This window comes from Nocardia sp. JW2, assembly GCF_051843015.1.
In the GTDB taxonomy this organism is placed as follows: Bacteria; Actinomycetota; Actinomycetes; order Mycobacteriales; family Mycobacteriaceae; genus Nocardia; species Nocardia coubleae.
Genome location: NZ_JBPXLK010000012.1, coordinates 57,672 through 224,728, shown reverse-complemented (window position 1 = coordinate 224,728; position 167,057 = coordinate 57,672). Strand labels below are relative to the sequence as shown.

The 167,057-nt window shown below is 67.4% G+C and carries 146 protein-coding genes and 2 pseudogenes (1 of these 148 only partly in view); 89 read left to right on the top strand and 59 right to left on the bottom strand.

The genetic code is table 11. From position 1 onward, the window contains the following. Nucleotides 1-336: family 1 encapsulin nanocompartment shell protein (locus tag ACSVDM_RS19010; RefSeq protein WP_439266694.1), on the bottom strand; the 336-nt coding region annotated here is incomplete at its 3' end. Then, on the bottom strand, nt 337-1,389 hold the full coding sequence (locus ACSVDM_RS19005) for a Dyp-type peroxidase (RefSeq protein WP_439266692.1): 1,053 nt from the start codon (nt 1,387-1,389) through the stop codon (nt 337-339). It abuts the gene before it with no gap. A gap of 97 nt (nt 1,390-1,486) precedes the next feature. On the opposite strand from ACSVDM_RS19005, the gene ACSVDM_RS19000 reads away from it, so the two are divergent. Beyond that, the gene (locus ACSVDM_RS19000) at nt 1,487-2,932 is read left to right on the top strand and encodes a hypothetical protein (protein WP_439266690.1); all 1,446 of its coding nucleotides are present in this window, start codon (nt 1,487-1,489) and stop codon (nt 2,930-2,932) included. Nucleotides 2,933-2,953: 21 nt separating this feature from the next. Here ACSVDM_RS19000 and ACSVDM_RS18995 read toward each other — a convergent pair whose 3' ends face one another. Continuing rightward, a complete protein-coding gene (locus ACSVDM_RS18995; RefSeq protein WP_439266688.1) occupies nt 2,954-5,272 on the bottom strand; it encodes an FdhF/YdeP family oxidoreductase in 2,319 nt (772 codons plus the stop codon). Nucleotides 5,273-5,565: 293 nt separating this feature from the next. Between ACSVDM_RS18995 and ACSVDM_RS18990 the strand changes: the two genes are divergently transcribed. The 3 genes from ACSVDM_RS18990 to ACSVDM_RS18980 are packed head-to-tail and all read left to right on the top strand — an operon-like array spanning nt 5,566 to nt 8,285. Next, the gene (locus ACSVDM_RS18990; RefSeq protein ID WP_439266711.1) at nt 5,566-6,678 is read left to right on the top strand and encodes an FUSC family protein; all 1,113 of its coding nucleotides are present in this window, start codon (nt 5,566-5,568) and stop codon (nt 6,676-6,678) included. Between the two features lie 6 nt (nt 6,679-6,684). Further along, nucleotides 6,685-7,602, top strand: coding sequence for a LysR family transcriptional regulator (locus ACSVDM_RS18985; RefSeq protein ID WP_439266686.1), 918 nt, complete (start codon nt 6,685-6,687; stop codon nt 7,600-7,602). Between the two features lie 47 nt (nt 7,603-7,649). Then, entirely contained in the window at nt 7,650-8,285 is a 636-nt protein-coding gene (locus tag ACSVDM_RS18980; protein ID WP_439266684.1) for a DUF1345 domain-containing protein, read from the top strand. Here ACSVDM_RS18980 and fdhD read toward each other — a convergent pair. Then, complete coding sequence (fdhD, locus tag ACSVDM_RS18975) at nt 8,275-9,126, bottom strand: formate dehydrogenase accessory sulfurtransferase FdhD (RefSeq protein ID WP_439266682.1); 852 nt, start codon at nt 9,124-9,126, stop codon at nt 8,275-8,277. The two genes, ACSVDM_RS18980 and fdhD, sit on opposite strands and share 11 nt — an antisense overlap. Before the next feature lie 136 nt (nt 9,127-9,262). After that, a complete protein-coding gene (locus ACSVDM_RS18970; protein WP_439266680.1) occupies nt 9,263-9,628 on the bottom strand; it encodes a DUF488 domain-containing protein in 366 nt (121 codons plus the stop codon). 106 nt (nt 9,629-9,734) lie between these two features. Here ACSVDM_RS18970 and ACSVDM_RS18965 point away from each other — a divergent pair, with 106 nt between their 5' ends. After that, nucleotides 9,735-12,119, top strand: a complete 2,385-nt coding sequence (locus tag ACSVDM_RS18965) for an ATP-binding cassette domain-containing protein (RefSeq protein ID WP_439266678.1) — start codon at nt 9,735-9,737, stop codon at nt 12,117-12,119. Nucleotides 12,120-12,123: 4 nt separating this feature from the next. Here the strand turns inward: ACSVDM_RS18965 and ACSVDM_RS18960 are convergent, their stop codons facing one another. After that, nucleotides 12,124-13,251 (bottom strand): NADH:flavin oxidoreductase, encoded by a 1,128-nt coding sequence (locus ACSVDM_RS18960; protein ID WP_067639754.1) that lies wholly within the window; start codon nt 13,249-13,251, stop codon nt 12,124-12,126. A gap of 114 nt (nt 13,252-13,365) precedes the next feature. Here ACSVDM_RS18960 and ACSVDM_RS18955 point away from each other — a divergent pair, with 114 nt between their 5' ends. Then, entirely contained in the window at nt 13,366-13,788 is a 423-nt protein-coding gene (locus ACSVDM_RS18955) for a MarR family winged helix-turn-helix transcriptional regulator (protein WP_439266676.1), read from the top strand. A 6-nt stretch (nt 13,789-13,794) separates the two neighbouring features. Here the strand turns inward: ACSVDM_RS18955 and ACSVDM_RS18950 are convergent, their stop codons facing one another. The 6 genes from ACSVDM_RS18950 to ACSVDM_RS18925 all read right to left on the bottom strand — a co-directional run bounded on the left by ACSVDM_RS18950 (nt 13,795) and on the right by ACSVDM_RS18925 (nt 22,583). Then, on the bottom strand, nt 13,795-16,077 hold the full coding sequence (locus ACSVDM_RS18950) for an ATP-binding protein (protein ID WP_439266673.1): 2,283 nt from the start codon (nt 16,075-16,077) through the stop codon (nt 13,795-13,797). 121 nt (nt 16,078-16,198) lie between these two features. Then, nucleotides 16,199-17,017, bottom strand: coding sequence for a poly(ethylene terephthalate) hydrolase family protein (locus ACSVDM_RS18945; protein WP_439266671.1), 819 nt, complete (start codon nt 17,015-17,017; stop codon nt 16,199-16,201). 28 nt (nt 17,018-17,045) lie between these two features. Continuing rightward, nucleotides 17,046-18,212 (bottom strand): PucR family transcriptional regulator, encoded by a 1,167-nt coding sequence (locus ACSVDM_RS18940; protein ID WP_067639744.1) that lies wholly within the window; start codon nt 18,210-18,212, stop codon nt 17,046-17,048. 101 nt (nt 18,213-18,313) lie between these two features. Beyond that, on the bottom strand, nt 18,314-20,233 hold the full coding sequence (locus ACSVDM_RS18935; RefSeq protein WP_439266668.1) for a sensor histidine kinase: 1,920 nt from the start codon (nt 20,231-20,233) through the stop codon (nt 18,314-18,316). Between the two features lie 96 nt (nt 20,234-20,329). After that, nucleotides 20,330-21,712, bottom strand: a complete 1,383-nt coding sequence (locus ACSVDM_RS18930; protein WP_439266666.1) for an ABC1 kinase family protein — start codon at nt 21,710-21,712, stop codon at nt 20,330-20,332. A 136-nt stretch (nt 21,713-21,848) separates the two neighbouring features. Beyond that, a complete protein-coding gene (locus ACSVDM_RS18925) occupies nt 21,849-22,583 on the bottom strand; it encodes a hypothetical protein (protein WP_439266664.1) in 735 nt (244 codons plus the stop codon). Between the two features lie 61 nt (nt 22,584-22,644). Between ACSVDM_RS18925 and ACSVDM_RS18920 the strand changes: the two genes are divergently transcribed. Then, nucleotides 22,645-23,487, top strand: coding sequence for an SDR family oxidoreductase (locus ACSVDM_RS18920; RefSeq protein WP_067494435.1), 843 nt, complete (start codon nt 22,645-22,647; stop codon nt 23,485-23,487). A 28-nt stretch (nt 23,488-23,515) separates the two neighbouring features. Here ACSVDM_RS18920 and ACSVDM_RS18915 read toward each other — a convergent pair whose 3' ends face one another. From ACSVDM_RS18915 to ACSVDM_RS18900, 4 genes are all read right to left on the bottom strand, one after another. Beyond that, nucleotides 23,516-25,411 (bottom strand): alkyl/aryl-sulfatase, encoded by a 1,896-nt coding sequence (locus tag ACSVDM_RS18915; protein WP_439266663.1) that lies wholly within the window; start codon nt 25,409-25,411, stop codon nt 23,516-23,518. A gap of 118 nt (nt 25,412-25,529) precedes the next feature. Continuing rightward, nucleotides 25,530-26,141, bottom strand: coding sequence for a DUF4203 domain-containing protein (locus ACSVDM_RS18910; protein WP_439266661.1), 612 nt, complete (start codon nt 26,139-26,141; stop codon nt 25,530-25,532). Then, on the bottom strand, nt 26,138-27,829 hold the full coding sequence (locus ACSVDM_RS18905) for a SulP family inorganic anion transporter (protein ID WP_439266660.1): 1,692 nt from the start codon (nt 27,827-27,829) through the stop codon (nt 26,138-26,140). The genes ACSVDM_RS18910 and ACSVDM_RS18905 overlap by 4 nt, the downstream gene beginning before the upstream one ends. Nucleotides 27,830-27,834: 5 nt before the next feature. Then, a complete protein-coding gene (locus tag ACSVDM_RS18900; protein ID WP_439266658.1) occupies nt 27,835-28,500 on the bottom strand; it encodes a GAP family protein in 666 nt (221 codons plus the stop codon). A gap of 122 nt (nt 28,501-28,622) precedes the next feature. Here ACSVDM_RS18900 and ACSVDM_RS18895 point away from each other — a divergent pair, with 122 nt between their 5' ends. Then, nucleotides 28,623-29,051, top strand: a complete 429-nt coding sequence (locus ACSVDM_RS18895; RefSeq protein WP_439266656.1) for a DUF6325 family protein — start codon at nt 28,623-28,625, stop codon at nt 29,049-29,051. Nucleotides 29,052-29,064: 13 nt separating this feature from the next. Further along, nucleotides 29,065-29,400 carry an SHOCT domain-containing protein gene (locus ACSVDM_RS18890; protein WP_439266654.1) on the top strand — a complete coding sequence of 112 codons (336 nt, stop codon included), beginning with the start codon at nt 29,065-29,067 and terminating at the stop codon, nt 29,398-29,400. 61 nt (nt 29,401-29,461) lie between these two features. Here ACSVDM_RS18890 and ACSVDM_RS18885 read toward each other — a convergent pair whose 3' ends face one another. Together ACSVDM_RS18885 and ACSVDM_RS18880 are read right to left on the bottom strand one after the other, a co-directional pair. After that, on the bottom strand, nt 29,462-29,836 hold the full coding sequence (locus tag ACSVDM_RS18885) for an SHOCT domain-containing protein (protein ID WP_181698314.1): 375 nt from the start codon (nt 29,834-29,836) through the stop codon (nt 29,462-29,464). Between the two features lie 72 nt (nt 29,837-29,908). Then, nucleotides 29,909-30,880, bottom strand: a complete 972-nt coding sequence (locus tag ACSVDM_RS18880) for a DUF389 domain-containing protein (RefSeq protein ID WP_439266651.1) — start codon at nt 30,878-30,880, stop codon at nt 29,909-29,911. 148 nt (nt 30,881-31,028) lie between these two features. Between ACSVDM_RS18880 and ACSVDM_RS18875 the strand changes: the two genes are divergently transcribed. Continuing rightward, a complete protein-coding gene (locus tag ACSVDM_RS18875) occupies nt 31,029-32,132 on the top strand; it encodes an AI-2E family transporter (RefSeq protein ID WP_439266649.1) in 1,104 nt (367 codons plus the stop codon). 6 nt (nt 32,133-32,138) lie between these two features. On the opposite strand, the gene ACSVDM_RS18870 is transcribed toward ACSVDM_RS18875, so the two are convergent. Next, nucleotides 32,139-33,215: a protein kinase family protein gene (locus tag ACSVDM_RS18870; protein WP_439266647.1), complete on the bottom strand. Its 1,077-nt coding sequence runs from the start codon at nt 33,213-33,215 to the stop codon at nt 32,139-32,141. Between the two features lie 174 nt (nt 33,216-33,389). On the opposite strand from ACSVDM_RS18870, the gene ACSVDM_RS18865 reads away from it, so the two are divergent. After that, the gene (locus tag ACSVDM_RS18865) at nt 33,390-35,618 is read left to right on the top strand and encodes an ATP-binding protein (RefSeq protein ID WP_439266645.1); all 2,229 of its coding nucleotides are present in this window, start codon (nt 33,390-33,392) and stop codon (nt 35,616-35,618) included. Nucleotides 35,619-35,739: 121 nt separating this feature from the next. After that, nucleotides 35,740-36,534 carry an IclR family transcriptional regulator gene (locus ACSVDM_RS18860; protein ID WP_439266642.1) on the top strand — a complete coding sequence of 265 codons (795 nt, stop codon included), beginning with the start codon at nt 35,740-35,742 and terminating at the stop codon, nt 36,532-36,534. Nucleotides 36,535-36,594: 60 nt separating this feature from the next. Here the strand turns inward: ACSVDM_RS18860 and ACSVDM_RS18855 are convergent, their stop codons facing one another. The 4 genes from ACSVDM_RS18855 to ACSVDM_RS18840 all read right to left on the bottom strand — a co-directional run bounded on the left by ACSVDM_RS18855 (nt 36,595) and on the right by ACSVDM_RS18840 (nt 39,918). After that, nucleotides 36,595-37,497: a tyrosine-protein phosphatase gene (locus ACSVDM_RS18855; RefSeq protein WP_439266640.1), complete on the bottom strand. Its 903-nt coding sequence runs from the start codon at nt 37,495-37,497 to the stop codon at nt 36,595-36,597. 122 nt (nt 37,498-37,619) lie between these two features. Continuing rightward, on the bottom strand, nt 37,620-38,426 hold the full coding sequence (locus tag ACSVDM_RS18850; protein WP_439266638.1) for a hypothetical protein: 807 nt from the start codon (nt 38,424-38,426) through the stop codon (nt 37,620-37,622). A 41-nt stretch (nt 38,427-38,467) separates the two neighbouring features. Continuing rightward, nucleotides 38,468-39,412, bottom strand: coding sequence for an SPFH domain-containing protein (locus ACSVDM_RS18845; RefSeq protein WP_439266635.1), 945 nt, complete (start codon nt 39,410-39,412; stop codon nt 38,468-38,470). Between the two features lie 110 nt (nt 39,413-39,522). After that, nucleotides 39,523-39,918: a hypothetical protein gene (locus tag ACSVDM_RS18840; protein ID WP_439266633.1), complete on the bottom strand. Its 396-nt coding sequence runs from the start codon at nt 39,916-39,918 to the stop codon at nt 39,523-39,525. Nucleotides 39,919-40,125: 207 nt separating this feature from the next. On the opposite strand from ACSVDM_RS18840, the gene ACSVDM_RS18835 reads away from it, so the two are divergent. Further along, nucleotides 40,126-40,518: a DUF4345 domain-containing protein gene (locus ACSVDM_RS18835; protein ID WP_439266631.1), complete on the top strand. Its 393-nt coding sequence runs from the start codon at nt 40,126-40,128 to the stop codon at nt 40,516-40,518. Between the two features lie 52 nt (nt 40,519-40,570). Here ACSVDM_RS18835 and ACSVDM_RS18830 read toward each other — a convergent pair whose 3' ends face one another. Beyond that, nucleotides 40,571-41,722, bottom strand: coding sequence for a serine hydrolase domain-containing protein (locus ACSVDM_RS18830; protein WP_439266629.1), 1,152 nt, complete (start codon nt 41,720-41,722; stop codon nt 40,571-40,573). A gap of 295 nt (nt 41,723-42,017) precedes the next feature. Here ACSVDM_RS18830 and ACSVDM_RS18825 point away from each other — a divergent pair, with 295 nt between their 5' ends. Further along, on the top strand, nt 42,018-42,368 hold the full coding sequence (locus tag ACSVDM_RS18825) for an HNH endonuclease (RefSeq protein WP_439266627.1): 351 nt from the start codon (nt 42,018-42,020) through the stop codon (nt 42,366-42,368). Between the two features lie 17 nt (nt 42,369-42,385). Here the strand turns inward: ACSVDM_RS18825 and ACSVDM_RS18820 are convergent, their stop codons facing one another. From ACSVDM_RS18820 to ACSVDM_RS18790, 7 genes are all read right to left on the bottom strand, one after another. Further along, nucleotides 42,386-43,855, bottom strand: coding sequence for a phospholipase D-like domain-containing protein (locus ACSVDM_RS18820; RefSeq protein ID WP_439266625.1), 1,470 nt, complete (start codon nt 43,853-43,855; stop codon nt 42,386-42,388). Between the two features lie 75 nt (nt 43,856-43,930). Next, nucleotides 43,931-44,146, bottom strand: a complete 216-nt coding sequence (locus ACSVDM_RS18815; protein WP_067639715.1) for a hypothetical protein — start codon at nt 44,144-44,146, stop codon at nt 43,931-43,933. A 27-nt stretch (nt 44,147-44,173) separates the two neighbouring features. Continuing rightward, entirely contained in the window at nt 44,174-44,572 is a 399-nt protein-coding gene (locus ACSVDM_RS18810) for an EGFR-like transmembrane domain-containing protein (RefSeq protein ID WP_439266623.1), read from the bottom strand. A gap of 105 nt (nt 44,573-44,677) precedes the next feature. Next, nucleotides 44,678-45,364: an esterase/lipase family protein gene (locus ACSVDM_RS18805; RefSeq protein WP_439266621.1), complete on the bottom strand. Its 687-nt coding sequence runs from the start codon at nt 45,362-45,364 to the stop codon at nt 44,678-44,680. Between the two features lie 137 nt (nt 45,365-45,501). Continuing rightward, nucleotides 45,502-46,851 (bottom strand): NADP-specific glutamate dehydrogenase, encoded by a 1,350-nt coding sequence (gdhA, locus tag ACSVDM_RS18800; protein WP_439266619.1) that lies wholly within the window; start codon nt 46,849-46,851, stop codon nt 45,502-45,504. Nucleotides 46,852-46,980: 129 nt separating this feature from the next. Beyond that, complete coding sequence (locus ACSVDM_RS18795; protein WP_157104912.1) at nt 46,981-47,265, bottom strand: hypothetical protein; 285 nt, start codon at nt 47,263-47,265, stop codon at nt 46,981-46,983. A 118-nt stretch (nt 47,266-47,383) separates the two neighbouring features. Then, a complete protein-coding gene (locus ACSVDM_RS18790; RefSeq protein ID WP_439266617.1) occupies nt 47,384-48,010 on the bottom strand; it encodes a TetR/AcrR family transcriptional regulator in 627 nt (208 codons plus the stop codon). A gap of 106 nt (nt 48,011-48,116) precedes the next feature. Between ACSVDM_RS18790 and ACSVDM_RS18785 the strand changes: the two genes are divergently transcribed. Next, nucleotides 48,117-50,039: an acyl-CoA dehydrogenase family protein gene (locus ACSVDM_RS18785; protein ID WP_439266616.1), complete on the top strand. Its 1,923-nt coding sequence runs from the start codon at nt 48,117-48,119 to the stop codon at nt 50,037-50,039. Nucleotides 50,040-50,061: 22 nt separating this feature from the next. Here ACSVDM_RS18785 and ACSVDM_RS18780 read toward each other — a convergent pair whose 3' ends face one another. From ACSVDM_RS18780 to ACSVDM_RS18765, 4 genes are all read right to left on the bottom strand, one after another. Beyond that, complete coding sequence (locus tag ACSVDM_RS18780) at nt 50,062-50,655, bottom strand: TetR/AcrR family transcriptional regulator (protein ID WP_439266614.1); 594 nt, start codon at nt 50,653-50,655, stop codon at nt 50,062-50,064. Between the two features lie 97 nt (nt 50,656-50,752). Continuing rightward, entirely contained in the window at nt 50,753-51,607 is an 855-nt protein-coding gene (locus ACSVDM_RS18775) for an alpha/beta fold hydrolase (protein WP_439266613.1), read from the bottom strand. Between the two features lie 26 nt (nt 51,608-51,633). Next, complete coding sequence (locus ACSVDM_RS18770) at nt 51,634-52,629, bottom strand: NADP-dependent oxidoreductase (RefSeq protein WP_439266610.1); 996 nt, start codon at nt 52,627-52,629, stop codon at nt 51,634-51,636. A 97-nt stretch (nt 52,630-52,726) separates the two neighbouring features. After that, nucleotides 52,727-54,229, bottom strand: a complete 1,503-nt coding sequence (locus tag ACSVDM_RS18765; RefSeq protein ID WP_439266608.1) for an endoglycoceramidase I — start codon at nt 54,227-54,229, stop codon at nt 52,727-52,729. Nucleotides 54,230-54,483: 254 nt separating this feature from the next. On the opposite strand from ACSVDM_RS18765, the gene ACSVDM_RS18760 reads away from it, so the two are divergent. From ACSVDM_RS18760 to ACSVDM_RS18750, 3 genes are all read left to right on the top strand, one after another. Then, the gene (locus ACSVDM_RS18760; protein ID WP_439266606.1) at nt 54,484-55,113 is read left to right on the top strand and encodes a TetR/AcrR family transcriptional regulator; all 630 of its coding nucleotides are present in this window, start codon (nt 54,484-54,486) and stop codon (nt 55,111-55,113) included. A gap of 207 nt (nt 55,114-55,320) precedes the next feature. Next, nucleotides 55,321-56,031 (top strand): SDR family oxidoreductase, encoded by a 711-nt coding sequence (locus ACSVDM_RS18755; RefSeq protein ID WP_439266710.1) that lies wholly within the window; start codon nt 55,321-55,323, stop codon nt 56,029-56,031. Nucleotides 56,032-56,105: 74 nt separating this feature from the next. After that, a complete protein-coding gene (locus ACSVDM_RS18750) occupies nt 56,106-56,726 on the top strand; it encodes a DUF1345 domain-containing protein (RefSeq protein WP_439266604.1) in 621 nt (206 codons plus the stop codon). 7 nt (nt 56,727-56,733) lie between these two features. On the opposite strand, the gene ACSVDM_RS18745 is transcribed toward ACSVDM_RS18750, so the two are convergent. After that, the gene (locus tag ACSVDM_RS18745; protein ID WP_439266603.1) at nt 56,734-58,353 is read right to left on the bottom strand and encodes a PHA/PHB synthase family protein; all 1,620 of its coding nucleotides are present in this window, start codon (nt 58,351-58,353) and stop codon (nt 56,734-56,736) included. Between the two features lie 445 nt (nt 58,354-58,798). Between ACSVDM_RS18745 and ACSVDM_RS18740 the strand changes: the two genes are divergently transcribed. The 8 genes and pseudogenes from ACSVDM_RS18740 (at nt 58,799) to ACSVDM_RS18705 (ending at nt 66,214) form a co-directional block, all read left to right on the top strand. Further along, a complete protein-coding gene (locus ACSVDM_RS18740) occupies nt 58,799-60,010 on the top strand; it encodes a PucR family transcriptional regulator (RefSeq protein ID WP_439266601.1) in 1,212 nt (403 codons plus the stop codon). 22 nt (nt 60,011-60,032) lie between these two features. Further along, entirely contained in the window at nt 60,033-60,845 is an 813-nt protein-coding gene (phaZ, locus tag ACSVDM_RS18735; RefSeq protein ID WP_439266600.1) for a poly(3-hydroxyalkanoate) depolymerase, read from the top strand. Between the two features lie 161 nt (nt 60,846-61,006). Next, entirely contained in the window at nt 61,007-61,684 is a 678-nt protein-coding gene (locus ACSVDM_RS18730; protein ID WP_439266598.1) for an MspA family porin, read from the top strand. A gap of 71 nt (nt 61,685-61,755) precedes the next feature. Continuing rightward, complete coding sequence (locus ACSVDM_RS18725; protein WP_439266596.1) at nt 61,756-62,421, top strand: MspA family porin; 666 nt, start codon at nt 61,756-61,758, stop codon at nt 62,419-62,421. A 197-nt stretch (nt 62,422-62,618) separates the two neighbouring features. Continuing rightward, nucleotides 62,619-62,795, top strand: a pseudogene (locus ACSVDM_RS18720) (acyl-CoA dehydrogenase family protein); the annotation flags it as partial. Between the two features lie 113 nt (nt 62,796-62,908). Beyond that, nucleotides 62,909-64,081: an acyl-CoA dehydrogenase family protein gene (locus tag ACSVDM_RS18715; RefSeq protein WP_439266594.1), complete on the top strand. Its 1,173-nt coding sequence runs from the start codon at nt 62,909-62,911 to the stop codon at nt 64,079-64,081. A 22-nt stretch (nt 64,082-64,103) separates the two neighbouring features. Further along, nucleotides 64,104-65,231, top strand: a complete 1,128-nt coding sequence (locus ACSVDM_RS18710) for an acyl-CoA dehydrogenase family protein (protein ID WP_439266592.1) — start codon at nt 64,104-64,106, stop codon at nt 65,229-65,231. 332 nt (nt 65,232-65,563) lie between these two features. Next, nucleotides 65,564-66,214, top strand: a complete 651-nt coding sequence (locus tag ACSVDM_RS18705) for a TetR/AcrR family transcriptional regulator (RefSeq protein ID WP_439266590.1) — start codon at nt 65,564-65,566, stop codon at nt 66,212-66,214. Between the two features lie 27 nt (nt 66,215-66,241). Here the strand turns inward: ACSVDM_RS18705 and ACSVDM_RS18700 are convergent, their stop codons facing one another. Beyond that, nucleotides 66,242-68,599 (bottom strand): MMPL family transporter, encoded by a 2,358-nt coding sequence (locus ACSVDM_RS18700; RefSeq protein WP_439266588.1) that lies wholly within the window; start codon nt 68,597-68,599, stop codon nt 66,242-66,244. Nucleotides 68,600-68,799: 200 nt separating this feature from the next. Here ACSVDM_RS18700 and ACSVDM_RS18695 point away from each other — a divergent pair, with 200 nt between their 5' ends. Both ACSVDM_RS18695 and ACSVDM_RS18690 read left to right on the top strand, forming a co-directional pair. Then, entirely contained in the window at nt 68,800-69,936 is a 1,137-nt protein-coding gene (locus ACSVDM_RS18695; protein ID WP_439266586.1) for a flavin monoamine oxidase family protein, read from the top strand. Then, complete coding sequence (locus tag ACSVDM_RS18690) at nt 69,912-70,091, top strand: FAD-dependent oxidoreductase (protein ID WP_439266584.1); 180 nt, start codon at nt 69,912-69,914, stop codon at nt 70,089-70,091. Before ACSVDM_RS18695 ends, ACSVDM_RS18690 begins: the two co-directional genes overlap by 25 nt. A 65-nt stretch (nt 70,092-70,156) precedes the next feature. Here the strand turns inward: ACSVDM_RS18690 and ACSVDM_RS18685 are convergent, their stop codons facing one another. Next, the gene (locus tag ACSVDM_RS18685) at nt 70,157-71,065 is read right to left on the bottom strand and encodes an MBL fold metallo-hydrolase (protein WP_439266582.1); all 909 of its coding nucleotides are present in this window, start codon (nt 71,063-71,065) and stop codon (nt 70,157-70,159) included. An 85-nt stretch (nt 71,066-71,150) separates the two neighbouring features. On the opposite strand from ACSVDM_RS18685, the gene ACSVDM_RS18680 reads away from it, so the two are divergent. Continuing rightward, nucleotides 71,151-72,335: an alpha-hydroxy-acid oxidizing protein gene (locus ACSVDM_RS18680; protein ID WP_439266581.1), complete on the top strand. Its 1,185-nt coding sequence runs from the start codon at nt 71,151-71,153 to the stop codon at nt 72,333-72,335. 5 nt (nt 72,336-72,340) lie between these two features. Here ACSVDM_RS18680 and ACSVDM_RS18675 read toward each other — a convergent pair whose 3' ends face one another. Then, entirely contained in the window at nt 72,341-73,342 is a 1,002-nt protein-coding gene (locus ACSVDM_RS18675; RefSeq protein ID WP_439266579.1) for a LacI family DNA-binding transcriptional regulator, read from the bottom strand. A 91-nt stretch (nt 73,343-73,433) separates the two neighbouring features. Between ACSVDM_RS18675 and hisD the strand changes: the two genes are divergently transcribed. From hisD to ACSVDM_RS18645, 6 genes are all read left to right on the top strand, one after another. Further along, nucleotides 73,434-74,753: a histidinol dehydrogenase gene (gene hisD / locus ACSVDM_RS18670; RefSeq protein WP_439266577.1), complete on the top strand. Its 1,320-nt coding sequence runs from the start codon at nt 73,434-73,436 to the stop codon at nt 74,751-74,753. Further along, nucleotides 74,750-75,232, top strand: coding sequence for an acyl-CoA thioesterase (locus tag ACSVDM_RS18665; protein ID WP_439266576.1), 483 nt, complete (start codon nt 74,750-74,752; stop codon nt 75,230-75,232). The genes hisD and ACSVDM_RS18665 overlap by 4 nt, the downstream gene beginning before the upstream one ends. A gap of 71 nt (nt 75,233-75,303) precedes the next feature. After that, a complete protein-coding gene (locus tag ACSVDM_RS18660; protein WP_280218168.1) occupies nt 75,304-76,134 on the top strand; it encodes a phytanoyl-CoA dioxygenase family protein in 831 nt (276 codons plus the stop codon). A 24-nt stretch (nt 76,135-76,158) separates the two neighbouring features. Next, nucleotides 76,159-76,554 carry a RidA family protein gene (locus ACSVDM_RS18655; RefSeq protein WP_439266574.1) on the top strand — a complete coding sequence of 132 codons (396 nt, stop codon included), beginning with the start codon at nt 76,159-76,161 and terminating at the stop codon, nt 76,552-76,554. Between the two features lie 185 nt (nt 76,555-76,739). After that, nucleotides 76,740-78,134 carry an MFS transporter gene (locus ACSVDM_RS18650; RefSeq protein ID WP_439266572.1) on the top strand — a complete coding sequence of 465 codons (1,395 nt, stop codon included), beginning with the start codon at nt 76,740-76,742 and terminating at the stop codon, nt 78,132-78,134. Then, a complete protein-coding gene (locus ACSVDM_RS18645) occupies nt 78,131-79,432 on the top strand; it encodes an NAD(P)/FAD-dependent oxidoreductase (protein ID WP_439266570.1) in 1,302 nt (433 codons plus the stop codon). Before ACSVDM_RS18650 ends, ACSVDM_RS18645 begins: the two co-directional genes overlap by 4 nt. A 62-nt stretch (nt 79,433-79,494) precedes the next feature. On the opposite strand, the gene ACSVDM_RS18640 is transcribed toward ACSVDM_RS18645, so the two are convergent. The 4 genes from ACSVDM_RS18640 to ACSVDM_RS18625 form a co-directional block, all read right to left on the bottom strand. Continuing rightward, the gene (locus ACSVDM_RS18640; RefSeq protein ID WP_439266569.1) at nt 79,495-81,051 is read right to left on the bottom strand and encodes an acetolactate synthase large subunit; all 1,557 of its coding nucleotides are present in this window, start codon (nt 81,049-81,051) and stop codon (nt 79,495-79,497) included. Further along, nucleotides 81,048-82,469 (bottom strand): FAD-binding oxidoreductase, encoded by a 1,422-nt coding sequence (locus ACSVDM_RS18635; RefSeq protein WP_439266568.1) that lies wholly within the window; start codon nt 82,467-82,469, stop codon nt 81,048-81,050. The genes ACSVDM_RS18640 and ACSVDM_RS18635 overlap by 4 nt, the downstream gene beginning before the upstream one ends. Beyond that, nucleotides 82,466-83,992: an AMP-binding protein gene (locus ACSVDM_RS18630; protein WP_439266567.1), complete on the bottom strand. Its 1,527-nt coding sequence runs from the start codon at nt 83,990-83,992 to the stop codon at nt 82,466-82,468. The genes ACSVDM_RS18635 and ACSVDM_RS18630 overlap by 4 nt, the downstream gene beginning before the upstream one ends. Before the next feature lie 112 nt (nt 83,993-84,104). Beyond that, nucleotides 84,105-85,502, bottom strand: coding sequence for an MFS transporter (locus ACSVDM_RS18625; protein ID WP_439266566.1), 1,398 nt, complete (start codon nt 85,500-85,502; stop codon nt 84,105-84,107). 159 nt (nt 85,503-85,661) lie between these two features. On the opposite strand from ACSVDM_RS18625, the gene ACSVDM_RS18620 reads away from it, so the two are divergent. Next, nucleotides 85,662-86,789 (top strand): NDMA-dependent alcohol dehydrogenase, encoded by a 1,128-nt coding sequence (locus ACSVDM_RS18620; protein WP_067494235.1) that lies wholly within the window; start codon nt 85,662-85,664, stop codon nt 86,787-86,789. Continuing rightward, nucleotides 86,786-88,207 (top strand): aldehyde dehydrogenase family protein, encoded by a 1,422-nt coding sequence (locus ACSVDM_RS18615; RefSeq protein WP_439266564.1) that lies wholly within the window; start codon nt 86,786-86,788, stop codon nt 88,205-88,207. The genes ACSVDM_RS18620 and ACSVDM_RS18615 overlap by 4 nt, the downstream gene beginning before the upstream one ends. A 26-nt stretch (nt 88,208-88,233) precedes the next feature. Here the strand turns inward: ACSVDM_RS18615 and ACSVDM_RS18610 are convergent, their stop codons facing one another. Then, the gene (locus ACSVDM_RS18610; RefSeq protein ID WP_439266563.1) at nt 88,234-88,902 is read right to left on the bottom strand and encodes a TetR/AcrR family transcriptional regulator; all 669 of its coding nucleotides are present in this window, start codon (nt 88,900-88,902) and stop codon (nt 88,234-88,236) included. A gap of 154 nt (nt 88,903-89,056) precedes the next feature. Here ACSVDM_RS18610 and ACSVDM_RS18605 point away from each other — a divergent pair, with 154 nt between their 5' ends. The 10 genes from ACSVDM_RS18605 to pntB are packed head-to-tail and all read left to right on the top strand — an operon-like array spanning nt 89,057 to nt 99,752. Continuing rightward, nucleotides 89,057-90,277 carry an acetyl-CoA C-acetyltransferase gene (locus tag ACSVDM_RS18605; protein ID WP_439266562.1) on the top strand — a complete coding sequence of 407 codons (1,221 nt, stop codon included), beginning with the start codon at nt 89,057-89,059 and terminating at the stop codon, nt 90,275-90,277. Further along, nucleotides 90,274-91,029: an SDR family oxidoreductase gene (locus ACSVDM_RS18600; protein WP_357143004.1), complete on the top strand. Its 756-nt coding sequence runs from the start codon at nt 90,274-90,276 to the stop codon at nt 91,027-91,029. Before ACSVDM_RS18605 ends, ACSVDM_RS18600 begins: the two co-directional genes overlap by 4 nt. A 31-nt stretch (nt 91,030-91,060) precedes the next feature. Then, a complete protein-coding gene (gene fabG / locus ACSVDM_RS18595; RefSeq protein WP_067639670.1) occupies nt 91,061-91,819 on the top strand; it encodes a 3-oxoacyl-ACP reductase FabG in 759 nt (252 codons plus the stop codon). Continuing rightward, nucleotides 91,816-92,268: a MaoC family dehydratase gene (locus ACSVDM_RS18590; protein ID WP_439266559.1), complete on the top strand. Its 453-nt coding sequence runs from the start codon at nt 91,816-91,818 to the stop codon at nt 92,266-92,268. The genes fabG and ACSVDM_RS18590 overlap by 4 nt, the downstream gene beginning before the upstream one ends. Beyond that, nucleotides 92,268-93,296, top strand: a complete 1,029-nt coding sequence (locus ACSVDM_RS18585; RefSeq protein WP_439266557.1) for a phosphotransferase family protein — start codon at nt 92,268-92,270, stop codon at nt 93,294-93,296. Before ACSVDM_RS18590 ends, ACSVDM_RS18585 begins: the two co-directional genes overlap by 1 nt. Continuing rightward, complete coding sequence (locus ACSVDM_RS18580; RefSeq protein WP_439266555.1) at nt 93,296-94,519, top strand: acyl-CoA dehydrogenase family protein; 1,224 nt, start codon at nt 93,296-93,298, stop codon at nt 94,517-94,519. Before ACSVDM_RS18585 ends, ACSVDM_RS18580 begins: the two co-directional genes overlap by 1 nt. Then, complete coding sequence (locus tag ACSVDM_RS18575; protein ID WP_439266553.1) at nt 94,516-95,694, top strand: acyl-CoA dehydrogenase family protein; 1,179 nt, start codon at nt 94,516-94,518, stop codon at nt 95,692-95,694. The genes ACSVDM_RS18580 and ACSVDM_RS18575 overlap by 4 nt, the downstream gene beginning before the upstream one ends. Further along, complete coding sequence (locus tag ACSVDM_RS18570; protein WP_439266551.1) at nt 95,691-96,782, top strand: acyl-CoA dehydrogenase family protein; 1,092 nt, start codon at nt 95,691-95,693, stop codon at nt 96,780-96,782. The genes ACSVDM_RS18575 and ACSVDM_RS18570 overlap by 4 nt, the downstream gene beginning before the upstream one ends. Next, the gene (locus ACSVDM_RS18565; RefSeq protein ID WP_439266549.1) at nt 96,779-98,302 is read left to right on the top strand and encodes a Re/Si-specific NAD(P)(+) transhydrogenase subunit alpha; all 1,524 of its coding nucleotides are present in this window, start codon (nt 96,779-96,781) and stop codon (nt 98,300-98,302) included. Before ACSVDM_RS18570 ends, ACSVDM_RS18565 begins: the two co-directional genes overlap by 4 nt. Nucleotides 98,303-98,330: 28 nt before the next feature. Beyond that, entirely contained in the window at nt 98,331-99,752 is a 1,422-nt protein-coding gene (gene pntB / locus ACSVDM_RS18560; RefSeq protein WP_439266547.1) for a Re/Si-specific NAD(P)(+) transhydrogenase subunit beta, read from the top strand. Nucleotides 99,753-99,868: 116 nt separating this feature from the next. Here pntB and ACSVDM_RS18555 read toward each other — a convergent pair whose 3' ends face one another. After that, nucleotides 99,869-100,831 (bottom strand): alpha/beta hydrolase, encoded by a 963-nt coding sequence (locus ACSVDM_RS18555; protein WP_439266545.1) that lies wholly within the window; start codon nt 100,829-100,831, stop codon nt 99,869-99,871. A gap of 155 nt (nt 100,832-100,986) precedes the next feature. Here ACSVDM_RS18555 and ACSVDM_RS18550 point away from each other — a divergent pair, with 155 nt between their 5' ends. Genes ACSVDM_RS18550 through ACSVDM_RS18540 form a run of 3 tightly spaced genes read left to right on the top strand, consistent with a single transcriptional unit; the run spans nt 100,987 to nt 103,758 of the window. After that, complete coding sequence (locus ACSVDM_RS18550; protein WP_439266543.1) at nt 100,987-101,649, top strand: hypothetical protein; 663 nt, start codon at nt 100,987-100,989, stop codon at nt 101,647-101,649. Then, nucleotides 101,642-102,997, top strand: a complete 1,356-nt coding sequence (locus ACSVDM_RS18545) for a glutamine synthetase family protein (protein ID WP_439266542.1) — start codon at nt 101,642-101,644, stop codon at nt 102,995-102,997. The genes ACSVDM_RS18550 and ACSVDM_RS18545 overlap by 8 nt, the downstream gene beginning before the upstream one ends. Then, nucleotides 102,994-103,758: a gamma-glutamyl-gamma-aminobutyrate hydrolase family protein gene (locus tag ACSVDM_RS18540; RefSeq protein WP_439266540.1), complete on the top strand. Its 765-nt coding sequence runs from the start codon at nt 102,994-102,996 to the stop codon at nt 103,756-103,758. The genes ACSVDM_RS18545 and ACSVDM_RS18540 overlap by 4 nt, the downstream gene beginning before the upstream one ends. A gap of 64 nt (nt 103,759-103,822) precedes the next feature. Here the strand turns inward: ACSVDM_RS18540 and ACSVDM_RS18535 are convergent, their stop codons facing one another. After that, the gene (locus ACSVDM_RS18535) at nt 103,823-104,500 is read right to left on the bottom strand and encodes a TetR/AcrR family transcriptional regulator (RefSeq protein WP_067494285.1); all 678 of its coding nucleotides are present in this window, start codon (nt 104,498-104,500) and stop codon (nt 103,823-103,825) included. A gap of 311 nt (nt 104,501-104,811) precedes the next feature. Between ACSVDM_RS18535 and ACSVDM_RS18530 the strand changes: the two genes are divergently transcribed. From ACSVDM_RS18530 to ACSVDM_RS18500, 7 genes are read left to right on the top strand one after another with little or no spacing between them, the layout of a single operon-like run. Continuing rightward, entirely contained in the window at nt 104,812-106,434 is a 1,623-nt protein-coding gene (locus ACSVDM_RS18530) for a class I adenylate-forming enzyme family protein (protein WP_439266538.1), read from the top strand. Then, complete coding sequence (locus tag ACSVDM_RS18525) at nt 106,431-107,228, top strand: enoyl-CoA hydratase/isomerase family protein (RefSeq protein ID WP_439266536.1); 798 nt, start codon at nt 106,431-106,433, stop codon at nt 107,226-107,228. The genes ACSVDM_RS18530 and ACSVDM_RS18525 overlap by 4 nt, the downstream gene beginning before the upstream one ends. Continuing rightward, entirely contained in the window at nt 107,225-108,319 is a 1,095-nt protein-coding gene (locus tag ACSVDM_RS18520; RefSeq protein WP_439266534.1) for a Zn-dependent alcohol dehydrogenase, read from the top strand. Before ACSVDM_RS18525 ends, ACSVDM_RS18520 begins: the two co-directional genes overlap by 4 nt. 29 nt (nt 108,320-108,348) lie before the next feature. Next, nucleotides 108,349-109,806 (top strand): aldehyde dehydrogenase family protein, encoded by a 1,458-nt coding sequence (locus tag ACSVDM_RS18515; protein WP_439266532.1) that lies wholly within the window; start codon nt 108,349-108,351, stop codon nt 109,804-109,806. A gap of 30 nt (nt 109,807-109,836) precedes the next feature. Then, on the top strand, nt 109,837-111,501 hold the full coding sequence (locus tag ACSVDM_RS18510) for a flavin-containing monooxygenase (protein ID WP_439266531.1): 1,665 nt from the start codon (nt 109,837-109,839) through the stop codon (nt 111,499-111,501). Continuing rightward, nucleotides 111,498-111,872 carry a hotdog fold domain-containing protein gene (locus ACSVDM_RS18505; protein ID WP_067494302.1) on the top strand — a complete coding sequence of 125 codons (375 nt, stop codon included), beginning with the start codon at nt 111,498-111,500 and terminating at the stop codon, nt 111,870-111,872. Before ACSVDM_RS18510 ends, ACSVDM_RS18505 begins: the two co-directional genes overlap by 4 nt. A gap of 5 nt (nt 111,873-111,877) precedes the next feature. Then, nucleotides 111,878-113,176, top strand: a complete 1,299-nt coding sequence (locus tag ACSVDM_RS18500; protein WP_439266530.1) for an NAD(P)/FAD-dependent oxidoreductase — start codon at nt 111,878-111,880, stop codon at nt 113,174-113,176. Between the two features lie 69 nt (nt 113,177-113,245). Here the strand turns inward: ACSVDM_RS18500 and ACSVDM_RS18495 are convergent, their stop codons facing one another. Continuing rightward, nucleotides 113,246-113,695, bottom strand: coding sequence for a MaoC family dehydratase (locus ACSVDM_RS18495; protein WP_439266529.1), 450 nt, complete (start codon nt 113,693-113,695; stop codon nt 113,246-113,248). Nucleotides 113,696-113,785: 90 nt separating this feature from the next. Here ACSVDM_RS18495 and ACSVDM_RS18490 point away from each other — a divergent pair, with 90 nt between their 5' ends. From ACSVDM_RS18490 to ACSVDM_RS18475, 4 genes are all read left to right on the top strand, one after another. After that, the gene (locus ACSVDM_RS18490; RefSeq protein WP_439266527.1) at nt 113,786-114,766 is read left to right on the top strand and encodes an NAD(P)H-dependent flavin oxidoreductase; all 981 of its coding nucleotides are present in this window, start codon (nt 113,786-113,788) and stop codon (nt 114,764-114,766) included. 306 nt (nt 114,767-115,072) lie between these two features. Further along, nucleotides 115,073-115,777: a transporter gene (locus ACSVDM_RS18485; RefSeq protein WP_439266525.1), complete on the top strand. Its 705-nt coding sequence runs from the start codon at nt 115,073-115,075 to the stop codon at nt 115,775-115,777. Between the two features lie 42 nt (nt 115,778-115,819). Continuing rightward, complete coding sequence (locus ACSVDM_RS18480) at nt 115,820-117,178, top strand: flavin monoamine oxidase family protein (RefSeq protein ID WP_439266523.1); 1,359 nt, start codon at nt 115,820-115,822, stop codon at nt 117,176-117,178. A gap of 22 nt (nt 117,179-117,200) precedes the next feature. Further along, nucleotides 117,201-118,220: a hypothetical protein gene (locus tag ACSVDM_RS18475; RefSeq protein ID WP_439266521.1), complete on the top strand. Its 1,020-nt coding sequence runs from the start codon at nt 117,201-117,203 to the stop codon at nt 118,218-118,220. Between the two features lie 22 nt (nt 118,221-118,242). Here ACSVDM_RS18475 and ACSVDM_RS18470 read toward each other — a convergent pair whose 3' ends face one another. The 3 genes from ACSVDM_RS18470 to ACSVDM_RS18460 are packed head-to-tail and all read right to left on the bottom strand — an operon-like array spanning nt 118,243 to nt 121,462. Further along, complete coding sequence (locus ACSVDM_RS18470; protein WP_439266519.1) at nt 118,243-119,115, bottom strand: sugar phosphate isomerase/epimerase family protein; 873 nt, start codon at nt 119,113-119,115, stop codon at nt 118,243-118,245. Continuing rightward, a complete protein-coding gene (locus ACSVDM_RS18465; protein ID WP_439266518.1) occupies nt 119,112-120,302 on the bottom strand; it encodes a dihydrodipicolinate synthase family protein in 1,191 nt (396 codons plus the stop codon). The genes ACSVDM_RS18470 and ACSVDM_RS18465 overlap by 4 nt, the downstream gene beginning before the upstream one ends. Then, the gene (locus ACSVDM_RS18460) at nt 120,299-121,462 is read right to left on the bottom strand and encodes a Gfo/Idh/MocA family protein (RefSeq protein ID WP_439266517.1); all 1,164 of its coding nucleotides are present in this window, start codon (nt 121,460-121,462) and stop codon (nt 120,299-120,301) included. The genes ACSVDM_RS18465 and ACSVDM_RS18460 overlap by 4 nt, the downstream gene beginning before the upstream one ends. 177 nt (nt 121,463-121,639) lie before the next feature. On the opposite strand from ACSVDM_RS18460, the gene ACSVDM_RS18455 reads away from it, so the two are divergent. From ACSVDM_RS18455 to ACSVDM_RS18435, 5 genes are all read left to right on the top strand, one after another. After that, complete coding sequence (locus tag ACSVDM_RS18455; protein WP_439266515.1) at nt 121,640-122,674, top strand: LacI family DNA-binding transcriptional regulator; 1,035 nt, start codon at nt 121,640-121,642, stop codon at nt 122,672-122,674. 126 nt (nt 122,675-122,800) lie between these two features. Beyond that, complete coding sequence (locus ACSVDM_RS18450; protein WP_067494334.1) at nt 122,801-123,673, top strand: ABC transporter permease; 873 nt, start codon at nt 122,801-122,803, stop codon at nt 123,671-123,673. Between the two features lie 43 nt (nt 123,674-123,716). Continuing rightward, a complete protein-coding gene (locus ACSVDM_RS18445; protein WP_067494337.1) occupies nt 123,717-124,757 on the top strand; it encodes an ABC transporter substrate-binding protein in 1,041 nt (346 codons plus the stop codon). Between the two features lie 16 nt (nt 124,758-124,773). After that, nucleotides 124,774-125,571 (top strand): ABC transporter ATP-binding protein, encoded by a 798-nt coding sequence (locus ACSVDM_RS18440; RefSeq protein ID WP_439266513.1) that lies wholly within the window; start codon nt 124,774-124,776, stop codon nt 125,569-125,571. A 30-nt stretch (nt 125,572-125,601) separates the two neighbouring features. Next, entirely contained in the window at nt 125,602-126,720 is a 1,119-nt protein-coding gene (locus tag ACSVDM_RS18435; protein WP_439266511.1) for a glycerate kinase, read from the top strand. A gap of 39 nt (nt 126,721-126,759) precedes the next feature. Here ACSVDM_RS18435 and ACSVDM_RS18430 read toward each other — a convergent pair whose 3' ends face one another. Next, the gene (locus ACSVDM_RS18430; protein ID WP_439266509.1) at nt 126,760-127,854 is read right to left on the bottom strand and encodes a diguanylate cyclase domain-containing protein; all 1,095 of its coding nucleotides are present in this window, start codon (nt 127,852-127,854) and stop codon (nt 126,760-126,762) included. 127 nt (nt 127,855-127,981) lie between these two features. On the opposite strand from ACSVDM_RS18430, the gene ACSVDM_RS18425 reads away from it, so the two are divergent. After that, nucleotides 127,982-128,737, top strand: a complete 756-nt coding sequence (locus tag ACSVDM_RS18425; RefSeq protein ID WP_439266507.1) for an ATP-binding cassette domain-containing protein — start codon at nt 127,982-127,984, stop codon at nt 128,735-128,737. On the opposite strand, the gene ACSVDM_RS18420 is transcribed toward ACSVDM_RS18425, so the two are convergent. Further along, complete coding sequence (locus tag ACSVDM_RS18420; protein ID WP_439266505.1) at nt 128,714-129,226, bottom strand: MarR family winged helix-turn-helix transcriptional regulator; 513 nt, start codon at nt 129,224-129,226, stop codon at nt 128,714-128,716. The genes ACSVDM_RS18425 and ACSVDM_RS18420 overlap by 24 nt on opposite strands. Nucleotides 129,227-129,318: 92 nt before the next feature. Here ACSVDM_RS18420 and ACSVDM_RS18415 point away from each other — a divergent pair, with 92 nt between their 5' ends. Further along, entirely contained in the window at nt 129,319-131,379 is a 2,061-nt protein-coding gene (locus tag ACSVDM_RS18415) for an MMPL family transporter (protein ID WP_439266708.1), read from the top strand. 60 nt (nt 131,380-131,439) lie between these two features. On the opposite strand, the pseudogene ACSVDM_RS18410 reads toward ACSVDM_RS18415, so the two are convergent. Then, a pseudogene (locus ACSVDM_RS18410) lies at nt 131,440-131,598 on the bottom strand (hypothetical protein); the annotation flags it as partial. A 266-nt stretch (nt 131,599-131,864) separates the two neighbouring features. Here ACSVDM_RS18410 and ACSVDM_RS18405 point away from each other — a divergent pair. The 12 genes from ACSVDM_RS18405 to ACSVDM_RS18350 all read left to right on the top strand — a co-directional run bounded on the left by ACSVDM_RS18405 (nt 131,865) and on the right by ACSVDM_RS18350 (nt 149,416). Beyond that, the gene (locus ACSVDM_RS18405; protein WP_439266503.1) at nt 131,865-133,292 is read left to right on the top strand and encodes a glucose-6-phosphate dehydrogenase; all 1,428 of its coding nucleotides are present in this window, start codon (nt 131,865-131,867) and stop codon (nt 133,290-133,292) included. A 1-nt stretch (nt 133,293) separates the two neighbouring features. Continuing rightward, the gene (locus ACSVDM_RS18400; RefSeq protein WP_439266501.1) at nt 133,294-134,706 is read left to right on the top strand and encodes a sugar porter family MFS transporter; all 1,413 of its coding nucleotides are present in this window, start codon (nt 133,294-133,296) and stop codon (nt 134,704-134,706) included. A gap of 721 nt (nt 134,707-135,427) precedes the next feature. Further along, nucleotides 135,428-136,477 (top strand): 2OG-Fe(II) oxygenase family protein, encoded by a 1,050-nt coding sequence (locus ACSVDM_RS18395; protein ID WP_439266499.1) that lies wholly within the window; start codon nt 135,428-135,430, stop codon nt 136,475-136,477. Nucleotides 136,478-136,554: 77 nt separating this feature from the next. Further along, nucleotides 136,555-137,601: a 2OG-Fe(II) oxygenase family protein gene (locus tag ACSVDM_RS18390; RefSeq protein WP_439266497.1), complete on the top strand. Its 1,047-nt coding sequence runs from the start codon at nt 136,555-136,557 to the stop codon at nt 137,599-137,601. A 72-nt stretch (nt 137,602-137,673) separates the two neighbouring features. Beyond that, on the top strand, nt 137,674-143,913 hold the full coding sequence (locus ACSVDM_RS18385) for a type I polyketide synthase (RefSeq protein ID WP_439266495.1): 6,240 nt from the start codon (nt 137,674-137,676) through the stop codon (nt 143,911-143,913). 29 nt (nt 143,914-143,942) lie between these two features. Beyond that, complete coding sequence (locus tag ACSVDM_RS18380; RefSeq protein ID WP_439266493.1) at nt 143,943-144,596, top strand: hypothetical protein; 654 nt, start codon at nt 143,943-143,945, stop codon at nt 144,594-144,596. A gap of 38 nt (nt 144,597-144,634) precedes the next feature. Further along, nucleotides 144,635-145,432 carry a cupin-like domain-containing protein gene (locus ACSVDM_RS18375; protein WP_439266491.1) on the top strand — a complete coding sequence of 266 codons (798 nt, stop codon included), beginning with the start codon at nt 144,635-144,637 and terminating at the stop codon, nt 145,430-145,432. A gap of 35 nt (nt 145,433-145,467) precedes the next feature. Next, nucleotides 145,468-145,740, top strand: a complete 273-nt coding sequence (locus ACSVDM_RS18370) for an acyl carrier protein (protein WP_439266489.1) — start codon at nt 145,468-145,470, stop codon at nt 145,738-145,740. Between the two features lie 13 nt (nt 145,741-145,753). Then, the gene (locus tag ACSVDM_RS18365; protein WP_439266487.1) at nt 145,754-146,212 is read left to right on the top strand and encodes an ester cyclase; all 459 of its coding nucleotides are present in this window, start codon (nt 145,754-145,756) and stop codon (nt 146,210-146,212) included. Further along, nucleotides 146,205-147,566: a cytochrome P450 gene (locus ACSVDM_RS18360; RefSeq protein WP_439266485.1), complete on the top strand. Its 1,362-nt coding sequence runs from the start codon at nt 146,205-146,207 to the stop codon at nt 147,564-147,566. The genes ACSVDM_RS18365 and ACSVDM_RS18360 overlap by 8 nt, the downstream gene beginning before the upstream one ends. 59 nt (nt 147,567-147,625) lie before the next feature. Beyond that, on the top strand, nt 147,626-148,513 hold the full coding sequence (locus ACSVDM_RS18355; RefSeq protein ID WP_439266483.1) for a phytanoyl-CoA dioxygenase family protein: 888 nt from the start codon (nt 147,626-147,628) through the stop codon (nt 148,511-148,513). A 12-nt stretch (nt 148,514-148,525) separates the two neighbouring features. Then, nucleotides 148,526-149,416, top strand: a complete 891-nt coding sequence (locus ACSVDM_RS18350) for a phytanoyl-CoA dioxygenase family protein (protein ID WP_439266481.1) — start codon at nt 148,526-148,528, stop codon at nt 149,414-149,416. An 82-nt stretch (nt 149,417-149,498) separates the two neighbouring features. Here ACSVDM_RS18350 and ACSVDM_RS18345 read toward each other — a convergent pair whose 3' ends face one another. Then, on the bottom strand, nt 149,499-150,041 hold the full coding sequence (locus ACSVDM_RS18345; RefSeq protein WP_439266479.1) for a DUF6879 family protein: 543 nt from the start codon (nt 150,039-150,041) through the stop codon (nt 149,499-149,501). A gap of 2 nt (nt 150,042-150,043) precedes the next feature. Beyond that, a complete protein-coding gene (locus tag ACSVDM_RS18340) occupies nt 150,044-151,165 on the bottom strand; it encodes a 2OG-Fe(II) oxygenase family protein (protein ID WP_439266477.1) in 1,122 nt (373 codons plus the stop codon). Between the two features lie 564 nt (nt 151,166-151,729). On the opposite strand from ACSVDM_RS18340, the gene ACSVDM_RS18335 reads away from it, so the two are divergent. The 5 genes from ACSVDM_RS18335 (at nt 151,730) to ACSVDM_RS18315 (ending at nt 158,781) form a co-directional block, all read left to right on the top strand. Continuing rightward, nucleotides 151,730-153,340, top strand: a complete 1,611-nt coding sequence (locus ACSVDM_RS18335; protein ID WP_439266475.1) for an ABC transporter substrate-binding protein — start codon at nt 151,730-151,732, stop codon at nt 153,338-153,340. Next, complete coding sequence (locus ACSVDM_RS18330; RefSeq protein ID WP_439266473.1) at nt 153,337-156,018, top strand: oligopeptide/dipeptide ABC transporter ATP-binding protein; 2,682 nt, start codon at nt 153,337-153,339, stop codon at nt 156,016-156,018. Before ACSVDM_RS18335 ends, ACSVDM_RS18330 begins: the two co-directional genes overlap by 4 nt. A 46-nt stretch (nt 156,019-156,064) precedes the next feature. Further along, nucleotides 156,065-157,069, top strand: coding sequence for an ABC transporter permease (locus ACSVDM_RS18325; protein WP_439266471.1), 1,005 nt, complete (start codon nt 156,065-156,067; stop codon nt 157,067-157,069). A 154-nt stretch (nt 157,070-157,223) separates the two neighbouring features. Continuing rightward, nucleotides 157,224-158,255: a MauE/DoxX family redox-associated membrane protein gene (locus ACSVDM_RS18320; RefSeq protein ID WP_439266469.1), complete on the top strand. Its 1,032-nt coding sequence runs from the start codon at nt 157,224-157,226 to the stop codon at nt 158,253-158,255. Nucleotides 158,256-158,430: 175 nt separating this feature from the next. After that, nucleotides 158,431-158,781, top strand: a complete 351-nt coding sequence (locus ACSVDM_RS18315; protein ID WP_067639575.1) for a BP74-related protein — start codon at nt 158,431-158,433, stop codon at nt 158,779-158,781. A 65-nt stretch (nt 158,782-158,846) separates the two neighbouring features. Here ACSVDM_RS18315 and ACSVDM_RS18310 read toward each other — a convergent pair whose 3' ends face one another. Beyond that, on the bottom strand, nt 158,847-159,293 hold the full coding sequence (locus tag ACSVDM_RS18310) for an NUDIX hydrolase (protein ID WP_439266468.1): 447 nt from the start codon (nt 159,291-159,293) through the stop codon (nt 158,847-158,849). Nucleotides 159,294-159,428: 135 nt separating this feature from the next. Next, complete coding sequence (locus ACSVDM_RS18305; protein WP_439266466.1) at nt 159,429-160,103, bottom strand: TetR/AcrR family transcriptional regulator; 675 nt, start codon at nt 160,101-160,103, stop codon at nt 159,429-159,431. Nucleotides 160,104-160,227: 124 nt separating this feature from the next. Between ACSVDM_RS18305 and ACSVDM_RS18300 the strand changes: the two genes are divergently transcribed. Genes ACSVDM_RS18300 through ACSVDM_RS18285 form a run of 4 tightly spaced genes read left to right on the top strand, consistent with a single transcriptional unit; the run spans nt 160,228 to nt 165,030 of the window. Beyond that, nucleotides 160,228-160,836, top strand: a complete 609-nt coding sequence (locus ACSVDM_RS18300) for a malonic semialdehyde reductase (RefSeq protein ID WP_067639568.1) — start codon at nt 160,228-160,230, stop codon at nt 160,834-160,836. Between the two features lie 41 nt (nt 160,837-160,877). Continuing rightward, nucleotides 160,878-163,673 carry an AMP-binding protein gene (locus ACSVDM_RS18295; RefSeq protein ID WP_439266464.1) on the top strand — a complete coding sequence of 932 codons (2,796 nt, stop codon included), beginning with the start codon at nt 160,878-160,880 and terminating at the stop codon, nt 163,671-163,673. Between the two features lie 11 nt (nt 163,674-163,684). Continuing rightward, a complete protein-coding gene (locus tag ACSVDM_RS18290; RefSeq protein ID WP_439266462.1) occupies nt 163,685-164,620 on the top strand; it encodes an NAD-dependent epimerase/dehydratase family protein in 936 nt (311 codons plus the stop codon). Further along, complete coding sequence (locus ACSVDM_RS18285; protein ID WP_439266460.1) at nt 164,617-165,030, top strand: nuclear transport factor 2 family protein; 414 nt, start codon at nt 164,617-164,619, stop codon at nt 165,028-165,030. The genes ACSVDM_RS18290 and ACSVDM_RS18285 overlap by 4 nt, the downstream gene beginning before the upstream one ends. Before the next feature lie 50 nt (nt 165,031-165,080). Here ACSVDM_RS18285 and ACSVDM_RS18280 read toward each other — a convergent pair whose 3' ends face one another. Next, nucleotides 165,081-166,649, bottom strand: coding sequence for an AMP-binding protein (locus tag ACSVDM_RS18280; RefSeq protein WP_439266706.1), 1,569 nt, complete (start codon nt 166,647-166,649; stop codon nt 165,081-165,083). Between the two features lie 88 nt (nt 166,650-166,737). Beyond that, nucleotides 166,738-167,057 carry the end of a TetR/AcrR family transcriptional regulator gene (locus ACSVDM_RS18275; RefSeq protein WP_439266458.1) on the bottom strand. Its footprint extends 358 nt past the window's final position, so only the last 320 of its 678 coding nucleotides appear in the window; its start codon lies off the right edge, out of view; the stop codon is at nt 166,738-166,740.

Genomic DNA, 167,057 nt, shown 5'->3' with positions numbered 1-167,057 from the left:
GGCGATCTTCTGGGCGGCGTCTTTGAGGTTGTCGAGGTCGGCGTCGGGGGCGCCGCGTTCGATGTCGTCGAGTTCGGAGCGCTGCAACGTGAAGGGCACCCGGAGTTCCACGAGCGGTTGTACGACGCGCTGGTGTGCTTGTACACCGTCGTCGGGGGAGTCGGTCAGGGTGAGCCTGCCCCGGTTGAGCGCCGAATAGGCCACACCTCGGGGACCGGACACGTCGACGACCCGGCGTCCGGCGATATTGCGCTTGAACGTGCGGGTGGCTTCTTCTTCGATCTGTGTCCAGGCCTCGTCGGTGATCGGCGCGAGTTCGCGATGCAGGTTGTTCATTCAGTTACTCCCTTTCATTGACCCGATGGAGAGCGAACCGTCCGAGACCACCGAGGCTGCCTCGGCGGCAATGACCGGAGCGAACTCGGGAACATCGATATCGACGTCTTCGTCGGCGACGGATGAGGGTGCATCAGGTAGATCGCCGAGGAAATCGGCGGACGGAGCGAAGAACAGACTGCCGGTGACAGCGGTGGAGAAGTCGAGAATACGGTCGTAGGGGGCTTCGTCGGTGCCGAGAAACATGCGCTCGAGCATCTGCTCCGGTACGGACGGTGTGGCGCAATAGGCGATGTAATACGTGCCGAGTCGGTCGTCTCCGACGGTGCCGAACGGCATATTCGCGCGCACGATATCGTGCTCCACTCCGTCGGCATCGACGATGGTGTTCATGGTGACGTGGGAGCTGGGTGGCTTCACGTCGTCGGGCAGTTCGTAATCGCTGAGTTTGGTACGCCCGATGACGAGCTCCTGCTCCTCGATCGTCAGAGCATTCCATTCGTCGAGTGGGTGCAGGTATTTCTGCACCATCACGTAACTGCCACCGGCGAACGCCGGATCCTCGTCGCCGACGAGAACTGCCGCCTCGGCCGCGCCGCCCTCCGGATTCGCGGTCCCGTCGACGAAGCCGAGCAGATCGCGCTGTTCGAAGTAGCGGAACCCCGATGTCTCGTCGACAACGGTCGCCGCGTCGCGCAGCCTGGTCGCGATCGCCATCGCCAATTCGTAACAGGTGCCCGTCATCTCGCTCCTGATGTGGAACAGCAGATCGCCGGGAGTGGCGGGGCAGGAGTGCACCGGCCCGGCATAGCCGGGGAACTCGTGCAGCTCGGCGGGTTCGGGACCGGTGAACAACCGGCCCCACGCGCGGTGCCCGATACCGACGACACAGCTGAGGTTCTGATCCGGGGTGCGGAAACTGACCGACTTGCGTAGGTCGTCGACCTCGGCCAGGAGCTCGCGGACCGCCGCCTCACCGCCCGCATCGATGGTGGCGACGAGAAAGATCGCTGCCTGTGTGAGTGGAACGAGGACCCGCTGCGGCTCACCCATGGCGGTCAGCCTACGGCCCACCGATGTTGGGGATGTGCTTCATCGGTGCGTGTCAGGCAGTGTGTCCCCTTCGCCGGAATACGGCAGTATCTGCCCCATGTTCGCTCGTCATACCAGCCGATCAGTTCTGCTCGTGCTCGGCGCGATCGCTGTGCTGTCCTCGGGCACCGGCACGGCCGGGCCCGGCTGGGGGCCGCTCGCCGGGCCGAATCCGTTCCTCGGGCCGACCGGTACGGCGACCATGCACGGCGACGCGGGATCGTCGGACGCGGTGCCGCACGCGGGTCCCGGGCCCGGCGCGCGAGGCATCGGCGGGTACCCACTCGGGGCAGCCTGCCCGACCCTGCTGCAGGGTTCCGACGGGCTCGTCGTGGCGCTGTGTACGACGGTGGCCGATCGTGCGCCGGTAGTGCATTTGATCGACCCGTCCGCCGGGGGAATTCCGGATACCGGGTCGGCGATGTCCGGGTCGCTCGCACAGTTGACCTTGGCCAAAGGCGGCCTGCTCGGCGGGGTGTACGCCTATCTCGACCACGCCGACCGGCTGGTCGTGGTCGACGGCAATCGGGCGCTCCTGCGGATCGCCCACGAACGCGGCGCCAGCGGATGGGAATTGCGGGTGGTGGAAGCCGTCGACCTGACCACGGCCATTCCGGCGGACGACGGTGTCACCGGTCTGGTGCCCGACTGGTCGGGCACGGTGTGGTTCGCGACGGAGAACGGCATCGTCGGGACAGTCACCGCGGAAGGCGTCATCGCCACGCTGACTCTGCCCGCCGAGGAGAAGGTGGCCAACAGCATCTCCTCCGCGCCGAGCGGCCGGGTGGCGGTCGCGACCACGCACGCGCTCTACGAATTCGGCACCGATGCTTCGGGCGAGCCGGTGCGGCTGTGGCGCGCGGCCTACGACCGGGGCCCGGCCCGCAAACCGGGGCAGCTGTCGTGGGGCACCGGGTCGACGCCGACATATTTCGGCCCGGATACCGGCGCCGACTATCTCACCGTCGTCGACAACGCCGCCGATCAGGTGAAGCTGCTCGTATTCCGTTCCGGCAGTGGCGAACTCGTATGCTCCCGGCCGGTGCTCACCGAAGGTGGTGCGGGCAGCGAGAACTCGCCGATCGGCATCGGCGGCTCGGTCTTCGTGGCCTCCACCTACGGATATCCGTACCCGGCGGTGCCGGACGGCGCGGGTCCGGCGCACCCCGAAACAGCGCCGTTCGCCGGTGGCATGACGCGCGTCGACGTGGACCGCGACGGCTGCCGAACGGTCTGGGAGAACACGGTGCGCAGTGCCGCGGTACCGCACATCTCGACAGCGGACGGACTCGTCTACACGGTCACCCGCGACGGCACACCGAACACGACACCCATCGACGGCTACTCCTTCACCGTCATCGATCCCGAGGACGGCGCAGTGGTGAGCCGAAACGAACTGCCACCCACCATGCTCGCCGACCCACTACAAACCTCGCCGCTGATCCTGCGCAACGGCGAGGTATTACAGGGAGTAACCACAGGCATCGTCCGAATCGGTCGCTGAATTTTCCTCGATGACGGGGATTCAGGCCGAGCGGGTGATGGTGACCTTCACGTTTTTCATGATCGGCTGATCGCTCTGGGTGCTGATGTCGCCGATCGCGCACAAGACATTCAGTTCGGGCATGTATCCGGCCGCGCAACCGCGGGGGATGTCGTAGGGGATGACCTTGTAGTTGTGGACCGACCGGGTACTGCCGTCGCGGGCGATGCTGGTGATATCGACGTCGTCGAATTGCGACAGGCCGCGTTCGCGCATGTCGTCGCCGTTCATGAAAACGAGGGTGCGCAAATTCTTGATGCCGCGGTAGCGGTCGTTGTCGGAATAGATGGTGGTGTTCCACTGGTCGTGTGAACGCAGCGTCGCCAGGCGCAGAATGCCGGGTTCCTGGGTGAGGTCGGGCAGATCGGCGCAGGAGAACTCGGCTTTGCCCGAGGGCGTGAGGAAGATCAGTTCCCGGGCCGGTTGCTTGATGCGGAAGCCGAGCGGCAAACGCACGCGCCGGTTGAAATCCTCGAATCCGTCGAGCACCTGCGACATGGTGTCGCGAATGCGGTCGTAGTCGGCGACGTAGTAGTCCCACGGTGTTTTGCTCTGTGGCAGTGCGGCTTTCGCGATTCCGGCGATGATGGCCGGTTCGGACAGCAGGTGCCGGGAGGCCGGCTTCTTCATGCCCTTGGACAGGTGGACCATCGCCATCGAGTCCTCGACCGAGGTCTGCTGTTCCCCGCCGCGCTGGATGTCTTTCTCCGTGCGGCCCAGGCACGGCAGGATCAGAGCCTCGGTGCCGTGCACGAGGTGACTGCGGTTGAGTTTGGTGCTCACCTGGATGGTGAGGTCGCATTTGCGCAGGGCCTGGTAGGTGTAGGCGGTGTCGGGTGCGGCGAGCGCGAAATTGCCGCCCATCGCCATGAACACCTTCAGTTTTCCGGCCTGCATCGCCTCGATGGTGGCGACGACGTCGTAGCCGTCGGCACGCGGTGAGGTGATGCCGCAGGCCTCGTCGAGCCGATCGAGGAACCGCGCCGCAGGCTTGTTGGCGATGCCGCAGGTGCGGTTGCCCTGCACATTGCTGTGCCCGCGCACCGGTGACGGCCCGGCACCCTCGCGCCCCAGATTGCCGCGCAACAGCAGCACATTCACGATCTCGCGAACGGTGTCGACGCCGTGCTCGTGCTGGGTCACCCCGAGGCACCAGCTGATGATGCTTCGATCGGCCTCGCAGTACACGCGCGCGGCCTTGCGGACATCGTCCTCGGTGAGCCCCGACTGTTCCTCGATCGTCGTCCACGGCGTGGCCTCGACGACCGCGCGGTATTCCTCGAACCCGTGGGTGTGCCGCTCGATGAACTGGTGATCGAGCGCCTTGGGATCGGATTCGGATTTCTCGAACACGGCCTTGGCGATGCCACGCATCAGGGCGAAGTCGCCGCCGATGCGCGGCTGCAGGTTCAGTGTCGAGGTATCGGTCGTGCGGAACGTCGCCATCCGCAGGATCTCGTGCGGGATGATGGTGCGCGTCGCACCGGCTTCCACGAGCGGGTTGATGTGCACGATCTGCGCACCACGCCGGTCGGCCTCGGCGAGGGCGGTCAGCATGCGTGGCGCGTTGGAGGCGGCGTTCACGCCGAGGATGAACAGCGCGTCGGTGGTTTCCCAGTCCTCGAGGTCGCACGTGCCCTTACCGGTCCCGAGCGCGGCCTGCAGCGCACGTCCACTCGCCTCGTGACACATGTTCGAGCAGTCGGGCAGATTGTTGGTGCCGAGCTCCCGGGCCATCAGCTGATAGAGGAACGTCGCCTCGTTGCCGAGCCGGCCCGACGTGTAATAGGCCGCCAGATTCGGGTCGTCGAGTTCGCGTAATGCCTTGCCCGCCATCGCTAACGCGTCGTCCCAGCTGATCGGAACGTAATGGTCGGTGACCGGGTCGTAGCGCATCGGCTCGGTGAGCCTGCCCTGATTCTCGAGGTCGTGGTCGCTCCACGTGGACAGTTCCGCCACCGAATGCTCGGCGAAGAATTCCCGCGTCACCCGTTTGTGCGTCATCTCCCAGGTGACATGTTTGATGCCGTTCTCACAGATGTCGAGATGAATGCCCTTGATCGAATCCGGCCACGCGCATCCCGGACAGTCGAAACCACCGTTCTCGTGATTCATCTTCATGATGGCGCGGGTGCCGAGCAGTGGCTCTTTCTCCTGGCCGATCATGAATTCGGTGACCGCAATCGCTGCGCCCCAACCGGCGGCCGGATGATGGTACGGCTTGAATTCCGGGGTCGCCGCGCGGTCGCGAGCACCGCTCGGGCCGTCGTCGGGGTCGAACTCTCCGAACGCATCGGTCATGACAGTCCCTTCGACGATTGCGAAGCCGGTCTTCCCGTCCGCCGGAATTCTCTCCCCGGGGAGCCACGATTCGAGGTAGGCGGGCCGTCACTATCGTCGCCGTCGCGGGCGGCCATGGCCAAGACCGACTTCCGACTGCTCGATAGGTGTGGCTTATCGCTGCCGGGTACGCCATGAATTCGTCCGATGTGCCCGATTTCGGCCTGTTGACGCCTTGCGAACGATTCATGCACCGTGGTTCATCGGCCCTACGGGCATGCCCGCGACCGACCCTCGGAGGAATCTTGCGCACCATGCTGAACCAGGCGCGCCGGGTGTTTCGGCGATTCGTCACCGAGATCGATCATCTGCCCGCCGCCCGCGTCTTCGTCGGCTTGGCGATCCCCGGTCTGATGCTCGTCGCCGCCGGACGCACCGACCTGCTCATCTACGCGGTGTTCGGTTCCTTCACCGGCATGTACGGGTTCGCCGAAGCGCCGAGGCAACGACTCGCCCACCAGTGCGAGGCCGTCGTGATGCTGGTCGGCGCGGTGGGGGCGGGCATTCTGCTCGGTCGGCTGCACGCTTCGCCCGCGGTGCTGGTCGCGGCCGTCGCCGTGTTCGCCGGGGTGGCGTCACCGGTCACCGACCGGCTCGGGTTGCGGCCGGAGGGCCCGTTCTTCGGGATCTTCGCTTTCGGCGCGATCGCGATGGTGGCCGACACCCAGCGTCATCCGCTCACCGCGCTGCTGGTCTGCGTCGGCACCGCGATCCTGTGCGTCGCCGTCGGATACCTGGAATCCACTCGCAGGGTGCGGCGCGGTACGGCCACCGACGTGCCGAGCCGGTGTCCACCGCACCGCCGTGGCATCGACTCGACGACCCAGGCGGGCCGCTACGCATTGGCGATCTCACTGTCCGGTGGCATCGGTCTGCTGCTCGGTGTCGGGCACGCCAACTGGGCCATGGCCGGTGCGGCCGTGCCGTTGGCGGCGGCGACCTCGCGCGACCGGCTGACGCGGGGGAGGCACCGGGTGATCGGCACCTTCCTCGGTCTGCTCGTGGCGACACCGCTGCTGATCCCGGGACCGAGCCCGGCGGTGCTCGGGCTCGCGATCATCGCGCTGCTGTATCCGACCGAGCTGTTCATGGCGCGTCACTACGCGCTGGCGCTCGGCTTCTTCACGCCGCTGATCATGGCGATGACCGAGCTCGCCGACCCGACCGATCCGCTCACCATGCTCACCGAGCGCGGGCTCGACACGGTGATCGGCGTGGCCGTGGGATTAGCTGTGGCATTGCTGATCCGGGATCCGGCCCCGCATACTGTCGTCATGGGACCGTACCCGGACAAGGCGCCCGCCGAGCACGCGCGCGAGATCGCCCACGCCCGCCACGCGACGGCCGCCGTCCGAGACGACGACTAGGCAGACGTGCTCTTCCGTCAGCTCGAGTACTTCGTGGCGCTCGCCAGGGAACGTCACTTCGCCCGTGCGGCCAAGTCCTGCTACGTATCCCAACCCGCGCTGTCCGAAGCGCTGCGCAAGCTCGAGCACGAGCTCGGCGTGCCGCTGGTCCGGCGGGGACATACCTTCGAGGGGCTCACGCCGGAAGGGGAGCGGCTGGTCCTGTGGGCCCGGCGGATCCTGGCCGACCGCGACGCGCTCGAACACGAAGTCGCCGCCCTGCAAACCGGTTTGACCGGTGAGCTACGGATCGGCGTGATTCCGGCGGCGTCGAGCACTGTCGCCCTGCTCACCGACCCGTTCTGCGTCGAACATCCGCTGGTTCGGGTGCGGCTGGAAACCAAATTGCGCTCACTCGACATCGTCGAGCGCATCCGCCGGTACGAACTCGACGCGGGCATCGTCTACGCGCAAGGGGTCGACACCGGCGGGCTCACCCGTACCCCGCTCTACACCGAACGGCACGTGCTGCTCGCAGGCACCGAACTCCTGGCGGGACGCACCGCAACGATCACCTGGGCCGAGGCGCTGGAAATGCCGATGTGCCTGCTGCACAAGGAAATGCGGGGACGACAGCTGCTCGACGAAGCGCTCGCCGGGCGCGGACTGCGCGCTACGCCGCAGATCGAGACCGATTCCGTGGTCGCGTTGCTCGCGCATGTGAGCACCGGTCGCTGGGCGTGTGTCGTGCCACAACCCTGGCTGCGCACCTTGCCCACACCCGCCGGAGTTCGGGTACTCGCTCTCGACGACCCGGTGGTCTCCGCCGAGATCATGCTGGTCACGGCGGCGGGGGAGCCCGGCTCGGTACTGGCCAAGGCGCTGGTCACGACCGCCGGCGCCGCCGATCTGGACGCCGTGCTCGGCGAGCCCGCACCGGGCTGACCGACGATCAGGCGATCGTCGAGGACCGTTGGGTACGCTGCACCGCCATGAGCAGTCCGTTGCTGTTGTCGGCGGTCACCCGCCTGCTCGGTTCTGTCGTGCTCGGTGCTGCGGCGGGAGCGGCCGTCGGTATCGGCAGCGAACCGGCACTCGGTGTGCTCGCCGGCATCGCCACTGCCGCAACGATTTTCGTCGTGTCCGGTTGGGTAGTGCTCTGGCCGATGGATGCCGAGCGGACCAGGGCCAATGCCCGGCGCGAGGACTTCCAGCCGTTGATCGAGGAGACGTCGGTCGTCGTCGCCGCGCTCAGCGGGCTCGTCGCCATCGTCCTGATCCTCGTGCTCGGCAGATCCGACGAAGGCCATATCGCGGCCGCGACGGCCCTGGGCGGAGTGTTCGCTGCATGGGCGGCCGTGCACCTGATGTACGTCGCCCGCTATGCCTACCTCTACTACGAAGCACCAACGGGCGGAATCGATTTCAATTCCGATGCACCGCCGGCCTACCGGGACTTCTTCTATTTCAGCTACAACCTCGGCATGACCTACCAGGTCTCCGACACCAACGTCACGAAGGCGGGGATCCGCTCCATCGTGCTCCGCCACTGTCTGCTGTCCTACGCCTTCGGCACCGTCATTCTCGCGACCACGATCAACCTCGTCGCCGGCATCGTCAGCGAGTGAGCAGCCCTTGGCGATCGTCCGTCGCCAGTCGCTGCGCACCGGCGTAGACGTTCATCGAATCGCCGCGCAGGAATCCGACCAGGGTCAACCCGTTGTCGGTAGCGAGATCCACCGCCAGCGACGACGGCGCGGATACCGCCGCCAATACCGGAATGCCCGCCATGAGCGCCTTCTGCACCAGCTCGAACGAGGCGCGTCCGCTCACCATCAGAACGGTTTCGCGCAACGGCAGCAGTGCGGCCCGCACGGCGGCGCCGATCACCTTGTCGACCGCGTTGTGTCTGCCGACGTCCTCACGCAGGCACAGCATCGATCCGTCGGCGGTGAACAGTCCGGCCGCGTGCAATCCGCCGGTGGTGTCGAACACCTTCTGTGCGTCACGAAGCCGGTCCGGCAGGGTCGACAGGACTTCGGGCGGGCAGCTCACGGGATCGTCTGCCACCGACCAGATCGCAGCGGTGCGCACCGCATCGAGGCTGGCTTTGCCGCACAGTCCGCAAGAGGACGTCGTGTAGAAGTTGCGTTCCAGCGACGGGTCGGGGGCGGCGACACCGGGTGCCAGGACCACGTCCACGATGTTGTAGGTGTTGCTGCCCTCGGCGGTCGCGCCCGCGCAGTAGCGGATTCCGCCGATCTGATCCGGCGATCGAACGACCCCCTCGCTCACCAGAAAGCCTGCCGCGAGGTCGAAATCGTTTCCCGGCGTCCGCATCGTCACGGTCAGCGGGCGGCCGCCCACCCGGATCTCGAGGGGTTCCTCGCTCACCAGGGTGTCGGGACGTTCGCTGTGCACGCCGTCCCTGATGCGCAGCACAGGTCGTCGCACGGTCACTCGTCCCACTGTGTTCTCCGCTTCTCTGGTCGGATCGCAGGCACTGCTCACCGACAGTCAAGGCCGCCGGGTGATTCGCGTCAAAGTCGCCTCTCCGATCGGTCGACAACCGCGACTTATCACCCGAGGACACCGGTTACGGGGTCTACTTCCCGTCGACGATGTCGGCGAGCACCGTCGCCTCGCTCATGTCGACGAGGCGCGACGCGGTCAACATGGTCAGCGGACCGCTTTCCGCCATCTCACGCAGTTCGGCGAGGGCGGCCGCCTGGGTCGGCTGCTCGAGTTCGGTCCGGTATCTGCGCGTGAACTCGCCGAACTTCTCCGGTGTGTGGTGGTACCACTTGCGCAGTTCGGTCGACGGTGCGACGTCCTTGCACCAGGCGGTCAGCTCGGCTCGTTCCTTGCTGATGCCGCGCGGCCACAGCCGGTCGACGAGGACGCGTCGGCCGTCGGCCGGTTCGGGGTCTTCGTAGATCCTGCGCACGCGAACATTCCGAGACTTCGTCATGTGCCCTCTTTCGCCGGTCGATGTAGGCGGAAGCTGCCGGTCACTGTATAGCGGGCACCCCGGCAACGGCGGTAGCAACGCATCGCGGGGAGTAGGGTCGATAGCCGTGGATTCGCGCGAGATCGATTCTTCGATTCGGGTGCGTGGTGCCCGGGTCCACAATTTGCGCGATGTCGATGTCGACCTGCCGCGTAATGCCTTGGTCGCGTTCACCGGTGTGTCGGGCTCGGGGAAGTCCTCGCTGGCGTTCGGGACGCTCTATGCCGAATCGCAGCGCCGGTACCTGGAGTCGGTCGCGCCGTATGCCCGGCGGTTGCTGAATCAGGTCGAAGCGCCCGACGTGGACGAGGTTTCGGGGATGCCGCCGACGGTGGCGCTGGCCCAGCGGCGGTCCACGCCGTCGTCCCGGTCCACCGTCGGCACGGTGAGTGCCCTGTCGAACACGCTGCGGCTGTTGATGTCGCGCGAAGGCGACTACCCGGCGGGGCCCGCGCGGACCGGGCCCGGACACTATCCGGCGGGAACCAACCGGTTGTACTCGGATGCCTTCTCGCCCAACACCGTCGAGGGCGCGTGTCCGCGCTGCCACGGGCAGGGCGTGGTCCACGAAGCCACCGAGGAATCGATGGTGCCCGACCCGTCGCTGAGCATCAGGGCGGGGGCGATCGCGTCGTGGCCCGGCGCCTGGCAGGGCAAGAATCTGCGCGATGTGGTCGCCGCGCTGGGTTACGACATCGACCGCCCCTGGCGCGAACTCGACGCGGCCGACCGTGAGTGGATCCTGTTCAGCGACGAACAACCCGTCGTCACCGTGCATCCCGAGCGCGAGGCCCACCGCATCCATCGCCCCTACCAGGGCACCTTCAGCAGCGCCCGCCGGCTGCTGCTCAAAGCCCACGCCGAATCAAAGAGCGAGAAGACCCGCGCCAAGGCCGCGGAATTCCTGCACACCACCGTGTGCCCGCTGTGCCACGGACACCGGCTCAAACCCGAATCGCTGGCGGTGACCTTCGCCGGTTACAACATCGCCGAACTCGGTGAACTGCCGTTGCACGAACTGGCCGAGGTGCTACGGCCCTACACCACCGGCACCGGCGCGGTGGCCGTACTCACCCAGGACCTCACGTCCCGGCTGGACGTGCTGATCGAACTCGGCCTCGGCTACCTCGGCATCGACCGGGAAAGCCCGACCCTCTCCGGTGGCGAACTGCAGCGCCTGCGGTTGGCAGGGCAGTTGCGGTCGGGGCTGTTCGGCGTCGTCTACGTGCTGGACGAACCCTCGGCCGGCCTGCACCCCGCCGACACCGCAGCACTAACCACCGTCCTGCGCAGACTCGAAAAGTCCGGCAACAGTGTCCTTCTCGTCGAACACGACATGGACGTGGTGCGCCACGCCGACTGGGTGGTCGATGTCGGTCCGGGTGCCGGTGTCAACGGGGGACGGGTGCTCTACAGCGGAGAGGTGACCGGTCTGCGTGCGGTCACCGATTCGGTGACCCGGCGTTACCTGTTCGACGAGATGTCGCGCGAACCGCGGGTGCCGCGCGTGCGCAGCGGCACGCTGGAGTTGCGTGGGATCGAGATCAACAACGTGCGCGGAGTCGACGTCGACCTGCCGCTCGGGGTCTTCACCGCCGTGACCGGGGTGTCGGGAGCGGGCAAAACCAGTCTGCTGCGGGCGATTTCGGCGGGTGCCGAAGCCGACTCGGCCGTCAACCGAGTGGTCGAGGTGGATCAGGCGCCGATCGGGCGCACCCCGCGTTCCAACCTGGCCACCTACACCGGCCTGTTCGACACTGTCCGAGCCCTGTTCGCCGATACCCCCGCGGCGCGGGCGCGTGGTTACGGCATCGGCCGCTTCTCCTTCAACGTCGCCGAAGGACGCTGCCCGACCTGCCAGGGCGAGGGGTACATCACCGTGGAACTGCTCTTCCTGCCCAGCACCTACACCCCGTGCCCGGACTGCCACGGCGCCCGCTACAACCCCGAAACCCTCGAGATCACCTACCGGGACACGACGATCGCCGGGGTGCTCGACATGACCGTCGAACAGGCCGAACCGTTCTTCGCCGACGTGCCCGCGGTGCACCGCGCACTCCACACGCTCCTCGATGTCGGGCTCGGCTACCTGCGGCTCGGCCAGCCCGCCACCGAACTGTCCGGTGGCGAAGCCCAGCGGGTGAAGCTGGCCACCGAACTGCAACGCACCCGGCGCGCGGGCACGCTGTACCTGCTGGACGAGCCGACCACCGGGCTGCACCCCGCCGACACCGAAGTGCTGCTCGCCCAACTCGATTCGCTCGTCGACTCCGGCGCGACCGTGGTGGTCGCCGAACACGACATGGTCGTGGTCGCGCAGTCCGATCACGTGATCGACATGGGCCCCGACGGCGGCGCCCGCGGCGGCCGGATCGTCGCCGAGGGCACCCCGAAACACGTCGCGGCCGCGCCGGACAGCCGAACCGCCCCCTACCTGGCGCAGGTGCTGTGACCGCTCAGCTGAGGGTCTTCTGAGCGGCGGGGTCGAAGGGCTTCAGCTCGTCGAAGCGTCCGTCGAGGACCTTGCGCGCCCACTCGGGATCCTGGAGCAGCGCACGTCCCACGGCGACCATGTCGACCTCGTCGCGTTCCATCCGTTCGAGCAGATTGTCGAGGCTGCCCAGTTCGGCGCCGTGCCCGCGGAAGGCGTTCAGGAAGTCACCGTCGAGGCCGACCGAGCCGACGGTGATCACCGGCTTACCGGTGAGCTTCTTGGTCCAGCCGGCCAGATTCAGGTCGGAGCCGTCGAATTCGGGGAGCCAGTAGCGGCGGGTCGAGGCGTGGAAGACATCGACACCTGCCTCGGCCAACGGGGCGAGGATCGCCTCCAGCTCCTGGGGTGTCTGCGCCAGGCGCCCGTCGTAGGCGTCCTGCTTCCACTGCGAATAGCGCAGGATCACCGGGAAGGTCGGCGAGACGGCGGCGCGCACGGCCCGGACCACCTCGGCGACGAACCTGGTCCTGGCCACCGCGTCCCCGCCGTAGGCGTCGGTGCGGCGATTCGTGCGTGACCACAGGAACTGATCGAGGAGATAGCCGTGGGCGCCGTGGAGTTCCACCCCGTCGAATCCGAGGCGTTCGGCGGCCGCGGCGGCGTCGGCGAAGGCGGCGATCACGTCGTCGAGGTCGCGCTGGGTCATGGCGTGGCCCGCGCCCTCGGTGCCGTCGACGCGAATGCCGGAGGGGCCCATGGCCGGGGCGTCGGGGTAGGGCGCTTCACCATGGTTGCGCACCATGCCGATGTGCCACAGCTGCGGGACGATGGTGCCGCCTGCCGCGTGCACGTCGGCGGCGACCTTCGCCCACCCGGCCAGCTGCGCCTCGCCGTGGAAGCGCGGAACGCGATCGCTCTGTCCCGCCGACTCGTGACCGACGTAGGTTCCCTCGGTGACGATCAGGCCGACGCCTGCCGCGGCGCGGCGGGCGTAGTAGGAAGCCACGTCGTCACCGGGGATACCGCCGGGGGAGAACATGCGGGTCATCGGGGCCATGGCGATCCGGTTGGGGACGGTCAGGCCGTTCAGGGTGATGGGTCGTGACAGGGCCTGCGTCGCACGGGCGGCGTCGGACACGGTGACGGTCATGAATGCTCCTAACATACTTACTTGAGAATGTCGAAGGTTGAGAACTTCAAGCAATGCCGCCACCGTAGGCGGAGATATTTGAGGTCGTCAAGTTTCTGGCGCTAGTCTTGAGCCATGTCAGAGCCTCCCCGCGACGATCCCGACCAGCTCATGGAGCTGTTGTCGGTGTCGCTCGGCGTGTATTACGGAGACTTCACCGCCGCCGCGGCAGGCGAGCAGCTCACCGCCATCCAGGCCAAGACTCTCACCGTGCTGCGCCATGGGCCCATCGCCATGCGAAGGCTGGCCGAGAGCATGTACTGCGATGCCTCCAACATCACCGGCATCATCAACCGGCTCGAGAAGCGTGGGCTCGTGCGCCGGGAGACCAGCGCGGCCGATCGGCGCGTCACCAACCTCGTCATCACCCCGGAGGGTGAGCAGGTCACCGACGCGATCCGCGCGAAGATGCACCGCACGCGCGCGGGTCTCGAGCGGCTCGACACGGAACAGCGCCGGATGCTGTCGGCCCTGCTGTCGGAGGTCTTCCGGAAGTAGAGAGCCTCAGTCGGCGTGCGCGCCGCGGGTGGCGACCCAGGTGGCGATCTGGGCCCGGTTCGACGAGCCGAGCTTGGTGAGGATGTTGCCCACGTGCGTGTCGGCGGTGCGGGGCGCGATGACGAGGCGGGCGGCGATCTCCTTGTTCGTCAGCCCGGTGGCGATCAGGGTCGCCACCTCGTACTCACGCGGGGTCAGCGGTGCGATGTCGACCGGATGCCGAGTCGCCGGTTCACGGTGCGGGGTCAGCGCGAACTCGAAGGCCTCGTCGATCGGCATGGCCTGCCCGGCCAGGAACGCGGTTTCGAAACGGTCGCCACCCAGTGCCTGGATCGACGCGTCGCGAAAGAGGGTGTGCGGGCGCACGAGGATGACGTCGGGATCGGAACCCAGCTGCTCCCACGCGGACGCGGCGACACCGAACAGGGTGGCCGCGCGCAGGTGCTGGTTGCGGGCCGAGGCAACCCACGCCAGTGCTTCCACGTGATAGGCGTCGCCGAATCTGCTGCCCCATCGGCGCGAGATCCGCAGGGCGGTGTGTCCCGCTCGCTCGGCCGCGTCGGGATTGCCGAGCATCACTTCGATCAGCGAGATGGCGAACAGGTAGAGCCCGCGATAGTAGTAATCGCCGTGCTCCTCGCACAGCCGCACCGCTTCCCGTAGCTCCTGGAGGCGACCGGTGGGGTCGGCGGCGGCGGTCGCCAGCGCGTAGATGTTCCACGCCCCCATCGACTCACGCAGGTGTCCGTGGCTGCGCAGGGTGTCGGTGGCTTCCCAGGCGAGGGCGGCCGCCTTCTCGTTGTCCAGGTCGATCTTGGCCGCGGCGGAGCGGGCGGCCTTCGCGAGGGCGATCAGGACCGGGTCGCCGGAGCGCGCCGCCTCCCGATCGGCTTGATCGAGTTCGCGATAGGCGCTGTCACGATCGGTCATCCAGATCGAATGCAGCGCGAGCACCGCCCAGCCGCGTCCCGCGTGCGGCGAATGCGGCACCGCGTGCAGCGCACGCTGCAACCAGACCTTCACCAGCTGATCCGAGCCTGCCATCCGCCAGAACTCGTCGAGGCAGGCCGCCATCTCGAGCGCGGTCTCAGCCTCGCCCGGCGTCTCGAGCGACCATTCGAGCGCCAATCGCAGATCGAGTTGGCAGACCTGCAACCGACGCACGTGCTCGAACTGCTTCTTGCTGAAGAACTCCCGGTCGGCCAGCAGAATGACGTCCCGGAACCAGTCCCGATGCCTGCGGGCGACGGCCTCGGTCGCACCCTCCTCGGTCAGCTTCTCGGCGCCGAACTCGCGCACCGGCCGCAACAAGCGGTAGTGCGTGATGTCGTCGCCTCGCCGTTCCAGGATCGACTTGTCGACCAGCGAATCGACGATCGACACCACCGGCGCGACCGAACGCGTGTCGGCGCAGACATATTCGGCGGCTTCCAGCTCGAACCAGTCCTGGAAGATCGACAGGCGCGCCCACACCTGCTTCTCGTCGTCGGTGCACAACCGGTAACTCCAGTCGACCGTGTTGCGCAGCGTCTGGTGCCGGTCGGGCACCCCGTGCGTCCAGGCCGTCGGCAGCGTCAGCCCGCACGACCAGCGGTCGATGACCTGCGCGGGCGACAGCGAGCGGTGCCGGGCCGCCGCCAGTTCGATGGCCAGTGGGATCCCGTCGAGCAACCGGCACAGGTGGGCGACGGCGGCGGCGTTCGACTCGGTGATCCGGAAATCGGCGCGCACCGCCCTCGCCCGGTCGACGAGCAGGGCCACCGCCGGGTATTCGGCGATCCGGGCGGGATCGTCGAGCTCCGGTGGTGGCACGGCCAGTGGCGGGAGCCGGTAGACCTGCTCGCCCGCCACGCTGAGTGTCTGCCTGCTGGTGACGAGCAAGGTCACCCCGGGGCAGGTCGCGAGCACCTGGATGACGAGGTCGGCGCAGCCGTCCAGTAGATGTTCGCAGTTGTCGAGGACCAGCAGCGGTGCGCGGCGAACCAGATGGTCGAGTACCCGTTCGGTCGCCGACTCGCCGGCTTTGATCCGCAATCTGAGTGCCGCCGCCACCGCTGTGCCGACCTCGTGATCGTGGCGCAGCCCGGACAGTTCCACGAAGTAGACGCCGTCGTCGTAGTCGGCGGCGAGCTGCCCGGCGACCTTGCGTGCCAGGCGGGTCTTGCCGAGTCCGCCCTGGCCGGTGATGGAGACCAGGCAGCCGTCGTCTAGCAGGGCGCGCACCGCGGCTACCTCGGCATCGCGGCCGAGGTAGCTGGTCGCCGCCGGGTCGAGCGTGCTTCGCACCATCCGCCGTCTCGGGTCGTACCGGACGACACGTGCTGTCGATCCGGCTCACGGGTGTGATCGGTACCGGCGATCGTACTCAGCCGTGGTCCCGGGAGCGGCACGAATTCGCTGATGTCCGCACTCAGCTCAGCGCTTGCGCCTTCGCGTTGTGCAGAACTCTCGTCCACGCGACGTCGGTGCACAGGCCGCACACGGCACCGAGGAAACGGGCCTTCGCGACGGGGTCGCCGAGCAGCTGGTACTTCAGCCAGTCGGCCATCACCTCGGCGTATCGTCCCCAGACCAGGTGCCCGGCACCACCGAGTTCGGCGAAGACCGCGGGTACCTGATCGGCCTTCTCGAACAGGGGCATGACGATGCCGTCGGCGTCGACGATGCGGTCGGCCTCCCCGGCCAGGAACAGCGCGGGCCCGACCATCTTTCCGGGAGCCGCCAGCGGGCCGGGTTGCAGGGCTAGCACGGTGCGCACCATCTCGTCGGCGCCCGCGTTGATCGCGCCCGCCCCGCCCTGGGAATGACCTGCGACCGCCACCTGATCGGTGGCCACCTTGCCGCTGTACGCGTTGCCCGGGGTGTCGTTGCGCCGCAGCAGTTCCCGCCCGCCCGCGAGCACCTCCGCACCCGAGTTCGCCATCGCGGTGTTCGCGGCGACGACGATGAAACCCGCTGCGGCCCAGGGCTTCAGCAGTGTGTCGGCGTAGACGCCGGGCCCGGCGCCGGTGCCGTTGCCCCAGAGCACCACCGGATGGCGGGTCGTGCCGAGCTCGGTGGGACGGTACACCGTGTGGTCGGCCCACTTGTCGACCGTCACGGCGCCCACCGGGTCGGCCACCTGCGACGAACCGGCCGACCCGGCCGAGGGCGGGTTCGCCACAGCGGGCGCGGCGGCCAGCAGACCGGTCACCGCGACCGCCGCCAGGGTTGTGCATCGGAAAAACATCGTTGTCCTTTCCTACGGTGCCGCGGTACTACGCGGCCGGATCGTGCAACCCCGACACCACGAGCGCGGAGCGCAGGTACCACAGATCGGCGCACCGGGTGGCGTCGTAGCCGGTGAGTTCGGCGATGCGCTTGATGCGGTAGTCGATCGAGTTGGTGTGCAGGTGCAGCATGGTTGCGGTGCGGCGCCGGTTCAGGTTGTTGGCGACGTGGCAGCGCAGCGTTTCGAGGAGTTCGGGGTGCCCGGTCAGTGGCTCGAGCACGGTCGCGAGGTGGTCGCGGGCCGGCCCGGGCCGGGTGAGCTGGTATTCGAGCGCGTAATCGCTGAACCGGTGCACGCCACCCCTGCGCCCGAGCCGCCGGACGATCTCGAGCAGTTCGTGCGCGCACTCGGTCGCGTCGGCCACCTCGTCGAGGTCGGACAGCACGACCGCCACCGTCACCTGGCGACCGGCGGCGCGGGTGAGCGCGGCCGCCACGACGTCGATGTCGGCGTCGGTATGGCGCGGCACCAGTGCGGTGCCGCCGCGCGTGGACAGGGCGACCAGGCACTCACCGTCGCAACGACGGTCGAGTTCGGCGCGCATGCGGGTGATGGCGCGGCGGGCGCGGACTCGCTCGTCGACGCCGTCGGCGGGCCCGTCCGTCGGTTCGCCCGCGATGCTCAGCGCGAGCACCCAGTACTCGTCGGCCAGTTCGACGCCGCAGTCGCGGGCCACGGCGCGCGAGTGGGTACCCGCGATGACCTGGTGGGCCAGTGCGTCTCTGGCGTGTTCGGAGCGGCCCGCCAGTTCCAGTGTGTACCGCACGTAGGCGCTCGCGACCGTCGTGGCGGCGTGCTCGAGCAGGTCGACCACGTCGATCTCGGCTCCGGTCAGATCGACGGCGATGCGCGCACAGCGGTGCAGGGAGTGCAGGATCGCCTCCACCCCGATGCCGTCGCGTGCCCATTCGACGGTGGCGTGTTCGAGGCGAGCGAGCGGGACGGCCGTGGCCGACCCGGAACTCGTGGCCGCGATCAGATCGAGGCAGGCCAGCCCGATGTTGCGGATCTGCTGGGGGCGCAACATATTCCGCCCCGCGGGGCCGTCGGTGAAGGCCGTCCGTACCAGGCGGTCGATCGTCGATTCCTGTGCCGCGTGCGCCGGTGCCGATCTGCTCAGGAGGGCGGTCCCGGAGGGTGTCCGATGTGGCATTCGTCGAGCGTGCCGGGCCGAGCACGCCGGGACATCGGTAGAACTGCGTATCTCTGCGCACCGAGGTGCGTATTCGGCTTCGCCCACGAAGTCCGCGGGGTTCACCGAGAGACCTTCCGTCCGCCGGCGAGCGCCGCTTCGTGGCCGTCGACGAGGGTGCCGGGGATGACCACGACGGCGCGCACCCCGCCGTACGGTGACTCGGCCAACCGCACCGACACCGCGTGGGTGCTCGCGAGCTGGGCCACCACGAACAAGCCCATGCGCGAATCGCGCGACAATGCCGCGAACCCGAAATCCGGCGGGGCGGCCAGCAGGGAGTTGTACCGCTCGAATTCGGCTTCGGTGAGGCCGATCCCCTGATCGGCGACCTCGACCGCCAGGCCCTTGCCGACGACACCCGCGCTGACATCGACCATCGTCGCGGGCGGGGAGAAGGCGGTGGCGTTGTCGACGAGTTCGGCGATGAGGTGGATCAGGTCGGCCACCGCCGCGCCGTACAGCCGCGCCTCGGGTACGCCGCCGACCCGCACGCGCACATACTCTTTCGTCTCACCCACCGCGCTGCGCAGCACATCGAGCAGCGGCACCGGTGTGCTCCACCGTCGCCCGGGCCTGCTGCCGCCGAGGATCAGCAGGTTCTCGGCATTGCGTCGTGCGCGGGTCGCCAGGTGATCGAGCTGGAAGTACACCTCGAGCAGGGTCGGGTCCTGCTGCTTGCTCTCGGCCTCGTCGAGGATCTCGAGCTGACGGTGCACCACCACCTGGCTGCGATGGGCGATATTGACGAACACCGAGCGCACTCCTTCCCTGGTGCGCGCCTCCTCGACCGCCGCCCCCACCGCCACGGTCGCGGCCTGCTCGAAAGCGGTTGCCACTTCACCGATCTCGTCGGTGCCGAAGTCGAGGATCGGGGCGAGTTCGGTGCGCTCACCGGCTTTCGCCCGCCGGATGGCCTTGGGCAGTTCGATGTCGGCCACCTCGAGCGTGGCATCGCGCAGCCGCCGCAACCTGCGGATGATGCGGTCGGCCAGTACCACCGCGATCAGCATGGCGACCACACTGCCCACCAGCACGACGGCCCCCGCCACCCACGCGGACCGCTCGGTGCGCTGCGCGGCCTCGATGGCACTGCCACGGGCTCGGTCGAGATGTTCGGAGTAGGCGGCGAAGAGCTTCGTATTCACCTCGGCGGCGGCATCCAGCCACTGCTGCAGCGAGAGTGGCAGCTCCGGTGTCCGGGTCCGCTCGTGGGACGCGAGCCGTTCGGCGAGCGCCGCCTCCATCGTCGAAATCTGTTGCCACGCCCCGGAAGCCACGATCTCGGCGAGCAGCCGGTTGCGTGGCTCACCGAATTCGGCGATCAGATTGGTGATCTCGGCCTTGTAGAAGCCCACCTGAGTGGTGAATTCTTCGAGCGGGAACGCCCGCCCGTCCGAACCCCAGAGCGCGACACCGATCGCATTGCCCCGCGACATCGCCTCGGTCGCGGCGAGCAACCGCACGGCCTCGGAGATCCGCGTGGCGAACAGGGGGTCCGGCGCCACCTGCTGTGCGCGCCGGAAACCGGTGTGGAACAACGTGAACGGGCCGTTGAAGTACTGGTACACCTCGACCGGGCCGAGCACGCGCCCATCGATACCGGCCCGCACCTTCGTGATGGTCTCCTGGAACTTCGTGTGCGCGGCCGGGATATACGGAGACGGTTCGTGCCTGCGAGCATCCGCGCGCACCAGCGCCTCGAACCCGCGATCCACCCGCGCCCGCGCCGAGACCAGCTCCGGCACGATCTCGCCGGTGGTGAGCTTGCGCAGCGAGAGCACCCGCTCGACCTGGGCGGCGGCGCCGAGTTCGGAGGCGGCGGGCCGGATCTGCTCCAGGTCGTCGATCCACTGCCGGACCTGAGTGCTGTCGCGCACCAGGTCGCCCGCGGTGAACATGCCGAGACCGAGGAGGGTGAGACTGGGAATGAGCGCGATCGCGAGAATTCTGGTGCGAACGCCGAGCCGTGCCGGGAACATCGAGCGAACGTAGGCGCGTGCCCCGCACCCGGTACGGCCTATGTTCCGCTCTTTGTGCCGGAAACCCAACCGCACTGTGGTAGTTCACGAAACACCTCAGGCATTGATGACCGTGTGCCGCCAGACCTCGATCTCCTGGCCGATCTCGGTCACCGGCGGTTCGTCGTAGAGCCATTCGCGGGCAAGGTCGTGCCAGTTCCGGGTCGCCTCGAGCTGACCGAGCGCGGTGAGGGTGAAAAGGTCGGCGCGGCGGGAGAAGACGTGCTCGGGCGGCAGCAGCAGGTGGCGAACCTCGCGCCGCTGCGCCGCCCGCGGGTCGGTGGCGAGCACGACCGCGCTGGTGGCGATCTCCGGGGTGAGGGTGACCTCCTCGTCGAGCAGATGCCAGCCCGAGGCGGCCCACACGTATTCGAGCACCGACCGGGGCGTCACCGGCGAGTCGGGGGCGATGATGCCGCGCTCGGACCAGCGCCGGAACACCTCGTCGCTGTCGAAGCGGTGAGCCGCGCGGATCACCTGCCGCTCGAAATCCAGGTCGGCGCGCTCGATCGTGTTGTACAGCCCGAAGTCGACGAAACCGACCCGGCCGTCGTCGGCGAGCAGCACATTGCCCGGATGCGGGTCGGCGCAGTACTCGCCGTCGCGGAACATGCCGGTGATGTAGAAGCGGTACACCAGCTCACCGATGTGATCGCGGCGTGCGGCGGGCAGACGGCGGATGTCGTCGAACGAGATGCCTTCGACGAATTCGGTGACCAGCACATTGTCGCCACAGAACTCCTCGACGGCGTCGGGGACCAGGATGAACGGGTGGTCCCGGTAGCGTGCGGCGACCCGATGCTGGTTGGCCGCTTCGCGTCGGTAGTCCAGTTCGGCGACGATATTGCCGGAGATCTCGGCGAGTACCTCGGTGTCGGCGGCCGAGGGCAGAAACGATTTCCACAGGCCGCTGAAGAATTCGAGATTGCGCATATCGGCGTGCACCGCCCGATCCACGCCGGGATACTTCACCTTCACCGCGACCACCCGTCCGTCGCGCAACCGGGCGCGATACACCTGGCCGATCGAGGCCGCCGCCACCGGTTCCGGGTCGAAGTCGGCGAACACCCGGCTCAGCCGCCCGAGATCCTGCTCGATCACCGCGCGCATCTGCGCGAACGGCACCTCGGGTGCGCTGTAGCGCAGCTTCGCCAGTTTCGTGCGGAACATCTCACGGTGCTCCTCCGGGATCATGTCCAGATCCAGCACCGAGGCCATCTGCCCCAATTTCATCGCCGCGCCCTTCATCCCACCGAGCACGGTGACGATCTGCTGTGCGGCTTGCAGTGTCGAGCGTTCGGCGAGTGTGCGGCGCGCCTGTTCGGTTCGCCCGATCATCGCCAGCCGGGTACCGAGGCCGCGGGCCGCCTGTCCCGCGGCCAACCGGCCGAGCCGTGCGCTGCGTGACAGTCGTCCGGTCGGTACCTGCTTGTCTGCCATGGGTGCCTCTTTCCCGCGGTGCGCTCATGGGCATTCTCGGCCTACGTCGCCGTACTCACAGGCGAACGGGCGCGGAGTTGTGCCGGATCACCGAAGCCGTCGTGGCGGAGCACGAATTTCGCGGCTGAGGTCGTTGTCAGTCCCCGGTGCCGCGGCTCAGTTCCTGGAACCAGCCGAGATAGGCCGTCGTCGTCTCGCGCAGTGCGTCGACCGCCCAGCCGTCGGGCCGCAGTTCGGTGGGCAGCGCGGGGTCGGTGGTGAGCAGGTCGAGGCCGGCGCACACCGTCGTGAACCGGGCGGCGGGGCCGGCGGTTTCGATGGCTTCGAGCAGCTCACGGGCGCGGCCGTCGATGTCGGTCAGCGGCCACAGCCGAGCACACAGCGAGACCGGGTCGTCCACGGCACGGGTGCGCAGGACGATCGTGGTGTCGCCGAGATCGTCGGGCAGGTTCCGCGCGAGGTTGGCCGGGCGCATCCACACACCTTCACGGAGTTCGGCGAGGCGCAGCGAGAGCAGTGTCGCGCGCAGTGCCGCGCGGTCGGCGGCGGGTCGTCCCGTCGCGGTGATGACGACCTGTTCCCAATCGCCCTGCCAGGGCAGCGTCCGGGGCGCGAGGAGGTCCACGCGCCGGGCACGCAGGTGTGGGGCGAGGGTGTAGACGCGACGCGCGCGCACGAGCTCACCGGCCGCGACCATCCGCGACACCGCGACGCGCACGGTGGCCTCGGGGTAACCCGCCGCGGTCGTGGCGGCGCAGATCTGCTGTGACGTCATCGTCGGCGAGTCGGCCGCGATGAGGATGCGGATCAGCGCCGACCGCGCCGACACCGGACGCACCATCACGCCGGAACCGGTGACCTCGGATTTCACGGGTCGAGTGTACATATTTCACTATTGCTACGGCTGTTGAAGATATGTAATGTCGCCGGGCATGACGACATCTACCTCACCGCTGGCCGGACGCACGATGATCATGTCGGGCGGCAGCCGCGGCATCGGGCTGGCCATCGCGCTCGCCGCCGCACGTCAGGGCGCCAATATCGCGCTGCTGGCCAAGACCGACGTTCCCGATCCACGGCTGCCCGGCACCATCCACACGGCGGCCGCCGAGATCGAGGCCGCGGGTGGGCAGGCGCTGGCGGTGGTCGGCGACGTCCGCGACGAGGCATCGGTCACCGAGGCCGTGCGCCGGACCGTCGAACGGTTCGGTGGCATCGACTACTGCGTCAACAACGCGTCGGCCATCGCGCTCGCCCCGACCGAGGAGTTGCCCGTCAAACGGTTCGATCTCATGCAGCAGATCCAGTTGCGCGGTACCTATCTGCTCACCAGCACCTGCTTGCCGCACCTGCGCCGCAGCGACAACGCCCACATCCTGAGCCTGTCGCCTCCGCTGAACCTCGCACCCGCCTGGCTGGGTGCCCACCCCGCCTACATGGTGGCCAAGTACGGCATGTCTCTGTTGACGCTCGGCTGGGCCGCCGAGTACGCCGAGCACGGCGTCGCCGCCAACTGCCTGTGGCCCGAGACGCTCATCGCCACCGCCGCGGTACAGAACCTGCTCGGTGGCGACGAGGCGACCGCGAAGGCCCGCACCCCGCAGATCGTGGCCGACGCCGCGATCGCGATCCTCGAGAAGGACGCCCGCACGGTCACCGGCAACACCTTCCTCGACGTGGAAGTCCTGCGAGCCGAAGGCCGGACCGACTTCTCCGCCTACGGCGGCAGCGACGATCTCGAATACGACATCTTCGTCGACCCGCCCCAGGCCTGAACCAGTCGAGGCGCGGCTCCGGGTCGAATCAGGGTGTGACGATGGCGAAATCGGGGTCCGGTTCGTCGAGATAGCCGACGAGTTCGGCCAGTTTGCCCGCGTCGCCGTCGACCGTGACCCGGCCCGCTTCGATCATCGCGCCGAGGTCGCCGCCGGCGAGCAAGGCCGCGCGCAGGTCGGCGGCGCTGAGGGCGAAGGTGGCGTCGGCGGGCGCGACCTCCCCGTCGACATCGAAATGGACCAGCAGGCCGTTGCGCAACTGGGTGCGGTGCACGATCCCGGTATCGGTCACGCGCCAGTCGATGACGATCCGGGCCGACCATGCCCGCGGCCCGTCGATGCGCAGGGAGATCGCGTCGAAAACCTGCTCGACGGTCAGCTGATCCAGGATGTCCGGTGCCGCCGCGACCGTCGGCGTGCCGATGGAGCCGTTGCGCAATTCGTAGGCGCCCATGAGGTAGAAGTTGCGCCAGGTGCCGTTCTCGGCGCCGTAGCCCAGTTGTTCGAGGGTGTCGGCCTGCAGGGCCTTGGCCTCGGCATTGTCCGGGTCGGCGAAGATCACATAGTTGAGCACCTGGGCGACCCAGCGGAAGTCGCCTTCGGCGAAGGACTTTCGTGCCTTGGCGATCACTTCCTCGGCACCGCCCATGAAGTCCACGTGCCGCACGGCGGCGTCGGCGGTGCTGTGCTGCCACAGGTTGGCCGGGTTCCCGTCGAACCAGCCCATGTAGCGCTGATAGACGGCTTTGACGTTGTGGCTGACCGAACCGTAATACCCGTGGGTCGACCAGCTGTCCGTCAGCGCGGGTGGCATGGGGAAGTTCTCGGCGATCTCGGTTCCGGTGGCGCCCTTGTTGATCCAGCGCAGCGTCTGATCGTGCAGGTAACCGTAGAGATCACGTTGGATCGACAGGTACTCGGTGAGGCGCTCGGTGCCCCAGGTCGGCCAGTGGTGCGAGGCGAACACCACATCGGTCCTCGCGGCATAGCGGTTGATCGCCTCGGTGAGGTACTTCGACCACACGTGCGGGTCGCGAACGAGCGCTCCGCGCAGGGTGAGCAGATTGTGCAGGGTGTGAGTGGAGTTCTCGGCCATACACAGTGCGCGGCGGGCGGGGAAGTAGAAGTTCATCTCCGAGGGCGCCTCGGTGCCGGGAGTCATCTGGAATTCGATGGCCACGCCGTCGACCGTGACGGCTTGTCCGGTGTGGTCGATCGACATGGTCGGGGTGATCAGACTCGGCCGACCGATCGAGGTGGTCGGTCCCAACCCCGCGCCGACGGCGCCCATCGGCCCGCGCGGCAGTGCCGCGCCGTACATGTAGGCCGCGCGCCGGGCCATGGCGGTGCCCGCGTAGACGTTCTCCTCGACGGCGTGCTCGGTGAAGCCGGCCGGTGCGATGATCGTGCACCGGCCCGCGTCGACATCCTCCTGCGTGGTCACCCCTTTCACGCCGCCGAAGTGGTCGATATGGGAGTGCGAGTAGATCACCGCGACCACCGGGCGATCACCGCGATGTTCGCGATACAGCGCCAGCCCGGCGGCCGCGGTCTCCACCGAGATCAGCGGGTCGACGACGATCACGCCGCTCTCGCCCTCGATCATGGTCATGTTCGACAGGTCGAGTCCGCGGATCTGGTAGATCCCCTCGGTGACCTCGTACAACCCTTGCATCACAGTCAGTTTCGACTGCCGCCACAGGCTCGGGTTCACCGTCGGGGGGCAGTCGTCGTCGAGGAAGGAGAAGGAATCGCAGTCCCACACCACGTCGCCGTCGGCAGTTCGGATCAGCGGCGGGGTGAGCGCGGCGATGAACCCGCGGTCGGAGTCCGCGAAATCCTGGGTGTCGCCGAACGGCATCGTGCGCAGCACCTCGGCATTGCCTGCCTCGACGGCTGCGGAAGCTTCCTGCGGACTGGTCATCGAATCCCTTTCCACTGTTGCTCGGTCCTGCGGCCACCCGTCCCGGGTGGCCTGCTCCTGCAGCATCACATCGGCGGCGACGGTTGCGCCTCACCCGCTCCGGGTGAAATTCCCGGGCTCACCGGCTCGGCCATTTCCCGCCGACATTGCGCGACGGCGGTTCGTCGGCATCGGGTTCGATGCCGAGTCGTTCCGCGAACAGGTGGCGCTGGGTGAGCCAGCCGAGTACCGAGAGTGCGACCCATGACAGCGTGGCCGCCATCTGCTGCCAGCCGGGTTCGGGATCGCGCAGGAACTCGAGGTCGCCCATGCGGCCGAGGCCCGACAGGATCATGCTCGCGCCGCCGATCGAGGTCAGCCACAGCAGGGCGCGGGCCCGGAACTTGTCGGCCAGGAAGGCACCGGCCACACAGACCGCGGCGGCGACGATCATGCTCAGTGCCCAGTTCTTGTCGCCCGGTTGCAGCACCGTGGCGAGTTTGGTGCCGATCATCGCGCCGGTGAGGCCGCCGATGAAATAGGCCGCGAAGCGGAAGATCAGCGAGGTCACCACCCAGGTCGACACTGCGCCGATCAGCGCGATCAGCAGCAGCCACCAGAACGACGCGTTGCACAGGTCGGCGATCAGCCAGCCGAGGCCGAACCCGATGGCGAGGATGCCCAGGTGCACCGAGCGGACCCCGTAGAAGCACAGCAGGGCACCGACCAGCGCGACGATCATGCCGTTCATGGGTGTTCCTTTCCGGAATCGGGTAGGTCGGCGGCGGCCTCGGTGACCGTCGGATACACCTGGATGGGGGTCGCGCCGACCACGGCGGAACCGAGTTCGGCCCCGAACTGCGCCACCGAGCGGGCGATACGGAAGTCGATGCGCTTGCGGGCCAGTTCTTTCCGCAGGTCGAGCAGCATGTCGGCGGCGGTGACGTCCAGGGAGGGCGAGGTTTCGGCGTCGAGGACCACCAGCCGGGTCGACTCGGTGCACAGTGCCTCGATGTGTTCGCGCACGAAGTCGGCGTTGGCGAAGAACAGACCGGATTCGACGCGCACCACCAGCAGGTCGGGCCGGGTCGGCAGGTCCGCATGTCTGGCCTTGTCCACCCAGAGCGAGCCGCTCTTGCCCAGTTCGGCGACGTGCGGATGGGAGGCGCGGTAGACCAGCAGCAGCACCGCGACACCGATCCCGATCAGCAGTCCGGGCAACGTGTCGAACAGCAGCACGCCGAGCAGGGCGGCCATGGCGGCGACGAAATCGGCGCGGGCAGCGTGCCCGTAGATGCCGCCGAGCAGGCCGGTCCACACCCCGTAGAGCCTGCGCAGGGCGGCGAAGTCGACGAGTTCGATCACCGCCGCGATCACCACCGCCGCGAGGGTCGCCTCCGGCAGCTTCTCGAACAGGCCGGTGAGAAACAGCAGTGTGAGGATGGTCAGCGCGGCCACCACCAGGCCGCTGAGCTGTGTTTTCGCTCCGGCGCCACCGTTGACGGCGGTCTTGGACAGGCTGCCGTTGACCACCATGCCCGAACTCAGCCCCGAGCCGATATTGGCGGCACCGAGCCCGAGCAGCTCCCGGTCGGGGTCGACCTGGTAACCGGACTTGGCCGCATAGGTTTTGGCGGCGCCGAGGCCTTCGGCGAAGCCGATCAGCACCACGCCGACAGCGGGACCGAGCAGCTCGAGATAGTCACCGAGACCGAGCCCGCCGGGCAGGCCGAGACGGGGGAGACCCGCGTCGATGTGGCCGACGATCGCGACGCCCTTGTCGTCGAGACCGAGCAGGTGCACCGCGGCGATGCCGAGTACCACGGCGAGCAGGGCGCCGGGCACCATCGGCAGCCAGCGCCGCAGCGCGAGTACAAGGACCAGGCTCAGGGCGCCGACAAGTGTTGTGCGCCAGTCGATCTCACCGAGATTGCGCAGGACGCCCCAGGCTTGTTCGAAGAAGTTGCCCTCGTGCTTGTGCAGCCCGAGGAGCTTGGGTACCTGGCCGATGATGATCACGAGGGCCAGCCCGACGATGAAGCCCTTCAGAACGGGTCCGGAGATGAAGCTCGCGATGAATCCCAGCCGGATCAGCCCGGCCAGCAGGCCGACGATGCCGGTGCAGATGGCCAGGGCCGCGGTCAAGGCGAGATAGCGGCCGCCGTCGGCGCCGGCCGTCGGGGTGACGATCGCCGCCGACAGCGCCGCGGTCGCCGACATCGGGCCGACCACCAGGTGGCGCGAACTGCCCGCCAGCGCGTAGAGCACCAGGGCGGGTACCGCCGCGTACAGCCCGACCACCGGCGGCACTCCGGCGATGGAGGCGTAGGCCAGCGCCTCGGGCACCAGCACCGCCCACACCGTGAGCCCGGCGATCACATCGGGACGCACCCAGTCGCCGCGATAATCACGCAGGGATGTGAACACCGGTACCGACATCGACTTCACCCCGGCAATCCGCCCAGCCCTTTACCGAGGACCACCGCACCCATGACCAGCAGCACGATGGCCATGACGGCGTGATTGTTGTCCTGCAACCACACCCGGAGCCGGTCCAGCGCCGGGCCGAGCCGCTCGGCCGCCACGAGGTAGCCGAGCACCACGGTCAGCACCGTGGCCGACGCGAGCACCGTGAACACCACGATCGCGCCGACCGCGCCGCCGGTGCCAAGGCCTGCCGCCCCGATCGCGACACCCGCCGACACACACAGCAGCAGGTTCTTCGGGTTGACCCCGGACAGCAGCGCCCCGAACCCGGTCGCCTTCACCGGGGTGAGGGTGTCGATCGCGCGCATCCAGCCGGGCACCTCGGTCTGCGAGCGCGCCTGCCACTGTTTCACCGCCAACCCCACGAGCAGCACCCCGAGGACGATCTTGATCCACGCCGCCGCCGCGCCTGGTTCGCTGTCGTCGGACCCGCCCAGGTTGCCGGCGAACAGCGTCACCAGCCCGGTCACCACCAGAATGCCGAGTACCCACCCGGTGGCGAACCCGATCGCCGCGCCTCTTCCCCGCGCCGACAGAATCATGAGAATCGTCGCCACGATCGGTATCGGCGACAACGCGACACCGACAGCGAGCGGAAGCAGATCTCCGATGACCGGACCCATAGCGCGACCGTAAACGCACAGGTGGGCGCCCCACCTCACACGAGACGGATGAGATCGCCCCGTACACAGGTCACCCGAATCGGGTGATGCGTCCGATGGCCGTTCACACGCAGTATTCGCCTATGGCTCCCACACCAACTCTTGGCCCGGTCGAATTCGTGGTGTTGACCTTTCCCGGTTCGAGCGTCGACAAATCTGTCATCGAGGAAGTGCGCCGGGTGGTCGACGCGGACATGGTCACCCTGCTCGACCTGATCGTGCTGACCATGGATCGGACCGGCGCCGTCACCGAACGCGAAATCGACGACGACGTCGACGAGGTCGGGATCACCGGTCTCACCGCGGCCGACATCGACCTCGTCAGCGACGCCGACCTGGACGTGGTTCGTGCCTCCATGGAACCCGGCACCACCGCGGTGGTGCTGGTGTTCGAGGAGACGTGGGCCGCGAAACTGGCCGCGGCGGTGCGCGCGGCCGACGGTGAGGTCGCCCTGCACATCCAGGTGCCCCGTGACTCCGTCGATGCCGCTGTCGCCGCGGCCCGTATCTAGAAAGGACATCGAGATGCCACTTCGGATGGGCCGGGTAGGCAGGCCGGGCCTGCTGGGCGCGGTCGCCAGGACAGCTGTGATCGCGGGCACCGCGACCGCGACGTCCAATGCGGTCGACAATCGGGCGCGCAGGCGCAATGCCGAACAACAGGCGTACGCCGATCAGCAGATGACCGCCCAGCAGCCGGCCTACGCACCTCCTCCGCCGCCTCCGCCCCCGTCGGCACGTGCCCCGCAGCCGGGTGGTGTCGACGTGGTCGCCGAACTGACCAAGCTCAGTGAACTCCACCAGGCCGGTGCGCTGTCGGACGCCGAGTTCGCTTCCGCCAAGACGAAATTGCTGGGCTGAACAGACGGAACATCGATGGCCACCGGTCGCGACCGGTGGCCATCGATGTGGACGGGGGAAGTCAGGCGAGGGCTTTCGCCTTGAGCTGCTGGAATTCGCCCTCGGTAATAGCACCCGAGTCCAACAGTTTCTTGGCGTCCGCGATCTGGGCGGCCGAACTGGTGCCCGCGGTTTCCCGGATGTAACTATCGGTCGCGGCTTTGGCCTGCTGCTCGGCTTCGGCGGTGCGTTCGCCCATTCCGTCGCCGCGCACGATCAAATACACGAGCCCGGTGATCAGCGGGAAGAGGAACAGGCACAGCACCCAGATCGCCTTCACCCAGCCCGAGGTTTTCCGGTCCCGGAAGAGATCGGTGAGGATGACGAAGATCAGCAGCAGATAGGCGATGAACGCGAAACTTACGACAATGGCCCAGATGACGTCCCAGAAATCCATTGTTGATCCCTCACTTTCGTGCTGAGCGCCCACCGGTCGGTGAACACGTCGGGTGGTGCGGCGACGTCGGTGTCACCGTGGTCGCACCCGGCCCCCGACGTTGTGCACGACCACGACGTCGGGGTGCCAGGGCACGAGATCGTCGACCCGGCGCTGCAATTCGGCCAGGTCGGGCAGCTGTTGCGGACCGAGGACGGTGATGGTGGCGGTGTTGCTGTGCAGTGTCACGTCCACCACCTGGGCGCTGGGCTGCTCACGCAGCCAGTCGCGGGCGACGTCGGAGATCTGCCCGGCCCACAGCGTCGACAGCGAATTGATCACCATCGGCACCGCCACCAGGATCAGCGCCGCGCCGAGCACCAGGTAGGCGCGCCCGCGCCCACCGGTCGGCGCCTCGGCGTCGCGCCCGTATCCGGCCAGCAGCAGGACCGTGGTGGTGGTGATGATCATGGCCAGCATGTTGGAGGCGAACAGCACGAACGCACCGAGTGCCAGGGCGGGCGCCTGCGAGCCCAGGCACACCCCGACCACGCCCAGCGGCGGCACCAGCGAAATCGCGATGGCGACACCGGGCAGCACGTCACCCACATCACGGCGAGTGATCGCCACCGCCGCGACGAGACCGGTGGCCAGCGCTGCGGTCAGATCCATCAGTTTGGGTGAGGTCCGCCCGACGACCTGCGCGTTGGACAGCACATTCACCGGATTCGGTAGCAGCTGCGCGAACAGGAAACCGAGCACGACCACCACCGCGATACCGGCGACCACCAGCAGCAGGCTGCGGCCCACCAGCGCGGCGCGCCCGGTCGCCACACCGAGAGCGACCCCGAGAATCGGGATCGACAGCGGGGCGACGATCATCGCGCCGATCACGGTGGCCGTGGAATCGCCGACCACACCGGAGATCGCGATCACCGCCGAGAGCACGAGCATGATCCAGAACGCCGAGCGCTTCGCCGCGACCGAGCCCACCGACAGGTCGAGTTTGTCGGTCAGTTCGTCGAGGGTGCGGCGCTGATCGGTGGGGACGAGAAAGCCGAGCATCGCGATCCTTTCGCCATGTCCGGCCAAGCGTAGAAAGCGGCGGCGTCCACGAAATCACCCGTAATGGATGAATTTCGCACCGACCGCGCGGCGAATTCACCCCGAACGGGTGATCCGGAGGCAGTGCGCACGGGATTAGCGTCGTCGCATGCACACCACGGACACGGTCCGGCAGTTTCCCGGTGCGGGTGGGTGGTCCATTCCCCGCGGTCTCGTCGTGCTGTTGTCGATCGCCGCGGTCATCATCTGCGTCACGGGATTGAAAGCCTTCGCCGGTGTGGTCGGTCCGACATTTCTGGCCCTGATGCTCACCATCGCCGTGCAGCCGATCCAGACCAGGGTGCAGCAGCGCGGTGGTCCGGCCTGGCTCGGCATGCTGCTCGCCTTCGGTGCGGTGTTGCTCATTCTGGTGGGTTTCGGTGGGGCGCTCGCGCTTTCGGTCGCGCAATTGGCTTCGCGGCTACCGCAGTACACCGGCAGCCTCGACGAGCTGCTCGACACCGTTCGTGGCCGGCTCGACGCCGCCGGCTTGAGTCACGACCAGATCCAGAAGGCTGTGCAGGGCATCGACCTCGGCAAACTCGTCGGGTTGCTCGACAACCTGCTCGGCGGCGTGGTCGGGGTGTTCTCGAATCTGTTCTTCGTGGCCGCGCTGTTGCTGTTCATGGCAGTCGACGGGATGAGCATGCGGCCGAGGATGGCCGTGGTCGCGGTCGAACGGCCCGCCGTCGCCCAGGCACTCGGCAGTTTCGCGGCGGGCACCCGCAAATATCTGGTCGTCTCGACGGTGTTCGGTGCGATCGTGGCGGTGATCGACGGCGGTGCACTGTGGTTGCTCGGAGTGCCGTTACCGCTGCTGTGGGCGCTGCTGTCGTTCATCACCAACTACATCCCGAACATCGGCTTCGTCATCGGCGTGATCCCACCCGCGCTGCTGGCTCTGCTCGACAGCGGACCGGTTCTGATGGTGTGGGTGATCGTGGTCTACAGCGTGATCAATTTCGTCATCCAGTCGATCATCCAGCCCAAATTCGTCGGCGACGCCGTAGGACTCGGCGTCACCATCACCTTCCTGTCCCTGGTGTTCTGGGCCTGGGTACTCGGCGGCCTCGGCGCCATCCTCGCCATCCCCCTCACCCTCCTGGTGAAAGCCCTCCTACTCGACATCGACCCCTCCACCCGCTGGGCCGACGTCCTGATCGGCGGCCCGCTCCCGAAGAAAAGGAACAGCGCTGCCGACACATCCACCTGAATGCGCTCATCCGCCGCACAGTCGTCTGATCTCCTCGTCCGGATACGGCGTGCGCCGAGTCGTCTGCTGGAACGCGCGCATGAACGCCGACATCGTGGCGGCGACCGGTGCGTGCCGGGTGATGATTGCGGCGGCCCCGTCCGGAATTCCTGTCGCGGGTTCGCCGTCGGCGATGTCGCGCACCATCGTGAGGCGCTTGTCCCGGTCTTCCCGGCGGAGGCCGTACAGCGCGGTGAGCAGCCAGTTCACCAGGTAGGTCGGGGTGAAACCGCGGTCGTAGCTCTGGTTCCGGGCGAAGAACGCGGCTTCGTGCGGTGAGAGGTCGAAGCCGGAGGCGAGCGCGAGACCGTAGTCGGCGAAGTAGAGGCGTCGACCGTCGGTCAGGATGTTGTGGAAGTGCGCGTCGAGGTGCAGCAGTCCACGGCTGTTCATGAACGCGGTGCCATCGGCCAGTTCCCGTTCCACCATGGCGCAGGCCTGATCGGTGGCGTCCGCGCCTGTCTTGATCCGGGCGTCGAGCCACTCATGCAGGGTGTGCGGGATGTACTCCAGGAACAGCGCGATGCTCGCCGAAGAGTCCCGGACAGCCTCGATCCGTCGACGCACCTGCGGCCGGTCGTCCCAGTAGGCGACGACGCGATCGATGTCGGCGAGCTCGTCCGGCAGCGGGGTGGTATCGGGCAGCACCCGCCAGTGATACATCAACGGGAAGCCCTCGTGTTCGGCGGCCAGCACCCAGTTCGTCGTCATGATGTGCACGGCGAGCTCGCGCCAGGCCCCGAACCCCGCCCCACCGATGAGGCCGACGCCGTAGTGGTAGAACTGCGGCAGCTCGAACAGATTCGCCGTTGACCTAACGTGCTCCGGCTCCCGTTCCAGGTCGGTGAGTGGCACCCGCTTCACGAAAACCGGTGTCCCGGCAACCTCGAGCAGCGCCGACTTCCCGCCGATCCCGGTGCCGACCGGCGTGGCCGCGTCGACGAGTTCGCGCAAGGCGTGGTCGCTGTGCAGGGCGAGGGCGGTGGCGACAGCACTGTGAGCGTCGAGGCGGGCCGGGCGCGACATGTCCGGGTGCTCATCCACTTGGTTGCCTGTGCTTCGCCCGGCTCGATGTGAGAAGTCCCCGCCCATCCCGCGAGCGTACCGATGACCTTCCGATCAGCGTCGCTGTCCGCCTGTGCGCTGGAACGCCGTGTGCGACAGTGGGGTGTGCGCAGGCGGGTGCCGGGGAATCTTCCGGCGGAGGTGACCAGCTTTGTGGGGCGCGACGATGATGTCGCCGCGGCCAGGAAGCTGCTCGGGGGGACACGGTTGCTCACGTTGACCGGAGTGGGTGGGGTCGGCAAGACGCGGTTGAGCAGGCGGGTGGGGGAGGTGGCTCGGCGGGCGTTTCCCGACGGGGTGTGGCTGGTGGAGCTGGCGCATGTGAACGATCCGGGTCTTGTCGCGTCGACCGTGGCACGCGAGCTCGGATTACGTGACGACATCAGTGCGCCGCTCACCGCCCTCACCGAGCACCTGGCCGACGCCGATCTCCTGCTGATCCTGGACAACTGCGAGCACGTGATCGACGCGTGTGCCGCGCTCGCGGACCGGCTGATCCCGGCGACCACCGGCCTGCGGATCCTCGCGACCAGCCGCGAACCGCTCGGCGTCCCCGGCGAGCAGATTCTGCCCGTGGCCCCGCTGCCGGTGCCCGGCCCCGACCACGCCGATCTCGACAACCCGGCGACCCGCCTGCTGATCGACCGCGCAACCGCCGCGGACCCGAATTTCGCACGGCGCGAAGCCGATCCGGCGACACTGGTCGCGATCTGCCGCCGCCTCGACGGCATCCCGCTCGCCCTCGAGTTGGCGGCGCTGCGGATGCGGATGTTCACGCCCGAGCAGGTCCTTGCCCGCCTCGACGACGCGATGGGGCTGCTCACCACCGGGCCGCGCGCCGCACCCGAACGCCAGCAGACGCTGGCCTCGGCGATTCGCTGGAGCTACGACCTGTGTACACCGGACGAGCAAAGGCTGTGGGAGCAGCTGTCGGTCTTCGCGGGCGGTGTCGACCTCGCCGCCGCCGAAGCGGTCTGTCACCTCGGTACACCGCAGACCCTGCTCGACGCGCTCACCGGGCTGGTCGACAAGTCCGTGCTGAGCTACGGTCCGGGCGTCGACGGCACGGGCCGGTACACGATGCTCGAGCCGCTGCGCCAGTTCGCCGGTGATCGTTTGCGGGCGCGCGGCGCCGAATACGCCGCCCGTATCGCCCATCGCGAGTACTACTACCGCCTCGCGCGCCGCGGCCGCGACGAGTACTGGAGCTCCGCGGACACCACCTGGTTCGGTGATGTCGCCCGAGAACACGCCAATCTGCGTGCCGCGCTGCAGTTCTGCCTCGACGATCCCGCCGGTTCCCGGCGCGCGCTCGAGATCGCGACCGAGCTGTGGCCGTTCTGGGAGCACTGCCACCTGCTGCTGGAGGGTTACCGCTGGCTGTCGGAGGCACTGGCGAAGAACGCCGAACACACCGTCGTCCGCGCGAGGGCGCTGGCCGCCTGCGCGGTGATCGCCGCCATGCGCGGCGAGTCCGAGAAGGCGGCGGAATTCGCCGAAGCCGGTGCCGCGATCGCTGCCGAAACCGGGTCGGCGCAGGTGCGTTCCGAGGCCGAGATGGCCAGAGCCGTCTTGGTTTTCGGTGCGGGCGATCCGCGTGGCGCACTCGACATCGCCCTGGCGGTGTCGGTCTGCGCGCGCGAGTGCACCCACCCGCGCGTAGAGATGGAGAGTCTGGCCTTCGCCGCTGTCTGCGCGCTGGCCCTGGACGACCCACACGCCGCCGCCCTCACCGCGCAACTCCTGGTCGTGACCAGCGAACACGGCTCCCACCTGCTCGGCGGACTCGCCCATTGGGCGGTCGGCACCCAGCGACAGCGCGACGGTGATCAGCCCGGCGCGGTCGCGGCTCTCCGCCGATCGATCGAATTGTTCCGGCTCTTCGACCGGTGTGCCTGGATCGCCACCAGCGTCGACGGCCTGGCCTGGGCGGCCGCCGCCGACGGCGACCTCGAGCGCGCGGCACGGTTGATGGGTGCGGCGACAGCCGTCCGCCGGGGCAGCTCGCAACGACTCGCGCACGCGATGACCCAGCTCATCGGCCGCCGAATCCGCGAACAGGTCGAGAACGCACTCGGCGCGCGGGAGTTCGCCGCCTGCTTCGACGCGGGCGCCGCGCTCACCGCCGAGGACGCCGTCGACTACGCGACAGGCAGCGAACCGTCGACGGTCACCGCCGTCGACACGGGACTGGAAGTGCTGACCCGAAGGGAGCGCGACGTGGCGATGTTGATCGCGCGCGGTTACGGCAACCGCCGGATCGCGCAGGAACTGGTGATCTCGGTCCGCACCGCCGAGAGCCACGTCGACCACATCCTCACCAAACTGGGCTTCACCTCCCGCACCCAGATCGCCGCCTGGGTGAGCCGACTCACCGCCTGATGTCGAGTTCTGGTGAGGCGATCTCCGTAGTCCGCGCGCACGACTTCCGTAGTTTCCGCGATTCCCGCGCGCCGCCGGACCGGCACAGTGATGCCCACAGCGAACAGCAGTGAGGTGAGGCATGACCGTCGACGAACGCGTCGCGCCACGGACAACGGCGCACACCGGCCACGCACCGGTCTCGATGATCGAGCGGATGACCCTGATCCTGGACAGCTTCGACGGACCCGTGCCGATGCGCACCCTGATCGACGTCGCCGAACGCACCGGTCTGCCTCGTTCGAGCGTGCACCGCATCATCGATCAGATGATCCGGCTGCGCTGGCTCGCGCACGCACCCGGCGGCTACCGGCTGGGCACCCGGGCACTGGAACTCGGTGGACTCGCCATCGAACACAACGAGATCCGCGACGCGATGGGACCACTGCTGCACGAATTGTGCCGAACCACCGGCATGGTCGCGCACCTCGGCGTGCTCGACGGACCCGAGGTGCTCATCATCGACAAGGTGGTCGGTCGCGGCGGTGTCGGTATCCAGACCCGCCTCGGCGGCCGCATCCCCGCGCACTGCACTGCCCTCGGCAAGGCACTGCTGGCCACCCTCCAAACGAGTGTCGTGGAAATGGCCTTCCCCCAGCATCTTTCGCGCCTCACCTCCCGCACCATCGCTTTCCGTGGCGAGCTGCACCGCGAACTGGACCGCGTGCGGAACCATCAGGGAGTCGCCCTCGATCGTGAGGAGTCGATCACCGGGATCGTGTGCGTCGGGGTTCCGATCAGGGTCGACAATGGGATGGCCGCGCTGTCGCTGTCCGGGCGGATCGGTGGGCAGCATCCGCCGGGCACTGCCAGGCTGGCCCGGATCCTGCTCGACGCCGCCGAAGCCGCGCGAGCGATCAGTCCCCGGCACGAATAGGTGGTGGGTCACGGCTCGTGCGGCCATGACCCACCACGCGGGTACGGTTCTCGATACCGGTCAGCCGACGAGGTTCTTCCGCAATTTCACCAGCGTCATCCCGTCGATACCGAGGCCGTCGGTGAGGAATTTGCCGAAGCTGCCGTAATCCTGCTCCAGTTTCCGCACTGCGGTGTCGAGATATTCGGTGCGGACTTCCTGCAGCGGGATGAGCAGATCGGGGTTCTGCATATAGCCTGCCTGTTTCACCTGCTCCCGCAGTTTCGCGTCCGCGGCGGCACGGAATTCGTTGGAGCGCAGATAATCCTGGCGGGCGGTCTGCTCGGGGACGCCGACCGCGCGCAACACCACATAGGTGAGGAACCCGGTCCGATCCTTACCGGACGTGCAGTGATAGAGCAGAGCACCGTCGGTGGCCGCGAGTTCACGAACGGTCGCACCGAACGCGGCACGCGAGGCGGCGGTGAGGAAACTGGCGTAGACACCGCTCATGATCCGTTCGGCCCCACCGTTACCTAATACTTCTTGCTGACGCTGTGGGTCCTTGGACTGGATGATCTGCATCATCTGGACGAACAATCCGGTGTCGTCGACGGGTCGGGCAACCAGGGGCACCCCGGCGGGCAACCGGTCGGCCCCCATGAATTGCACCTCCCCGGGTGTGCGGAGGTCGACCACGGATTTCAGATTGCGCCCGGCCAGGGTGGCCACATCGCCATCGGTCAGCTCGGGCAAGGCGTCGGCGCGAATCGCCTTGCCGGACTTGACAGTTGCCCCGTCATACGTGCGGTAGCCGCCGATGTCGCGGACATTGACCGCCCCCTGCAGGGAGATCTGCCCGCCCGAACTCGGAGCCGCCACAGCGGGTGCCGACGGCAATGCGGCGGTGCTCACGAGCGCGAGGGAGGCCAGCGCGGTGGTCATCAGGGAGACGATGATGCGTTTCGTGCGAATTGCTTTCACATCGAAAACGGTATTTATTTCCCCGCCTCCGCCAGGTTCCACAATCAATGGCCGGGATTGTGTCTTGACACGCAGCCTCTGATTCTTCCGCCTGCACGGTAGCGACGACCGACTGTCCTACTTCAACGCACCAGGCGCAGACTGGTGGTGGCGAGGCCGACGCTGAGCCGCTGGCCCCAGCCCAGGCGAAGTGCGTCGTGCTCGATGCCGTCACCGAAGGCCACCAGTCCGTCGGACTCCACGTCGATGTGCAGGCTGTCACCGGTGATCTCGCCCTCGGTGTGCGCGATCCCGGTGGCCGGTGACGGCCACGCCTCCCGGACGAACCAGACGAGTCTGCGCTCGGTGGGATGAGGAAGGGCGACAGGGCTTTTCCGTTCGCGGTGAGCCGACAGGCACCAGCCTGTCGCACCCGTACCGCTGCCAACGAGGATGCCCGACGATGCCTGGCGCTCGTCACGGAGGCGGTACCGGCTGGTCTGGTGGCTCGGATGGCCGATGTAGATCTCGTTGAGCGCGCGCAGCGTCGCGCCGTCGTCCGTTCTCGCCTCGACCATCGTGCGGTCCTCGGTGTTACCGGTGCTGTGCAGGAGTTCGGTCGCGTCGGCGGGGGAGTGCTCGGCGAGCACGCCGGGTTCCGGGCTGATGCCGATGACGGGCTGGCCGTCGAGGTACTTGGCCACGTTGGCGACCAACCCGTCCTGCCCGACGATCACCACGATGTCCTCGGGGCCGAACAGGAACCGCGACAGGTCTTCCCGCTCGACCGTGCCGCGCCGCCAGTCGAGCGGAATGGCCGCACTGACCTCGGCGATCGCCGCGCGGGTCCGCCGGTCGCGCTCCACCACCTCGTCGAGTGACCTGCCGCGCGAGTTCAGGAAGAACTCCACCTGCCCGCGCGTCCCGTGCCGCGCCAGCAGCTCGGACAACTCGGTTCGCCTGTGCACCAATACGATTCGCGGCGCCAGGCTCATCGGGTGAACCGTTGCAGGATCGGCGCGATCATGTCCGGCGTCAGGGTGAGGCTGCCGATCTCCGGCAGGTTGCCCGCGAGTTCCTTCGCCGCCAACGCGTACAGCGTCTCCCGCGGGACGTCCCGGTAGGCATCCAGGCGCGCCTTCTCGCCGGCCGCCTCGGCCTCGGCGAGCTTGCGGATCCCGTCGGCTTCGGCGTCGACGGCGATCCGGTCGGCTCTGGCCTGACTCTCGGCCTTCTCCAGCGCGTTCGCGCCGCGCTGGACCACCAGGAGCTCCTCCCGTTTCGCCAATTCGATCTGGTTCTGCAGTTCGTTCTCGCTGATCGCGCGCTCACGTTCGACGGCGAGCGCGCGCCGCTCGTAGGTCGCCCGGTCCGCTTCCTGCTGGACCTTCTCGCGGACCGTGGTCTGGAGCGCCTTCTCCATCTCCGCGTCGGGGCGGATCGCGACCACGCGGACGTCGATGATCTCCAGCCCGATGTGGGCCGCGGTCAGAGTGCCGGTGGCTTCCTTGACCTTTTCGACGCCGGTGCGGATGGCGGTCTCGAGATCGAGCGTGGCGAGGACCTCGAGGGCGTGTTGCTGGGTGTTCTCGGTGAGGGTGTTGGCGATCTGGCTCAGCGGGTCCTGGCGCCAGGTCCCCGTGTCGGGGTCGATCGAGAAGTCGATCCGGCTCGTCGTCGTCGCGGGATCGGTGCAGCGGTAGGTGACCGTCAGCTGGACCGTGACGTCCTGGTGGTCGTGCGTGCGGGCGTGGAAGAGCATCGGCAGCTCCCGGTCGTCCACCGGAACCTCACTGAGCACCGCCGTGCTCGGGCGGAACCAGAAGCTCAGCCCCGTGCCGTCGTGCAGGAGCTTGCCCTTGCGGACGTGTCTGACGTGCACTGTCGGGGCTCCCCGGAGGTGCCGAAGTCCCGGGTAGCTGCTGATGTCGGCCATTGCCTTCTCCTTTGTTATGGTCATAGTGACCATAACCGGACTGGCGGCAGCCGTCGAGGGCTGTGCGTGATCCGGGAATCTGCGCACAGCCCTTACGGTTCCGGCTGTCGTCAGGCGAGGGCGGCGGTGATCTTGGCGGCCATCGCGGTCACCGCGGGCGTGGGGTCCTTCTTGGTGTGGGTGGCGGCCTGGACGGCGACGAGGACGGTGTCGCGGAAGTTGTCGGCCTCGGCGGGGTCATGGGCGGCGAGCAGTTCCACCGCGGCCGTCAGGGCAGGCAGGACATGATCGGCGAACTCGGCGACAGTCTTGCCCGGCAGATGGATATCGCGCGACTTGGCCGAGAGCACATGCCCGACAAGCCCGGTCGCCGAGGTGAGCGCGGTGGTGCCCTGGGAGACGGCCTTGTGCGGCGCACCCGCGGCGGCAATGAGCGAAACAGCGCCGTAGGCGGCGGTGCGCAGGGTGGCCTTGTCCTGGTCGGTCAGAGAAGCGGTGGTGATCATGTCGTGTTCCTCGTTTCGCTTGTGGCCCCGCCCTTTTCGGCGGGCCCGCTTTCTTCGATGAACACACTCTGTCGGTCGTCACTGACACGAACCTGACGCCCTCCTGACACCTCCGCTGACATGGCCCGCCCGCGCGGATTGCCACGAGCATCGAAGACAGCGGCTACCGTGATCCTGTTCTGCAGTTGTCGAAGAAGGGGGATGGGGATGCGCGTATTTCAGGTATGGCTTCGTGTTTTCGGCGTTGCCGTCGTCGGTATCGCGTTGGCGCACTTGCTGTTCGGTCAGTCGACCTACATCGGTGGCGGCGAGGTCAATGCCACCATGGAGTCGGATCTGCGTTTCTACAGCGTGCTCTTCGCCGCGTACGGTGCGGCGTTCGTCTGGGCGGCGGCAGATATCGTCGGGCGCGCCAGGGTGATCGACGCGCTGGGGCTGTTGTTCTTTCTCGGTGGGCTGGCGCGGATCCTGGCCTGGGCCGTTGCCGGAGCGCCACACGGGTTCTACGTGCTGATGATTCCGGTCGAATTGCTGGTTCCGGTGGTGCACGCGGTTCTCGTGCGGCGTTTCGAACGTTCAGCGAGCCCGGTGTCCGCGTAGGTCTCGGCCGCGAGCGCCGCGCACGGCGGAAGATGTCGGGCTCGCGGCATCGTCACCGGGGCATCGTGGTCGGGCCGGTGGGCGCGATCGTTGCGCCGGTGTCGGGTGCGGCTGGGCTGTCCGGCACCGGTTCGTTGCCGTAGAAGACCGGCAGCATGGCTTTGGCCAGGACCAGGGCCGAGCCCTCGCCCGAGGGCACTGTCGCGAGGTTCGTGGCGACCACGATCGTGAGGTCCGAGGCCGGGTCGTGTCCCATGAAGGTCATGTATCCGGGGATCTGACCGTCGTGCCCGAACAGATGCTTGCCGAATCGGACGATGCCGAGTCCGTAGCCGGCGACGTCGGGAGCGGCGGGGTCGATGGGTTGGATGCTGTCCATCCGGATTCGCTGCTGCTGCTCGTCGAGCATGTCGCCCTCGACGAGTGCCCGCACGTACGTCGCCATATCGCCTGCCGTCGCGATCGCGGCACCGGCGGTCCACGTCCACGACGGGCTCGCGTCGGTGGCGTCGCCGGGTCGCAGCGTGCCCGCGAGTGCGGCGGCCTGCTCCCCGGGTGGCAGGGCGAACGTGTCGATGGTGGAGACATTGGTGCCGAACGCGTACCCCTGCGGGTGCGGGTCGGGGATCGAGTCGTCCGTCGCGGCGGGCATCGAGGTGTGTTTCAGGCCGAGCGGTTCGAAGATCCGCTGCTGGAAATTCTCGGCGGCCGACATCTGCGTGACCTTCTCGATGACGAGGCCGAGCAGGATCGTATTGGTATTGCTGTACTCGAATTTCTCCCCCGGCGCGAAATTCACCGGATGGGAGAAGGCGATCGCGAGCATTTCCTCGGGCGTCCACACCTTGTCCGGGTCACTGTCCAGTGTGGCATTGAATTCCGGGTCGAACGTGTAACTGTATAGCCCACTGCGCATTTCGGAGAGCTGTGCGATGGTGATCTGGTCGCCGTTCGGTACTCCCGGCCAGTATTTGCCGATCGGGTCATCGAGCGCGAGCTTGCCCTCCTGCACCAGTTGCAGGATGACCGTCGAGGTCATGGTCTTGGTGTTGCTGCCGATCCGGAAGTAGTCGTCCGCCGACAGGGGATCGTCGGCACCGATGACGCGGGTGCCGAACGTCTCGGTCCAATCGCCTTCCTTCGGCGATTTGACGACAACGACAGCTCCGGGAATGACGTTGTCCTTCATGAGCTGGGTGATCATCGGCCGGAGGGTGGCCGCGTACGCGGGTTCGGCCTGCGCACCGGCCGATGTGCCAGTGGTATCGCCGCCGGAATCCGACGACGTTCCACAGGCCGTGGCGATGAACAAACTCACGGTCGCGACAAACACTGCGAAACTCGTCCGGTGACCCATGATTCTCCGATCAGCGTGTGCTCAGGAGGGGTGTTTCGCGCTGTGCAACCCAACTCTGCTCCGTGTGAACCGAGGAAGCAATCAAGACCCGGTAACAGTGGAATAGCGCGCGACCAGCGTCGTAACGCGTATTCTCACCGTCGTGCCGACTGGCGGTAGCAAACAGGTTCGCGCGGCGCGTAAGCGCAAGAAGCGTATGGGGCTCGTCGCCCACGACCTCACCGACGCGCAGTGGGACGCGCTCAAGGAGTCCTGGGGCGGTTGCGCCTACTGCGGCGCTGCGGTCGCGTCGCCGCAGAAGGACTGTGTGCGGGCGATTTCACGCGGTGGGCGCTACACACTCGCCAATGTGGTACCCGCGTGTGCGTCGTGCAATGCCAGCAAATGCAATGCCGAGGTGACGGGCTGGCTGCGCCGCAAGAAGCTCGACGAACGGTCGTTCCTGGTACGCCACTACGAGATCTCGACCGACCTCACCGCCCGGTTCCCCTGAGTCGAACCGCCACGCGCTTATCGAGTCGGCCCCGGGCGGCGAACGCCTCTCGGAAAAAGACTGTCCCACAATCTCGCCGGGGTGCGTTCGGGGTCCATCAGTTCGCTTTCGGCCAGCGGGCTGTCCTCGTCGGCGACCGTTTCGGGGTCGAATCGGATCAGCGTCCGGCCTTCGCCGCGCAGCGCTTCGACGGTGCGGACGAGCGAGGACGTTTCGGCGACGGTGGCGTCGAACTTGGCCGGGTCGGTGTCGAGGTGTTCGCAGAGCAGGCGGCGGCGGATGCCGAGAATAGTTTCGCGCAGGACCTCGCAGTCGGGGGTGGCGGGCGTGACCTCGACGGCGAGGTCACACTCGGTGTCGAAACCCATCGACCGGTTGTTGAGGTTCGATGACCCGACGCGAAGCAGGCGGTCGTCCACCACCAGCACCTTGGCATGGACGTAGATGGGCGCACCGTCGGCGGTGACGGGGTAGTACACACCGAGCCGCTGCTCGGTGTCGGCTTTCCACAGCAGATGCAGCAGGCGTCGGCGGGCACCGTCCATGGCCAGTTGCTCGAGCCAGCCGTCGGCGTGCCGGGGGAGGACCAGCACGATCTCCGGCCCGCCCGGTTCGCGCAGGCGGGCGGCGATCGCCTCGGCGAGGGTGCGCGAAGCCAGGTACTGGCTCTCGATGTACAGCGAACTGGTCGCGCCCGCGATCGCCGCGAGATACAGCGCCTCGATCTCGCGGACCTCGGCGCGGTCGGCGAGTTCGGGAAGGGTCCGGGCGATCCCCACGTCCACGGACCGCATCGTCGGCTCCAGCCCCGCCGGCCACGGCGTTTCCCCGGCGAGCTCGTCGACCGGGGCCAGGTCCTGCCCGGTCGCCGCCTTCCACCTGGCTCTGGCCAGTTCGCCGATCGCCTTCGCGGCGGCGCCGTCCACCGCGGTGGTCGCGTCGTGCCACGGGCCGTAGCGGCGGCCGTTCGGTGCGGTTCGGTAGGCGTTGTCGTCGCGGTGGTCGCTGGTGTCCCAGCGGTCGACGGTCATGTCGATGCCGCCGCAGAACGCGAGCTGGTCATCGATCACGATGATCTTCTGATGATGCGCCGAGCCGATCGGATGCGCGCCGTCCATTTCGAAGTGCAGCCGCCGGTCGGTGAGCCAGTTGGCGACGAAGATCGGTGTCATCCCCCGGCCGATCGCGGCGAAGGCGCCGACATTCCACTTCAGCAGATAGATGTCGAGGTCCGGCCGTTGTTTCGGCAGCCACGACAGGAATTTGCCCAGCCGGTCCGGTCCGTCGAGGGTCTTCCCCTGCGGTTCGAACTTGATCCGGGTGTCGAAGTCCCAGCCGATCAGAACGATGCGTTTGCGCGCCCGCAACATCGCGGATTTGGCGTAGCGGAAGTAGTCGGCCGCGTCGATGATGCAGGCCAGGCGGTCGGCTCGGGCGATCTGCCAGCAGGTCTGGCCGGGGGTGAGGATGTGCGGCACGTCGTTCATCTGTGGTCAGCCCCCTCGTCCAGCACACGTTCGGCGCAAGTGAACGATACTTGCCGGACGCCGGGGGCCGACGCGTCAGGACCGCCGATCCCCGGCCAGGATCTCGTCGATCTCGTCGAGACGGGTTTGGATGAGCGCCTTCTCTTCCCGCGCCTCGACGTATTCCTCACCGTCGGCGGCACTTCCGACGTGCTGGACGCGTTCGATCGACTCGCTCAACTTCGCTCGTCTGTCGAGCAGTTCCGCGCGTTCTTCGCGTAGGCGGGTGGAATCGGCGTCGGCCGATGTCATGGCGACCTCCTCATGGGTTCGGCTCGGTCAGGTGTTCGGCGTCTGCTCGGGCTGGTCGTCCGCGGTCCGCGCCCGCTTACGGTCCGGGTCGAGCCGGTCCGCGCGTTCCCGTTCCTTGTCCAGCTCGGCTCGTGAATCCGCGGCGTCGCTGTGGTGCACCTGGGCCTGCTGAGCGAGCTGTTCGGCCTGCGCGGCCTTGGCGTCCGCTTCGGCCTGCACCGCGCGGCTCCTGGCGGCGAGCTCCTCCGCCCGCGCCTCCCGCTGCCCGACCTCGAGTTCCTGCCCCGCCACTCGTTCCCGGATTCCGGCCGCTTCGACCCGGTGGTGTTCACGACGCTTACGCAGCAGCGCCGCGACGACGCCGGCCAGCACGGCGAGTATCAGAACAGCGACGACGATCGTCACGATCCAACTGGTGGTGCTCATGGGTCTACTCCTCGCATCCCGCCCCTTTTGTCCTTACTGCACGGGACTACCCAGCCTGCGAAAGACAAACGACCGCCGGTGGCCTGGAAGGGGCGGGGCGGGCCACTACCTCACGAAATCACGTACTCCTTCGTACACCTGTGCCGAGGACAGCAGGGGGAGGTGGCCGAGGCAGGCCGTGCGGGTGTTGGTGGCGCCGTTGAGGATTGTGCTCTCATCCGGGTTGATGATCTCGTCGCACGGTGACCACCAGGTCCCGTAGTTCACCCGGCCCGGCGTTTCGTCGCCGCTGTTGAGGTCGGTGAGGAAGGCCGAACCGGCCCGCATCTCCACACAGGAGACGTCGTAACAACTGTTGCTGGTGTCCGTGCCGTGATTGGGTCCGCCGAGGGAGACCCAGTCGTCGACGAGGTCGAGGCCGCCCAGATTCCTGAGGTACCAGCGGCTGTTGAGGCCACCCATCGAGTGCGTGACGATGTCGACCTTCGCGGCGCCGGTTCGCGCCCGCAACGCGTCGGCTTGCGCATGCACCTGCACCGCGATGTCCTTGTTCGACTGGGTGCTGTCGTAGGTGAACCGTGCCAGCCGATCGGTGGAGTACCCGTCGTTCAGGAACCGTCCCCACATGTAGTCCCAGTTCGCGGCCGAACCCCGCCACCCGTGGACGAAGAGGATCGGATCTCGTGCGGGCGCGGCGGCGGCGGGTGGCGCTACCGCGCAGAACGCGGCGGCGGTCGTGACAACGGCGATCGCGGCCACCCGAAGGCGGTGCGACAGGGACAAGGCGAACATCAATCGACTCCGATCTGCTCGTTGAGCGGCGAGCAGACAGAAGGTAGCGCCGCGAGGCATTCACCTCGGGCAAATTCCGAGAATTCGCACCAGCCCCCACAATTGGGGGCGGCGCGGTGTTCGCCGGGAGGTAGCGCTCAGATGACGCCGAGTGCCAGCATCGCGTCGGCGACCTGGATGAAGCCACCGATATTGGCGCCTGCTTGATAGTTGCCCGGTACGCCGTATTCGTCGGCGGTGGCCAGGCAGCGATCGTGGATGCCGCGCATGATCTCGGCCAGGCGCTCCTCGGTGTGCTCGAAGCTCCACGAGTCGCGCGAGGCGTTCTGCTGCATCTCGAGCGCGCTGGTCGCGACACCGCCCGCGTTGGCCGCCTTGCCGGGCGCGAAGATCACCCCCGCCTCGTTGAACAACCGCACCGCCTCCGGCCTGCACGGCATATTGGCGCCCTCGGCGACAATGCGGCAGCCGTTCGCGACGAGTTTGCCCGCGGCGGCGCCGTCGAGTTCGTTCTGGGTCGCGCACGGCAGCGCGATATCGCAGGGCACCTCCCACAGTGAACCGCCCGCGACGAATTGTGCGGCACCGCCACGTTTTTCGGCGTAGTCGGCGATCCGGCCGCGCTGTACTTCCTTGATCTGCTTGAGCAGTTCGAGATCGATGCCCTGCTCGTCGACGACGTAACCGCTGGAATCGGAGCAGGCCACCACGATGCCGCCGAGCTGGTGGACCTTCTCGATCGCGTAGATCGCGACGTTGCCCGAACCCGACACCACCACTTTCTGGCCTTCCATGGACCGGCCTGCGGCGGAGAGGATTTCGTCGACGAAGAAGACCGCTCCGTAGCCGGTGGCTTCCCGGCGCACCTGCGAACCGCCCCAGGTCAGGCCCTTGCCGGTGAGTACCCCGGACTCGTATCGGTTGGTGATGCGCTTGTACTGGCCGAACAGGTAGCCGATTTCGCGGCCACCCACTCCGGTGTCGCCGGCGGGGACGTCGGTGTGTTCACCGAGATGCCGGTAGAGCTCGGTCATGAATGCCTGACAGAACCGCATCACCTCGCCCTCCGAGCGGCCCTTCGGGTCGAAGTCCGAGCCGCCCTTACCGCCACCGATGGGAAGTCCGGTGAGCGAGTTCTTGAAGATCTGCTCGAACCCCAGGAACTTCACGATGCCCAGATAGACCGAGGGATGGAAGCGGAGCCCGCCCTTGTACGGGCCGAGCGCGGAATTGAACTCCACCCGGAAGCCACGATTGATCTGCACGGTGCCGGAATCGTCGACCCACGGCACCCGGAAGATGATCTGCCGTTCGGGCTCGCACAAACGACGGATCACCGCGGCGTCCGCGTACTGCGGGTGTTTGGCGACGACGGGACCGAGACTGTCGAGAACCTCGTGTACTGCCTGGTGGAATTCGGATTCCCCGGGATTGCGGCGCAGTACCTCGTCGTAGATGCCGCTCAGCTTCGCGTCCAGGACAGCCACCCGTGGACTCCTTGTCGTCGTCGTTGCCACCGTGGCCGGACGACATACGCGCACACGGCCATTTCCTCACAGGCTAGCCGGGTGGGTCGTGAGGTCCCGACCGCGCGTACGCCGCGCGGGCGGCGGCGGTCAACGGCGTCGGCGCGCACGGCTCCCGAAGAGGTTGCCCAGCCGCGACTTTCGGCCGTCCGTGCGTGAGCGCAGGGCGGCATCGGCGAGGTCGGCGAGATCCTCGGCCAGTGCCCGTGCCTCCGCGGTCACATCACGACGGGCTCCGTCGGCGACGCGGCCGATGCCGCGCCCGCGGACGGTGGCGGCCGCCCGGGCTTCCTGGGCGAACTCGGTGACCGTGCGCAGGTCCTTTCGCACCTGCTCGCGCCACGCACTGACCGAATCTGTGTAACGAGACCCCATGGTCCGCCCTGCCTGTCATATTTGAGTGAACAGTTGTGCACCGACACGCTCAGAGTATCCGGTAACGCTGGTACCGGCAACCGTCATGCCGGGCTGGTGCGGGAGGGTCTGAGCCGCCTTATGCGCTGCGCATCGCGCGGTAGACCGCCGAGCCGACGAAAGCGCCCAGATCATCCGGATTCCACTCGTCCGGGTTGGTGAACAGGGTCCGGACCGCACTTTCCGCCGCCGAGACCCACAGCTCCACCAGCGCGGGGAGTTTGCGCTCGGCGTCCTCGACACCCCAGGCGTGCAAGGTCGGGCGCAGCAGCGCCGTGCAGCGTTCGACGGCCAGCCGCCGGCCGCGCCCGAAGGAACCGGCGACCGCGGGATCGGGATTGCCGTAGATCAGCCGCCAGGCATCGGGGCGTTCGGACGCCTTGTGCAGCAGGGCGCGGAACCCCTCGACGAAGACTGTCTCGTCGGCGTTCGTGGTGCGCGGCGGCAATAGGTCGAGCACACCGGAGATCAGGAAGCTCTCCTCGCGCTGGATCAGTGCGTCGATCAGTTCGACCCGGTCCGGGAAGCAGGCGTAGACCACCGGGCGGGTCACCTTCATGTAATCGGCGACCGCGCCCATCGTGACCGCCGCGACGCCGTGGTCCGCGGCGATGGCCAGCGCCGCGTCGAGCACCTGGGGTCTGCGCCGCTCGGGGCCGAGATGCGCGGCCCGCCCTCGCCGCTGCACTGCCGTCTCGCTACCCATGCGCACACAATAGCAACCCGCCCACTATTCCTACATCGCTGTATGAAAATGCTACAGTACTGAATGAACCGTCCGACCGTGCCGGACGCCCGCAGGAGGAGCCGTGATGCCCCGAGATCTCTTCAACCCGAACACCGCCGACTTCGCGCAGTTCGACCCGGAGACGCGCAGGTTGCTGCGCGCGACGGTCGACTGGTTCGAGTCGCGGGGCAAGACCAGGCTGCTCGACGACGACCGGGCCCGCGTCTGGCCGTCGGAGTTCCTCGATTTCGTGAAGAAGGAGCGCTTGTTCGCGACCTTCCTCACCCCGGCGGCCGAGGCGGGCGGTGACCCGAACAAGCGCTGGGACACCGCGCGCAACGCCATGTTGAGCCAGATCTTCGGCTTCTACGGCATGACCTACTGGTACATCTGGCAGGTCACCATCCTTGGTCTCGGGCCGATCTGGCAGAGCGACAACACCGTCGCCAAGCAGAAGGCGGCCGCGCAACTCGAGGTCGGAGAGATCTTCGCGTTCGGCCTGTCGGAGAAGGAACACGGCGCCGACGTGTACTCCACCGACATGATCGTCGACCCCCAGCCCGACGGCGGATACACCGCGACCGGCGGCAAGTACTACATCGGCAACGGCAACCTGGCCTCGATGGTCTCGGTATTCGGCCGTCGCTCGGACAAGCCGATCATCGACAGTGCCGCGGCCATGCGGGGTAAACCGACGCAGGAGGATTACGAGGGGTACCTCTTCTTCGTCGCGGACTCCCAGCACGAGGCGTACAAGCTGCGCAAGAACGTCGTCGACAGCCAGATCTATGTCGCCGCGTTCGAGCTCGAGAACTATCCCGTCGCCGAGGAAGACATCCTGCACCGCGGGGAGGACGCCTTCCACGCGGCGATGAACACGGTCAACGTGGGCAAGTTCAACCTCGGCTTCGGCGCGATCGGCGCCTGCGAGCACTCCTTCTACGAGGCGATCGACCACGCCGAGAACCGGATTCTGTTCGGGCACCGAGTCACCGAGTTCCCGCAGGTCCGAGCCCTGATCGCCGATTCCTACGCGCGGATCGCCGCGATGAAGCTCTACAGCGCTCGCGCGGTGGACTACATGCGTTCGGCCTCACCCGAGGACCGGCGCTACCTGCTGTTCAACGCCATCGAGAAGATGTCGGTGACGCGCCAGGGACAGCGCGTGATCGAGGACCTCGCCGATGTGATCGCCGCGCGCGGGTTCGAGAACGACATGTACTTTCCGGTCGCGATGACGGCCATGTTCGGGCTCCCGAGGCTGGAGGGCACCGTCCACGTCAACATGGCACTGTCGCTGAAGTTCATGGCCAACTACATGTTCCACCCGGCCGATGCCGGTCTGGCCGCAATGCGATCGCTGCCCGGTGTCGCGGTGGCGCCCACGGTCGCCACCCGCGCCGCCGCCGGTGCGCTGTCATGGACGAGTCGCAAACTCACTCCGCGTCTCGGCTCGATCGTGAAACCGCTCGGCGCCGAATTGGCTTGCGCCGCTTACGAACCGGTACCGACACGGCACGACGCCGCCGACGACGAGTTCCTGTTCCGGCAGGGACCGAGCAGTGGCCTCGGCCGGATCCGCTTCGCCGACTGGCGTCCGGTCTTCGAGAGCTTCCGTGACGTGCCGAATGTCGCGGTGTTCCTCGAGCAGGTCCTCGCGCTGCAGGCACTGCTCGCGGTCGCCGCTCCGACGCCGTCGCAGCAGAAAGACGTCGACTTCCTGTTCGCCTTCGGTGAGCTGTTCACGGCGGTGCCCTACGCGCAGCTGGTACTGGAGCAGGCGGTGATCGAGGGCACCGACCCCGCGGTCATCGACCAGATCTTCGACGGCTTCGTCCGCGGCTTCTCCACGAACGCCCTTGCCCTGCACAACAAGCCGACCGCCACCACGGTCCAGCAGCGCCGAGCACTCGACCTGGTGCGCCGCCCCGCCTTCGACAAGGCCCGCTTCGAGCGTGTGCTCGGCAAGGCGCGCGGACTGGCCGGGACCTACGAGATGAAGGCCTGACCCGGCGCGAGTGGGCTCGATGTCACCGCTGCAGCAGGACCCGGACCTGGTCTCTGATCTGCTGCACGATGTCCTCGGTCGAGGTGGTGATGTTGACGGTCGCCGCCATGCTGAGGAACATGATCGCGGAAACGATGTGGGCGAGGGCTGCGGCGTCGGTGGGGGTGATGCGCTGGTCTCGCCGGAGCACGTCGGCGACCGCCGATTCGGTCTGCAACGTCAGGGCGAGCGCGTCGCGATGATGGGGCTCCTCGGAGTCGCCGAAGACCATCTCTCGCAGATAGGTTCGTCCGTTGTCGATCTGTTTGCGGTTGCACTCGACGATGCCGCGGACGATCGCCATGATCGCGTCGAGGGCGTCGGGGAGGTGTTCGGCCGCCGCGACGCCCTGTGCGAGAGCCTCGGCGTAGCCGGCGTTCTGCACGAGCAGCAGGAGTTCGCCCTTGTTCTTGACGTAGAGGAACAGGGTGCCCGCGCCGATGTCGGCCTTGTCGGCGATCTCCTGGGTGGTGACTTCGTCGACGCCGCGCTCGGCGAACAGGTCACGGGCGGCGGCGGTGATCCGCTCGAGCTTCTGCTGTTTGTTTCGCTCGCGCCTGCCGGCTTGGGGTGACACCTTCGGTCCTTCGTTGCTGGGTGAATCGACTCACGACGAGGCTATCGTGCCCATCCTGCGAGCGGATCCGGCGCCGCCGCATCGGGTGCCGGGGAATCTATCGGGCGAGGAATTCGGCTGCGGCGGTGGCGAATTCGTCGTGGAACTGGAAGATCCCGCCGTGCCCGGAGCCGGGGTAGATGATCAGCTCGCTGTCGGGGATGCGCCGGTGCAGGTCCTCGGACAGGACCGAGGGCACCATCCGGTCGTTGTCGCCGTTGGCGATGAGAGTCGGCTGGGTGATCGTGGTGAGGTCGTCGGGGGAGGACAGCCCCCACTTCTTGATCGCCTTCAACTGTGTGCGCAATGTCGGCACGGTGACGGGTGTATCGCGGTCGGTGGTGCGTTCCGCGAGCCGCCGGATGAACGCCCGCCCGGCCGCCTTGCCGTCGGTGTCGCGGTTGAAGAACAGGAACTCTTTGGGATCGGCGCGGGTCGCGGTGGCACGCAGGATGTCGCGGTAGGTGACGCCGCCGACCTTGTCGATGCCTTTGCCGCCCCTGGGTCCGGTGCCGGTGAGGACGAGTTTGCGCACCAGCGCAGGGTGTTTGCGCACCAGGTCCTGGGCGACGAAACCGCCGAGCGAGAAGGCGAAGACGTCGATCTCGTCGAAGCCGAGCGCGGTGACGAAGGTGTAGGCGTCGTCGGCCATCGCCTCGACACTGTCGGGCACCCGGCCGGAGGACGCCCCGACACCGCGATTGTCGAAGGTGACGACGTGGTGCTGCCGAGCCAGGGGATCGATGATCCTGGGGTCCCAGTTGTCGAGGTTCGCCGCGAGATGGACGAAGAAGACAACCGGCACACCACCTTTCGGTCCCAGCTCACGGTAGGCGTAGGTCACCCCGCCCGCGGTGGCGGTGCGGGTCGGTGCGTCCTTGTAGGAGGTGATGACGTTCCCGTGCGTGCTCATGACGGTCCGCTTTCTGGTTCGGTGGGTCAGGGGATGGTGATGACGGACTTGCCGCGGGTGCCCCGGTCTTGCAGAGACCGCAGTGCTTGCTCGGTGCGGTCGAAGTCGAAGACCCTGGTGACGACCGGGCGTAGGACGCCGTCGTCGACCAGGGCGGCGATGTGGCGCAGCTGGGCGCCGTCGGCCCGCATGAAGAGGAACTCGTAATTCACGCCGAGCCGCGCGGCCCGGCGGCGGATCCCGCGACTGAGTGCGGCGACCGCCAGGCGGAGTACGAGGTTCGCGCCCAGCCGGCGGGCGAACGCCGGGTCGGGTGGTCCGGCGATCCCGATCGCCGTGCCGCCGGGGCGCAGCACCCGCAGCGACTTCTCCAAATTCTGGCCGCCGAGGCTGTCGAGGACCACGTCGTATCCGTCGAGTACCTGTTCGAAGTCCTGCTCGCGGTAGTCGATCACCACGTCGGCGCCCAGCTCCCGTGCGAATTCGACATTGCCGGTGCTGACGGTGGTGGCGACCGTGGCGCCGAGGTGCTTGGCGAGCTGGATCGCGATCGACCCGACTCCACCCGCACCGGCATGGATGAGGACCCGTTGCCCCGGTCCGAGATCGCCCCGTTCCACCAGCGCTTGCCATGCGGTCAAGGCCACCAGCGGCAGCGCGGCGGCTTCCTCGAAACCGACCGAGGACGGCTTGCGCGCCAGATCGGTTTCGGCCACCGCGATGCGTTCGGCGAACGTGCCGATCCGGTCCTTGTCGGGCCGGGCGAACACCTCGTCACCGGCCCTGAACTCCCGCACCTTCGGTCCGACGCCGATCACCGTCCCGGCGAGATCGTTGCCGAGGACCAGCGGCAGTTTGTACGGCAGGATCCGCTTGAACTCGCCCGCCCGGATCTTCTCGTCGAGGCTGTTGAGCCCGGCGGCGTGGATCTGGACCAGCACATCGTGATCGCCCATCACCGGCTCGGCGACGTCCGCCTCGCGCAGAGGCTCCTTGTACCGGTCGACCACGAACGCTCGCATAGTGCGTTTCCCTTCTACTGAGTCCACTCAATAATGAGCGCACTCAGTAGTGAAGTCAAGGGCAGCCGGAGGGGCCAGGGGCGGCCGGCAGCCGGCTTCAGCCCGCCGAACCGGTGAACGGCCAGGGGATACCCGAGCCGGTGCCCGATCCGGTCGACAGCTCGGCGCCGTCGGAGCCCGGACGATGGATGCGGACGGTGACGGGGGCCGTGCCGTCGGCCTCCACGGTGACGACACGATCGCCTGTCGGCGAGGTGACGCGACCGTTGGCGACCTCGACTTCGTACCCGTCCGGATAGGCCAGGTCGGAGACATAGATCTCGGTGGGCGCCGACGCGGCTCGTGGTCGGAACCGGTACGCGAAATCACCGTTGCCGGAGTCGTAGATCAGTGCCTCGGGCGTCCCCGCGGTGGCACGTGGGTAGGTGCGCACCAGTTCGCGGCCCAGGTCACCGCGGAACGGATCGCCGTCACCGGCGCTGTAATGCCAGTAGTGCCAGCCGACGAACCGTTCGTCGGCGCGAATCGTGGTGTTGCGCAACACCGTCGGGTCGCCGTCACCGAATTCGGTGATCATGGTCGGGATATCGGTGCGAGCGGTGAACGAATCGATGTTGGACCAGGTCTTGTCCTGCTGCACCGGACACGCCGCGCGCAGGTCCTCCGGCAGGTCGAGGTAGATGGCGAGCTGACTCGGGATGCAGTAGTCGTGCGGGGCGAACACGATGTCGGAGCTGGTGATCGGCGGATTCTTGCCGAGATGGCTCGGCATCGTCTCGTTCCAGGTGACATTGGGCTCCCAGAACACCGGCACCGTGGCATTGCGGGCCCGGACGGCATCGGTCAGTCGCTGCAGGGCGCGCTGATAGGTGGCGTCGAAGCCGGGGCAGCCGTCGGGAAAACAGGTGAGAAACGGTGTGCCCGGCCAGGGTTCGTTGAGCAGCTCGATGCCGAGCACGCCCGAGCGGCCGTTCATCCGTTCGGCCAGCGCGCCGAGCGCGGTGCCGAGGTGGTCGAGGACGCCGTGGGTGTTGTTCCACACTTCGTCCCAGCCGAGGTTCATGCTCGGCATGAGGTAGTACAGCGGAAAACCGGGGTTGGGTTCGTCGGGGTGCGGCCGAGCCCGGATGGACCAGGCGGGAAAGCCGTTGCCGCCCCAGACGTTCGACAGTCCGTCCTGGTGATTGTCGAGCAGGGTGTAGATGCCGTGCGCGGCCAAGGTGTCCACGACGTCTTCGACGCGATCGAGGTAGGCGGTGTCGATCACGCCCTCGGTCGGCATCAAGCCCTCGAACGACACGCCGAGGCGAACCGTGTTGAACCCGTGCCGGGCGAGCATCGCCGCGGACTCGTCGGTGAGGGTGAAATTGTCGCCGGGCATCAGGAAGGGTGCGTGCTTGTCGACATTGTTCACTCCGTGCAGCAGCACGGTGCGGCCGAATCCGTCGACCAGCTCGGCGCCCTCGGCACGCAGCGGTGTCAGCTCCGAACCAGGTTGCGCCGCGACCGGAGCGCTCCCGGCCACGCCGATTCCGGCGACCAGCGCGACCGTTGTCATCCACCGCACGGCCCGTCCACCGCGTCTTGCTGTCTCGATCATCCGCGTCCCTCGACTCCCGCAGTTGGTCGCACGCCCATTTGAACGTTTGACCAGTTCTGTTGGCGAGTGAACATAGCGGGTGACTATCGGAGTGGTCAAGGTAACACCGGTGAAAACGCTTGAAGCGGAGTCGATCTCAGGTGGGGGACCGAGTCCTGTGGTTGCGCGCAGGACGGTTTCGAGGCGGCATGGCACGCCGGTCTGGCCGATCAGGTAGGTGCGGACCGGTGGGGTAGCGGTTACGATCTGGAATCGTGTTCGATAAATCGGCGGTGCGCAAAGCATCCGCTCGACCGGCCCCGGTGCAGCGCCGCGGAGTCGAGCGGGTACAGGCCATCCTCGAGGCGGCTGAAACGCTGCTGCGGGAGCAGGGGTACGAGGCCGCCACGTTGAAGGCGATCAGTGAACGGACCGGCATCCCGCTGGCCTCGATGTACCACTACTTCGCTGATCGCAACCACGTGGATGTCGAGCTGGTGCGCCGGCACGCGGAGCGATTGGACAGCCGTATCGCCGACGCGCTCGAGCATGCGGCCCCGGGGAGTCCGGGCCAGGCCGTCGGCGGAATCGTCGATATTCTGGTCGGGTACTGCCGGGAGTTCCCCGACTTCGTCGAACTCTGGTACTTCGGGCGCTCCCCGGCGATCGGCGAGGTGGCCAAGGCCTTCGACGCGGAACTGGCCGAGCGGTTCCGGCGCTACCTGATCGACCGGAACTTCCTCGACGCCGATACTCCCCAGCTCGCCGTCGAGCTCGCTTTCGAAGCCGGTAGCCGACTGTTCGACGTGGCATTCCGTCGGTCGGCGGGGGGTGACGAGTCCACCATCGCCGAGTTGAAGCGACTGGTCACGGCATACCTCGGCACCTACGCGCCGCAGGACTGATCACGGCGGCCGCAAGTCTGAGATCGGCCTTATCGCCGGTTGACAGCGCAGCGACTCGCTCCTAAACTCGAATTAGATTCGACTTCGATAACGAGGCGAAGTGGGATCACCGCGATGCAGGCTCCTGCTCGGTGCAACGGCGCACCGGGAAGGCCGACGATGTCCGTGGAGAGTCTGCCCGCACATTCACCCGACGAGCAGACAGTGATGGTGGCCGAGGTGAGCCGATTCGATTTCTCCGGCCGGACGGCCGTCATCACCGGTGGCATGCGGGGAATCGCTCTGGCCGCGGCACAGTCGATTTCCCGAGCAGGCGGCAATGTCGTGCTGGCCTTACCCGGTCGGGACGCCGCGAACGCGGCCGCGGCCGCAGTCGGAGGCAACGCCGTCGGCGTGGCCGTCGGTGCCGTCGACCAGGAAGCAGCGCAACGATGTGTGGAATCGGTGATCGACCGTTTCGGTAGCGTCGACATCCTGGTCAACACGTCGGGCACCGACCATGCCCGCGGCCGGCTCGTCGATCAGGACTACCTGAGATTCACCAAAACCCTCGGCGTGAACCTGTGGGCGCCGATCCTGTGGACCTCACTCGTGGCGCGCGCGTGGATGAGCGAGCACGGCGGCGTAGTGATCAACACGGTCGGTGGGGCGGACTCCGGCCTGTACAGCGCGGCGCATGCCGCACTGATCCATGTCACCGGACAATTGGCGGCCGAGCTCTCACCGACCGTCCGGGTCAACGCCGTCGCGCTCGGCGGTGGACTCGCCGGGGCGACCACGGCACCGGCACCGTCCGGCGAGACGGACGACACCGGCGAAATCATCGCCCACCTCGCCTCGGACGCGCAGCGATGGGTGACGGGCGAGACCTTGATCGTCGACAGAGGCGCGTCGACCGGCCTCGTCCGCGCACTCTGAACATACGATGCGGCAGGGCGGGTCGGCACTGCCACGCACGGCCTCCCTCCAGTCGGAGTGAAGGAGTCGTCCCTGTGCACAGCCCGAGGGTGATCGCGAGCCGGGTCCTCGAGGCGGGCCTGGTGGTGCTCGGCGTTGCCGCGCTGTGGGCCGGTGAGCCGCGCGGATGGTTGCTCGGCTGGGGGCTTCTCGCCGCTGTGTACATCGGTGCGTGGCTGGTTCTGTTGCTGCGGAACCGCCACGCCGACGACCCCGCCGAGTGGATGGACGCGATCCCCGACAGCTGGACGGCACTCGTCTTGACAGTGGTCACGAGCACCGTCGGCTTGGCCACGGTGCTCTCGATCGTCGCAGGCGACGCGGGCGACGACCACGCGGTGCCCACCGACATCATCGCTGTCGTTGTGGCCCTGCTGGCCTGGTTCCTGCTGCACCTCGGCTTCGCCGAACAGTACGCCCGCACCTACCATCGGCGGCTCCCGGAAGAACCGCTGTCGTTCCCCGACACTCCGCGCCCGAATCTGCTGGACTTCGCCTATTTCTCCTTCACCATCGGTGTCTCGTTCGCGGTCTCCGACGTCAACACCCGAACCCGGTCCATCCGGGCGCAAGTGCTGCTCCACTCGGTGATCGGATTCTTCTACAACGTCGCGGTGATCGGCGTCGCGGTCGACGTGGTGAAAGGAGGATGGTGAACCGGGGTCAGTCGGACAAGACGTAAGTGCCGGGCGCGACGCCGAGCGGCCGGAACTCGGCGCTGCCGAGCATGGCCGAGGCGGGTTTGTCCGGCCCGGAACGATCGCCGAGCCACGCGGCGTAGTCGGGCCACCACGACCCCTGCACGGTCGCCGCCGCGCCGCGCCAGTCCGCGGGATCGAGCGAGGTGTCCTCGGACACCTGGTAATTGGATTTGCGGTTGCCGGGCGGGTTGACCAGCGCGGCGATGTGACCGTTGGTAGACAGGACGAAACGCACCTTGCCGCCGAGCAGTTGGGCACTGCGGTAGCAATTGGCCCAGGGGCAGATGTGGTCCGCCGAGCCGGCTACGACATAGGAGTCGACGGTGATCTCGTTCAGTTCGATGGGGGTGCCGAGCACCGTGACCGCGCCCGCGGTGGCCAGCTTGTTGTGCAGTGCGGCTTCGATGAAGTCACGATGCAGCGCGGCGGGCATCCGGGTGGTGTCGGCGTTCCAGAAGAGGATGTCGAACTTGGGCGGGGTCTTCCCTTGCAGATAGTTGTTGACCCAGTAGTTCCAGACCAGATCGGACGGTCGCAACCAGGCGAAGACTTCGGCGAGAGCGCGGCCGTCCAGGTATCCCTTGTGCTGCGACCGGGCGATCGCGGCACGAGCGACACTTTCGTCGATGAGTGAGCCCGCCACGCCTCCCCGGTGCTGGTCGATCATGGTGACCAGCAGATTGAGGCTGGCGAGTTTGCCGAGACCGCCGGTCCGCGCGCGGTGCGCGGCCGCCATGCAGGCGATCAGGCCACCCGAGCAGGCCGCCATCGTGTGCACGGATCCGGCACCCGCGATCCGGTCGACCACACCGAACGCCTCGATCACGGCTTCGGCATAGGCGTCGATACCCCAATCACGATGGCGTTCATCGGGATTGCGCCACGAGATCATGAACACCTGCTGGCCTTGTCGGACGAGGTACTCGACCAGGCTGCGGCCGGGCGCCAGATCGAGGACGTAGTACTTGTTGATGGTCGGTGGAACGATCAGCAGCGGCACCGCTCGCACGGTCTCGGTCTGCGGCAGATACTGGATCAGCTCGAACATCTCTGTCCGGTACACGACCGCGCCGGGGGTGATGCCGAGATCGACACCCACCCTGAACGCGTCCGGCTCGACCATCGCGGGGATCCGGGGCGAGCCGGCGAAGTCCCGCAGCAGATTGCGCGGCCCCGAGACCGCGTTGGCGCCTCTGGTGGCGAAGAACGTCTTCCACGCGACGGGGCTGATCAGTGGATTGTTGCTCGGCGCGGCGGCTTCGAGGATGTTCGAGAGGACGAACTTCATCCGCTGGGCATCGCGCCACTCCAGCGGCGCGTCCTCGAGGAGCCCCTCGGCCAGTTCGTCCGCGGCCAGATAGGCCTGCACGACGCGCTTCAGCAGCGGGTTCTGCGACCACTCCGGGTCACTGAAGCGCCGGTCTTTCGGCTGCGGTGCGAGCTGCGATGTGCCCATGACGATCCGGCCGAGTTCGTCGACGAGTGCCCCGACCCTGCGCGTGACCCGGTCGGGGCGTTTGGCCAGCGCATCGAGGAACCGAACCCCCGATTCGCCGGGCAGCCACCGGTTCACGGGCCGCAATGCGGCCTCGCTCAGCAGCTGATCGAGGGGTGCGACGAACTCCGGGGTCTCACTCGTCGTCCGGCGCTCAGGCGAATCGACGGCCGCGTGTTCGGCATTTTCCTTGGGTTTCGTACCGGAATTGATGATGGCGTCTCCACTCCTGTCGGCCGCGCGGGCACAGTCCGCGCAGCGGGTGTCTGGTCGCTCCCGCGTCGATCTGCTTGCCAGATCTGGTGCGGTGGCCGACGACCGAGAGGAGGGTCTTGTCGCTATCCGGTGGCGAACGCACGATGACCCGCATCTCAGTGCGGCCACCGTGCCGAACGCGTGCTCACAGATTCGCGCATCGGGCCGGTCCCAGCCAATGTCGGCGCCGACATCAGATCCGGCGCGACTGTGTCGGCACGCACACTCTGCTCTGCCGGATGCGATGTGCCCCGCGGGCCGTGGATAACCTGTCGAGGTGCCTACTTCGAGTCTCGCTCAGCCGGTGGCCGAACTCGCCGCCGACCTGCTCGAGCAGATCGATACGCTGGCCGACCAGCTGCTCGTCCGGATTCTCGAGCAGATCGAGCTCTATCGCACGGCGAGCATCGTCGACCGGGACGAATTGCGAGCCTCGCTGATAGCCAATATGAATCAGATCCTCGAACGGTTGAGTGGTGAACGCGGGGTCGACCTCTCGGCTCCGCGCGACATCGGTCGCGCCCGGGCCGCACAGGACATGCCGCTGCCGGAGGTGTTGCGCGCCTATCGCCTCGGCTTCGCGTTCGTGTGGGAGCGATTGCTGGCCGCCGCGCGCGACTCGGGGCGCAAGTCGGTGGACGCGCTGCTCGATACCGCCACGGCGATCTGGGAGCTGGCCGACGACTTCTCCCTCGCGCTGACCGAGTCGTACCGGCAGGCGATGAGCGAACGCATGATCGAGGCGGACCGCAGACGATCCGGCATCATCTCGGCGATCCTCGACGGACCGGCTTCCGGTTCGCTCAGTGCCTGGGAAGTCGCGAAGCTTCTCGACTTGCCTTACGAGGGAACCTTTCTCGTGGTCGTTGCGGAGGTGACCGGCGCGCATTCCGCGGCCCTGCCGCAGCTCGAGGACCGCCTCCGGCGGCTCGATGTCGGGTCGGCGTGGCGATCCCAGCCGCAACACGAGATCGGCGTGCTCTCACTGGGCAACAGCCGTGACCCGCAGGTGGTGCTCGCCGAGGTCGCGCAGGTGGCCCTCGGACGTGTCGGAGTGAGTCCGGTGTTCCACCGCCTCGACGGGGCCGCCCGGGCATTGCGGCTGGCCCAGGTCGCCCTCGAAACGCTGTCGCCCGGCACCAAGGGCATCCGCGGGCTCGACGACGAGCCGCATATCGATCTCCTCGTGCGCGACCGGGAGACGACTCGCCGATTCGTGGTGCGCGTGCTGCACGGTGTACTCGCCCTGCCCGACTACGACCGCACGACGCTGCTGGCCACCGCGACCGCGTGGATCGACGCGCGTGGCTCGGCGGCCAAGGCGGGCCGGGAACTCTACTGCCATCCCAACACGGTTCGGCAACGTATCCGCCGCCTCGAGGATCGTCTCGGCGGCTCGCTCGACGACCCGCGGGTGCTGAGCGATCTCACCATCGCGCTGCAGGCGATCCGCGCGTTCCCGGAGCTCGGCAACCGACTCGACTCCTGAGTCCCAACCTGAAGGAGGTCGCGTGGCCGAGGTCGAGACCGTTCGGGAATTGCGGATCAACGGGCGACGATGGCGTGTCGCGGTGCGCGCGGGGCAGGGGCGCCCACTGCTGATGTGCAACGGCATCGGGGCGAGGCTCGAGCTGCTCGAGCCCTTCCTCGACCGGCTCGACCCGGCGATCCCGGTGATCCGGTTCGATGTGCCCGGTATCGGCGGTTCCGAAATGCCGCGCCTGCCTTACAATTTCGCGACTCTGGCCTGCGCGCTCGGCGATGTCCTCGATGAACTCGGCTATCCGGAGACCGACGTGCTCGGCATCTCGTGGGGTGGTGGTCTCGCGCAGCAATTCGCCTTCCAGAACCCCCGGCGATGCCGACGCCTGGTGCTCGTCGCCACGGCGACCGGCATGCTGATGGTTCCGGCGCATCCCCGGGTGCTGAGCAAGATGATCACCCCGCGCCGGTACCGCGATCGCGCCTACGCGGCCGCGATCGCCGCGACGATCTACGGGGGCCGCCTGCGTGCGGAACCCGCGCTCGCCCAGGAGATCCTGCATCACCATGCGGGTCGCGCTCCCGGTCCGGGTTACGCGCTGCAGCTGCTCGCGGGCGCAGGCTGGACCAGCCTGCCGTTCCTGCCGCTGATCCGCCAGCCCACGCTGATCCTCGCCGGCGACGACGACCCCATCGTGCCGGTGATCAACGCGAAAACCATGCACCGGCTGATGCCCGACTCGGCCCTGCACATCTACCCCGACGGCCATCTCGGGCTCGTCACCCGCGCCGACGACCTCGGACCGCGCGTCGCCGAGTTCCTCCGCCCCGACCCCGAGTAGATACGACCCGGATAATTTTCGCAACAACTGTTGTGTGAACTCATAGTTCTCACTACAGTGATGCACGCCACCTCGACCCGGAAAGCGGTCGACGGTATTTCCGGCAGCCCCATTTCTGAAATGGCTGGCGGTCCAGCACGTGCAAAGGAGATTTGATCATCATGATTTCTCGTTGGACTCGGGTCCGAACCGGTCGCTGTGCCGCAGTCGCCGGACTGTCCGGAATCGGTGTGGTAGCTATCGGTGTGCTGATGCCGACCGCGGCGACCGCGGATATGTTCGTGCCGCTGCCGGACGGGTCGAAGGCGGGCCCGGGAGTGACGCTGACCCGCACCGGCGAACACGCGATCGTCTCGCCTTCCATGGCGGCCAATGGCGCTGGACGGGTGGTCTGGGTCTCGGGTAACGCGATCGCCGATGTCACCGCGACACCGGAGGGTGAAGTAGGCCCGACGAATGGTCCCGCCGGTATTCCGGGCAGCAACAATTCCTCCACGCACGGCGCATCGCAGCTGAACACGGGGTATCTGGTCGGTTGCCAGGTGAGCATCGCCGACGACGCGATCGGTGCCGGGGTGTCGGGTGGCATCTCCACCGGTGGCGTGAGCGCGGGCGGCTCGATCGGGGTGAATCTCGGTCCGGGCGAGGTGAAATTCGTCCAGATCGATTACAAGGACATTCCGCGGCCGGGTCGATACTCGGTGGAATATCAGGACGCCGAGATCGAGATACAAGGCTGTGCGGGGTACGCCCAGGCCCGCGCCTACACGGTGGTCGAGATCATCGGTGACCACTATTCGAAGACAACTCTTTACGGTGCGCCGTTCAGTATCGGCTGAACCCCGTTTCTCGCCTCCGACTACCCGTCTTTCTTTCGCGTCCGCGAAACCGAATCCGAAGGTGTACCCCCATGTTCAACCGAAAGAATCTCGCGCGCACCAGCTTCGGTGCTGTCGCCGCCCTGGCGCTCGGCCTGCTCGCCACCACGCCCGCCGGTGCCGACACATTCGTGCCGCTCCCGGGCGGTGAGATGGTCAAGACCCTCTCCGACGGCACCGTGGTCACGGTCCGGCTCGTCGGCGAATCCGCCAACATCAATCCATCGCTCGGGTCGACCCCGGCGCACCGTAACGCCTGGGTTTCGGGCACGGCCCAGGTGGAACTCGCCGGTGCCGGCGCGGGCGCCTACGGGCTCATCATTCCCGGTTACACCGTTGGCTGCCAGGTCAATATCGCTGGTGGGGGTGCCGGCGGGGGCGTCGAAGGCGCCTCGGACTGGGAGGGCAACGCCAGTCTCGGTGCCAATACCAGCGGCGAGTTGTCGCTCGGGCCGGGGCAGGCGAAGTCCTTCTACATCCTCGACCGGGAAAAGGCCGACGACTTCGGCAACGAGTCGCACAAGGTCTACAACGAATTCACCGGGGGCGCAGGCTCGGTCGCCTGGGCCGATCAGACCATCGGCCTGACCGGCTGTGGCGGCTACGCCCAGGCCAGAGCCTTCGTCAGTGTCGAAATCGTCACCGACAGCGTCACCAGTTGGGTAACGCTGTGGGGGCAGCCGTTCAGCCTCGGCTGACCCGGCCCCGGCTTGACGCCTGTCGAATCGCTGTAGCACCATGAGGTGAACAAGCGCTTAGTTACTAGGAGGCTCGACGTGACCACTGTGTCTGCGCGCAGTACGCCGCTCGGGCTGTTCGGCATCGACGAGATGCTCGACGACGAGCGCGACATCCAGACGACCGTGCGCGAGTTCGCCCGCGAACACCTCCGCCTGCCCGCGTCGGCATCGTGTTCGGTGCGCTCGGCGCCGCCCGCGACAGCCTGGAGGCCGCCCTCGAATACGCGCGAACCCGCGAGGTATTCGATCGCTCGCTGGCGAGCTTTCCGCTGACTCAGGCAAAGCCGGCCGACATGACACTCGAACTCGGCAAGGGAATGCTGCTCGCGCTCACCGGTATCGGTGCCTTCCACTGATCGTTTCTCCCGCAAGAAATCTGGAGGTAAATCATGACGCAGTTCACGATCGCTTCGCCGGGTGCCGGCGAGGGAAGCCGGTGCGCGCGATGAAATTGGCTTTGACCGCCGACGAGACCGCCTTTCGCGACAAACTGCGGGAATTCTTCCGGACGGAGATTCCCGCGGAGGTTCGCGAGAAGGTGCGGCAGGGGGAGGAGCTGACCAAAGCGGAGGTCGTGGCCTGCCAGCAGACGCTCAACGCGCACGGGCTGGCGGTGCCGAACTGGCCGGTGGAGTGGGGTGGTCAGCAGTGGTCGGCGACGCAACGCCACATCTGGCACGACGAGATGCAGCTGGCCTCGGTTCCCGAACCGCTGACCTTCAACGTGAACATGGTCGGTCCGGTGATCGCCACCTTCGGTTCCCAGGAACTCAAGCAGCGCTTCCTGCCGCCGACGGCGAATCTCGACATCTGGTGGTGTCAGGGCTTTTCCGAGCCCGAGGCCGGATCCGACCTCGCCTCGCTGCGCACCACCGCGGTGCGTGACGGTGACAGTTATGTCGTCAACGGCCAGAAGACCTGGACGACGATGGGCCAGTGGGCGGACTGGATCTTCTGCCTGGTCCGCACCGACCCGAACGCGAAGAAGCAGGCGGGGATCTCGTTCCTGCTCATCGAGTTGACCTCGCCCGGCATCACGGTCCGGCCGATCGAGTTGATCGACGGCGGCTTCGAGGTCAACGAGGTGTTCTTCGACAATGTACGGGTGCCCGCCGACCAGCTCGTCGGCGAGGAGAACCAGGGCTGGACCTACGCCAAGTTCCTGCTCGGCAACGAGCGCACCGGCATCACCGCGGTCGGGCGGACGAAGGTGGCCCTCGCGCTGGCCAAGGAGCGTGCCGCGCAGACGAAGACGGCGGGCGGCACGCTGCTGGCGGATCCGTTGTTCGCCGCACGGCTGGCAGAACTCGAAAACCAGCTGCTGGCACTGGAATTGACGCTCCTGCGGGTGGTGTCGGGTTCCGCCGACGGTAAGCCGAACCCGGCGTCGTCGGTGTTGAAGCTGCGCGGCACCGAGTTGCAGCAGGCGGCGACGGAGCTGCTGGTGGATATCGCCGGGCCGGACTCGCTCCCGTTCGACGCGGGCGCGCAGATCGCGAGTCCGCAATGGGCGCAGCGCAGCACCGCCACCTACCTCAACTACCGCAAGACGTCCATCTACGGAGGGTCCAACGAGGTGCAGCGCAGCATCATCGCCTCGACCATCCTTGGTCTCTGAACACAGATTGTGAGTCGATCCCATGGATTTCGCTCTCGACGACGAGCAGCAACTGCTGCGTGACACCACCCGCGAACTGCTCGCTCGCAGCTACGACCCGGAGAAGCGGGCCGAGGTGATCGGCTCCGAACTCGGCTGGAGCCGCGACGTGTGGGCCAAGCTGGCCGAGATCGGCCTGCTCGGGCTCGCTTTCGCCGAAGACGACGGCGGTATGGGCGCCGGCCCGGTCGAAACCATGGCCGTCATGGTCGAACTCGGTCGCAGGCTCGCCCCGGAACCGATCCTCGACAGCGTGCTGGTGCCGGGCGGCCTGATCGCCGAAGTTGGCACTGCCGTGCAGCGCAAACAGGTGCTGACCCAGGTCGCCGAAGGTGCCCTGCTGCTGGCCTTCGCGCACACCGAACCCGGCATCCGGTGGCCGTCGACCGAGGTCACCACGACCGCCGCCGAACACGACGGTAGATGGACGATCAACGGGCGCAAGAACCCGGTGCTTCGCGGCGACTGTGCCGACAAGCTCGTGGTGAGCGCGGCCCTGCCCGACGGGGGCACCGGCCTGTTCCTCGTGGACGCCGAGGCTGAGGGGGTGGCGAGGCGGTCGTATCGGACACATGACGGTGGTCGCGCCGCCGACATCGAATTCGCCGGTGCCCCAGCCGAACTGCTCGGTGACACCACCGACGCGACCCAGGCTGTCGAACGGGGCATCGTTCGGGCGCAGGCGGCGTTGTGCGCGGAGGCGCTCGGCGCGATGGAGGAGTCGCTGCGGCTCACCACCGAATACCTGAAGACGCGCAAGCAGTTCGGGGTGACATTGTCGAAGTTCCAGACGCTCACCCAGCGTGCCGCCGACATGTACGTCTCGCTCGAGGAGGCGCGCAGCATGGTGCTGTACGCGACGGCCTGTCTGGCCGAAGGGCGTATCGACCCGATCGTGGCCTCCCGCGCCAAATTGCAGATCGGCCGCTCCGCCAAGCACATCGGGCAGGAGTCCATCCAGATGCACGGTGGTATCGGCATGACCGCCGAATACCCCGTCGGTCACTACTTCGCCCGGCTCACCGTGATCGACCAGATCCTCGGTGCCGCCGATGACCATCTGCGGCTGCTCAGCGGCCAGGTCGCCGACTACACCCTGGTCGAGCTCTAGACGTAGTGCCTGTGCGACGCCGGCGGGCCGTAGGTTCGGCTCGCCGGCGCGGGGCAGGGACGAGGTCGGTCCGACGGCTCAGCGTCGGGGGGAGTCGTCGGTCACCAGGCGGTAGACGACGTAGCAGGCGAACCAGATGATCGCGATGGTGCAGGTGATGAGGAGAACTTCGACCGCTGCGACCATTTCACCGGTTCCTTCGTGAGGTTTTGATAGAACTCGAATCTAGTTCGAGTATGCGGCGGCGCATCGGGACTGTCAAACGCGCGCACCGACGCGGCACACCTTTACCTGACGGTCGTTATGTGAAATGCCTGTGCGAAACTGTTGGCGTGGCGCAGAAACAGAAGCAGGGCGTGGGGGAGCCGGGCGAAGTCGGCGGGGCGGTCGCGACCGCGCAACGCGGCAGGCCGGCGGGCGATCACGCGGCCAAGCGCGCGGAGCTGCTCGACGCGGCGGCCGCCGTGATCGCGGCCGAAGGCTATGTCAAGGCATCGATGCGACGTGTCGCCGAGCACGCCGGGTACACCACCGGTGCGGTCACCTACTACTTCGCCAACAAAGAGGACATGGTTCTCGCGCTGGTGCTGAGCCGATTCGACCGCTACGACGCGATGGTCGAGGCGATCCGCGACACGACCGACGTCCGCGAGCTGCTGGCGCAATGGTTCCAGCTGGGCAAGGACGTCAAGTTCTGGCCGTTGATGCCGGAGCTGCTCACCTCGGTGCGGTCGGAACCGCGCATCGCCGAGGTCATCGTCACGCGCTACGCGAAGTTCCGCGCGGACTACGCCGCGGTGCTGGCCGCCGCGCAGGAGCGCGGCGCGATCCGTGACGACATTCCGGCGGACGTCCTGTCCGACCAGCTCAGTGCCATGGGCGACGGTTGGGCATTGATGTATCCGGTGGAGCCGGAGCGTTTCACCCCCGCTCATGCGAAGGATCTGATCGACGCCACCCTGACCCTCATCGCACCGCGATAGAACCCGCCTTCCACACCGGTCGTTCGGCTACCTCGGCGGCCGGTCGGTGATCCGGCCCAGTCGATGGGTCGGGGCTTCGGCTTCGATCTCGGCGACGGTGCGCGGGCGGCGGGGTGTTCGTGCCAACTTGCTGTCGGGCACCGCGGCCATCCGCATGGTCGGCGGGTCGGTGACGGGTGTCGTCCGCACGAGGTCGACCATCGCGTCCCGGTCGGGTCGTTCGTCGGCGAGGCTCGGTTCGGACAGCCCGACCTTTTCCTGAATTCGCTTGGCCCACTTGGGCGCCCACCAGCAGTCGTCGCCGAGCAGTTTCATGATGGCGGGGACGAGCAGCATGCGAAGGATGGTCGCGTCGATGAACAGCGCCGCGATCATGCCGTAGGCGATGTACTGCATCATCACCAGATCGGAGAACGCGAACGCGCCGGTGACGACGAGCAGGATGAGCGCGGCCGCGGTGATGATGCGGCCCGTCTGCGCGGTGCCGGTGCGGATGGCTTCGGTGGTGGACGCGCCATGGGCGCGTGCCTCGACCATGCGCGAGATCAGGAAGACCTCGTAATCGGTCGACAGGCCGTAGATCACCGCGATGATCAGCATGAGCACCGGTGCGCTGATCGGTTGTGGCGTGAAGTTCAGTACCCCGGCGCCGTGACCGTCGATGAAGATCCAGGTCAGGATGCCGAGTGTGGAACCGAGCCCGAGGGCGTTCATCAGCGCCGCCTTGATCGGCAGCACCAGTGAACCGAAGGTGAGGAACATCAGCAGCGTGGTGACGAGCAGGACCAGCCCGATCATCAGCGGCATCCGGTCGAGCAGGCTGTCGATGCTGTCGGCCATGATCGCGGGCTGCCCCGCGACGTACATGTCCACTCCGTCCGGTACGTCGATGGCGCGCAGGTAGTCGATCGTCGGCTCGGCGTTGCCGGTCGGATCGACCAGGGTGGCCGAGGTGCGGTATACCGCCGGATCGTTGGAGCCGGTGTTGCTCGGCACGCCGAACTGGCCGACGAGCCCGGGCGCCCGGTTGGCCTGCTTCCATACCGCGCCGATGGCGTTGGTGTCCTCGCCGACGAAGACCAGCTGGATCGGGTCGGTCTTCTTCAGTGGGAACACCTCGTAGAAGTGCTCGAGGGCGAGCCGGGTGCTGTTGTCGGGCGGGAGGTATTTCTCGTTGATGCCGCCGAAGGCGAGGTTCTTGATCGGGATGATCAGCAACAGCAGCCCGACGACGACCGCCACCGCCACCTTCAAGGGGTGTCGCATCACCCAGCGGGGGAGCCTGCCCCAGAAGCCGTTCTCGACCTCCTCGGCGGACTTGGTCTTGCGGAAGCGTTTGATGCCGAGCATGTCCACCCGTGGCCCGAGCACGGCCAGCATCGCGGGCAGGATCGTCACCGCGGTCAGGGCGGCGAGCGACACCGTCGCGATGGTGCCGTAGGCGACCGAGCGGAGAAAGCCCTGGGGGAACAGCAGGATGCCGCCGAGGCTGGCGACGATCATGGTCGCCGAGGAGACGACGGTGCGTCCGGCCGTCATCACCGTGCGCCGGACTGCCGCGCGCGTGTCGTAACCGGCGGCGAGCTCCTCCCGGAACCGGCTGACGATGAACAAGGCGAAGTCGATGGCCAGGCCGAGGCCGATCATCGACACCACGGCGGAGACGAACGAGTTGACGTCGGTGAAGTTCGTGATCGCCATGACGATGCCGTTGGCACCGAAGATGGTGAGCCCACCGATGATCAGCGGCAGCGCGGCGGCGACGACGCCACCGAAGATGAAGAACAGGAGCACCGCCACAGCGGGAATGGCCAGCAGTTCCATCCGGTGGACATCGGTGGCGATGGTGTCGTTGAGCGTGCCGCCGATGGCCTGCAGCCCCGAGACCTCCACGTCCACGCCGTCGATGTGGAAGGCGTCGCTCACCGCCCGGTAGCTGCGCAGCAGATCGGTGTCGTTGTCGCCGACGAGCGCGACCGAGGCGAACGCGTGCCGCTTGTCGGCCGACCCGAACACCGACGGCACCGCGGGCGCGTCGCCCACCCGCCAGTAGGCGCCGTTGATCTTGTCGATCTCGTCGGGGTGCTCGGCCAGCGCCTTGTTCAGGGCCGCGACGACCGTGCCGCTGAACTCCGGGTCGTCGATCGTCCTACCGTCGGGAGCGTTGTAGAGCACGATGACGTCGGCGGTATGGTCGCGCCCGAATGCCTGGTCGGCGATCCGCGAGCCCTGCGAGGATTCCGAACCCGGGTCGTCCCACCCGCTCGAGGTGAGGTGGTCGGACAATCCGAGCCCGTACCCACCGAGCCCGAGCAGCGCGGCACCGACGATCGCGATGACGGCGAAGCGAAATCGATGGACGAGGTCGCCCCAACGGTTGAACACAAACGACTCCTTTGTCTGCTGCGTCACCGACCTTGCCCAGGCAAACCTGAGGATCGCCTGACAGGCGCGGGCGTAGCAGCAACTCAGCAGTGTGAGTCCCGGCACGGCACCGGCCGGATTATTTACACAACGAGCGTTGTGAAAAAGAGTGGATCTCGATAGGTTGCTTGTATCTGCCGTCCTTCGCAAAGGAGATGCTCGTGACCTCTACCTACGATGTCGCGGTGATCGGTGCGGGCTTTGCCGGCGTCACCGCGGCCCGTGACCTCACCCTCGCCGGCCATTCGGTGGTCCACCTCGAAGCTCGCGACCGGATCGGTGGCCGGACGTTCGTGGGGGAGGCTTTCGGGCGGCAGGTGGAATTCGGCGGCACCTACGCGCACTGGTCCCAGGCGCACGTCTGGCACGAACTGAAGCGCTACGACATCGGTTTGGTCGGACGGCTGACGATCGAACAGTGCAACTGGCTGGCCGACGCAACGGTGCACACCGGTACGCCCGCCGAATACCACGCGGTGAGCAAGTCGCTGGCCACCCGCTGTCTGGCCGACGCGCGTGAATGGTTTCCGATGCCCGGTGACATCCACGCTGCCGACACCACCGTGATCGAGCAGGAAACCCTCGCCGACCGGCTCGACGCCATGGACCTGTCCCCGGCCGAGCGTGACGTGCTCTGCGATGTCATGGGCTCGCTGGTTGCCGCCCCGGCGGAGCAGGGCATGGCCCAGTTCCTGTTCTGGACCTCTCTCAACGGTGGCAGCTGGGAAACCTTCATGGAGTGCGCGGGCGGATTCCCGATCGACGGCGGCACCAAACGCCTACTCGATGCGATCAACGGCGAATCCACCGCCGAGCTGCGCCTGTCCACGCCGGTCACCGCGGTCGACGACGACGGGCCCGCCGTCACCGTGACCACCGCGGACGGCCAACGGATCCACGCCCGCCAGGTGGTGCTCGCGGTTCCGCTCAACACCCTCGCCGACGTGGCCGCCACGCCGCCACCGCCTGCCGCGGACATGATCGAGCAGAAGCATCCGATGCGGACGATGAAGATCTGGGCGCGGGTGAAGGGTGAGGTCACACCCTTCTCGGCCAACGCGCCCGTCGGCAAGCATCCGATCAATTCGGCGCGCACCGAATACCGCTACGAGGGCGACACTCTGGTCGTCTGCTTCTGTGGTGACGCCACCGCGATCGACCCCACCGACCGCGGCGCCGTGGAGCGGGCGCTGCGGTTCTTCGTTCCCGATCTCGAGGTACTCGATGTCGCCTGCCACGACTGGGTGAGTGATCCCTACTCGCAGGGACCTGGGTGCATCACCGGCCGGGGTACCTGACGCAGGCCGCGCCACTGCTGCGCCGACCGCACGGCCGGATCCATTTCGCCGGTGGCGATCTCGCGGCGCTGGGGGTCGGTGGGATCGACGGTGCGATCGAGACCGGTGCGCGCGCGGCGCGTGATGTGGTCCAGGCGTTGCGGGTGGATGCGTAGCGAGGGTGGACGTGAGATCGCGAATCCCCGGGAGGTTCCCGGGGATTCGCGGCCGAGGGGGTGGGTCAGACGGTGCGCGCGAACGTTCCCTCAGGCGAGGCGGCGACATCACCGGCTTCGACGAGCCGTTCCAGATGCTGTTCGGCCACCCGCTGTTCGATGGGCTCGACATACGGTTCCGACACGTGCGGCCGGTACACGAGCCGGTGGGCGACGATCTCTGCCAGCGTTCGCGGTTCGTCGAGGAATTCCAGCAGCCGGCGTTCGCGCTCGAACAGTTTCGCGCGGTACTCGCCGAGGCGCTCGCGAAACTCGTCGGCGCCGGAGATCACGCCCTTCTGGTGGAAGGTGCCGTACCAGCGGGCCTCGGTGGCGGCGGCCCGGTCGATGGAGGTGAGGAAGTCGTCGGCACTGCTGTGCACGTCGCCGTACATCGGGCCGAACGAGGTCAGGTCGATATCGCCGACGTAGAAGAAGCCGTCGGGCTCGACGAGGACGCCACAGTGGCCCGGGGTGTGACCGGGCAGGTGCACGACGGTGGCGGTGACATCGCCCAGTTCGAACACATGGCCGTCGGCGACGCCGATCACGCCGTCGCGCCGCGGGGGAATGCCGTACTCCTCGTGCAGATTCCGCACGACCTCGTCGCGCACGGGGGCCGGTAGCCCGAACTGCGCGACCATCGCGTCGAGTGAGGACACCGCCGCCACGTCGAGGTGATGGGCGTAGGTCGGCGCGTCGAAATGCCGCAGCCCGGCGATGTGGTCCTCGTGGCCGTGGCTGAGGAAGACCAGGTCGGCCGTGACGGTGTCGGGGCCGAGCGCCAGCGAGGGGTCGATGACCAGAGTCCGTTCGCTGCCTCGCACCACTACGGAATTGCCGTAGGGCAGCACCCCGCCGTTGTCGGCGACCAGCACGGTGACGCGACCGAAGGTGGTGGGCGTGACGGATGGCGTCCTGGTCGTTTCGACCATCGTTGCTCCTTCGCGTAGGGCCTGATCGGTCCAGGTTATCGGCGGAACATTATTTACACAACAAGCGTTGTGTAAATAATGGCGGATGGCTACTGTCGGACCGATGATGCGCAGGTTCGGTGACTTTCAGAACGAAATCTACGGGGACGGGCTGCGGGGCCGGCTACCGCGTTATCCGGTGGACATCGCGTCCCTCGAACGCAAGGCGTCCGAGGCCCTGCCGAGCTGGATCTGGTCCTATGTGGCCGGCGGCTGCGGCGACGAACACACTCAGCGGGCGAACGTGGCCGCCTTCCAGAAGTGGGGCATCGTTCCACGGATGGGTAACGGCGCCGAGGTGCGCGACATGTCTGTCGAGTTGTTCGGGATGACCCTGCCCAGCCCGGTCTTCCTGGCGCCGGTCGGCGTGATCGGCATCTGCACCCCCGACTTCCACGGCGACCTGGCGGTGGCGCGGGCATCCGAGCGGACGGGTGTCCCGGCGATTCAATCGACGCTGGCCATGGACCCGGTCGAAGTCACCGGCGCCGTCCACCAGCAGACGCCCGGGCTGTTCCAGCTCTACACCCCGACCGACCGTGACCTCGCGATCAGCTTCATGCAGCGGGCCGAACGGGCCGGCTACCGGGCCATCGTCGTCACTCTCGACACGTGGGTCACGGGCTGGCGCCCACGGGATCTGAACACCGCCAACTTCCCGCAACTGCGTGGCTTGTGTCTGTCCAACTACTTCACCGACGAACGGTTCCGCACCTTGCTCGGCCACGACCCGGAGGACGACCCCGACGGCGCCGTCCAGCTCTGGACGCGGGTCTTCGGGAAATCGGTGCGCTGGGACGACCTCGCCTGGATGCGGGAAGCCACCACGCTGCCGATCGTCGTCAAAGGCGTGTGCCACGGCGACGACGTGCGGCGGGCGATCGACGCAGGCGCCGACGGCATCTACTGCTCCAATCACGGTGGGCGCCAAGCCAATGGCGGCCTGCCCGCCCTCGACATGCTGCCGGAGGTGGTCGCCGCGGCCCAGGGCCTGCCGGTCCTGTTCGACTCCGGTGTGCGCAGCGGAACCGACGTGGTCAAAGCGCTCGCGCTCGGTGCCACCGCGGTGGGACTGGGACGCTCGTATGTTTTCGCCACGGCCGCTGGTGGCGAGGACGGGCTCGTCCATCATCTGCGCTCGGTGCTGGCCGAGGCCGATCTGCTGATGGCGGTCGACGGCTATCCGGCGCTGGCCGATCTGACGCCGGAATCGATGCGCCGCGTCTGGTGAGCCCGTCAGCGTCGCAGCGGTGCGGCATGCGTGCCACGCCGCACCAGCCGCACCTCGTGCACCGTTCGCTCGGGTTCGATCCGCGGATCCTCCACGCGGTCGAGCAGGTGCGCCGTCGCCTGGCGCGCCAGCGCGGTGAGGTCGACCGCCACGGTGGTGAGGTCGAAGGCGCGCAACCCGGCCAACGGAATGTCGTCGAAGCCGACGATCGTGAGCTGTTCGGGTACCGGCCGCGCGGCCCGCGCCGCCGCCTCGAGCGCACCGATGGCCAGCACATCGTTGGCGCAGAACACCGCGGTGACGCCGGGCCGGGCGGCGAGGATGTCGTGTAGTGCCGCGCGGCCGTCATCGATGCCGAAGGGCACCTCGCGCACCGCATCCGGGTGGATCGCGATGCCGCGGCAGGCCAGCGCATCCCGGAAACCGCGGAGCCGTTCGCTGCCGGTGCTCGTGGTCGCGGGCCCGGTGATGATCCCGATGTCGGTGTGACCCAGCTCGACGAACAGGTCGGCGACGAGTCGCGCGCCGCGGATGTTGTCGGGAACGGCGGCCGATGCTGTTGTGCGACCGGAGATTTCGCGGTTGATGAGGCAATAGGGGATACCGCGGCGCTCGATCTCGTCGGCCAGCCGCGAATCGGAGGTGGTGGTGAGCAGGACACCGTCGAAGGACCCGTCGAAGATCGGGGCGCTGCCGGGTTCGCGGATGTCGGCGTCGTGCAGGAGGACACCGAGATAACCGCGCGCGTCGAGTTCGCGCACGATCGGCGCCACCAGCGCACCGTAGAACGGGTTGGTGAGTTCGCCGACCACGATGCCGATGCGCCGTGATCGGCTCGTGGACAAGGACCGCCCGGATTGCAAGGGGACATAACCCAATTCGCGCGCGACCTCACGAACGAGCCGGCGGGTCGCTTCGGAGGTACCGCGCTGATCGCGCAGCGCCCGCGACACCGTCGCCTGGGAGACACCCGCCCGCTTGGCGACGTCGATACTCGTCACTGCCACCTCATGAGCATACGTATGCGAAGCAATTCATGGTGGTGGGCAGGGTTCCAGACCATTGACATGTATACGTATGCAATCCAGGGTCGCCACCATGTCCCTACCTGTTCTCACCGAAACCACGGTCCTCAAGAAGGGCGCGACCGCAGTCGTCGCCCAACAGCGTGACGTCGCCGATATCGTGCGCGGTGTCATCGACGACATCCGCGCCGACGGCGACCTCGCCGTGCGCCACTACTCCGCGAAGTTCGACAACTGGTCCCCGGACAGCTTCGAACTCGCCCCCGACCGGATCCGGGCCGTCGTGGCGGGCGTGTCGTCGACGGTGCTCGACGACATCCGCACGGTGCAGGCGAGTGTGCGCGACTTCGCTCAGCGGCAACGGGATTCGCTGCTCGACTTCGAAGCCGAGGTGCGGCCGGGGGTGTTCCTCGGTCAGCGCTCGCTGCCGGTCGACCGCGCGGGCGCCTATGTGCCCGGTGGCCGCTACCCGCTTGTCGCGTCCGCGCACATGACGGTGGTCACCGCGAAGGTCGCAGGCGTCGAGCACGTGACCGCGTGCACGCCGCCGCTCGGGGGTGAACTGCCCGCCGTCACTATCGCCGCCATGCATCTGGCCGGCGCCGATCAGATCAACGTGCTGGGTGGGGTGCAAGCCGTCGCCGCGATGGCCGTGGGCACCGAGTCGATCGCGAAGGTCGACATGCTCGCCGGCCCGGGCAACGCCTTCGTCGCCGAGGCCAAGCGGCAGTTGTTCGGTGAAGTCGGTATCGACCTGTTCGCCGGCCCGACCGAGATCCTCGTCGTCGCCGACGAATTCGCCGACCCGTTCGTCGTCGCGGTGGATCTGCTCAGCCAGGCCGAGCACGGTCCCGATTCGCCCGCCGTGCTGATCACCACCTCCACCGAACTCGCGACCGAGGTGATCCGCCTCGTCGAGGCCGTCTTGCCGACCATGCCCACCCGTGACTACGCCGAACCCGCTTGGCGTGACCACGGCGAGGTCGTGGTCGTGCACGGCAGCATCGAGGACGCCTACCGCGTCGCCGACACCTACGCCAGTGAGCACGTCCAGATCCTGACCAGGCAGCCGCGCGTCGCACTCGAGGTCATGCGCAACTACGGCGCGTTGTTTCTCGGCGAGGGGACCTGTGTTTCCTACGGCGACAAGGTGATCGGTACCAACCACACCCTGCCCACTCGTGGCGCCGCCCGCTACACGGGCGGACTCTGGGTGGGCAAGTACCTCAAGACGGTGACCTACCAGGAGGTGACCGACCCGCGGGTGAGCGCCGAACTCGGCGAGCTGTGCGGGCGCGCGTCGCGGATCGAATCCTTCGAGGGGCATGCCCGCTCCGGGGACGTCCGCCTCGCGAAGGTCCGTGGCGAGCGGCTGGGATGGGATCCGCGATGAACCTCCCACAGCCCGATCCGGCCACCATTCACGCCTGGTACGACCTGCGGGTGCGCCTGGGCGACGAGGACCACTACGCGCATGTCAACAACGCCGTCTACTACGAGTACTTCGACTCCGCCGTCAACGGCTGGCTGGCGGAGAACCTTCCTGGAGTGCGTGGACTGCCCGCGCTGAGCCTGGTGGTCGCCAGTTCGTGCCGGTTCGTCCGGGAGGTGCGTTTCCCCGACCGCTTGCGGGTGGGCATCGCAGTGGAACGCCTCGGCCGCAGCAGTGTGACCTATCGACCGGCGATCTTCCTGCTCGGCGCGGGCGAAGAACTGACGTTGTGCGCGTTTGGGGAGTTCGTACACGTCTACGTCGACCCGGAGACGCGCAGACCGGTTCCGATTCCGGCGGCAGTCCGCGCGGTGCTCGAGCCATCGGCCGCCGGCGATGCGGAGGAGCTGGTCGCGGCCGCCCGGAAAATATTTACATAACGAGTGTTGTGTAAACGGGGTGACTCGGGCTACCGTGACGTGAGTCACCCCGTTTCGCAGGAAGGTCACACATGGACGAGTCAGTGAAGGAAGCGTTCCGCAAGGACGGTGCGGTCCTCATCAAGGATTGCCTCAGCGACTCCCAATTGGCGCAGTGCTACGACGCATTCAAGTGGGACGTCGAGAATCCGGGGCCCTACGTCTTCCGTGCCCTGGACGGGACCGCGCTGCAGACCCACATCGACAATTCGAATCCACTGGCCAAGCCCAAGCTGGACGAGATGGTGGCGAAGATGCCGTTCGGCGAGCTGTTCGCCGAACTGTGGGGATCGAAGCACGTCTGGTATTTCGCCGAGGAAGTGTTCGTCAAGGAAGGCGGCAAGAGCGGTCGCGGACCGTGGCATCAGGACACCTCGGTACTGCCGTGGGCGGGCAGGCACTGGGGCAACGCCTGGATCTCCTTCCAGAAGGTGCCCAAGAAGAACTCGCTCGAGATCGTGCGCGGCTCGCACCTCGGTATCCAGTACGACGGTGCCAGCTTCCGCAATCCCGACGATCCGACCGACCCGGTCTACGGCGACGGCACCTGGCCCCGGCTGCCCGCCATCGACGCCGAACTCGCGGCCGATCCCAACGCCTACGACGTGCTCTCGTGGGAGGTAGAACCCGGCGACATCGTCGCTCTGCATCCGCATTGCCTGCACGGCGGCGCCGCGGTGGACGAGGACTTCCCCGACCGTCACACCCTGGTGCTGCGGTTCTTCGGCGACGACGCGACGTTCCGGCCGCTGCCGGAATCCAACCCGCGCTACGCCCGCAACGGGCCGCTGTTCGCCGAGGAGATGGCCAAGCTCGACGCGGGCGACCCGTTCCGCTCCCCGGTCTTCCGTCAGCTCGTCTAATCACTCCGAAGGAGAACCGAGTACATGCAGCGACAACTGATCAACCCGCCCGGAACCGAGGCGACGTACGACAGGCTTCACTTCTCCCAGGCGGTCAGGGCCGGGAATCTGATCTGGGTCTCCGGCCAGGTCGGGATCGACAGGTCGACCGGAGCGCCGGCCGAGGGCATGGACGCCCAGGCCCGCATCGCCTTCGAAGGCGTGCGCACCGTGCTCGAAGCGGCGGGAGCGAGCATGAGCGACATCGTCGAGCTGATGACTTTCCACACCGATATGCGCACTGATATCGAGGAATTCGTCAAGGTGAAGGACGAGTACCTGCCCGCGGACTTCCCGGCCTGGACCGGGGTGGGCGTCTCCCAGTTGGCCCGTGACGGCCTGCTGGTGGAAGTCCGGGTCGTCGCGGCCGCAGGCGACTGACGCGAGGCGGACCCGGCGTGCCGCACACGCTGGGATCGCACCTGAACGCGGCACGGGCGCCACACCCGAAAGCTGCACTCTCACTTGATTTCTGTTAGCTCAGCGGTCGTTGCCGACAGCCGGCGTGTAGACGTCCCCACGCTACCCGTCCGAGTGTAACCGGTCCCGCCGCGGGATGGAAAACCATGACACCCTTGGACACCATGGATACGGCTGCCTCCGTTTCCGGTGCGCGGCTGGCCGCCAGACTGGACCGGCTGCCGGTGATTTCGCCGCATATCGCCTGGATTTCGGTCCTGGCGATCAATCTGGCGCTCGAGTACTACGACAACGCCCTGTTCGCCTATGTCCTACCCTCCATCGCGGAGAGCACCGGCCTGAGCCTGCCGCAGCTCGGCACGGTCGGCAGCGCGTTCTTCGTCGGCATGGTCGTCGGTGCGCTGGCGGGCGGCAGACTGTCGGACCGGTTCGGCAGACGGCAGGTCCTGATCTGGGCCACCGTCGTCTACTCCGCCGGTGCGCTGGCCACCGCGTTCGCCACCAGCTTCGAGGCGATGTTGTTCGCGCGCTTCATCACCGGGCTCGGGGTGCAGGCGGCGACCTCGGTGCTGCTGGTCTATGTCGCCGAGATGTTTCCCAGCAAGACCCGTGGGCGGTTCGCCTCGGTGCTCACCACGGGCTTCGTGGTCGTCGCGCCGCTGGTTGCCTTCCTGGCGCTGGTCGCGATCCCCAATGGTGGTCCCGACACCTGGCGCCACCTGTTCATCATCGGCAGCGCCGGCCTCGTGATCGCGCCCATCGCGCGTTTCGTCCTGCCGGAATCGGTGCGCTGGCAGATCTCGCGTGGCCGCTACGACGAGGCCGAGAGCTTGGTGGTCGAGCTCGAGACGATCGCGCTGCGGCGTGGCCCGCTGCCAGAGCCTGCCGTTGTCCCCGACGCTCCGCTGGAGAAGAAGTCGCTGCGTGAGGTGCTCGCGAATCCGAAGGTGATCCGCGTGCTGGCCGTCGTCGGCATCGGCTACTTCGGCTCGACGCTCGGCTATTACCTGTTCGGGAACTGGGCGCTGTACTCGCTGATCGAAGGCCTCGGATACGACGAGGGCAAGGCCTACCGGATCCAGCTCGTCTGGAACGTGGTCTATTGCGTCACCCCGCTCGTCGCGCTGGTGCTGATGGACCGGGTCGAGCGCAAGACGCTGATCTTCGGCGGGGCGATCGTCAGTGCGATTCCGCTGGTGCTGCTCGGCGTCTCCACCCAGAGCTGGGTGGTCACCGCCGCCGGTGGCGCCGCGGCCATCACGACCGGGCTGGTGATCAACGTCTATTACGCCTACATCCCCGAAGCGATGCCCGCGCAGGGCCGTGGCATCGGCACCGGCATCGTCATCGGGATCGGCCGCGCCGGCGGCGCGGTCTCCGGTGTGCTCGGAGCCGCGCTGTTCGGCCGATGGAGCATCGACGGCGTGATGATCGCGGCCGCCATCTGCTACATCGTGTTCTCCGCCGTGGTCCTGCTGTTCGGGCCGCGCACCACCCAGCGTTCGCTCGAGGGCGTCGCAGTAGAGGAAGTCAAGGGATGACCGCAACCACCTACACCACCTTCACCGGCTGGATCGATCGGCCGACCGACCTCGCCGCACCGCTCGACACCGATATCGACTGCGACGTCGCCGTGGTCGGCGGCGGCCTGGGCGGCATGGCCATCGCGCTGCGGTTGGCCGAGCGCGGCGCCGACGTCGTGCTGCTGGAATCGGACTTCTGCGGGTACGGAGCCAGCTCGCGCAACGCTGGTCAGCTGTCGGGCAAACCGACCGGTGATCCCGAGCTCCTGGCCAAGACGAATCCGCAGTTGCTGCGTGATCAGGTCCGCTTCGCCGAGGCCTCCGTCGGCTTCGTCGAGGACCTGATCAAACAACTCGGCATCGACTGCGACTACGAACCTGTCGGGAACGTGGGGGTGGCCGCCACCGCGGGACAACTGCGCAAGGCCCGCCGCCAAGCGGCGGCGCTGATCGCGGCGGGCGCCGCCGACCGCTTCGGTGACCAGCGTGAACTCGGCATCCCCGACACCTTCCTCGGCGGTCTGCTCACCACCGTCGGCGGGACGATGAACCCCGGCCTGTTCACACTCGGTGTACGCGCGGCGCTGCTGCGCTCGGGGGTGCGTGTCTTCGAGCAGTCTCCGGTGGAATCGGTGACCGAACTCGGTGCGGGCGCGCAGGTGAGCACGCCGCTGGCCCGGGTGCGCGCCGGGCGGGTGGTGCTCGCCAACAACGCCTACGCCCCCGAAATCCGGGCCACCCCACGGCATCTGGCGAAACCGGTCTGGGTGAGCATGGTCGAGACGGCACCGGTGGAGGCCGAACGGCTGGTGGCGACCGGTTGGACGAGCCGCTCGGGTCTGGCGACTCGGCACAATGTGATGGAGAGTTATCACGTGACGCCGACCAACACGATCGCCGTCGGTGTCCGCCGGCTCGAGGTCGGCAAGAACCCGCTCACCGACCGCACCTCCGACCCGGCGGTCGTGGCCGACCTCACCGCCGCCTTCCACGCCCGCTTTCCGTCGCTGCGCGATGTGCCGGTCACCAAGACGTGGGGCGGCTGGATCGCCATGACGACCTCCCGGCTGCCCGCGGCCGGGCAGGCGTCGAAGAACATCTACTACATCATCGGTTGCAACGGCCACGGTCTCGGGCAGGCGCCGTACCTCGGTACCTTGCTCGCCGACCAGCTCACCACCGACGAGATCCACCACGATCTGCTGCCGTACTGGCACACCGAACCCCGATTCTCCCGCTCGCTGTACCTGCACAACCCGGTGCTGCGGGCGGCCTGGCTCGCGGACCGGATCGGCGATCGTCGCGCGGCACGCTGAACGACGTCGAGAAACTGCCCTGCACCGAAATCCGGTGCAGGGCAGTACTTTTGCATTCTGGATCAGAACAGCGAGGGGATTCGGGCGTCGATGAGATGCGGGCCCGGCTCGGCCAGCGCGGCCCGGAACTGCTCGGCCAACTCCGCACAGGTGGTGGCGACGGTCGCGGGGACGCCGAAACCGCGGGCGATCTCGGCGAAATCCATCTCGGGGCGCGACAGGTCGAGCAGGTCCGCTGCCTTCGGGCCGACTTCGGTCGCGCCGACCCGACCCAGCTCCATCCGCAGGATCGCATAGGCGCGGTTGTTGATCAGCACCGTCGTGATGTTCAGGTTCTCGCGTGCCATCGTCCACAGCGCCGAGATCGTGTAGGCGGCGCTGCCGTCGCTCTGCAGGGCGATGACCGGCCGGTCGGGGGCCGCCACCGCCGCACCGACCGCGACCGGCAGACCTTGTCCGATGGCACCGCCGGTGAGGGACAGAACATCGTGGCGGGGCGAACCGGCGGTTGCCGCGGCGAGGAAGACACCGGAAGTGTTGGACTCGTCCGAGATGATCGCGTTTTCCGGCAGCAGGGCACCGATCACCTGCACCCAGTTGCGCACATCCAAAGGGCCGGAGGGTAATTCGGGCACCGAAGCGGCGACGAGGCGCGCGGCCGTGTCGGGCGCGACCTCGGCGGCGAGGGCCTCCAGGGCGGCGACGACATCGGCTTCCGGTTCGGCGAGCCGGTACACCTGCGTGCCCACCGGAACCAGATCGCTCGGCTTGTCCGGGTAGGCGAAGAACGACACCGGCGAGCGGCTACCCGCCACGACGACATGCTCGGCGCCTGCGAGCTGACCGGTGGCCTGTTCGGCCAGGTACCCCAGCCGATCGATCGCCGGTACCCCCGCCCCCCGGGTGAGTCGCGCGGGGTGGGTCTCCATCAGCAGGCGCGCGCCCGTCGCGGTGGCGATCCGGTCGGCGGCCACGAGACCGCGCTCGGTGCCCGCGGGTCCACCGAGCAGCAGCACCGCCTGTTCGCCGCTGCGCAGGATCTTCGCGATCTCGGCGACGGTCGCCGGGTCGGGTGCGGTCGCCGGGACGGGTGTCACCGGGGTCGCGGCCACACCGCCCTCGCCCCACGACACGTCGGCGGGCAGCACCAGGGTGGCGATGCGTGGCGGCGTCGAGCGCGCGGCGGCGACGGCTTCGGCGGCGTCGCGCCCGATCCGGTCGGGGGAGCTGCCCCGGCGGGTCCAGCTGTGACTCCACCCCGTGAGCGCCTCGATATCGGAATCCAGTGGCGCGTCGTACTGTTTGTGGTCCGCGGCGTGTTCACCGACGACATTGACGATCGGCGACTGCGCCCGCCGGGCGTTGTGCAGGTTCGCCAGACCGTTGGCCAGGCCGGGGCCCAGATGCAGCAGGGTGACGGCCGGTTTGCCCGCGATGCGGCCGTACCCGTCGGCCGCGCCGGTGACCACCCCCTCGAACAGGCACAGCACGCCACGCATCCGTGGTACCGAGTCCAGCGCGGCCACGAAATGCATCTCCGAGGTGCCCGGGTTGCCGAAGCACACCTCGACTCCCGCCTCGGCCAGTGTGGCGATCAGCGCTTGCGCACCGTTGGTCATCCGAGCACCTTTCCATCGAGAACGACGCCGGGATTGAGTATTCCGGCCGGATCGAAGGCCTGCTTGATCCCGTGCATCAGGGCGAGCGCGACCGGGTCGGCCAGCGCGGTGAAGTGGGCGGTCTTGATCCGTCCGAGGCCGTGCTCGCCGGAGATCGCGCCGCCCAGTTCGATCGCGAGGCCGAAGACGCGATGCAGCAGCGACTCGCGGGTGTGTTCGTCGCGGCAGTACACGGCCATGTGCACATTGCCGTCGCCCGCGTGGCCGCAGCCGACCAGATGCGCGTCGACGGCGCGGGCCAGTCCGGTGGCACCGTCGAAGAACTCGGGCATCGCGGCCCGCGGCACCACGACGTCGAGAATCTCGTCGGCACCCGAGGCCTTGGCCGACCAGAACGCCTTCTCCCTGGCCTCGATCAACAGCCGGGCCGAATTGCCTTCCAGCACATAGGTATCCAGCGCGCCGAGCGTGTCGAGCAGCTCGCCGAGCAGGCCGATGCCGGTGTCGAGGGGCGCGCGTTCACGGTTGTCCAGCCCGATCACCAGGTACGCCTCGGCCGCCGCCCGGACCCCGGGGGCGATGCCGAGTTCGAGATCCTGGGTCCGGCTGATCGCTTCCATGGTCGTGGTGTCGAGGTATTCGAGGATGGTCGGGGCCACCCCGGTGCGCAGCACCTCGGGCACCGCCCGCATGACCGCGGGGAGATCGGTGAAAACGGCCATGAGCGTGGCACTGTGCGCGGGCCGTGGGTAGAGGCGGACGGTGATCTCGGTGGCCAGGGCGAGCGTGCCCTCGGACCCGATGATCAGCTGGGTGAGGTCGTAGCCGGTGGACATCTTGGTGAGCTTGCCGCCGGTCCGCACGAGTTGCCCCGACGGCAGCGCGGCCTGCAGGCCGAGCACATTGTGGCGGGTGACGCCGTAACGGACCGCCCGCATGCCGCCGGCGTTGGTCCCGACCGTGCCGCCGATGCTGGCCGACAGTTCGCCGGGGAACACGGTGTACATCAAGCCGTGCGGGCTGGTCGCCGTGTCGAGCTCGGCGAGGGTGACACCCGGCTGCACGACCGCCACCTGGTTGTCGACGTCGATGTCGAGCACGGTCGCCATGCGTTCGAAGGAGATGATCAGGCCGTCCTCGGCGGGACGGCAGGCGCCGGACAGCCCGGTGCCCGCGCCCCGCGCGGTCACCGGGACCCGGGCCGCCGCGGCCACGGCGAGCAGTTCGGCGGTCTCCTCGGCCGTGGCCGGACGGGCCAGATAACGCGGCGCCACCGGGGTGCCGACGAGCGCTTCGTCATGGTGGTAGTCGGGGCCGATCCGATCCCCGGTGACCACGTGTGCCGATCCGACGACGGCCGCGAACCGGTCGAGTACGCGTGGATCCGGCGCTGTGCCGGCGAGAGAAGCGGTACTCAAGGACGCGCCGCCTGGGTGTCACGTGACGACGCGGTGGCGCGGAGTGCGTCCCGGTCGATCTCGCGCTTGAGGATCTTGCCGGTCGTACCTTTCGGCAGCTGGTCGACGAACTGGATGATGCGCGGAATCTTGTACGCGGACAACCGTTCCCGCGTCCAGGTGTCGATATCGGCAGTGGTGAGTGCTGCCCCGGCGCGCGGAGTGAGCACCGCCGCCACCTCTTCGCCGTAGTACTCGTCGGGTACCCCGACCACCGCGGCCTCGACCACGTCCGGGTGCTCGTAGAGCACTTCTTCGACCTCGCTCGGGTAGACGTTGTAGCCGCCGCGGATGATCATGTCCTTGAGCCGGTCGACGATCCGCAGGTCGTGCTCGGCGTCGAACCGGCCGAGGTCGCCGGTGCGGAACCAGCCGTCGGCGGTGAGGGAATCGGCTGTCGCGTCCGGGCGGTTGCGGTAGCCCTTGAAGACGGTGTCGCCGCGGACGAAGATCTCACCGACCTCACCGGGCCCGCACACCTCGCCGTCGTGTGTGCGGATCTGCATCTCGAGACGAGGCACCACGCGGCCGACCGAGCCGATTTTGCCGCCGCGTTCGATGTCGTTGAAGGCGCCGAGAGAGGTGGTCTCGGTGAGCCCGTAGCCCTCGAGAATCGTGCAGCCGAACTTCTCCTCGAAGGCACGCGCCACCTCGCCGGGCAGCGTGGCGCCACCGGAGACGGCGACGCGCAGGGTCGCGAAATCGGTGCTGTCGGCGTCATCCGCGGCGTGCAGCATGGCGTTCCACATCGTCGGGACGCCGCACATCACCGTCAGCTCGTCACGGCGCAGCAGATCGATCAGCCCCTGGGGGGTGAATTTCGGGAGCAGCGACAGCGAGCCGCCCCCGGTGAAGGACGCCATCATCACCGCGGCCTGCCCGAAGACATGGAACAGCGGCAGGGCGGTTCCGGTGCGGTCCTGGCTCGACGTACCCGCCACGACGCAGCTGATCTCACCCGCCGCGAGCAGGTTGGCGACGCTGAGTTCGGCGCCCTTGGGCCGTCCGGTGGTGCCGGAGGTGTAGAGGATCGCGGCGGTTTCGCTCGGCTCTCGGTCGAGCGCGCGAGCCAGGGGAGTGCTGTCGGACTCCGCGCCGGTGGTCAGCGTCAGGTGGGTGATGCCCGCGTTCTCGGCGGCGCGCGACACCGCGGGCCCGACCTCCTGCCAGCTGATCGCGAGCGACGCTCCCGCATCGGCCAGGAAGTAGGCGGCTTCGGGCTCGGTGGACATGGTGTTGATGGGCACCACGGTCGCGCCGACGGCCTGAATTCCCATGTAGGCCACCACGAATTCGGGACAGGAGGGCGCGGCGAGCAACACGCGATGGCCCGCGCCGACGCCGTGTGAGGTGAGCAGGCCCGCGTAGCGCAGGCTGCGCGTGCGCAGTTCGGCGTAGGACCAGGGTCCGGCCGTGGTGTGGATCGCTACGCGCTCGGGATGGGTTCGGGCGTGCTTGACGATCGGGTCGATCACATTGGACATGGGGTGGCTGCCTTTCCGAGCAGGCGATGGGGCGCAGCTGATGTGCCGGGGGTCACTGTAACCAGCGGAAAGTAATTTACACAACAGTTGTGATGTAAATTGGGGTCCGCTCTCACGTGGCTTTCAGCTCCTCGGCGGTGACACCTTCGAGCGAGCGATTGGTCGTGCGCGGACCGAAGAAGAGAATGACGATCGAGAACGCGACGAAGGCCACCGCCGCGGAGATCATCACGCCCGCACCGCCCCACGCGCCGTACAGCGACGCACCGAGCACGCCCGACAGCGCGCCGCCGATATTGCCGACGCTGATGATGATCCCACTGCCGAGCCCGCGGGCCTCGGTGGGAATGGTCTCCGGGATGTAGGCGAAGTACGCGGTGATCACGAGTCCGGTGACGACGGCGGCGGCTCCGCCCGCGGCGGTGACCAGCCAGTCGGCGCCGGCCACGCCGAGACCCACCAGCGGCACGGCCGACAGGAGCGATGACACCAGGATGAAGGTCTTGCGTTCGACCCGGTCGATCACCAGCATCGCCAGCAGGGGAGTGGCGAAGTAGACGACGTTCCAGATGAGCTGGATGCGGTAGGCGTCACCTTCGGTGTAGGCCAAACCGTCGACGAGCACGTACATCGCCCAGTTCTGGTACAGGTACAGCCCGAAGGTGGCGCCGAAATAGCCGATCGAGAGGGCGACGAGTGTGCCGATGATGCGCCTGTTGCCCAGCGCCTTGCGCAGTGACACGTGCTGCGCGCCCGCGGCGACGGGTTCGGGCTCGGCGAGCGGGCCGCGCCGCAGTGCACGGGTCTCGAGGTTCGCGACGATCCGCTCGGCCTTGCCGACCTGGTTCCGCGAGATATGCCAGCGCACGGATTCCGGCATGACGAAGTACGCGATCGGTGCGATCAGCAGACCGGCGCCGCCGAGGAGGAACAGGTGCCGCCAGGTATCGGGCCCGCCCGCGGGAACCGTGACCAGGGCGAGCAGCGCGACGATCGGCGCGACGACAACGAACGCCGAGGTCACGACGGAGACGAATCGGCCGCGAGTGGCCGCGGGGAACATCTCGACGATGTAGACCAGCAGCGCCGACATCGACGCTTGCACGCCGATGCCGGTGATCGTGCGCGAGACGAGAATGGTCTCGAAGTTCGGTGCGAGGCCGGTGGCGATCACGCCGAGGGAGCAGATCGCGGTGCCCCACACCATGATCGCGCGCCGGCCGAACCGGTCGGCCAGGCGTCCGCCGAGCAGGCCGCCGATCACCATGCCCGCGAAGAAGGCGGTGCTCGCCAGGCCGACCTGTCCGACGGTCAGTCCCGCGTGCTCGACGATGGCCGGTGTGACGTAGGCGAACAGGGCGTTGTCGTAGAACCCGAGCCCCAGGTTCACGGTGAGCAGGGTGATCCACACGAGGTGTGGCGCCATCACTGGCAACCGATCGAGGCGAGCGGGGATCTCCGCCGGGTTCATTTCGGAGGCGGGGCCGGCCTCGGTATCGAGCAGGGTCATGAGGGTGCCTTATCGACGAAGCGTATTTACGTGACGGAAGTCACTGTAAGAGCTACGCTGTGTTTTGCACAACAGTTGTGATGTAAATTCTGGCACGGCAACCGACGGGACCGATCGGGCGATAAGCCCTGCTCCCGGCGTCGACGGAAGGCAAGCGACATGAAAACCAAGGGCGCGATTCTCTGGAACGTGAACGAGCCGTGGTCGGTGGAGGAGATCGAGATCGACGACCCACGGGAGGGGGAGGTCCAGGTGCAGCTCGCCGCCTCCGGGCTCTGTCACTCCGACCATCACCTGTTCACCGGTGACAGCCCGCTCGAGTCGTATCCGGCGATCGGTGGCCACGAGGGCGCGGGCGTGATCACCAAGATCGGGCCGGGGGTGAAAGGTCTCCAGGAGGGCGACCATGTCGTCCTCTCGTTCATCCCCGCCTGTGGGCAATGCGTGCCGTGCTCGACCGGTCACCAGAACCTGTGCGATCTCGGTGCCGACCTGCTCACCGGCAAGTCGATCAGCGACGGCACCTCCCGGATTCGGGCGCGTGGCAAGGACGTGATCCCGATGTGCCTGCTCGGCACCTTCGCGCCTTACGTCACCGTGCACCAGTACTCGGTGGTCAAGATCGAAGACCACATCCCGCTCGAGGTGGCCGCCCTGGTCGGTTGCGGGGTGACCACCGGGTGGGGTTCGGTCACGAACGTCGCCCAGGTGCGCCCCGGCGAGAACGTGGTGGTAGTCGGCATCGGTGGGGTCGGGATCAATTCCGTGCAGGCCGCGGTCGCCGCGGGTGCGAACAACATCATCGCGATCGACCCGGTGGCCTACAAGCGCGAACAAGCCAAGCGGTTCGGGGCGACACACACCTTCGCGTCGATGGAGGAAGCGCTCGAGCCGGTCACCGAGCTGACCTGGGGGCGGTTGGCCGACGTGGTCGTCCTCACCATCGGGCGCATCCAGGGCGAACACATCGAACCCGCGATGTGGCTCACCGGGAAGACGGGCCGTTGCGTGGTGGTCGGCATGGGCCATGTCGACGACATGGACGTCAAGCTCAGCCTGGCGCTGCTCGCGGTCATGCAGCACACGCTGCACGGCGCTCTCTTCGGTGGCGCCAACCCGCGCAAGGAGATTCCGTCGCTGCTGTCGATGTATCAGGCGGGCAAGCTCGAGCTGGACGCCCTGATCACCAACACCTACCGGCTCGAGGACATCAATCAGGGCTACCAGGACATGCTCGACGGCAAGAACCTGCGTGGCGTCATCAAGTACACGGAGGCCGACCGATGACCGACATCGACTACACCAAGATCTACCTCGACGGCGCCTGGGTCGATTCGGCGGGCACCGGCCGCATCGAGGTGGTCGACCCGACTACCGAGAAGCTCATCGCGGCGGTCGCCGAGGGCACCGCCGAGGATGTGGACCGTGCGGTGCGCGCCGCCCGCGCGGCCTTCCCCGCGTGGTCCGCGCTCAGCGGTGGCGAGCGTGCCGAATTCCTGCAGCGGGCCCACGAGGCCGTGCTGGCGCGTTCGGCCGAACTCACCGCGCTCGTCACCAGGGACATGGGTATGCCCCTGGCCTTCGCCGGCCCGGTGCAGATCGAGATGCCCGCGGCCAACCTCGCCGTCTTCGCCGAACTTGCGCGGACGTATGCCTTCGATGCGCACGAGGACGGCAACGCCCTGATCGTGCGCGAGCCGATCGGGGTGGTCGGCGCGATCACCCCGTGGAACTATCCGATGCACCAAGTGGTGCTCAAGATCGGCGCCGCGCTCGCCGCGGGCTGCACGGTGGTCCTCAAGCCGACCGAGGTCGCGCCGCTGGTCACCTACGAGCTGGTCGGCATCTTCGACGAGATCGGTCTGCCCGCGGGCGTGCTCAATCTCGTCAGCGGGTACGGGCCCGTCGTCGGTGAGGCGATCGCCGCGCACCCCGATATCGACATGGTGACCTTCACCGGCTCGACCGCGGCGGGCAAGCGGGTCGCCAAGGTGGCCGCGCAGACCGTGAAGAAGGTGGCGCTCGAATTGGGCGGCAAATCCGCCAACGTCATCCTCGATGACGCCGACCTGGAGCAGGCTGTCACCGACGGCGTCGGCAAGTGCTTCCTGAACTCGGGTCAGACCTGCTCGGCGCTGACCAGGATGCTGGTTCCGCAGGACCGGATGGCCGATGCCGCCCAGATCGCGGCGAAGGTGGCCGGCGAGTACCAAGTCGGTGACCCGGCCGCCGAGACCACCCTGCTCGGCCCGTTGGTGAACGCCGACCAGCTCGCCCGCGTGCGCGCCTACATCCACGGCGGTGTCGCCGAAGGGGCGTCACTGGTGCTCGACGGTCGCGAAACCGGCGAAGCGACAGGCTATTTCGTCGGTGCGACCGTGTTCGCCGATGTCACCGAGGACATGACCATCGCGCGTGAGGAGATCTTCGGGCCCGTTCTGTCGATCATGGGCTACCGCGACGAGGAGGACGCGGTGCGGATCGCGAACGACTCCGACTACGGCCTGGCGGGCGGCGTGTGGTCCGGCGACGCCGAGCGGGCGATGCGCGTCGCGCGGCGGATCCGGGCCGGGCAGGTCGAAGTCAACGGCGGCGAATTCGACATCAGCGCACCGTTCGGCGGATACAAGCAGTCCGGTGTGGGCAGGGAGGCCGGCGTCTTCGGTTTCGAGGAATTCCTCGAGATCAAGGCGATCTTCCGGTAGAGGTGGGTGGCGGGGGATTCCCCTCGCTACCCTTCGCCCCTGCCCGTGCCGAGGAACTCGTCGGTGCGGCCGTCGAGCTGATCGTCCCGGTGCGGGCGGGGTCGGGCGGCGCCGACGATTCGTAGCGCGATCTCGGCATAGGCGCTGGCGATATCCTCCGGCGACCAGGTGCCCGCCTCGCGGTACCAGCGGGCGATATCGATGCCGAGGGAAAGCAGGGCGGTGGCCGCGATTCGCGCGTCAGGGGTGTCGAAGGCGCCCGCCTCGATCCCGCGCTGCACCAATTCGCGCATGGCGTGGTCGATCTGCTGACGGATGGCGCGGATCTCGGTCAGGTGTTCCGGGTTCAGCGAGTTCAGCTCGTAATTGACGATCCGGGCGCTGGTATGCGCGCGTGCGTGATGTACCGCGAAATCGTGGATCACGTTGCGCAGTGCGGTGGCCGGATCGCTGGACGACGCGGCCGCCCTTCGGATCAGCTCGAGTGTCTCGTCGTGGCCCGATCGCGAGATCAGATAGAGCAGCTCTTCCTTCGATTTGTGATGCACATAGACCGCGGCCGGGCTCATGCCGGCGGCCCCGGCGATATCGCGTGTCGTCGTCCCGTTGAAGCCCTTCTCGGCAAATGCCTCGAGGGCGGCTTCCAGCAGCCGGGCGCGGGTCGAGTCGCCGCGGGGTTCGGTTGTCTCGGTCATGGGATCGCCATTATCTCGTCTCGTCGGAGCCGCGCTGGTCACGGCTGATGTGATGTGGTTAACAGGAGCTGAAGTCCTGATTGCTGTTGACGGTGACGGGGACCACCCTGCACTATGCTACTAAGCAAGCGCTTAGTTATCAAAGGAGATCCGAATGCCGGAAGCTGTGATCGTCGCCGCTGCCCGTTCCCCGATCGGTCGCGCGGGCAAGGGCTCGCTCAAGGACATGCGTCCCGACGACCTGACCGTGCAGATGGTGCGTGCCGCGCTGGCTCAGGTGCCCGACCTCGACCCGACCCAGATCGAGGACCTCGTCCTCGGCTGCGGTCAGCCGGCGGGCGAATCGGGCTTCAACATGGCCCGCACGGTGGCGGTGCTGGCCGGGCTCGACACGGTCCCCGGCACGACCGTCAATCGCTACTGTTCGTCGAGCCTGCAGACCACCCGGATGGCGCTGCACGCGATCAAGGCCGGCGAGGGCGACGTCTTCATCTCGGCCGGCGTCGAGACGGTGAGCCGCTTCACCAAGGGCAATGCCGACGGTATGCCCGACACCCAGAACCCGGTCTTCGCCGACGCGGTCGCGCGGACCGCCGAACGGGCCGCCGGTGGGGCCCCGTCCTGGGCCGACCCCCGCGTGAACGGTCAGCTGCCCGATGTCTACATCGCCATGGGTCAGACCGCGGAGAACGTCGCCCAGTTCACCGGGATCACCCGTGCCGAGCAGGACGAATTCGGTGTCCGCTCGCAGAATCTGGCCGAGAAGGCCATCGCCAACGGCTTCTGGGCCACCGACATCACTCCGGTGACACTGCCCGACGGCACGGTGGTCAGCGCCGACGACGGCCCACGTGCCGGTGTCACCCTCGAGGCGGTGAGTCAGCTGAAGCCGGTGTTCCGTCCCGACGGCACCGTCACCGCGGGCAACTGCTGCGCGCTCAACGACGGCGCCGCCGCTCTGGTCATCATGTCCGACACCAAGGCCAGGGAACTGGGGCTGACCCCGCTCGCCCGGGTCGTCAGCACCGGTGTCTCGGGTCTGTCGCCGGAGATCATGGGCCTGGGTCCGATCGAAGCCTCCAAGCAGGCCCTGCGCCGCGCGGGTCTGAGCATCGACGACATCGACCTGGTCGAGATCAACGAGGCCTTCGCCGTTCAGGTGCTCGGCTCGGCCCGCGAACTCGGTATCCCCGAGGACAAGCTGAATGTCAACGGTGGTGCGATCGCGGTCGGTCACCCGTTCGGCATGACCGGTGCCCGGATCACCAGCACGCTGATCAACTCGCTGCGCTTCCACGACAAGCAGTTCGGCTTGGAGACGATGTGCGTCGGCGGCGGCCAGGGTATGGCCATGGTGCTGGAGCGGCTCTCGTGACCGGCCGTTTCGCGGGCAAGACCGCGATCGTCACCGGTGCCAGCCGCGGGATCGGGCTCGGCATCGCGCAGCGCCTGGTCGACGACGGCGCGAAGGTCGTCGTCACCGCCCGCAAGCAGGACGCCCTGGACGCGGCGGTGGTCCAGCTCGGCGGCCCCGAGCACGCGCTCGGCGTGGCGGGCCGCGCCGATGACACCACGCATCAGGAAGATGCCGTCGCCCGCGCGATCGAGACGTTCGGCAGTGTCGATCTGCTGGTGAACAACACCGGCATCAACCCGGTGTACGGTCCGATGATCGAGATGGACCTGCAGGCCGCGCGCAAGATCATCGAGGTGAATTGCCTTGCGGCACTGGCGTGGACCCAGCAGGTGCACAAGGCGTGGATGGCCGAGCACGGCGGCGCGGTGGTGAACGTGTCGTCGGTGGCCGGGATCAAGCCCGCGCCCGGCATCGGATTCTATGGGGCGAGCAAAGCGATGCTGACCTACATCACCCAGGAGCTGGCCGTGGAGCTCGGCCCGAAGCTCCGGGTGAACGCGGTCGCGCCCGCGGTGGTGAAGACGAAGTTCGCCACCGCCCTGTATGAGGGCAAGGAGCAGGAGCTCGCCGAGACCTACCCGCTCAAGCGGCTCGGCGTGCCGGAGGACATCGCGGGCGCGGTGGCGTTCCTGCTCTCCGACGACGCGTCCTGGGTCACCGGACAACTACTGGTCCTCGACGGCGGCGTCACGCTGACCGGCGGCGTCTGACAACTACTGGCGAAAACCTCAGGAGAAACCAATGAGCACACCGACCAAGACCGCGATCGTCACCGGCGCCGCCCGTGGCATCGGCGCGGGCGTTGCCCGTCGGCTCGCCGCCGACGGCATGGCCGTCGCCGTGATCGACCTCGACGAGGTCGCCTGTAAGCCGGTCGTCGAGCAGATCCAGGCCGCGGGCGGCCGGGCGATCGCCGTCGGCGCCGACGTCGCCGACGAGGCGGCCGTCACCGGTGCCGTGGAGCGGGTCGTCGCCGAGCTGGGTGCCCCGACCGTGCTGGTCAACAACGCGGGTGTCATCCGCGACAACCTGTTGTTCCGGATGACCACCGACGACTGGGATACCGTGATGAACGTGCACCTACGCGGCGCGTTCCTGATGACCCGCGCGGTCCAGAAGTACATGACGGAAGCGAAGTTCGGCCGCATCGTCAATCTGTCGAGCACCTCGGCGCTGGGCAACCGTGGCCAGGCCAACTACGCCGCGGCCAAGGCGGGCGTGCAGGGCTTCACCAAGACCCTCGCGTTCGAGCTCGGCAAGTTCGGTGTCACCGCCAATGCCATCGCCCCCGGTTTCATCGAGACCGAGATGACCGCGGCCACCGCGGCGCGCGTCGGCATTCCGTTCGAGGACTTCAAAGCCGGTGCGGCCAAGGAGATTCCGGTCGCGCGTACCGGTGTGCCCGAGGACATCGCGCACGCCGTGTCGTTCTTCGCCAGTGAGGGAGCGGGTTTCGTGTCCGGTCAGGTGCTCTACGTCGCGGGAGGGCCGAAGGCATGAGAGTTTTCCAGGGCGTCGCCGAACTCGAGGGCGCTGTCGGAACCCACCTGGGCTACTCCGGGTGGCACACCATCACCCAGGCGCAGATCAACGCGTTCGCCGACGCGACCGGTGACCACCAGTGGATCCACATCGACACCGAGAAGGCCGCAGAGGGTCCGTTCGGCACCACGATCGCGCACGGTTACCTGACTTTGTCGCTGCTGCCGCTGCTGGTCCCGCAGGTGTACCGGGTCGAGGGCGTGCGGATGGCCGTCAACTACGGCGCCAACAAGCTGCGTTTCCCTGCGCCGGTCCCGGTGGACTCGAAGGTGCGCGCCGGCATCGAGCTGGTCTCGGTCGCGGCGGGTGCGGCCGGCCACCTGGTCACTTCCCGGGTGACGGTCGAGCGCGAGGGCGGCGACAAGCCGGTCTGCGTGGTCGAATCGCTGACCCTCGTGGTGGCCTGATGCAGACCCGGGCCGACCTTCCCGGCCTGGATCTCGGTCGGCTCTCCACCTGGCTCCGTGGTCAGCTGCCGGTGGCGGGCTCGGCCCTGAGCGGCTCGCTGATCGCGGGCGGCAAGTCGAACCTGACCTATGCGGTCACCGACGGCACCAGCCGGTGGATCGTGCGCCGGCCCCCGCTGGGTCACGTGCTGGCCACTGCCCACGATATGGCCCGCGAATACCGGGTGATGGCGGCCCTGCAGCACACCGACGTCCCGGTGCCGACCATGTACGCACTGTGCCAGGACGACACCGTGCTCGGTGCCCCCTTCTACGTGATGGAGTACGTCGAGGGCACGCCGTACCGGACCGCCGCTGAACTGCGTGAGCTGGGACCCGAACGCACCCGCGCCATTTCGACCGATCTGATCGACACCCTCGCGGTACTGCACGCGGTCGATCCCGCGGCGGTCGGGTTGGCCGATTTCGGTCGTCCCGAGGGTTTCCTGGAACGCCAGGTGCGCCGGTGGAAGAAGCAGCTCGACGCGTCGCACACCCGCGACCTCCCGCTGGCTGAGGAGCTGCACGCGCTGCTCGCCGCGGACGTCCCCGCCGAGTCGGCGGTGGGCATCGTGCACGGTGACTACCGGCTCGACAACGTGCTCACCGATCGCGAGGACCGGCTCGCGGCGGTCGTCGACTGGGAGATGGCCACCCTCGGTGATCCGCTGACCGACCTGGCGCTGATGGTCGTCTACGGCCGCCTCGCGGCCAGGGCGGGCAGCGCCGTGGTGGCCGACGCGACGGTGGCACCGGGCTTCCTGACCGAAGCCGAGATCATCGCCCGCTACACCGCGCGCAGCGAGCGCGACATGTCGCGGTTCGGTTTCTACCTCGGGCTCGCCGCGTTCAAACTGGCCGCGATCCTCGAAGGCATCCACTACCGCTATCTGCACGGCCAGACTGTCGGCGAAGGTTTCGATGCCATCGGTTCGGCCATCGAGCCCCTCCTCGAAACCGGCCTCACCGCACTGAAGGAGTACCGCTGATGGATTTCGCCTACGACGCCCGCACCGAGGAATTACGTGCCTCGCTGCTCGACTTCATGGACACCCACGTCTACCCGGCCGAACCGGTGTTCCGCGAACAGGTGTCCCAGCTCGACAACCGCTGGGCCTGGGATTCGGTGCCGATCATGACCGAGCTGCGGGCCGAGGCCCGCAGGCGCGGCCTGTGGAATCTGTTCCTGCCCGGCGAGGAGGGTGCCGGGCTGACCAACCTGCAGTACGCACCGTTGGCCGAGATCACCGGCCGCAGTGGTCATCTGGCGCCGGCCACGCTGAACTGCGCGGCACCCGACACCGGCAACATGGAGGTGCTGGCGCAATTCGGCACCGAAGAGCAGCGCAAGGAATGGCTCGAGCCGTTGCTGGACGGGCGGATCCGGTCGGCGTTCGCGATGACCGAACCCGATGTGGCCTCCTCCGACGCGACCAACATCTCCACCCGCATCGAGCGCGACGGCGACGACTACGTGCTCAACGGGCGCAAGTGGTGGATCACCGGCGCCATGAACCCCAACTGCCGCATCTTCATCGTGATGGGCAAGACCGACCCGACCGCGAGCAGGCACCAGCAGCAGTCGATGATCCTGGTCCCGCGCGACACCCCTGGCGTGGAGATCATTCGCGGCATGGAGGTCTTCGGCTACGACGACCACGATCACGGCGGCCACGCGGAGATGCGTTTCACCGATGTGCGGGTCCCGGCCACCAATCTGATCGGCGGCGAAGGGTACGGCTTCGCCATCGCGCAGGCTCGTCTCGGGCCCGGCCGCATCCACCACTGCATGCGGGCCATCGGCGTGGCCGAACGGGCCATCGAGGCGATGTGTGCGCGCGCAGAGGAGCGTGTCGCGTTCGGCAAGCCGCTCAGCGAGCAGGGCGTGATCCGTGACTGGATCGCCGAGTCGCGAGTCAAGCTCGAGCAGTTGCGGTTGCTGGTGCTCAAGACCGCGTGGCTGATGGACACCGTGGGCAACAAGGGCGCCCACACCGAGATCCAGGCGATCAAGATCGCCACCCCGGCCACCGTCCAGTGGATTCTCGACAAAGCCATCCAGGTGCACGGCGCCGCCGGTGTGTCCCAGGACTTCTCGCTGGCCGCCGCCTACGCGGGCAACCGCACCCTGCGTTTCGCCGACGGACCGGACGAGGTCCACAAGAACGCGCTGGCCAAGAACGAGCTGCGCAAGCATCGGGAGGGCCGATGACCATCGACGAACTCCGCACCAGGATCCAGGAATTCCTCGCCGCCAACGATCCCGCGACCACCGAGCGCCTGGAGTTCCTGCGCGCTCGCTACGACGCGGGGCTGGCGTGGGTGTACTTCCCCGAAGGTCACGGTGGTCTCGGTCTGCCGCACGGCTGGCAGACCGAGGTCGACCAGCTCTTCGAGCAGGCCGGTGCGCCGGACAACAATCCGGCGGCCAACGTGATCGGTCTCGGCATGGCGGGTCCGACCATCCTGGCCTGTGGTACCGAGGAGCAGAAGAAGCGTTTCCTGCGCCCGCTGTGGACGGGCGAGGAGATCTGGTGCCAGCTGTTCAGCGAGCCCGGCGCAGGCTCCGACCTGGCCAATGTCAGCACCCGCGCGGTCCGCGACGGTCACGAGTGGGTGGTCGACGGGCAGAAGGTGTGGACCTCGAGCGCGCACCTGGCACAGTTCGCCATCCTGCTCGCCCGCACCGACCCGAACGTCCCCAAACACCGTGGCATGTCGTACTTCCTGATCGACATGACCCAGCCGGGTGTCGAGGTGCGGCCGCTGCGCCAGATCACCGGTGAGGCCGAGTTCAACGAGGTCTTCATCACCGACGCCCGCGTCCCCGACGAACAGCGCCTCGGCGCCGAGGGCGACGGATGGCGCATCGCCAACACCACCCTCAACACCGAGCGCGTCGCCATCGGCGGCCGGGCGAGTGCCCGCGAATCGGGGCTCATCGGCGTGGTCACCGACACGTGGCGGGCGAACCCGGAACGGCGCACCCCGGAGCTGCACGACCGGTTGCTGCGGCTGTGGGTCGACGCCGAGGTCGCGCGGCTCACCGGACTTCGCCTGCGCCAGAAGCTGGCTCAGGGACAGCCAGGTCCGGAGGGCTCGGCGATGAAGCTGTCCTTCGCGCGGATCGCGCAGCAGCTGTCCGGACTCGAGGTCGAACTGCTCGGCGAAGACGGCCTTCGCTATTCCGACTGGACCATGGTCCGTCCGGAGCGTGTCGACATGAACGCCCGCGACGCCGGATACCGCTACCTGCGAGCCAAGGGCAATTCCATCGAGGGCGGCACCTCCGAGATCCTGCGAAACATCGTGTCCGAACGCATTCTCGGCCTGCCCGCCGAGCCGCGTACCGACAAGGACCGTCCCTGGAAAGAAGTCGCGCGATGACCGACGTTGATCTGCTCTACACCGAAGTCGAGGACGACCTGCGCACCGTGGTGCGCTCGGTGCTGACCGCGCATTGCGAACCCGGCGCGGTCACCGCCCTCTACGACGGCGACCGCGCGCTGGTCGCGGGCCTGTGGAAGAACATCGCCGTCGACCTCGGCCTGGCCGGGCTGCTCGTTCCCGAAGCGGACGGTGGCGCGGGTGCCTCGGCTCGTGAGGCGGCGGTGGTGCTCGAGGAGCTCGGGCGTTTCGTCGCCCCGGTGCCCTTCCTGACCAGTGCCGTGGTCGCGACCACCGCATTGCTCGGCTCCGGTTCGGCGCTGCTCGGTCAGCTCGCGGCGGGGGAGCGCACGGCCGCCCTGGCCGTGCCGCTGACCACTACTGCTCACGGCGCGCTGCCCACCGTGTCGGCCGACGACGGACGGCTGACAGGCACTGTCACCAGTGTCGCCGGTGCGCTCGAGGCCGACGTGCTGCTGGTCCCGGCCACCGGGCCCGAAGGTATTGCGCTGTACGCGGTTTCGACCTCCGAAGCGCGACTCACCGCGGTCGTCTCCCTCGACATGACCCGCCAGCTCGCCGACCTCGAGTTCGACGGCGCCGCAGGCGAACTCGTGGTCGCCGACGGCGAGGCGGCGGTGCGCCGGGCGCTCGCCGCGGGCACCGCCCTGCTCGCCTCCGAGCAGTACGGCGTGGCGCGGTGGTGCCTCGACGAGACCGTGGCGTACCTGCGGGAGCGTCGCCAGTTCGGCCGCGTGGTCGGCGGGTTCCAGGCGATCAAACACCGGCTGGCCGACCTCTACACCGCGGTCGAATCCGGCAACGCCGCTGCCCGCTATGCGGCCGCCACGCTCGCCACCGACGACGCCGACGCGCCCGTCGCGGCCTCGGTGGCCCAGGCGTTCTGCAGCGACCTCGCGGTCCACGCCGGTGAGGAGGCGGTGCAGCTGCACGGCGGCATGGGCATGACCTGGGAGCATCCGGCCCATCTGTACCTCAAGCGCGCCAAGGCCGACCAGCTCGCCTTCGGTACCGCCGGGGCGCACCGGGTGCGGCTGGCCGAGCTGGTCGAGGTGCCCCGACCATGATCATCGGTGTCCTGCGCGAAGCACGCCCACGCGAGACCCGGGTGGCCGCCACTCCGGCGACGGTCACCCGGCTCGTCCGGCTCGGCTACGAGGTGGTGGTCGACCCGGGCGCGGGCACCCTCGCGTCGTTCTCCGACGACGCCTACGTCGAGGCGGGTGCCACGATCGGCGACGCCCGCACCGCCGACATCGTGCTCGGCGTCAATGCCCCCGCCACCTACCAGCTCGCCGACCTGAACCCCGGCACCACCGTGATCGGTCTGCTCGGGGTGCTGAACGACCCCGACGTGGTCACCGAGCTCGGCAAGCGGCCGCTCACCGCCCTGGCGATGGACGCAGTGCCGCGGATCTCGCGGGCCCAGTCGCTGGACGTGCTGTCGTCGATGGCGAATATCGCGGGCTATCGCGCGGTCGTGGAGGCCGCCCACGCGTTCGGCCGGTTCTTCACCGGCCAGGTCACCGCCGCGGGCAAGGTGCCACCCGCCAAGGTGCTGGTCGTCGGCGCCGGGGTGGCCGGGTTGGCCGCCATCGGTGCCGCGGGCAGTCTCGGTGCGGTCGTGCGGGCAACCGATCCGCGCCCGGAAGTCGCCGACCAGGTGAAATCCCTCGGCGGCGAATACCTTTCGATCGACTCCGCCGAGGCGGAAGTCTCGGCCACCGGGTACGCCAAGGAGATGGGCGACGACTATCGGGCGCGCGAGGCTCAGCTGTACGCCGAGCAGTGCGCCGACGTCGACATCATCATCACCACCGCGCTGATCCCCGGGCGCCCGGCGCCGCGCATCATCACCGCCGAGATGGTGGCCTCGATGAAGCCCGGCAGTGTCATCGTCGACATGGCCGCGCAGAACGGTGGCAATGTCGAGGGCACCGTCACCGACCGGGCGATCGTCACCGACAACGGCGTCACCATCATCGGTTACACCGACCTCGCCGGTCGCCTGCCCACGCAGGCCTCCCAGCTCTACGGCACGAATGTGGCGAACCTGATCGAGCTGATGACCCCGGGCAAGGACGGCAGGCTGGTCCTGGACTTCGACGATGTCGTCCAGCGATCCATCACCGTCGTGCGCGGCGGCGAAATCACCTGGCCGCCGCCCCCGGTCGCCGTCTCGGCGAAACCGGCGGCCGAACCCGTCGAGCCACCGGAACCGGCCGCGGCGAAGGAGCCCCTGTCCGCCGCGCGCCGCATCGGGCTGGTACTGATCGCCGCGGCCGCGGTGTTCGGGCTGATCGCGATCTCACCACCCGCGCTCCAGGGCCATCTGACGGTCTTCGCGCTCGCGATCGTGATCGGCTACTACGTGATCGGCCATGTCCATCACGCGCTGCACACCCCGTTGATGTCGGTGACCAACGCGATCTCCGGAATCATCGTGGTCGGCGCGCTGCTGCAGATCGGGCACGGCGATGCGTGGATCACCGGCCTGTCGTGCGCGGCGATCCTGCTGGCGAGCATCAACATCTTCGGTGGCTTCGCGGTGACCCGCCGCATGCTCGCCATGTTCTCCCGCAGCTGAGCTGCGCCCGACCCCGGAGCGAATTCTCATGATTTCCGTTGAAACCGTGGCCGATTCGGCCTACCTCGTCGCGGCGCTGTTGTTCATCCTCGCGCTGGGCAGCCTGGCCAGGCACGACACCGCGAAGATGGGCAATGCCTTCGGCATCGTCGGAATGGCGGTGGCCCTCGGCGCCACCGTCGTCCTCGCGATCAGCCGCGACATCCAGCCCTCCGGCCTGCTGTTGCTGGTGGGCGCCACCGCGATCGGCGCGGCGATCGGCCTGTGGCGGGCCCGGGTCGTCGAGATGACCGGGATGCCCGAGCTGATCGCGCTGCTGCATTCGTTCGTGGGTGTGGCGGCGGTGCTGGTCGGCTGGAACGGTTACCTGCATGTCGAACGACATCCCGGCGGCGCCGAGGCCGCGTTGCTGCGCGCCGACGGACTGCTGGGAATCCACGGTGCCGAGGTCGCGATCGGGGTCTTCATCGGCGCGGTGACGTTCACCGGCTCGATCGTGGCCTACCTGAAGCTGTCGGCGCGCATCGCGTCGGCACCGATGATGTTGCCGGGCAAGAACATTCTCAATGTCGGCGCACTCGTGCTGTTCGCCGCGCTGACCGTGTGGTTCGTCCTCGATCCCCGGTTGTGGACGCTGATCGCGATCACGGTCGTGGCACTGCTGCTCGGCTGGCACCTGGTGGCCTCCATCGGCGGCGGCGACATGCCGGTCGTGGTGTCGATGCTCAACAGCTACTCCGGCTGGGCGGCGGCCGCGTCGGGCTTCCTGCTCGGCAACGATCTGCTGATCATCACCGGTGCGCTGGTCGGTTCCTCGGGTGCCTACCTGTCCTATGTCATGTGCAAGGCCATGAACCGCTCGTTCGTGTCGGTGATCGCGGGCGGCTTCGGCATCACCGCGGGCCCGGCCGGGGACACCGACCTGGGTGAGCACCGCGAGATCAGCGCCGATGCCGTCGCCGAACTGCTCGCCGGGGCGTCGTCGGTGATCATCACGCCCGGCTACGGCATGGCCGTGGCCCAAGCCCAGCACGGCGTCGCCGAACTCACCCGCAAGTTGCGCGAGCGGGGCGTCACCGTGCGGTTCGGTGTGCACCCCGTCGCGGGCAGGCTGCCCGGCCACATGAACGTGCTGCTGGCCGAGGCGAAGGTGCCCTACGACATCGTCCTGGAAATGGACGAGATCAACGACGATTTCACCGGCACCGACGTGGTCCTGGTGATCGGCGCCAACGACACCGTCAACCCAGCTGCCGCCGAGGACCCGGCCAGCCCCATCGCGGGCATGCCCGTCCTCACGGTGTGGGAGGCCGACAACGTCGTCGTCTTCAAACGTTCCATGGTCTCGGGCTACGCCGGCGTCCAGAATCCCCTGTTCTTCCGCGAGAACTCCGCGATGCTGTTCGGTGACGCGAAGGACCGCGTCGACGACATCGTGAAAGCACTGTGACTCGAAGCCTCGGTACGGCGGCGCATCTCCAGCGCCACCGGACCGACAGGCTCATCATGATCAACTGACCATGTCACGTGACCGGCGACGGATCCGGTCGACCGTCGAGAGCCGAGCTACGGGGACGCGAGATCGCGCAAATACCCGCAGACCTCGTCGATCGCCTGCTCGGTCTGCGGGAACACCCCGACCTCGGTGAAGAAGCCGTGGAAGACCCCGGTGTATCTGGTCGACGACACCGGCACGCCCTCGTCCCGCAAGCGTCGCGCGTACGCCTCGGCGTCATCGCGGATCGGGTCGACCTCGGCCGTGACGACCAGCGCGGGCGGCAGGTTTCGCAACGATTCCGCCCGCATCGGCGCCGCCAGGGGATCGCCGCCGGGATGTCCGGCCCCGACGTACTGCTCCCAGAACCAGCGTCCTTCCGCGGCGCCGAGCAGGGGTGCGTCGGCGAACTGCGACCATGACGGCCTGGTGAACGTGTCGTCGACTGCGGGGTAGGCGAGCACCTGCGCGACGGGCAGGTCGCCGCCGTTCTCGCGGCGGTGAAGGCACAGGGCGACAGCGAGATTCCCGCCGGCGGAGTCGCCGCCGATCGCCATCCGATCCGGGTCGATGCCCAGGTCGGCGGCCGATCGACGCAGCCAGGCGTAGGCGTCGACACAGTCGTGCAGCGCCGCCGGGTAGGGGTTCTCCGGCGCCAGGCGGTACTCGAGTGACACCACCGTCCACCCCGATTTGTTCGCGATGGCCCGGCACAGCTCGTCGGCGCCGTCGAGGGTGCCGAGGACGAAACCGCCGCCGTGCAGGTAGACCAGGGTGGGTGCGGCAGCCGTGGTCGTCGCGTTCGCGCGGTAGAGGCGTGCCGCGATGGTGCCGGTTCGGGTCGGCACGGTCAGTGGTGCGACATGGTCGAGCGGGGTGATCGGCTCGGCCGACGGTGCCGAGTTCACCAGCGCGCGAGCCTGCTCCGGACCCAGTTCGTGGAGGGGTTTCGCCAAGATCCGGCTGATCATGGTCGCTACGGCCGTCGCCTGGTCATCGAGCGGTTTCCAGCTCGCGGGAGTGTCGTCGTTCATGGGAAATCCTCGCTCGTCGTTGACAAGAAGTGATCTGTGCCTCACCATCATAGTCACGTGACCCAGACATTTGACTAGAAGTTCACGTTCCATTTGGGATCCGCTGTCGACGGTGTACCGCGCACGCGATCTCGTCGCATCGAAAGGACAACAAGATGACCGAAACGACGATCGGTCCCGCGACGCGCGGGGCCGAGGCGGTCGCCGGGGTCGACATCCGGATCGAGGACGACGCAAGTCCGATCGTCCGGCTGATCGCCCGGACCATCGCCGATTCCCTCCGCGCCGACAGCTCGCTGCTGCCCGCCGGACTCACCGGCACGATCGCGATCCGTTCCCACGACACACCGCAGGCGGCCACGATCACCCTCGCCGACGGCGCGATCGCGGTGTCGGGCGGTGTGTTCGTCGAGCCCGACCTCGACGCGACCGTCGATCTGAACCAGTTCTTCGCCCCGGTGGGCGAGCCCGTCGGCTCGGCGGAGCTCGCGGCCGCCGCGGTCGCCCTGCTGTCGCCGCCGCTGCCGGACTGGAAGACCGCCGCGCTGAGCTTCTGGGAGAAGGCCCGCTCGGTACCCGGCATCCCCGACATGCTCGTCGCCGTCATCGAAGGACCCGACGGCGTGGAGCAGGTCGTCGCGGGCGAGGGGGAGACCCACTACGTCATCGCGGGCCCGCCGGACCTGCTGGCCGCCGTCTTCACCGGCGCGGTCGATCTGCTCGCCGCTCTGTCCACCGGCCTCGTCGGCGTGCGCGGCACGCTCTCGCAGCTGTCCGTACTGGTCGGCGCCTCCTGGAAGGTTCGTTACGATGTCTGAAATCGCCACCGCCGCAACGGTTCTCGAGCCGGGCGTGCACACGGTCCGGATCGAGTCGACCAATCACGACGGCTCGTTCCACGGCAAGAACGTCTCGCCCGCGAAGTACACCGCGTGCGCGGACTCCGGTTTCGCGATGGCCGACCTGCTGTTCGGTCTCGACCTCGGCAACGCGCCGACGCTCGGGTTCGCCTACCCCGACTGGCGTGGTCATCTCGCCGACCTGCAGTTCCGGCCCGACCCGGCGACCATGGTGCAGTGGGCGCCCGGTGTGCAGTCGGTGATCGGTGACTACTGGCGGCCCGACGGCACCCCGATCGGTACCTGTCCGCGCAATCTCGCCCGCAAGCTGGTCGATCGGCTCGCCGACCGCGGTTTCACCGCGACCATCGCCGTCGAGATCGAGGCCACCCTGTTCCAGGAGTCGGTGCACGAGGCACGCGCGAAGGGGTACCGCGATCTCACCCCGCTCGGCGGCTCCGCGGGCACCGCCTACAACCTGGCCAAGTCCAAGGACTGGGTCGACTACATGTCGGCGGTCGCACGACGGCTCGAGGAGATCGGCATCGAGTGGGAGGCGTGGAGCGATGAGGACGCGGCCGGTCAGGTCGAGCTCAATCTCGTCCCGGCCGACCCGATCTCGGTGTGCGACAACTGGGCTCGCGCTCGGCAGGTGATGCGTGAGGTGGCCTTCGAACTCGGTCACACCGTCACCTTCATGGCCAAACCGACCGCCGGTTACGGCCAGGCCTCGCACGTCAACCTGTCGTTGCAGCGCGACGGTGTCAACGCGTTCTACGCCGCCGACGGGCCGTCGCAGACCATGCGGCACGCGGTCGCCGGACTGCTCGCGACGATGCGCGGCGCGACCTCGGTGATGCTCCCGCAGATCACCTCCTTCCGCCGCCTGGTCGACCTGAGCGGGCCCCCGACCACGGTGACGTGGGGCATCGCCAACAAGACGACAGCCGTGCGCGCGGTGTGCGGTCACCCGAAGTACTCGCGCCTCGAGTACCGCGTTCCGGGTGCCGACGCCAACCTGTACCTCGCGGTCGCGACGATTCTGGCCGGTGTGATCGCCGGGATCGACGGCAAGCTCGAACCGGCCGACCCGATCAGCGATATGGCTTGGTGCGCACCGGATCTCGAGCGACTGCCCGACACCATCACCAAGGCGGCCGACGCGCTCGAGTCCGACCTGATCCTGCGCGAGCAGCTCGGCGACGAGTTCGTCGACTACTGGGTCGGCACGCGGCGCTGGGAATGGATGCAGTTCCACACCACCGGCGGCGACCCGTTCGCCGAGCTGTCGGAGTGGGAATCCACGCGCTACTTCGAGTTCCCGTGACCGCGCGCTCGACCCCGGTGAAACCGCTGATCGGGCTCACCGGACGACGGTTCAGGATGGGCCTGATCAGCGGCAGTCACCCGGGCTACGGCCGGCGGCTCACCGACGCCTTCTTCACCGATTTCGCGGAACGGATCACCCGCGCGGGCGGCGTGCCGGTGATGCTGCCCTACGACGCCGATCCGGCCGCGCTCGGTGACTGGCTGTCGGGTGTGGTGATCACGGGCGGTCAGGATGTGCACCCGCGCTGGTGGGGTGGCGACGAGTCGGTGGTCGGTGACATCGACGCGGTCGACAACCCGTCAGTGCACGATCCCGACCGCGACCGCTTCGAGACCGAGCTCACCACGGTCGCGATCGAACGGCAGATCCCGCTGCTCGGCGTGTGTCGCGGCATGCAGGTTCTCAACGTGACCCTCGGTGGCACACTGATCGCCGACCTGCCCTCCGGGCCGATCGAGCACCTGGCGGCGGCCGGTCCGCTCTCGGACGGCGACCCCGGACACGTCGTCACCTTCGACCCGGGAACGGTGGCGCAGAAGGTGTTCGGCGATCGGCTCGTCACCAATTCGTGGCACCACCAGGCGGTCGACGCGTGCGGTGACGGGCTGGTCGTCACCGGCCGTACCGAGGACGGCGTCGCCGAGGCCATCGAGTTGCCCGGCGCCCCGGTGCTCGGCGTGCAATGGCATCCCGAGTGGATGGTCACCGACGACGGCGCCCTGCGCTGGCTGGTCGAAGCGGCCGCCGAGCAGCGCTGAACAACGCCGACTGTGGCCGCCACCTGGTCGGTGGCGGCCACAGCGGCGTGTGCTGCGTCTCGGGTCAGTCCATACGAACCCACGACACCAGCGAGCGCATGTCGGGCTCGGGTTCATGGACCACCGGCTCGGCCGCGGGGGCGGCGGGCTCGCCCAGGTTCACCGCCATCCAGGCGTCGAGCACGCCGAGGGTGAGTGCCATCTGGGCCTGCGCCGCGTTCTCGTCGGTGAAGACCAGCCAGTTGAGGGCGAAGCCGTCGGACAGCGCGGACACCACGTAGATCAGCTTGTCGATCGTGCCCGCGTCGACCGGTCGGCCGGGCGCGACGGTGGTGCCCTCGAGGATCGAGTGCATGGTCGAGAAGGCTTTGGCGTACACGACCTCGGCCTGCTCGCCCTCTCGTTGGCCCCAGCTGATCAGCTCGAGGATGGTCGCCCCGAAATCCGGGTTCGCCAGATACCACTCGAGTACGCCGCGCAACAGCCCGCGAGCCGTGTTCTGTGTGTCGCTGTGGACGTCGCTGCGGTGCAGCACGTCGCGGTACTCGTTGGCGAGGTACTCGAACACCGCTGCGAACAGCACCTCTTTGGTGGCGAAGCAGTAGTGCAGGGTGGCCAGGGGAGCGCTCGCCTCTTCCGCGATGCGGCGCGTCGTGGCTCCGTCCACTCCGTGGGCGGCGATCACGCGCACGGCCGCGGCCACCAGATCGGCGCGGCGTTCGGCGGCGGGGATGCGAGCCATGCGGTAACTCCTGTCGATTCAGATCTGAACGATTGATCAAGTCAACTTCGACATTACCAGTCCGACAGCGCATCGCTCACGTGTGACCGCGCCTGTCGCGAAGAAAAGATAGTCATATGCCTTGATCAAATGACCCACTCCGGCTACCGTTATGGCAGGCCTCACATTCCCGCCGACCAGTGGCCACACCCACCGGCGATCCAGGCCCATCGAAAACACCCGTGACGGCACGCCCGCCGCGCTCGGCCGCAACCCCGGCCGGCCGCAGGTCGACCGACGACCTATCACCTGCCAACCGCGAAGAGGACGACATGACCCGAGTCGAATCGGTCCATCCCGAACGTGAGATCACGCTCGCTCGCCTGGCCATGGACCCGCCCGTCGACACCCTCGTCGATCTCCTGGCGGATCAGGCAGCGCGCTCGCCGGAGCGTGAGTTCCTCCGCTTCACGCAGGGCACGTGGACGTTCGGCGAGATCGACGACTGGACCTCGCGCCTGGCGCGGCGACTGGTCGCCGAGGACGGCGTCCGCCCCGGCGACCGGGTGGCGATCATGCTCCCCAACGTCGTCGAGTGGCCGGTGGCCTGGCTGTCGATCCTCGGCGCGGGCGGCGTCACCGTCCCGGTGAACTCGTCGTATCAGCGCGCGGACCTGGAATTCGTGCTCCGCGATTCGGGCGCGCGGCTGATCTTCACCGACGCCGAGCACCGGGCCCTGGTCGAAGAGGTCCGCACCGGCGCCGATGACCTGGCCGACGTCCGGATCATCGACGTGCCCGCGGTCGGCGAACTCGCGCACCTCCCGGCGGGGCGTCCGGTACTCGACATCACCGGCGAGACGCTCGCCAACTTCCAATACACCTCGGGCACGACCGGGTTCCCCAAAGCGTGCATGCTCACCCACGACTACTGGACCCGGCTGGGCTGGGTCTGCTCGAACGCGGCCGATCTCGGCCCCGACGACGTGGCGCTCACCTCACAACCCTTCTCCTACATGGACCCGCAGTGGAACACCGCACTGTGCCTGACGATCGGTGCGCCGCTGGTGGTGCTTCCCCGGTTCTCCGCGTCGGGCTTCATGGCCGACGTCCGCAAGCACCGGGCCACGTTCTGCTACGTCCTCGGCTCGATGCCGACACTGCTGTACAAGCAGGCGCCGACCCCGCAGGACCGCGACAACGACCTGCGCATCGTGCTGTGCTCGGGGGTTCCCGCCGCTTTGCACGCCGAGCTCGAACAGCGGTGGGGCGCGCCGTGGCGGGAAATCTTCGGGATGACCGAGAGCGGCGCCGACCTGGTCAGCCTGCCCGAATCCACCGAGGACGTCGGCAGCGGGCGGCTCGGTCGGCCGGTGCCGACCAAGCAGGTCCGGGTGATCGACCCCCAGGGCCGCGAAGTCGGCGAGGGCGAATCCGGCGAACTCGTCACCTCCGGCAAACCGATGATGCTCGGTTACTGGAACCGGCCCGAGGACACCGCCCAGGTCCTGCGTGACGGCTGGCTGCACACCGGCGATGTCGCGGTCCGCGAGGAAGGTAGCTACCGCCTGGTCGGCCGGCTCAAGGACATGGTCCGCCGGGGCGGGGAGAACATCGCCAGCGCCGAGGTCGAACGCGTGCTCGAACGCGACGACAGCGTTGTCGCCACCGCTGTCGTCGGGGTACCGGACGAGCTGTTCGGCGAGGAGGTCAAGGCCTTCGTGCAGCTGGCGCCCGGGGTCGCGGAGAGCCGCGAGACCGCGCAGCGCATCCTCGACGGCGCACGAAATCAATTGGCGCGCTTCAAGCTTCCGCGCTACGTGGAATTCGTCGCCGACTTCCCGCGCACCCCGTCCGAGCGGGTGTCCAAACCCGCGTTGAAGGCACGCGCCGCCGAGAACCCCGGCACCACCTACGACCTGCAACCACCGCGCGAGAAGAGGAGCCGGACATGACCGACAACTATCTGGACGTGCGCATCGACGACGACGTCGCGGTGCTCACGCTGAACCGTCCGGCGAAGCTGAACGTGCTCGATGTGGCCACCCGGGTGCTGCTCGCGCAGACCATCCGCCACTTCGGTACCGGTGATCTGGTGCGCGGGATCGTGCTCACCGGCACCGGCCGGGCCTTCTCCGCGGGGGAGGACCTGCAGGCGGTTCCGTCCACGTACGAGGAGATCCGCGAGGCGGTCTCGACCTTCCACGACATCACCCGCGCGATTTTCGAGACCACGGTCCCGGTGATCGCGGCGGTGAACGGGATCGCCGTCGGCGGCGCCTCGGAGATCACGCTGTCCTGTGACGGGCGGATCGGCAGCACGGCCGCCGAGTACTTCCAGCCGGAGAACCACCGCGGCATCATCATCTCCAACGCCTCGAGCTTCCTGATGGGCAGGCTGGTCCGCAACCACGCGATGCGCCTCGTTCTCGGCTCGCAGCGAGTCGCCGCCGAGGAGGCGCTGCGCATCGGCCTGCTCGACGAGATCGTCGCCCCGGAGACGCTGGTCGACCGCGCCGTCGAGGTGGCCCGCCAGTGGAACTCCGATCCCCGCATCACGGCATTGCACCTGGGCCTGCTGCGTCCACTGGCCGCCGAGATCGAGGCCGCTTTCGCCCGCGAGGACGACGCCGCCCGCCAGGCCTGGGAGTGCGGCGCCTTCAGTGCGGGCATCGAGGGTTTCTGGACATCGAAGAACGCGGCGTCCCCGGCGCCCGCGCAGAGCAACCGAGATCGGAGCCGATCATGATCACCACCGAAGCAGCTGTCCTCACGGCGGTCGGTGAACCGCTGGAGTTCACCGAGATCCTGGTCGACGACCCGGAGCCCGACGAGGTTCGCCTCGCGGTCTCGAATGTCGGTCTGTGCCACAGCGACCTGCACTACATGACCGGAACCGTCGGCGCCGACCTGCCCGTGGTGGTCGGGCACGAGGTGGCGGGCGTGGTGGAGTCGGTCGGCTCCGCGGTGACCACGCTGCGTCCCGGCGATCGCGTCGTCGGCGCTCTCACGCCTTCGTGCGGGCAGTGTCGCAACTGCCAGGTCGGTCACTCGACCCAGTGCCAGCGCGTCACCCAGATCCGGCAGCGGCCCCGGCCCGCCTTCCAGCTGCCCGACGGGCGGGTCGTCCATCGCCTCGGCGATGTCGGCGCGTTCTCCCGGCACACCCTGATGCGCGAGAACGCGCTGGTGAAGGTGGCCGACGAGGTGGGTCTGCACGTGGGCTGCCTGCTCTCGTGCTGCATCATCACCGGTGTCGGCGCCGTGTTCCGGGCTGCCGAGGTACGTCCCGGTTCCACTGTCGCCGTGATCGGTTGCGGCGGTGTGGGTTCGGCCATCATCCAGGGCGCCCGGCTGGCCGGCGCCTCGGCGATCGTCGCCGTGGACCTCGACGACGCCCGCCTCGCCGCCGCCAGGACCTACGGCGCCACCCACGTCGTGAACGGCGCGGCCGACGTGGCCGCCGAGATCCAGAACCTGCTCGGGGACGGCGTGGACTACTCCTTCGAAGCCGTCGGCAGCGCGCGGACCGCGGCCACCGCCCTCGAGGTGCTGCGCCCCACCGGCACCGCGTGCCTGGTCGGTATCGCTCCCGACGGCACCGACCTGAAGCTGCCCGCCTGGAACTTCTTCTTCTCCGAGAAGCGTCTCATCGGTTCCTACATGGGGTCGGGACAGGCGCAGGAGGACATCGCCCAGTTCGCCCGCCTGTACCAGCAGGGGCGGCTGCTGCTCGACGAGATGGTCAGCGACGTCATCGGATTCCACGACATCGACAAGGGCTTCGAGGCGATGAAGTCCGGCGAAGTCACCCGCATCGTCGCCGACCTCACCGTCTGAGACCCGTTCGCGCACCGAAGGAGCACCTGATGACGAATCCGCAACTGCCCCAACCGATCAACTACATCGCCGACGAGTGGTCCGAGTGCGCGACGATTCCCGACGCCTGGAACCTCGACCCCAACACCGGCCTGCCGGTGCACCGCGCCGTCACCACCACCCCTGAGGACGTGGAACGCGCACTGCGCCATGCCGAGCGGTCCTACGGTTTCGAACGCTGGGACGACGCGGCGAGCGAGGAACGCGCCGAGATCATCGAGCGCGCGGCCGACATCGTCGAGTCCCGCATCGAGGACATCGCCCGCACCGACGCTCTCACCAGCGGTGTCCCGATCGCCAAGGCCCGGATGGTCGCCCAGTTCCTGCCGTACCGGATCCGTGCCGCGGCCACGGAATTGCGGACCATCCCGCGTCGCACCGCGCTCGAGGCCGGTGGTCGGGACGTGCGTTTGTACAAGGTCCCGTGGGGCCCGGCCGCCATCCTCACCCCGTGGAACGGCCCGAGTTTCATTCCCGCCGCGAAGATGGTGAGCGCCCTGGCCGCCGGCTGCCCGGTGATCCTCAAGCCGTCCGAACACGCGCCGAGCAGCGCTCAGATCATCGTCGAGAGCTTCGTCGAGGCCGGACTGCCCGCCGGTGCGTTGCAGCTGCTGCACGGTGCGGGTGACGTGGGCGCGGCCGTCACCGGTGACCCGCGCGTGAAGATCGTCTCCTTCACCGGCGGCCCGAATGCCGGACGGGCGATCGCCCGCGCGGCGGCCGAGGACTTCAAGGTGCTCCAGCTCGAGCTCGGCGGCAACAATCCGGCCCTGGTACTCGACGACGCCGACATCGACGTGGCCGCCGACGGCATCCTCGACGGGATGACCAAGCTCAACGGTCAGTGGTGCGAGGGCCCCGGCAAGGTGCTCGCGCACAAGAGCCTGGTCGAACCGCTGCTCGAGGCGCTGCTGGACCGGATCGCCCACATCGAGATCGGCAACTCGCTCGACGAGAGCACCGAACTCGGCCCCATCTCCAACGCCCCGCACTTCGCGACGCTGCAGAGCCGGATCGACGGGCTTCGCACCCATGGCGCGACCATCCACCAGCCCGCGAAGCTCCCCGACCTCGGCGGCTTCTTCCTGTCGCCGACCGTCGCGACGGGCGTCGACGCGTCGCTGGCGACCGCCGAACTGTTCGGCCCGCTGATCAGCCTGCACGCCGTGGAGTCCGACGAGGACGCGCTGCGTGTGGCCAACGCCGACCCGTCGGGGCTCGACGCCTACGTGTTCGGCGGCGACCTGGACCGCGCCGTCGATGTCGGCTCGCGAATCCTGTCCGGCGAGGTGCGCGTCAACGGCGCCAAGGTCGCCGACCTGGCCGACGGGTCGGCCCAAAGCTTCTGGGGCACTTCGGGAATCGGCGGTCACGCCCCCGGTGAGTCCGTCCGGGTGTTCTGCGGCGACCGCGTTGTCGGCGTCGATTCCCCCGACCTCCCCATGTAATCGACTCCCTCAACGAAAGCGGCCACTGCCATGAACTCCACCTCAACCACCGATCACGAGGTTGTCGACGTCATCGGTGTCGGCGCCGGCTTCACCGGCGTGTACCTCGCCCACCGGCTGACCACAGCGGGCTGGACCTTCGCCGGTTTCGAAGCCGGACCCAGCGTCGGCGGCACCTGGTTCTGGAACACCTACCCGGGCGCACGCTGTGACGTCGAGAGCATCTACTACTCGTACTCCTTCGACGAGGCACTCCAGCAGGAGTGGACGTGGAGCCAGCGCTTCGCCCCGCAGGCCGAGATCCTCAGCTACATCGAGCATGTCGCCGACCGCTTCGACCTGCGCAAGCACTTCACCTTCAACACCCGCGTGGTCGCCTCCACCTGGAACGCCGCCGATCGGCTCTGGGAGGTGCGGCTCGACAACGGTGAGATCCGGCGCAGCCGCTATCTGATCTCGGGTGCGGGCGGCCTGTCGACGCCGAAGGACTTCGACGTGCCCGGCCTGTCGAACTTCACCGGGCTGAAGGTGTCGACGAGCCGGTGGAACATCTCCCTCGACGACCTCGCGGGCAAGCGCGTCGCCGTGATCGGCACGGGATCCTCCGGCGTGCAGGCGATTCCACTGATCGCCGAGGTCGCCGAACACCTCACGGTGTTCCAGCGCACCCCGAACTACGTGATGCCCGCCCGCAACGCCGAACTCGCCCCCGACCAGGTCGCCGCCGTCAAGGACAACTATGCGGCGATTCGGGAGGAGTGCAGGCACTCGCCCGGTGGCATCCCCGATCGCCCCGTCACCGACCGGGCCTTCGATGTCTCGGACGCCGAGCGCAAGCGCCGGTACGAGGCGGCCTACGAGCGCAGCGGGTTCCTCGGCGTCGGCGCGGAATTCGCCGACCTGCTGTTCGACGAGGAAGCGAACCGGACCGCGTCGGAGTTCATCCACGACAAGATCCGCGAGATCGTGAAAGACCCGGTCACCGCGGAACGGCTGGTCCCCAAGTACCACCCGCTCGGCGCCAAGCGCAGCGTCTTCGGCACGGACTACTACGAGACCTACAACCGGCCGAACGTGTCGCTTGTTTCACTGCGTGAAGAGTCGATCGAGACGATGACCGAGAACGCGATCGTCACCTCGAACGGCACCTACGAGGTGGACGCCATCGTGCTCGCGATCGGGTTCGACGCCTTCACCGGACCGCTCTACGGGCTCAACCTGACCGGTGCGTCCGGCAAGAAACTGCAGGAAGTGTGGAGTGACGGTATCCGCTCCTACCTCGGAATCATGGCCGCCGACTTCCCCAACTTCTTCATGGTCGGCGGCCCGCTGAGTCCCGCGCTCGCCAGCAATGTGGTGGTGACCATCGAGCAGGCCGTCGACTGGATCGCCGACCTGATCGAACACGCCCGCGACACCGGCGCGACGCAGATCGAAGCCACCCCCGAGGCCCAGCAGGAGTGGGTCGACATCACCGAGTGGACCGTGTCCCAGACGCTGTACGCCACCACCGACTCCTGGTATCGGGGCTCGAACGTCGAGGGCAAGCCCAACACCTTCATGGGCTACCTGGGCGGGGTCGGCAAGTACCGCCGAATGTGCACCGAGATCGCCAAGCGGGGCTATCCCGGCGTCGAGATCGACGGCGAAGCGACGTCGCGCACAGTCGGCCCGATTCACGAGGAGATCGCATGAGCAGCGCAGTCCACCGGCGGTATGTCGCCTTCTCCGACGCCCACTACGCCGGTAACCTCGTCGACGGTGCCTACGCCTTGAAGCTCTTCGGCGATGTCGGCACCAATCTCGCGATCGAAATGGACGGCCATGAGGGGTTGTTCGCCGGTTACTCGTCGGTGGAATTCCTCGCCCCGGTCCGTGGTGGCGATGTCGTCGAGGCCGAAGCAACCCTGGTGAAAAAGGGGAACCGCAGCCGCACGGTCGATTTCGAGCTCCGGGTGATCTGCCGCGGCTCCGACGACACCGGCCGGGCGCAGGTCCTCGACCCACCCCTGGTCGCGGTACGCGCTCGCGGTACCGCGGTCATCCCCGCAGACGGAACGGAGTAGGCGCCATGGAATTGATCGACGACACCGGTTGGGCCGAACAACCCAGCACGGTCGAACCATCGCTCACCGGTGACATCGACTGCGACGTCGTGGTGATCGGCGGTGGTGGCGGCGGTATGTCGGCGGCCCTGCGCCTCGCCGACAAGGGCGTGGACGTGGTGCTGCTCGAGGCGAAAACCCTCGGCTGGGGCGCCACCTCCCGCAACGCGGGCTACATCACGAACTCGGTGGCCGCCGATCCCGAACTGCTGGGGTTCCTGCTGAAGCGCGAGCGGTTGCGCGAGCTGTACCGCTACGCCGAGCACGCGGTGCATTTCGCCGAGGACGCGATCGAGCACCACGCGATCGACTGTGATTACAAGCAGGAAGGCATCGTGATGGCCGCGGTGTCGAAGGGACAGTTGCGGCACGCCCGCCGCAACGCGAAGGTTCTGGCCGCGGCCGGATCGTCGGGCGAATTCGTCGAGGGTCCCGAGGCGGGGCTGCCGGAGGGCTTCCTCGGTGGTATCCGTGAAGGCGTGGGCGGCACGGTCAACCCGGGCAAGTTCGCCCTCGGTCTGCGCGCCGCGACGATCGCCGCCGGCGTGCGTGTCTACGAGTCCACTCCGGCGGTCGACGTCGTCGATACCGGTGACCGGGTCACCGTCGAAACCCCGCACGGAAAGGTCAGGGCACGCAAGGCGCTACTCACCACCAACGCCGCGAGCAACAGCCTGTCCATCGCACCGAAACACCTCGCGACCCCGGTGTGGACCTCGCTGGTCGAAACCGAACCGATCCCGCCCGAGCGGCTCGACGAGATCGGCTGGACCAGCAGGGCGCCCCTGGTCACCCTGCACATGATCCTGGAGAGTTATCGCGTCACGCCGCGCGGCACCATCGCGTTCGGCACCCGCCGCATCCAGGCGGGTCGCAACCCGCTGCCGACCCGTACTCCCGCGCCGCAGGTCGTCGACGATCTCGTCCGTGGCTTCCACGACCGCTTCCCCGGCCTGCGCGACATCGAGCCGGTGCGAGCCTGGGGTGGCTGGATCGGCATGAGCTCCACCTGGCTGCCCGCCGCGGGCGAGGCCTCCGAGAACGTGCTGTACTCGGCGGCCTGCAACGGCCACGGCTTCGCGCAGGCGCAATACGTGGGACACCTGCTGGCCGACCATGTCACCGGCGCACCTCGGCACGAGGACCTCGAAGCGATCTGGCACGGCGGCAAACGGTTCTGGCCCAGCTTCGTCAGCAACCCCGCGCTGTACCTCGGTTGGCTCGCCGACCGCACCGTCGACCGCTGGGCCTCGCTCTGGAAGTGAACCGCGCTCGCGCTGCCGTCGGCGAAGGCACTCTTCGTCGGCGGCAGGCGCGTGGTGCGCGGCCGACTCTCAGGGCCGGGTGAAGGCCAGCAACCGCGCGGTGGTGTGCTGGCGGACTTCGCCGTGCTGATTGAGCGTGTCGTAGGTCGCGGTGATGAATCCGCGGCGGGGATCGGACCGGGAAGGTCGCACATCGGTCACCTCCAGTTCGACGTGCAAGCGGTCCCCCGGCCGGGTCGGTGACGGCCAGGCCAGTTCGATGGAGGCGCCGATGATGCCGGTGGCCAACGGCAGTCCCGTGGTGACCAGCAGGCGCATGGTGATCGCGGCGGTGTGCCAGCCGCTGGCCGCCAGGCCCCCGAAGAAGGTGTCCTTCGCGGTGTCCTCGCCGAGGTGGAACGGTTGCGGGTCCCACTCGGTGGCGAAGTCGACGATGGCGTCGGCCCCGAGGTCGTAGGTGGCGGTGCGGAACCGATCGCCGACGGCGATGTCGTCCAGCCAGAGAGCGTTGGTGGTCACTGGATGCTCCTCATTGACAAAGAGTGATTCTTGACCCACGATCATAGTCACATGACTTAGACAAATGACTACGATTCGGTCAGGATGTACATGTTCACCAACACCTTCACGGAAACGTTCGGCATCGAGCACCCCCTCGTCTGTGGCGGCATGACCGCCGTCGGTACGGCGGACCTGATCGGCGCGGTGGCCAACGCCGGTGCCCTCGGATTCCTCACCGCTCTCACTCAGCCCACACCGGAGGCGCTGGTCAAGGAGATCAACCGCTGTCGTGACCTCACCGACAAGCCCTTCGGTGTGAACCTGACGATCCTGCCGACGATCAAGCCGGTGCCCTACGACGAATATCGCGACGCGATCGTCGAGAGCGGCATCACCATCGTCGAAACCGCCGGCGGTAACCCGCAGCCGCACCTGCCCACCTTCAAGGCGGCGGGGGTGAAGGTGATCCACAAGGCGGTCACTGTTCGCCACGCGCTCAAAGCCCAGCAGCTAGGTGTCGACGCGGTGAGCATCGACGGCTTCGAATGCGCGGGACACCCCGGTGAGGACGATGTCCCCGGACTCGTGCTGATCCCCGCCGCCGCGCGAGCGCTGACCGTTCCGATCATCGCCAGCGGCGGAATCGCCACCGGGGCAGGGCTTGTCGCGGCCCTCGCCCTCGGCGCGTGCGCGGTGAACATGGGCACGCGGTTCATGGCGACCACCGAGGCGCCCATCCACGACAACGTCAAGCGGCAGATCGTCGACAACAGCGAACGCGACACGGTCATCGTGTTCCGCGAGTTCCACAATTCCGCCCGGGTGGCCCGCAACGCGGTGTCGGAGGAGATCGCCGCGGTCTCCCGCGAGCCCGGCGCGACCTTCGACGACATCGCCCACCTGGCCAGCGGTGCTCGCGCACGCGAGCGCGTGTACGGCGACGGCGATGTCGACGGCGGGCTGTGGTGGGCGAGCCAGGCCCAGGGGTTGATCCACGACATCGGCAGCTGCCAGGACGTGGTCGACACCATTCTCGCCGAGGCGCGGCAGATCATCACCGGCACGCTGCCCGCTCAGCTCGCCGACTAGCACCTCCCGCCGAACCGCCGAACCGCGCACCGCCGGTTCGGCGGTTTTGTGCGTTCAGGGTCGGGTCCGTATCGCCCTGCCGGAAATAGTGAGTCAATTGCCTTGATCATATGACTTACTCCCGGTACCGTTATGACAGGCATCACATCCGACCTGTCTCGGGCTACGCGGGCTCATCCCGCTCGCCGACTGATGCCCGACCCGAATGCCGAAGCGAGACGACCACCAGTCCGCGATCGCTCGGCAGCACTCATCGAACAACCCATGCCGCTCGGCCGGCGGGTGCCCTCTTTCAAGGAGAAGATCATGTCCATCAAGGAACTGCTTTTCGCGGTCGCGGACATCTGGATGATCGCCGTCGGTTTCACCTACGGCATCAAATTCATTCGGAACTACAAGAATTATCTGCTCGGTATCGAGTGGATCATCGTCGCGACCTCGGGCACGAATTTCCTGATCTACGGTCTGCTCAAAGCGGGCCACGACAGCCCGATGTATACCGGCGCGGCCTATTTGGACGCCTTCTCCCGATCGGTCGGTATCACGCTGATCCTGGTACTCGGGCTCCTGCAGGTGACCCACCGGTACAAGCCGTCGGCGGCGGTGGACATCGGCGCGTTCGCCCTCGCTGGTGTGGCCGGCCTGCTGCTGCTCGGTTACCAGGACACCATCGGTCTGCCTGCCGCGATCTTCTTCGTCGTGGTCAACGTGCTCACCACGATCTTCCTCGCCTACTTCGTCAAGCGACTGTGGCAGATCGGGGAGCGTCGACACGCCGTGTGGTCGGCCGTCGCGACCGCATGCGGTTTCCTGATCGCGGCGACCTACGACTTCGTCAAGATTCCCGGTGACGACGCCGAGCACACGATCTTCTACATCTTCGCCCTGTCGACGTGGGGACTGCAGATGTTCGCCTACTACCGCGCCTACCGCGCCTACCGCGCTTTCGACGCTTACAACAAGCGTGTCGCTGCGCCGGCGGTAGCCGATGACACCGCCGTCACGGCGTAATCGACCGAATCCATTTCGACCGACCTACAGGCTGGAGCCGATATGGCAACGCAGAATATTCGAGAAGAAACCACTGAGGTTGTCATCATCGGCGCCGGAATGGCGGGTTTGACGGCGGCGACCACCTTGGCGCCCGCGGCCGAGGTGGTCGTGCTCGAGTCGACCGATCGCACGGGCGGGCGCGTCGAAACCGTCCGGCAAGGCGACTACTGGATCAACCTCGGCACCCAGTTCACCGAGGGCACCGGCACACTGATCGACGCGCTGGAACGGCACAACATCGAGATGGGCTCGCTCGCGGGCAAGAGCATCGCGCTGCACCTGAACGGTTCGACGGTCGACACCTCGAATCCGCTGGCACTCATGTTCCGCACCCGCATGACCATGCTGGACCGGATCGGGCTGGCCATCGTCGGCGCGCGCATCCTCTCGGCCGCGCCGTTCCTCGAATCGCAGAGCCGCTTCGCTCAGCGTGTCCGCGCGAGGCTCGAGTCCACGCTGGCGTCGTATCTGCTGAACGGCGTCCGCTCGGAACTGGCCGCCACGATCGTCCGGTCGTGGTCGGCGCAGTGGATGGGATGCGATCCGGAGGAGACGGCCGCCGCGCAGTTCGTGTACTCGGTGGGCATCGCACTCACCGACCCGGAGAAGGTGCCGAACTTCTCGCTGCCCTCGGGCGGCAACCAGACATTGACCGATGTGCTCACCGAGGACCTCGGTGCCCGCATCCGGCGCAACGCGGTGGTACACACGGTGCGCCGCGATGGTGACGGCGTGGTCGTCGACTATCTCGACGGCGATCGCCCGGCGCGACTCCGCGCCGGGCGGGCGATCGTGACCACCCCGGCCGACATCACCGAGCGGATCATCCCCGACCTGCCCCAGCAGTACCGCAACGCGTTCAATGACATCACCTACGGCCGCTATGTGGTGGTCGGCTTCTTCACCGACGAGGTCGGCCCGCAACGGTGGGACAAGTACTTCGGCATCTCGGCGCCGCAGCTGTCGTTCCAGGCGGTGTTCAATCACGCCGCGGCGCTGCGTACCGGTGGCGACCGCAAACCGGGCGGGGCACTGGCTTGTTTCGCCGGTGGCAGCAAGGCCGACGCGTTGCTCGACCTGCCCGACGAGGAGATCGTGTCCCGCTTCCGGAACGACCTGCTCACCGTGCTGCCCGAGCTGGAAGACAAGCTGGGGGAGGGCATTCTGCGCAGGCACCGCCGGGTCGTGCCGTTCTGGGCACCCGGCAGACGCAAGACCCTCCCCACCCTGCGCGACCCACTCGGCACCATCTATCTGGCCGGCGACTACCAGCTCGATGTCCCGTCCCTGGCCGACGCAGCCACCTCGGGTGAACGATCGGCACAGGCGGTACTGACAAGCCTCGGTCGCGCGCGGTAGTGAAGGAGTTGGCTTATCCTCCATGGTCATGACCGGCCGAGCGGATTCTGAAGCCGAGCTCTTCCGCAAAGATCCTCGCCCACCGGACTTCATCGAACATCGGCGGTATGCCTCGTACCAGGCGTGGCGGCAGCTCGTGATCGGTGGCCACATCGACCACGAGCAGCTGGTGGGCGACCTGCTCGGCATCAGCCGCTATGTCCACTCCCGGTACGCCTACGGATACACGATTCACGAAGTCCTGCCGGAGTTTTCGCGACGTCGGCTCACGGCCGCGCTGGGTGATGTGATCGGCCGTCTCCCGATGGAGTCGGCAGTCCGAACCCCAGTGGAAGAAGCCGTTATCCGGCTCGTGGCATTCTTCGGGCCGGTGCCGATGGAATGGCTGTCGGACTCCGTCCTACGCACCGTGTTCTCCGGCATCCGGCCTCGCGATGTCGAATTCGCCGGGTCCACCGACTCTCTGGCGGCACTGGACAAAATCTCGGCTACGGACACGCGGCGACTGAGCCGTGTTCTGTGCGACGTCCCCGACGCGCAATTGCTCTGCGTGGCCCGGCTGCGGCGACCGGACCTCCTCGAGGCGGTGCATGCGGCATTCGACTCCACGGACGGTGCATGGGCCGTCTCGACCTACCTGGCCCGTGATTTTCCACCGCCCGTCGATATCCCTACTCCCGACAGCCCACGGATGCTCGCCGGTCTGGTCACACTCGCCGAAGGCATGCCAGGCGACACCGTCTCCCACGGCCTGTTCCCCAGCCCCATCACGAAACTCGCCCGCCTATGCCTGACATCGACAGGGCACTACCCGCCCGCCCAGGTCCTCGACGCGGCGCGAAATGCCTACGACAGGAGACGTCCCTACTACGCACACGACGCCGTCGCCTGCGCCCTCGCACACCCGGAAATCTCCGCTCCCGAGCGTGCCGACCTCATCCGTCACCTGTCTGGACATGACAGTCACGGGCGAGCAGCCCGTGGCCGGCGAGCCCGAAAGAAGTTCTGGCGCATAGTCCGCTGGGGCAGCCGTCAGTTCTGATGGCACCGTGGCCGGGGTGACCTCAGCCGATGAGGGACGGCAGTACCAGCTCCCGATACCGCCGCTTCATCGTCTCGATCACCTCGTGGCCGTCGCTGGACCACACCGTGGCGTTGAAGATCTCGACTTCCACGTCGCCGCGGTACCCGGCGTCGCGGACCCAGCGGCCGATGGTCGCGAAGTCGATGACGCCGTCGCCCATCATGCCCCGCGACAGCAGCGGGTCGGCGGTCATCGGGTTCAGCCAGTCGCACACCTGATACGAGCTGATCCGCCCGGCCGCACCGGCCTGCGTGATCTGGTCCGCCAGGGTCGGGTCCCACCAGAGATGGAAGGTGTCGACCACAACGCCCACGGTCTCCGCCGGATGCGGTTCGGCCATCGAGAGTGCCTGTGCCAGTGTGGAAATCACGGCTCGATCGGCACAGAACATGGGGTGCAGTGGTTCCAGCGCCAGGCGTACGCCGCGTTCGGCGGCGTAGGGGACCAGGAGCGCGAGCCGCTCCTCGACCCGTGCCCGCGCGCCGGCGAGATCCCGATCGGGGATCCCACCCATCACCATCACCAGTTCCCGCGTGCCGAGTGTCGCCGCGTCGTCGATCGCACGGCGGTTGTCGTCGATCGCGGCCGCTCCGTCCTCCCTGCCGGTCAGGAAGCCGCCGCGGCACAGGCTGGAGACGCGCAGACCCGCATCGGCCACGATCTTCGCCGCGGTGGTGGCCCCGACCTCGTCGACCCGATCCCGCCACAGCCCGATCGCGCCGAGTCCGGCCCTTGCCGCACCGTCCACCGCCTCGGCCAGTGTCCACCGCTTGGTCGTCGCGGTGTTCAGCGACAGCGACCGGTACGGCGCGGCCGAGTCGTACGGGACCTGCTGCGCGACAACCGATGTCATGATCCGAGTCCGTTCAGTTCGAGGTACCGCCGCATGCGGTGCGCGGCCAGTTCGGGGTCCGCCAGCAGCCCGGCCCGGTCGGCGAGCCGGAACAGCTCGGCCAGGTGCGGGACGGAACGGCCCGTGGACAACCCGCCGACCATGGAGAAGCCGGGCTGGCGACCGTTGAGCCACGACAGGAACGCGATTCCGGTCTTGTAGTAATACGTGGGCGCCGCGAAGATGTGCCGTCCGAGTTCCTGTGTGCTGCGGAGTATTTCGGATGCCCGCGCCATGTTGCCGTTGTCGAGCTCCTGCAGCGCGGTCGACGCGGCCGGATAGATCGCCGCGAAGATGCCGAGCAGCGCATCCGAATGTCCTTGCGCGTCACCGACGATGAGCTCGGGATAGTTGAAATCGTCACCGGTGTAGAGCCGGACCCCCGGCGGCAAGGCGCGCCGCAGCGCGACCTCGTGTCCGGCATCCAGCAGCGAGACCTTGACGCCGTCGATCTTCGACCGGTTGTTCTCGATGAGCGTCCGGAAAGTCTCGGTGGCGGTGGCGATATCGTCGCTACCCCAATAGCCGTGCAGCGCGGGGTCGAACATGGTGCCGAGCCAGTGCAGGATCACCGGCCGGTCCACACCCGCCAGCAACCGCTCGTAGACGTCCACATAGTCGGCCGCCGACTCCGCGACCCGCACCAGAGCCCGCGAAGCCATCACGATCACCTGCGCGCCCGCCTCGGTCACCACGTCGATCTGCGCACGGTAGGCGTCGACGATCCTGGTGAGCCCGGCCGATCCGGCGGGCAGGCCGTCGAGGTCGAGCTGATCGGTGCCCGCACCGCAGGCGAGCCTGCCTCCGGTGGAGGCGGCCTCGCCGCCGGAACGCCGGATCAACTCGGCGGTGGTCCGCCAGTCGAGGCCCATCCCGCGCTGCGCGGTGTCCATGGCATCGGCGACACCGAGCCCGTAGGACCACAGCTCGTGCCGGTAGGCCAGCGTCGCGTCCCAGTCGATCGTCACGGGCGCGCCCGGCGTGTTGTCGGCTGTGGCACGCGGAATCACATGCGCCGCAGCGAAAGCCACCCGCGAGGTGATCGGCCCGGTCGGCCGCGTCCACGCACCCGGAGTGCCGAGGACGTACCGTTCGAGCCGGTCACCGGCGGGCAGCAGCACCGACACATCGGTCGGGGCCGCGGTCACAGCGTGACCTCCGGAATCTCGATGCGGCGGCCTTCGGCGGAGCTGCGCAGGCCGAGTTCGGCGAGCTGCACCCCGCGCGCGGCGGAGAGCAGCCCGTAGCGGTGCGGCCGCTCGTTCACCACGTCGGCGAGGAACTCCTCCCACTGCAATTTGAAACCGTTGTCCAGATCGGCGTTCGCCGGCACCTCGAGCCATTGCTCCCGGAACGGTTCGGTGACCGGAAGATCCGGGTTCCACACGGGTTTGGGCGTATGCGAGCGATGCTGCGCGACACATTTACGCAATCCGGCCACGGCCGAACCGTGCGTGCCGTCGATCTGGAACTCGACGAGCTCGTCGCGGTACACGCGCACCGCCCACGACGAATTGATCTGCGCGACAACACCATTGGCCATCTCGAAGATGCCGTAGGCGGCATCGTCGGCGGTGGCGTCGTACGGCTTGCCCTGCTCGTCCCACCGGGTGGGGATATGGGTCGTCGCCTTCGCGGTGACCGCCTCGACCTTGCCGAGCAACCCCTCGAGCACGTAGTTCCAGTGGCAGAACATGTCGACGACAATGCCGCCGCCGTCCTCGGCGCGGTAGTTCCAGCTGGGACGCTGGGCGGGCTGGCCGTCACCTTCGAAGACCCAGTAGCCGAATTCGCCACGCAACGACAGGATCCGCCCGAAGAAGCCTTCGTCGACCAGCCTGCGCAATTTGACCAGGCCGGGCAGATAGAGCTTGTCGTGCACGACACCCGCGGTGACGCCCGCGTTCGCGGCGACCCTGGCGAGTTCTACCGCCTCGGTGAGCGTTTCGGCGGTCGGCTTCTCGGTGAACACGTGCTTGCCCGCCTTCATCGCCGCCGCGAGCCCCTCCGCGCGCCGGGACGTGACCTGTGCGTCGAAGTAGATGTCGACGGATGGGTCGGCGATGACGGCGGCGGCATCGGTGCTCCATTCGGCGATACCGTGCTGTGCCGCGAGTTCGGCCAGCTTGGCGGCGTTGCGGCCCACCAGGATGGGCTCCACCTGGACGCGGCTGCCGTCCGGGAGCAGGAGGCCGCCCGCGTCGCGGATCGGCAGGATCGAGCGCACGAGGTGCTGGCGGTAACCCATACGACCGGTGACGCCGTTCATGGCGATGCGGAGCGTGCGCGGGGGAGTGGAATCGGGCATTGTTCTGTGCCTCTTCTGATTTGCGTGGCTGACGACCCGCAGAATGGGTCGCGGACGGTGCGGACAAACTCCGCACACGGCGATGGACAAGTCAGCTCGGAATGCGCTTTCCAAGCTATGCTAAGTCACCGAGTCCGGTCAACCCCACCCCGAACCGAGGGAACGAGGCACGAAGTCATGGCGGCTGTGAGATTGCAAGACGTCGCGATCCGGGCGGGCGTCTCCCAGGCGACCGCCTCGCGCGTGCTCAACGGGTCGTCGCGGGTGCCCGGCGAAGGCGTGGCCGACCGGGTCCGTGCCGCCGCCGCGGAGCTCGGCTATGTGCCGAATGCCCAGGCCCAGGCCCTGGCGCGGTCCTCCACCGGGCTGATCGGACTCGTCGTGCACGACATCGCCGATCCCTACTTCTCCTCGATCGTGCAGGGGGTGCAGACGGCGGCGCGCCGGGCGGGCAAGCTTGTCCTGCTGGCCAGCACGCAACGCGATTTCGACATCGAGCGCGAATCGGTGAGCACGTTCATCTCGCACCGCGCCGACGCGATCATCCTCGCGGGTTCGCGCCAGAGCGGCGATCTCGATCGCGATCTCGAGAAGGAGTGCGCGCGGTATCTGGACAACAACGGCAAGGTGGTCGTCGTCGGGCAACCGCTGTCCTTCGGTGCCGCCGTCGAGCCCGAAAACTATGCGGCATCAGCGGAATTGGCGCACGCGCTGCTCGGTCAGGGGCATCGCGACTTCGCGGTGATCGGCGGGCCCGGTCACATCAGGACCGCCGTCGACCGGCGCAACGGCTTCGTCGAGGCACTCGCCTCGCAGGGTGTGACACCGCTGGTGGAGATCGCGGGAGACTTCTCCCGCGACGGTGGTTTCAGCGCGGCGCGCCGCCTCGCCGCGGCCTTGGATCTGCGCCACGGGCAGGCGGTCCCGCCCTGCGTCTTCGCCGTGAGCGACGTGATGGCGATCGGGGCGATCGCGGCCTGGCGCGAGCTCGGCTTGGTGGTGCCCGACGATGTCTGCGTCGCGGGTTTCGACGACATTCCCACCCTGCGCGACCACGTACCAGGGCTCTCGACGGTGGCGCTGTCGCTGGTGGACATCGGCGAGCGGGCCGTCGCGCTCGCGCTCGACGACACCGCAACGTCCTCGCGCGCACACGAATTCGTGCCCGGCCGGGTGATCCTGCGCGACAGCAGCGTTTTGCACCGGCCCTGACCTGGCCCGATTCGAAACCCTTGACACTGTGGGTCGGGTCACACTAGCCTCGGATCCAGCTTCGGAAAGCGCATTCCCAGCGGGTGCAGTTCGAATCCCGCTCCACTACTAGCTTTAGGACTCCAGATGGCGGTAGTCACGTCCGTCGAGGCCGGTTCCCCCGCACCGAAAGCGGCGCAACCCGTTCGCCCCCGGCGCCGAAAGCTTCCATCCCCGGCCGGTCTCTGGTCGACCGTCTGGCGGCCACTCGCCCTGGTGGCGGTGCTCGTCGTCGCCTGGTGGGCCGTCACGAAATTCGAGCTCGTCGAGCCCTACATCCTGCCGTCACCCGCCGATACCTGGCGCACCACCGTCGACAACTCGGCGTACCTGCTCGAGAACACCTGGGTCACCACCTACGAAACGGTGGTCGGCTTCATCATCGCCGCGCTGATCGGCGAAGCCGTCGCCCTGGTGATGATCTATTCGCGTGGCGTCGAGCGAACGATGTACCCGCTCATCCTTTTCGCACAGGTCATCCCGAAAATCGCCATCGCGCCGCTGTTCATCGTCTGGCTGGGCTTCGGCACCAGTCCCAAGATTCTCGTCGCCGTGCTGATGGCGTTCTTCCCGATTGTCATCTCCGGTATGGCCGGCCTGCGCTCGGTCGACCCGGAGATCCTCGAACTCACCTCCACCATGGGCGCGAGTAATTGGAAGACGTTTGTGAAGGTGCGTTTCCCGGCGTCGCTTCCGCAGCTGATGTCCGGGCTCAAGATCGCCGCCACCCTCGCGGTCACCGGTGCCGTCGTCGGCGAATTCGTCGGCGCCAACGAAGGTCTGGGTTATGTGATTCTGCAGGCCAACGGAAATATCGACACCGCAATGCTGTTCGCGGCCCTGATCATCATGTCGCTGCTCGGCATCATCCTGTTCGCGATCATCGAGATCGCCGAACAGTTCCTCATTCCCTGGCACGCCTCCCGTCGATCCACGGCCTCGGTCGTCGGGGCGGCTTGAGCATGCCGAACCATCGTATTCGCGCCACAGCTGGAGAACTCGCATGAAATTCCGAACACGCACACTCACGTCCATCGGGGCCGCCGCGGTGGCATCGGTGCTGGTCTTGACCGGCTGCGGAGGCGGCGGCACCGAGGCCAAGGAGCCCGGCACCGACGGGAAGACCACCCCGGTGTCGCTGATGCTCAACTGGTACCCCTACGGCGAGCACGCCCCGTTCTATTACGGAGTGCAGGAAGGCATTTTCGCCAAGCACGGCATCGATCTGAAGATCTCGGCCGGCCAGGGGTCGACGAAGACCACGCAGGCCACCGGTTCCAAGCAGACCGACTTCGGTTGGGCCGATACGCCCGCCGTCCTCAGCAATATCGACAAGGGCGTCAAGGTCAAGAGCGTCGGCGTCTTCCTGCAGACCACGCCGTCGGCGGTGCAGGTGTTCGCCGATTCGAATATCCGCACTCCGGCCGACCTGGTGGGCAAGACCATTGCCGTGTCCGCGGGCGACGCACCGACCACCACCTTCCCGGTCTATCTCGACAAGGCGGGTGTACCGGCCGATCAGGTCACCCAGCAGAGTCTCGACTCCGCGGGCAAGATGTCGGCGATGCTCTCGGGTCGCGTCGACGGGCTGATCGGCTTCGCGCACGACCAAGGTCCGACCATCGCGAACAAGAGCGGCAAAGAGGTGCGCTACCTGCGGTATTCGGAGCAGGGACTCAACTTCTTCAGCAACGGCCTGATCGCGAACCAGGCCACGATCGACTCCTCGCCCAAACTGGTGCAGGCCATGGTCGACGCGACCAGCGAGGCCTTCGCCGCCGCGGCGGCGAAGCCCGAGGCCGCGGTCGCCGCGATGGAAGGCAAGGACCCGCAACTGCCGCCGCAGCCGGTGCTGCTGCAGCAGTGGCAGCAGACCATCCCGCTGCTCACCACCCCGGAAACCGTCGGCAAGGCGCCCGGAACCAATGCCGAGGCGAACTGGCGCGCCACCGTCGAGGTGCTCAGCAACGCGAAGCTCCTCGAGAAGGCCGAGGACCCGGCCAAGTACTGGGACTCCAAATTCACCCCGACCAGCCGGCCGTGACGGAACAGGTGACGAAATGAGCACACCCACCGACACCCGCACCGCCACGGCTGTCGCCGTAGACGGGCTGACCGTAAGGTTCTCGTCCAACCGCGGCGAGGTCACCGCACTGCACGACGTCGACCTCCACGTCGGTCGCGGCGAGTTCGTGTCGATCGTCGGCCCGTCCGGCTGCGGCAAGTCGACGCTACTGAAAGTCGTCGCGGGCCTCACCGACCCGAGCGGAGGCAGCGTCGAACTCGGCGGCGCCTCCGTGCGGGGGCCGCAGCGCAATATCGGCTACGTATTCCAGCGTGCCGCGCTGCTGGAATGGCGAACCGTACGCAAGAACATCCTGCTGCAGGCGGAGATGCGCGGCATGGACAAGCGCGCAGCGGCCGCCGAATGCGATCGGCTCATCGAGATGACCGGGCTCGGCGGCTTCGAGAACGCCCTGCCGCACGAACTCTCCGGTGGTATGCAGCAACGGGTTTCGCTGTGCCGAGCCCTGTTGCACCGACCGCAGGTACTGCTGATGGACGAGCCGTTCGGCGCGCTCGACGCGCTCACCCGGGAACGGATGAACGTCGAACTGCACCGCATCTGGCGGGAGACGAGCACCACCGTCCTGCTGGTCACGCATTCGGTGGCCGAGGCCGTCTATCTCGCCAATCGGGTCGTGGTGATGAGTCCACGGCCGGGCAAGATCATCGAATTGCTCGACGTCGACCTGCCCGCGCACCGCGAGTACGCCACGACGATGGAGACGCCGGAATTCATCACCGTCGCCAACCGGGTCAGGGAACTGCTCGGCGCGGTGGCACAAGCGGACTGAGATCCGGACCGCAGAGAGGATGTCGACCGCGTGAGGGTTCTCCTCGCCCCGGACAAATTCAAAGGAAGCCTCACCGCGGCCGAAGTGGCCGACCGCCTCGCCGACGGCTTGGCGGAGGCGGGGATCGACAGCATGCGGATGCCGATGGCCGACGGCGGCGACGGGAGCGTCGACGCGGCGGTCGCGGCCGGGTTCACGCCGCATCCGGTGACGGTGGCCGGGGCGTCGGGAGCCCCGAGGTACGCGCGGATCGCCGTCGGCGACGGCACCGCGGTGGTCGAGGTCGCGAACACCTGCGGTCTCGCCACCCTGCCGAACGGCCGGAAGCTGCCGCTGGACGCGAGCAGTCTCGGTGTGGGACAGGCGATCTCGCAGGCACTGCGGCACCGGCCGCGACGCCTGGTCCTCGCGCTCGGCGGCAGCGCCTGCACCGACGGCGGGATGGGGATGTTCGCCGCGCTCGGCGTCACCTTCGCCGACGCGAGCGGACAGCGATTGCGCGCGTGTGGGCGGAGCCTGGCCCGCGTCCACACGGTCGACTCGTCGCGGGCGGTCCGGTTGAGCGAGGTGGACATCGTGGTCGCGAGTGATGTCACCAACCCCTTGCTCGGACCGGACGGTGCGGCCGCCGTGTACGGCCCGCAGAAGGGCGCTACCGAGTCCGACGTCCGGTTCCTCGACGACGGGCTGCGCAACCTGGTCCGCGCCTTCGTCCGCAGCGGCTATCCGGACGCGGCGACTGTCGCGGCCGCGTCCGGTGCGGGCAGCGCGGGTGGGATCGGCTTCGCCGCCCTGCTGCTCGGCGGCACCATCGTCTCCGGCGCCGAGTTCTTTCTCGAACTGCTCGAATTCGACCGCCACCTGCCCGATGTCGACCTGGTGATCACCGGCGAGGGCAGCATCGACGAGCAGACCGCCCACGGAAAACTCCCCGCGGTTCTGGCCGCCCGAGCCCACCCCACCCCCGTGGTGGCGGTCGCCGGACGCAACACCCTGCCCCGCGACCATTGGCACCGAGCCGGTTTCGCGGCCGTCTACTCTCTGGGCGACTACACCGACTCGAACACCGCCGACGACCCGGACCTGACCAGCCGACTTCTCACCCGGATCGGCCGCGAGATCGGCCGCATTCCAGCGATCTCCGGCTGATCACCGTGGTTCGCGCCGTCGGCAGCTGTAACTCCCGGTTCATTCCCCGCCCGGCGTGTGGGAGTGCCCGGGTGGCCGGGTGAGGTCGTCGAGGACGACCAGGTTTCCACCGGACTGTTTCGCCTGGTACATCGCCGCGTCGGCGGATTGCAGCAAGCGGTCGGGGGTGGGGCGTGGGCAGTGCGGGCAGACCGTCGCGTCGAAGACCGCGACGCCGATGCTGGCCGTCACGCCCACCGCGGTATCCGAGGGCGCGGCGACCACCCGGCGGAGGTCTTCGGCGACATCGCGGGCGCCTGCCGCCGCGATCGGGGCGGCCACGACGAACTCCTCGCCGCCGGTCCGCGCCACCACCGCCGAATCCGGGGCGGCCTCGCGCAGACGCCGGGCGGTTCGCATCAGCACGATGTCGCCGATGCGGTGACCCCAGGTGTCGTTGACGCTCTTGAACCGGTCCAGGTCGAAGGAGATGACGCAGACGGCGCGATGCTCCTCGACGAGTCGGGGGAGCCGGTTCTCGAGCCCTCGCCGGTTGAGCAGTTCGGTGAGGGGATCCGAGAGCGACTCGATGCGCAGCAGCCAGTAGAGCAGCTGGAACGCGGGCACCGCGGTGATCACCGTCGCCAGCAGCAGACCCACCGCGACCGCGAGGGTGACACCGTCCCCGCCCGTCGCGATCCGCACGGACAACACCACCACCGACAGCACCGACCAGGCCGAATGCGCGGCCACGGCCCGTGCGCTGTGGAAGAAACTCAGATAGCTGCCGGTCGCCAGCAGCAGGACGGCACCCATGGCGCCGAACAGGCGGTTGTGCACCTGGAGGAACTCGATCGTGAACAGCAGATCGGCGAAGGCGATCAGGGTCAGCGACTCGGTTCTGCCGGGCCAGGGCAGCAGCCACCAGCGCGCGGCCCACAGCGCGCCCGCCAGAACTCCGACGACGGACGCCGCGACGGGCGGCCCCGCGGGCGTGCCCGCGATCACCAGACCCATGACCGCGATCCCCGCGCCTGCGGTGCCCATCAGCACCTTCAGCGGCAGCAGCGCCGAGCGAACGGCGAGGGTGCGCACCAGCCAGCGGTAGTCGACCGGGTCCTTCCACCAGGACCGCAGCGTCGTACCGTCACTCATCGACTCACCCTTGGACCCGACGGCATAGCCACCTCGTTCCTGCCGAGCGCGAAAATCGAGAAATCCCACCGAATGGTTCGCAGTAGTCTAGGTGTCGTCGTTGAGGAACCCCGGCCACACTGGAGTCGTGACAGCCGAACTGCGTTCCCTCAGCGTCGACATCGACACCGGCCGGTGGCGCGACTCAGTCCTCACGAGCGTGGATCTGAGTGTTCCCGCCGGACAGCTCACCGCGCTGCTCGGCGGCCCCGGCGACGGCAAGACGATGATCGCCTACGCACTGACCGGCCGCCTGCCCGAATCGGCACGCGCGAGTGGGGAAGTCCTGATCGACGGTCGCGTCGGCTATATCCCTCAGGACGGTATCGATGCCTTCGTGCCCGACCAGACCGTCGGCGAGCAACTCCGCCGATCGGAGCTTCGACACCGAGCCTGGACCGTCGAGCAAGCCTGCGCTGCCGCTCATTACCCGATCGACGCTTTGGAGTTGCTCGCGCGGCACAACTCCGCGGGCCAGATCCAACGCGCCGCCGTCGCGGCCGCCCTGCTGACCGCTCCCGATGTCCTGGTCGCGGACGGCCCGACCGCCTCCCTGGACCAGGGCACCGCCTACGCGGTGTGGAAGTCGCTGCGCGAGTACGCCGACACCGGCGCGGCCCTGCTCGTCATCACCCACGACATCGCCCTGCTCGCCGCCACCGGTTACGCCGACCGCCTGGTTGTCATCAGCAAAGGGCGAATTCTGGCCGCCGGGACGATGGCGGAACTGTCCGCCGCCGCGGATCCGCGGGTGCGGATGTATGTGGGAGGCGCTGCTTCGCACGGTGAGCCGGGCCGGACATCGGGACCTGCGACGAGCTCAGCGGTCCATCTGCGCCGGTAACTCGCTGTAGAAATCGCGCAGCGCGCCGGTGATCGCGACGAACACCCGGTGGGCTGCCTCGAGGTCGGCAGCGGGCAGATCGGCCATCGCAGCCCGGGTGCGGGTGCTGAGTGGTCCGAAGAATCCGGCCGCCACGGACATGCCGTGGTCGGTGTAGCCGAGGTGCACTCGTCGGCGGTCCGTGGCGTCGGGTACTCGCTCGAGATGACCGGATTCGATCATCCGCTCGACGAGATAGGTGACCGCGGGCGCGGAAATCCCCATCAGTGTGCTCAGCCGACCCGCGGTCACCGGTGTGCCTTCGGCCTGTGCGGTTGCCACCTGCATCAGGGCACGGAAGTCGTTGGGGCGCAGATCGTTCGACCGCGCGAAGACGTGACCGATCTGTTCGGAGATCGCGGTCAGCGCGCGCAGATCGCGGGCGATCTCGGTTTCCAGCTCCGACCGGTCGCGAGCCGGATCGGCGTCCTCGGTGGTCTGGTCACCCAACGCATGTCTCCTCTCGATCCGGTGGCGAGCTTAGCCGCTCCCGGGTCGCGACATTGTCAGATAGTTAAGTTTCTGAAATAGTCGACCGCGTGATGCGACTCAGCGACGGGCAGGGATGGGATCGGTTCGCCCGGATGGTGACCGGGCGGCGATCATGGGCGCTGCTACTCGCGGTCTTCGTGGCCGCGGTGGCTGTTGTCGCGTCGGCCGGCAGCAACCAGAGCGCCGGGCAGGCGCCGGTGTCGCTGCCGTCCTCGGCGGAATCCGCTCGGGCCGCCGCTGCCGCCGACGACTTCCCAGGCGCGGACGAAGCCGCCGCGATCTTGGTGGCGACCCGCACCGATGACGGTGTGCTCACCCCGACCGACCTGGCCGCACTCGATGCCGCACTCACCCGGGCCGAGGTCTCCGCGTCGGGCGGTCCACGCGTCGTCCCGGCTCCCGACGGCCGCGCCGCCATCGCCCAGATCCCGGTGTCTGCGGACCTGAACGGGTTCGCGCTGACCGATCGCGTCGACGAACTGCGCACCGAACTCACCACGGACCTGCCCGAACCGCTGCGCGTGCAGGTGACCGGCGGTCCCGCCTTCGGCGCCGACATCGCCGACTCCTTCTCCGGTGCCAACACCCTGCTGCTGATCGTGACAGCGCTGGTGGTGATGGTGCTGCTGATCCTCACCTACCGCTCACCGGTGCTCTGGCTCGTCCCGCTGACGGTCGTCGGCCTGGCCGACCGCGTCGCCACCAGCGTCGGCACCGCGCTGGCCCAGCTCACCGGTCTCACCTTCGACGGCTCGACCTCCGGCATCACCAGCGTCCTCGTCTTCGGCGCGGGCACGAACTACGCACTGCTGCTCGTCTCCCGGTACCGCGACGAACTGCATCGCCACGACGACCATCGCGATGCTTTGCGCGCCGCCGTACGCCATGCCGCGCCCGCCATCCTGGCCAGCAATGTCACCGTTGTGCTCGCACTGCTGACCCTGCTGCTGGCCGCGCTGCCGAACACGCGAAGCCTCGGCGCGTTCGCCGCGGCCGGACTCGTCGTCGCGTTGATCTTCGTCCTGTTCGCCCTGCCCCCGGCATTGGCCCTGTGTGGGCGAAAGATCTTCTGGCCGTTCGTGCCTCACGCCGACGGTCGCGACCCGGCCGAGCACGGCGTCTGGGCGAACGTCGCGCGGCGCGTGGTGCGCCGCCCGGGCCTCGTCGCCGGTGTCGCGTCGGCCGTCCTCGTGGTCTTCGCGGCCGGTCTCGCGACCACCGACATCGGCCTGTCACGCACCGAGCAGTTCCGGGTCGAAGCCGAATCCGTCGACGGACTGCAGACCTTGGCCGAACACTTCCCCTCCGGTTCCGCCGATCCCGCCGTCGTGATCGCCCGCACGGCGGCCGCACCGTCGGTGCAGGCCGAACTCGATACCGTGCCGGGGATTTCCCGGACGACCCGCACCGGAACCTCCGACACCGGAATGACGCGCTGGTCGGTCGTCCTCGACGCGCCGCCCGGCTCGGCCGACGCGTTCACCACCGTCGAGGCGATGCGTTCGGTACTCGGCGCGATCCCCGACGGTGCAGCGCTCGTCGGCGGCTCCGATGCCGAGGCCCTCGATATCCGCGACGCCGCGCGCCGGGACCAGGGATTGGTCATCCCGCTGATCCTGGTCGTCGTTCTGCTGGTGTTGCTTGCCCTGTTGCGCGCGGTCCCGGCGGCGGTGCTGCTCGTCGGCGTCACAGTCCTGAGCGCGCTCGCCGCCCTCGGCGCGGGCAGCTGGATCAGCGGCACCGTGTTCGGTTTCCCGGCCTTGGACACCAACGTGCCACTGTTCGGTTTCCTGTTCCTGGTCGCCCTCGGCGTGGACTACACGATCTTCCTGGTGACCAGGGCGCGCGAGGAAGCAGCGGCCAACGGCACCACCCAGGGTATGGTCCGTGCCGTCGCATCCACCGGCGCGGTGATCACCAGCGCGGGCGCGGTGCTGGCCGCGGTGTTCTGCGTCTTGGGCGTACTTCCGCTGATCACCCTCACCCAACTCGGCATCGTCGTCGGCATCGGCATCCTCCTCGACACCTTCGTAGTCCGAACACTGGTGGTCCCAGCACTGTTCGAACTCCTGGGTGACAAGGTCTGGTGGCCCTCGGTCCCCGAGAAGTAGGCGAGCGCGCCCGGGAACCAATGCAGGCGATCGCGCCTTCGAGGCGGCCTCCGCGAGGTGTCAGGCGGAGATCAGCAGGGCGATGCCCGCGACGAGCAGTGCGATCGTCTTCACGACTTCCAGTGCGATGTAGACGTAATGGCCGAGTGAGCGAGGTGCGTCGAGCCCCGCCAGCACCGCGTCGCTGCGACGGGCCAGTCGCGGACGGACTGCGATGGCGACTGCCGATGCGGTACTCATGTCTTCGATTCTGGCGCACCCGACCACGGACGGTCGCGCGTTGCCATCTGGTCGTGGATCGGCATGGCTCCGCAGCACATGACCCGGTGACGCGCTGCTCACGACCTCCCGGCGCCGGGTCCATCGGCAACATAGAGTTGTCCCGCGCAAGTTCATGCAGGAGGCGCTCCGTTGTGGGCGCAGGGTCGGATCGGCATTGCAGGCCGCGTTGCTCGTCGCAATACGCACGACAGGAGCGAAGGACTATGACCTCGGACTCGACAACTGGTGCGAACAGTTCACGTGATCAGACGCTGGTGATTCTCGGTGCGAGCGGCGATCTCACGGCGCGGCTGCTGCTGCCGGGGCTCGGTGCGCTGTTGACCACCGGTGGTGTGGACAAGCTTCAGCTCGTCGGCAGCGCGGTGGAAAGCTGGGACGACGACCGCTGGCGTTCGCAGGTCACCGAGTCCTTCGCGACGGTGGACGCGCACGGACCGCAGGTGGAAGCCGTCGTCGCTACCACCCGCTATGTCACAGCGGATGCCACCGACGAGAACGATCTGCGCGCATTGCTCGACTCCTGCTCGGGTCAGCTGATCATCTATTTCGCGCTGCCGCCCGCTGTCACCGAGAAGGTCTGCCGCGTGCTCACCGGAGTGGACCTGCCCGAGGGCACCCGGCTGGCGATCGAGAAACCGTTCGGCAGCGACGCCGAGAGCGCCGCCGCGCTCAACGAGTTGGTGACCCAGCTCGTTCCGGAAGACCATGTGCACCGGATCGACCACTTTGTCGCCATGTCGACCGTTCTCAACATCCTGGGGGTGCGGTTCGCCAACCGCATGATCGAACCCTTGCTCAACAACCAGCACGTGCACAGCGTGGACGTGATCTTCGACGAGAGCCTGACGCTGGAAGGTCGGGCCGCCTTCTACGACGGCACCGGTGCGCTGGCGGACATGATCCAGAGCCACCTGCTCGAGGTGCTGTCGCTGTTCGCGATGGAGCCCGTGCCGTCGCTGCACGGGGACGCCGTGCGCGACGGGAAGGCCCAGATCCTGCGAGCCACCCGGATCTGGGACGACGACCCGATCACATACAGCCGCCGCGCCCGCTACACCGCGGGTGAGATCGACGGCCGTCAGGTGCCCTCCTTCGTGGACGAGAAGGGCATCGACGGCTCCCGCAATACCGAGACCTTCGCCGAACTGGTGCTCGCGGTCGATACCTGGCGCTGGTCGGGTGTGCCGTTCCGGGTGCGCTCGGGCAAAGCGCTCGGCTCACCGCGCACCGAGGTGACGGTCACCTTCAAGCCGCCGCAACAAATACCGGTCGGCATGACCGGCAGCCCACAACCCAACCGGCTCCACATCGGAATACCCCTCGGCGCCAACACTTTCGGGATCGACGTGAACATCAGCGGACCGGGCGACTCGTTCGAGATCGATCCGGTGAGCTTGGCCGGCGAGTTCGGCGCGGGCATGCTGCCGCCCTACGGCCAAGTACTCCGGGGCGTGATCGAGGGCATCCCACCACTGTCGGTACGTGGCGACATGGCCGTCCAGTGCTGGCGCATCATCGAGCCGGTCCGCGAGGCCTGGCGCGAGAACCGGGTGCCGATAGGGGAATACGCGGCAGGCAGCACGGGCCCTACCGGCTGGGCTCCGACCGGGCTCCCCGGCAAGGGGGAATGAGATGACCAACGGTTCAGAGAGTTCCCAACTCGACGTCCCCAACGCGGGACTGCGCATGGTCGCCCGGTGGGGACTGTGGATCAACCTCGCCACCTTCATGATCGGCTACGCCACGGGCGTCATCTCCGGTGCGTTGCTCTACATCCGCGGCGACCTCGACCTCCACGACGCCCAACAGGGCCTGGTGACAAGTATTCTGCTGCTCGGCGCGCTGGTCGCCGCGATGTTCACCGGCGGGCTCGCGGACCGATTCGGCCGCAAAATGGTGCTCGGCGGCGCCGGGCTGCTGTTCGCGGTCGGCTTCATCGTGTCGGCGCTGGCGACCGGATTCCCGCTGCTCGTCCTCGGCCGCCTGGTCATGGGCTTCGGTGTCGGCATCGCCTCGGCACTTGTTCCCACCTACCTGGGCGAGATTTCGCCGCCGCAGATCCGCGGGCGAATGCTCACCCTCAATCAGCTGCTGCAGACGGTCGGCATGCTCGTCGCCTACCTTGTGAACCTCGCCTTCAGCGGTAGTGGCGACTGGCGCGCGATGTTCTGGGTCGGCGCGATTCCGGCGGTCTTGCTGGTGCTGATCGTGAAACGGCTGCCGGAAACGCCCACCTGGTTGATCGCGCAGGGACGTATCGACGAAGCACGAACCACCATCGGCTCGGTCGTCGGTGCCGCGGGCGCCGAGAAGGTGATCGAGCACTACCGCCACCAAGAAGCCGAACGCCGGCGCCTTCGGGAACAGGACAAGAGTCCCGAGCAGAAGGGATGGCGGGTGCTGCTGGCGCCCCGCGTCCGCCCCGCGCTGATCGTGGCACTAGGACTCGCCGTCCTGCAGCAGTTCGTCGGCATCAACACCGTGCTCTACTACGCGCCGACGATCATGGAGGAGACCGGCCTCAGCGCCTCGAACTCGATCGTCTATTCGGTCATCATCGGCATCGTCAATCTCGCGATGACATTCGTCTCGCTGCGCTTGATCGACCGGCTCGGACGCCGACCGCTGTTGCTCATCTCCCTGGTCGGAATGGGGATCTCGGTGGCACTGCTCGGTGTCTCGTTCATCGTCGATCTCGGTTCGGTGATCCTGCTGGTGTGCATGCTGGTGTTCGTGTCGTCCTTCGCCATCGGGATGGGCCCGGTGTTCTGGGTGATCCTCGCCGAGGTCTTCCCACCCGACGTGCAGGCGCAGGGCTCGGGCGCGGGCTCCGCGGTGAGCTGGTTGTCGAACTTCATCATGTCGACGGCCTTCCTGCCGCTGACCGGGGCGATCGGATCAGGACCTGTCTTCCTGATCTTCGCCGTGATCTGCCTGGTGGCCTTGATATTCGTCTACCGCCGGGTCCCCGAGACCAAGGACCGCGACTTCGCACAGATCGACGAAGACCTGCAGGCCCGCGCCGGTAGGCACATCCCGAACTAGCGCATAGGTGGGCGGATAGTCTTCACGGCATTCGACGAAGCCGGGTGAGCTGTTCGTCGGCCGCGTTGCCCGCCGGTCCGCACCATCACCGCGAACCAACGACGGCGCGAAAGACATGCGCGGACAACGGTTTTGGCTCCGGTCAGCTCGGTAGCCGAGTCGGAGCCCGGCGTACCGATTGCTACCCGCGGGGCAACAGCTGTGATCTGCGCATTCGGTCGGAGGATCGACGAAGTGACCGAAATACGCTCTGTCTCAACGTGAATCACCGTAAAGTGGTCCGTAGCGGCCCGTCGTTCGATGGACGCGAGTCGGGTAGCGACTCCACGGCGCAACGCGGGCTGCTCGTTGCGAAATGGCCGGGCACGGTGAGTGCGGTCGTGCCATGATTCCCGCTGCCGGTGGAATGGTTTGTGCCGCCCGGAAGCCGTCATACTCCGTGCATTCATCGCGTTTTCCGGGCTGCGAAGATCTGTGAATCGGGAATGGCTTGTCGATGCGAGAATTTGATGACTGTCTGGTCGGATTGCCGAAATATAGCTTCGCGGCGAGCAAATTCTCTGCGACTGGTCACCGCTGCGAACGCTATTGACAGTGCACCGGTGGTGATGCAACCTTGATCTACCCAGCAGTTCCGCCTTATTCGACCTTTCTCAAGCTTTCCAGTCACCGAGTGGAACTCTGCCCGGATACCTGATCGAATATCTTGAAGGGGGCCAGTGTGAGCGCAAACAAATCCGATGTGGAGCACCCGGAATACGCCGTGGTGGAGAATGATCTCGACTGTCTGGAATATACTCTCGTCGAAAGTCCCGGCGACGTATTCGACGACAGTTTCGAGCCACAAGTCTGCGACATGGCCGACCTCGACGGTGGTGCGGCGGCGCGAAACCGCTTCATCGACCAGCTCGGGGAGGCGATGGAGGAGGTCGGACTGGCCATCTTGATCAACCATGGCGCCGAGCCCGTCCTGCCGGCGGCCGCCGACGCGGCACTCCAGATGTTCACGGCCACACCCATCGAAGAAAAGATGCGGTATATCGCGACGGACACCACATTCGGTGAGCCGCTGCAAATGGGGTACATCCCCCTCCAGGAAAGTACGCCTTCCCTGCCGAATTCCGTAGAAGCGTGGGAACTCGACAAAGCGGCTTTCCGCATTCCGGGCGAAGACCCCGACAAGGCACTCACTTTCTGGCCCGACGAGCGTTTCGAAACGGCGTTGCGACCCTACTGGCAGGCGTGTGAGCGGATGGTGCTCCCGCTCGTGCACGCCATGTTCCGGTATCTGGGCGTCGACCCATCGCTCTACGACGAAGAACTCTCGCCACCGAACAGTGTGCTGAGGTTCAATCACTACCCGCCGATCGACGACGCGGCGGTGGCGGCCGGGAACACGGGCCGGGTCATCGCCCACGAGGACTACGGGCTGATCACGCTGTTGCCCGCCACCCCGGTGGAGGGGTTGCAGCTCTACCACCCCCGGCGCAAGACGTGGAGCAGGGTCCACGCGCCTACCGGTTCTTTCGTGCTGAACAGTGGCGACTGGCTGAAAATGATCAGCAACGATCACTTCCACTCCTGCACCCATCGCGTCAGCGTCCCTCGCGATCGTGCCCAGCGGGCGGTGCCTCGCCTCACCATTCCCTATGTCGTACATCCGCACGAGACGTCGATCGTGGAAGTGCTGCCCGGGTTCGAACCGAAATATCAACCGATCAGCGGCCGGGATTTCATGACCAGGCTGGCTGCCAGGTATCTGGATCGCTGAGGTCTTCTGTGCGTCGGACCGGCGGCGTGTAAATGTAGTCGTCTGCCGACGGCTCGGATTCATTCAGAGGTGACAACGTGGGTTCCAATGCCAATGAAGCGCTCGGCAAGTTCGGGGTGGTGGACAAAAACCTCGACTATTCCCTCGAGGAAAGTCCCGACGACATATTCGACGACAGTTTCGAACCGGTGATCTGTGACATGGCCGACCTCCAGAGCGACGCGGCGGCACGGAAACGCTTCGTCGATACGCTCGGTCGTGCCATGGAAGATATCGGACTGGCGATCTTGGTGAACCATGGGATCGATGCCGACTCGCTCCGGGCCACCGATGCGTGCGCACTGGAATTGTTCACGTCGGTTCCCGACGAACAGAAACTGAAGTTCGCCGCCACCGACTATGTGTACGGCGGAGCGTTCCGCCGCGGGTATTTCGCAGTCCAGGAGTGGACGCCGACGCGGCCGAACGCGGTGGAAGCATGGGAGTTCTTTCGCGACTCCTTCCGTATGCCCGGTGAGGACTCACAGAAGGCGCTGTCCTTCTGGCCGGAGGAGAAGTTCGAAACGGGTCTGCGGCCGTATTGGCGGGCGTGTGAGGACATGACGCTGCCGCTCGTCCGAGCCATGCTCGAGTATCTGGATATCGATCCTTCGATCTACGACGAGGAACTGTCACCGCCGAACGGCGTGCTGAGGATCAACCACTACCCGGCGTTCGAGAGCCGCGAGAGCGATACCGAGAACACGGGTCGCTTCATGACCCACGAAGACTACGGCCTCATCACCCTGCTGCCCGCCAATCCGATCGAAGGGCTGCAGGTCTTCCACCCGGAGCGCAAAACCTGGAGCAGGGTGTCCGCGCCGTCCGGGTCCATGATCTTGAACAGCGGCGACTGGCTCCAAATGGTCAGCAACGACCGCTTCCGTTCGTGTTCGCATCGAGTCTGCGCGCCAAGGGATCCGGCCCACCGGGCGGTGTCGCGGATCTCTGTTCCCTATCTCGTTCTGCCCCGGGAGGATTCGGTTCTCGAGGTATGGCCCGGCCGCACCCCGAAGTACGGGCCCATCGGTGCCAAGGACTTCATGGCGAAGCTGGCAGGCAAGTACGTGGACTACGACGACTAGCCGCGCGTCGAGCGAGCTTCCTGCCGATATCCGGTCTGCCACTGTGCCCGAACACGAGGAATGAATGGTGCCATGATTGACCACAGCGACACCGGGCCGGGTGGATTGATCGCGATCGTAGGCATGGACTGCCGATTCCCGGGTGCCGATGGTCCGGACGAGTTCTGGAAGCTGCTGGACGAGGGACGGCATGTGTCCCACGGCCTGCCCACCGAACGCGGATGGGACCTCGATCGGGTGTACAACGAGGACCCGGCTGTCGAAGGGACCACGTATATCCAGCGGGGTGGCTTCCTCCGCGACATCGGTGACTTCGACGCGAGCCTGTTCGGGATAGGCCCGCGTGAAGCCACCACGATGGATCCGCAACAACGGATGCTGCTGGAGAGTTCGTGGCTGGCCCTGGAACGTGCACGCTCGAGCCCGCAGTCGTTGCGCACCGTCCGCTCCGGCGTGTATGTCGGCGCGACCGACAGCTATTACGGTCTGGCGGGCTCGAGAATTCCCGGTCTGGAACGGCATCTGCTGATGGGCACGATGCTGAGCGCGACCTCGGGCCGGATCGCCTACGCGCTCGGCCTCAACGGCCCGGCCATCACCGTGGATACGGCCTGTTCGTCCGCGCTGGTGGCCGTGCACCTGGCGGTGCGGGCGCTGCGCTCCGGTGAGTGCGATGTCACGATCGTGGGCGGCGCTACGGCGATCTCCGATCCGTCGATGCTGGCACGATACTCCCGGCATCGCGTCCTGTCGGTGGACGGCTACTCCCGTGGATTCTCCGCCGACGGCAACGGTTTCGCGCCGGCGGAGGGCGTCGCGTCGTTGATCTTGATGCCGTTGGAGCGAGCCCAGTTCCTCGGCAAGCCGGTTCTCGCGGTGATCCGTGGCAGCGCTGTCAACGAGGACGGAGCGAGCGCCACGCTGCAGGCGCCCAACGGGCGTGCACAGCAGGCCGTGATCGCGGCCGCCCTCGACGATGCCGGGTTGCGTCCGCAGGACATCGGTGCAATCGAAGCGCACGGTCCCGGAACGCCGCTCGGCGACGCGACCGAGGCCGCGACTCTGCAGACCAGTTATGCGCGGCACCATTCCGCGGACGACCCCCTGTGGGTGGGTTCGGTCAAATCGAACATCGGCCACACACTCGCCACTGCCGGTCTCGCCGGTCTGATGAAAATGGTGCTGGCGCTACAGCACGAGCGTTTGCCCGCCACCCTGCATGTGGACAGGCCCATCGCCGGTGTGGACTGGACGACGGGCGGCATGCGGTTGCTGCGGGAGTCGCGCCCCTGGCCGCGTACGGCAGAACCTCGGCGGGCCGGTGTCCTGTCGTACGGGATCACCGGCACCAACGCCCACGTCATCCTCGAAGAAGCTCCGCAGCCCGCAGCTGCCGGGCATCGGCGGATAGGCACGCGTGAGCCTTCGCCGCTGCGCACGCGACTGCCGATGTGGCCGCTGTACGCGGCGTCGCCGTCGGCTCTCGTCGCACAGGCCGCGGCGCTGGCCACCCATGTGCGCGGCAACGCGGACCTGTCCGCCGTGGATCTCAGCTGGTCGCTCGGAACCACGCGCAGCCCTCTGACACATCGAGCTGTCGTCACCGGAGGACAGAAAGAGGAACTCGTAGCGAGGCTGGAAGCCTTTGCAGCAGGGGCGATTACGTCCTCTGCGAGCGTTGCCGTCGGAAAGGTGCGGCATGGCCCCGGCCCCGTTTTCGTCTTCCCCGGCCAGGGGTCGCAATGGGTCGGCATGGGGGAGCGGTTGCTCACCGACTCACCTGTTTTCGCCCGATCGATGACGCGCTGCGCCGCAGCGTTGAGCCCCTACGTGAACTTCGACGTCGTGGCGGTGCTGCGTGGGGAACGGAGTGCACCGCTCGAGCGGGCCGAGGTGATCCAGCCGCTGCTGTTCGCGATGTATGTGTCGCTGGCCGAATTGTGGCAGAGCCTCGGGGTCGAGCCCGCCGCCGTCATCGGGCACAGTCAAGGTGAGATCGCGGCGGCTCATATCGCCGGGGCTCTCACGCTCGACGAGGCCGCCCGCGTGGTGGCGCTGCGCAGCGCCGCGTTGCGGGCGGTCGACCGGCGCGGAGCCATGGCATCGGTGGCTATGCCCGTCGAGCGCACGCGGGAAGCACTCGAGAGGTGGAGCGACCAGCTCGAGGTGGCAGTGGTCAATGGGCCGTCGGCGACGGTGGTCGCCGGGGACGCCGACGCGATGACGGAATTTCTGCGGCACTGCGAGCAACGCGGTGTCGAAGGCCGGCTGCTGCCCGTGGACTACGCTTCCCACAGTCGGCACATGGAGGCGCTGCGCGACCGTATCCTCGCCGATCTCGGCGCGATCACCGCGCGTGCGGCCCGGCTGCCCATCATCTCCTCGACCACCGGCGAGATCATCGATTCGGCCTGCCTCGATGCACTGTACTGGTTCGAGAACCTCCGCCGCACTGTGCATTTCGACGAGGCGATACGCAGTGCGCTGACCGCGGGATATCGGCAGTTCGTCGAGGTGTCGCCGCATCCCGTACTGGTCGGCGCCATCGCCGAGGTCGCATCGCTGGTCGATATCGACGCCGGGGTCACCGGCACGCTGCAACGCGGGCGAGGCGGAGGCGAGGACTTCCTCGCCGCCGTGGCCGACGCGCACGCCCAGGGCGCCGAGGTGAACTGGGAGGCACTGTATCCCGGTGCCCGCGAGGTCGACTTGCCCACCTACGCGCTGCAACGTCGGCCCTATTGGTTACCTGCGACCGGCACGTCACGGAATCCGCGAGAGGGATCGTTCGACATCGCGGACCACCCGCTCATCACCGCCACCACCGATCTTTCCGACGGCGGCATGGTGTGTGTGGGTCACCTCGACCCGAAAGAACACTCGTGGCTGGCGGACCACAAGGTATTCGACCGGGTCATCGTCCCCGCCACGGTGACGGTCGAGATTCTCACCTGGTGCGCTGCCCGCGCGGGCCGGAGCGGGGTGCAGGATCTGGTCCTGAGTTCGCCGCTGCCGCTGACGGATACCACGGTCGACATCCAGGTGATGTGCGGACCGGTAGGGCAGGACGGACGCCGACGGTTGACCCTGCACTCGCGTGATCGCGGGGACAAGGGCCCGTGGCGCTGCCACGGCGAGGCGACAACCACGGGCACCATCGCGGCTGCGACCGAAGACGTTCCCCAGGAACAGGTTTGGCCGCCCGAAGACAGTCATCGCCTGCCCTTGGACGGAAGCTATCGCGTACTGCACGACAGAGGCTACGACTACGGTGCCGCCTTTCAGAACCTCACCGCCGTCTGGCGCAAGGACGCAACGCTGTACGTCGAAGTCCAGCTGGGGCGTCGCCGGCCGCCGCGTACCGACGGCTTCGCTGTTCATCCCGCTCTCGTCGACTCGATCCTGCACGCCCTGCTGCTGACCGGAGCCGAGCAGAGCACGATACTGCCGTACTCCATCGGATCCGCCCGGATACTGCCGTGCCGGACGGACACTCTGCGCGCCACGATCAGCCCGGCCGGACAGGACCGCTACCACGTGCGGGTCACCGACCCGCACGGAAACCAGGTCGCCGACTTCCGGGATCTGCTCCTGCGTCCGGTGACGAAACGCGCACTGCGCGGCATGCTCGCCACCGGCGCCGGCCATGCGTTCCGACTCCTCTGGCGGCCGGTCGAGGTGAGCACCGGGGGTGCGGGGGACTGCGCACGGTGGGCGGTCGTCGGCGCGCAGCGCGACCTTCCAGGAGCCGACGTTCACCCCGACGCCCGCTCGTTGACCCTTGCGCTACGAGACGGTCGAGATGTTCCGGAGGTCGTCCTGCTCGATCTTCGTTCCTCGACACCCAGTGGCGAGCTGCCCGAGGAAAACGCACTGCGGCAACATCTTTCGCGATCGATGGTCGACGCACAAACGCTCCTGCGCGACGAACTGCTCGTCGAGACGCTGATCGTCTGCGTCACTCACCGCGCCAACAGCACGAGCATCACCGAATGCGCGCTGGACGCGATCGCAGCGGCATGCGTCGGCATGATGCGTTCCGTCGCGACCGAGCATCCGGGTCGGGTGCGCCTGATCGATCTCGATGGCGACCCGGTCGATCATCGGCTGATGGCCGGTGTGATCGGCACCGGCCATCAGCAGGTGGCTCTGCGCGGTGCGCGGGCATTGGTCCCACGCCTGGCTCCCGCGGCCGAAGGTCTTCTCCGGCCACCGGTCGTCGAGCAATCCTGGCGGCTGGTACAAGGTCGGGACAAGACCTTGGACAGCGTCGCGGTCGCTCCGGCACCCGACCTCACGGTGCCGCTCGAACCGGACCAGGTGCGCATCCGCGTGCTGGCCACCGGCGTGAACTTCCGTGATCCGTTGGTAGCGCTCGGCATGCTCGACGAAACCGCGCTCGGCTTCGAAGTGGCCGGTGACGTCGTGGAGGTCGGCGAGCAGGTCGGCGACGTAGAACTCGGCGCGCGGGTCGCCGCGGTCGTGCTGCATACCGGCTCGAGGCCGGGGGCTTACGGACCCTTCGCCGTCGTCGATCGGCGTGCCGTCCTCACCGTGCCCGCGCACTGGAGTCACGCTCAGGCCGCCGGCGCGCCCATCGTTTTCCTCACGGCCTACCACGCGCTCGTCGAGCTCGCCGAGGTGAAACCGGGCATGCGGGTCCTGATCCACTCGGCTGCGGGCGGAGTCGGCATGGCCGCCGTCCGGATCGCCACCATGCTCGGCGCCGAAATCTACGCGACCGCAAGCCTTTCCAAGCAGGGTGTCGTCGAGGCGATGGGGGTCGCGCGCGAACGGATCGCCGACTCACGCACTCTCGAATTCGAACAGCACTTCACCGAGGTCACCGGCGCCACCGGTGTCGATGTCGTCCTCGGCAGCCTCGCGGGTGAAGCGGTGGATGCCTCGCTTCGGCTGCTGCGGCCCGGCGGGATCTACCTCGAGATGGGCAGGACCGATCTCCGGGACCCGGCCACTGTCACCGCCGGGCAGCCCGAAATCACCTACGACACCGTCAATATCGCGGTACTTCCGATGTCTCGGGTGCACGCCGTTCTCGGCCGGCTCAAGAAGCTGTTCGCCGACGGCGCGCTGAGCCCGCTGCCCGTCCGGACCTGGAACATCGGTCACGCGCGGGAAGTGCTGCGGCACCTCAGCCAGGGGCACAGTACGGGCAAACTCGTCCTGACTCAGCCCACTGCGCTCGTACCCGACGAGACGGTGCTGATCACCGGCGGTACGGGCAGCCTCGGTCGATTGCTCGCGCGTCATCTCGTCATCGCGCACGGTTGCCGCCGGCTTCTGCTCGTCAGCCGCCGTGAGTCGTCCGAGGCCCGGAAACTGGCAGCTGAACTCGGTGAAATGGGTGCGCAGGTCACCATCTCCGCCTGCGATGTCACAGACCGCGCCGCCCTGTCCTCGGTGATCCGGGACATCTCGCCCCGCCACCCGCTCGGCGCTGTCGTGCACGCCGCCGGGGTCTTGGACGATTGCCTGTTCACCGACCTGACCCCCGACCGGCTCGAGCGGGTGCTGGCACCCAAAGTGATCGCGGCTCGGCATCTCCACGAGCTCACCGCCGACATGAATCTGCGCGCGTTCGTGCTGTACTCGTCCATCGCCGACGTGGTCGGCACGGCCGGCCAATCGAACTACGCGGCAGCCAACGCCTTCCTCGATGCGCTGGCATACCACCGGCACAGCATCGGTCTGCCCGCCACCTCCATCGCGTGGGGACTGTGGCGGCAGTCCAGCGGTCTCACCGCCCATCTGGACGGCACCGACCTGGCGCGTCTCGCCCGGCAGGGTCTTGCCCCGCTCGACACGGCAGGCGCGCTCGACGTCTTCGACCTGGCCCTGGAACATGATGAGCCGCTCCTCGCCGCGACAGCCCTCTCGCCCATCGACCCCGCTGCGTCGCCCGTCGCGGTCCTGGCCGATCTGTCTCGGCACCACACCTCGTCACCTGTCGAGGACGAATCCGGCTCCGCCACAGCGGATCTCCCGCGGCCTAAACTGCTGGGCCTGCCGCCCGGCGAACGGGTCAAAGCGCTGACGACCCTGATTCGTACCCACGCCGCTGTCGTGCTCGGACACCAGGACCCCGACGCCCTCGCCGCGGATCGGACCTTCCGAGACGCCGGGTTCGACTCGCTGTCCAATGTGGAGTTGCGCACTCGCCTCAGCGGCGCCACCGGCGTCCGGCTCACGGTCGCGGGGATCCTGGACCATCCGACCCCGACTCGCCTCGCCGTCTACATCAACGAGGTTCTCGAGCGAGACAGCGGCTCCCTACCCCCCGACCTCCCGTAGGCGGAGAAATGCTTTCGAAGGGAAAACACATGCCAACAGGGGAAAACCTTCCGCGTGCTGCCGTTCGAACCGTCGGTGCGACAGATATCGAGGTACGCAACCTGCGGTTGTCCGACCTGGACCAGCTCGTGGACATGGAGCAGACCAAGTGGGACCACGAACAGGCGGCGACAGCCGAGGAACTGTTCGACAGAATCGATCGACTACCCGACCTCGCCGCGGGAGCGTTCGCGCCGGACGGTGACCGGCTCCTCGCGTCCATGTTCGCCCGACCGATCACCGAGGAAACGGTGCACGCGGCGCAGAGTTGGCGGGCGTGTGCCTACGCCCCACTTCCCCCGGCGGGCAGTACCGATTGCGTGTTCGGCGTGAGCCTGACCAGCACGAGTTCCGCGGCGGCCGGAGCTCTCTTTCGCTCGTTCTTGCCGCAGCTGGCCGAATTGGGTTATCGGAACCTGTACGGCGGGTCGACCGTCCCCGGATTACGTGAATGGATCAAGGCCAACCCGGAGGGTTCACCGGTCTCCTATGTGCGGGCGACCAACGACGACGGGACGCCCCTCGACCGGCAGCTTCGCTACTACTACTTGAACGGCTTCACGACGATAGTCGCGGTCAAACCCAACTACTTTCCTCACCCGCAGTCCCTGGACTACGGCGCCGTGATCCACAGAAGTCTCTGATCGGGCTGGGTGCCGTGCGCGAGCCGAGGGGAGAAGAAATGCTGCAGCTACGACCGGCGACTGTGCCGTTGAGCGAGTACATCGCCAGAAAAGAACCAGCGTTCCTTCCGGGGCTGGCCGCCGATTGGCCTGCCGTGCACCGGTGGGATTTCGACTTCCTCGCAAAGCTGCGGCCCGAGTTGCCCATCGAGCTGGTTCGGGGCGATCGCGAAAGCGCCGCAACACATTTCACCGAGTCGACACTGGGCGCGTACATGAAGTTCCTCGCGCACGACGATCCCGGCGAAGAACCCCTCTACCTCAAAGAATTCGATCTCTTGCGCAGGTTTCCGCAGCTTCAGGCCGACATACTTCCTCGAAAGAGGCTGTTCCCGCAGCATGTGGTCGCTCCGCCGCCCGGAGTCTGGGTAGGTCCGGCGGGCGCGCGCACCGGTGCGCACTACGACCTGCTCGGAAACATCGCCGTCGCGATCCGCGGAACCAAGCGCTTCCGCATAGCACCGCCCGGTTTCGTCGAAGACGCCGATGCGCTGTCGGCGAAATACGATCCGTTTGCGCGCCTTTCGGCTCGGCCGTTGGCCGAGATAGCAGCTGCTGCGACGAATTCCGGTCAGCGTCCGTTCGAAGTCGAGCTTCGAGCCGGTGACGCACTGTACGTGCCCGATCATTGGTGGCACGAGGTGTACAACCGCTCGCCGAGCATTCTGCTCAGCGGTTTCTTCGGCACCTACAAGCACGTCGCGTCCTGCGCGATCCGGGTAGCGGCACGCCACATTCTGCACCTCGCGCGCCTCGATCGGGTCATCGCGTGCACCTGCCACGAAACCACAGCCTGACCTCGAGTCGCTGCCTTTCCGAACAAGGAGTACTGATGAGAGAGTTCGCCCTCGACGACTTGAGCCGACTGTATCGGGCGTGTGAAGGAGCCGACCTCGAGCTCACCGAGAAAACACTCGACGAGCCCTTCGAGGAACTCGGGCTGGACTCGCTCGGCACGATCGAACTGGCCGAACGAATTCAGCGGGAATGGCATGTCCGCATACCGATGCTGCTACCGAACGAGACCGTCGAGCTTCTCCGGACGCCGAGGCTCGCCCTCGAATACGTCAACAAGCTCTTGGCCGCGGCATACGAAAAGCGATAGAAGGAGTTCGGCGATGACGCGATCGGTCGACGACCTGATCACCACGTTCTACCGCGGTTTGAGCGGCGACATCGGTCTGCTCGACGACGTGATGGCTCCCGACTGGGTCGACGAGTCGCCCGGGCCCGCGTCAGGTCGTGCCGGGATCGAAAGCCTTGTCGCCGCAGTCGATCACGCTTTCGCCGGCTTCAGGATCGTCGTGCACGCGATCGTCGACGGACGCGGGGCGGACGGCAACGGGATGGTCGCGGTCCGCGGGGAGATGCGCGGCGTCCACGAGGGGGAGTGGCTCGGTGTTCCCGGTACCGGAAGAGCCGTCCGGATCCGGATCCACGAATTCCACCAGATCACCGACGGACTGGTCGTCCGGTCGTGGGGCCTCGAGGACTGGTTCGGATGGCTTCGCCAGGTCGGGGCCGCAGGCAGCGCTGAGCCCGGGATCTATGAAGGGAACGTAGCGACTCATGACTGAGCCTTCCCGCGAGATACCGACTGCGCCCGGCGCCCGGCCGGTGGTCGGCCATCTCCTGCCTTTCGTGAAGCAGCCCTTCACCTTTCTGTCGCAACTGCCCGAACACGGCGATTTGGTGAAGATCCGCCTCGGCCCGAAAACTGCTGTGGTGGTGTGCGATCCCGGACTCACCCGCAAGGTCCTGATCGACGACCGGACCTTCGACAAAGGCGGTCTGTTCCTGGACCGCGAGCGGGAGTGGCTGGGCGAAAGCGTCGCCACCTGCACACACAGCAAGCATCGGCACAAGCGCCGCCTGGCCCAGCCTGCCTTTCACCCCAGACGTCTCGCGGACTACGCGCACACGATGACAACCCAGATCGCCTCCGTCGTCGACGGTTGGCACTCGGGCCGAGTCCTCGACGTCTGTCCGGAAATGTTCACGATCACCTCCAGGGTCTTCGGCGCCGCCATGTTCTCCAGCACCCTCCCGGCGGGCGTGCTGCACGAGGTGATCGGCGATCTCACCGCCACCTTCGACGGCACTTTCCAACGCACACTGCTGCCCGACGTGATCAGCAGGCTCCCGATTCCCAGCACCAGGCGGTACAACCACGCCAACCGGCGGTTGCGCACGACGATGAACGGCATCATCGCCGAACGGCGTGCGAGCGGCATCGACAACGGGGACCTGCTCTCGGCCTTGCTGACCGTCCACGATCGTGAGAGCGAGGCCCCCGGCACGATCGACGACGACGTCAGCGATGCCGTCGTGACGTTCTTCGTCGCGGGAACGGAAACCACTTCCTCCGCGTTGGCGTGGGTGCTGTACGTGCTCGCCGAACACCCCGACATCGAGGCGCGGTTGCATGCCGAGGTCGATACGGTGCTCGCCGGCCGACGGCCCGAATACGATGATCTGGAGCGCCTTTCGGTCGCGAGCAGGATCGTCACCGAAACCCTTCGCCTCTATCCCCCTGCGTGGTTCTTCACCCGGAAGGTCACCGCAGACGTGGAACTCGGTCCCTACGAGCTGCCGGTCGGCAGCACCGTTGCGGTGAGCCCCTACCTCATCCACCGGCGGGCAGACCTCTACGACGATCCCGGCCGTTTCGATCCCGACCGGTGGCTGCCGGAACGCACGGCATCGCCGCCGGGAGCCCTCCTGCCTTTCGGCGGTGGGGCGAGGAAATGTATCGGGGAAACCTTCGGGATGACGGAGGTGGTGCTTGCCTTGGTGATCATCGCGAGTCGCTGGCGGGTCGAGACCGTTCCCGGAACAAGGATGCGTCCCCCGCTGTCGGTGTCCCTGGTGCCAGGAGGACTGCGCCTGCGTGTGGTCGACCGCCGGGCAGGCGGCCAGGGGCTGAAGTGAGTCCGGACAGCGATGCGCAGCGTCCGGGCGTCGTATTGCCGATGTGAAAGAGGTGTTCGGTGTTCGAATTGACCAGTGCTGAACAAGAATTGCTCCCGTCGGATGACGATGTCGAGTTCTATCGGGAGCACGGCTGGTTCATCACACCGCGATTGTTCACCGAGGAGGCGGTCGACGACGCGTTGGACGCTTTGGAGGCACATCACCGACGCGAGCGTGATTACGAGCTGCCTGGCGAGATCGACGAACTCTACGACTGGACCCCGGGCGCGGTGCACCAGATCCGCTTCAACGACTATGTCGCGCTGACCAATCGCCGCCTCCGCGATTTCATGCTGCGGCCGATGGTCGCGGCCGTTGCCGCACGGTTGGCGCAAACGAATCAGATCAGATTGTGGCAGAGCAGCATCGTGTACAAGCAACCACAAACCGGCGGCGGCGATACCACTATCGGATGGCACGCCGAACGCGCCTACCTGCGTACCTGTACCTCCACCAATATGTTGACCGCGTGGATCGCGCTACAGGATTGCGACGAGTCCATGGGTCCGGTGGTGATGATCGACGGAAGCCACCGCTGGCCGGATACCGAGGAAATTCGTGCCATCAGATACGGCCGAACATTTTTCGGCGCCGATCCCGCGTTGTTGCAGGACCGCCTCGAGCGGACCGGCATGCCGCTGCGCACCGTTCCCATGTTGTTGCGCAAGGGCGAAGTCAGTTTCCATCACTGCCTGACGCTGCACGGCAGCGGCCCCAATCTGAGCGGGCGGGCCAGGGTCGGTGCGACGGTGGATATGCAGGATCGCCCGAATCGCTATCAAGCGGTCTACGACCGAGCGGGAGAACTGCTCACCACGGCGAACGACCGGATGTGCCGCAGGCTGCCGAACGGCGATTTCGACTACAGCGACCCCGCGATCTGTCCAGTGCTCTGGGACGAGTAGGAACGAGGAATCATGTTCGAATTGTCACCGGCCGAACAGCAGTTGCTGCCATCCGACGACGACGTCGAGTTCTATCAGCAGCACGGCTGGTTCGTTACTCCACGATTGTTCACCGACGAAGTGGTCGACGCCGCGTCGGCGGCGTTGGCTGCCCATCACAGGGGCGAGCGCGACAGGACGTTACCTGTCACGCTCGGCGAGATGGACGACTGGATCGAGGGCTCGCCGCACCGTCTCCGGTTCAACGATCATGTCGCACTGACCAGCGAACGTCTCGGAAGTTTCATGCTCCAGCCGTTGATCGGGGCCATCGCGGCGCGACTGGCGCGGACCGATCAGATCAGGCTCTGGTTGAGCAGCTTGATATACAAACCACCGCGCACCGAGCACACCATCGAATGGCATTCCGACCGTGTTCATTGGCGCACCTGCACCTCCACCAAGATGCTGACCGCATGGATCGCACTACAGGACAGTGACGAATCCATGGGACCCGTCGTCATGATCGACGGAAGCCACAGATGGTCGGATACCGAGCAGATACGCGCGATTCGCTACAACGACGAGTTCATTCTCGGCGCCGACCCGGCGAAGGCGGACAGTTTGCTCATGAGTACCGGAATGCCGGTTCGGCGCGTGCCGCTGTTGCTACGCAAAGGGCAGGTGAGTTTCCACAGCTGCATGACGATTCACGGCAGTGGCTCGAACCTGAGCAACCTCGCGCGAGTGGGACTGATCGTGCACATGCAGGATGGCGCGAACCGATACCAACGAATTTACGACGAAACGGGACAATTGCAGTCGCATGTCAACGATCAGATGTGCGGCAGACTCCCGAACGGGGACGTCGACTACAGCGACCCCAAGATCTGTCCCGTGCTCTGGGACGAGACTTCGTTGTAGCGGCGGGCCGCAAGCCGTCCTGGAGGTGCGGGTACGCGCCGCAGGGCGGCGCGGTTCGCGGGGACGGTGGTGACCGGTCACGTCAGGGGAGGCCTGCCCCCGGTACGTAGTCGGTGTGGGGCACGGCCTTTGCCCACAACGCGTCACGTATGGCAATCGCGCGGGCCACTTCGACCGGGTCGTGCGTCAGGCCGTAACCCACGAAATCCTCCGCGTCGAACAAGGTCCAGGCGAGTGTGTCGTCGTCGATCAGACACCACTCGTCGGTGGTGTAGTCCTCCGGCGGGCACCAGTGCCGGGGGAGCCAGCGAATGTCTTCACCGTGTGCCTGGTTGCGATCGGTCACCGCGTGGAGAAAACGGATGTAATCGGTCAGCGGTTCGGTGACCACCCGCACGCGTTGCATAGCGACTCCTCGCGCGGTGGTCGCGTCGCTCAGGTCTTCCCATTCCTTCCACAACACCGGGTAGTCGTCCGGGTCGAGCGGTACCAGGCCGGCCTGGTATCGACGCATCGGTTCGTGTTCGTCGCTCACGACGTGGTCGTCTTCCACCTCGAATTGAAAGGCGCGATACCGAGCCTGCTCGAACAGCGAAGCCAGCTCGGCGCGGGGGAGAAACAGCATCGTCACCACGCTCCGTTGATCGAGGGGCGGACCCCGGCAGGCCCAGAGGTGTTCGGGCCCGTCATATTCCGGCATCGTTCGGACAGCCTGTCGGCAACCCTTGTCATGAATTCTCTGCCACTGATCGGCGGCCGTTCCGGTTGGAATCCCGGTAGAACTTCGAGGATCGCCGCCTCATAGGGATGAAGTGTATAGAGGACAGTCGTCCGGGGCACGGCACGCTGGACGGGATCGCGCGGCACGCTGACACGATGTGTGCAGGCGCGAAAGCGATTGTCGCTGATATAGCCGAGCCATTTCCCACTGATCACGACAAGGGAGTCGGCCGGCGTGTACACCCTGCTCCACGCCTCGTTCTGCGGGCGATATACCTGTAGTCCTTCGACCGGGCTTCCGGTCATCAAACTGAGCAGCCCGTAGTCCTCGTGGGACAGCACGCGAGCGGGCGAGGCGAGGTCCTCGACGGGCGAGCTGATCGGTGGGTAGTGATTCAACCTCAGGACGTCGTTCGTGGGGGAGATGTTCTGGTCGTAGAGCGACGGATCGACGTCGAGGTATTGCAGCAGGGCTCTGCCGAGCTGCTGGGTCAGCTCCTCGCACGCGTGCCAGAAGTTTCTGAATGCTGATTCGTATTTCTCGTCGGGCCAGTAGCCGAGAGCCGCGTCCGCGTCTTCTCCGGTGATTCGGAACGCTGATCGGTCGAATTCCCACGCTTCCACCGCATGCGGCAGCGCAGGCATACTTTCCTGGAGCGGAACGTACCCCAGATAGTAGGGTTCGCCGTATGCGCAGTCCGTCGAAACGAACTTCATCTTCTGGTCTTCGGGCACCGTTGTGAAAATGTTCAGTGCGTTGCGATCGATGGCCTGAAGTTCGTCGGCGTCGATTCCGTGGCCGGTCAATATCGCGATACCGACGTCCACCATGGCGGTACCGAGCCGGTCGATGAAACGATCTCGTGCTGCCGGGGTGCCGCGCAGGTCCGCCAGGTCGCAGACCTGTGGTCGGAAATCATCGTCGAAATTGTCCTCGTGGCTCTCGACGAGTGTGTATCCGGAATAGGCTCGATCGGTTTCCGGGGTTCCGAAATCTGATACCGCATCGCTGGTTTCTTTGTCGCTCACGTCTTCACCCCTGACGGACGATGATATCCAAGCACAACAACTCGGGCAGGCGCCCGGGAAATAGTCGAGGAGAGGTACACGGTAGAAGCACGGACCGGATCTGTGAATCACTGAAAGCGTGATCGTCCGCGTCTCGGTTGTCGCGGGTCTGTGCTGTATTCAACATCGCATCACCACGGGCGTGCTGTCAATAGATGCCGCACATTACGGAGCTCTCGTGTCAAGCCCTGTGGACCGCGACTCCGGAGCGCATCGCCTCGGATCATCCAGGCCTGCTTCGCCTTCCGGAAACGCGCCGAACGCCGCCGTAATTCGGTCATCTGTGCACCCTCGAGTCGGCTGGTCGGCCGGCTCACCGCTCGCTGTGAAGCGCGGGCTTCGGTTGTGCCGCGCACGATTTCGAGATCTGTCGCCGGATTCCTGTGTGACACTTGAGATTCGGAACATGCGTGAGGTCGTCGCAAGGGGTTGGGTGGCGGACCTCGGAACGAAATCGGATGTCGCTCGCGATGCCGGTAGAGCCCGGCACCTCGCCCGCGACGGCTCTGAAAGGTGCGTTGCGATATGAGCACTACCGCGGACCGACGGACGTTCCTGAAGGCCACCGCGCTCGTCGCGGTGGCGGAAGCCCTCGGAGTATCGGCGTTGCTGTCGGCATGTTCGGGCGGATCCCGTGGCGCCGGGACGGTCGGTGACACGATCCGGTTCGGGTTCCTGGCCGACATGCAGGTGCCCGACCCCGACATCTTCTACGAGGGCGAGGGTCTACAGGTGACCCTCAACGTCTACGAAGGCTTGGTCGCCTACGCCCCCGATTCGTCCGAGATCGTGCCCGGCCTGGCCGAGTCGTGGACGGTCACCGACGACGGGCTCACCTACATGTTCGAGCTCCGTGCCGGTGTCACCTTCCACGACGGCACGCCGATGACAGCCGCCACGATCATCAAAAGCTATGAACGACGTTCGGCGATCGGCCAAGCACCCGCCTATCTGATCGCCGACGTCGAGTCGATGTCCGCGCCCGACGACTCCACGCTCGTGATCGAACTCGCCCATCCGGTCCAACCGTTCCTCGACTACCTCGCCTGCCCGTGGGGGCTCAAAGCGGTGAGCCCGACCGCGATACAGGCCAACAGCGTGAACGGTGACCTGGCTCAGGACTGGTTGAGCACCCACGATGCGGGAACCGGCCCCTATCGGATCACCGAGTTCGTGCCGAGCAGTCACTACACGCTGACCGCGTACGACGGCTACTGGGGGACGAAACCGGAATTCACCACCCTGCGGATCGAGATCATCCCGGACATCATGTCGCAACGCCTGTTGCTCGAGCAGGGCCAGCTGGACATGATCACCAAGGGTCTGCCGATCGCCGCGATCGAGGCGATGCGGGCGAACCCGGCGTTGACCGTGACGGAGCACCCGACGGCGTTCAAATCGTCGATCTTCCTGAACTGGAAGAAGGGCCCGTTCGCCGATACCGCGTTCCGCCGGGCGATGCGCAAGGCGGTGGACGTTACCGCGCTCATCGAGCCCGCCTACGGCTCGACCGTCGCACGATCCACCCAGTTCTACCCGGCCGGAGTGCTGCCGGAAGGCGCCGCACCGGACGCGCCGGACCACGACACCGCCGAACTGAAGGCATTGATCGCGAAACTGCCGGACGGCGACAAGCGGATCGACGTCGCCTACGACGAGGCCGGCGGCGCCACCGATGCCCGTGTCGCCGAACTCCTCCAGACGCAGCTGGCCGCGTTGGGACTGGCCGCGACGGTGCGGGCCATGCCGACCTCGCAGGTATTCGCCCTGCATTCGACACCGGTCGGGCAGCAGCCGCACATGCTGGTCCACGGGTCCGGCGGCGACGCTCTCAACGCCGACACCACACTGCGGATCTTCTTCCGCACCGGCGTCTCGCCGATCAACTGGTTCAACTATTCGGACACCACGCTGGACGCCGTCATGGACGCCGGGAAGCGATCACTCGGCAAAGCCGAGGCCGAACGGCACTGGGTCGAGGGCGCCGAGATCGTGATGGGTCAGGCCTGGATCATCAACCTCTGCGATATCGAGGACGTGATCGTGACCGGTTCAGGCATCGGCGAGATCGTCCATACGCTGCTCGGCACGGGCATGGTTCCTGTCAACCTGCTCCGGAAGGTGACAGCGAGGTGAAACACTTCCGCAAAGGTGCAGCCGACGGGGACGAAGACGGCCTCGTTCCGCGTGCATGTGTCAGCGACCTCGAGGTGACGTTCCGCCACCGGGGCGTGGCGGTGCGCGCCGTTCGGGGAGTGAGCATCGAGATCGCGGCCGGCGAGATCATCGCGCTCGTGGGCGAATCCGGTTCCGGCAAGAGCGTTTTGGGCCTGAGCCTGCTAGGACTGCCGGTGGGCGACCCACCTGCCGTCGTCACCGGGCGGGCCGAGGTTTGTGGCGTCGACCTGATTGCCGCCTCGCCGGCCGAGCGGCGGAGAGTCCGGCGCGCGCATCTGGGCGCGGTGTTCCAGAATCCGATGACTTCGCTGAACCCGACGATGCGAATCGGCGAGCAGGTGCGGGAGGTCGCGGGCTCGACCGCGGAGGCGGTCCGGCTGCTCGACCTGGTCGGTATCCCACAGGCAGATCGCAGACTGCGCTCGTATCCGCACGAACTGTCGGCGGGAATGCGGCAACGAGTCATGATCGCGATCGCGATCGCCACGCGACCGGACCTGATCATCGCCGACGAGCCGACGTCGGCGCTCGATGTCACGGTGCAGGCGCAGATTCTGGCCCTGCTCCGCGACCTGCGGGCCGAACTCGGCTGTTCGGTATTGCTGATCACCCACGAGATAGGCGTCGCCGCCGCGGTCGCCGACCGGGTCGCGGTCATGTACGGCGGGCGCCTGGTCGAGGTCGGCACCATGGCCGACGTCCTCGCCACCCCCGCGCACCCCTACACCGTCGGCCTTCTGGATTCGCGCCTCGATCTCAGCCTGCCGGTGAACCACCGAATACCTGTGCTGACAGGCATGCCACCCGATCCCCGGGACCCCGCGCCGGGTTGCCCGTTCGCTCCGCGATGTTCGCTTAGCACCGAGGACTGTGCGAAGTCGCCGATCCCGCTGACACCGGCCGGCTTCCACGCGGGCGAGGCCGCGTGCGTCCTTCCGGCAGAGGTCGACCGGAACCGAGCGCGTGGGCCTGCCGCCGCCTTCCCGCCGTTGGAGCAGCCCGAGCGCTCGCGACCGGCCGTCCGGTGCCGCGGTGTCGGCAAGAGCTTCCGCCTTCGCACCGGGTCGGTCAGGCGCGAGGTGCATACGGTGCTGCGCGACCTCGACTTGCAGGTGGGAGCAGGCGAGGCCGTCGCGGTGGTCGGCGAGTCGGGGTCGGGAAAATCGACTCTGCTCAGGCTGATCGCGGGATTGGAGAAACCGGACCGCGGCGTCGTCGAGGTATCCGGTACGTCGACGCAGATGATCTTCCAAGACGTCAGCGCGTCGCTGACACCGTGGCTGACCGTCGAGCGACAGGTCGGTGAACGGCTGCCGAGCACACTCGGCCGGGCCGAGCGCCGGGCCCGGGTGATCGCCGCCCTCGAACGCGTGGGGCTCCCGGCGGCCGTCGCCGACCTGCGTGCCGACAGTTTGTCGACAGGGCAGCGGCAGCGCGTGGCGTTCGCGCGGGCGACGATCGTCGTTCCCGACGTATTGCTGTGTGACGAGCCGACTTCGGCGCTGGACGCACCGCTGGCGGCGTCGACGCTGAACCTGATCCAGACGCTGCGACGCGAGTTCGGGCTGACGGTCGTCTTCGTCACCCACGATCTGGCCGCGGCGCGTTTCGTCGCCGACCGCATCGCCGTGATGTTTCGCGGCGAGATCGTCGAGATCGGCGCCGCCGAGAAGGTCACCCACGCACCGTCGCACCCCTACAGCAAGGCGTTGGTGGAGGCCGTACCGAATATCGGGAGCGCACCGGAACAGCGGCTCGCCGAGCCGGCCGATGCCGTGCCGGTGTCGGCGCCGCTGACCGGCGGCGCGGACGTCGAATCGGCGGCGGTAGCGGTGCGCCGACGCGTGAAACCGAGTGAGGTGATCACGTTGGGTGTGCTCGCGACGCTGATCGTCGTCATGCTCGGCGCACCCTGGCTCGCGCCTTACGACCCCGATCTCCCCGTCGGGAAGCCGGTATCCCCGCCCGATGCGGCGCACTGGCTCGGTACCGATGAGGTCGGGCGCGACATCGCGAGCCGCGTGTTGGTCGGGATGCGCGCCAGTTGGTGGGGCGCCCTGTGCGTGATCGCCTCGGGAATCGTCATCGGCGGGACCGTGGGGGCGGTCGCGGGCACCCTCGGCGGAATCGTCGACCGGATCCTGATGCGGATCACCGACATCTTCATCGCCCTGCCTGCGGCCTTGCTCGCGATCGCCGTCGTAGCCGCGATCGGGCCGTCGTATGGTCATACGCTGGTGGCGGTGGCACTGGTCTGGTGGCCGTTGTACGCGCGAGTCGTGCGGGGCGAGGTGACAAGACTCCGATCGCAGCCGCACATCGACGCCGCACGGATGTCGGGTGCGGGCAGCTTCGAACTCGGCCGGCTCCACCTGCTCCCGGGCGCATGGCCGCCGACCATTGTGGCGGCGAGTCTCGACGTCGGCGCCTTGATCCTGATGCTGTCCGGACTCTCCTTCATCGGTCTCGGTGCTCCCGCCCCCGCTCCCGAGCTGGGCGCGATGTCCGCGAGGGGGCTGCCGTACCTGCTCGATTCCTGGTGGGTGCCGATCATGCCCGCGATCGGGCTGTTGGTGCTCGCCACGATCGCCAACCTCGCCGGCGATGTCATCCGCGACCGCCTCACCGATCGCTGACCGCAGGCCGGGAACGCCTCTCCTCCAGCGCAAGGGAGAACTTCGAATGCTCACAGTCATAGCCCGGCGCGCCGGTGGGACTGTCCTGGTGTTGCTCGCGCTCGTCGCGGTGGTGTTCGTGCTGCGGCAAGTCTCGCCGGTTGACCCCGCCCGCGCGGTCGTCGGCGACCGAGCCTCCGCCGAGGTGGTCGAACGAGCACGCGACGACCTCGGTCTCGATCGGCCGCTGCCCGTGCAGTATGTCGAATACGTCGAAAGGGCGGCCACCGGCGACCTCGGGCAGTCCGCGGTGACCAGGCGACCGGTCAGCTCCGATATCGGCGAATTCCTTCCCGCCACAGCGGAACTGATCATCTGCGCGTTCGCGCTCGCGGTTCTGCTCGGTGTGCTGCTCGGCACGGCGACGGCACTGCGCTGGCCAGGATCGGGCGCACTGCGCTTGGTGTTGATCGGCGGGTCATCGATGCCGATCTTCCTCGCGGCATTGCTCGCGATCCTGGTGTTCTACAAGGAATTCGGCATCCTCCCCGCTCGCGGTCGCAGCTCCTACGCCGACGCGCCCGACGGGCCCACCGGGTTCCTGCTCGTCGACTCCGTACTCGCCGGGCGGCCGAGCGTATTCCTCGATGCCGTCGAGCATCTGATCCTCCCCGTGGTCTGCTTGTCCCTGGTGCCCGCCGTCGCGATCGGCCGGGCCCTGCGCAGCAGCTTGCAGCACACGCTGCGCTCGGACTTCGTGCGCACCGCCCGCGTCAAAGGCCTCACCGAGCTACGCGTCCTCGGCAGACACGCCTTGCGCAATTCGGTGAGCTCGACATTGTCGATCGCGGGCATGCAGGTGGCCGCCATGTTCGGCGCCGACATCGTGCTGGAGTTGATCTTCGCCTGGCCAGGCATCGGCCTCTACACCGCCCAAGCGGTGAAAGCCGGTGACTACACCACCATCGCAGGCATCACCCTGATCCTCGGCGCGATCTACGTCCTGACGAACTTCCTCGTCGACCTCGCTCAAGCAATCGCCGACCCGCGGACGTCTGAAACCGCTGCGTGACAACAGCTGCCGCCATCGAATCGCTGGACCGACAGTGGGTGGGCGCTCCAGGGTTCCACTTCATTCGCCGTCTCACCCTCTCGAAACCTGGCGTGGCGAAAGCCTGTCCGACAAATCATGTTTCACCTCTCTCCTCATGTGGGATGGTGCCGGGATGCTGATCGAATACGGAGTGTGGGGTTCGCGATTGGTACTGGCCGGGGCCTTCGGGCTGTCGACGTGGGGGAAGTTGGCGAACGGGCCCGCGACACGGAAGGCGGTGGTGGACTTCGGGATACACATCAGGTGGGCACCCGCCGTAGCGATCGGGTTGCCGGTCGTCGAGGGGGCGGTGGCTGTCGGGATATTGCTGCCGTGGACGGCGGGATTCGCAGGCGCGGTCGCCTTGCTGCTGCTGGTGTGTTTCACCGCGGCGATCGTGCGATTGCTGCTACGGGGTGAGCACCCGAACTGCTCCTGTTTCGGTGCTGCGAACGCGGAGCCCATCGGGCCCGCGACCTTGGCTCGAAACGCCCTACTGGTTGCCCTCGCCGCGCTGGTCACGGTAGGTGCGCTGCGATACCCGCAGGTCCCCGGCAGTTTGCCCGCCGAGGCCGCGGTCGGCCTCATGCTGATCGTGACGATGGCGGCGGTTCTGTGCTGGGCTCTCGGCGAACTGCGAGGGCTTCGTCGGCGGGTCGACGAACAGGCTTTGTCGACGCTCGGGGCCGAGGGTTTGCCGGTCGGCGCGGTGGCGCCCGAGTTCGAGTTGCCTGCTGTCGAGGGTGAGCGGGTCGATCTGGCGTCGCTCTTGTCGCCTGGTAGGGCAGTGCTACTCGTATTCGTCCACCCAGGATGTGAAATGTGCGCGGCGCTGGCCCGTGAGCTGCCCCGGTGGCAGTCGCGGGTGCGTGAGGTATTGACGATCGTGCTGGTCGGCAACGGCGATCTCACCGAGCACGCCGCGTGGGGCCGTGCACAGGAGGTGGGCGACATCCCCGTGCTGGTGCAGCAGGGCAACGAGGCGGCCCTCCGCTACCGGGTCCGGGGAACACCGTCGGCGGTGCTGGTCGGCGCGGATGGTCGGGTCGCGGCCGCTGTCGCCCGGGGCGCCATCGCGGTTCGTGAGCTGATCACCTCGGCGAAGTCGGGAGCGGGGCGGCAAACAACGCGTCGAGACGAACTCATCTCTGGGACACGCCGATAGGCGCTCCCGTCACGCCCGTTTCATGAACGGAAACCGGCAGCGTCCCCAAAACGATTGATTCCCAACGTCTTTCGGGAGCATTGCGGACACCCGGCTGCGATCCGGCCGATACACTCGACCTCGCAACACGCTCGACAACCCATTCGCTCGAACACATCGACAAAGGGGAACGGTCATGGCGCACTTCGCATTCACCGACTACAGCGGGAAAGAGTTCATTTTCCAGCTGGACAATGAGCAACGGATCGCCGAGGCGCGGCGGATCCTGTCGGGCGACGAGACGATGTCCGTCCATGTGATGGGCAGGATCCGCAAGACCACGCAGAGCTACAACCCGGAGTGGAGCTTCCACCTCGATCCCGACACCATCACCTTCTTCACCATGGCCATCGAAGTCTGCGACTCCAGCATCACCTACACCGAGGACCACCTCGACGAAGCGGGCGGGGCATTCTTGCCAGGGGCCTTCTGGTGCCCGTGGTCGTCGCGGCTCACTCGGGAAGTGACGGCCTCGGTCAACGCCTGACGTCGCGTTCCTGCCGGCGGTGTGAGCGTCGGCAGGAATGCTCGAACCGCAGCAGGCCCGGGGTATCAGTGGTTCACGAGATCGCGGTACGTACCGAGGATGCTGCGGATGGAGGATGTCACCGGGAGGTGGCCGTCGAGCGGCGTCCAGGCGTACCGCGCGTGGGCGGTGAGTCGAATCGGTTCGAAGGCCGCTACATCCACGGCGAAATGCAGTCGGCGGACGCGGTGCGCGTCGGGCGACAGGTAGTCGAAATCGCCTACGTGGTGGCGGATCCCGGTGACGACCAGCCCCGTTTCCTCGCGCACCCCACGGGCTACCGCCGCGGCGAGGGTTTCACCGGGCTTCACGGTGGCCCCGGGAAGCTTCAGCGGGACCTTGACCGGGCCACTGTCGTGACGCTCCAGGAGTAGTACTGTTCCGTCGCGTTCGATGATCACACCGACTCTCGGAGCGGTGCCGTCGACCTCGGCTTGGCGGGCCAGTTCTTCCAACTCCGATGCGGAGACCATGGGGCTTACCGACTTCCGATTCCGGAACCGACCTCGTCGGATCCGACGACTGTATCGATTGAATACGCTACTCCTCGACACCAGGTCGACGCGCTCGAATGGGGCCGCCGTGGCAGCCGCGACTCGCGTCGAGGGTCACCCTGTTGTTCGCGAGGATCGGGAGGGCCCCGGATCGGTGCGGAAAGCGCGCACGATCAGGTTGGCGGCCTCGGTGCAGATGGTGTCGGCCTCGGTGCGGGGGAGCGGGATCGTGCCGTACATCGACGCGTGCAGACCCTGCTGGACGAGCAGTGAGACGAACTGACGGGCCGCGGTCGCGGGATCCTCGACATCGAGTTCACTGCGGGAGCGCAGCAGGTCGGCGATCTGGGCCACCAACTGTTTCGGTTCGCCGTCGGCGCAGGCAGGACGCAGCGACGGGATCCGGGCGACCTCGCTGATGATGAGACGGCGCAGAGCGGACGCCCGCTCGTCGAGCAGCACCCGAAGGACGCGGTGGCCGATCTCGACGAGCGCGGCGGTGACGTCGGTGCGATCCGACGCGGCGATCGCGGTGCCGAAGGTCGTTGCCACCTGGGCGCGTTCGTGCTCGACCGCGGCCAGGAACAGGGTCTGTTTGTCGCCGAAGTGGTTGTAGGCGGTCTGTTTTGCCACGCCGGCCCGTTCGGCGATCACGTCGAGGGTTGCCCGCTCGTAGCCGTCGCGCAGGAATGTGTCGATCGCGGCGTCGAGGATGGCTCGCCGCTTACCCGGATCGCCCCCTGGGGGGCGGCCGCCGGGTCCGGTCGATCGCGTTGCCGATGTCGACATGTCCGTCGGCGCCTTTCACGGATGAGTGGCCTGGGTCACCAAGATTGCGGGTGGACGAGCCAGTCTATCTACTATTTACTGGACTGGACTGACTAGTCTAAGTAACTCGAGCCGCGGAGGTTTCATGACGGCGACATCGACCGATCTACTGGCGCTCGACGCGGCGGCGCAGGACATGTTGTTCCGCGCCGCCCGCACCGCCAACACGTTCACCGACGAACCGGTGACCGACGAGCAGTTCCGGGCCGTCTACGAACTCGTGAAGTTCGGGCCGACCTCGATGAACCAGCAACCGCTGCGCGGTGTCCTCGTGCGGTCGGACGGAGCCAAATCGAAGCTGGTCGAGGCGATGACCGACCGCAACAAGGACAAGACCGCGCGGGCGCCGCTGACGGTCGTGGTCGCGGCCGATCTCGACTTCCACGACGAGTTGCCCAAACTCGTTCCGTTCATGGAGAACCCGCAGAACGTCTTCGCCGATCCGGCGGTCCGGGAGCCCTCGGCCACGTTCAACGCCGCATTGCAGGTTGCCTACCTCATCGTCGGCATTCGCGCGGCGGGTCTGGCTGCGGGCCCGATGGTCGGCTTCGACGGCGACGCCGTGCGACGAGAGTTCTTCCCCGACGGCAGGCATGTCCCGCTGTGCGTCATCAACATCGGCAAGCCGGGCCCGGACGCCTGGATGGGACGGCTGCCACGGCTGGAGTACGACGAGGTCTTCGCCACCGCCTGAATATCGCGCCACGGCGCAACTCTGATCAGTGGATAGGCACAATGACTGCTACATCGAATATTTCGACCATTCCTGTACCACACGCGGTCAACGACGCCGGGTCGGTGGCTCAGATTCTGCTGCACGCCGCCCGGCACCACCCCACGAGCGGCACGACCTACCTGCAGCGCACCGGCGACGGACCGACCGTGCGGGTGCACCGTTCGTACCCCCAACTGCTCGACGAGGCCCTGTCGCTCACCGGTGCGTTGCGCGACCGCGGTGTGCGTCCGCAGTCGAAAGTCGCTCTCCTGCTCGATGATCACGAAGACTTCGTCACCGTGCTGTGGGCGTGTTTCCTCGGCGGGTTCGTGCCGTGCCCGATGGTCGCCCAGCCGACCGATCCGACGCGCTGGGCGAGCGCGTTGCGTCATGTCGACGAATTACTGGAACGCCCACTCGTGGTGACGTCACAGTCGATCGACGACACCATGCCGGCGGTGCCCGGATTGGCGACGGTGACGGTGGAATCGTTGCGCACCGGCGAGCACGAGCCGACCCCGTATCTCGCCTCCGCCGACGACCTCGCCCTGCTGGTACTCACCTCCGGATCCACCGGAAACGCCAAAGCGGTGGCACTCACCCACGGCAATCTGCTCGGCTCCATGGCGGCCAAAGCCGCGGTGCAGCACCTGAATCCCGACGACATCACCTTCAATTGGATCTCGTTCGATCACGTCGCGGCCCTGCTCGAAACGCATCTGCTGCCGCTGTATTGCGGTGCGCGACAGATCCATGCGCCGAGTGAGGTGGTCGCCGACGATCCGATGGAATTCCTGCGGATCATCTCCCGCCACCGGGTGACCATGACCTTCACACCCAATTTCCTGCTCGGACAACTGAATACGCTGTTCGAACCCGAAATCGACGGCGCCCGTCTCGAACTGAGCTGCCTGCGGCATATCGTGAGCGGCGGCGAAGCCAATGTCGTCGCGACCGGAACACGGTTCCTCGACACCTTCGCCGCCTACGGTCTGCGCCAGACCGCGCTGTGGCCGGCGTTCGGGATGACCGAGACCTGCGCGGGAAGTATCTACAATCGCGACTTCCCGAACGCCGACGCCGGGCAGGAGTTCGCCGCCGTCGGACATCCGGTGCCCGGATTACGGCTGCGGGTCGCCGACCAGGAAGGGCGATCGTTACCCGCGGGTGCCGCCGGGGAGGTGCAGCTGCGTGGCCCCATGGTCACTCGCGGCTACTTCAACAACGACGAGGCCACCCGCGCGGCGTTCACCGCCGACGGCTGGTTCCGCACGGGCGACCTCGGCCGGTTGGCCGCCGGCAGGCTCACGCTGGTCGGCCGCAGCAAGGACAGCATCATCGTCAACGGCGTGAACTACTTCAGCCACGAGATCGAAACGGCCGTCGAAGAACTCGACGGCATCGCCCGTGGCTATGTGGCCGCGTTCCCGACGCGTCGCCCCGGCAGTGACACCGAACAGCTCGTGATCGCCCTGCACGCCGAGACCGCCGACGAAGCCGACCTCCACCGCCTACTGACGGCCGTCCGTTCCACGGTGGTGCTGCTGTGCGGGTTCCGCCCCGGATTCATTCTGCCCCTGAGCAAAGCGGATTTCCCGAAGACGAGTCTTGGCAAGACCTTGCGGCCGCGCATGCGCCAACAGCTCGAATCAGGTGGCTACGACCACGTCATCGCCGACACCGCGGCACTCACGACCCGCCAGCTCGGTGGATACTCGGCACCGCAGGGGGGTACCGAGTCGATCCTGACCGATGTCTACGCGGAGCTGTTCGATGTTCCGGCAACCGAAATCAGCGCTACGGCCAGCTTTTTCGACCTCGGTGGCACCTCGCTGGACATCCTTCGGCTGCAGCAACAGATCGCGCGCCGCTTCGGGGTGACGGATCTGCCGATCATCGCCATCCTCACCGCACCCTCGGTGCGCGTGTTGGCAGCCGTCGTGGACGGGGGCGGTGGCGGACCGCGCCGTTACGATCCGATCGTGGGGTTGCAGACCAGTGGTACGAAGACGCCGCTGTTCTGTGTGCACCCCGGTGTCGGCGAGGTGCTGGTGTTCGTCAATCTGGCCAAGTACTTCGTCGGAGACCGTCCGTTCTACGCGCTGCGCGCCCGCGGCTTCAACAAGGGGGAGGAGCCGTTCCACACGTTCGACGAGATGGTCGATGTCTATACGAGCGCCATCCGACGCCGGCAACCGCATGGTCCGTATGCCCTGGCCGGTTACTCCTTCGGCGCCGCGGTAGCGTTCGAGATCGCCAAGCGGCTCGAAGCCGAGGGCGAACGGGTCGATTTCCTCGGCAGCTTCAACCTGCCACCGCACATCAAATACCGCATGGACGAGCTCGATTTCACCGAGACCGCGACGAATCTCGCGATGTTCCTCGATCTGATCACCAAGCGGCAGGCCGTCGAACTGCCCGCCGAATTGCGAGCGCTGTCCAAGGGGGGCCAGCTCGCTCGCCTGATCGAACTCGCCCCGCCCGACCGCGTCGCCGAACTCGACCTGGATCTGACGAAGTTCACGGCGTGGGCCGAGCTCGCCGACGGGCTCACCGGCCTCGGCCGCACCTACACACCGAGCGGTGCCGTTCGCTCGATGAGTGTGTTCTGCGCGGTCCCGTTGCGCGGCACCAAACAGGACTGGATCGACAACGAACTGCGCCGGTGGGACGAATTCACCACCGAGGCGAACCGCTACATCGATGTGCCCGGTGAGCACTACACATTGATGGGACCACGGCACGTCACCGCGTTCCAGTCCATTCTGCGCAAAGAACTCGACCGCGCGCTGGCACAGGCCGACGCCGACCGATAGGGAGAAATACGTTGCAGGGCAAGAAGATTCTGATCACCGGCGGCACGGGGCAGGTCGCCAGACCGGTCGCCGAGGCGCTCGCCGCCCACAACGAGGTCTGGTGCCTCGGCCGCTTCGGCACACCGGGTGTCGAGGACGAACTGCGCGCCGCCGGCGTGACCACCCGGCACTGGGACATGAACGACACGACGGCCGCGGGTTACGCGCAGCTGCCGACCGATTTCACCCACGTGCTGCACTCGGCGGTCCACCGCGGTGACGGCACCGATTTCGAGGACGCGCTCACCGTCAACTCCACCGCGTGCGCGCGGCTGATGACCCACTGCCGCACCGCCGAGGCGTTTCTGTTCGTGTCGACCGGCGCGCTGTACAAACGGCAGACCCTCGACCACGCCTATCGCGAATCCGACCCGATCGACGGTGTCGCCGACTGGCTGCCCACCTACCCGGTCGGCAAGATCGCGGCCGAAGGCACCGTGCGTGCGTTGGCGAACACACTCGAACTGCCGACCACGATCGCCCGGCTCAATATCGCCTACGGTCCCGGCGGATACGGTGGGGTGCCCATGCTGTATTTCAAGCGGATGCTGGCAGGCGAACCGATTCCGGTTCCGCTCGAGGGCCAGAACTGGTGTTCGCTGCTCTACACCGACGACCTCGTCGCCCAGGTTCCCGCGCTGTGGCACGCGGCGTCGGTACCCGCCCGGGTGGTCAACTGGGGTGGTGACGAGTCCGTCGGGATCACCGATTGCGTCCGTTACCTCGAAGAACTCAGTGGCATCGAGGCGCAGCTCGTCCCGTCCGAGGTCACCCGCGAGACCTACCAGTTCGATCCCGAAATGCGCCGCTCCATCACCGGCCCCTGCACCGTCGACTGGCGCGAGGGAATCCGGCGCACCCTCGCCGCGCACCACCCCGCGCACGTCCGTGAGGTGACGCCGCGATGAACCACACTCAGGTGACGACCCCGAACATCGCGGTGATCCGCACCGCGTACGAGGGTTTCGCGACCCGCGATGTCGGCAAGATCCTCGCCGCCATGCGCGACGACGTCGAGTGGGTGCACCCCGACGGCATGCACAAATACGGCCTGGGCGGAACCAAGATCGGCCACGAGGGGATCAAGGAGTTCCTCGCTCGCGTCCCGTCGGTGCTCGGCGGCATGGTGCTCGACCCGGTCGAGTTCATCGAACAGAACGACCGCGTCATCGTCCTGGGCACACGCCAGGTCATCGCCCGCACCGGAACCTCGACCACCTTGCCCTTCCTGCATTCCTGGACCATGCGCGAGGGCAAAGCCACCCGAATGGAAGACATCTTCGACACCGTCGCCTTCCACGCCGCCATCGAAAGCTGACACCCGACCACGCCGCGGGCCGACCCCGAGGTCGTTGCTCGCGGCGGTGGTCAGGTGAAAGTGAGGAGGGTGCGGCGGTCGATCTTGCCGGTGGGGGTGCGGGGAAGGTCGTCGAGGAAGACGACGTCGCGGGGGGCTTTGAAGCGGGCGAGGTGGGTTTTCACGTAGGTGCGGACGGTGTCGGCGTCGAGGTCGCCGGTGGGGACGACGAAGGCGGCGAGGCGTTGGCCGAATTCGTCGTCGGGTACGCCGATGACGGCTGCTTCGGTGATCGCGGGGTGGGTGTAGAGGAGGTCTTCGATTTCACCGGGGAAGACGTTCTCGCCGCCGGAAACGATCATGTCGTCGTCGCGGCCGTCGATGAAAAGCCTTCCGCCGGAATCGAAGTGGCCGAGGTCGCCGGTGCTCATCAGGCCGTCGCGGATCTGCTTGGAGCCGCCGCCGGAGTATCCGGCGAAGGCGATCGAGTTGCCGACGTAGACGGTCCCGACCACGTCGGGTTCGGTGATGCGGGTGCCGTCGGCGTGGTAGAGCGCGACGGTGATGCCCACCGGGGCCTTGCCGACGGTGCCGGGTGCGGCTGTCCAGTCCTGTGGGGTCGCGATGGTGGCGGTGCCGGTTTCGGTGCAGCCGTAGAAGTTGTAGAGCACGGGTCCGAACGTCTGGATCGCCCTGGTGCCGAGCGCCGAGGGTAGCGCGGCGCCCGCGGTGAACACGATGCGTAGCGAGGTGGTATCGGTGTGCGCCAACGCTTCTGGGCTCAGATCGAGGATGCGCCGCAGCATGGTCGGTACCAGGACGACCATCTCGACACGGTGTTCGGCGATCTGGGCGAGCGCGCGGGCGGCGTCGAATTTGCCGTGCAGCACGATCGTGGAACCGAGGTTGAGCGACAGGATGAACTGTGACAGGGCGGTTCCGTGGAACAACGGCGCGCACAACAGCACGGTCTGCTCGCGTCGCAGCGGTACCCGGTCGACGAATTGCGCTGCTGCCAAGGGGGATTCGACCCGGCGTGGCGCACCTTTCGGTGTCCCGGTCGTGCCACCGGTGAGTAGGACGAACCCGCCCTGCCGGGTCGGCGCCGGTGGCCGTTGCGCATCGAGGCCGCCATCGAGGGTGAGCGCGGTGATGGTGTCGGGCAGGGGAGTGGCCGCCACGGGCAGGCTCGGATCGGCGACGAGTGCGTCGACCTGTTCACGGGCGAGCACGTCGGTGAGCTGGGTGGCGCCGAAACCGGTGTTGAGCAGGACCAGCCGCGCGCCGAGTTTGCCTGCGGCGATGATGGTTTCGACCAGTGCCGCACCGTCCGGGTAGAGGACGCCGATGGTGTGGTCGGCGCTGAGCCCGTCCCGGTACCAGCGGGCGGCGATGGCATCGGTGTGTTCGTCGAGTTCGCGGTAGCTGATCCGCCGGTCGCCGTCGATGAGCGCGATCCGGTCCGGCGTCCGTTGCGCGGAGCTGTGTACGCCACCGGCGATCGGGCCGTAGGTGCGCATCGTGCGTGCGGTGCGAGCGACCTGGAGTGGTCGCCGAAGGTCGATGACCCCGGACCGCTGGAGCGCACCGATCTGGCGTGCGGTGGTGGCAACGGAATGCCGAATCCCGGTGATGGCCATCTCGGCCGCGCGGCACTGCATGGCTGCTCCTTCGGTAGGTGCAGCCTATTAGAACATGAGCTCTTGTTTGCAACAAGAGCACTTGTTCTTACTTGTTCGAGTCGGGTGTCCGCGCGGCTGCGCCCAGGCCGAGGTGGACGATCTGGGTGAATGCCGTGAGGTCGCGGATGAGGGTGTCGATGTCACCCGAGGTGCCGCGGGTGGTGTGGTGCAGCCAGTCCGAGACCGTGTCGAACAGCCCACCGATGGTGGCGACAGCCAGGGCGTGCAGGTCGACCCGCGAACCGGTGGCGGGCACGAATCCGTAATCGCGCCACAGTGTTTCGAGGAAACCGGCCGCCCATCTCCGGTTGGTGCGGCGTTGCTGTTCGACCGTGGCCGAGATGGCGCTCGCCTCGCCGAAGGTGA

What these genes read in the sequence shown, in the direction of transcription:
- ACSVDM_RS18310 (WP_439266468.1), bottom strand. Translation starts at nt 159,293, where the DNA reads ATGGTCTCCGCATCGGAGTTGGAAGAACTGGCCCGCCAAGCCGAGGTC.
- ACSVDM_RS18785 (WP_439266616.1), top strand. Translation starts at nt 48,117, where the DNA reads ATGCCCCGAGATCTCTTCAACCCGAACACCGCCGACTTCGCGCAGTTC.
- ACSVDM_RS18445 (WP_067494337.1), top strand. Translation starts at nt 123,717, where the DNA reads ATGAAATTCCGAACACGCACACTCACGTCCATCGGGGCCGCCGCGGTG.
- ACSVDM_RS18890 (WP_439266654.1), top strand. Translation starts at nt 29,065, where the DNA reads ATGCCACTTCGGATGGGCCGGGTAGGCAGGCCGGGCCTGCTGGGCGCG.
- ACSVDM_RS18505 (WP_067494302.1), top strand. Translation starts at nt 111,498, where the DNA reads ATGAGCAGCGCAGTCCACCGGCGGTATGTCGCCTTCTCCGACGCCCAC.
- ACSVDM_RS18575 (WP_439266553.1), top strand. Translation starts at nt 94,516, where the DNA reads ATGACCATCGACGAACTCCGCACCAGGATCCAGGAATTCCTCGCCGCC.
- ACSVDM_RS18905 (WP_439266660.1), bottom strand. Translation starts at nt 27,829, where the DNA reads ATGTCGGTACCGGTGTTCACATCCCTGCGTGATTATCGCGGCGACTGG.
- ACSVDM_RS18510 (WP_439266531.1), top strand. Translation starts at nt 109,837, where the DNA reads ATGAACTCCACCTCAACCACCGATCACGAGGTTGTCGACGTCATCGGT.
- ACSVDM_RS18725 (WP_439266596.1), top strand. Translation starts at nt 61,756, where the DNA reads ATGTTCAACCGAAAGAATCTCGCGCGCACCAGCTTCGGTGCTGTCGCC.
- ACSVDM_RS18885 (WP_181698314.1), bottom strand. Translation starts at nt 29,836, where the DNA reads ATGGATTTCTGGGACGTCATCTGGGCCATTGTCGTAAGTTTCGCGTTC.
- ACSVDM_RS18325 (WP_439266471.1), top strand. Translation starts at nt 156,065, where the DNA reads ATGCTCACAGTCATAGCCCGGCGCGCCGGTGGGACTGTCCTGGTGTTG.
- ACSVDM_RS18715 (WP_439266594.1), top strand. Translation starts at nt 62,909, where the DNA reads ATGAAATTGGCTTTGACCGCCGACGAGACCGCCTTTCGCGACAAACTG.
- ACSVDM_RS18950 (WP_439266673.1), bottom strand. Translation starts at nt 16,077, where the DNA reads ATGGTGCGAAGCACGCTCGACCCGGCGGCGACCAGCTACCTCGGCCGC.
- ACSVDM_RS18490 (WP_439266527.1), top strand. Translation starts at nt 113,786, where the DNA reads ATGTTCACCAACACCTTCACGGAAACGTTCGGCATCGAGCACCCCCTC.
- ACSVDM_RS18610 (WP_439266563.1), bottom strand. Translation starts at nt 88,902, where the DNA reads ATGACCGAGACAACCGAACCCCGCGGCGACTCGACCCGCGCCCGGCTG.
- ACSVDM_RS18335 (WP_439266475.1), top strand. Translation starts at nt 151,730, where the DNA reads ATGAGCACTACCGCGGACCGACGGACGTTCCTGAAGGCCACCGCGCTC.
- ACSVDM_RS18300 (WP_067639568.1), top strand. Translation starts at nt 160,228, where the DNA reads ATGACGGCGACATCGACCGATCTACTGGCGCTCGACGCGGCGGCGCAG.
- ACSVDM_RS18710 (WP_439266592.1), top strand. Translation starts at nt 64,104, where the DNA reads ATGGATTTCGCTCTCGACGACGAGCAGCAACTGCTGCGTGACACCACC.
- ACSVDM_RS18935 (WP_439266668.1), bottom strand. Translation starts at nt 20,233, where the DNA reads ATGTTCCCGGCACGGCTCGGCGTTCGCACCAGAATTCTCGCGATCGCG.
- ACSVDM_RS18350 (WP_439266481.1), top strand. Translation starts at nt 148,526, where the DNA reads ATGTTCGAATTGTCACCGGCCGAACAGCAGTTGCTGCCATCCGACGAC.
- ACSVDM_RS18835 (WP_439266631.1), top strand. Translation starts at nt 40,126, where the DNA reads ATGCGCGTATTTCAGGTATGGCTTCGTGTTTTCGGCGTTGCCGTCGTC.
- pntB (WP_439266547.1), top strand. Translation starts at nt 98,331, where the DNA reads ATGATTTCCGTTGAAACCGTGGCCGATTCGGCCTACCTCGTCGCGGCG.
- ACSVDM_RS19000 (WP_439266690.1), top strand. Translation starts at nt 1,487, where the DNA reads ATGTTCGCTCGTCATACCAGCCGATCAGTTCTGCTCGTGCTCGGCGCG.
- ACSVDM_RS18385 (WP_439266495.1), top strand. Translation starts at nt 137,674, where the DNA reads ATGATTGACCACAGCGACACCGGGCCGGGTGGATTGATCGCGATCGTA.
- ACSVDM_RS18645 (WP_439266570.1), top strand. Translation starts at nt 78,131, where the DNA reads ATGACCGCAACCACCTACACCACCTTCACCGGCTGGATCGATCGGCCG.
- ACSVDM_RS18820 (WP_439266625.1), bottom strand. Translation starts at nt 43,855, where the DNA reads ATGAACGACGTGCCGCACATCCTCACCCCCGGCCAGACCTGCTGGCAG.
- ACSVDM_RS18940 (WP_067639744.1), bottom strand. Translation starts at nt 18,212, where the DNA reads ATGCCACATCGGACACCCTCCGGGACCGCCCTCCTGAGCAGATCGGCA.
- ACSVDM_RS18320 (WP_439266469.1), top strand. Translation starts at nt 157,224, where the DNA reads ATGCTGATCGAATACGGAGTGTGGGGTTCGCGATTGGTACTGGCCGGG.
- ACSVDM_RS18365 (WP_439266487.1), top strand. Translation starts at nt 145,754, where the DNA reads ATGACGCGATCGGTCGACGACCTGATCACCACGTTCTACCGCGGTTTG.
- ACSVDM_RS18770 (WP_439266610.1), bottom strand. Translation starts at nt 52,629, where the DNA reads ATGCGAGCGTTCGTGGTCGACCGGTACAAGGAGCCTCTGCGCGAGGCG.
- ACSVDM_RS18980 (WP_439266684.1), top strand. Translation starts at nt 7,650, where the DNA reads ATGAGCAGTCCGTTGCTGTTGTCGGCGGTCACCCGCCTGCTCGGTTCT.
- ACSVDM_RS18955 (WP_439266676.1), top strand. Translation starts at nt 13,366, where the DNA reads ATGTCAGAGCCTCCCCGCGACGATCCCGACCAGCTCATGGAGCTGTTG.
- ACSVDM_RS18620 (WP_067494235.1), top strand. Translation starts at nt 85,662, where the DNA reads ATGAAAACCAAGGGCGCGATTCTCTGGAACGTGAACGAGCCGTGGTCG.
- ACSVDM_RS18500 (WP_439266530.1), top strand. Translation starts at nt 111,878, where the DNA reads ATGGAATTGATCGACGACACCGGTTGGGCCGAACAACCCAGCACGGTC.
- ACSVDM_RS18805 (WP_439266621.1), bottom strand. Translation starts at nt 45,364, where the DNA reads ATGTTCGCCTTGTCCCTGTCGCACCGCCTTCGGGTGGCCGCGATCGCC.
- ACSVDM_RS18625 (WP_439266566.1), bottom strand. Translation starts at nt 85,502, where the DNA reads ATGACCCTGCTCGATACCGAGGCCGGCCCCGCCTCCGAAATGAACCCG.
- ACSVDM_RS18555 (WP_439266545.1), bottom strand. Translation starts at nt 100,831, where the DNA reads ATGAACGACGACACTCCCGCGAGCTGGAAACCGCTCGATGACCAGGCG.
- ACSVDM_RS18370 (WP_439266489.1), top strand. Translation starts at nt 145,468, where the DNA reads ATGAGAGAGTTCGCCCTCGACGACTTGAGCCGACTGTATCGGGCGTGT.
- ACSVDM_RS18405 (WP_439266503.1), top strand. Translation starts at nt 131,865, where the DNA reads ATGACCTCGGACTCGACAACTGGTGCGAACAGTTCACGTGATCAGACG.
- ACSVDM_RS18810 (WP_439266623.1), bottom strand. Translation starts at nt 44,572, where the DNA reads ATGAGCACCACCAGTTGGATCGTGACGATCGTCGTCGCTGTTCTGATA.
- ACSVDM_RS18485 (WP_439266525.1), top strand. Translation starts at nt 115,073, where the DNA reads ATGTCCATCAAGGAACTGCTTTTCGCGGTCGCGGACATCTGGATGATC.
- ACSVDM_RS18970 (WP_439266680.1), bottom strand. Translation starts at nt 9,628, where the DNA reads ATGACGAAGTCTCGGAATGTTCGCGTGCGCAGGATCTACGAAGACCCC.
- ACSVDM_RS18605 (WP_439266562.1), top strand. Translation starts at nt 89,057, where the DNA reads ATGCCGGAAGCTGTGATCGTCGCCGCTGCCCGTTCCCCGATCGGTCGC.
- ACSVDM_RS18665 (WP_439266576.1), top strand. Translation starts at nt 74,750, where the DNA reads ATGAACCTCCCACAGCCCGATCCGGCCACCATTCACGCCTGGTACGAC.
- ACSVDM_RS18375 (WP_439266491.1), top strand. Translation starts at nt 144,635, where the DNA reads ATGCTGCAGCTACGACCGGCGACTGTGCCGTTGAGCGAGTACATCGCC.
- ACSVDM_RS18640 (WP_439266569.1), bottom strand. Translation starts at nt 81,051, where the DNA reads ATGACCAACGGTGCGCAAGCGCTGATCGCCACACTGGCCGAGGCGGGA.
- ACSVDM_RS18845 (WP_439266635.1), bottom strand. Translation starts at nt 39,412, where the DNA reads ATGGCCGACATCAGCAGCTACCCGGGACTTCGGCACCTCCGGGGAGCC.
- ACSVDM_RS18480 (WP_439266523.1), top strand. Translation starts at nt 115,820, where the DNA reads ATGGCAACGCAGAATATTCGAGAAGAAACCACTGAGGTTGTCATCATC.
- ACSVDM_RS18655 (WP_439266574.1), top strand. Translation starts at nt 76,159, where the DNA reads ATGCAGCGACAACTGATCAACCCGCCCGGAACCGAGGCGACGTACGAC.
- ACSVDM_RS18860 (WP_439266642.1), top strand. Translation starts at nt 35,740, where the DNA reads ATGACCGTCGACGAACGCGTCGCGCCACGGACAACGGCGCACACCGGC.
- ACSVDM_RS18440 (WP_439266513.1), top strand. Translation starts at nt 124,774, where the DNA reads ATGAGCACACCCACCGACACCCGCACCGCCACGGCTGTCGCCGTAGAC.
- ACSVDM_RS18455 (WP_439266515.1), top strand. Translation starts at nt 121,640, where the DNA reads ATGGCGGCTGTGAGATTGCAAGACGTCGCGATCCGGGCGGGCGTCTCC.
- ACSVDM_RS18470 (WP_439266519.1), bottom strand. Translation starts at nt 119,115, where the DNA reads ATGACATCGGTTGTCGCGCAGCAGGTCCCGTACGACTCGGCCGCGCCG.
- ACSVDM_RS19005 (WP_439266692.1), bottom strand. Translation starts at nt 1,389, where the DNA reads ATGGGTGAGCCGCAGCGGGTCCTCGTTCCACTCACACAGGCAGCGATC.
- ACSVDM_RS18450 (WP_067494334.1), top strand. Translation starts at nt 122,801, where the DNA reads ATGGCGGTAGTCACGTCCGTCGAGGCCGGTTCCCCCGCACCGAAAGCG.
- ACSVDM_RS18790 (WP_439266617.1), bottom strand. Translation starts at nt 48,010, where the DNA reads ATGGGTAGCGAGACGGCAGTGCAGCGGCGAGGGCGGGCCGCGCATCTC.
- ACSVDM_RS18545 (WP_439266542.1), top strand. Translation starts at nt 101,642, where the DNA reads ATGTCTGAAATCGCCACCGCCGCAACGGTTCTCGAGCCGGGCGTGCAC.
- ACSVDM_RS18535 (WP_067494285.1), bottom strand. Translation starts at nt 104,500, where the DNA reads ATGGCTCGCATCCCCGCCGCCGAACGCCGCGCCGATCTGGTGGCCGCG.
- ACSVDM_RS18830 (WP_439266629.1), bottom strand. Translation starts at nt 41,722, where the DNA reads ATGATCACCCAGCTCATGAAGGACAACGTCATTCCCGGAGCTGTCGTT.
- ACSVDM_RS18910 (WP_439266661.1), bottom strand. Translation starts at nt 26,141, where the DNA reads ATGAACGGCATGATCGTCGCGCTGGTCGGTGCCCTGCTGTGCTTCTAC.
- ACSVDM_RS18960 (WP_067639754.1), bottom strand. Translation starts at nt 13,251, where the DNA reads ATGACCGTCACCGTGTCCGACGCCGCCCGTGCGACGCAGGCCCTGTCA.
- ACSVDM_RS18840 (WP_439266633.1), bottom strand. Translation starts at nt 39,918, where the DNA reads ATGATCACCACCGCTTCTCTGACCGACCAGGACAAGGCCACCCTGCGC.
- ACSVDM_RS18570 (WP_439266551.1), top strand. Translation starts at nt 95,691, where the DNA reads ATGACCGACGTTGATCTGCTCTACACCGAAGTCGAGGACGACCTGCGC.
- ACSVDM_RS18900 (WP_439266658.1), bottom strand. Translation starts at nt 28,500, where the DNA reads ATGGGTCCGGTCATCGGAGATCTGCTTCCGCTCGCTGTCGGTGTCGCG.
- ACSVDM_RS18795 (WP_157104912.1), bottom strand. Translation starts at nt 47,265, where the DNA reads ATGGGGTCTCGTTACACAGATTCGGTCAGTGCGTGGCGCGAGCAGGTG.
- ACSVDM_RS18880 (WP_439266651.1), bottom strand. Translation starts at nt 30,880, where the DNA reads ATGCTCGGCTTTCTCGTCCCCACCGATCAGCGCCGCACCCTCGACGAA.
- ACSVDM_RS18345 (WP_439266479.1), bottom strand. Translation starts at nt 150,041, where the DNA reads ATGCTGTTTCTCCCCCGCGCCGAGCTGGCTTCGCTGTTCGAGCAGGCT.
- ACSVDM_RS18285 (WP_439266460.1), top strand. Translation starts at nt 164,617, where the DNA reads ATGAACCACACTCAGGTGACGACCCCGAACATCGCGGTGATCCGCACC.
- ACSVDM_RS18580 (WP_439266555.1), top strand. Translation starts at nt 93,296, where the DNA reads ATGGATTTCGCCTACGACGCCCGCACCGAGGAATTACGTGCCTCGCTG.
- ACSVDM_RS18415 (WP_439266708.1), top strand. Translation starts at nt 129,319, where the DNA reads ATGCGACTCAGCGACGGGCAGGGATGGGATCGGTTCGCCCGGATGGTG.
- hisD (WP_439266577.1), top strand. Translation starts at nt 73,434, where the DNA reads ATGTCCCTACCTGTTCTCACCGAAACCACGGTCCTCAAGAAGGGCGCG.
- ACSVDM_RS18920 (WP_067494435.1), top strand. Translation starts at nt 22,645, where the DNA reads ATGACGACATCTACCTCACCGCTGGCCGGACGCACGATGATCATGTCG.
- ACSVDM_RS18755 (WP_439266710.1), top strand. Translation starts at nt 55,321, where the DNA reads ATGGTGGCCGAGGTGAGCCGATTCGATTTCTCCGGCCGGACGGCCGTC.
- ACSVDM_RS18460 (WP_439266517.1), bottom strand. Translation starts at nt 121,462, where the DNA reads ATGCCCGATTCCACTCCCCCGCGCACGCTCCGCATCGCCATGAACGGC.
- ACSVDM_RS18615 (WP_439266564.1), top strand. Translation starts at nt 86,786, where the DNA reads ATGACCGACATCGACTACACCAAGATCTACCTCGACGGCGCCTGGGTC.
- ACSVDM_RS18685 (WP_439266582.1), bottom strand. Translation starts at nt 71,065, where the DNA reads ATGGTCGAAACGACCAGGACGCCATCCGTCACGCCCACCACCTTCGGT.
- ACSVDM_RS18895 (WP_439266656.1), top strand. Translation starts at nt 28,623, where the DNA reads ATGGCTCCCACACCAACTCTTGGCCCGGTCGAATTCGTGGTGTTGACC.
- ACSVDM_RS18525 (WP_439266536.1), top strand. Translation starts at nt 106,431, where the DNA reads ATGACCGACAACTATCTGGACGTGCGCATCGACGACGACGTCGCGGTG.
- ACSVDM_RS18590 (WP_439266559.1), top strand. Translation starts at nt 91,816, where the DNA reads ATGAGAGTTTTCCAGGGCGTCGCCGAACTCGAGGGCGCTGTCGGAACC.
- ACSVDM_RS18630 (WP_439266567.1), bottom strand. Translation starts at nt 83,992, where the DNA reads ATGTCCAATGTGATCGACCCGATCGTCAAGCACGCCCGAACCCATCCC.
- ACSVDM_RS18475 (WP_439266521.1), top strand. Translation starts at nt 117,201, where the DNA reads ATGGTCATGACCGGCCGAGCGGATTCTGAAGCCGAGCTCTTCCGCAAA.
- ACSVDM_RS18585 (WP_439266557.1), top strand. Translation starts at nt 92,268, where the DNA reads ATGCAGACCCGGGCCGACCTTCCCGGCCTGGATCTCGGTCGGCTCTCC.
- ACSVDM_RS18945 (WP_439266671.1), bottom strand. Translation starts at nt 17,017, where the DNA reads ATGTTTTTCCGATGCACAACCCTGGCGGCGGTCGCGGTGACCGGTCTG.
- ACSVDM_RS18430 (WP_439266509.1), bottom strand. Translation starts at nt 127,854, where the DNA reads ATGAGTGACGGTACGACGCTGCGGTCCTGGTGGAAGGACCCGGTCGAC.
- ACSVDM_RS18550 (WP_439266543.1), top strand. Translation starts at nt 100,987, where the DNA reads ATGACCGAAACGACGATCGGTCCCGCGACGCGCGGGGCCGAGGCGGTC.
- ACSVDM_RS18530 (WP_439266538.1), top strand. Translation starts at nt 104,812, where the DNA reads ATGACCCGAGTCGAATCGGTCCATCCCGAACGTGAGATCACGCTCGCT.
- ACSVDM_RS18515 (WP_439266532.1), top strand. Translation starts at nt 108,349, where the DNA reads ATGACGAATCCGCAACTGCCCCAACCGATCAACTACATCGCCGACGAG.
- ACSVDM_RS18380 (WP_439266493.1), top strand. Translation starts at nt 143,943, where the DNA reads ATGCCAACAGGGGAAAACCTTCCGCGTGCTGCCGTTCGAACCGTCGGT.
- ACSVDM_RS18660 (WP_280218168.1), top strand. Translation starts at nt 75,304, where the DNA reads ATGGACGAGTCAGTGAAGGAAGCGTTCCGCAAGGACGGTGCGGTCCTC.
- ACSVDM_RS18360 (WP_439266485.1), top strand. Translation starts at nt 146,205, where the DNA reads ATGACTGAGCCTTCCCGCGAGATACCGACTGCGCCCGGCGCCCGGCCG.
- ACSVDM_RS18520 (WP_439266534.1), top strand. Translation starts at nt 107,225, where the DNA reads ATGATCACCACCGAAGCAGCTGTCCTCACGGCGGTCGGTGAACCGCTG.
- ACSVDM_RS18930 (WP_439266666.1), bottom strand. Translation starts at nt 21,712, where the DNA reads ATGGCAGACAAGCAGGTACCGACCGGACGACTGTCACGCAGCGCACGG.
- ACSVDM_RS18915 (WP_439266663.1), bottom strand. Translation starts at nt 25,411, where the DNA reads ATGACCAGTCCGCAGGAAGCTTCCGCAGCCGTCGAGGCAGGCAATGCC.
- ACSVDM_RS18730 (WP_439266598.1), top strand. Translation starts at nt 61,007, where the DNA reads ATGATTTCTCGTTGGACTCGGGTCCGAACCGGTCGCTGTGCCGCAGTC.
- ACSVDM_RS18815 (WP_067639715.1), bottom strand. Translation starts at nt 44,146, where the DNA reads ATGACATCGGCCGACGCCGATTCCACCCGCCTACGCGAAGAACGCGCG.
- ACSVDM_RS18765 (WP_439266608.1), bottom strand. Translation starts at nt 54,229, where the DNA reads ATGATCGAGACAGCAAGACGCGGTGGACGGGCCGTGCGGTGGATGACA.
- ACSVDM_RS18315 (WP_067639575.1), top strand. Translation starts at nt 158,431, where the DNA reads ATGGCGCACTTCGCATTCACCGACTACAGCGGGAAAGAGTTCATTTTC.
- ACSVDM_RS18305 (WP_439266466.1), bottom strand. Translation starts at nt 160,103, where the DNA reads ATGTCGACATCGGCAACGCGATCGACCGGACCCGGCGGCCGCCCCCCA.
- ACSVDM_RS18875 (WP_439266649.1), top strand. Translation starts at nt 31,029, where the DNA reads ATGCACACCACGGACACGGTCCGGCAGTTTCCCGGTGCGGGTGGGTGG.
- ACSVDM_RS18990 (WP_439266711.1), top strand. Translation starts at nt 5,566, where the DNA reads ATGCTGAACCAGGCGCGCCGGGTGTTTCGGCGATTCGTCACCGAGATC.
- ACSVDM_RS18295 (WP_439266464.1), top strand. Translation starts at nt 160,878, where the DNA reads ATGACTGCTACATCGAATATTTCGACCATTCCTGTACCACACGCGGTC.
- ACSVDM_RS18280 (WP_439266706.1), bottom strand. Translation starts at nt 166,649, where the DNA reads ATGGCCATCACCGGGATTCGGCATTCCGTTGCCACCACCGCACGCCAG.
- fabG (WP_067639670.1), top strand. Translation starts at nt 91,061, where the DNA reads ATGAGCACACCGACCAAGACCGCGATCGTCACCGGCGCCGCCCGTGGC.
- ACSVDM_RS18400 (WP_439266501.1), top strand. Translation starts at nt 133,294, where the DNA reads ATGACCAACGGTTCAGAGAGTTCCCAACTCGACGTCCCCAACGCGGGA.
- ACSVDM_RS18775 (WP_439266613.1), bottom strand. Translation starts at nt 51,607, where the DNA reads ATGAGCACGCACGGGAACGTCATCACCTCCTACAAGGACGCACCGACC.
- ACSVDM_RS18565 (WP_439266549.1), top strand. Translation starts at nt 96,779, where the DNA reads ATGATCATCGGTGTCCTGCGCGAAGCACGCCCACGCGAGACCCGGGTG.
- ACSVDM_RS18650 (WP_439266572.1), top strand. Translation starts at nt 76,740, where the DNA reads ATGACACCCTTGGACACCATGGATACGGCTGCCTCCGTTTCCGGTGCG.
- ACSVDM_RS18995 (WP_439266688.1), bottom strand. Translation starts at nt 5,272, where the DNA reads ATGACCGATGCGTTCGGAGAGTTCGACCCCGACGACGGCCCGAGCGGT.
- ACSVDM_RS18680 (WP_439266581.1), top strand. Translation starts at nt 71,151, where the DNA reads ATGGCTACTGTCGGACCGATGATGCGCAGGTTCGGTGACTTTCAGAAC.